The following is a 230,686-nucleotide window of genomic DNA, read 5'->3' as shown; positions in this document are numbered from 1 at the left end:
CTGATGTCCGGCCTGCTCGGTGCCTTCGTGCTGATCCTCGTCGGCGTGCTCGGCGTGCAGCTCGAACTGGTGAGCAGCCTGGAAGCCGAAATCCAGAAGCGCCAGCAGGAAGAAGCGCGCCGCATGGCGCTCGAAAAGGCCCTCGCCGGCCCGCTCGCCTCCGGCCGCGTCACGCTCAACAACGGCAAGATCGGCATCAGTGGCAACGTGCTGTTCGCGCTCAACTCCGACCAGTTACAGCCGGAAGGCAAGCAGCTCCTGAAGAGCCTCGCCCAGCCCATCGCCGCCTATCTGTCGGTCGGCGAGCAGATGCTGATGGTCAGCGGCTTCACCGACGACATGCCGGTGCGCGGCAGCAACAGCAAATTTGCCGATAACTGGGAACTGTCCGCCCAACGCGCCCTCACCGTCACCCGAACGCTGATCGACGACGGCGTGCCATCCGATGCCATCTTCGCCGCCGCATTCGGCGCGCAACAGCCGGTGGCCTCCAACGCCGATGCCGAAGGCCGCGCCCGCAACCGTCGTGTCGAAATGGCGCCGGTGCCCAAGAGCAGCAAGGCTGCCAAGGAAGGCAATGGCTGACACGACGGGCGGCGCCAGCGAGCCACAATCCCGCCTGCACGCCCTGCGCGCCAGCGGCGCCGATCGTCGCGACCCGGTACGCTTTGCCTACCTCGAATCGCTCGAGCGCCGCGCTGCCACGCAGCCCGAGGCCGTTCGCCGAGCCCTGCTGGCCCGCCTCGACACCGTTGCCGACCAACTGGCAGCCCTTCCCGGCCCATCCGGCGAAACACCCGTCGACAACGCCACCACCAGCCCGCTGGCCGAACTGCTCGCCTATATCGGTCAGCATGCCCATGAACAACCGGAAACGCCCCACTCGCCTGCGCCTTCGCCGAACACCCAACGAAAAGCCAGGCCCCGTGCCCCACGCGCACCGGAGCTCAAATCTGTCGCCTACTTCCGCAACACCTGGTCCAAGCTCAGTGCCGAGCAACAACTGACCCAGACGCTGGCCCAGGCCCCGGAAAACGCCGGCCCGATGAATTCCCAGCACCTCGTGCTGCGCAGCCTGCAAGTCATGCGCGACGTGGCGCCGGACTACCTGCGGGGCTTCATGTCCTATGTCGACACCCTGATCTGGCTGGAGCACGCCGACCCGACGCGCCCGACGGCGAGAAGCGAAGGCGAGCGGAAACCGCGCGCGCCGAAGCGGAACGCAGGCAAGCGGCAAGCGAGTTAGGCAGCCGCCGGGAGACGCCGCGTCCCGGCGTGACCGCCCCGTTGTCATTTGATCGAGACGGTGATTAAATGGCTTTTGCATCCGATTTTCATAGCCGGGGCACGGGCACTGGCCGGACAATTCTGCCTCGCCCGCACGACCCAAGAAAGAACTTGGGTACCTGGTCGCTGTTCGTACTTCAGTCGCTGACGTAATTGGTTTTCTTTCTTCCAACGTCGTTTTCCGGAGTTATCGATGCAGACCAGAAAAACCGTCGGCCCCGCCCTGTCCGACCTCGACCTGACCCCGCTGCCGGCCGACCGCTTCGCTTATCAGAACCGCTTTGTCCCGTTCATCATCCGCGATGCCAAAGGAAATCCGGTGGTCAGCGTGGTATCGACTGCCATGCGCGACATGCACCGCGAGATGGAGAGGGCGGCCGCCAGTGCGCTGAGCACCGGCGATGCCAAAGTCGGCCCCGGGCGGCCGCCCAAGCCGCCCAAGCCCCCAAAGCAAGGGCCGGGAACCACCGTTACTCCGACAGGCAACGGCGGCAACCCGAACGGCATGGGCTGGGGAACGGGCCGGCCGGGGGACGATGTCGAGCTGGCAGGCCAGGCGTCCGACTTCGGTGTCATCCTGCTCGAACGCACCCGCTTCCGCCCCAAGGGATTCGCCCTCGGCGAGCAGATCCTGTCGCTGAGCCTGGCGCCGGGTGAGGAAGTGACTATCGAACAGAAGACTTTTTCCGAGAGGACAGTCACTTTCGAGGACATCAACGACACGGAAGAAGAGGTGAATACGGAACTGGGCAGCAGCCTGACCACCGAATTGTCCGAAGCGCTCAACCAGACCCAGAGCGATACCCACAACCGCAGCACCAATATCGGCGGTACCCTGGGGGTGTCCTATTACGTCAACCTGAACATCAGCGCCGGCTACACGGATTCCGTCAACAACGCCCTCTCCTCCAGCCAGGGAGAAACGGTGCGCAACGTGATGACCAAGACGGAAAAGCTGGCGGCACGCCGCCGCGCCCAGCACAAGATCACCATGAAGGTGGCGGAAACCAGCCGCTACGAAGCCGGCAACAAGCGGGTTCTGCGCAATCCCAACCCTTACACGCCGGTCGATCTGGTTTACTTCAAGCTGCTGCAGAAACTGGATGTCTCACACGAACGTTTCGGCGTCCGGCTGTGCTGGGCGCCCTTCATTCCCGATCCCGGCGTCGTTCTCGATCAGGCGGAACGCGCCGAGCGCCAGCGTCTGGAAAAGGAGATCACCCTCGATCTGCCCACCCTGCGCGCCATGCCGACCGATCCTGGCGTCGGTCCGGCGCGCACGGTGACCACGCCCTCCATCGAGCTGAACAGTTGGGGTCAGCCCTGGGGCGACATGCGAGCCGACTACGAATTCAAGATTCCGGTACCGGCCGCCGGCTATCGCTGGGATGGCAATGCAGACGCCATCACACTGAACGTGAACTGGTCCGGCTTCGGCGGCCGCGGCGCGCCGGGAGTCCGTGTCCTGCTGGCCGAGCCCTACGTCGACGAGAACGGTCCCGGCCTGCGCGTGATCGTCCATGCCGGCGTCGATTGGGGCGGCGCCGGCGCCCACCTGTATTGCAGCCTGACCGCCGGCTTCGTGGCCGACTCCTCGGCCGCCAGTGCCACCTTCCTGGCCGACCTGGCCAAATGGAACGAGGAAAAGGCCACCTACGACAAGGAAGTGGCCCGCCTCAAGGCGGAACGGGAAACCGCCATCGGTACCGCCCTGGCGCGCTGGCGTACCGCCTACATGACGACCTTCGATCCGGTATCGGCGGCCTACCAGTTGCTGATCGCCATGCTCTTCCCGCCCAGCGAGCGGGACGAGGGCTTCGAGGTCGAAATGTGGAACAAAGTCTTCGATTTTTCGGCCACGGCTTTCCAGTATTACCCGTCCTGGTGGAGCAACCGGGAGCGTCGCAATCCGGAAAAAGCCCCCGATGCCTTCGAAAATGCCAGCTGGATGCGGGTTTTCCTGCCCATCCGCCCCGGTTTCGAGCCCCAGGCACTTGCCCTGCTCATCGAGCGGCGGGTGCATACCCCGGTCAAGGACCCGCAGAAGGCCGCCGCCGTAAGGAAGGTACTCCAGGAACTGGAAACCGCCCGTAACACCTATTTCGGCGGCAACAGCGAGATTCAGGTCGTCTCCGGTACGCCCTGCCCGACCGCCACCCGCCCCTACATCTGCCTGGCCCACTGGGATGAGTTGCTGCCCACCGATGGCACGCACCTGGAAGTGGTACAGGCGATGACGACGGCGATGGACGATACCAGCGCCCAGTCGATGAGCGACGCGCACGCCCTGATGACGGCGCGCGCCGCCAGCCAGTCGTCGGAAGGCGAATTGACCGCATCGGTTCGCGACGCCGTCGCCGGTGCCACAACGGCGCCGGCGGTCGATGTCCATATCGGCGTCGGCACGCGCCTGACGGACTAGGCGAAGCCGGCAGCAGCCCGTGGCCGACGGTTCCGTCGCCGACCCGCAGATCAGAAGCCCTGGCGGCCGGCGGCTGCCGGTCCTGCCCTTGCCGGAGATCATCCAGGTCGTCGGCCACCTGCCGTCGGAAAAATTGCTGGCGACGGCCACGGTACTCGTCGACCAATTGCGGACCATGCAGTCCGGTTTTTTGTTTTCCTTGCAGGGACGCGCCTTCTCCCGCTCCCTTCTGACCATTCTCGAGTATTACAACCCCAGCAACGACGAACTGCAGGATCTCATCCCCATCCTGGCCCGCTTCGACTGCGTTCACGCCTTTTTCGATCAGGCGACGCCGGAAAACGACGACGGCCTGAAGCGCTACCTGCTCAATCACGGCGTCCTGTGGGAACAGGTACTGTACTACCACCAATTCTCAGCCTGGACACCAGTGCGCTTCACCGGCGGCTTCCTGCTCGGTCTCGGCTACTCCGGGGCTGCCATCGCGGAAACGCTGTACGAATTGTTCGATTTCGCCCTGGAGGCTTGCCAGGATCTCAGTGTGGCGCGGCGCAAGATCGGGCAGCTGATCGACGGCATTCGCCAGCTTTCCGTCGAGTCGCTGGCCGCCATGGCTCAGGATGCCTGGCAAGCGTGGAACGTCGAGTTCAGTGCCGCCCTCTACGACCTCGATTTCGACAAGGCCGGCTTCATGCTGGGCAAGCTGGCCGGCGACCTGTGGTTCCTGTTCACCGGCATCCGCGCCATTGCCAAGTTGCCAGGGATGACCTACCGGGCGGCCCGCCGTTTCGCGCGGCTTTTCGTGCGCGGCGCCCGGGCCAGCAAGGAGGTGGCAGGCCTCGTCCTCGAATTGCTGGCCAAGCTGGGCAGCACGCTCAACAAGGCGGTCGAGGTCGGTTTTTCGGGTCTGCTCAATTTCCTCGACGATAGCGCCGCGATGCTCAAGGCCATCCAGGAAGGCGCCGTGGCGACGGTAAACAAGTTCGGCGACCTGGTTCTCTTCCTCAACGACATGGGGCCGGAGATGGCGCTTGCCGGCAACCTGCCCAGCAGTTTCGCCCTGTTCGGCGAAGTCGAGGGCACCACCACCGTTCTCGCCCGGGTTAGGGCCGCCGGCAAACTGACCTTGGAGGAGATTGGCAAGACCCTCGAAAGCTTCGCCCAGAAAGCGCGCGGCAAGGGCAGGCTGACGCGGGCCGGCTTGAGCGAGATACGGCGCCTGGAAAAGTTCATGGCCGACTTTCTCGAAAACTGGCGGCAGACCTTGATCAACGCGCTGGAGTACGATGCCGACGTGCAGGTCGTCATCTCGCGCAAGGAGTTCGGCATTTGGCTGCACGACCACATGAAGCTCACCCTGGATACCCTGGAAAAGGAGCTGAAAACCTTCAAGACCCTGAGCGAGATGAGCATCAAGAGCATTGCCGGCGAGATGATGATCCCAGCCGAGATGCAGAAGGTGGCGGATACCACCATTCTCGATTTTCTCAAGTCGCGCAAGGATCTGTGGCCGCTGCTCGGAGTCGAGAAGAAAAAAGACCTCGCCAAGCTGATCAAGGCGCTGGGCTATACCGACCCGGCCACCGCCACCATCGGCAGCATGAAATGCGATGGCGTGCTCTACGATTGGTTTACCGGCAAGCTGTACAGCTTCGACTGGACCAGCGGCCTCTCCCGCTACCAGTTCGTGCAGATGTTCGCCACTGCCGACCGTGCCGAACTGGCCAAGCTGATGACCGAATTCATGGCGCACGCCCAACGTGAATACGTGCTGCGCCAGGCAGTCCTCGCCGAGATATTCAAAGGTTGGTCCACGGCCGCTGTCGAAGTGCTCTACCGCCCGCTTCCCCAACGCTTTCTGCCCTAAGGGGCTGTTAGACTTGCACAGCCCCTTCCCGACGAACCGACCGCCATGCCCGACCTCGACAAGCAACTCGCCTTCCTGCGCGAAATCGACCGCCTCAAGACCGTCGTGCGCCTGTCGCCGTTGATCGACCGCTCGCGGCGCGAAAACAGCGCCGAACATTCCTGGCATCTGGCGATGTATGCCTTGGTGCTGGCCGAACATGCGGCCGGAACGATCGACATCCTGCGCGTCATCAAGATGCTGCTGATTCACGACATCGTGGAAATCGACGCCGGCGACGTTCCTTTCCACGTCCCCGCTACGCACGCCGGGCAGGCAGAACGCGAGCGCCTGGCCGCCGAACGCCTGTTCGGTCTGCTGCCGGAGTCCCAGGCCGCCGAGTTCCGCGACCTGTGGCACGAATTCGAAGCCGCCGAAAGCGACGACGCCCGATTCGCCAAGGCCCTCGACCGCTTCCAGCCCATGCTGCACAACGCCGCCACCGACGGCGGCACCTGGGTGGAATGCGCGGTAACCCTCGAACAAGTCAAATCCCGCTGCCAACCGCCCATCGAACGCGGCGCTCCTGCCTTGTGGGAAGCGGCTGCCGACATGGCCGAAGCGCATTTCCGGAAGGCGTAGCGAAACGGTGTGGCAACTGGGCAGCCACGGGCCGACACAAAATCCGTGTTGAAAAACTACGCCGAGGTGCTTGACCTTCCCATGGTGGGAAGCTCCATCATGGGTTCATCGTAACCCTCTGGAGATTCAAATGTCCCCTGCTTCGGATTCAAGCTCTGCCCGCGAGCTCAGGCTTGGTATTGGCGGGATGAGTTGCGCCTCCTGCGTTTCTCGTGTCGAGAAGGCACTTCTGCACGTTGCAGGCGTAAAGGAGGTCAGCGTCAATCTCGCTACCGAAGAGGCGTCCGTGAAAACAGCGCCGGGAGTCCCCCTGGAGGCACTGACCGAGGCCGTTCGACAAGCCGGATACCAAGCCGTGACCCAAACCATTGCGTTCCAGATTGACGGCATGAGTTGCGCCTCCTGTGCCGGCCGGGTCGAGAAGGCCTTGTTAACGGTCTCCGGCGTACTGAAGGCTTCCGTGAATCTCGCAACGGAAAAAGCGACGGTCGAAGCCCTGCCGGGCGTGACGTTTTCGCTATTGGCGGCAGCCGTTGCCAAAGCCGGCTACACGGCGAATCCAGTCGCGGAACAACAAGCCGAAACCACGCGCAATCGCCTTCCCGAATGGTGGCCGATTGCCCTGAGCGCCTTGCTGACGCTACCGTTGATAGCCCCCATGTTGCTCAGCCTCGTCGGTGTCGATTGGATGCTCGACGGCTGGGTGCAAGTCACCTTGGCCACCCCCGTCCAGTTCTGGCTGGGCTGGCGTTTCTACCGGGCAGCCTGGAAAGCCATCAAGGCCGGTGCGGGCAATATGGATTTGCTGGTCGCGCTCGGCACCAGCGCCGCCTACGGCCTATCGGTCTACCTGCTCGTGCGGAGTGGCGACGAGGGCACATCCCACCTCTACTTCGAGGCATCGGCCGCGATCATCACGCTCGTTCTTTTGGGTAAATGGCTGGAGGCGCGCGCCAAACGACAAACAGCCGATGCCATTCGCGCCTTGAATGCCCTCCGCCCCAGCATCGCCCGGGTGCTGGTCGACGGCCAGGAGGTGATGACGCCGGTCGAACGGCTGGCGATTGGCGACATGGTCGTCGTCCGTCCGGGAGAACGTATTGCGGTGGATGGCGAAGTCGCTGTCGGGCAGAGCCATGTGGACGAAGCGCTCATTACCGGCGAAAGCCTGCCGGTAGCCAAGAACATGGGGGACAAGGTGACCGGGGGATCGATCAATGGCGAGGGGCTGCTGCACGTTCGTACCATGGCCATCGGTGCGGAAACGACGCTGGCCCGCATCATTCGCCTGGTCGAATCCGCCCAGGCCGCCAAGGCGCCGATTCAACGCATTGTGGACCGCGTCAGCGCGGTCTTTGTCCCGGCGGTACTGGTGATTGCCGTGGCCACCTTTGCCGGCTGGATGTGGTATTCGGGGAACTGGGAGCAGGCTCTGATCAATGCCGTTGCCGTCCTCGTCATCGCTTGCCCCTGCGCCCTGGGCCTGGCTACCCCGACAGCCATCATGGCCGGGACTGGCGTTGCTGCCCGCCAGGGAATTCTGATCAAGGATGTCGAGGCGCTTGAACTGGCCCACTCGGTTACGGCGGTCGCCTTTGACAAGACCGGCACGCTCACCGAAGGAAAACCTTCGCTGGTAGCGTTCGAACCGGCCGAAGGCATCTCGAAGGATACGGTCCTGCATGTCGCCGGCGCACTTCAACAGACCAGCGACCATCCCCTGGCCCATGCCGTCATGGAAAAGGTACGCGAACGCAATGTCGCGTTGCCGGAAGTCAGCGAGGCCAAGGTACTGCCCGGGCGAGGCGTGCAAGCCAGGCTTGGCGGGACGCTGATGCTCCTCGGAAGCTCCCGGTTGATGCAGGAACATGGCGTTTCTCCGGGAAGGCTCGCTGCCGTCGCCGCATCACTGGAAAGTGAAGGAAAAACCATCTCGTGGTTGTTGCGCCAGTCGGACTCGTCTTCGGAGCTGCTGGGACTTCTGGCCTTTGGCGACACCATCAAGCCAGCCTCCTATCAAGCCGTGGCCCGCTTGCGCGAACTGGGAATCAAGACCGTCATGCTGACCGGCGACAATCAGGGGAGCGCCCGGGCAGTGTCCGCGGAACTCGGTATCGATGAAGTTCGCGCCGAATTGCTGCCGGGTGACAAGTCACATGCCATCCAGGCGCTTCGCGAGCAGGGATACGTTGTGGCCATGGTTGGGGATGGCTTGAACGATGCCCCCAGCCTGGTGGCCGCCGATGTCGGACTGAGCATGTCGACCGGCACCGACGTGGCCATGCAAGCGGCGGGCATTACGTTGATGCGCGGCGATCCGCGCCTGGTGGCCGATGCTTTCGACGTATCCCGTCGTACCTACAGAAAAATCAAGCAAGGCTTGTTCTGGGCCTTTGCCTATAACGTATTGGGAATTCCTCTGGCGACCCTGGGCATGCTGAATCCGGTCGTGGCCGGTGCAGCGATGGCCCTGAGCAGTGTTAGTGTGGTCACCAATGCGTTGCTGCTGCGTAATTGGCGGGGTAGCGCGAAAGTGGGCACAGAAAGGACAGAAAAATGAATATCGGTGATGCAGCCAAGGCGTCAGGCGTTTCAGCCAAAATGATCCGCCACTACGAAAGCATTGGCTTGTTGCCCCAAGCCGGCCGTTCCGATGCGGGCTATCGTCAGTACGGCGACAAGGATTTGCGCACCCTGCTGTTCATCCGGCGTTCGCGTGATCTCGGCTTCTCGCTTGACGAAATCCGGGGCTTGCTGGAGCTCTGGCAAGACCGGGCGCGTCCCAGCCGGGAAGTAAAGGCGCTTGCCCAGCAGCATCTGGCCTTCCTCGACCGGAAGCTTGAGGAGATCCAGTCAATGAAACAGGCCCTGGCTCACCTGGTCAGTTGTTGCCACGGCGACGAACGCCCGGATTGCCCCATCCTGGAAAGCCTGTCGGGAGAAAGCAGCAGCGTGTGACCAGTGCGTGGGCTTTAGCAGCCTGAATTCCAATACGTCGCACCAATGCCGTCTCGGGCCGCTTCCCGATGGAACCAAACCGGGCCTGCAGCATCGAAAAGGCGACCATGAGCGGGTTTGGCGACCCGGCATCGGTTTCACCCTGCCACCACCTCCCTGTTTCGCTTCGATGAACGCCCCTGCCCCTCGTCTTTTTGCCTTCGACAACACCTACGTCCGCGACCTGGAAAATTTCTACGTTCGCTGCAAACCGACACCGGCGAGCAAGCCCAGCCTGATCCGCCTGAATACCTCGCTGGCTAGCGAACTGGGCTCAGACCCGGCACGACTTGCTGCGCCGGAGGGTGTCGAGGCCCTGGCCGGGAACCGCATTCCGGAAGGTGCCGAGCCGATTGCACAGGCCTACGCCGGACACCAGTTCGGCGGCTTCTCGCCGCAACTGGGCGATGGGCGTGCCTTGTTGCTGGGCGAGGTGATCGACATCCATGGCCGGCGGTGCGACATCGCCTTCAAGGGGTCCGGCCGAACGCCGTTTTCCCGCAACGGCGACGGCAAGTGCGCGCTGGGACCGGCCTTGCGCGAATACATCATCAGCGAGGCGATGCACGCCCTGGGCATTCCGACAACCCGCTCGCTGGCCGTCGTCGCCACCGGCGACATGGTGCGCCGCGATCGCGCCCTGCCCGGCGCGGTACTGACACGGGTGGCGGCCAGCCATGTGCGGGTCGGCACCTTCGAGTATTTCGCCGCCCACCAGGGGCCGGAGCAGGTAAAGCGTCTGGCCGATTACGTCATTGCCCGCCATTACCCCGAACTGGTCGCCAGCGGCCAGCCCTATCTCGATCTGCTGGCCGGCGTCGCCGAGCGGCAGGCGCTGCTGGTCGCCCGCTGGCTGGGCGTCGGCTTCATCCACGGCGTGATGAATACCGACAACATGACCATCTCCGGCGAAACCATCGACTATGGGCCATGCGCCTTTATGGAAGCCTACGACCCTGCCACCGTCTTCAGTTCCATCGACCACCACGGACGCTACGCCTACGGCAACCAGGCCGACATCGCCCAATGGAACCTGGCGCGTCTCGCCGAGTCGCTGCTTGTTTTGATCGATGCCGACACCGACCGGGCCGTGGCGCGCGCCACCGACGTGCTCACGGCGTTTCCGGACCGGGTCGCGGCGCATTGGCTGGCCGTTATGCGCGCCAAGCTCGGCCTCGACGAATCGGGCGAGGCCAGCGACGACCGCCAACTGGCTGAGGATTTTCTTTCCTTGCTGCAGGCCGCCCGGCTGGACTTCACCAACGCCTTCCGCGCCCTCCACGAAGCGGCCACCGGCAACCCGCTTCCGCTGCAGGCGCTGTTCGGCGACAGCGCCGGATTCGATGCCTGGCGCACCCGCTGGCAAGCCCGCCAGCCGGACCACCCGGATACCCTGCTGACGGCCATGCAGCGCGCCAACCCCTGGGTGATCGCCCGCAATCATCGCGTCGAGGAGGCGCTGGCGGCGGCGGTCGAGCGATTCGACCTGGCGCCCTTCGAGCGCCTGCTGGCCGTGCTGCAAAATCCCTACGCCGCGCGCCCCGACGACATCGCCTATACCGAACCGGCCCCGGCCGAGGTAACGGCCTGCTACCAGACTTTCTGCGGAACCTGACGGAGACCGACATGACCGCCAACGACTACGGCATCGCCCACCAACTTGCCCCCGAACTGGGCGTCGACACATGGCACGATGCGGCCGGACAGCCGCTGGCCGCCTACGGACTGGCAGACATGCCGGGGCGCTACAAGCTGATTTTCTGCTTCCAGGACAACTGTCCGGGTTGCCACCGCAGCGGTTTCCCCACGCTGATCAAGCTGTTCGCGGCATTCCGCCGCTCGCCGACCATCAGTTTCGCCGCCGTCCAGACCGTCTTCGAGGAATTCGAGCACAACACCGCCGAGCGCGGTTTCGCCAACCAGCAGCGCTACGCCCTGCCCATTCCCTTCGGCCACGATGCCGGTCCGGACGGAACCGGTTCCGCGCTGATGAAGCGCTACCGCAGCGGCGGCACGCCGTGGTTCATCCTGATCGACCCCAACGGCGTCGTCCTCTTCAACCACTACCACGTCGACGCCGACCGCCTGATCGACTACCTGCGCGATGCCGAAGCCAAAGGCGCCGCCCCGGTTCCCGCTGGCGTCCTGACCTGGGCCGGGGTGCTGCGCCTGGCGCGCGACGGCAACCCCGAGCCGCCGCGCCGCCTCGAACTGGGCGACACCGAGTGGCGCGCCCGCCTGACGCCGGAGCAGTTTCACGTCACCCGCCGGAAAGGCACCGAACCTGCCCACAGTTCGGCCATGTGCGCTCTCTTCGAGCCCGGCCGCTATGCCTGTGCCTGCTGCGGCACCGAACTGTTTGACGCGGGCAGCAAGTTCGACAGCCGCAGCGGCTGGCCGAGCTTCACCCAGGCCCTGTCGCCCGATGTCGTCGCCTATCACGCCGACGCCAGCCACGGCATGCAGCGCATCGAAACCACCTGCAACATCTGCGACGCCCACCTCGGTCACGTTTTCCCCGACGGCCCGGCGCCGAGCGGCCTGCGCTACTGCATCAACGCCCTCGCGCTCAGCAAGTGCTGAACCGGCGCTAATCGCCGGCCAGGGCGCCACACCCGGGCCGGCGGCGCTATACTGCCGGCATCGCCCCTGCAGGAGCCTGCCATGCCCAGCGGTACGGAACGTTTTGTCCTGGCCCTCGACCAGGGCACAACCAGCAGCCGCGCCATCCTGTTCGACCGTTCCGGCAATATCCGCGGTTTGGCCCAGCAGGAAATCCCCCAGCACTACCCGCAACCCGGCTGGGTCGAGCACGACGCCGGCGACATCTGGGAATCGCAGCTGGCCGTGGCACGCGCCGCCCTGCGCGACAGCGGCATCCGGGCCGACCAGCTGGCCGCCGTCGGCATCACCAACCAGCGCGAAACGACCGTGCTCTGGGATCGCGTCACCGGCCAAGCGCTGCACCGCGCCATCGTCTGGCAGGACCGGCGCACCGCCGGCCTCTGCGACGACCTGCGTGCCGCCGGCCATGCCGCCTTGTTCGCCGAACGTACCGGCCTCGTGCTCGATGCCTATTTCTCCGGTACCAAGCTGAAATGGCTGCTGGACAACATCCCCGGCGCCCGTGCCCGCGCCGAACGCGGCGAGTTGGCCTTCGGCACCGTCGACAGCTGGCTGGCCTGGCATCTATCCGGCGGCCGGGAGCACGTCACCGACCCGTCGAACGCCGCGCGCACGCTGCTGTTCGACATCCACCGCCGCTGCTGGGACGACGAACTGCTCGCCCGGCTCGACATTCCGCCATCGGTTCTGCCACGCATCGTCGACAGCAGCGGCCCGATCGCCACGCTGGACACCCGCTGGCTGGGCTGTGCCGTGCCGCTGGCCGGCATCGCCTGCGACCAGCAGGCGGCGACCTTCGGCCAGGCCTGCCTGGAACACGGCATGGCGAAGAATACCTACGGCACCGGCTGCTTCCTGCTCATGAACACCGGCGACCGGCCGATGGCCTCGCGCCACCGCCTGCTGACCACGGTTGGCTGGCAGTGCCACGCAAAAACCACTTACCTGCTCGAAGGCAGCGTCTTCATGGGCGGCGCCACGGTGCAATGGCTGCGCGATGGGCTGGGGCTGATTTCCAACTCGGCTGAAGTCGAAACACTGGCCGCCAGCGTGCCGGACAACGGCGGCGTTTATCTCGTCCCCGCCCACGCCGGGCTCGGGGCGCCGCACTGGGACCCGCAGGCCCGCGGCGCCCTGTTCGGCCTGACACGCGGTTCGACCAAAGCCCACATCGCCCGCGCCGCGCTCGAAGCCATCGCCTTCCAGAGCGCCGATTTGCTGGCCGCAATGGAAAAGGATGCCGGCCACCCCCTCAGCGAATTGCGTGTCGATGGCGGCGCGGCGCGCAACGACCTGTTGATGCAATTCCAGGCCGACCTGCTCGGCGTGCCGGTCGTTCGCCCTCGCGTCACCGAAACCACGGCGCTGGGCGCCGCCTACCTGGCCGGCCTGGCGGTCGGCTTCTGGCAGGACGAGGCCGAACTGGCTGCGTTGTGGCAGGCCGAGCGCCGCTTCGAGCCGGCCATGCCGGAAACGCGCCGTACCACGCTGTTCTCCGAATGGCAGCGCGCCGTCGAACGCGCGCTCAACTGGGCTACACCGACATGACCCAATCCCCCCCGGCCCGCCACGAAAGCCTCTCCGCACTGCTCGACGAAGACATCTGGGACGTGCTGATCGTCGGCGGCGTCCGCTACCTGCGTCAGGGCGACATCGGCCTGGTTCGCAACGCCCTGCACGAACGCACCCACCTGCTCGCCAACGCTCCGCACCTCGTGCATCCACTCGCCTTCGTCATTCCCGCCAGGAGCCGCTTGGACCGCCTGTTCTACGGCACCGGGCTCAAGCTCTACGACCTGCTGGCCGGCGCCGACGGCCTGGCAGCCTCCGGCGGCCTCGACCAGGCCGCGCTCCTCGCCGCCCTGCCCGGCCTCAAGCCGGACGGCCTGTGCGGCGGCATCCGCTACTGGGACGGCCAGTTCGACGACGCCCGCCTGGCCGTCACATTGATGCGCACCGCCATCGACCACGGCGCCACCTGCCTGAACTACCTGCCGGTCGTCGGCCTGCTCAAGGCGAACGGCCGCATCGTCGGCGCCCTGGCGCGCGATGCCGAGACCGGCGAGGAATTCGAAATCAAGGCCAGGGCCGTGATCAACGCCACCGGCGTCCATGGCGACCGGATACGCCGCCTCGACCAGCCGGACAGCACGCCGCTGCTGACCCCCAGCCAGGGCATCCATCTCGTCGTCGATGCCGACTTCCTGCCCGGCAGCGAGGCCCTACTGATTCCGGAAACCGAAGACGGCCGGGTGATGTTCGCCATCCCCTGGCAAGGCAAGGTCCTGCTCGGCACCACCGACACGCCACGTCCGGACCTCAGGCAACTCGACGACCCGCAACCCCTGGCAGAAGAAATCGACTTCCTGCTGCGCACCGCCGCCAATGTACTGGCCCGGTCGCCGACCCGCGCCGACATCCGCAGCGCCTTCGCCGGCCTGCGCCCCTTGATCCATCCGGAACACGATGGCGACCACAAAACCACGTCCGCCCTGTCGCGCGAACACGCCATCCTGGTCAGCGGCAGCGGCCTGATCACCGTAGCCGGCGGTAAATGGACGACCTACCGGCTGATGGGCGAGCAGGTCATCGACCGCGCCGCCGAAATAGCCGGCCTGCCCCCCATACCCAGCCCGACCCGCGACCTGAAGCTGCACGGCTGCCCGCCCGCCGCATGCGATGACGTACTCGGCACCGACGTCGCCCTGCTCGCCGACCTGCCCGGCCACGACCGCCTGCTGCATCCGGCGCTGCCGTACAGCGAGGCGATGGTCCGCTTTGCGATCCGCCACGAGCAGGCGCGGACAATTGATGACATTCTTGCTCGACGGACGCGCGCCTTCTTTCTCGACGCCGCAGCCGGCGAAGCCTGTATTGAACGGGTAAGTGCCTTGCTGGCAGAGGAATTGGCCCCGTCCGAAGAGCGCTTGCAGGCCATGACGGAACAGGCCAGGCGAAGCGCCAGCCGCTTCCAAGCAACAGCGAACTAGCGGAAGCTGGCCGTTTCCCCGGCTTGGTGGCTCGTCGCGCCCCGGCATCAAGGCAAATCGCGCGGTGCCGTGGAGTTGGCCTTCACCCAAAGATTTACCAATGGTTACGACTTCGCTAAGGATTTTGTGCAATCGAGCGCCCCGGGCCGCATAAAATGCCGCCGATGACGAATTTCGACCAATCCCGCGAACAACGAGCGCTGCTGCTGGCCTTCGCCGTTTCGCTGGCCATCCACCTGGCGGTGCTGCTGGCGCCGCGCGATGAGCGGAGCGGCAATCCGCAGTCCGTCTCGCGCCTGGAAGCACGGCTGGCGCCCAGCCGGAAGCCGGTCGAGCCAACCGTCGAAAGCACGCCCGCACCGACTGCCGCCAAGAGCGCCAAGGTAAAACCCAAGACGCGCATCATGACGGCCGACAAATCGCACAGTGCGACACCCAAATGGAGCGTGGCGCAGAAGGCGGAAATGGACGGGTTCCTCAACGAGCTGGAGGAGCAAGCCAAAGCGACGCCGAAACCCACGCTGGCTCAACGCTCCCTCGCCATGGCACGGGAAGCCGGAAGAGCGCTGGCGCGCGAGGATGCAACCGGTGACGCACTGCTCGAATTGCGCCCGAACGGCCCACCGGTCAATCCCTTCAGCCTGGAAATGTATCTCGACGGGCTGGTGCGGCGACTGAACCGCAGCGCCGGCTTCGTCAACAACGAACGCCGGCACCGGGGAGTAGAGACTGCTGCCGTTCAGTTCAGACTCAATCCCGACGGCTCGCTGAAATCCTTCGTCGTGCTCAATGCCGCCGACCAGGCTGAGGAAGTCGCGTTCATCAAGGCCGTCATCGAGCGCTCGCTGCCCTTCTCGCCCTTCCCGCCTGACATCGACCGGGCAGCCCGCTCGCTGGGCGTCACCATCTGCATCCGCCCGGGCCAGAACAGCGAACCGGGGTTCAGCCGCATGAGCGGCAAGCGATGCGCCTAGGTGTTTAAGCTGCGCCCGCCAGCGCGGCATCGATCAGTTGCCGCGAGATGCTGATCGGCTCCGGCAACTGGGGTAAGGCGTCGGGGGAAAACCAGTCGGCGGCTTCGATTTCATCCGGATCAAGTTTCAGTTCGCCGCCCGCGTAATCAGCGAAGAAGGCGACCATCAGCGAATTGGGAAACGGCCAGGGCTGGCTGGCGAAATAGCGCAGGTTGGCGATCTCGATACCGACTTCCTCGCGCACCTCGCGCCTGGCGCACTGCTCCAGCGTTTCGCCCGGTTCCACAAAGCCGGCCAGCGCGCTGTAGACGCCCGGCTTGAAACGCGGGCTGCGCGCCAGCAACAATTTGCCGCCAGCGCGCACCAGCACCATGACGGCCGGCGAAATGCGCGGATAGACGATGAGGTCGCAAGCCGGGCAGTGCATGGCGTGTTCGTTCGCCCTCATCTCGGTCGGCGTACCGCAACGGCCGCAGAATCGATGCTGCGCCTGCCAGTCGAGCAGTTGCACGGCCCGACCGGCCAACGCGAAGGCTGCGCCGCCCGCCAGCTGAAAAACGGCACGCAGGGGGGTCGGGTCGGCACCGGCGACTTCGGGCAGTTCGGCCACATCGGCGGCATAGCAGGTCGCTCCCAGCCAGTCGCCAACGCGCAGCGCACCGTCGGGTGGCACGCCGAGATGCCGCCCGCTCGGGAATGGCGAGACTGCACCCTCGTCAACGGCGATCAGCAGGCGGTTATCGCTACGTAGTATCCAGAAAGCGGTGTCTGTCATGTGTCGTCCGGGGTGCTGGCAGGCCGCGAGATAGCGGCCAAAGAACCGATTTATAGCACGCAACCCGCTGACTTCCTCTCGCCTGCGGTCTGTTCGGAACAACGCCAGGCACTTTTTATATTGCGAGTGGCACAAGGAAGTAAGATGGTCGCCCTCCACCATCCGCCCCATTCGTCTGAATTTTCATGCCAAGGCCAAGTAGCGAGCCCAACGCGGCAGCCTCCTCCCCCGCCAACGACAGGCCGGCCCCGGTCGGCTTCTGGCAAGCGTTCGCCTTCTGGTTGAAGCTTGGTTTCATCAGCTTTGGCGGCCCGGCCGGGCAAATTGCAATCATGCATCAGGAGCTGGTCGAACGCCGTCGCTGGATTTCCGAGAAGCGCTTCCTGCACGCGCTGAACTATTGCATGGTGCTGCCCGGCCCCGAGGCGCAACAACTGGCGACCTACATCGGCTGGCTGATGCACCGGGCACGGGGTGGCATCGTCGCCGGCACCCTGTTCGTGCTTCCCTCGCTGTTCATCCTGATCACCCTGTCCTGGCTCTATGTCGCCTTTGGCAATCAACCGGTGGTTGCCGGTCTGTTCTACGGCATCAAACCGGCGGTGACGGCCATCGTCGTCCAGGCCACGCACCGCATCGGTTCGCGAGCGCTCAGGAACAATTCCATGTGGGCCATCGCAGCTGCTTCATTCGTCGCCATCTTTGCCCTCGGCCTGCCCTTCCCGCTGATTGTCGCGATGGCTGCCGCCATCGGCTATGTCGGCGGCCGGATTGCACCTGACCGTTTCAAGGCCGGCGGCGGCCATGGCTCGGTCGGAAAGTCCTTCGGCAAGGCAATCATCGACGACGACACGCCGACACCGGCACATGCCCTGTTTTCCGGACGGCGGTTATTCAAGGTGGCCTTGGTCGGGGTGCTGCTCTGGCTACTGCCAATGGGTCTGCTGACGGCCCTCTACGGTTGGGACGGCACATTGACCCGGATGGGCTGGTTCTTTACCAAGGCCGCATTGCTCACCTTCGGCGGGGCGTATGCGGTGCTGCCCTACGTGTATCAGGGTGCCGTCGAAAGCTATGGCTGGCTGACGCCCACCCAGATGATCGACGGCCTGGCGCTCGGGGAAACCACTCCCGGGCCGCTGATCATGGTGGTCGCCTTCGTTGGTTTCGTAGGCGCTTACACCAAGGCCATCTTCGGTGCGGGAAGCCTCTTCCTGGCCGGCGCCATTGCCGCCACCGTCGTCACCTGGTTCACTTTCCTGCCTTCGTTCATCTTCATCCTGGCCGGTGGGCCATTCATTGAAACAACCCACAACGATCTCAAATTCACCGCTCCACTGACTGCCATCACGGCCGCCGTCGTCGGCGTCATCCTGAATCTGGCATTGTTCTTCGGCTACCACGTGCTGTGGCCACAAGGATTCAGCGGCCAGGCGGACATCCCGGCCGCAGTGATCGCCGCGCTGGCTGCCACGGCCTTGTTCCGCTTCAAGCTGGGCGTGATCCCGGTCATCGCCGGGAGCGCCCTCCTCGGGTTGCTCATCCAGTTTTTGCGCTAAGGCGCCGATCTGGGAAAATGCCGGCATGCCCGCACTTGCCTTTGTCGACCTCGAAACCACCGGCGCCACCGCCACCCACGACCGCATCACAGAAATCGGCATCGTCGAGGTCGATGCGGATGGTTCCGTCCGCGAATGGCAGCAGCTGGTCAATCCCGGCATGCGGATTCCGCCCTTCATCGAACAACTGACCGGCATCACCAACGAAATGGTCGCCGCTGCGCCGCCGTTCGAAGCCATTGCCGCAGAAGCCCTGCGCCGGCTCGAAGGGCGATTGTTCATCGCCCACAACGCCCGCTTCGACTACGGCTTTCTGAAAGCCGAGTTCAAGCGGCTGGGCATCGATTTTCGCTGCACCGTCACGTGCACGGTCAAGCTGTCGCGGGCGCTGTATCCGGAACACCACCGGCACAATCTCGACAGCCTGATCGAACGCCACGGCCTGCAGGCCGAGGCGCGCCACCGGGCATTGGCCGATGCCCAGCTGATCCACCAGTTCTGGCAGAAAATCCATGCCGACCGCAGCAGCGAGGCCATCGAGGCAGCGCTGAACAAGCAGAACGCCCGCCCCAGCCTGCCGCCCAACCTCGACGCAGCCAATCTGGAAGACCTGCCCGATACGCCCGGCGTCTATCTGTTCTACGGCGAAAACAACCTGCCGATCTACATCGGCAAGGCCAAGGACCTGCGCAAGCGCGTGCTGTCGCATTTTTCGGCCGATGTCCGCTCGGCGAAGGAAATGGCGCTCGCCCAACAGGTACGGCGCATCGACTGGATCGTTACCGCCGGGGAGATAGGCGCCCTGCTCCGGGAGTCGGCGCTGGTCAAGGAACTGCTGCCGACGCAGAACCGCCAGCTGCGCAAGAACGAGGAAGTCTGTACCTGGACGCTGGTCGACGAGGGCGAAGGCTGGCTGCGCCCGCAATTGACGCTCGCCAACGACCTCGACTTCGGTCTCTCCACCTCGTGCTACGGCCTGTTCAAGAGCAGCAAGGAAGCCAACACCGTCATGCGCCAGCTGGTCGAAAGCCATCATCTGTGCGACATGCTGACCGGCCAGCAGCCGCTCAAGGCCGGCAAGCCGTGTTTCGGCCACCAGATCCGCCGCTGCAAGGGCGTCTGCATCGGCAAGGAACCGCTGGCCAAACACACCATGCGCCTGATGACCGCGCTGACCGGCCTCAAGCTGGTGTCCTGGCCCTTCCCCGGCCCGGCCGTCATTCGCGAGGGAGACGAAGCGCACGTCATCGACGGCTGGCGTTACCTGGGCACAGCCAAGTCCGATGACGACATCCGGCAGTTGCTCGACGGCAAGCGCCCGTCCTTCGACCGCGACACCTACAAGATACTGGCCAAGGTCGTGGCGAAAATGAAACCGCTCGCCGCGCTCAATGGCGCCTTTCAACTGCACACTCTCAGCTGACCCGCCCCTGCGCCAGCAACGGGAAACGCCTGAAATTACCTGCACGTCATGACTGTGGCACACTGGCGAACTACCCACGAAGGAGCCCGCCATGCCAGCCGCCCGACCAGCCAAAGCCAATCCGCCCGTGAAACGCGTCGCCATCGCCTGCCAGGGAGGCGGCAGCCATACCGCCTTTACCGCCGGCGTCCTGCAAGCGCTCCTGCGCAATATCGATGCGCGCAAACACCATATCCTGGGCATGTCCGGCACATCCGGCGGCGCCCTGTGCGCCGCCCTGGCGTGGACGGGCTTGCTCGAAGGCGATCCGGCACGCGGTGCCGCCCTGCTCGAAACCTTCTGGCAAAAGATGAGCGCCACCGAATTCCCGGACTTCTGGAGCAACCAGTGGCTGTTGCTTCAGCAACGCAGCCGTTCCGTGCTCGGCCTGCCGGAAATCAGCCCCTACCTGCTGCCGACAAGCGGACAGGATTTCATGGCTGACCTGCTGCGCGAACACATACCGTTCGAGCGTCTGCAATCGCTCATCACGCCGCATGCGCCCTGCCTGATGATCGGCGCCGTGGAAGTGCTGTCCGGCGACTTCACCGTATTCCATTCCCATCCCGGCCCCCGGCAGCCGGGCATCACGGTCGAGGCGCTGCTCGCCTCGGCGGCGATTCCGGAAATGTTCCGCGCCGTCCATATCGGCAAGGGCATCTACTGGGACGGCCTGTTCTCGCAGAATCCGCCGATCCGCGGCTTTCTCTCGGGCAAGGAAAGCCGTGAAGCCAAGCCGGATGAAATCTGGGTCATCCAGATCAACCCGGAGCGCCGCGCCAGCGAGCCGATGACCTCGAACGACATCGACGACCGCCGCAACGAGCTGGCCGGCAACCTGTCGCTGCACCAGGAACTGTTCTTCGTCGACCAGACCAACGACTGGCTGCGGAAAAAATGGCTCGACGCGGCGCACATGAAGCACGTGGACGTCCGTTTCATCCGCCTCGAACTCGAGCTCGACTACGCCTCCAAGCTCGACCGCAGCCCGGCTTTCATCGAACGATTGATGGACGAAGGCCGCCACAAGGGCGCAGAATTCATCGCCCGATTGAACAAGGAAACACCATGAGCCTCTCTTTTTCCACGCTTCGCCCGGCCTGCCTCGCCGCCGCGCTGACCCTGGCCGCCGCCCTGCCCGCCCAGGGCGAGGAGATCGACTGCGTCACCACCACCTGGAAGTTGATCGGCGCCAATCATCGCATCTGCGTCAATGCCTACGATGACCCGAAGATTCCCGGCGTCACCTGCCACGTCAGCCAGGCACGCACCGGCGGCGTCAAGGGCAGCCTGGGCCTGGCCGAAGATCCGTCGCAATTCTCCATCGCCTGCCGCCAGGTCGGGCCGATCGTGCTCCCCGCCAAGCTGCCGGCCGACGAGGTCGTGTTCAGCGAAGATACCTCGCTGCTGTTCAAAGAAACGAAGATTCACCGCTTCCTCGACCAGAAGCGCAATGTGCTGATCTATCTGGCGATCAGCCGCCGGGTTATCGAAGGCGCCCCGGCCAACGCCATCTCGACGGTTCCCATCCAGCCCTGGCCGGGGAAGTAATCCGCACGAACGCCCATCAGCCCGCCGCTCCGAGCGCTGCCAGCGCCTCGGCCAAACCGCCGGCGACCAGCTTCACCGGAACGGCCAGCATCAGGTTCAGCGGCAAGCCGAAATCCTCGACATGCATGCCGTCGGCGTCTATCGGGCGGCCATCGCGCAGCCCGACCGCGCCTTGCCGACGCCGCACCCGCTCGACCGTCGACTCCAGCGTATCGACATAACCGACGACCGGTTTGCCCAGCGCCAGCGCGTAACCGACCTCGACACAGGTTCCCGAATCCGGCTCGCAGCCGCGAAACGGGTTGAGATTGGCGACCACAGCATCAGCCCGATGAATCAGCGCGATGTTGGCGTGAAAAATACCCGCTGCGCTCGTCTCCACCCCATCGAGCGGCACCAGGGCTTCATGCCCGGCCTGCCGGCAGAGCGCACGCACATCGTCGGCCCACTGCCGGGCATCCGGCCGAAAGACATCGGGGCCGGCGAGATAAATTTTCAAGTGTCGTTGCATCGAAAAACCAAAAACCGTCGTAAAAAATACCAGAATGCGCCACAACAGGTTGGCAAACCGGTGGCTTCGGGTGTATTTTCGATGTTTTCATCCGCGAATCACAGCCTAGCGGCAAAAGACATCGCCCGCACCGCCCCCCTGGCCACGACTCGCCGCACCGACCGAAAGAACCATGAAAACACCTTCCCTGATCCTCGCCGCCGCCCTGAGCATCCCCACCATCGCCAGTGCAGCCGATCCGGTCAAGTTCCAGGTATTCCTCGATGGAGAACTGAAACACTCCGTTTCCCTGGCCGGCCCTCATTCCCAATTCAAATTCTCGCCCGAAGGCCTGGCCGACACCACGCTGGAGTTCCGCCTGATCGCGCCCGAACCCTTGATCCTGGAAATGAAGGAAACCACCGCCAACGCAGCACCGCCGGAAGCCGTTGGCCGGATTTCGCTGATCAAGCCGGGCAGCTCGGCCACCGCCGCCGACATCAAGGGCGCCAAATTCAAGCACGCCTACGTGGTCGTCCGCCAGGAATAGCACCCCGCTACTGTAGGTGCGCAATGAAGAAAGGCCGTTCGTTTGAACGGCCTTTTTACCTTGGGAAGCGCTGAATTGAGATGTCTGCCTATCGGCCTTTGCTGCCGTTGGGTCGCATCCAGCGATATGTCAGGATAGAGGCCGATTGCTGACGGTGGCAGCACTCAGGAATCACGAATGCACCTTCTTCCCCTCCACGGCCTGCCTTACTGATTACCGGCCTAATGGAACGAAATGCATCAATTTCGATCGAATCAGGGCTCGTCATACCCTATGCTCGTCCGGTAGACTGGCGTGTTCAGGGGACTCAAAAAATGACTGTATTTACGATTGGTTACGAGGGAATCGACATCGACGCGTTCGTGTCACTGCTTAGCGAACACGGCATCGAGACCGTAGTGGACATCCGCGAACTGCCCCTCTCCCGTAAGCCCGGGTTCTCGAAGAAGGCGCTTGGCAATATTCTGAACCTTTCGGGCTATGAGTATCTCCACATGGCCGCACTGGGCTGCCCGAAGCCTGTACGGGAACGCTATCGAGACGATAGCAACTGGGCACGCTACACAGAAGGTTTCCTGGCTCACCTGAAGACTCAAGAAAATGCGATAGCCGAGTTGGCCGGTCTGGTAGCCTCATCTAATTGTGCATTGATGTGCTACGAAGCTGACTACAATTTCTGCCATCGATCACTCGTGGCAAATGCTATCCGGGACTGCAGCGGCGCGGGGATAGAGCACATCAAAGCAAAGGGGGCTAGAACAATGAGCCCTGTGGCGTCTCCGCGGGCGGTTTTCGCTTAGGCGGATAGACTAGGCTGATAATCAGCCACTGGTTTTGAAACCGGTGCTGGTTACCCATCAGGAACATCAGTTCTTTCCCCAAGAGTTCTCCCCCGAGCTTCTCCCGAAACGGGGCTTCCCAGTTCGGACCATGACTTCGCCGACAGTGCCAATATAGGGCTCCAGCCTCCCAATCCACGATTTTGTGGACGTGCTCTTGCTCACCTTCTGGTGTATCGCAGACATAGCGGTAATAGAAGTCAAAAGGCACCTTTCGTAATTCCTTCACCTGCTTCTTGGCCTCATCTTCCGAAAAAAGATCGCCCTGCATTTGCTGCCGAGTTAGCTTTTCCTTTTCGTCGTCAGTCCAATCGGCATTGCGAGCCTTCGAGATCTCTAGTCCGGTAACTCGCTTCGGCCTCAAAAGGGCAAGAGAGAGCCCGTCCGCTTGGCGGCTTGCTTCAAGTGCTTCAAAGCTGCCGAAGGACGGAACTTTGTCCAACCAGTTTCGCCGAGCTGCCCACTCCTTCTTTGTATCGAGACACTCGCCGCAGGAGATCGTGTCGGTGTAGAGCTTGTGGCTTTCTGGCCGATGGTCTTTATTGGCCTTTTCGACACGGACATTGATCCACTGCCACTTCTTAAACTGGCTACCCTCCTCGACCATGCGAAATGGAACAGGATAAAGACGCCGCATACTCCCATGTTCGCTGATACCAGCCACACAGGAGGTCTCCACGTACTGCGCGCTGGGCGATGGATATGTTTTCGCCAAGATCAGAATACGTTCAACCCGCCCCTGCGCCATCATCTCCCCCTCTAGGTTTTTTGCCTCTACACCAAACCAAGCTGTGCTTGCCCATACATTTATCCACTTGCCATTGGATAAATGATGTAAATAGCATCGGAAGATAGTAGTTTTGCATACATATGTTGCTGGGCATAGAGACACGCGTGGAGAACCAAGCGAAAGTCCAGTGATGGAAATTGTTTTGGCAAATAAAAGAAATATACAAAAACAAGGCAAGGAATCCGCAGTTGATGGGACATCCGAACAGCTTTTCGCTGGACTATCTCCAGAAGAGGGACGACCCTTGCTGAGCGAGGACTACATTCGGCCAGCCCGAATGTATAGCGGCAGTTCAGGTCACTGATTGGTCGAGGCGCCAGCAGCTCATACGATCAGGATCAATTACTACGACTCTTGATCTGTGCTTTCCTGACGTTGGTGGCTCTGAGTCCCAATGACCGTTTTGGCCGAAACACAGACATCTCGAATCCGTACCAGAAAAGCCAAAAGGCCCAAGCAGAATCCTTGGGCCTTTTTCCTAATGCATCGAGTTATCGAGATCAGGCCAACAGTGGCCTGACGCCGATCAGTTCAGTTTTTCCGGGCTGCCGCAACACTGCTTGAATTTCTTGCCGCTGCCGCACGGGCACGGGTCGTTGCGGCCGACCTTGTCTTCGCTGCGTTGCACGGTGCCGCCGGAGCGCTTGTTGCGCCAGAAGTTGTACAGGGTCTGCACGATGACCGGCAGGTTTTCCTGGATATCGGCAACCAGACGGGCTTCCTCGGCCGGCGGGAACCAGCGCTCGCCGTTCTTTTCGGCATCTTCCTTGAGCATGCCGTTGAGCAGGAACATCGGTTCGAGCAGTTCGGAAAGGTCGTCGGCGTGCTTGCCGGCCAGTTCGTACCAGTCGCCGGCCAGGCCGGCACCGAAAACGTAGGAATCGGCCCAGGCCTCGAAGTCGTAGTCTTCGCAGCTTTCGTCGACCGGGTAAAGGATGGGTGAAATGGTTTCGTCGGCCAGCAAGGCGGACGCGATGTCGTTGTTCAGGCGCATCAGCAGTTCGACGGTTTCGGCAACGACCGGGTCGCCCGACTCCATGCCCTCACCCAGCACCTCGGGCAACCAGATGGTCGGCATGATCGGTTCGGGGCCGCTGACGACGGCGCAGATCACAGCCTGCGCTTCGTCGAGGCGCATGGCGTCGCCCTTGAAAACCTCGTGCTCCAGCAATTCTTCGAGCCGGTCGAAATCGGCGTCAGTCAACGGTTTGGGGTTCATGTTCTTTATCCTCCGTAATCGTTGGATTTTAGCCCAGTTTCCGAGTCCTACCCGCGAATTCACCGGCCGGCGCTATGGCATCGGCTCGATGTCGCGCACATTGGAAGCCGGCACACCGCCTTGGCGGGACTGCATGAAGCGCCCGGGCGGCACGCCGAAGGCACGCTTGAACATGGCCGAGAACGCTGCCTGGCTGGCATAGCCCAACTCGGCCGCCACGTCGCCCAGCGGCCGGCCACGCCCGATCATATCCAGCGCACCGGCCAGTCTGAGTTGCTGGCGCCAGGCGCCGAAACTCATCTGCAATTCATCCCGGAACAGCCGGGCCAGCGTCCGTTCGCTGGCGCCAACCCGAACCGCCCAGTCGGCCAAAGCCAGGGGCGATGCGGGTTCTGCCATCAATGCCTCGCACAACGCCTGCAGGCGGCGATCACGCGGCAGCGGCAGGCCAAGCGACAAGGTCGGCGCCTGTCGCATTTCGGTCAGCAGCAGGCGGATCATCAGGTCGCACCGCTCCGCATCGCCGGGCGTTTCTCGCCCTACCCGGCTGAGCGCCTCGATCAGGCTGCGCATGAGGTCGGAGACCTCGATGACGGTACAGGCCTCCAGGGGCAAGGGCGCCACTTCCCGCGCGACATAGACGGTGCGCAATTCGACCTGCCCCAGCATGGCGACCTCGTGTTCAATACCCGGCGGAATCCATACCGCCCGGAAAGCCGGCGTCAGCCAGCTGGTACCGGCCGCCGAAACACGGATCGCGCCACGCAGCGGATAAGCCAGTTGCGCCCAATCGTGGCTGTGCCAGGGAACAACGACATCCGGCGGCGGCTGGCGGAGATTGACCGTCAGCGGCTCGTCCAGGGTGGGCGCCCGGCGCGGCAGCGGATCGAAGGGGAGCGATGTCAGCATTGCGATAATTTTTGTCCGATTATTGCAATACGGTCAAGACAAAGTTTTCTACACTCGTCCGACCCAACCGAGCGCCACGAACCATGACCACCGCCACTCTGCCCCCCGCCGCGCACAGCGACATCGAAACGATCAGCCTGATCGGCTTCGTGCATGCCGTTTCGCACTTCTTCCATCTGTTGCTGCCGCCGCTGTTCCCCTGGCTGATGCCGGAATTCGGCCTGAGCTTCACCGCCATCGGCGTGACCATGACGGTTTTCTTCGTCGTTTCCGGCATCGGGCAAGCGACGGCGGGCTTTCTGGTCGACCGTTTTGGCGCCGCGCGCGTCCTCGGCTGCGGCATTGGCTGTTTTGCGCTGGCCGGTGTCGTGCTCCATTTCGCGACCGGCCTGCCCATGCTGATCGCCGTTGCCGCGCTGGCCGGCCTCGGCAACAGCGTCTTTCACCCGGCCGACTTCACCGTGCTAAACCGCCACGTTTCCCAGCCCCGTCTCGGCCATGCTTTTTCGGTGCATGGCCTATCCGGCAACCTCGGCTGGGCGGCGGCGCCGATCTTCATGACCGGCATCGCCAGCGCCAGCGGCTGGCGTACGGCGGCGCTGTCGGCCAGCATCATCGCCCTGCTCGCCATCGCACTGCTCTTCTGGCGCCGCGAAGCCATCACCGATACGGCGGCGCATCACGCCGAAAAGGCGCAGGAAAACGCCGGCCCGCTCTTCGCCTTCCTGGGTTCGCGGGCGGTCTGGCTGTGCTTCCTGTTCTTCCTGCTCATCACCGCCGCCTTCGGCACCATCCAGAACTTCGCCAGCCCCATCCTGCAGGCCATGTACGGCCTGTCGCTGACCACGGCGGCCTTTGCCTTGTCGACCTACCTGATCGGCAGCGCCTGCGGCATCGTGCTTGGTGGCTTCCTCGCCCAGAAGGGCGAACACGACCTGCTGATCGCCGGCGCGCTGGGTCTGGCCGCCCTGCTGGCAGTACTGCTCGCCAGCGCGGTGCTGCCTGCCGGTCTGATCCTGCCGCTGATGGCCGGGATCGGCTTCTGCACCGGGATCGCCGGCCCGTCGCGCGACCTGCTGGTGCGCAAGGCGGCCACCGCCCGCTTCGGCAAGGCGGCCTACGGGCGGGTCTATGGTTTCGTTTATTCCGGGCTCGACCTCGGCCTGGCGCTCGCTCCGCTGATCTTCGGCGGCCTGATGGATGCCGGGAAATTCGGCGCCGTGCTGGTCGGCATCGCCATCCTGCAAACCCTGGCCATCTTCAGCGCCCTGCGCGTCGGCAAGGCTGTGTAGCGCCTTTACAAGCCACGCGCCCAGGCAGGCCGCAGACGGGCCGCTTCGGGCGCGGCGATGGCCTGCCGGACTTGCTGCAACAGCCGATCCTTGTCGACGCCCAGCGTTCCCTTGAGGACCAGCCAGTTCGAGGCATGGTCGCTACGGAAGACCGTGCGTTTCAGGTCCAGCGCGGACAGGAAGCGCTCCATTTCGACGAACAGTTCGTGCTGGTCAAGAGGTTCCCAGCCGGGGAAACCATTGCGCAGACGCTGCTCGCCCTTGGGAAAGCTGACCACCAGCGTCGCCAGGTATTCCGGCTGCGTCGCGTTGGCGAGGCGGGCCGAATTGTCGGCATGCTGCGCCGACAGGGCCTTGCCGCCCAGGCCGTTGAGGATCATCACCGAACGGGTGATGCCGGCGTTCCCCAGCTTGTTCAGCGCATCGCAGGTGCTATCGAAGGTTTCGCCCTTTTGCACGGCGGCGAGCACCTGGTCGTCGCCGGATTCGGCCCCGACGTAGACCATCTTCAAGCCGGCGGCGGCCAGTTCATCGATTTCCTGCTGGCTTTTTTTCCGCAGGTTGCGCGGCAGGCAGTAGGAAGAAATCCGGCGAACCGCCGGCATGTGCGTACGAATGGCCTCGAGGATGGAGAGCAGGCGCCGGGTGGGTAGTACCAGGGCATCGCCATCGGCCAGGAACACCCGGCGAATCTGGTCGCCGTAACGCTCGCCGGTCAGGCGGATGCTTTCCAGAACCTCGTCTTCTTCACGCGCCCGGAATTTCTTCTGCGGCGCGGTATACATTTCGCAAAAGGTGCATTGGTTCCACGAACAACCGTCGGTAACCGGCAGGATCAGCGATTCCGCCTCGCTGGGCGGGCGGAAAACCGGCTCGACGTAGCGGATCAGAATCACGCCGCGCCTGCCTTGGCAATGAAGGCCGGCGGCACGGCGGTCGGCTTGCGCTCGGTGTAGTCGAAGAACATGATCCCGTGCTTGCCGCGCGCCACCTCCCGCCCGCTGGCCTTGTCGGCGAGCTGCCAGACGAGATCGCAGCCGTATTTGTTGAAATCGTTGGCGGCCATGCTGACGACCAGCGTTTCGCCGTGGAAGGCCTCGGAACGATACTGGGCGGCAACGTCGGCGACGATGATGCCGACGCCCTCGACATCGAGCTCGGTATAGCCGAGGAACTTGAAGAAGCGGACCCGCGCTTCGGAAACGAGCGACATCAGCTGGGCGTTATCGAGATGATGGCCGTAGTTGATGTGGCCGATGTAGATCAGGATTTCGGTCGAGAACGGGAATGTTTCGGGAAGTTCGATCTTGATGCGTGGCATGGGGTTGGCGTCGGAGATGGGAAAGAAAGAATTCTAGAGCTTGCGGCGTAGAATCGGGAATGCATTGGAGATTGCCATGAAACAGATCGACCACAGCCGCCTCGAGCAAATTGTCCTCGACGCCCGCAAGGCTGCGGATGCCCGCGCCGAGGGCTACCGCGAAAAAGCGCTCAAGATTTACCCGTGGATTTGCGGTCGTTGCGCCCGCGAATTCACGCACGCCAACCTGCGCGAACTGACCGTGCATCATCGCGACCACAATCATGACAACAACCCGTCGGATGGCAGCAACTGGGAACTGCTCTGCCTTTATTGCCACGATAACGAGCATCAAAAACAGATCGAGGCCGACCGCGGTCGCACCGATGGCCGAACCGGGCGCGGCGGTGGGGCGACGCACAATCCCTTTGCCGCGCTGCAATCGATGCTGAAGCCAAAGGAGTGAGCCGCTCCCCCTCCATGTCGCCGGACTAATTGCCCTCCTCGACCCCCACGGTCGGCGACGGCAACTCCACCCGCATCATCGCGCCGCCGAGCCGGCCCGACTCACCGATCAGCAGGCTGCCATGGTGCTGGCGCGCGATTTCCCGAACGATGGCCAGCCCCAGGCCACAACCGTCGCCAGTCTGGCCGGCCGGCCGATAGAAGCGCTCGCCGATGCGCGGCCTTTCACTTTCGGCGATCCCCGGACCGCTATCCTCCACCCGCAACCAGGCCATCGCTCCCTCCTGACCGCAGCTGACCGTCACAACCCCACCCCGTGGGGTATGGCGAAGCGCGTTGTCGAGCAGGTTGGCCAGCAGTTCCTGCAGCAGCAGTTCGTTGCCGGCGACCACGGCCGGAGACAACTCGAAGCCGAGATCGATATCCTTGGCGATGGCCTTGGGCAGCCAGTTTTCGGCCACCGAGCGAACCAGGTCGGCAAGCGAAATGACCGCCGACGTCTGCGGCAAGCTCGGTTCGGCGCGCGCCAGGGCCAACAGCTGTTCGACCAGATGCCCCAGGCGCCCCGCTGCCGCATGGATACCCGACAAAACGCCCTTGCCGGACTGCCCGGATTCCTGCTGGGCAGCCTCGACCTGCGCCAACAGGGCGGCAATGGGTGTCCGCAACTGGTGGGCCGCATCGGAAACGAAATTGCGCTGACTAGCCAAAGCCAGGTCGAGGCGGCGCAACAGGCCGTTGATTTCGGTCACCACCTGCTGCATTTCCTCCGGCACGTCGGCGGTGACCGGCCGCAGATCGGCCGGGGACCGATCGGCCAGCTCGGATTGCAGGTCGTCGAGCGGGCGCAGGCCGGAACGGACCCCGGACCAGATGACCAGGCAGGCAACCACGACCAGCAGGATTTCCGGCACAACCATGGCGAACAGGATGTCGCGAACCAGCTCCTGGCGCTTGACCAGGGTTTCCGCGGCGATGATCGTCACCACCTGATCGCCCATGCGCCGCTGATAGGCGGCGAGGCGGATCGACTCCTCGTCGAGCGTACCGTCGTAGTACCAGCGCCCGTCGCTGCCCAATGCCCGCCAGTTTTCCTTGGGCGGCATGGGCAACGCCGGGTTGCCATCGAGCAACTCGCCTTCCGTGCCATGAACGGCGTAGAAAATCCGGTCGAACTTGTCGGTCAACAACACGGCTCGCGCCTGCTGCGACAAGGGCAGCTGGAGGCGTCCGTCGACCACCTGCAACTGTTCGGCGATGGTAAATGCCGTATCCAGCAGCCCCCGATCGTAGGCCTTCGTCGCGGCACGCAAGGCCACCCAATAGGCGGCCAGCGCCCCAAGCAGCAAAAGGATCAACATCGCCGGCAACAGCCGGTCGATGAGCATGATGCGCAGGCTGACAGCGCTACGCGGTCGCATCGTCGGGTTTTTCGAGGTAATAACCCAAACCGCGCACGGTACGGATGGTGATGCCGGCGATTTCGATCTTGCTGCGCAGCCTGGACATCAATTTTTCGATGGCATTGGTCGAAATGTCATCCTGCCAGCCATACAAGGCCTGCATCAGCTGCTCCTTGCTGACGATGCGATTGACGCGGCCGGCCAGGAACTCCAGCGCAGCCCATTCCCGTGCGTTCAGGTCGAGCGGCGTTTCGTCCAGCCAGGCGCGCTTGCCGACGGTATCCAGGCGCAGGCGGCCGAGCATGAGATCGGGCACGGCGCCGCCCTGCCCGCGCCGGATCAAGGCCCGGACGCGCGCCTCCAGTTCGTCGAGGCGCACCGGCTTCACCACATAGTCGTCGGCACCGAGATCGAGCAGGCGGACCCGTTCCTCGACGGCAAGCCGTGCCGACAGCACCAGAACCGGCGTCTGCTGCCGGCGCGCACGCAGGCGCTGCAACACTTCGCTGCCGTCCAGCCCCGGCAGGCCGAGATCGAGGATGGCCAGGTCGTAGCCGTCGCTGGACAGCAATTGATCCGCGGCGCGCCCGTCGGCGGCGGCATCGACAAGATAGCCGGAATGGCGCAAGGCGCGAGCCAAGCCATCGGCCAGCAGGGCGTCGTCTTCAATGAGCAGGATACGCATAAATCAGTCAGAATTCAGTCAGTCTTACTTCATACGATAGCACGCTGACTTTTGGTTTGACGCGATGCGACGCCTACTGATTCTTTCGTTTTTCGTTCCAGGCCTTGCTTTCGCAGGCCCGGGCACGCCCCTGACGCTTCACGAAGCCGAAAGCTTGTGGCGCGAACACAGCCGTGAGCTCAAGCTGGCCGATACCGTCGTCGCTGGCGCTACCGCCGATGTCCGCACCGCCGCCCAGCGTCCGAACCCCGACCTGTCGATCAACGCCCTGTCGATCAGCCCGCAATCCGGTTACGGTAGCGGTCCGCTCAAGGACAAGAAGATGGACACCCAGTTCCGCCTGGACCAACTGATCGAGCGCGGCGGTAAGCGCGACCTGCGCGTCAAGGGCGCCGAGGCCCGTGTCGATGCGGCGAAGTTCGAACGCGACGATACCGCCCGCCAGCAACTGGGCGACCTACGCCAGGCCTATTACAACCTGCGTCTGGCCCAGGAGAAGCTAAGCCTTGCCCGCGAATCGGCGGCGCTATACGAAAAGAGCACCCAGGCCGGCCGCCTGCGCCAGAAGGCCGGCGATCTGGCGCCCGTCGATGTCTCCCGCCTGCAGATCGACCAGGCGCGGGCCGAGGCCGACGCCCGCCAGGCGCAAGCCGATGTCGCCACGGCGCAGCAGGCGCTGGCCTACCTGATCGGCCGCGATGCCGAGGCCGATCAACTCATCGCCAGCGACGGCTGGCCGCAACTCGAGGCCATCGCCCTCAACGCGCATCCGCTCGACCAGCGACCGGATCTCGCCGCTGCGCAGAAACGCATGGCCGCCGCCGAGGCCGACCGCGACCTCGCTCGCGCCAAGCGCAGCCGCGACGTTACGGTCGGCGTGCAATACGAGCGCAACCTGCAGAACGCGCCGACCAACAGCTACGGATTCGGGGTCAGCCTGCCGCTGTTCATCTGGCACGAATACGAAGGCGAGATCGGTCGTGCCGAGGCCGACTACAACGCCGCCCGCCTGCAATACGACCAACAGCAGGCGGTCGCCATCGGCCAGGTGGCCCAGGCGCGCAACGCCCTGCTCGCTTCGCGCGACCGCATGCAGCGCCTTGAGGGCGGCCTGCTGGCCGATGCCGAGCGCGTCGCCAAGGCGGCCGAACTCGCCTACAGCAAAGGCGCAATGGGTCTGATGGACCTGCTCGACGCCCGGCGCACCCTGCGCCAGATCCAGATCGAGGCCGCCAGCGCGCGCGCCGATTACGCCAAAGCCTTGTCGGACTGGCAGGTCCAGGCCGAATTCAGGAAAGCCCCATGAAGCCGATCCCCCTTCTCATCACCTTGCTGCTGGCGCTGGCCGGCTGCTCCGCCGAACCCGAGGCGCAAAAGGCGGCCGCAGTGAAAGTTGACGGCGATCTCGCCCTGCTTGCCGAACCGGACAAGGCCAGCTTTTTGAAACTCGCCACCGTCGAAAAGGACAAGGGCGGCACCTTGCGCCTGCCCGGTCGCCTCGTTTGGAACGAGGAAAAGACCGTGCGCGTCTTTCCGCAGGTTGGCGGCCGCGTGCAGCGCATTGCCGTCGATGTCGGGCAAGGCGTAAAAATCGGCCAGACCCTGGCCATCCTGAGTTCTCCTGATTACGGGCAGGCGCTGTCCGAAGCGCGCAAGGCTCGGGCCGATGCCCAGGTTGCTGCACAGGCACTGGAGCGCAACCGGGTGCTGCGCGAAGCCGGGGTCGTCGCCGAAAAGGACTGGCAGCAGGCCGAAGCCACCGCCATCGCGGCCAGGGCCGAAGCGGAACGGGCGAGCCGCCGCGTCGCCGGCCTGGGCGGCGAAGGCGACGGGAGCTATGCCCTGCGCAGCCCGCTGGCCGGCACCGTGGTCGAGCGCAATCTCAACCCGGGCCAGGAATTCCGTCCCGACCAGTCCGCCGCGCCGCTGTTCGTGGTGACCGACCCCGCCAGCCTGTGGATTCAGGTTGATGCCGGCGAAGCCGACCTCGCCAAGCTCAAGAAGGGGGAACAGTTGCTGATCGAGTCGAAACAGTATCCGGGCGAACGCTTCACGGGCGTGATTCGACACGTGGCTGACTTTGTCGATCCGACAACCCGCACCATCAAGGTCAGGGGAGAGGTTCCCAATTCCGATCGCCGCCTCAAGGGCGAGATGTTCGTCAATGCGCTGGTCGAACTGGAGCCGACAGCCGCCCTGCGCGTCCCGGCTTCGGCCGTTGTCCTGTTCGGCAAGCAACGCTATGTCTTCGTCGAGGAAGCGCCGGGCCGCTATCGCCGTCAGGCCGTCGGAGCCGGCGCCGAGCGCGACGGCCTGATCGACATCACCGCTGGCCTCAAGGAAGGCGACAAGGTCGTCGTCGAGGGTAGCCTGCACCTGCTCAAATACTTCAAGCCTGCCTCACTCGTCGAGAAACAGGCGGCCAAATGATCAAGCGCATCGTTCACTTCGCGCTCCATCAGCCGCTATACATCCTTCTCGGGCTGGTGCTGTTCATCGGCATCGGCATCACCTCGTTCCGTTCGCTGCCGATCGAAGCCTTCCCGGATGTCACCGACACGCAAGTGACGATCATTACGCTTTACCCGGGGCGAGCCCCGCAGGAGGTCGAAAAGCAGGTCACCATTCCGCTCGAAATTGCCCTTTCCGGCGTGCCGAACTCGATCCGCATGTTCTCGCACACCCAGTTCGGCCTCTCCTTCATCGTCGTCACCTTCGACGAGAAGCCCAGCCTGTTCATGGCCCGGCAATTGATTCAGGAACGCCTGCGCGGCCTCGACCTGCCGCCCGGCGTCGAACCGGAACTGGCACCGCCGGCCACCGCCACCGGCGAAATCTTCCGCTACCGCCTGGAGGCTCCCGGCCTGAAACCGACCGAAATACGCGCCATCCAGGACTGGGCGGTCGTCCGCCAGATCAAGCAGGTGCCGGGAATCGCCGACGTGGTGTCGCTGGGCGGGCCGATCCGCCAGTACGAGGTGCGCCCCAACCTGGCCAAGCTGCGCGACTACAAGATTACCCTCGGCCAGCTGTTCAACGCGCTGCAGCGGGCCAACGCCAACGCAGGCGGCGGCTCGGTGGCCCAGGGACGCCAACAGTTCCTGATCCGCTCGCTCGGCCTGTTGCGCTCGTCGGCCGATATCGGCCAGGTCGTCGTCGCCGAGAACAAGGGCACGCCCATCCTCGTCCGCGACATCGCCGACGTGGTCGAATCGCGGGTGCCGGAACAGGGTATCGTCGGCATCAGCGATGCCAACGGCGACCAGGACGACGTGGTGTCCGGCATCGTGCTGCTGCGCAAGGACGAGAACCCGTCGATGGTCCTTGATGCGCTGAAGGCCAAGGTTGATGCGCTCAACAATGGCGGTCTGCCGCACGGCGTGCAGATCGTACCTTTCTACGACCGCTCGTGGCTGATCAGCAAGACGCTGAAAACCGTCTTCATGAACCTGCTCGAAGGCGCCCTGCTCGTCACGCTGGTGCTCTACCTGTTCCTCGCCGATATCCGGGCGGCGGCCATCGTCGCGTCGATCATTCCGCTGGCGCTGCTTGGGACTTTTATCGGCCTGTCGGTTGTCGGCATTCCGGCCAACCTGCTGTCGCTGGGCGCCATGGATTTCGGCATCATTGTCGACGGCGCGGTGATCGTCATCGAGAACATATTCCGCCGACTGGGCGAAGCCAAGCGCAACGAAGACCATCGACCGCACACCCGGACCATCCAGGAGGCCGTCGTTGAAATCGGCCGGCCGACGGTGTTCTCGATGATCATCATCATCGTCGCCCATCTGCCGATCTTCACCATGCAGCGCCACGAGGGAAAAATCTTCGCACCGATGGCCTACTCGGTCGTCGCCGCGCTGATCACCTCGCTGATCCTGTCGCTGACGCTCGTTCCCTTCCTCTCCAAGATCGCCTTCAAGAACAACGTTCCGCACGAGGAAACCAAGCTGATGCACTGGTTCATGGATCGCTACGAACCGGCGCTTAAATGGGTGCTTGCCCATGCCAAGCGCGTCCTGGCGGTTGCACTGGGCGCCCTGACCATCACTGCTGCCATGGTTCCGCAACTGGGTACCGAATTCCTGCCCGAGCTCAACGAGGGCTCGATCTGGATCAACATCACCTTGCCGACCTCGGTATCGGTCGACGAGGCCAAGGGCGAATTGCGCAAGCTGCGGCGGATCATCGCCGATTTCCCCGAGGTCAATGCGGTGATTTCCAAGGGCGGTCGTCCGGAAGACGGCACCGACCCGAAAAACATCAACATGACCGAGATGCTGGTCGACCTCAAGCCCGACAACCAGTGGCGCAAGGGCATGACCAAGGACCAGCTGGTGCGCGAGATGGAGGACAAACTGAACGACATGCCGGGCATCGAGCCGACCTTCAGCCAGCCGGTACGCGACCAGATTCTCGAATCCATTTCGCAGATCGACGGCCAGATCGTCATCAAATTGTTCGGCGACGATACCGCCACCCTGAAGCTGCACGCCAACCAATTGCTTGATCGGATCGGCAACGTGCCGGGCGTCACCCGCGCCTTCATCGACCGCGACGGCGACCTGCCGCAGTACCGCCTGGAGATCGACCGCGCCGCCGCTGCCCGCTACGGCCTGAACGTCATGGACGTGCAGGATGTCGTCGAGACGGCACTGGCCGGCAAGGCGGCGACCGAACTGTGGGAAGGCGACCGCCATTTCAGCGTCGTCGTCCGCCTGGACGAACCCTCCCGCCAGCTCGACAAGCTCAAGGAGGTGCTGGTGCCGACGCCGAACGGTGCGCAGGTGCCGCTGTCAGCATTGGTCGATTTCAAGATGGCGAGCGGCGCCATGAACATCGCCCGCGAATCCGGCCAGCGCGTCGTCGCCATCGGCGTCTTCATCCGCGACCGCGACATGGGCAGCGTCGTCGCCGACATGCAGGAGCACGCCAAGGACATCAAGCTGCCGGAAGGTTACTCGATCACCTGGTCCGGCGAGTTCGAGAACCAGGAGCGCGCCATGAAGCGCCTGATGCTGGTCGTGCCGCTGTCGATTCTGATGATCTTCCTGCTGCTGTTCGACGCCTTCGAGTCGTTCAAGGATGCGCTGATCATCATCTGCAACATCCCCTTCGCGCTGATCGGCGGCATCTTCGCCCTGCTCATTTCCGGCATACCGCTGTCGGTCTCCGCCGCCATCGGCTTCATTGCGCTGATCGGGCAGGCGGTGCTGAACGGCGTGGTCATGGTCAGCTATATCAATCAGCTCAAGCAGCAGAAGCTCGACGACTACCAGGCGGTCTTCCAGGGCGCCCTGTCCCGCCTGCGCACGGTGCTGATGACTGCCCTGCTCGCCATGCTCGGCCTGTTGCCGATGGCGCTGTCGCACGGCATCGGTTCGGAAACCCAGCGCCCGCTGGCCCTGGTCGTCATTGGCGGCCTGATTTCGGCTACCTTGCTCACGCTCTTCGTCCTGCCAGCCCTGTATTACTTCGTCGCCACGCATCCCAGGCTGTCGCGTGCCCTGCATTGAAATGCCTCATGAAAGCGCTGTGGCTGCGCCTCCTGCTGACAATCTCTATGGTCTGCCTGGCATCTCCCGGGCAAGCCATCACCGACGACGAGGTCCAGATCGACTACCGTGATGGCCTATACATCGCCACGCTGCACCTGAAAACACCGGCTCCCCCGGCCACGGCCCTCAAGGTTCTGACTGACTTCGAGCACATGGCGGACTTCATGCCCGGCGTGCTGGCCAGCCGTATCGTCTCCCATCACGGCAACATCTATGAAATAGCCCAGCGCGGCAAGGTCAGCTTCGGGCCCTTTTCCATGACTTTCGAGAGCCTGCGCCGTATCGAGGTGATCAACGACACACGCATCCTTTCCCGTTCGATTTCCGGTTCCGCCAAGCGCATGCAAAGCGAGATGAAACTGCGCCCTCAGGACAGCGGCACGCTGATCGACTATCACATCGAAATCGAGCCCGACAGCTGGATACCCTCCTCGCTCGGCAGCAATTTCCTGCAGCACGAACTGGCCGAGCAGTTCAACGCCCTGGGCCGGGAAATGCTGCGCCGCCGGGGAACACCCCAACCCTGATTTCTCGGGCGCATCGTCCGAGGTTTTCGGGGGCTGAAGACAGGCAACGGGGACCGAGACGCACCATGAAAGGCTTTTCGTTCGCTTTCTCCCGCCTCGGTCGCCGCATCCCGCCTCGATTGTCGGGGAGAACCCGGCGTGGGTGCAGGGGATTCCGGCGAATATCGTTTGCGGCTGCTTGGCTTGGCGCTTTACGCCACGAACACCGCCCGCAAGGCCCGGATCAGTGCGGGAAGACGCGCCTCCAGCTGCTTCAACGCCGCTTCGGCGCCCGGGCCATCGCCATTCTTGAGCGCGATGTCGAGCATGCTGGCGAGGTCGTGAATGGGTCGTGCCCCAACGTTCCCAGCGGCACCTTTCAGCGTATGGGCAAGACACTGGGCCGCCGCCATGTCGTGTCGTTCGAGGAGTTCGGCAAGCTGTTCCGCGTCACGGCCATGTGCATCGACAAAGAGCGTCAACAGATGCCGGTAAAACGGCTGCTTGCCGCGGGCAAGCTTGAGGCCCGCTTCCAGGTCGAGATCGCCGATATTCGCCAGCTTGGCGCAAAACTCCGCATCGGCATCATCCGCAGCCGGCATGTCCACCAACGCCCCCCCTGCATGTGCTGCCTTTTCCGCGCAGGTGGGCAACCATTTGAGCAAGGTAGCGTAGAGCAGTTCAGGCTCGACCGGTTTGGCGACGTGATCATTCATGCCGGCGAGCCTGGCGCTCACCCTGTCCTCGTCAAAGGCATTGGCGGTCATCGCCAGGATCGGCGTATCCTGCCAACCCGGCAGGGCGCGAATGGCGGATGTGGCGTCGAGTCCGTCGAGGTTGGGCATCTGGATGTCCATCAACACCAGGTCGTAGCGGTACCGCCGGGCAAGCTCGACAGCATCGGCTCCATCCACGGCGATATCCACCCGCATGTTGACGCCGTGCAACAGTTCCAGCGCCACTTCCCGATTTATGGGGTTGTCTTCGACAAGCAGCAGATGGGCGCGCTCCGATCGCTCACGCAACCGTGCCTCCGCATCGCCGCCATGAACCACGGCCGGCAGGATTCCCCGGCCACGTTGCAGCCGGGCAGTGAACCAGAACGTACTTCCCTTGCCCGGCACGCTCTCCGCATCAGCCTCTCCACCCATCAATTCGGACAAGCGGCGCGTGATGACGAGCCCCAGGCCCGTCCCCCCGAACTGCCGGGTCGTCGAGGCATCTGCCTGGGCGAAGGATTGGAATAGGGTGGCGAGCTTATCCGGCGCGATGCCGATACCGGTGTCGCGCACTTCGAAGCGCACGAGCAACTCGTCGCCTTGCTCTTCAAGCAGCTTGGCGCCCAGGGTAAGGTGTCCCCGCTCGGTGAATTTGAGTGCATTGCCGGCATAGTTGAGCACCCCCTGGCGAAGGCGCATCACGTCGCCCCGCAGCCAGACGGGCACCGCATCGGTATCGATGTGAATCTCCACACCTTTCTGGCAGGCAGCGTCGGCAAGCAGTGAGCGTACGTGATCGAGAACGGCGGAAAGCGCGAAATCGTTGTGTTCCAGCTGTAACTTGCCGGCCTCGATCTTGGATATATCGAGAATATCGTTGATGATCGAAAGCAGGTGTTTGCCGGCGGCGTTGATCTTCCCCAGTCGGTCTGCCTGTAGCGGCGTCGCTTCGCTGCTCAGGAGGTGGGTGAGGCCGAGGATGGCATTCATCGGCGTGCGTATCTCATGCGACATGTTGGCCAGGAAGGTACTTTTCGCGGCACTCGCCTGTTCGGCCTGTGCCTTGGCCAGCGCGAGGTCTGCCGTACGCTGCCCAACCTCCTCTTCGAGCGTCTGCGTGCGCTGCTGCTGGGCGGCTCGCTGCACGGCGATCTCGGCGACCATGCCATCGAAGGCGTTGGCCAGACGCCCCAATTCATCGCCTTGATGCAACGCGATGGGCACCGGCCGATCGCCCTTGCCAATCGCGTCGACAGCTTGCGTGATCCGGCCGAGCGGCCGGCTGACGATGCGCTGGATAGCGCTGTGCATGATCCATAGACTGGGCAGTATCAGCAGCAGGCCAATCGCCAGCAGTAAGCCGGCACCGAGCAGCATCCGCCGATCGAGGCCGGCTTTCGGCAACAGCGTCACCCAGTACCAGCCCAGGCCATCGATCCGAGTCCAGGCGATCCAATGGGAAGCGTCCGGGGAACGCTGAACGCCGGATGGCAGCCCGCTGTCGCGAATGACCTGCTCCACCTGATCAAGCAACGGGTCGCCCAGCGCGGCAATCGCCAACTGCCCATTTGCCTCGATGATCCGTTGCTGAAGTTGCGGATGCGCGATCAACTGGCTTTTATCATCGATGACCAGGTGATACTCACCGGTTGCACCGTGCTGATCCACTTTGCTCAGCAGGCTGTCAATCGTGATATCGAGGCCGACGGTACCGACCCATTGCCCCTGCCAGTCGAGCGGCTGGATTGCCGAAACCATCCAGGCGCCAGCCTGGGTATCCAGATAGACCGGTGTCCAGAACGGTCGGCGCTCCGGATTTTTGTCCGGTCGCGAATAGGTCATGGTCGGGTAGTCGAAGTTGTCGGTTTGCGGCGTCGCCTGACCACCCCAATCGATAGCGCCGGCGTAGACCATCAGCCCGACCTCCACGAAATCCATGTAGACCGAGAAGAAGGGTGGCACCAGCGCCGGGCCCTGCTCGCGCAGCAGTTCGTAGCTGGCTACCGCCCGCCGCCTGGCTGATACATCGTCGGCGTTACGCAGGTACAGCGTGGGCGCGCGGCGGGGATCGACAAGCGCCGGGCGCAGGCGCCAGAGACCATCCTCGGAACGCGCGAACAGCTCGAAAAAGCGTCGGTCGGCGGCTGCCGGGTTTTGCGCCTGAAGCCGTTCGAGCAGTTCCCCGTGCAAGCGCCGGACGCTATCGTTCGCTTGGCGAAAGATGTCCTGATGCGCCTGCGCGCGAGCCTGTGTCATCTGCCAGAGGGCAACCGACAGTGAATCATCCGTCGCGTTCCGCAGCGCGACAAAACCCAGGCCGGTAAGCAACAGCAACAAGACCAGAATCAATGACCCCATGGAAAACGCGAGGCGGCGGGAAACGCTATCGATCATCAATCTGGATGCAAAAAAGTGGCGGAACAATTCGTTTGCCCGGAGTATCCACGGACGAATAACCCAGCGTCAAGCAGGGTTTATCACCCGAACGATCTTACCTCTGGCAAGCGTTTCCACTTGGCATAGCGGCGGCAGCAGCGCCCCGACTATCTGCCCCGCTGCCGCTTCATCTGCAAGCGCAATTCGCTCCGCCGTGCGGCTCGCCCTAGCTCCCTTGCCCTGCTGCCGCCCCGCAGGCATGGCAGAAACGAGCAAAAGCACTCTTGCGCTCTTTGCATTGGGTGCAATGATCGAACAGGCAGATACCGCAATGCGGACAGAAATCGATGGCGGTATTGGCCAGATCAACGGGGCGTTCGCAGCCGGGACAGACTTTTTTGGCCAGGCGGGCCAAGGCCGTGTCGTAGCTGAGCTCCTTGCGTCGCTCGACATCGGGCATGGCCTCAGCCTGTTTCTGCTTTTCCAGGTAGCGATTCAGCGCAACGATGGCGTAGCGACCAACCAGCACGGTGATGACGATGCCGACCACGTAGCGCACGTAGCCGCCGTAGCTCGGCAGATAGGGCACCAACTCGACGAAGAAGGCGAATAGCGCGAAGTAAATGAAGCCCCAGACAAAAGGCCACCACGTACCGTGACGTTTTTTGGCGAACAGCCAGCCAGCGGCGACGAGCAGCGGCAGGGTCAGCAGCAGGCGGTAACCGAAGACGCGCAGCTCCTGATCGCGCAGCTCGACATCCAGCTTTTGCGTGGCATCCTTTTCCAGTTCATGCAAGTCGCGCTGTGCCCTCGCCTCGGCCTGCCGGGCATCGAGCAAGCTTTGCTGTTGGCGCTCGACATCGGCCAATGCCCTGCGTTCGAGTATCTTCAGTTCTTCGAGCGCCTGGGTCCGTTCGATCAGCTCGCGATCCTGCTCCGGGCGCTGGGTGGCATGGCGGGTCGCCAGCCAGCTGTTGAAAGTGTCTTGTGCGCTTCCGGAATTGGCGCGGGCAGCATTGAGCTTCAACTGTGCCTGATCGTTGGCATCCTGAGCCATTTGCCGTTTTTCCTGCAATCCGCGCAGTTCGGCGCGCAGCTTCTCGGCGGCCGGCTTATCGATGAAATCGTCGAGTGTGTAGTGGTGTTCGACCTTGGGCAGGTTGGCAACGATCGTTCCGCCCAATCCAATCAGGAAGCTCGCGAACACGAATGCCACGATCCACAGCCCGAAACGGAACCATTTCTCCGACAAACGCAGTGCCTTGCTCATGCTTTCACTCCTCCGAAAACCCGCTTGTGGGCAGCACTGACGACCTGCACGCCGAGCAGCGCCAATATACCGCCAACAATGCCAACCGCTGCCTCCATCGCCATCGTCGCCAAGGCACCCAACGAACCGGCGAGACCAGCCACGCCCTCGATACCGTGATGCAGCGACGGGATGCCATGCGCCAGAATGCTGCCGCCCACCAGAAACATTGCTGCGGTGCCGAGTACGGTGAGCAGGCGCATCAGCCGAGGAGCCGCCAGCAGAAGCCCCTTGCCGACGCTTCTGGACATTCCCGACCCCGTCTGCAACAACCAGGCACCGACATCGTCCATTTTCACGATGGCGGCGACGATGCCGTAGACGCCAACTGTCATGATCACGCCAATACCGGCCAGAACGGCCACCTGCGACGAAAACGGTTGCCCGGCAACGGTACCCAGCGCAATGACGATGATCTCGGCGGAGAGGACGAAATCGGTGCGGATCGCCCCCTTGATCTTCGCCGCCTCGAAAGCGGCCAGATCGACTGTTTCATCGGCCACGGCAGCCAGGGTTTCGGCGTGATGCGCGGCATCCGATTCGGCACTGTGCAGCCACTTGTGCGCGAGCTTTTCGACCCCCTCCAGGCACAGGTAGATGCCGCCCAGCATGAGCAGTGGCATGACTGCCCACGGAATGTAAGCACTGATGATCAAGGCGGCCGGCACCAGGATCAGCTTGTTCTTGAACGATCCGACCGCCACAGCCCAGACCACGGGCAATTCGCGTTCGGCGGCCACACCGGCCACCTGCTGGGCATTCAGTGCCAGATCGTCGCCCAACACCCCGGCCGTCTTCTTGGCGGCCACCTTGGTCAGCACGGCGACGTCGTCAAGGATCGTCGCGATATCGTCAATCAATGCAAGCAGGCTGGCGCCGGCCATGGGGAACTCCGTTTTCTATCGGGGCGGCACCGGTTGGGTGCACGAGATCAGTCAGGAATTTGAGAAATCGAAGGACAACTCGCGCAGCCAGTTCGCCCGACGGTCGAATGGCGAGCGCCTGTCATGGTCGACCTGACCCTTGGTCGTCATGTATGGCGGCTGTTTGACGCCGACACAGATTCGCCGGTCGGTGCCCCGTACGCGATAGTTTGGCGGCTGTTGCTGCTGATCCTTGTGCATCGCGCCCTCCTTTTCGATCCGGCATTATGCCATGGTGCTGCAACGCCGCGCGCCTTCTCCGGGGCTTCAGATTTCGCTGAATAGCGTTTCGGCGGGCAGGCGGGACTTCGGCAGCCTGGCGTTGAAGTCCTGATCGCTGCCGTAGCCTAGCGCACACATGACAACCGCGCGCAAGCCCTCTTCCGGCAAGCCAAGCGCCTTGTCCAGAGCCAGGACATCAATACCTTCCATCGGGCAGGCATCGACGCCGAGCGCCGCAGCGGCCTGCATCAGGTTGCCCAGGGCGATGTAGATCTGGCGGTCGGCCCAGGCATCGGCATCCTTCAGCTGGTCGCGGTGCAAGCTGACATAGAAATTGCGCGAATTGGCCTGCCCTGCCCTGGCTTCCGGCGTCGCGAAGCGACCGTCTGCATCCTCCTGGGCCAGCAAGCCGTTCAGATGCGCCTCGTCAAGGGCGGTACGGGCGCAGAAGACCACGACGTGGGAAGCGGCACGCACCTTGCCGGCGTTGTAGGCGAAAGCGCCGTCGAGCGTCGCCGCCAATGTTTCCCTGCCAGCATCGCTACCGGCGATGACGAAGTGCCACGGCTGGCTGTTAACCGAAGACGGCGCGAAGCGCAGCACGGTTTTCAGGTCGGCCAGCACGCTATCTGGAATCTTGCGGGCCGGGTCGAAGGCCTTGCAGGTGCGGCGAGTCGTGGCAATTTGAGCAATATTCATGAGGCGTGTCCTTTGATCAATATCTGCGGTAGAAGATTACGGCTGGCGCTGCGGCAGGTAGAATCGCGCTCCGCACCACTTCGGCGGTCGCCCGCCATTATTACCCAAGATTCCGAATCGCATGTCCGACTACTCAGCCTCTTCCATCCGCGTCCTCAAGGACCTCGAACCCGTCAAGGAACGTCCCGGGATGTACACCCGGACAACCTGCCCGACCCATATCGTGCAGGAAGTCATCGACAACGCGGCCGACGAGGCGCTGGCCGGTTTCGCCAAGAAGATTTCGGTACGTATTGCAGCCGACGGGCTGATCGAGGTTTCCGACAACGGGCGCGGCATCCCGGTCGAGATTCACCCGGAAGAAGGCAAGCCTGCAGTCGAGCTGGTCTTCTGCAAGCTGCACGCCGGCGGCAAGTTCAACAAGAAGGAATCGGGCAACGCGTATCGCTTCTCGGGCGGCTTGCACGGTGTCGGCGTCTCGGTGACCAACGCGCTGTCGACCCGGCTGGAAGTCGAGATCAAGCGCGGCGGCGGCGTGCACAAGATTGTCTTCGCCGACGGTTTCGTCGTCGAGCCGCTGGCCCGCATCGGGGAGGTCGGCCCGCGCACCACCGGCACGACGGTCCGCATCTCGCCTGACCCGAAGTATTTCGACTCGCCCAAGGTCAATCTGGGCCAGTTGGAACACCTGCTGCGCTCCAAGGCCGTGCTGATGCCCAATGTGACGGTCGAACTGGAAATCGAAGGGCAGGACAAGAAGGTTTGGTGCTACCAGAACGGCATGGCCGACTACCTGACCGAAATGATGGTCGGCACGCCGGTGGCGCCGATTTTCGTCGGCGAGAAATACGTCGAAGTCGAGAACGGCTTCGCAGTCGGCGAAGGCGCCACCTGGGCGCTGGCCTGGTTCGAGGAAGGCGGCGGCAAGCCGGAGAGCTACGTCAACCTGATCCCGACCCTCGATGGCGGCACCCATGAGGCCGGCCTGAAATCAGGCGTCTTCGAGGCGGTCAAGGCTTTCGCCGAGCACCACGCCATCCTGCCGGCCAAGGTCAAGCTGGCGCAGGAAGACGTCTGCGGCAAGATGACCTACCTGCTCTCGGCCAAGGTGCTCGACCCGCAGTTCCAGGGCCAGACCAAGGAAAAGCTGACGTCACGCGATGCCTACAAGCTGGTTGCCCAGATGGTGCGCGACCCGTTCGAATTGTGGCTCAACAACCACGCCGATTTCGGCAAGAAGATCGCCGAACTGGCCGTCAAGGCCGCGCAGAACCGCATGAAATCGACGCAGAAGGTCGAGAAGAAGAAATCCTCCGGCATCGCCACCCTGCCCGGCAAGCTGACCGACTGCGAGTCCGATGACATCTCGCGCAACGAACTCTTTCTGGTCGAGGGCGACTCGGCCGGCGGCTCGGCCAAGCAAGGCCGCGACAAGGAAACCCAGGCCGTGCTGCCCCTGCGCGGCAAGGTGCTGAATACCTGGGAAGTCGATCGCGACCAGCTGTTCAAGAACAATGAAGTCCATGACATCTCGGTCGCCGTCGGCGTCGATCCGCACGGCATCGACCAGATCGACACGGTCGATGTCTCCGGCCTGCGTTACGGTCGCATCATTGTGATGTCGGATGCCGACGTCGATGGCTCGCACATCCAGGTGCTGCTGTTCACGCTGTTCCTCAAGCACTTCCCGGCGCTGGTCGAGCGCGGCCACATCCATGTCGCGCAGCCGCCGCTGTTCCGCGTCGACGTCGAAGCCAAGGGCCATACCCGCAAGGTCTATTGCCTTGACGAAGCCGAAAAGGAACAGACCCTGCACAAGCTGCGCGAGGAAGGCGTGCCAGAACACCGGATTACGGTTTCCCGATTCAAAGGCCTTGGCGAGATGAACCCCGACCAGCTCTGGGAAACCACCCTCTGCCCGGACACCCGCCGCCTGGTGCCCTTCCAGGCCGAGCGCGAGACCATCAAACAGATGCATCGCACTTTCACATTGCTGATGGGCAAGGGCGAAGCCTCCGGCCGCCGCGCCTGGATGGAGAAGGATGGCGGCATGGTCGAGGCCGACGTCTGAGCGGAAACAGCTTGCAACACTTTCGGCCCTTGCAGAAATAGCTGGATTACATGTTTGCGCTTTAATCGATTCCAGAGCGGAATGTTCCGCCGGAAACGATCAAGGAGTGCATCATGTTGAAGAATAAAAAACTGCGTTTTGTCGCCGCCATGGCACTGGGTACCAGTATCGCGGCCCTCTCCGCCCCGAGCTTCGCCCAGCGTGGTGGTTGCATGGGTGACGGCCCGATGGGTGGCAAAGTTGCCGACGGCCGCTTTGCCGAGCGCATGCAACAACACCAGCAGCGTCTGCACGATGCCCTGAAGCTGGCGCCGCAACAGGAAGGCGCCTGGACGAAGTTTCAGGAATCCCACCCCTTCGCCGGTAACATCAAGCGCCCGGACCCGGTCGACATGGCCAAGCTGACGGCACCGGAACGCGCCGAGAAGATGCTGGAAATGCAAAAACAGCATCAGGACGCCATGGGCAAGCACGTCGCCGCGATGAAGGATTTCTACGCCCAGCTGACACCGGAACAGAAGAAGGTTTTCGACGAGCACAACATGATGGGCAAGCGCGGCCAGCGTGATGGCATGCGTGGCCCCGGCCCGCAAGGCCCGGCCAATCCGCCGCCTACAAACTGACCTAGCATGCAGCCTAAAGGCCGGTTGACTCCCAACCGGCCATTTTCATGAGCATCGTCGCGATACCCCGCTACGATTCGTTACGCAACGGAGCGCTCGGCCAAGGCTAAAATCGCGCTCTTTCATTCGTACTTGGCGCATTGTGCTTATCTCCGCCCTCCGCAAATCCCTATCGCTCTTCGCCCTGGTTATCGGCGTACTGACCTTGCCCGGTTGCGCCGGCCTGATGGGAAAATCATCGCCCGCCCAAGCTGCCGCTATCGCGCAGAAGCCCAAAATCGGCCTTGCCCTCGGCGGCGGCGCGGCACGCGGTTTCGCCCACATCGGCGTGATCAAAATGCTCGAATCGCACGGCATTTATCCAGATTACGTGGTTGGCACCAGTGCCGGCGCCGTCGTTGGCTCGCTCTACGCGGCCGGCTACGACGCCTACGCGATGCAAAAAATCGCCCAGCAGCTCGACGAAAAGGTATTCGCAGACTGGACCCTGGGTGGACGCGGCCTGCTCAAGGGCGAGGCCTTGCAGGAATACATCAACCAGCACCTCAACAAGCGACCGATCGAAAAGCTCAACCGTCCCTTCGCCACCGTCGCCACCGATCTCAACACTGGGGAGCGCGTCGTCTTCCGCACCGGCGACACCGGCATGGCGGTACGCGCCTCGGCCGCCGTGCCGGGTGTCTTCCAGCCGACGCAGTTCCGTGGTCACAGCTATGTCGATGGCGGGCTGACCAGCCCTGTACCGGTCCAGGCTGCCCGTGAGATGGGCGCTGACATCGTCATCGCCGTCGACATCTCGTCGAAACCCGAGGGCCAACCGACCGACAGCCTGACCGGCATCATGTGGCAGACGACAACCATCATGGGCGGCGCCATCGCCGCCAACGAACTGCGCGGCGCTGATATCGTCATTCGACCCAAGCTGCCCTACGTCAAATCCTGGGACTTCACCGCCCGCAACGACGCCATGCTCGAAGGCGAACGCGCCGCCCAGGCTGCACTCCCTGCCATCAAGCAGAAACTGGCACGCTGACGGCGAGGCGTTGACAGAAAATCAAGCAAGAAAGAGGAAATTCATTCGTCATTGAGATATCCTGTCGATTTTTTGAATCAACAGGTATTCATCAGACGTGATCAGCATCTACCAGCTCAAGCCGCGCTTTCAAGGCCTGCTCCGTCCCCTGGTCGCTTATCTGGCCTCCCGTGGCATCACCGCCAATGCCGTCACTCTGGTAGCCATGACAATCTCCCTTGCTACCGGTACTTGGCTATTTTTTGCTGGCACAGCACAGCCCGCCTTTTTTCTGCTGCTCCCCTTGTGGATGTTCTTGCGCATGGCACTCAATGCCGTAGATGGCATGCTGGCCCGCGAATTCGGTCAGAAATCGAATCTTGGAGCCTACCTCAACGAACTCACCGATGTCTTTTCCGACGCCGCCCTCTACCTGCCATTCGTCCTGATCGCACCATTGGGCTGGGGCAGCGTCGGCAGCATCATTTTTCTCTCCGCCGTTTCCGAGATGGCCGGTGCCCTCGGTCCCATGGTCGGCGCTCCCCGCCAGTACGATGGTCCGATGGGCAAGAGCGACCGCGCGTTTCTGTTCGGAGCTCTCGGCCTTTGGCTTGGGCTGGCCGGCAGTCTGCCGGAGTGGATTTTCTGGCTCTTCCCGATCGTAGCCGCAGCCATTCTCCTCAACATCGTCAATCGCATTCGCAGTGGCCTGGAGGCCGTATCCCAATGACCCGCCCCGTAGAAGAACATTTTTTTTCCACCCACGACGGCGAATCCCTGTTCTATCGCCGCTGGCCCGCCACCACCCCGACGCGCCGCGGCGCCGTGGTCATGTTCCACCGCGGCCACGAGCACGGCGGGCGCATGGCCCACCTGGTCGACGAGCTGGACCTGCCGGAATTCGATTTCTACGCTTGGGACGCGCGCGGCCACGGCCATTCCCCCGGCCCTCGCGGTTACTCCCCCAGCTTTGCCCACTCGGTGCGCGACGTGCAGACCTTCGTCCATCACCTGCGCGACACCTGGGGGCTCGCCGAGGAGGACATGGCCGTCCTCGCCCAGAGCGTCGGCGCCGTATTGATTTCCACCTGGGCACATGATTACGCGCCACGCGTGCGCTGCCTGGTTCTTGCCTCGCCGGCCTTCAAGGTCAAGCTCTACGTGCCCTTTGCCCGTCCCGGTCTGGCCCTGCAGCAGAAACTGCGCGGCAATTTTTTCGTCAATAGCTACGTCAAATCCAAGTTCCTGACCCACGATCCGGCACGGCAGGCTTCCTACGACAGCGATCCGCTGATTTCGCGCCCCATCTCGGTCAATATCCTGCTCGCCCTCTACGCGGCGGCTGAGCGCGTGGTCGCCGACGCCCAGGCCATCACCATTCCCACCCAACTGTTGATATCCGGTGCCGACTGGGTGGTGCATCATGGCCCGCAACACCGTTTTTTCGACCGCCTGGGAACGTCGATGAAGGAAAAACACGTCCTCGACGGTTTCTACCACGACACCTTCGGCGAAAAGGAGCGCAAGCAGGCCACCGACAAGGCCCGTGACTTCATCCTTCGCCAGTTCGCCACCCCCTGGTCGCGTCCGGATCTGCGTCAGGCTCACCGTCGGGGGCCAAGCTTCGACGAAGCCCAGGCCCTGGCGGCCCCCCTGCCCCTCTTCAGTCCGAAGGGTCTCTACTGGGCCGGCTACCGGGCCAACATGAAGCTCGGCGGCGTGCTTTCCGAGGGGGTCGCCCTTGGGCACCGGACCGGCTTCGACTCCGGCAGCACTCTCGACTATGTCTATCGCAACACCCCGGCCGGCCTGGGCCCGCTTGGCCGTGCCATTGATCGCCAGTACCTCGACGCCATCGGCTGGAAAGGCATCCGCCAGCGCAAGGTGCACATCGAGGAATTGCTGCGAGCTACCCTGGAGCGCCTGCAAGCCGAGAAACGCCCCCTGCGCGTCCTCGACATCGCCGCCGGTCACGGTCGCTACGTACTGGAGGCCCTGACTCAAGGGCCGCGGCCCGAATCCATCCTGCTGCGCGACTTCAGCGAACTCAACGTTAAGCAGGGCAGTGCGCTCATCACCGAGAAAGGGCTTGCCGATATAGCCCGCTTCATTCAGGGCGATGCCTTCGACCGGGCCAGCCTCGCTGCCGTGACGCCAAGGCCCACCGTCGGCATCGTCTCCGGCCTCTATGAACTGTTCCCTGACAACGATGCCGTCGCCACATCCCTGGCCGGCCTTGCCGACGCCGTGGAACCTGGCGGCTACTTGATCTACACCGGCCAACCCTGGCACCCGCAGTTGGAACTGATCGCCCGCGCCCTGACCAGCCATCGCGGCGGTCAGGCCTGGGTGATGCGCCGTCGGACCCAAGCGGAGATGGATCAGCTGGTAGCCGAGGCCGGTTTTGACAAGATCGAGCAGCGCATCGACGAGTGGGGCATTTTCACCGTCTCCCTGGCGCGGCGCCGGACGGCATGACCTCAGCAACAATACCCCTAGCCCCCCCCTTGCCGTGGCGCCGAAGTATTGCCTGGCTGCTCTTTCTTGGCCCCTTCTTCTTCCTCAGCTACGGTTTCGCCAACCACCTGGCGGCAGAGCGTGCCGTGGTGGACAGCCTGTTCTACGACTGGGAGCGGCATATCCCCTTCCTGCCTTGGACCATCCTGCCCTACTGGTCAATCGACTTGCTCTACGGCCTCTCCTTCCTCTGCTGCCGTGATGCCCGCGCTGTGGACCGCCATGCCCTGCGCCTGCTCTCCGCGCAACTGCTGGCGGTCGCCTGCTTCCTCGCCTTCCCGTTGCGTTTTGCCTTCGAGCGCCCAACATCCGACGGGCTGTTCGGCGCCCTCTTCGACGCTCTCAGGAGCTTCGACCAACCCTACAACCAGGCGCCTTCGCTGCACATTGCCCTGCTCATCCTCATCTGGATACAGTTCGCCCGCTTGCCGGGAGGACCGATTTTGCGTCTCGTCATTCACGGCTGGGCGCTGCTCATCGGTATTTCGGTGCTGACTACCTGGCAGCACCATTTCATCGACGTGCCGACGGGTGCTGCGCTCGGCCTCTTCTGCCTGTGGCTGTGGCCGGAAGCCGGAACCTCCCCCTTCGCCGCCGCCAACCCCATCCAGGCCCCTCGCCGCCGGCTGGCCGTGCTCTACGGGGTCGGTGCCGCCCTTGTCGGGACAAGCATCGCATTCATCGACAGCGCCGCCCTATGGCTTGGCTGGCTGGCCATCGCCCTGGCGCTAGTCGGCTGGAACTACGCTTGGTGCGACGCCGCCGGCTTCCAGAAGCAGGCGGGGCGGCACAGCCTGGGCGCGGCCCTGTTGCTGGCCCCCTACACCCTCAGCGCCTGGCTCAATTCGCGCTGGTGGACCCGGCGCCGGCCGGCACCCGACTGTATCGTCGATGACGTCTGGCAGGGGCGTCTGCCCACCTCGGCCGAAATGAAGGCGGGCGGCTTCACCGCCCTCTGCGATCTCACCGCAGAATTGCCGGCGCCCTTCGGTCCCTGGCGCTACGTATGCCACCCCTGGCTAGACCTGGTAGCGCCCACGGCTGAGCAACTACTGGCTGCCGCCCGCAGCATCGAAACACTGCATGGCCGGGGCCCGGTGCTGGTGGCTTGCGCCTTGGGTTATTCGCGCAGCGCCGGGGCGGTAGCGAGCTGGCTGCACCTTACCGGCCGCACCGAAAGCATGGCCGCAGCCCTGGCCCTGCTGAGCGAGCGCCACCCGGCAGTGGTTGTTACCCCCGGCCTGCGGGCCGTTCTGGCCGAGGTCGAAAGCCTCATCGCCCAGGGCGGCAGCCATGCCTGAACAGCGGCGTTCCCCCAGCGAGGCAGCCGCCCAGGCGGCAATAGCAGCGGCCTTGCTCGGCCTTGGGCGGTCGTTGGAGCGCGGCAGCCTGCTGCTCACTGCCGCCGCCTTCGTCGCCCTCGTCGCCGTACCGCTTGCCATCCTACCTCGTCTATGCCTCTGCCTGGCGGTAGCCGCCGGCCTCGCCGCGCAGTTCTTCGCCCTGCGCACCGCTTTCGACCAGCCTCTTTTCGCCGCCTGGGCACACCGCTGGCGAACCGCCGAAGCCGACCCGGAGGATGACCTGATCACCTTCGACAGCGCCCTCGCCGCCGCCGGCCTGCGCCCCACCGCCACCGGTCCGCTGCGCCCCTTGATCGAGCGTATCGCCGGCGCCCGCCGCCTGCTGCGACGCCAGGGCTGGTGCTGCGGCGTGCAAATCGCCGGATGGCTGGCCGCCTGTCTGACCATCGCCCTGACTTCCTGATTTCGCCGGAGACCCCGTCCATGATCTTGGAACGCGTCGTCGCTGCCAGCATCTGCAATTTCGCCAAGCTCCTCACCGGCGTGCGCGCCCGCTGGGCCGGCGGACTCCCCGACGACAAGGTGCGCATCTATTACGGCAACCATCGCAGCCATGGCGATTTCGTTCTCATTTGGGCGACCCTGCCCAACCGGCTGCGAACAAGGACCCGGCCGGTGGCCGGTTCGGACTATTGGCTGACGAGCAACCTGCGCAGCTACATCATCAACCGCGTCTTCCGCGGCGTGCTGGTCAACCGCCAAGGCGGGCGGGCCGCCGACCCCATCGGCCACATGGGTGAGGCACTGGCAGCGGGCGATTCCCTCATCCTCTTCCCGGAGGGGACGCGCAATCTGGGCGACGGCCTGTTGCCCTTCAAGAGCGGTCTGTTCCATCTGGCTCGCGCCAACTCTGACATCGAGATGATCCCGGTATGGATCGAGAACCTGGGACGGGCCATGCCCAAGGGTTCCCTGATACCCCTTCCGCTATTGTGCTCCCTGACTTTCGGCCCGCCTGTCACTCTGGCGCCAGATGAGGACAAGGAAGCCTTCCTCGCCCGGGCTCGCCAGGCCCTCATCGATCTGGCGCCACCTGCCGACTAACCCAACTGATGCAGCCCCTGACCATGTCCCCTTCGGAAACCCTGATTGCCCTCTTTGGCGGTGTTTTCGCCGTCCTTGTCGTAGCCAGTCTCATCGGCGGCGCCTTGCGCTGGCGCCTTCAGCCCGGCCAGTCCTCCGCCGTCGTGGATAACCTCAATTCCCGCATCAAGGCCTGGTGGTGGATGATCGGCCTCCTCGCATTGGCGTTCTGGGGTGGCAAGAACGGGGTCATCGCACTCTTCGCCTTCATTTCGTTCCAGGCGCTGCGCGAATTCATCTCGGTCACCCATACCCGTATCGGCGACCACCGAGCCCTGCTCTGGTGCTTCTTCTGCTTTCTGCCACTACAGTACTGGCTGATCGCCATCGACTGGTACGGCCTGTTCTCCATCCTGATCCCGGTGTACGCCTTCCTGCTGCTTCCCATTTCCGCAACTCTGGGAGCGGACACCACCCGCTTCCTGGAGCGAGCGGCCAAGGTACAGTGGGGGCTGATGATCTGCGTCTACTGCATCTCCCATGTGCCCGCCTTGCTGACTCTGGAGATTCCCGGTTTCGCGGGCCGCAATCCGCAACTAATCGTTTTCTTGGTGCTGACGGTGCAATCGAGCGACGTTTTCCAGTACGTATGGGGCAAGCTCTTCGGCAAGCATAAGCTATCTCCGGAAATATCCCCCTCCAAAACCCTGGAGGGACTGGTCGGTGGCGTACTGACGTCCACCGCCGTCGGCGCCGCTTTGTGGTGGATAACCCCCTTCAACGTCTGGCAGGCAGCTTTCATCGCGCTCGTCATCAACATCCTCGGCTTCTTCGGCGGCTTCGTGCTGTCAGCCATCAAGCGCGACCGTGGCCTGAAAGACTGGGGCGCCATGATCGAGGGGCATGGCGGCATGCTGGATCGCGTCGACTCGATCAGTTTCTCGGCACCGATCTTCTTCCATATCGTGCGCTACTGGTGGGTACCGGGCTGACCCGGCGCGCGGAATAAGCCCCAAAGCCTTGCCGATTTCTGCCAGAATTTGGGTTTCAGCACTCATCCAGTGGATTCACCATGACCTACAAAGTCTTTGTCGATGGCCAGGAAGGCACTACCGGCCTGCAGATCAACGAATACCTCGCCCAGCGCAGCGATGTCGAAGTCCTCAAGATCGACGCCGACAAGCGCAAGGACCTGGCCGAGCGCAAGCGCCTGATCAACGCCTCCGACGTGACTTTCCTGTGCCTGCCCGACGAGGCGGCGAAGGAGTCGGTATCACTGGTCGACAACCCGAACACCTGCGTCATCGATGCCTCGACCGCACACCGCGTCAATCCGGCGTGGACCTTCGGCCTGCCGGAACTGGCCAAGGACCAGCGCGCCAAGATCAAGGCCTCCAAGCGCATCGCCAACCCGGGCTGCCACGCCACCGCCTTTATTCTGGCCCTGCGCCCGCTGGTCGAAGCCGGCCTGCTGCCGGCCGCCACGCAGATTGCGGCCAACTCCATCACCGGCTATTCCGGTGGCGGCAAGTCGATGATCGCCGACTACGTAGCCGCTGAGAGCGACAAGGCCCGCCTCAAGGCACCCCGCCCCTATGCGCTGGCCCTGGCCCACAAGCATCTCCCGGAAATGCAGGCCTATACGGGACTGACCGTGGCCCCGATCTTCCAGCCCATCGTCGGCCCGTTCTACAAGGGGCTGGCCGTGACCGCCTATATCCATCCACAGCAGTTCAGCCGCCAGGCGACGCTGGCCGATGTGCAGAAGATCATTGCCGACTACTACGCCGGCGAGCGCTTCATCAACGTGCTGCCGGTCGATCTTGGAGTGACTACCGAAGGAGGTTTCTACAACGTCGAGGCCAACAACGATACCAACCGAGTCGACATCGCTGTCTTCGGCAACGAAGAACGGATGATGCTCATCGCCCGCCTCGACAACCTCGGCAAGGGCGCCTCCGGTGCTGCGGTACAGGCCATGAACGTGCACCTGGGCGTCGAAGAAAGCCTCGGCCTGGTTTGAGCCGGTAGTTCCCAGACAAAAAAGGGCGGCCAATTGGCCGCCCTTTGCTTTTCTCCGTCGCCTTATCGGCCGTTACCGAGTCCGTCGGCGTAATCGCGCGCATATTGCAGGCTGGCCTGCTCCAATACCTGGGCGATGCGTTCGCTACTGGAGGCGACGTGCTGGGCCGACCTGCTCTCCCGGCGCTCGGCCTTCCCCAGTTCGGCGATGGCGCTTTCAAAGAATATCCATTGATTCCGGGCCAGGCCGATAGCCTCACGGCTCGCCTGCGAATTCTCGCGTGCCGCATCCAGCTCGCGCAAACCGCTGGCGAACTCCTTCCGCGCCTGCTCGATATCGACCGACACGCCCTGTGTGAGCTTGCCGTCGTAGGCCTGGAGGTAGAGACGCGCCAGGCGCTGCGATAGCATGTTGAGACGCGACGAGAGGTCGAGTAATCGACCGACCGGTGTTTCGCTCTCACCTTCGATCAACATGGCCAGTTTTCCGGCATGCGTCATCAGTTCATCGGCAAGCTGGCCGACTCGCTCGGCAGAAGCGGAATCCGGGGCCTTCTTGAGCGATGCGCGCATTTCCTGCCATAGTCCTTCACTGCGCGCATAAGTGCGCTGAATGCTGGATTTCCGGGCCTGGCGCGAGAGCCGCGCGAATTCGGCATCGACATCGCCGATGCCGGCATCGATCTGTTGTCTGGCCGCCCCTCCATTCAGCCCGATTCCGGATTGCCAATAGAGCTTGGCCAGCCGCTGCGACTGCATGCGCACTCTGCCTGCACTCGCGATGTCCTGGGCAAGCGTGGCAGCATCGCTCTGTTTGACTGAGGAAACGGGCTGGGCAAGGGCATGGGAGGCAGGCGCGACGATGAGCAACGACGACGAAAGTAAAACGGCACCGCTAAAACGGATGAGACCAGACAAGGGCATGTCGAAACACTGTGATGATGAGAGGAATTCGCATTGGACCACCTCAATGTTTCAGCGCTTTGACATGCGAGCAGCATCCCCTATCATGGAACACCCAGCAAGGAACCATCAGGACGCCGCAATGCCCGCCAAATCAACCAAATTCTGCCTTGGTGCCTGCATTGCCGCAGCCCTGATGCTATTCGGCACAAGCGCATCCGCTCAATCGATATTGATCGACAGCCGCAGCGCAACCTACGGCGATCCGTGGCCGGCCAGCAGCAAAGGCCCCACCGCCACCATCCTCAACACCCGGACGCTGGTCACTTTCAACAGCCTGCCGGCCGAGGGCGACTACGAAGTGATCGGCCGCATCGAAGTCTATTCGCGCTGGTTCGGCAGTACGCGCAAGGCGATGACCCTGCTCGGCGAAAAAGCGCGCAGCATGGGCGCCAACGCGGTGGTCGAAACCGGCGTCTGGCTGGCCCCGGCCTTCCCGGCCACCGTGACGCCGCACGGCACCGGCATCGCGGTGCGCATCAACGATCACCAGCTTCTCGAAAGACTGGCTGATTCCTCCAGCACATGGGAGTGAAAATGGCTTACGTCATCGGACACATCACCGTCAAAGACCCGGTCAAATGGGCCGAATACCGCGCCCAGGTACCGGCCACGCTGGCCCCCTGGCAGGCCGAACTGGTTTTTCGCGGCGAACGGCTGGCCGTGCTTGCCGGCGCGCATCGGCACACCGATACCGTGGTCATTCGCTTCCCCTCCCGAGAGGCCATCGACGGCTGGTACGACTCGCCGGCCTACCAGGCGTTGATTCCGCTGCGTCGGGAAGCGGCCGATCTCGATCTGGTCAGTTTCGCGGAAAGCTGAAGCGGACCCCGTCCCGTCGTCGGTTGATGGCATGATGTCGGCAACCCGCCGACGCGCAAGGAGCCAAGCCCATGCCCCAGCTGCCTGAATCACACCCGATCAACCTCGCCCTGCAGGGTGGCGGTGCGCATGGCGCCTTCACCTGGGGCGTGCTCGATGCCCTGCTCGAAGACACCCGCTTCACTTTCGAGGGCGTCAGCGGCACCAGCGCCGGCGCCATGAACGCCCTGTGCCTGGCACACGGCCTGATGACCGGCGGCCGCGAAGGTGCCCGCGAAACACTGCGCGCCTTCTGGAGCGGCATTGCCGACCTCGTGCCTTTGCCCACCCCGAGCGGCACCCCGGGGGCCATTTCGCCGGCGCTCAAAATGATGCTGCAGTGGACCAACTATCTGAGTCCGGAGCAGATCAACCCCTTCGACCTGAATCCGCTGCGCGACCTGATCGCCTCCCGCTTCGATTTCGAACGCCTGCGCCGCGACAGCCCGGTCAAGCTGTTCATCGCCACCACCCACGCCAATTCCGGCAAGCTGCGCATGTTCGGCAACCGTGAGTTGTCAGCCGACGTGTTTCTCGCCTCGGCCTGCCTGCCCACCATCCACCGTACCATCGTGATCGACGGCGAACCCTACTGGGACGGTGGCTACAGCGCCAATCCGGCCGTCTTCCCGCTGTTCTACGACTGCCGCACGCCGGACATCCTGCTCGTCCTGCTCACCCCGCTGCGTTATGCCGAAACGCCGGAAAGCGCCGAGGACATCCGCACCCGGCTGCGCGAGCTGTCCTTCAACGCGACCTTCCTGCGCGAAATGCGGATGTTTGCCCATTTGCACGAGCACATAACCATGCCCAAGCTACCCGCCTGGCTGCTCGACAAGCTGCCCATCGCCCGCTTCGAGCGCCGGCTGGCCGGGCTGCGCTTCCACGCCATCAGCGCCGAGCACGTTCTGGGCGAAATGCCTTCGGACAGCAAGTTGGCCGTCAGCCATGCCTTCTTCGAAGACCTGTTCGCCGTCGGCCGCGCCCATGCCCGACGCTGGCTGGAACAGCACGGGCCGCAAGTCGGCAAGCAGCCCAGCCTCGACCTGGCCAGCCTCTTTTATTGACCGCCAGCGGGGCGGAGACGGGTAAACTCCCGCCTCATGACCCTCGCCACACCTCGCATCCTCAGCGTCATCCCGCCGATGACGCAGCTGAACACCCCCTACCCGGCCACCGCCTACCTGACCGGTTTCCTGCGCGAGCGCGGCTTTCACGCCGAGCAGACCGATCTGGCGCTGGCCCTTGTGCTCGATCTGTTGTCGAAGGAAGGGCTGCCCAAGCTCAAGGCAGCGGCCGAGGCCATTCCGCCCAAAAAGCGTTCGCCGACGCTGAAGACCTTTCTCAACCAGTTCGACCGCTACCTGGCCGCCATCGGCCCGGCCATCGCCATGCTCCAGGGGCGCGACGGTTCAATCGCCCACCGCATCTGCTCACGGGCCTTCCTGCCCGAGGGGCCACGCTTCGCGGCGCTCGACAACTACGCCGACGACGAAGGCGGCGATCCGCTGGCCTGGGCCTTCGGCGCCCTTGGCGTCCAGGACCGGGCGCGACACCTCGCCACCCTGTTTCTCAACGACCTGGCCGACGTACTGCGCGAAGCCGTCGACACCCGCTTCGAGTTCGTCCGCTACGGCGAATCGCTGGCCCAGAGCCAGGCCAGCTTCAACCCGCTGGCCACCGCGCTGGCCGCCCCGCCAACGCTGGTCGACACCACGCTGGAAAAACTGACGCTGCAGGCCATCGAACACAGCCGGCCCGACGTCGTGCTGCTCTCCGTCCCCTTCCCCGGCTCGGTCTATGCCGCCTTCCGCATCGCCAAGACGATCAAGGCGCACTTCCCGGCCATCGTCACCGTGCTCGGCGGCGGCTACGTTAATACCGAATTGCGCGAACTGGCCGAACCGCGCGTCTTCGACTATTTCGACTACGTGACGCTCGACGACGGCGAAAAGCCCTTGCTCGCGCTGTTCGAATATTTAGCCGGCAAGCGCCCGCGGCTCAATCTGGTGCGTACCTTCGCCCGGGTCGATGGCGCCGTGCGTTACTTCAACTGCGGCGAAATCGACATCCCGTTCGAAGAAGTCGGAACCCCAACCTGGGACGGCCTGCCGCTCGACCGCTACCTGTCGCTGCTCGACATGCTCAACCCCATGCACCGCCTGTGGTCGGACGGGCACTGGAACAAGCTGACCGTCGCCCACGGCTGCTACTGGAAGAAATGCAGCTTCTGCGACGTCAGCCTCGACTATATCGGCCGCTACGATGCGGCCAGCGCCAAAACGCTGGTCGACCGCATCGAGCGCATCGTCGAGGAAACCGGCCACACTGGCTTCCATTTCGTCGACGAAGCCGCGCCGCCCAAGGGCCTGCGCGCCATGGCCGAGGAGTTGCAACGGCGCAACCTGGCCATCTCCTGGTGGGGCAACATCCGCTTCGAAAAATCCTTCACGCCGGAACTCTGCCTGCAACTGGCCGACAGCGGCTGCATCGCCGTCTCCGGCGGGCTGGAAGTCGCTTCCGACCGTCTGCTGACATTGATGAAGAAAGGCGTCTCGGTCGACCAGGTGGCCCGCGTCACCCGCGCTTTCACTGATGCTGGCATCCTGGTGCATGCCTACCTGATGTACGGTTTTCCGACGCAGACCATACACGACACGGTCGATGCGCTCGAATACGTCCGCCAGCTATTCGCCGAAAACTGCATCCAGTCCGGCTTTTTCCATCGTTTCGCGTGCACCGTGCATTCGCCGGTCGGCAAGAACCCCGAGGAATACGGCATCAAGCTGCAACCGCTGCCACCGGGCAAATTCGCCAAGAACGACGTGCATTTCATCGATCCCACCGGCGTCGACCACGACCGCCTGGGCAAGGCGCTGAACAAGGCGCTGTACAACTACATGCACGGCATCTGCCTCGATCAGGATGTGCGCAGCTGGTTCGACGACCGCGTCCCCAAGCCGCGCGTCGGCCGCAACTTCATCGCCAAGGCGCTCGGCGCCCACTACGGCTAAGTCCATGCGCATTCGCGATGACACCCCGCCAACCCCGCGCGGCCTGCGCGTGGCGCTGCTATTCGCCCTCGCCGCCCAGCGCTTGAGCGATTTTTACGAGCACGGGCAATGGCTGACCGAGGCGCAAGGCGCCACGCTGGCCGCCGACTGGCTGGCGCGCTCGAAAAATGCCCTGCCGCTCAACGAGCGCCGCCACATTTCAGCCCTCAGCGACCAGTTGGCACGCCAGATCGCCAGCAGCCTTTCCCGCGAAGCTGGGCTGTTCGCCGCGCATGAAATGACGGAAGCCCTCGACCCAAACTACCATTCGGAATTCGCCCAGACCATCCTCGCCGAATGCGAAAAGCTGCTCGCCGGCGATCCGGCCAGCTGAGCGCCCTGCCACCGGTTCAGGCTGAATCAGAAAGGCCGCCCGAAAAAAGACCCGCAGCGAGCGGGTCTTTCCCAGGCTCCGGTTACCCGGAAAACGAGCCTTACAGCAGTTCGGCCGGAATGTTGCCGCCATTGGCGGCCAGTTTCTGCAGAACCGTCTTGTGCAGCCAGATGTTCATCTGCGCGGAATCGCTCATCTTCTCAGCCGGGCAACCCAACTCGCCTGCCAGTTCCTTACGGGAAGCCAGGCTGCTGTCCAGGCCCAGCAACTTGAGCAGATCCACGATCGACACCTTCCAGTTCAACTTCTCGGGGTGGGTGCCCGCCAGAGACTCCATTTTCGCCATGACATCGACCACGCTGATCGCCACCGGAGCGGCCGGCGCAGCGGCCTGGCTTGCGCCTGCCGGTGCGGCCTCAACAGCGGCCGCCTTGTCTTCCCCACCAAAACCCAGCTTTGCCAGAATGCTACTGAAGATTCCCATATCGACTCCTGTCGGTGAATGTCGCGCAGCGACACGATGAATGAATATCGATGGTAGCCGGCCCATGTTGCCAAGAGTGTGAATATTCTTTAAACGATTTTTACAAAACCTGCGAAATACTGTTTTCCCGGCGCCCCGCCTGCCCTTGCCGAACAACGCCCCGGCTAGCCAGCCATGGCACTCTGCGCTACAGTCAGCCGCCTCACGCGCCCATCTGCACACGCCCCTCTGCCTTGAACCCGCTTCCAACGCTCCTGCTGGCCGCATTCCTTGCCCTTCCGGCTCCCGCTTTTGCCCTCAGCGATGCGCCGCTCCGGGTTCTTTCGTCGTACATCGACAGCAACGCCAATTGCTCCGAGCAGATCGCCGACTGGAACCGCAAGAACGGCAAACGGGCGATCGCCGGCGAGATAAGCCGCGAGTTCTACTATCGCGTGCTGGGTTTTCTTGATTGGGGAGCCTGTGGTCGGCCGTACTTCAAGCCGATATTCATCGAATTGCAAAAGGCTTGGACGATCTATTCGAATCGGCGAGTCACGGAGGCGGAATACACCGCCAAGGAAGCCGAGTTGATCAACCTGCTGTTTTCCGCCCTGCAAGCCGGTGATGCCGGTGAAGCAATGGTCAGGCGCTACGAGCAGACCATTGCCGCGAAGCTGATCCGTCTGGAACCAGAACGCCAGTTCTTCAATTGCACCTATTTTGGCGACCAGCCGAAATGTACCGACTAAACGGCACGACAATCCCTGCCGACGGGCGGCAGCCGTGATAAATTCGCCCCCGACCAGAAATTGATCCCCCAGCCAGCAATGAACGACCAATTCGACCTTTTTTCCTCCGAGGCCAAGCTGAAAGCAGAAGAGCAGCAATCCGCCACAGTGGAAACCCCCGTACAGCCCCTTGCCGACTCTGCAGCTGAGCTCACAGCCGCCCCGATAGAGCCGACCGGCGAAGACGACATCCTGTCCGGCGACGAACCGCCGGAACTCCCCCCCGCCGCGACCGGCCCGGCCGACGACATTCCGCCGCCCGCCGACTACGCCGCCCGCCGCTACCTCGAATACGCGATGAGCGTCGTCACCGGCCGCGCCCTGCCCTCGGTAGCCGATGGCCAGAAGCCGGTGCAGCGCCGCATTCTGTACGCCATGCACCGCATGGGCCTGTACAAGAGTCCCAAACATGTGAAGTCGGCCCGTGTCGTCGGCGACGTGATCGGTAAATACCACCCGCACGGCGATTCGTCGGTGTACGACGCCATGGTCCGCATGGCGCAGGACTGGAGCCTGCGCTACCCCATCGTCGACGGCCAGGGCAACTTCGGCTCGCGCGACGGCGACAACGCGGCCGCCATGCGGTACACCGAAGCCCGCCTGACACCCATCGCCGAACTGCTGCTGTCCGAACTCGACGAAGGCACGGTGGACTGGAAGCCGAACTACGACGGCGTCAACGACGAGCCCTGCCTGCTCCCCGCCCGCCTGCCCTTCTGCCTGCTCAATGGCGCCTCGGGCATCGCGGTCGGCATGGCCACCGAAATCCCGGCCCACAACCTGCGCGAAGTGGCTCACGCTGCCGTCAGCCTGATCCGCAACCCGGAAACCACCGAGGACGAGGTGCTGGCGATGATCCCCGGCCCCGACTACCCGGGCGGCGCGCAGATCATCTCGTCGGCCGAGGAAATCGCCGCCACCTACCGCAGCGGTCGTGGCAGCCTGCGTGTGCGCGCCAAGTGGAAGATCGAACCGCTGGCCCGCGGCCAGTGGCGCCTGGTCATCACCGAACTGCCGCCGGGCGTTTCGACCGCTACGGTGATGTCGGAAATCGAAGCCTGTTCCAACCCGGTGGCCAAGGAAAAGGCCGGCAAGAAGGTGTTCACGCCGGAACAGCTCAACCTGAAGGCCGCCTTCCTGTCGGCTATTTCGGAATCCGGCGTGCGCGACGAATCGGGCAAGGAGCACGACGTCCGCCTGGTCATCGAGCCGGCCTCGTCGCGCCAGGGCCAGGACGATCTGGTCCGCCTGCTGCTCGCCCACACCAGCCTGGAAACCAACGCCTCGATCAACCTCACCGTGCTCGGTGTCGCCGGCGCCCCGCGCCAGGCTTCGCTGTACTCGACCATTTCGGAGTGGTGCCGCTTCCGGCTGACCACCGTCGAGCGCCGCACGCGGCATCGCCTGAGCGCCGCCGAAAAGCGCATCCATATCCTCGAAGGCCGGCAGGCCATCCTGCTCGACATCGACCGCGTCATCAAGGTCATCCGCGAGTCGGACGATCCCAAGGCCGACCTGATCGCCGCTTTCAAGCTGAGCGAAATCCAGGCCGAGGACATCCTGGAAATCCGCCTGCGCCAGTTGGCCAGACTGGAAGGCATCAAGATCGGTGAGGAACTGGCCAAACTGCGTGAGGAAGCAGCCAGCCTGAACAAGCTGCTCGATTCCGAAGATGCCCTGCGCGCCTGCGTTGCCGCCGAAATCGAAGCCGACGCCAAGAAATACGGCGACGACCGCCGCACGCTGATCGAGGCCGACGCCAAGGTCACGCTGTCCGACACCAAGAGCCTGTCCATCCCCGATGAACCGACCACGCTGATCGTCTCGAAACATGGCTGGTTGCGCTCGCGCTCCGGCCACAACATCGATCCGACCCAGCTCACCTTCCGCTCCGGCGACAGCCTGCTCGCCTGCATTCCGTGCCGCACCGTCGACGCGCTGATCATCCTCGACCATCTCGGCCGCGCCTACTCCATTCCGGCGGCAGACATCCCCGGCGGCAAGGGCGACGGCGTGCCGGCCACGTCACTGGTCGACTTCCAAGACGGCGGCAAGCTGTGCCTGGCGCTGGCCGTTTCCAACGACAAGTTCTATCTGATCGCCGGCGATGGCGGTTATGGTTTCCGTGCCAAGGGCGAGGACTTCCTGTCGCGCGGCAAGGCCGGCAAGGCTTTCCTGACCCTGGGCGACGGGGAATCCCCGGCCATCTTCCAGCTCGCCCCGGCGGCCGGGGAGATAGCCTGTATCACCCGCGACGGCCGAGCCCTGGTCTTCCCCATCGATGAAGTCCGGCAACTCGCCAAGGGCCGGGGCCTCAAACTGATCGATGCCGATCCGGGCAAGACGGCGCTCGAAGAAATCGTACCGGTCGTCGACGGCATTGCCGGCAAGCTGAAGGGCGAGCGACTCGAACTCTGCCGTGGCAACCGCGGCGGCAAAGGCAAGCCGGTCAAGGCTCCGCGCAAATAGTCCTCGCCGGGCACCGTTCATTCGGAACCACGCAAATTGCGGACACAAAAAAGCCGAGGTCAGCCTCGGCTTTTTTACTGCGCCACGACAACCGTCGCGACACAAACTCAGGCGGCAGCTTTCCCGGTATGCATGGCTTCCACTTCCTCATGCTCCCAGGTCTTGATGGCATCGGAGACCACGCGCAATTTTTCGTGCGCGTCGGGTTGGTGATGATGCTCTTCGGCAAAATGCTCGATGGCCTCGTGGATGGCCTCCGCCTTCGTGTGGGCGTGATGATGTTCGGACATGCTGTTTCCCCTTACTGTTTTAGCAAAGAAAAAGCCCTTGCGAACAAGGGCTTTGATCTTTCGCGTATCAACTCCGGCGACTTCCGGCAGCCTTAGGCAGCCTTCTTGCCCTTGGCCGGAACGGCGACGACGTTGGCAGCCTTCAGCGTGGCGCTGGTAGCGGCGGCAACGCTGGCTTCGGCGACTTCGGCAGCCTGCTTGGCAGCCTTGTTCAGGCCTTCGTAGGCTTCGTTGGCGGTCTTGATGGCGGTCTTGACGGCAGCGACGGCCACTTCGGAACCAGCCGGAGCGGATTCGAGCGCCTTTTCAACCAGGCCGGAAACCTTGGCGTTGGTTTCAGCAACGTGCGATTCGACTTCCTTGGCAATCTTGTCCTTGGTTTCGGACGCGATGGCGATCACGTTGCGGGAGTATTCCATGCCCTTTTCCAGCGACGGAGCCGACAGTTCCTTGTGGATGGAAACGAAGGACTGGACATCCTTGGCGCCCAGCAGCGTGGTTACGTTGGCCAGGGAGGCTTCGAAAACGGAACGGGCGGCGGCCAGGTTCAACAGGGCCAGGCGCTCGATACCGTCGAACGTGGTGTTGGCAAAAAACAGGGCGAAATTGAAACCGGACTTGGCGAAATCTTCGGGTTTGGTGAACATGGCGCTTCTCCTGGAGTTGGGGTGATTTTGTTACCACGGCCATTTATGTTGCACCGCAGCATGACCCAATTCTAACCAGCAGAGAACGAATGTCAACAATTTTGTGCAGCGCAACAAATATTTAACAAAGCGCTGAAAACCCGTTTACGCTTGGGGAACCAAACCATCCAGCCCCATCTGTCCGATGATCCTGCTCATCGCATCCGCGGCGCCGAGCGGCAGGTAATAATCCACCATATTGCTCAACTGGGTACGTGCCGGATTGATCTCGACCGTCGGGATGCCGCTACTGGCAGCGAAAACCACCGGCTGCACGATGTAAGGAAAGATGCTCGAAGTACCGATACTGAAAACGATATCGAACCCCTCCTGAAAGGCATCGATGAATCGGTCGAGTTCGTCCTCGGGCAACGCTTCGCCAAACAGCACGACCTTGGGGCGCAGCACGCCGCCGCAGGAGGGGCAGCACGGCGGCACCTCCCGTCGACTCATGTCACCGGCCATCTCCTCGTGCTCGCAAATCGTGCAGGCCAGTTCCTGAAGGTTGCCGTGAATTTCGACGATATCGGTGCTGCCAGCGGCACGATGCAGGCCGTCGACGTTCTGGGTAAACACCATGGCGCGTTCCAGATAACGTTCGAGCAGGGCAATCGCCCGATGGGCCGCGTTGGGCCTGGCACCACGACAATTTTCCTCGATCTGGATCAGGTATTTCCAGGTGATATCCGGGCGTACGGAAAACACTTCGCCAGATAGTGCCTCCTCGATGCGTAGCCCCTCGTCGGTCACCTCGCTATCGTAGAGCCCCCCGACCCCGCGGTAGGTCGGCAAACCGGAATCGGCGGAAATACCTGCCCCGGTAATGAATAAGGCACGCCTGGCACCTTCGAGATGTCGCGCAATGGCCGAAATGTCGGCCTCGATACGGGTCTCGTCAGTCATTTTCCGATATGCGCCTTACTGGATCAGGAATTTGGTGAACAGGACTTCCTTGACGCCCGTTTTCCGTTCTTCATGGATGATGTGGTTGCTCAAATCGATGATTTCCTCGACCAACTCCTTCTTGCCTTCCAGCGTACGCAGACGCCCTTCGTTCTTGCCGGACATCAGCAAAATGATTTCATGCTGGATCTTGGGCTTGTAGAGCAGCAATTCATGCATGGCCTCCGGTGTTCCTGTCTCGAATACAAGGCCGAACTGGACGTAGGCTTTGTCGCCCAGGTTGAAGGTAAAGACCATCGGTTCCGGAGCACCGCCGCCCCCATCCGATGCCCACGCCATGGGAGACCCCAGGCCGAGGAGAATGACGCCCAGCGCCAGAAGTGTCTTGTGTATCCGGATCATCATGGGAAGGAATACCTCGAATTCAAGTACGTTCTTGCTGTTCGAAACGCCGTTTATACCTTCTGAAGGTGAAAATTGCCATCGGAACGCCTCACAGTCCCTGAGGCTCCAGTTTCAGCCACACGGTAAAGCTGGCTCCCTTGCCCGACGCGCTGTGGGCAGTGATCCGTCCGCCATAGCGTTCGACCAGCGCCTGGCTGACCCACAGCCCAAGGCCGTTTCCGCCAGGCTTCTTGGCAGTGAAGAAAGGCTTGAATAGGCGAGCCAGGTCAGCTTCGCTGATTCCCGGACCGGAATCGGAAACGATCAGCCGGATGCCGAGCGGCATGTCGGCCTCGTCCCAATCCTCGACGCAGATCTTCAGTACGCCGCCGTTCGGCATGGCCTGGATGGCGTTGACGAAAAGATTGATCACAACCTGCTGCAACTCGTTCTTGTTGCAGACGATGCGCCGTGTCGAATCGATGTGCTGTTCGATCGCTATGTCGCCCTTGTTGAGCAGATGGCGGACCAGCAGCAAGCAATCCTGAAGCAGCAACGATGTATCGACCGGCTCCAGATAGCCCACGTAATCCTGCGGGCGGGCGAATTGCAGCAGTTTGGCGACAATCAGCCGGATACGCTGGACCTGCTCGTGGATCAGTTTGATTTCGTGCGCCACCGGTTCGGTGCGTGGACCGAGGACATCGCGCAGCACATCGAGGTTACCCTGGACGACGGCGATCGGATTGTTGATCTCGTGTGCCACGCCTGCTGTCAATTGGCCGATGGCCGCCAGCTTTTCGTTCATCACCAGCTGCGACTGGGCCGCCTTGAGATCCGCCACGGCCCGTTCCAACTCGGCCGTCCGCTCGGCGACCTTGACGTCGAGCGAATCGCCCCAGCGTTTCAAGGAGCCGGCCTGCGCCTGCAATTGATCGAGCAGACGATCAAAGTGGGCCGCCATGGCGCCCAGTTCGTCAGCACTCTCCACATTGCCGACCCGTGCATCGTGATCACCCTGCTCAATGGCCGTCATCGTCGCGTGCATGCGCTCGATGGGCTTGAAGACACGCCGCGCCGAAATCACGGCAAACGCGCCGGCCAGCACCATGGCCAACACGAAAAACACGGCTACGGCAGCGAATGCATGCCAGCGTGCCTTGGCGAATGGCTCCTCTAGAAAACCGACATACAGCATGCCGATACGCTGCTGCCGGCCGTCGAGCAGCGGCTCGTAGGCCGAGACATACCAGTCGCTGACCACGAAGGCACGATCCAGCCAGGTTCGCCCCTTGTCGAGGACTGCTTCGCGAACCGCAGCCGACACGCGCGTACCGATGGCCCGGGTATCGCCGAACAGGCGCACATTGGTTGCCACGCGCACATCGCCGAGGAACAGCGTCGCCGTGCCGGCGCTTCCGAAGGGCAAGGCCCCGTCCGGATAGACGATGGCATTCAGGTTATCGATGAAATCGAGATTCTTGTTGAGCAGCACGCCGCCCTCCAACACGCCGACCAGGCGCCCGGAAGCATCGAATACCGGCGCCGCCGAATGAATGACGATGCCGCGATCCTCGGTCTCGCGACTATCGGGCTTGGCGTTGGCCGTCTTGACGATCGGGGTTTTCGCAAAGACAGCCAGTCCCGTTCCGATCGCCGCCAGTTGCTCCGCCGAAAACACTTCGGTCACCGTGCGTTCGCTTCCCGCCAATGCCGATGCGACGACCGACCACTGCCCGGCAAGCAATCGCCCCCCTTCAACATCCATGAAGCGCAGGAAATCGAGCTTGCGTTCCCCCTGCATGGCGGCGAGCGTCTCGGCCACAACCGGTGCCGGCGAGCCGGCATGGCGCCCCAATACCCGCAGCAACCGATCCGAACTGGCCAGGCTGCTGACCGAGCGTCCGACCCCTTCGGTCACCCGTTCGTAGTAACCGTGCGCAACCGCCAGGTCGCTGCGCACCTTGGTGACCAGAAGCTGATCGAAGTAGCTGCCGCCCCAATAGGCCAGCGCCGCCATGATCAACGGCAGGACGACCCCGAGCGGCACCAGCGCCAACAGCAGCAGGCGCGCCCGGATCGACCGGTCGGGATGAAAGATCAGAGGCCCCAGGCCTGACACTTGCGATCCATGGTCTTGCGGGAAATATCCAGCCGTCGGCTGGCTTCCGACTTGTTGCCGTCGCAGGCGGCCAACACGGCGAGGATGTGTCGTTTCTCCACGGCCTCCAAGGTTTCGTCGTTACCAACCGGGACGTTAATCACGTTGTTTGCTTCCGCTTCCTGACCGATGTCGAACCAGCCGAGAATCAGCGAGCGCTCAACCAGATTACGCAACTCGCGGACGTTGCCCGGCCAGTCGTAGTCCGCCATGCGGGCCAGCGTGCGCGGATCGAGCGCCAAGGGAGGGACCCCCAGGTTCGGCGCCAGCAGGCCGGTGAAGTGCCCAACCAGCAGGGAAATGTCTTCCGGGCGCTCGCGTAGCGGCGGCAGGGTCACCTCGAGAACCTGCAGGCGATAGTAGAGATCCTGGCGAAAACGCTGGGCCGCCACTTCGGCTTTCAGGTCCCGGTTGGTCGCTGCGATGACACGCACGTCCACCGCCACCTCCTGTTCCGACCCAACCGGCCGGATGCGCCTCTCCTCCAATACCCGCAGGAGCTTGGCCTGCGCAGCCGGCGGCAACTCCGAAATCTCGTCGAGAAACAGGGTACCGCCGCGGGCGTAGTAAAAAAGGCCCTCGCGGCTCTGCTGGGCGCCGGTGTAGGCACCCTTGATGTGGCCGAACAGTTCGGATTCGATCAGTTCGGCCGAAATGGCCGCGCAATTGACCGGTACGAACGGCCCCTCGGCACGCTTGCTCATGCGGTGCAAGGCACGCGCGGCCACTTCCTTGCCAGTGCCCGACTCGCCGCTGAGCAACACCGTGGCAGGCGTCGGTGCAATGCGTTTCAGGCGGTCACAAACCTTGAGCATGATGTCGGACTGCCCGACAATCCCCTCCACATCGGCAGCATGGGTGCTGACCTCGCGGCGCAGGACGAAATTCTCGCGCGCCAGTTGCGAACGCTCGAAACAGCGCTGGATCGCGTTGAGCGCCTGGGCCAGCGAAAACGGCTTGAGCAGGAAATCCGCCGCGCCGGCACGCAGCGCATCGATAGCCGTGTCGAGATCGGCGTAGGCAGTCATCATCACCACATCGCCAGCAAACCCGTCCTGGCGCAACTCGTGCAGCCAGTCGATACCGGAAACCCCGGGCAAGGCGATATCGAGGACGATCAGGTCATAGCGGTTGCGCCGGAAAAGCGATCGCGCCGCTTCGACGCTGTCGGCACAATCGACCAGCCCGCAGCGCGAACTCAGCGCCCGCTGCAGGAAGCTGAGCATCCCCGGTTCGTCATCGACCACCAGCACCGAATAATGCAACCAGGGTGCCTCGTTCATGCTCGCCAAGCTTTCTTCCATGTCTCCGCCACACATCGTCGTCGTTTTCTCCACCCCGATTCTCGCATGCCTCGCCCTTCGGCGGTTGCGTCACCTTGTCCTGACAAGCGGGTCAAAAAGTCGCATTTCCCACGCTGAGCACGGCCTGTTCGCCCCCCAATCGCCATTCACCGTGCAACTCGCAATGGCCTTGATCTTGCTTTGTCACAAAACGGCTAGAATGCCGGCCTGCGGTCTGCGTACCGCACGTATCAGGTGGCGCCCCGGCGCCTTGTAAGCTGCCGTGATATCCGCACGGCGGCGGTTGTTGTCAAAATCGGAGCTTTACATGAACTTTTCCAGCATGCGCCGCCTGGCGCTGAAGGCTGCGGCCGCTTGCGCCGTCGCATCGACCTTCACCCTCCCCGCCACCGCATCCGACGCCGTCCTGCGCGTCTCAGCCATTCCCGACGAAGCCCCCACCGAACTGCAACGCAAGTTTGCACCACTCGGCAAGTACCTCGAAGCGCAGACCGGCATGAAAGTCGTCTTCACACCGGTTTCCGACTACGCCGCCGTCGTCGAATCGCTGGCCACCAAGAAGATCGAACTCGCCTGGCTGGGCGGATTCACCTTCGTGCAGGCCAAGATCCGTACCAACGGCACGGCCATTCCCATCGTCCAGCGCGAGGAGGACGCCAAGTTCACCTCCAGGTTCATCACCGCCGACCCGGCAATCAAGTCGCTGGCCGACCTGAAGGGCAAGACCTTCGCCTTCGGTGCCCCGTCCTCCACGTCCGGCAGCCTGATGCCGCGCTTCTTCCTGCAGCAGGCCGGCCTCAACCCGGAAAAGGACTTCAAGAACGTCGCCTTCTCCGGCGCCCATGACGCTACCGTCGCCTTCGTCGCCGCCGGCAAGGCCGAGGCCGGCGTGCTCAACGCCTCGGTCTGGGACAAGCTGGTCGAATCCAAGAAGGTCGATACCGACAAGGTACGCGTCTTCGCCACCACCCCGCCCTACTTCGATTACAACTGGACGGTGCGCGGCGACCTCGATCCGGCGCTGGTCAAGAAGCTGACCGATGCCTTCCTCAAGCTTGATCCGGCCAACCCGGAGCACAAGGAAATCCTCGCCCTGCAACGCGCCGCCAAGTTCATCCCGACCAAGAAGGAAAACTACGACGGGATCGAGAAGGCTGCCCACGCGGCCGGCCTGCTCAAGTAAGCGATGAGCTTTTCGCTTGATGGCGTGGGGCTCACCCACGCCAACGGCTTCGCCGCCCTGGCCGATATTTCGCTGAGTGCCGACCGGGGCGAGCGCATCGCCTTGATTGGCCCGTCGGGGGCGGGCAAGACCAGCCTGCTGTCGGTGATCGGCACTGCGCTCGCACCGACGGCCGGGCAAGGGACGGTACTCGATGCCCCCCTTTCCGGGCGAACGCTGCGCGACAGCGACCTGAAACATTTACGCGCCCGCATCGGCACCGTGCATCAGGCCCCGCCCATTCCCGGCCGCCAGCGCGCCGTGACCGCGGTACTGGCCGGCAGGCTGGGACGGTGGCCGGCGTGGAAATCGCTCGCGTCGCTGCTGTACCCGATGGATGCCCCCGGGGCGAAAGCGGCGCTCGAACGTGTCGACCTCGCCGACAAATTGTTCTGCCGCTGCGACCAGTTGTCCGGCGGGCAACTCCAGCGCGTCGGCATTGCCCGCGTGCTTTACCAGCAGCCCGACCTGATCCTGGCCGACGAACCGGTCTCGGCTCTCGACCCGGCCCTGGCCCAGGCGACGATACGCCTCCTGACAGCCGACGCCGAGGCGCGCGGCGCAACACTGATCGCCAGCCTACACGCCGTCGATCTGGCGCTTGGTAATTTCCAGCGCATCGTTGGCGTCAAGGCCGGACGCATTGCCTTCGACCTGCCCAGCGAGCACGTCACCGACCCCCTGCTCCGCGAACTCTATGCCGGCGAAGGCGATGAACTGCCCGTACAGGCCCACGAGCCAGCCTTCATGACCCGACAACAGGCTGCCAACGACGCAGCGACGCGGGCCGCATGCTGCTGACGGCCGATCCTGCCGCCCGCCCGCGCCTGATCGGCGCGCTGACCGCGCTCGTCGTTCTCTGGCCGCTGCTCCAGGCGGCCGAGGTCAAGCCTGGCGCCTTGTTCGATGCCGGCAACCTCAAGGTCATCGGCAATTTCCTGGCCGCCTTCCTGCCACCGGAAACGGGGGCGGAGTTCCTTGGCTACCTCGGCAAGGCGACCGTGGAAACGCTCGCCATCGCCACCGCCGGCATGGCGCTCGCCTTTCTGCTCGCGCTACCGCTCGGCTATCTGGCGACAGCCGCCGGGCGCGAAAGGCCGACGCTCAACCCGGTCACGCGCGGCCTGCTTACCGTCTTGCGCGGCATTCCGGAGCTGGTCTGGGCACTGGTCTTCGTGCGCATCTTCGGCCTCGGCCCGGCTGCCGGCGTGCTGGCACTCGGCCTGACCTATGGCGGCATGCTCGCCAAGGTCTATGCCGAAATCCTCGAATCGGTCGATCCGGCGCCGGCCAAGGCATTGCGCCACAGCGGCGCCGGGCGACCGCTCGCCATCCTCTACGGCCTGATCCCGCTCGCCGCCAAGGAACTGGCCTCCTACACCGTATACCGCTGGGAATGCGCCATCCGTGCTTCGGTCGTCATGGGCTTCGTCGGGGCCGGCGGACTCGGCCAGCTGATGGACCAGGCCATGAAGATGCTCAACGGCGGCGAAGCAGCCAGCATCCTGCTCGCCTTCATGGCCCTGGTCTTTGCCGCCGACGGACTGTCGCAATGGCTGCGTCGCGCGCTCGATACGCCGCCGGCCGGCCACCCATTGCCTTTCGGCCCGCGCAGTGCGCTGCTCGCGCTGGCGCTGAGCGCCGGCACAGTCGCCAGCTTCCGCTTCCTGGGCATCGGCTTCGGCGAACTGTTCACCGCCGAAGCCGCGCGCAGCATGGGCGAATTCGTCGCCGGCTTCTTCCCGCCCGACCTCTCGGCCGAGTGGCTACACAAGGTCGGCAAGGGCGTCTGGGAAACCCTGGCCATCTCGGTCGTCGGCACACTGCTTGCCGCCGTGACCGGCCTGCTGCTGGCCCTGCCCAAGCCGCATGCGCCCTTCGCCTTCGTGCTCAACACCCTGCGCTCGGTGCCGGAACTGGTCTGGGCCACCATCACCGCGCTCGCCGTCGGTCTCGGCCCCTTCGCCGGGGCCCTGGCGCTGGCCCTGCATACCGCCGGCGTGCTCGGCCGCCTGTACGCCGAAGCCCTCGACAACGCACCGCCAGCTCCGGCCCGGGCGTTGCGCCTGGCGGGCGCTTCGGCCGGCATGCGCTTCCTCTACGGCACGCTACCCGGCGCCGCGCCGCAACTGATCGCCTATACCCTCTACCGCTGGGAAATGAATATCCGCATGGCCGCCATCCTCGGCTTCGTCGGCGCCGGCGGCCTGGGGCAACTGCTCTACTTCGAACTATCGCTGTTCCACTATGCCCAGGCCAGCACCGTCATCATCGCCATGCTGCTCCTCTCCATCGGCGTCGACCAGGCCAGCACCAGGTTACGACGGCGCCTGCGCTGAGCGAATCCTCGCCCTCGCGAACAGACCGGCGTATATTTCGCCCTCCTCGTGCCACCGGCTTGCAAAACCGGTGGCGAAAACCGTTTTATCGCCGTAGAAACATGCCGCTACCGACCTTCGACATCGCCCAGTACCCCGCCCTGCTCGCCGCCAAGGCAGCCGGATTCGAACGAAATTTCGCCGAATTCGGGGTCAGCGACACCGCCATCCATGCCTCCGAGCCGCTGCATTACCGCATGCGTGCCGAATTCGGCATCTGGCACGACGGCGACGGCCTCTACTACACGATGTCCGACCCGGACGACCCCAGGCAGAAAATCCGCCTGGAAACCTTCCCGCCGGCAGCCGCAGCCATCTGCACCCTCATGCCGCGCCTGAAGGAGCGCCTGATCCCGAATGAGGCCCTGCGCCGCCGGCTGTTCCAGGTCAATTTCCTCGCCACCCTGAGCGGCGAGCTGATGATCACGCTGATCTACCACCGCCCGCTCGACGCCGCCTGGGAAACGGCGGCCCGCGAACTGGCCGACGAACTCGGCGTGCAGTTGATCGGCCGCAGCCGGGGCCAGAAGATCGTAATCGGCCGCGACTGGCTGCTCGAGGAATTCGAATTCGACGGCCGCCGCCTGAAGTACCAGCAGGTCGAAGGCAGCTTCACCCAACCCAACGGCGAGGTGAATCGCAAGATGCTCGCCTGGGCTTGCCAACAAGCCGCCGGCATCGGCGGCAAGCTGGTCGAGCTCTACTGCGGCAACGGCAACTTCACCCTGGCGCTGGCCCCGCTGTTCGAGCGCGTGCTGGCCACCGAAGTCAGCAAGACCTCGGTACATGCCGCGCAATACAACATCGCCGCCAACGGCGTCGACAACATCGACCTGGTCCGCATGTCGGCCGAAGAATTCAGCGCAGCACTCGCCGGCCGCGAGGCATTCCAGCGCCTGAAGCACATCGACCTCGATGTCTTCCTCCACGCCACGCTGTTCGTCGACCCGCCGCGCGCCGGTCTCGACGATGCCACCGTCGAGCTGGCCCGCAACTTCGACCGCATCCTGTACATCTCCTGCAACCAGGACACGCTACGCAATAATGTCGCCGCGCTGAACGACAGCCACCGCATCGCGGCATCGGCTGTCTTCGACCAGTTTCCCTACACGCACCACCTGGAATGCGGCGTTCTGCTGCAGCGTCGGTAACAAACCGTAACAAGCCTGTCCGGCAAAGTGCATTCGCAGATGCTAAAATAGTCGTCGTAACATTCGGGACTCATGGCTGTGCGCCGCCTTTTCGCCTTAGCGCTCACTATTTTCTTCTCGCTGACCGCCCTCGCGTCGGAAAGCGACGACCAGGCTTCGTTCGTCGACGCCTCGGTTCCGCACGCCGGTGTGACGATTACCCCGATCCCGATGCCGGCGGCAGTCACCGAAGTACTGCCGCCAATCAACCCGACGGCCAAGCTGCGGGCGGCGAAAAAGGCCAAGCAGGCGACCAAGGAAGCCCTGCCGATCACCCTGCTCAGCCGTACCGAACGCCATCAGATGGCGCTGATGGTCGCCAGGCACAAGAACAACGAGGCGCCGGCCCACAGCGCCGGTGACGAGGACGAAGGCCAGTCGCACGACGACGAACACGTGCTGCAGCAGTTCTACAGCCGCCCCAGGGTAATCAAGGACGACAAGCAGGACGACCCGGAAGCCGACCTGCTGGCGATTTCCGACACCGCCCGCATTCGCCTGATGATGGCCCGCCTCAAGGCGGTCGAGGCCCACGTGCTGGCGCAAGTGGACGACGATGGCGAAGCCTTGCCGCAGCGCGTCACCGACCGCTTGAAGGAAGCCCGCGCCAAGGCACTGGAAGTTCACCGCGCCAGGTTCTCCTGAACAACCTGCTCATACGGGCCGGAAGCTTCAGCGCACCAAGCCCGCCAACCGTTTCTCCATTGACCGTGTTCGACGCACCGCAAATTCCATGCAAAAAATCCTGATCATCGTCCATGCCCCTCCCTACGGCAGCGAGCGCTGCCTCTCCGCCCTTCGCCTGGCAACGGCACTGGCCGGCCGCGACGACAAGCCGGAAGTGCGCATCTTCCTGATGTCCGACGCCACGGTACTCGGCCTGCCGAACCAGATCGACGGCGCCAGCAACGGCCTGCAGGGCATGGTCGAGCAACTCGTCGCCCAGGGCGTAGACATCCGCCTCTGCCGCACCTGCGCACTGGCCCGCGGCCTGGGCGAACTGCCGCTGATCCCGGGCACCGCCATCGGCACGCTGGTCGAACTGGCCGAAGCAACCGTTCTGGCCGACAAGGTCATCACTTTCTGACCCCTTCCCGGGCAAGCGCTGCCGCTTGCCCGCCCTCGCCTCGCTTGCGCCGGCCCTACACGAGGTGTAAAACAACCAGTGTGAATGACCGTTCCTTTCGCTAGCCCCCAGCGAAAGCCCCACTCCAGCCCCTTCCGGAAAAAGACGGAACAACCAGCGCGCCGGCAGACCATGAATCCGTCCAACCTCCACTTGTGGAAGCGTTTCTGGGCGCTCGCCACGCCCTACTGGCGACATGAAGAAAAATGGAGGGCCTGGGGGCTAATCATCCTGCTCGTCATCCTGTTGCTCGGGCAAACCCGGTTTGCCGTGCTGTTCAACGAGCAGACTGGCGAATTCACGTCGGCGCTGGCCGCGCAGGACGAAGAACGCTTCTGGAACTCGATCAAGCTCTGCCTCGGCCTGCTCGCCTTCGCCATCCCGATCTATGCCTTCTATTTCTTCGTCCGCGACACGCTGGGCATCTACTGGCGGCGCTGGCTCACCGGACGTTTCCTCGACAGTTACTTCCGCAACCGGCATTTCTATGAACTGAATACCAACGCCGCCATTGACAACCCCGACCAGCGGATGACCGAGGATATCTCCACCTTCACCCAACGCTCGCTCTATTTCCTCCTCATCATCGTCAGTTCGACCTTGCAATTGGTTGCCTTCAGCGCGGTACTGTGGTCAATCTCGCACGAGCTGGTTTACTTCCTCGTCTTCTACGCTACCGCAGGCACCTGCGTGGTCATATTCGTCTTCGGCCAGCGGCTGATGAGCCTCAACTTCAACCAGCTGCGGCGCGAAGCAGATTTTCGCTTCAGCCTCGTCCGCGTTCGCGAAAACGCCGAATCGATCGCCTTTTATCGAGGCGAGACGCTAGAAATCGGCCAGGTCAAACGGCGCTTCGGGGCTGCCTTCAGCAATTTCAAACGCCTGGTCCGGACACAGTTCTGGCTCAACCTGTTCCAGCAGGGTTATTTCCTGTTCACCCTGATCATCCCCAGCGCCATCATTGCCGACAACGTGCTCTCCGGTGAAATGGAAGTGGGACGCGCCGTACAGGCCGCTGGTGCCTTCGCCGCCGTGCTCGGCGCCATCTCGATGATCATCGAAAACTTCGAAGGCCTCAGCCGCTTCGCCGCCGGCATCGACCGCCTCGACATGCTCGCCAAATGCTTGCCACCCGATCCGGCAGACGAACACCCATCCGGCAAGACCATCGAAACCGAAGATGCGCCGCACCTCGATATCGACAACCTGACGCTACTCACCCCCGACGCAGAGCGCGTCCTGATCCAGAACCTGTCGCTCACCGTCAAACCCGGCGAAAGCCTGCTCATCGTCGGCGAGAGCGGCAGCGGCAAAAGCTCTCTGCTGCGTGCCTTAGCCGGGCTGTGGTATGCCGGAACCGGTACCATCCGGCGCCCGGCCCCGGAAGACATGCTGTTCCTCCCCCAGCAGCCCTACATGGTGCTCGGCAGCCTGCGCAGTCAGCTGCTCTATCCGAACGGCAACCTGCCGGTTTCCGACGACGACCTGCTGCGCACCTTGGAGCAGGTTAACCTGCCCAACCTCGCCCACCGCATCGGCGGCCTCGATGTCGAACGCGACTGGCCCAAGCTGCTCTCCGTCGGCGAACAGCAACGACTCGCTTTCGCCCGCCTGCTGCTGACCAAACCGCGCTTCGCCATCCTCGACGAAGCCACCAGCGCCCTCGACATCGCTAACGAAACCAGCCTCTACAGCCAGTTGCTCGACACGCAGACCACTGTGATCAGCGTCGGTCACCGCACCACCATCCTCAAGTTCCACACCCAGGTGCTCGAACTCGATGGCTGCAGCGCCTGGCGGACCGTGCCGGCCACCGATTACCGTTTCGAGCATTAGCGCGTGGTCGGCGGGGTAAAATCGCCCTTTCGCATTCTCCCCAACCGCCATGACCTTCTCCCAGCTCGGCCTTTCCGCGCCGCTCATCCAGGCCCTTGACACGCTAGGCTACAAGGAGCCGACGCCCGTCCAGGCCCAGGCCATCCCTGCCGTGCTGGCCGGCCGCGACCTGATGGCTGCGGCGCAGACCGGCACCGGCAAGACCGCTGGCTTTGCCTTGCCCCTGCTGCAACGCCTGAGCGAAAGCGAGGACAGCGTCGCCAGCAACAGCATCCGCGTCCTGGTGCTGGTCCCGACGCGCGAGCTGGCCGAACAGGTCATGAGCAGTTTCCGCCAGTATGGCGAACACCTCGCCGTCAGCAGCTACGCAGCCTACGGCGGCGTCAGCCTCAACCCGCAGATGATGCGCATGCGGCGCGGCGTCGACATCCTTGTCGCCACGCCCGGCCGGCTGATCGACCTGTTCACCAAGAACGCCGTCAAGCTCCGTCAGGTGCAGACGCTGGTGCTCGATGAAGCCGACCGCATGCTCGACCTCGGTTTCGCCAACGACCTCGACATCGTTTTCCAGGCCCTGCCCAAGAAGCGCCAGACCTTGCTCTTCTCGGCCACCTTCTCCGACGAAATCCGCAGCATGGCCAAGGCCCGCCTGCGCGACCCGCTGTCCATCGAAGTCAGCCCGCGCAACACCGCCGCCAAGACGGTCAAGCAGTGGGTCGTGCCCTGCGACAAGAAGCGCAAGACCGACCTCTTCCTGTTCATGCGCAAGGACCGGGGCTGGGGGCAGGTTCTGGTTTTCGTGAAGACAAAGAAAGGCTGTGACGAACTGGTCGGCCGCCTGCAGGCTAAGAAGATTGCCGTCGACACCATCCACGGCGACCGCCCGCAAGCCTCGCGCCTCAAGGCGCTGGAAGCCTTCAAGGCCGGCGAGGTGGAAATCCTCGTCGCCACCGACGTTGCCGCACGTGGCCTCGACATCGACGACCTGCCGCAGGTGGTCAATTACGACCTGCCCATCGTCGCCGAAGACTACATCCACCGTATCGGCCGCACCGGCCGCGCGGGGGCATCGGGTGAAGCGATCTCGCTCGTCTGCGCCGACGAAGCGCCACTGCTTGGGGCCATCGAAACCCTGCTCAAGACCAGCCTGAGCCGCGATGAGGAACCCGGCTTCGAACCCACCCACCGCGTTCCCGCCACCGGCCCTGCCGCCACTGCGCCGAAACCGAAAAAACCCAAGGTGGCCGGTGGCCGTGCGGGCAAGGGGGCGCCAAGCAACTGGGTCGGTTTCGACGACTTTCCGGACAAACCTCCCCGCCGCCCCGGCCCACGCCCCACTGGCGGCCCGCGCAAGGGATCTGCCAAGCCGCGTGGTAGATAACCGATCCTTTTTCTCCATGGCTAACCTCGGACGTATGAGGTCAAGAAACGGCTATTGCGGCAGGGAGTCGATGGAACGTTCCGCGTCCCGAATCACCTTTCTTGCCGCCGTGGCGGCCAAACCGCACGTTCCGGTGAGCGGTATGCCAGCACAACCCACCCGATGTGGCGCATCAGCCAGGATCAGCGCGTGAGCATCCTTTCTTCCACCGTGAAATTTCTCGCACTGCCTTTAGCCGCTGCGAATTACCGCAAGAATTTGCGGCGCACCCTCGTGGCACTGGGTGTCGATGGCATCCTCGCCGTGCTGGTACTGATTGGCGCCATGCTGATCACCGTCCTGCCCAGCCTGCCGTCCTTCGATGTCGTGACCGACTACCGCCCGAAGATTCCGCTGCGCATCTACACGGCCGATGGCGCACTGCTCGGAGAGTTCGGGGACGAACACCGGGACTTCACGCCGATCAAGGATATTCCCCCGGTCTTGAAGGATGCGCTGCTGGCCATCGAAGACTCGCGCTTCTACGACCACAGCGGCGTCGATTACCGGGGGGTGCTGCGGGCGCTGGTCGCCGACCTGAGCGGCGGTTTCCATCAGGGGGCTTCGACGATCACCATGCAGGTGGCGCGCACCTTCTTCCTCTCGCAGGAAAAGACCATCAAGCGCAAACTGACCGAGGTGGTCCTGGCCTATCGCATTGAATCGGCCTTGAGCAAGGACCAGATTCTCGAGCTCTACATGAACCAGATTTACCTCGGTCAGCGCACGCACGGTTTTGCCAGTGCGGCACGCACCTATTTCCAGAAGCGCCTGCCGGACCTCACCCTTGCCGAAGCCGCCATGCTCGCCGGCATTCCGCAAAACCCCGCCAAGCGCAATCCGGCCGTCAATCCCCTACGCGCCAAAGCCCGCCAGGAACTGGTCCTGAAGCGCATGTTGCAGTTGGGCATGATCACGCAGGCGCAATTCACCGAAGCCGTCGGCCAGCCCCTCAAGATCAGCAACACGCTCCGCTTCGAAGCCCATGCCGAGCATGTTGCCGAGATGGTTCGCCAGAGGGTCTATGCGCAATACAAGGGCGATGCCTACACCCAGGGCTTCAATGTCTATACGACGCTCGACAAGGCCGAACAGAACGCCGCCTACGATTCGCTCCGGCGCAACGTGCTGGCCTACGACCAGCGCCACGGTTACCGGGGTCCGGAAGGTTTTGTCGACCTGCCGGACAATGCGGATGACCGCGACGAGGCCATTGACCGAATCCTGGCCAAGCACCCCAGCAGCGACAACCTGATCTCCGCCGTCGTCACCGAGGTCTCCGCCAAGCGCGTGCTGGCCGAGCCCGCCTCTGGCGACACGATCGAGATCAAGGGCGACGGTCTGCGCTTTGCAACGCGCGCACTGCAACCGAACGCCAGGATGGACATCCGGATCAGGGTCGGGTCGGTCATCCGCGCCAGCCAGGACAACAAGGGGCGTTGGGCCATCAGCCAGATGCCGGAAGTCGATGCCGCGTTCGTCGCGCTGAACGCCGAGAATGGCTCTTACCGCGCCCTGGTTGGCGGTTTCGAATTCTCCCGCAACCAGTTCAACCACGTCACCAGCGCCTGGCGCCAGCCGGGATCGAGCATCAAGCCCTTCGTCTATTCGGCTGCGCTGGAAAAAGGCTACTCGCCGGCCACCCTGCTCAACGACGCACCGCTCTCGCTGCCCGGCGGCGAAGGCGGCCAGGCCTGGGAGCCGCGCAACGACGATGGCTTCGACGGCCCGATGAGCCTGCGCCAGGCCCTCGCCCGCTCGAAGAACGTCATCGCTGTCCGCCTGCTGCAAGCCATCACGCCGCAATACGCCCGCGACTACCTGCAACGTTTCGGTTTCGACGCCGCCAAGCACCCGGCCAACCTGACGCTGACCCTGGGTAGCGGCTCGGTCACCCCGCTGCAGATGGCCGGCGCCTACGCGGTATTCGCCAATGGCGGCTTCCCGGTTACACCGCAGTTGATCCGGAAAATCACCGATGCCCGTGGCAACGTGCTGTGGGAAGCCCCCCCGCCGCCGCCACGCGAAGACGCACAGCGCGTGATCGACGAGCGCAACGCCTTCATCATGGACAGCATGCTGCGCGAGGTGACCCGCAGCGGTACCGGCGCGCAGGCCAGCCAACGCCTCGGACGCAGCGACCTGGCCGGCAAGACCGGCACCACCAGCGACGCATTCGATGGCTGGTTTGCCGGCTACAGCGGTAATGTCGTAGCCGTCGCCTGGATGGGATACGACCAGCCCAAATCGCTCGGCAACCGCGAATTCGGTGCGACGCTGGCACTGCCGATCTGGATCGACTACATGCGCCAGACCCTGGCCGGCAAACCGATCACCGACAGAAAACCGCCACCGGGCGTATCCTTCGTCGATGACGACTGGGTTTACGATGAATTCAAGGGCGACGACGGGGTAAAAACCCTGGACGTGGAGGTATCACCACTCAAATCCATCTTCGACACCTTGCGCAAGGCGTTTGGCGGCTGACCAGGTAAAACCTTCAGTTGCTGAAGTACGAGGCGGCCCCCACATAAATCAACACAAACTATATATAACGCCACCAAAAGGCGAACATCCGCCCCCTCTTGCAGGTCATCGCCATCCTCAATCCATGGCGTTATGATGTTCCCTCAAACCAGAATCGGACACATACCGTAATCTGCATGCCGATAGATACAACTCCCGTTACAAGCTCAGCAAACGCATTGTCAGAGACTGGCGAAGTATCTGGATTGTTCCTGCTCGGTTTAATCGAGTCGTTTTGCCACGTTGACGTCTTTCCAGAAGGCGAGGTGTGGCTTCCTAGCGGGCAGATCGACCCTGACAAGTGGTACCCGCATGGATTGCTCATTACCATCCTGAATCGCGTCGAACAACTCGTCCCATCTTCTCAAAACATCTTTTTCCGCGCCGGCGTTAACTTCTTGCGAAGTTGGTACGAGCAAGGTGCCGGCAAGACCATGATTCACTCGACCATGGACTGGCTCTATGCGAACAAGGAAAGTGGTGGCTACAACACGGTCGTGCGTGGCGGTACCCCTGATGAAATTGGCTGGTGTTTGCTCCAAACAATAGATGAAGCAGCTGGCATTGCCATATACGAAAATGTGATGCCATTACACCCTGACTTTATTCGAGGGGTTTTTTTTGGTGGCTGCGTTCTCTTCGACGATGTGGAGTTTGTGGACGTCGAGTCCACCAGCGAACCCTATGCACCAAACCCGGCCTTCCGCAATACCATAATCACCGTCCGATTTCGCCTCAAGCCCGAGCAATCCAGCCAGGACCTGGAAGCCCGGCTCGATGGCCTGCAGCTTGGCGAAAGATTGGCATTAACTGCGGCAGAAACGGAGAGTCTGGTCTGGCGCTACAAGGGATTGAAAATCCGCAACCTGAAGGATGCGGATTACTTCAATGACATCAGTGACATACTGACTAAGACCATTAGCGAACGCAAGCAAGCAGAGCGTGAGCTTGCCGCTTACCGCAACCATCTGGAAACATTGGTCAAGATCCGTACAGCCGAGTTGGCCACTGCCATGGAAGCGGCCCAGACTGCCAATGTTGCCAAAAGCGCCTTTCTTGCAAACATGAGCCACGAAATGCGTACGCCGCTCCATCAGATCAGTGGCTTGGCAAAACTTGTCCGATCTGACCCCATGACGCCCAAACAAACTGAACGCATGGATAAGCTCGATCTAGCCTTGCGGCACATGACCAGCGTTGTCGGAGCGATTCTGGACCTGACAAAGCTAGAAGCCGACAAGTTGCAAGTCGAGGAAGGGCCGGTTTCCATCGATGATCTTTTGCGCGATGTGGAAACTTCGCTGTATACCAAGGTCGACGCGAAGGGGCTGCAATTCAAGACCGAAGCGGTAAAGCTATCTACAGGGCTACTGGGAGATCCGGAAAAAATTCGAAGCGCACTGCTGAATTTTGCGGAAAATGCGATTCGGTTCACCGAGGCGGGGCATGTGGCCATCCGCGTCAGGCTGCAAGAAGAGGATACCGCCAGTGCGCTACTGCGTTTCGAGGTCGAAGACACCGGTATCGGGATCGCACCGGAAGTGCTACCGAGGCTGTTCAACGTTTTTGAGCAGGCAGACAACTCCATGACTCGCAAGTACGGCGGGGCAGGTATCGGGCTGTTTTTCACAAAAAAACTGGCCCAACTCATGAGCGGGGATACGGGCTGCGAAAGCACGCTGGGCAAGGGCAGCACCTTCTGGTTCACCGTCCGGTTGAAGAAGCAGCTTACGGCCGCTTCTTGATCGGCAAGCCACCGTAGGTCTTTCTTATATCGCCAGCCCACAATGCGGAGGCAGCCTGCACCTCAGCACTGCGCTGCTGATTTCCGCGAAAAATGCCGGATACTGCCCATAGTGCGGCCATCCCGCACTATGGGTTTAAACATGCATGTACCGATTTTAGCTACGCTGATGCAGGAAGAAGACCGAGATCACGCGACACGTGCCTAAGGTAGAGGCCCCTTCAGAGAGATCATTCAGCCGTAAGATTGTCCCCCAACAACACTCCAATCAATATGGAAACACATATCACCGACATCGCGCATGTCATTCAGCTCTCGGTTGCACCGGTATTCCTTCTTACAGCGATCTCGACCTTGATCGGCGCGATGAATACACGGCTGGGTCGAATCATCGACCGGCGCCGCGTGGTCACGGAGACGCATGCGGGCAAGGATATGACGCCGGAGGATACCGAAGAGCTTGCATTGCTGGCGCGGCGACGGCATCTCATCTACCTGGCAATATTTTTCGCTGTCGCTGCGGCACTGCTCGTGTGTTTTGTCGTGGCAGGCGCCTTTCTCGGAGCCTTGATGGCGACCGATCTAACACGCCTCGTTGCGGCATTGTTCATCCTGGCGATGGGCTCGATGATTGCGGCGCTATCGCTGTTTTTGCGAGAAATATATCTCGCGGTGAGTGCAGCTTCCCGTTAGTCGCATATCTTTATATCCCCCTTTGCCGCCCACCCAGCGCCAACAAGAAAATCGATATGCCCCGTCCTCGTGAACATATCCGCGACTTTCCCGGCAAACGTTGGCTGAACGTCGCCCTGCGCACGGTTCACCTGCTCGGCATCGTGCTGTTTGGCGCAGCCCTGCTGGGTGCCGCGAGTATTCCATTGGGCGCCGCACTCACCCTGACCTCCGGGTTGGGCATGTTTGCCGTCGACACCTGGGCGAACCCTGCCCATCTGCGCGAAGTTGCCGGTTTCGGCATGCTCGTCAAGCTGGCCCTGATCGCTCTGGCGACGCTTCAACCTGCGTTGGCGCTTCCGGTTTTCTGGACCTTGATCGTACTGTCCACGCTTCTTTCGCACGCACCGGGCAACTTCCGGCATTGCCGGCTGTTCTAAAAAAAACGGGGCATGGTTTGACCCATGCCCCGAAACGCAAGGTAAAGCGGTTACGGCATTACCTTATGCAATTCATGGGCCACAAGTTGGCCCTATAAAAATCAGAGACCTGCCGAGTCCGTCACGCGACATGCGGACAGGATGACGCAGACACAGGGACAAAATGTCCAGACTCAGTAGAGTCCGTCGAACAATTGCACCTGGACGTTCTCACCCGGCAGGATGCCACCACAGGCCTCCGGCAAGACGACGAGGCAGTTCGCCTCAGACATCGAACGCAGGATGCCCGAGCCCTGGTGCGACATGGTCCGCACCTGCCAGCAACCATCCACCTGCGTCACCGTCCCACGCAGATATTCGCGGCGCCCCGGCTGCTTCTTGATGGCATTGGCGGCCTGAGCGGTCAGCAGCGGACGCACAGGCAGCGGGTCGACCCCGGACAGCCGCAGCAGCGCATCGAGTGCGAACTGGGCGTAATTGACCATCACCGCCACCGGATTACCGGGAAGGCCGAACAGCCAGGCATCGCCGATCTTGCCGAAGGCCATCGGGCGGCCCGGCTTGATCTTCAGCTTCCAGAAACGGATTTCACCCAGACGAGCGAGGATCTCGCGAACGAAATCGGCCTCGCCGACCGATACACCGCCGGTGGTGATGATCGCATCGGCCATGCCCGCCGCTTCACGCAACGTCGCTTCCAGTGCGTCGGGACGATCGGGTACGACGCCGAGGTCGATGATGTCGGCACCCAGTCGGGTCAACAGACCGTACAACGTATAGCGGTTGCTGTCGTACACCTCGCCCGGGGCCAGCGGCGAGCCGATAGAGGCCAGCTCATCACCGGTCGAGAAGAAGGCGACGCGCAAGCGGCGGCGTACCGACAGTTCGGCAATACCCAGCGAGGCGATCAGCCCCAGTTCGGCCGGCCCTACCCGCTTGCCAGCCGGCAGTGCGACAGAATTGCGCGCCAGATCCTCGCCCGCCCGGCGGGTGTTCTGCCCTTGTTTCTGGCCAGCCGGGATGAACACCGTCGATCCATCGACCCGTGTCACCTCTTGCACAATCACCGTATCGGCGCCGGCCGGCAATACGGCGCCGGTCATGATGCGTACGGCCTGCCCCTTGCCGACCATGCCGGAAAAGGCATTGCCGGCGAAGGCTGAACCGACGACGGCCAGTGCGGTTTCGCCTTCGGCAGAGAGGCTGTCGAAACGGATGGCGTAGCCGTCCATCGCCGAATTGTCATGGGCCGGCACATCGTAGGGTGCAATGACATCAGCGGCGAGAATGCGGCCCAGCGCGTTGCGCACCGGCACCATTTCGGCATGGGCAATGGATGAAATGCTGTCCAGAATGCGCTGGCGCGCCTCGTCGGCAGACAGGCTGGGATCGTCGATGGCCGGAGACTGGCACGAGGAGGTATCGGTCATGGCATCACTTCTTGGCATTGGGGAAGAAAACCTGCTGGCCGTCGGCGCGGAAGGCGGCAATCGCCTCCTGGCCGGCCGGCGAAATCAGCCACTGGGCAAAGCGCTCGGCGGCTTCCTTTTTGACATGGGGATGGCGCGCCGGGTTCACCGGGATCACGCCATACGGATTGAACAGGACAGGATCGCCAGCCAGAACCAGATCCAGATCGCGACGGTTCTTGAAGGCATACCAGGTGGCGCGATCAGACAAGGTATAGGCACCGATGGCGGCCGCCATGTTCAGCGTCGGCCCCATGCCGCTCCCCGTTTCCTTGTAACCGGCCAATGTCTTCGGCTCGATACCAACATCCTTCCACAAGCGCAGTTCAGCCGCGTGCGTTCCGCTCTTGTCGCCACGCGAAACAAAAGGCTGGCCAGTCCCGGCGATGGCCTTCAGCGCCGCACCGGCACTGGAGGCTGCACGTACCCTGGCCTGATCGTCTTTCGGGCCGATGACGATGAAGTCGTTGTACATCACGTCCTTGCGATAGCTGCCATAGCCCTCGGCGACAAATTTGTCTTCGGCCGCCCGATCATGAACGAGCAAGGCATCGGCATCGCCGCGCCGGCCGATATCGAGCGCCTGCCCGGTGCCAACCGCCACGACACGCACCTTGATACCGCTTGCCTGCTCGAATTTCGGCAGAATCCAGCCGAAGAGGCCCGATTGCTCCGTCGACGTAGTCGAGGCAACGACCAGCATTTCCTGAGCTTGAGCCGAGCCGACCAGCAGCCCACAAACGAACATCAGCGATCGAAGGCGATTCGCCATGGCAGTTCTCCTTGCATGAAGGCCCGCGCCGCAGCGGATTGCGGACGGGCAAAAAAACGCTGAGCCGATTCGTGCTCCTGCACGCGACCGCCGGCCAGAAAAATGATGTCATCGGCCAGACGTGTCGCCTGGCCGAGGTTATGGGTCGTCATCAGGACCTTGGCGCCGTCGGTACGAATCTCGCGAATGATCCGTTCAACCGCCTCGGTGGCGCTGGGATCGAGGCTGGCGGTGGGTTCGTCGAGCATCAACAGGCGCGGCCGCATGGCCCAGGCACGCGCCAGGGCCAGACGTTGACGCTCGCCACCGGACAGCAGGCGCGCACAGTCAGCGGCGCGATGGGCTAGACCGACACGCTCCAGCACTTCGTTCGTCCGTTCCTTCCGTTCCGCCGCACTGAGCGACTGCGGTCGCAGCGCAAACTCGACATTGGTGAACACAGACAGCCGGAGCAGCATCGGCTGCTGGAAAACCATCGCCATCCGCCCATCCGGACGCCCTGCCCCACCCCATAGTATCGTTCCGCCGTGTGCCGGCAAGAAGCCGGCCAGCAGGCGCAGCAACAAGGTCTTGCCAGTACCGTTCGGCCCGAGGATGACGCTGATCCCATCTCCCGAGAGTTGGAGGTCGAGTCCGTCAAGCACGGCCCGCCCGTTCGGCTGGAAGCGCAAGCCGGAGATATGTAGCGGGAACATCAGCCGTACCTCCGGCTGGCCCAGCAGCGTACCGAATGGGCGATGACGTTGAGGCCGAGGATGATCGTCATCAGCACAAAACCCAAGGCAATCGACAGGGCCAGGTCGCCCTTGCTCGTCTCTAGGGCAATGGCTGTCGTCATGACCCGGGTGTAGCCGTCGATATTGCCGCCGACAATCATCACGGCGCCCACTTCCGACATGGCGCGCCCGAGACCGGCCAGCGTTGCCACCATCAGAGAGAAACGACAATCGGCCAACAAAAGCGCCACGGCCTGCAGCCGGCTAATGCCAATGACTGAAAATTCCGGCGCGTACTCCTTCCAGGCATCTTCGATAATCTGCCGGCTGACGGCCGCAATCAGTGGAATGACCAGCGCAGTCTGCGCAATGATCATTGCCTTCGGTGAAAACAGCAGGCCCATGCTGCCCAGCGGGCCGCTCCGCGACAACAGCAAATAGACCAACACGCCGACAACCACCGACGGAAGACCCATCAAGGCGTTGAGCAACACGATCACAGGGGCGCGCCCACGAAAATCGGCCACTGCCAGCAAGGCGCCCAACGGCAGGCCAAGCAGCGCACCGATGACCAGCGCGTTGAGGCTGACGAACAACGAAAGCCCGACAATGTCGAGCAAACGATGGTCGAAGCTGGCAAGCAGGACGAACGCGTCAAACAGAGTGGCAGTCATGGGGAAATCGCTCGGAATACCGAACAGCAAGCCACCGGCGAGGATACCACCAGCATTCGCCTTGTGTTGCCTGAGTTGCGATGGCGCAAATGCAGACAAAATGTCCCACATCGCGCCACAAAAGACAAAATGTCCCACCCGGCAAGCCCAATCGAAGAATCGATTCTCCATCATTCAATCACTTACGAATACTGGCCCACTCCTTGCAGCATTTTTTCATTGCGACAAGGAGTCGCATACGGAGGAAAATTTAATGAACATGAACAGGCGGCAGTTCTTCAAGGTCTGCTCCGCCGGGCTCAGTGGGTCATCCATCGCATTGATGGGTTTCTCGCCGACCGCAGCCCAGGCGGAAGTACGTACCTTCAAGCTGGCCCGCGCCACCGAAACACGGAACATCTGTCCGTATTGCTCGGTGTCCTGCGGGGTACTCATCTATTCGACGGGGGACAAGTCCAAGAACACCCCGGCCGAAATCATTCACATCGAAGGCGACCCGGACAATCCGGTGAACCGCGGCACGCTCTGTCCGAAGGGCGCCGGCCTGCGCGACATGGTGCAGAGCGCCAATCGCCTGAAATGGCCGGAAGTTCGCGAACCCGGCAGCAACGAGTGGAAGAAGATTTCCTGGATGGAAGCCTTCGACCGCATCGCCAAGCACATGAAGGCGGACCGCGATGCCAATTTCATGGCCCAGAACAAGGATGGCGTGACCGTCAACCGCTGGACCAGCACTGCACTGCTCGCATCGTCGGCAGCCCCCAACGAGGCCGGTTACCTGACCGTGAAAATGGCCCGTGCGTTGGGGATGACCTCGATCGATACCCAGGCGCGCATTTGACACGCTCCCACGGTGGCCAGTCTGGCTCCGAGTTTTGGGCGTGGTTCGATGACCAACCACTGGGTTGACATCAAGAACGCTGATTTGATTTTCGTGATGGGCGGCAACCCCGCTGAAGCGCACCCCTGCGGCTTCAAGTGGGCGATCGAAGCCAAGAAGAACCGCAAGGCCAAGCTCGTGGTCGTCGACCCGCGCTTCAACCGTACGGCTTCGGTGGCCGATTACTATGCACCGGTCCGTCCGGGTTCCGACATCGCCTTCCTCGGCGGCGTCATCAATTACCTGCTGACCAACGACAAGATCCATCACGATTACGTGAAGGCGTACACCAACGCGTCTTTCCTGATCAACGAAGGATTCACCTTCGACGACGGCATCTTCACCGGTTACAACGAGGAAAAACGCAGCTACGACAAGGCCACCTGGTCCTACCAGATGGGTGCCGACGGTTTCGTCAAGGTCGACGAAACGCTGCAGGACCCGCGTTGTGCCTTCCAGATGCTCAAGGCCCACTACGCCCGCTACACGCCGGACGTCGTGCAAAAGGTCTGCGGCACGCCGAAGGAAGCTTTCCTCAAGGTCTGCGAGTACATCGCCGAAACGGCCGCGCCGAACAAGACGATGACCAACCTGTACGCGCTGGGCTGGACCGAGCACTCTGTCGGCTCCCAGAATATCCGCTGCATGGCCATCATCCAGCTGCTGCTCGGCAACATGGGCATGGCCGGTGGCGGCATCAATGCGCTGCGCGGCCACGCCAACGTCCAGGGCATCACCGATTTCGCGCTCTACGCCCAGAACCTGCCGGGTTATCTGGCGGTGCCGACCGATGCCGAACCCGACCTGAAGACCTTCCTCGACAAGAAGACGCCGAAGCTGCTGCGTCCGGGCCAGATGAACTTCGGCCAGAACCTGTCGAAGTGGTACGTCAGCCTGCACAAGGCCTGGTGGGGCGATGCCGCCAACAAGGACAACGGCTTCGCCTACGATTTCATGCCCAAGCTGTCGGGCGCGTCCGACGTGCTGTCGATCTTCGACCAGATGTACCAGGGCAAGATCAACGGATTCCTGTGCCAGGGCTTCAACCCGCTCGCGTCCGTCGCCAACAAGAAGAAGGTGGGCGACGCGCTGGCCAAGCTGAAGTACATGGTCGTCATGGACCCGCTGGCGACCGATACCTCGGAATTCTGGAAGCCGCACGGCGAGTTCAACGACGTCAAACCCGAGGAAATCAAGACCGAGGTGTTCCGCCTGCCGGCCACGCTGTTTGCCGAAACGACCGGTAGTTTCACCAACTCCGGCCGCGTCATCCAGTGGCGCTGGAAGGCTGCCGACGCGCCGGGCGATGCCAAGGACGACACCGAAATCCTGGCCAACCTGTTCCTGAAACTCAAGGACATGTACGCCAAGGATGGCGGCGCCTACGCGGAGCCGATCCAGAAGCTGACCTGGGCTTATCGCATCCCGACCAAGCCGTCGCCGGAAGAACTGATGATGGAGTTCAACGGCAAGGCGCTGGCCGACGTGCTGGACCCGAAGGATCCGACCAAGGTGCTGGTCAAGGCCGGCGAGCAGCTACCGAGCTTCGCCATGCTGCGCGACGACGGTTCGACCACCTGCGGCAACTGGATCTATTGCGGCGTCTGGTCGCAGGCCGGCAACCTGTCGGCACGGCGCGACAACAGCGATCCGTCCGGCCTCGGCCAGACGCTGAACTGGGGCTTCGCCTGGCCGGTTAACCGCCGCATCCTGTACAACCGTGCCTCGGCCGATCTTTCCGGCAAGCCGTGGGATCCGAAGCGTACCGTGCTCAAGTGGCTGGGCGACAAGTGGGGGGGCAACGACATCCCCGACATGCGTCCGGATGCCGCGCCCGACCAGAACGTCATGCCTTTCATCATGACCGGCGAAGGCGTCGGCCGCCTGTTCAGTCTCGGACTGATGGCCGAAGGTCCGTTCCCCGAGCACTACGAGCCGTTCGAAAGCCCGCTCGACACCAATCCGATGCACCCGAAGAACCCGAAGGCCCGCGCCAACCCCGCGGCCCGCGTGTACAAGGGCGACATGGAAGCGTTCGGCACAGCCAAGGACTTCCCGTACGTGGCGACCACCTACCGCCTGACCGAGCATTTCCACTACTGGACCAAGCAGAGCAAGATCAACGCGATCATGCAGCCGGAACAGTTTGTGGAAATTGGCGAGGAACTGGCCAAGGAGAAAGGCATCGCCGTTGGCGACAAGGTCAAGATCCGCTCCAACCGCGGCTTCATCAAGGCCGTGGCGGTGGTGACCAAGCGCATCAAGGCACTCGATGTCGATGGCAAGAAGGTGCACACCATCGGCATCCCGATCCACTACGGTTTCAAGGGGGCGACGAAGCCTGGCTTCATCACCAACACCCTGACGCCGTTCGTGGGCGACGCCAATACGCAGACGCCGGAGTACAAGGCGTTCCTGGTCAACATCGAGAAAGCGTAAGGGAGAGCTGATATGGCACTGCAATCGCTAGACATCAAACAGCGCTCCGCGACCACGACGCCGTCCACGCAAGTGCGACAGACGATCGAAATCGCCAAGCTCATCGACGTATCCGCCTGTATCGGCTGCAAGGCCTGCCAGGTAGCGTGTTCCGAATGGAACGACATCCGCGACGAAGTCGGCAACTGCCACGGGGTGTACGACAACCCCATGGACCTGTCGGCCAAGTCGTGGACGGTCATGCGTTACACCGAGGTCGAGCAGAACAACAAGCTGGAGTGGCTGATCCGCAAGGACGGCTGCATGCACTGTTCCGACCCCGGCTGCCTCAAGGCCTGCCCGGCGCCCGGCGCGATCATCCAGTACAGCAACGGCATCGTGGATTTCCACCAGGAAAACTGCATCGGCTGCGGCTACTGCGTGACCGGCTGTCCGTTCAACGTTCCGCGCATCTCGAAGGAAGACAGCAAGGCCTACAAGTGCTCGCTGTGCTCCGACCGGGTGGCCGTCAACCAGGCTCCGGCCTGCGCCAAGGCCTGCCCGACGGGCGCCATCCAGTTCGGTTCGAAGGAGGACATGAAGGACTACGCCGCCAAGCGCGTGGAGGATCTCAAGGAACGCGGCTACGACCAGGCCGGACTGTACGACCCGCAAGGGGTGGGCGGCACGCACGTCATGTACGTGCTGCACCACGCGGACAAGCCGAACCTGTACCCCGGCCTGCCGGAAAACCCGTCGATCAGCCCGCTGGTCTCGCTGTGGAAGGGCTTCGCCAAGCCGCTCGCCACCCTGGCTCTGGCCGGCGTGGCCCTGGGCAGCCTGTTCCATTACGTCACCAAGGGTCCGAACGAAGTCTCGAAGGAGATTGAGGACGAGATCGAACGTGAAGACAAGGAGGAAGCAAAATGATCCGCGATCCGAAAGACCTCAAGCGTTACGAGCCCAAGGAACGGGCCAACCACTGGGTCGTGGGCATCAGCTTCATCCTGCTCGCACTCTCCGGCCTGGCTTTCTTCCATCCGGCCTTCTTTCCGCTGACCCAGCTGTTCGGTGGCCCGACCTGGGCCCGCATCATCCACCCCTACCTCGGGGTGCTGATGGCGGTATCCTTCCTGGCCATCTTCATCCGCTTCAAGCATCTGAACAAGATGACGCCGGCGGACAAGGAATGGTTGGCCAAGGCGAAGAACATGGTGGATGGCAACGACCACGACATGCCGGAACAAGGCAAGTACAACGGCGGCCAGAAAGTCATGTTCTGGGCGTTGGCCGTGTGCATGCTGCTGATGACGGTCTCCGGCCTCGCCATCTGGCGTGCCTGGTTCGGCTTCGACATCACCGTGGTCCGCCTCGGTGCCGTCGTACATGCCGCTGCTGGCGCCGTCATGATCGCCCTGATCATGGTCCACGTCTATGCCGCCATCTGGGTCAAGGGCACCATCCGCGCCATGTGGTACGGTACGGTCACCCGCGCCTGGGCCAAGCAGCATCACCGCGGCTGGTATCGTCAGGTCACCGGCAAATGACCTGAAGATAAGGCACACCCATCGCTCCCGCTCCGGCGGGGGTGATGCGGCAACCGTTTTACCTTGCGTCTTTGGGGGCTCTGCGGGGAATATTCCGCATCCCCCCGTTTTTTTGAAACACACGCCGAACACGACAAACCGGAATCACGACAGCACCATGCAAAGCCAACCGATAGACTTCCACCCGCCGACCGAAGAAGCCGCCCCCATCCTGCTGCCGGTTACCGCCACGCTTTTTGCCGACCGGGCAAATCGTTTCGCCACCTTGGCCGAACAGCACAGCCTGTCCGAATGGCTGACCTTCCTGGGTGACGTGAGCCGCGCCCAGCACGAAGTCATCAAGAGCCTCCCAGCGCTGCAACTGCCCGATGCGGCAACCCTCGAACAGGCACGCACGCACGGCATGCCTCCGTTGAACGCCTCGTCGCTGCCCCGCCCGGCTGCCTGGCGCATCGCGCTGCAGCAAATCGTGCAGCAACTGGAAAGCAGCGCCCCCGAAGGCGGCCAGGCTGCGCTGAAGAAGCTCCTCGCCGCCCCGGAAAACGAACTCGAACGCCTGGCCGATATGCTGCTCAATGGCGAACCGGACATGGCCCACGCCGCCGAACTGCCGTTCGTTGCTGCCGCGCTGCAAGCGGTATTCACGCAACTGGCCAGCCAGCTCGACGCCAGCCACCTGCAAAAACTCGACAGCCACGGCGTCTGCCCCTGCTGCGGCAGCTTGCCGGTAGCCAGCATCGTCCGCCTCGGCTCCGCCATCAATAACCTGCGCTACCTGCACTGCGCGCTGTGCAACACCGAGTGGAACGTGCCGCGCGCCACCTGCACCGCCTGCGACACCGACAAGGAAGTCGCCCTGCACGAGGTCGAGGGCAGCAAAGGCGCCGTCCGCGCCGAAACCTGCGACGCCTGCAAGAGCTACCTGAAGATCGTCTATCAGGAAAAAGACCCGAATGTAGACCCGGTGGCCGACGACCTCGCCACCCTGGCCCTCGACATGCTGGTCGACGAAGCCGGCTACGAGCGCTCCGGCCCCAACCTGCTCCTCATCGGCGCGCATAGCGGCTAGTGTGGTCTGCTTCGCAATTAACGAAACATGAAAGCTTGTCTTTGTGCCCCTGGCGTTGTTGCTCATCCTCGCGATAGCTTCGGCTATCGCTGCGGTTCGCGCCTAGCCAGGAACACAAATCCAGCACTTTCATTTGTTCCGCCAATCACGAAGTAGACCACTCACCCATCCCTCCACCTTTCTGCCCGGTCCGGGCGAAAAACCATGAACGACATCAAACGCCTTCCCGCGGTCGACCGCGTCCTGCAGCAACTCTCCGATACGATCGAAATCCACGGTCGGCAACTGGTTACCGGCTGCGTCCGCGCCGAACTGGCGGCCGCCCGCGAGGGGCTGAAGCACGGCCTGCCGCTACCCGACGATACCGCCCTGCTCGCCGCCATTCGCCGACGCGCCGACGCTGCCGGCCGTGCCAACCTGCGGCCGGTGATCAACCTCACCGGCACCGTGCTGCACACCAACCTCGGCCGCGCCCAACTGGCCGAGGAAGCCATCGCGCTGATGGTCGAGGCCGCCCGTGCCCCCTGCGCGCTGGAATACGACCTTGCCTCCAGCGGTCGCGGCGACCGCGACGACCTCGTTTCCGGCCTGCTAGCCGAACTGGTGGCCGGCGGTTCACCGGATATTGCCGCCACCATCGTCAACAACAATGCGGCAGCGGTTCTGCTCTGCCTGAATGCGCTGGCCCAGGGCAAGGAGGCCGTCGTCTCGCGCGGTGAGCTGGTCGAAATCGGCGGCGCCTTCCGCATTCCCGACGTGATGCGTCGCGCCCAGGTTCGCCTGCACGAGATCGGCACAACCAACCGCACGCACGACAAGGATTACGCCGAAGCCATCGGCCCGAAGACGGCGCTGCTGATGAAGGTGCACACCAGCAACTACGCGGTGACCGGCTTCACCAAGTCGGTCGATGAGAAAGCCGTCGCCGACATCGCCCATGCTGCCGGCCTGCCTTTCCTGGTCGATCTGGGCAGCGGCACGCTGACCGACTTTGCCGCCTACGGCCTGCCGCCGGAACCGACGCCGCAGCAGGCGCTGGCAGCCGGTGCCGACATCGTCACCTTTTCCGGCGACAAGCTGCTTGGCGGCCCGCAGGCCGGGCTCATCGTGGGCCGCAAGGACTTGATCGCCAAGATCAAGAAAAACCCGCTGAAACGCGCCCTGCGCGTCGGCAAGACCACGCTCGCCGCGCTGGAGGCGACGTTGCGCCTGTATCGCGATCCGGACCGCCTGGCCGAACGCCTGCCGACGCTGCGCCTGCTCACCCGCCCACTAGCCGACATCACGGCACTCGCCGAACGGGTACTGCCCGCCATGCAAGCTGCCCTCACCGGCCAGGGCGTGGTCACTATCGAAGCGTGCAGCAGCCAGATCGGCAGCGGCGCGTTGCCCGTCGAACGCCTGCCATCTGCCGCACTGGTTTGCCGGCCAACGGCCAAAAAACCGGGCAAGGCGCTGATCGCCATCGAAGCCGCCTTCCGCGGCCTGCCGACCCCGGTCATCGGCTATATCCGCGACGACGCTTATCATCTCGACCTCCGTTGCCTGGAGGCGAAGGACGAAGCGCGCTTCGTCGCACAGTTGCAAGCAATGAAATTCTGAGTACGGCCTCGCACGGCGGTCTGCGTACCGCCTGCCGTCCTCTCCCGCGTCGGTAACGGCGCCCCCGTAAATCCGGGCATCTCCGTGCCCGGATGGTTCAACCAATGGAGACGAGACCATGACCTTCAATCGACGACAATTCCTCGCCGCCGGCGCGGCGCTGGGTGCGACGGCGAGCATCGCCGCACCGAGCAGCCCCCTGCCTTTCCTGATCCAGATGCAGTCCGACCCGCTGCTGCCCAAGGCGTCCGGCAAGCGCGTGGTGATTTGTGGCGGCGGCTGGGGCGGTGTAACCGCCGCCAAGCACCTGCGTCAACTCGACCCGACACTCGATGTCGTGCTCCTTGAACGCAATCCGGTCTTCTTTTCCTGCCCGATGAGCAACAAGTGGCTGGTCGACGTCGTCGATGCCCAGTTCCTCACCTTCAGCTACCTTCCGGTCGCCCAGAAATACGGCTACACCTTCATCCAGACCGAAGTCACCGCCTTCGAGCGCGACAAGAAGCGCGTCATCACCGCCCAGGGCTGGATCGACTACGACTACCTGATCCTCGGCAGCGGTATCCGCTACAACTACGAAAGCTGGTTCGGCAACGACCGCAAGGCGGCCGAGTACACCAAGGCCATGTTCCCTGCTGCCTACATCCCCAGCGCCGAGCACTTCCGCCTCAAGCAAAGCATCCAGAACTTCCAGGGCGGCGACCTGGTGATGACCCTGCCGCCCCCGCCGCACCGCTGCCCGCCGTCGCCCTACGAGCGTGCCTGCCTGATCGCCGGCCTGTTCAAGCAGCGCAAGATCAAGGGCAAGGTCATCATCCTCGACCCCAAGCCGAGCCCGGCGCCGATCACCGGCGGCTTTCAGGAAGCCTTCGCCAACCTGTACAAAGACCAGATCGTCTACGTGCCCAAGGCAACGATCAGCGAAGTCGACCCGTTCAACAAGAAGATCAAGACGGCAGCCGGCGACTTCAGCTTCGACCATTCCATCCTGATGGCGCCGCATCAGGCCGGCGACATGGCGTGGAAGGCCGGCGTCATCGGCAAGAACGAGGAAGGCAAGCCGACCGGCTGGGCCGGCGTCGATCCCTTCTTCCTCAACCTGAAGGACGATCCGGACGTTTACGTGATCGGCGACTCGGTCGGCATCGTGTCGCCCCAGTTCCGCTTCTACCCGAAGGCCGGCCACGTCGCCAACGCCCACGCCCGCATCGTCGCCAACTACATCGCCCAGCGCGTCAAGGGCCGCCAGCCGACGTACGCCCTGCCCGACAACCTGTGCTTCATGATGGTCAATACCGAGCCGCGCGAGGATATCGCCGTCCGCTTCAAGTACTACGTCAACGACAAGGGCATCATCATCCAGGACCAGGACGACGACAATCTTCGCCGCGACGAACTGGTCACCGAGGACTTCGCCTGGGCCGGCCGCATGTACGAGGACATGTTCGGCTGACCGGCAACGCCCCAGCGCCGACAGGCGGCACTGGGGCGTGTCAGAATACGCCTTTTGACGATACGGCCTTCATCATGTCCCACTTCCTCTTTCTCAACGCCAGTACCCGGGAACCCGGCCATGTCGGCAATACCGAGACGTTAGCCCGACATGCAGCCGCCGGATTGCCGTCGAACAGTCGACAGACCTGGTGCAAGCTGGCCGATCTGGAGATTCCTCCATTCGTGGATTTGCGCCACACCGCCGGCACCTACCCGATGCCCGTCGGTGAAGCCAAGCCCTTGCTCGACCTGACCCTGGAAGCGACCGATCTGGTCTTCGTATCGCCGGTTTATTGGTTTTCCGTCCCGTCGCCGCTGAAGACCTATCTCGACCACTGGAGCGCCTGGCTACGCATCCCCGGCGTCGAATTCAAGGAAAGGATGGCCAATAAGCGTCTTTGGGTCATCGCCACCAGCGGTAACCGCGAAAAAGCACAACCCATGTTCGACAGCTACCGCCTATGCGCCGAATTCCTTGGCATGCAGTTCATGACGCCGCTGTGGGGCAAGGGCGGCGCGCCGGACGCGGTACTCGCCGACGAGGCTGCACTGGCCGCCGGAGCCACGCTCTTCCAGGCCGTCTAACCCATGATCATCGGTACCGCGGGCCACATCGACCATGGCAAGACCACACTGGTCAAGGCACTGACCGGCGTTGACTGCGACCGTCTAAAGGAAGAAAAGGCGCGCGGCATCACCCTCGATCTCGGCTATGCCTATGCCCCACTGCCTGACGGTGACCGACTTGGCTTCATCGACGTACCGGGCCACGAGAAGCTCATCCACAACATGCTGGCCGGCGCAACCGGCATTGATTTCGCTCTCCTTGTCATCGCCGCCGATGACGGCCCCATGCCGCAGACCCGCGAGCATCTCGATATCATCGAACTACTCGGCATCCGCAACGGTGCCGTCGCACTGACCAAGATCGACAGCGTATCGCCCGAACGCCTGACACTGGTCAAGGCTGAAATCGCCTATCTGCTCGCCGACACCATGCTCATGGACGCCCCGCTTTTTCCGGTCGCGGCGGTGACCGGCGAGGGCATCGCTGATCTACGTACCTATCTCGACCAACAGGCAGGACAACTCGGCACCAGAAGCCGGCAAGGCGGCTTCCGCCTTGCTATCGACCGCTGCTTCACGCTCTCCGGCGCCGGAACGGTTGTCACCGGAACGGCGTTTTCGGGCGCGGTGCACACCGGCGATACGCTGCTCCTCTCCCCCCCTGCCAAATCCGTCCGTGTCCGCAGCCTGCGCGTCCAGGACACCACGGCAGATACCGGTTGCGCCGGCCAACGCATTGCGCTGGCGCTGGCTGGCATCGAGAAAGCCGACGTCGCGCGCGGCATGTGGCTGCTTGCCCCCCGGCTTCATGCCCCGATTCGCCGTTTCGACGCCATGATCCGCGTCCTGCCCGGCCAACCGAAGCTCAAGCACTGGACACAGGTTCATCTTCACCTCGGCGGCGAGGACGTACCCGCCCGCATCGCCCTGCTCACAGCCGACGAAATATCGCCCGGCGACGAACAGTGTGCTCAGATTACGCTCGAACGCGATATTGGCGCCCTATCCGGCGACCGTTTCATCCTGCGCGATGCCGCCGCCCGCCACACCATCGGTGGCGGCCGTGTGCTCGATATCTTTCCCCCCACGCGCAAGAAGCGCACTCCGGAACGACTGGCCATGCTCGCCGCGCTGGCCGACGACAACCCGGCGACGGCCCTGCAACTGGCCAGCAGCCAGCACGCCTCGGGCGTTGACCTCGATCTCTACGCGCTCAACCGCAATCTCGACAGCGATGCACTGCACGCCATCGTAGGCCAGCTCGGCCTCAGGCAGGTCGGCAGCACCGCCTTCTCGGCAACCAACTGGCAGGCGCTGGAAGAACGCCTGCTTGCCGCACTGGCTACCGAACACATGCGGGCACCCGACATGCCCGGGGTCGAACGCGACCGCCTGCGCCGCCTGACCCTGCCGACGCTCGACCGCGCCGTTTTCGATGCATTGCTCGCAGCACCGCTGGGCGACGGCCGCATCGCCCAGACCAATGCCTGGCTGCACCATCCCGAACACCGTGTCCAAATGGCCGCCGACGACCACGACCTGTGGCAGACACTCAAGCCACTGCTCGATGCCGCCCCGTACAACCCGCCGCGCGTCCGCGACGTGGCCAATGCAACCGGTGTCCTCGAAGACACCGTACGCGCCCTGTTCAAGCGCGTCGCCCGCATCGGCGAAGCCTACCCGGTGGCCCACGACCACTATTTCACGGCATCCGCGGTGGCCGATCTGGCCAGACGCGTGGCTGCCATCAACGAGCGCGACGGTATGGCCCGCGCGGCCCCCCTGCGCGACGAAATTGGCGGCGGACGCAAAGTTGCCATTCACATCCTCGAATTCTTCGACCGGATCGGCTACACTCGCCGGGTTCGCGATACCCACGTATTACGCGGGAATCCGGCGCAATTCGGTACATGAACAAAGGAAGAGATCGTTCCCCGGTGGGACGGCCGGTCTTCAAAACCGGCAAGACCTGTCAGACAGGTTTGGGTAGGTTCGACTCCTGCTCTCTTCCGCCACTTCTAGCCCGCCTGGCAAAAGAAAGCGCCTGACCAAAGTCCCTGCGACCGATACCGCTCGATCATGGGGCCAACAAAAACCCCGCCGCAGCGGGGTTTGGGGCACTCAGGCAGTCGCCGCTCGGCGCAGCAGCGAATACAACTCATCCTTGAGTACCAGTTTTTCCTTCTTCAATGCCTCGATTTCGATAGGCGTTGCGTGTTCGATATGCGCTTCCATGTTCTTGATCTTCTGATCAAGTTCGTTATGTCGATCAAACAGGTTGAGGAAATGGCGGTCAGTCGTTTTCAATTGGGTAATCAGGTCGCGATACTCAGGGAACATAGGCTAACTCTCGTTGAGGTTGATAGTGGTCAGGAAACAGACGGTTCCACCCTAGCAATCATTTCGAATACCGGTATTGCGCTGTGTCAACTTTTCGGTTGGTCGGTACGAGTTTGCGCCATTCCCCCCCGAGAGCCGGGAGGCTCGGGTTAAACTTCTGCATCCTTCCCGCTCACTCCCTCGACAGATGGCTCACCACCCCTTTCATGGCAACATCCCCGAAGACCGCCTCTACAGCCCCAGCTACGACATGTGGGTGCAACTACAGAAAAACGGGGAAGCCTTGCTCGGCGCAACCGGCTTCGGCATCTTTCTCGCCGGCGAGATCATTGCCTTCACCAGCAAGCCCAAGGGAGCCGAAGTCGCCATCGGCAAGGGCATGGGTACCGTCGAGTGTCGCAAGACCGTTCTCGCGGTTCATGCGCCGATTTCCTTCATCCTGCTCGAAGGCAACGACGACGCCGAGGAAAACCCGGCACGCGTGAACAAGGACTGTTATGGCACGGGCTGGATGGCGCGCGTCAGGCCGACGGCCTGGGAGAGCGAACGGCAAACCCTGATCGATGCCGCTGCCTACCGCCGGCACATCCTCAAGATCGAACCGGAGGCCCGCTTTGACTGACAAACTGGCTATTCTGGTGTGCACCGCCAGCACCGACCGCCCGGAACTCCTTCCGACGCCACTGGTACATGCCCTGGCCGCACACGCGCTTGATGCCGAGGTCGAAATCCACTTTGCCGGGCCGGCCGTCCGTCTGCTCGTCGATGGCGTGGCCGACAGCCTCTACGCCGGGCAGCAACAGGAAAAATCTCTCGGCGACTTCCTGCGTGAACTCGTCGCCGCCGACATCCCGCTCTTTGCCTGTGGCATGGCTCGAGCCGCTTGGCTCAGCGAAAGCGAAACACTGATCGCCCCAACCCGTGCTGCCGGCGCCACCGCCTTCGTAGCCCGGACCCTCTCCCCCGATTGGCAAACACTGGTGTATTGATGGCACATCCACGCATTACAGGCGTCATTCTGGCAGGCGGACTGGGCCGGCGCATGGGCGGCGTCGACAAGGGCCTGCAGGAACTTCAGGGGCGCCCGATGACCGCTTGGGTAGCCGAACGGCTTGCACCGCAGGTCGATGAACTGCTCATCAATGCCAACCGGAATGCAGAACGCTATGCCAAATTCGGCTACCGCGTCGTTGCCGACCGGATTCCCGACTTCGCCGGCCCATTGGCCGGCCTGCATGCAGCCCTGTCCGCAGCCACCCACCCTTGGGTTGCCACGGCCCCCTGCGACTCCCCCTTTCTGCCGCCCGACCTCGTGTCGCGACTGGCCAGCGCCATGCATGCCGCCGATGCCGAACTGGCCGTTGCCCGCACCCACGACCAGCCACACCCGGTGTTCTGCCTTTGCCGGCGCGAAGTCCTGCCGCATCTCACTGCCTATCTGCACAGCGGCGAACGCAAGTTCGAGCGCTGGTACGCTACCCTGAAGACCGTCCAAGTTCCCTTCGACGACGTTGCCTCAGCTTTCGAAAACATCAACACACGCGACGAGCTACAGCGTTTCGACAGCCAAGGCCAGGATTATTCACAAAAGTCGGGAGCGTAACGCCCGGCATACTACCCCTTGAGCACCTTCGGGCGAAAGCGTTTCCCTCCTGGCACCAGCAGCCCAGCGCCTACTGGCGCTTTTTCATGACCAGCACGCCGGTACCCATGAGCAAATCGACCCGACTCAGAAAGCTCATGCCGATCAGCGGCGCCCCGGTAATCCCCACGGTCACCCGGACATTGCGCAACTTCACGCCCGCTACTTCAACCAGTGGAACCACCACACGGGTGGTCGTAATGTTTCCGGCAGCCGTTGCCGAGAGGCCGCGCTTTCCTTCCGCAAAATCGATTCCGAACAGGCGCGCGCTTTCAATGCTCATCGCCACATCCGATGCGCCGGTATCGATCAGCCCTTCGACGGTTTGTCCATTGATAGTAATCGGCGCGAAATAGTGCTCTCCCCGGTGTGTGCTGGCATACAAGATGGCCGTCCGATTTTCTGGCGCATCGCTGTCAAGGCAAGCATCTGCCGAGCACTCCGGCCCGGCAAGCAGCGTCGAGAACCGTTTGTTCCGGGCCTGCCATTCACGGGCCACCACATCGCCCGAAGCTGCAGCCCTTTCGTACCAATATGCGGCCTTCCTGCTACAGGGCGCCACCAGATAACCTGTCTCGTATGACACGGCCAGGCTGCGCTGCGCTTGCCCGTTACCGTTCCGGGCTGCAGTCATCAGTGAAACGAATTCCCTGGCTGGCTGCTTCAGGGGAATTTCGTTTGCATAGTCACGGGCTGAGAAATAGGAGGTCTCGCAACCCACCGCCCAAGCCGGCAAGACTGCCAACAAGGCGGCAGCGCACAATCGACGATCCACAACGAACAATGACAATTCAGTATCCAATCCAGGCTGTAATTCCAGCAATCGATCCGCGCCAGGCCCTTTCGGCGCCAAATTCCTACCCGGATTATCGGCGTTTTGTCATGCCTAAAAAATATGACGAAGGTTATAAGCCAGACAGCAGCTTGGCCCCGACCGAAACGACTCCCCAACCTGTGGAAAACCCTTATTGCGTCGCACCAAATTACGCCTAGACTGCGCGCGCAGGATCAAAAACACACATAAAAGGTAAACAGCAAATGAACGTCAAAGTGCACTACCGCATCACCCAGGATCGTGCCGGCATTCCGCAGGATTTTTGCGGCGCCCGCCACTTCGTCGCCTGCGAGGACAAGGCCATCGAGGACATCGCCCGCACCCAACTGGCTGCGGACTATCAGATTCCGCAAAGCGCCGTCGTCATCTCTCGCATCGAGGCCTAACCGCCTCCGCGCAGCGTCGCCCGGTCGACCTGTGCCAACAGGCGTTGCGCCGCCGATTCGTCGCCGGCGACAACGCTGATTTCCACCCGCAGGGTGGCTAGTTGCAGCGCGGCAATGCGCAGCGGGTTCTGTTCGCTCAATGCGAAATGCAGGGTGGCTTCCTCGCCGGATAGAAGCAAGCCACCGGGAGCGTTCGACACGGCTGACCCGAACGCATTTCGCAGCGCCCGGGCAAATTCATCCACCGTGCAACTCATCTGTCGGACGCGCTCCCCGCGCCACGGCAGGCCGCCCTCAGCCACCGGCAATCGGCGGCCAGACTGCAAGCACGTCGCCCTCCGCCAGGCACTTGTCAGCCCGCTCATCAGGCGGAATGTATGTGCCGTTCACCAGCACCAGATGCGTCAGGCGTGACGGCAGTGCAAACGGCTGCAATACCTCGGTCACTGTCGCAGTGTCAGTGGCTTCGACCTCAACCCGATTATTCTTGGCATGCCCCGGCAGATAGTCGCTCAGCGTGGCATAAAGCTTGACCGTGACCCGCATGATCTCAACTGTTCGGCCGCTGGCAGGCGATAAAGGCCTCGGCGAAACGGGTCGGCGTTTCGAGCAGTTTCTGCTTCCACACACCCAGCTTCATCTTGCCCTGAATCAACCCGCGCAGCGCGCCGACATGCTCGGTCAGCCCAACCGAGGTCGCTCCGACCAGCACGTCGCCGTTGAACTGCAGGCTGATGTAGCGGCCGTTGGCCTCGTCGGCCTGCTCCACGCCATCGCCGCCCGGCACGCCTTGCCATTCGCCGAACGACGACGAGATCATGCCCATCGAATCAAGCACGTTGATCGCCAGCACGCCCTTCATGCGTGCGGCACTTTTTCCAGCACCGCCGGCCATGTTGAGAGCCGCCACACGCGCCTGATCGGCCGCATTGGGCTGGATCGCCGCGACCAGATGCCGGCCGCTGAACAGATCCGGCGCCTCGGCCACGTCACCCGCTGCATAGACCCCCGGCACCGAGGTCTGCATGGTGTCGTCCACCAGCACGCCCTTGGCCACATGCACCGTCGTTCCCTCCAGAAAAGCCACATTCGGCGCTACCCCGGCGGCGACAATGAGCAGATCGCAATCGAGCTTCTCGCCGTTCGATAAGGCCACGGTAAGCGGCGCCGATTCGCTTCTGGAAATGAACTCGACACCCGCTCTGGTCAGCACACGCACGCCTTGCTTCTCGACCCAGCGCTTGATCATGCCGCCCGCCTCGGGCGTCATCATGCGCGGCACCAGCCGGTCGCCCACTTCGACCACCGTCAGTTGCGCGCCGCGCTTGGCCAGCGCCTCCATGATGATGCACCCGATAAAACCGGCCCCCAGCTGCAGCACGCGCGAACCTGGCTTGGCCAGCTGGGCGATGGCGCGGGCGTCGGACAGTGTCCAGCAGGTCTGCACCTCCGGCAGGTCGATACCGGGAATCGGCGGGCGCACTGGATGCGATCCGGTGGCGATCAGCAGGCGGTCGTAATCCTCGAAATGACCGTCGTCGAACAGCACCGTCTTCTTGTCGGTATTGAGCGCCACCGCCCTGCCCCGATACTGGCTGATGTGCAAGCTGTCGAAATGATCGGCCGACTTGCGCAGGTAGGTCCCTGACTCGTCGATATTGCCTTCGAGCAGGTAGGGAATGGCCATACGCGAATACGGTGGCTCAGCTTCGTTGCCGACCAACAAAATGTCGTCGCCAGGCGCGGCACGGCGCAGGGTTTCAGCGGCAACCACGCCTGCCGGGCCGTTGCCGAGAATGATGTGTTTCATGTTGGCTTCTCCGCAGGGAAAAGAAAAGCGGGGCGGCGCCTGGCGCAACCCCGCTTCGTTCGACAAACCACCTACAGACCCAGGCGCTCCAGCGTGGCCTTTTCCGGCACGCCGTTGGCATCCCAGCCGCGCACCTTGTAGTACTCTGGCTTCATCTTGTCGATGCCATTGACCAGCCCCTTAGCCGGGCCGGTCTTGGCCGGCTCGGTCTTCAGGCGCGGCGGCAGGTCGTCATCGGCCGCCGTGAAGCCGGCCGCCAGATTGAACTGGCGCTCCATGTTCCAGATGCGCTCGCCCACCTCGTTGAGCTTCTCCATCGACCAGTCGCCCTCGCAGGCGGCCTGCACCTGCGGCTGCACGTCGGCCAGCGTCCAGGCGAAGCTAGTGAAGACGCAAATACCGGCAGCATCGAAGACGCCCGTGGCATCCTGGAACGCCTTGACCAGATCGGCCTTGCCTTCGGTGACCAGCGGATCGGTCTTGACCGGGATACCAAGGACTTCGGACGCCACGGTATAGGAACGCAAGTGGCAGGCGCCGCGGTTAGAGGTCGCATAGGTCAGACCCATGCCCTGGATGCCGCGCGAGTCGTAAGCCGGGAATTCCTGGCTCTTGACGCTCATCGACAGCTCCGGACGGCCGTACTTGGCGCACATCCGCGCGCTGCCCACCGCCAGTTCCTTGCCGAAGCCCTCGCCGTGCGCCGTCATCTCGACCAGTTTGCACAGCGCCTCGGCCGAACCGAACTTGGCATCGACGCCGATCTGTTCCTCGCTGATGATACCCAGGTCGTACAGCTCCATCGCTGCGCCGACCGTGGCGCCGAAGGAGATCGGATCCATCCCGTGCTCGTTGCACAGCAGATTGGCGTACTGCAGGGCTTCCAGATCACCCACGCCGTTCGCCGCGCCCAGCGCCCAGGCCGCCTCGTACTCCAGGCCGCCGGAAGCCCCCCAGTATTTCGGGCTGTTCTTGACGCTGAAATGGGTTTCGTCGATCTTGGAAATCCGCCCACAGGCGATGGTGCAGCCGAAGCAGGCGGCGTTGGTCACCAGATGCGGCTTACCGTCGGTCGGCCGCTTTTCGTGCATGGCCTCGGCGGAAATCTTGCCCGCATCCTCGAACTGCACGTCGCGGTGGTTGCGCGTCGGCAAGGCTCCCATTTCGTTGATTACGTTCATCAACACCTGGGTGCCGTACTTGGGCAGCCCCTGTCCCGTCACCGCATTGTCGGCCAGCACCTTCTTCGCGGCATTGGTCGCCGCCAGAAAGGCCGGGAAATCCTTGATGCCCGAAACGCCCTTGGTGCCGCGCAAGGCAACCGCCTTCAGGTTCTTGGAGCCCATCACCGCGCCCACCCCGGAACGGCCGGCAGCACGGTGCAGGTCATTGACGATGCAGGCGAACAGCACCTGGTTCTCGCCCGCTGCGCCGATCGACGACACGCGGATCAGCGGGTCCTGGTGTGACTTCTTGATCGTCGCCTCGGTTTCCCAACAGGTCTTGCCCCACAGGTGTGCCGCGTCGCGCAGCTCGGCCTTGTCGTTTTCGACGTACAGGTACACCGGCTTCGGCGATTTGCCTTCGAAAATGATCATGTCCCAGCCGGCAAACTTCATCTCGGCCCCGAAAAAGCCGCCGGAATTCGAGCAGGCAATGGCATTGGTCAGCGCGCCCTTGGTCACCACCGTGTAGCGGCCGCCAGTGGAGGCCATGGTGCCCGTCAGCGGGCCGGTCGACATGATCATCTTGTTATCCGGCGACAGCGGATCGACCTTGGGGTCGATTTCCTCGACCAGGTATTTCGACGCCAGACCGCGCGAACCCAGGTAATCGTTGGCCCACGCCATGTTCAGCGGTTCGGGTGTGCAGGTGCCGGCGGTGAGGTTCACGCGCAGGACTTTACGGTTCCATCCCATGATCTCTCCTCCTTACGCCGCAACGGCAGCAGTATTGGCCTTGGCCGCCCAGGAACGCATGCGGTCCAGCCCCGTCCAGTCGGCATCGACATAGGTGATGGCGCCGGTCGGACAGGCGCTGGCACACTTCGGATCGCCGCCACACAGGTCGCACTTCTGCACCTTGCCGAGGTCGGCCATGTAATTCACCGTGCCGAATGGGCAGGCGATGGTGCACACCTTGCAGCCGACGCAGGTCGCCTCCTTGACCACCTTGGCCCCGGTCGCCGCATCGAGCACGATGGCCTCGACCGGGCAGGCATTCATGCACCAGGCATCCGAACACTGGGTGCAGGTATAAGGCACCTTGCGCCCCTCATGCTCGAAGTCGAACACCTTGATACGTGACTTGGATGGGTTGATGGCGCCTGTATGCTCGTAGGAACACGCCATTTCGCACTGCAGACAACCCGTGCATTTGGATGGATCAATGTGAAGCGACTTCTGCATGGCGTCTCCTCCATGATGAATTGCTTGCAACACGCCGCCTGAACCTTGCGGCGCAACCGGAAAAAATTGAGAGGCGAAACCCGTGCCATCTATCCAAGCCTCGTCGATATGCAATCCGACACGCTTGCCGCGGCACCGTTGTTTCGCACCTGAACAGCGCAACTGCTCCAATATTGAACACCCGTAAAGCCTGAAAAGACCAAGCAATGCGCTGCTCAAGCACTTTACGCAGAGCCGCCACGCTTGTTATGCCGCAACGCAGCATCATGAGCGATGATTGGCCAACCACGCTCCACGGGTCTATAACAACAACGTGATGCCACGAATCTTACGTAGCACTCCGCACCTGAAACACAACCGGGAGAGCGCATGGAAAAATCCCCCTTCGACCGTCGCCAGAAACCACGCCACCAGCCGCAACAGCAACCGCAGCAGCACGCCCACGCCACCCCGGCCGGCAAACAGGACTCCCCACGCGAAACCTGGCAATCCCTCAGCCGCGCGCAGGCACGAAAGCAGTCAGGTAAGCTGTAAGCAATACCCTCCCCTCACACGAGGCAAGCCATGAAAACCGCCATTATCCTCGCCACCCTGCTCGCCTCCGCCCCCCTCTGGGCCGGACCAGCCCCTTGGTACAAATGGCAAAGTACCGCCGCCGACCATCAGGTGTGCTCACAGATATCACCCGGCGAAGGCTGGCAGATCGTCAAGGGGCCATTTAGGGATGCCCATTGCCAGAAGCCGGGGATACCTGAGTAGGAAACCCTGTTTTTGTAGGGGATATATCGGCCAAAACATGAAATCCGGCCCTGGAAATGAAAAAGCCACTTCAATCGAAGTGGCTCATTTCACTTTGGTTTGGCGCGCCCGGAGCGATTCGAACGCCCGACCCTCTGGTTCGTAGCCAGATACTCTATCCAACTGAGCTACGGGCGCGCTGCCAAAGACGCGCATTATAAGGATTTCAGACGGAAAGGCTAGTAGTTTTTCGAAAAAATTGCCCTTTCAACGCTTGCCCTCCAACAACACTCGAAACCAGCACAACTAACTTACGACACAAATCTGCCACACCACACCCAATGACAGCACCGTGCCCCGAACTGCCGGTCAGGATTTTTCAGCCAAGGTCGGCAATGCAGCGGTTGCTGCCGTTAGCCTCGCCGAGCTGTAAGGCTGCAATCAGCGAGAGCGGTCATCACCTTAAACGGCAATCGGGCAATAGTTCTTGGATCTGGTACTTTCCTCGTTAGAGTGCCGCCCGCTTGGTTTCGTCAACTATGCGGAGGCACTTGTTTGGTGATGGTCGTTACGCTCCCTGCTGAACCATCGGAGTGTTTAATCGACGCCCCGTAAATTTTGCCGCCAGTTGTTTGCCAAGCCTCTGAGAAGGACTTTCGATCAGAACATGTAGCAACCATGACAGGAATAGGCAGGCAGCAGTAACAATCAGGAGGGACACCCAAGCCTTAAATCCCATATCAAGAAAAATTCGGAGCGCAACATATCCAGCGACACCGTGAATGACGTATAGCGAATGAAAGGGACTTCCCCGTCCCGAAGTAGCGGCGGAAGCCGCCGGCAGGGTGAGCTGCCATGATTGAGTTTCCACACTGAATCATTTGCACGAAAGGGGAAGTCCATGAATATTGTCACCGTAGGCATCGATCTCGCCAAGAATGTATTCGCTTTGCATGGCGTTGACCAGAGTGGCAAGGCGGTTTTCATCAAGCCCAAGGTGGCTCGCGGCCAATTGCTCGAAATGGTCGCCCACCTGCCGCCCTGCCTGATCGGCATGGAAGCCTGTTCCGGCGCCCACCACTGGGCAAGGGAATTCAGCCGCTACGGCCACACCGTGAAGTTGATGGCCCCGAAGTTCGTGGCGCCGTACCGGATGAGCGGCAAGCGTGGCAAGAACGACGCCGCCGATGCCGCTGCCATCTGCGAAGCCGTCACCCGGCCCAACATGCGCTTTGTCCCGGTCAAGGACCTCGATCAGCAAGCCATCCTCTGCCTGCACCGCACCCGGCAAGGTTTCATCGAAGAACGCACCGCGCTCTACAACCGCCTGCGCGGCCTGATCAGCGAGTTCGGCATTGTTCTGCCGCAGAAAGTCGAACGCCTGCGCCGGGAAATCGGCGCCCACCTTGAAGCTCTCCCCGGCTGGGCCAATCGTTGCGTCGGCGACCTGCTCGTACACGCTGACCGCCTCAATGAACGCATCGAAGAATACGACCGGGCCATTGCTGAAGCCGCCCGCCAGGACGCCAGAAGTCGGCAACTCATGCAACTCCCCGGCATCGGTCCGACCACAGCCAGTGCGCTGGTCGCCAGTCTCGGTGGTGGGCATGACTTCAAGAACGGCCGGCAACTCGCCGCCTGGGCCGGGCTGGTGCCCGGTCAATACAGCAGTGGCGGCAAAGCCCGGCTGGGCAGGATCACCAAGGCCGGTGATGCCTACCTGCGCAGCCTGCTCGTTATGGGTGCCCGCGCCGTTCTTGCCGGACTCGGCGAGAAGCAGGACCGGTTCAGTCGTTGGGCCAGAAACCTGGTTGAACGACGCGGCTACTGGAAAGCGGCGGTCGCCATCGCCGCCAAGAACCTGCGGCTGGCCTGGGCGATATTGCACTACGGCGAGGATTATCGACCAATCGAAGAAACTGCCTGAACAGCAAAAGCGTCGATAGAAAAACAGGAAAGGAATCACCGGCTGATCGCTGGCAGCCCAAGCCCAGCGAAGCACTGCCACGTTGATGTGAAGCGGGTTGGACCCGCGCGGGGAGCGCCTGATTAGCTCCAGGAGAGGAAGTCACTCTCGGCTAACGAATGAGGCCCCCGCGCGCGTCTTTCATCAGGGTCCGGGCAAACGCCCAAGATGACCGGTTGTAGTACCGCAGTCCTTCACCTTCTCTCTCACCGATACGGCAGGGTTCGATGAACAGATATTGAACAGGATCAGGAATGAAACGTTAAAACTTCAGAACGCTTGCAGAGAATGGGGAAGCCCTTGTAGGGTAGCTAATGTCAGCAAGAAAATCAAATACACGATTTGATTTGAATAGGTTCGGGAATGAGTACGAAAATGTGAACGTCAAAAGTGCGAATGCATAGCTCCAAGCCACCCCGAGGTTCACCGAATAAGGTCCTGCCCACCAGTGAATGCAGAACATTGCGAACAATCCTCCGATACCAAGATAGGCCTTGTTGGCATCTATCTTTCCTCGATAGAGGTAGTGAAACAACACGCCAATGAACATGTAGATCACGTATTGCGATACGGTCATGTATGTCATCGCAAGTTGCCAAGCAGATGCGTTTGTGTTGCCCCAAACAGGAATCATCCTGTTAAGGTAGAGCGCGAACGCGAAGAGTGCCACCGGGGCGAAGAACACTTTAAGGGATTGCTGCCGGAACCAAACGATCAATAACGCGCATACGACATAAAACTTCATCTCGATTTCCAGCGTCCATACGATGCCATCAATTCCCCTTGACCACATGATGTCCCGGATTCCGGGGATATAGTGAATCAGTACTTCTCGGATGCTGAATGGCCATTCTTTTGAGAAGTACTCGCTGCTTATCATTATCGCCAGAAGGGTGACACTAAAGCCAACAAAGTATGTTGGCATGATTCTCAGGATTCGGTTGATTGAGAAGCCAACCCAACTCATTTTTTGTAGGGAAAAAGGAATAACAAAGCCGCTGATAATAAAAAACAGGGCCACACCATAAGGGAAACTCTGCATAAGCGCCCATCATGCAGCGCAATTTGAGAAAATGACGGCATTGTCATTGAGTTGGTGAGGCAGATGAATCTGATGAAGCAACTGAGCTTGGCTGAGACGGGATTTTTGCCGAAAGCCGGCAAGCAAACCCGCAAGGCAGTGTTCCTGGCGGAGATGGAAACAGTGGTGCCGTGGTCGCGTCTTGAGGCGCTGATCGAGCCGTTCTATCCGAAGAAGGGAAACGGTCGTCCGCCGATGCCGTTGGGCACGATGTTGCGGATTCACTTCTTGCAGCAATGGTTTGGTTACTCCGACCCAGCAATGGAAGAAGCACTGCACGATGTTCCGTTGTTGCGTCGCTTTGCCGGACTGGATGCCTTCGAAGACGTGATGCCGGACGAAAGTACGATTCTTCGCTTCCGTCATCTGCTGGAGAAGCATGACCTGGCGGTGGCGATCTTTGCCGAGGTCAATGCCGTGCTGTCGGAGAAAGGCCTGTCGATGAAGCGCGGTACGGTGGTCGATGCCACGCTGATTGCAGCACCGAGTTCGACGAAGAACGAAGACAAGAAGCGCGATCCGGAAATGACGCAGACCAAGAAGGGCAATCAGTGGCACTTCGGCATGAAGGCGCACATTGGCGTCGATGCCGACAGCGGCTTGATACATACCGTTGAATGCACGACGGCCAAGGTCGCCGACATTGCGATGATGGAGAAGTGCCTGCACGGGGAAGAAGCCATTGCGCTCGGTGATCGCGGCTATCACAAGAAGAACCGGACGATTGACGCGTTCCAGAAGGAAGGCAATCTGTCTGTTCTGACACCGACCAAGAAGCCGGCTGGCGGCACGCTGACTGTGGAGCAGAAAGCGTTCAATCGGATGCTGTCCTCGGTGCGGGCAATTGTCGAACATCCGTTCCGAGTAGTGAAGCGCCAGTTTGGCTTTGTGAAAGTTCGCTACCGTGGTCTGGCGAAGAATACCGGGCAAATCGTGACGTTGTTTGCGCTGGCCAATTTGTGGATGGCGCGCAAGCGATTGTTGCCCTTGCTGGGCGAGGTGCGCCCGTGAAACGTGAAATACAGGGAAAACTCCCTGGATTTCCCGGTCAACGGTCGAAAATCGCCTATTTCTCATCGCTTTTATGACGACCTACCAGTAAATGGCCGGTTGTTCAGAGAGTCCATAAGCTCCCCAATTGAATATCGGGAAAATATGGAGCCACGATATGTATCCCGGTATCGCATGGGTCTCTAACGGGAGGGCTGGGGCGTTCGTAATGGCTTCGACTGCTGCGCGACTTGACCAGAAAACGCCGTAGTAGTGTGAGATGACAACCGCCAGCGCCGCAAATCCGCGCAAAGTGTTGGCGAAGTCGATTCTTGAACTTCCCTGCATACTGCCTCTCTCTAGCGTTATGCCTTGTGGCTAAGGGGGCATTTTCTCATATGGATGGTGCTTGTGCCCCCGAAACCTCACTGGGTGAGGCTCTTTCGCCCTCTTGCTTGATCCAATCGCCAATGCCCTGCACGTTCGGAAGCAGGTATTTCTGGCTCCAGGTTGCGAGGCACTGGCGGGCGGACACGCCTTGGTGTACGAATTTGTCAGTAGCGTTCCTTTTAGTGGTAGGTTCGCGGATGGCGCGTACGTCAGGTGATCGCCGGGCAGTTGTAGTCTACTTGAATTCGTACTTCCGCTACCAGCCTTTAGCTGCCGTGGCTCTTGAAAGCCTGAGAGGCGGGTTATGGCCGTATGCTGCCGAAACCCAAAGGGTTGATGAATACCCTTTAATGGAATATCGTTGCAACTTAGTCAAAAGGGCACCCAAACATGGCACTTACCTACGCTGAAATCCAGAAAAACCGGCACAAGCTCACACCACCTAATAGCGAACGCGCCATTCAACTCTATGACATTGAGCGCGAAGCATTTGCCCGATTTACCGGCCAGTTTGATGAGCTGGAGGCTGCAATAGGCATGCTCCACATCGGAGACCAGGTCGGATGGAAACCACTGGTACTAATTCACAACAAACGAACAATTCGAAAGTACGAAGAAATCCTCGGAATCAATATCCGCGAATTCTTCCCGGACGAAGGCCCCAGTGCCGAGCGCTCGATTGGTTACACCATCGCTAAGAAAATTGGCAGCTTCTGGAAGGCTGTCAGCGGCGAGCTTAAGAGCGACGAACTGAAAGCCCAACGACGCGAAGTCGCATAGGGGTACCAAAACCCCTTGACACGGGTTCTCAACACCCCTTACTCTTAGGGGTATGGATTACCCACCCCCGCACCCAGACGACACAAATGAAAGCACCGGCCTCGGGCTGGCTGCACGGATTGCCGCGCAAGCGGCAACCGTACAGCCAAACGAGGCCGGAACTGCAGCCTGTGAGAACGGGAAAGCGGTTGTGGATGCACTATCCCCCCATCAGGTAATACGGGGGGAAAATCATTCAAACGCTCCAAACTTCCACATCGCCTTTATCGATTGGCTGAATTTCACGTTTCCTTTCAAGCTGACAGGAAATAGCGGCCTAATGGATTTCGATATCGCACTTCAAAAAGGATTTGGATTCGGAATTGGAGCTAACCGCCACAAGGGACATCTCAACTATGAGCAATCGTGGGAGCTTGGTGACGGTTATGGAATATTCGCAACTGGCGGCAAATCAGTAGGCGGAACGTCGCTAGTTTCGCTCTCCGGCGAGGGTTGCAGCGTTGTCAAAGATTGGTTGGCTGTCTATGACTTTCTTGATGACCGCAAAGCGCGCATAACCCGCATTGATCTCGCACACGACGACTATCTCGGAAGAATCTCCCTCGAGACAGCGCGAAAGTGGTTTGAAGCCGGAGAGTTTCACGCTGGCCGGGGACATCCTCCGAGCGGCCGTTTTTTGGATGACTTCGGCTCAGGCAAAGGGAAAACACTTTACGTAGGCCAGCGTAAAAACGGGAAGTTGCTTCGAATCTACGAGAAGGGCAAGGAACTAGGGCAAGTTGATAGTCCCTGGGTTCGCTGGGAGTTGGAACTGCACAACAAAGATCGGGAGCTTCCTCTCAGGCTCTTGCTTACCCCATCCCAATACCTATCTGCAGCGTATCCCGCTACAGCATGGATCAATCAACGCCAATCTCGTATCGAAACCGCAACGAAATCCACATTAATCGGCCTGGACGTTCTTACTGAATACTGTAGGAAAAGCTACGGCAAGCTGATCTGGACGCTTTGGAAGATACAGGGAATGCCCCCTCTCGATATCGTCGAGACATTGGCTGTTGAGGGGATTCCAACCCGTATTAATCACGCCATTCCCGGAGAAGTGTGATGCAGACCCTCACACTCCACGAAGCCGCTTCGTTTTTGAAAATGCACCCCGAAGAAGTTCGTCGGCGTGCGAAATCAGGATTATTGCCCGGAGCTAAGGCTGGACGCTCCTGGGTATTCATCGATGTTGATCTTGCCGATTGGCTTCGCTCGCTCTACGCTCTACCTAGGCAAGCGTTGCAAGTGGCCTTTAGAAAGGAGTTAGAACCATGCCACTTTTCAAACGCAGTAACACCTGGTGGGTCGACGTTGTCGCGCCAAACGGCAAGCGAATACGCCGATCTACTGGGACTGAAACAAAAGCCCTTGCGCAAGAGTTTCACGACAACCTGAAGGCCGAGTTATGGCGAGTTTCTAAACTGGGTGATAGACCCCGCCGGACATGGAACGAAGCGGTTGTTAGATGGCTGAAAGAACAAGCCCACAAGGCAACGAGAGGTGGCCCCGCGCAGTTGGACAGAAATTTGGTTTTCTTAAGTGAGTTCTCTGCGGGTTAAGCCGCTGCGGCGAGCAGCGGCTGGTTGAAGTAAGCCGTATCCGGGGTTTGCCCGTCAAGCGTTGAGTGCGGGCGACGACGATTGTAAAAATCGAAGTAGCGGGCCAGCGCCTGTCGGACCTCGGAAACGGTGTCGTAGCCGTGCAGGTAAATCTCCTCGTACTTGACCGATTTCCAGAGGCGTTCGACGAATACGTTATCGCGCCAGCAGCCCTTGCCATCCATGCTGACCTGAATGCTGTGCTCCTGAAGCAAGCCAATGAAGGCCGAACTGGTGAATTGGCTGCCCTGGTCTGTGTTCATGATTTCCGGTCGGCCATACTTCATGATGGCCTCTTCCAGAGCATCGACGCAGGGATCAGCCGTCAGGCTGTTCGACAGGCGCCAACTCAGCACCCGACGGGTTGCCCAATCAAGCACCGCGCTCAGATAGACGAAGCCCCGGCGCATCGGGATGTAGGTCGTATCCATGGCCCAGACCTGATTCGGACGCTCGATGGCAAGGCCGCGCAGCAGGTAGGGATAGATGCGGTGTGCCTGGTTGCGCCGACTGGTGTTGGCCTTGCGGTAGATGGCCTGGATATCGAGCTTCTTCATCAGCGTACCGACATGTTTGCGACCGATTTCATGGCCTTCGAGCTTGAGCATATCGCGCAACATCCGCGCACCGGCAAAGGGATGCTCCAGGTGCAGTTCATCAATCCGCCGCATCAGCATCAAATCGATTTCGGATGTGGGCTGCGGCTGGTAATAGACAGAAGAACGCGAAAGCTCAAGTAACTGGACTTGCCTGACGACAGGCAGATCGTGGGCCTTGTCGATCATCGTTTTGCGCTCGCATCGCCGATGCGACCGAGCGCGACGGCCAAAAAATCAATCTCCAACGCCTGCTGGCCTATCTTTGCATGCAAATCCTTCAGGTCCGGCGTGGCCGCCTGCTTCTCGGCAGCCGTCGCAAAGACACCCGAGGCGTTCTCGAGCAATTGTGTCTTCCATTGCGTAATCTGATTCGGATGAACGTCAAACTTCTCTGCTAACGCAGCCAGCGTCTCATCGCCCTTGAGGGCGGCAATCGCCACTTTGGCCTTGAAGGCGGCTGTGTGGTTACGGCGGGGTCTTCTCATTGCTTCTGCTCCTAGGCAGGCGATTTCCATCGCCCATTGAAGCAGAGATTTCACTTAACTCGATGTCCGGATTCGCGGAACCACCTCTAATCAAGCTGAGCGGATCAAGTTGTCAGGCCCGGCGAGCACTATCTATGCCATTGGCGATATTGACCTGGCATCGGCCTGACCGCAGAATGCCCAATCTTCATAAAAACAAGTTTGGGCAATGCAAACATCACGGGGAGAGTTGGGGTATCCGGAATTGCTATGGCTGCTCGGCAGCCTGTGCAATCTCTATCGCATTCCCTTCGATCCCAAGCTGATCGAGCAGGAATTTCCGCCGCCGCATAGCCTTGCCACCTTCCATGAAGCGGCTCGTGCCTTGGGATTCAAAACCGGGCAAGGCACTCACCCTGCGGAATGGCAAGCACTTCCCCTTCCAGCCATCGCCTTTCTGCGCGCTATCCCGGAAACGGAGTCCCAGACCGGGGGCAAAGCCCTCCCGGTCCTTATCCTCAAGACAGACGGCCACAAACTGCTCTACTTCCGGGCCGGTTCGCAAACGCCTGCAACGATCACCGCCGACGAAGCCAAACTCCAGTTCGACCCCGAACTGATCCTCGTCGCCCGCGAAGCGCAGGCCAAGGAAGAGGCCATTCCCGGTTTCGAGGCTGAAACCAAATCCTTCGGCTTTCGTTGGTTCGTTCCCGAGCTACTCAAGCACAAAACCATCTGGCGTGATGTCCTGCTCGCCAGTCTGGCTATCCAGTTGGTTGGTCTTGCCACCCCGCTCTTTACCCAGGTCATCATCGACAAAGTTGTCGTCCATCAAACGCACAGCACTCTCGTCGTCCTTGGCGTGGCACTCGTCATGTTCATGCTGTTCACCAGCGGCATGACCTGGCTGCGTCAATATTTGGTGCTGCATACCGGCAATCGCATCGACGCCGTGCTCGGCAGCCAGGTCTTCCGTCACCTGCTGCGCTTGCCGCTTCCGTATTTCGAGAATCGCCCCACCGGCACGCTGGTCGCCCGCCTGCACGGCGTCGAAACCATCCGCGAATTCGTCTCCGGCGCCGCCGTTACCCTGATCCTCGATTTCCCCTTTCTGCTCATCTTCCTGGCCGTGATGTTCGCCTATAGCTGGCAACTCTCGCTGATCGCTGTCGGCCTGCTCGGCAGCATTGCCTTCATCAGCTTTCTCGTCGCCCCGCTGTTCCGCGACAAGCTCAATCATCAGTTCATGCTCGGCGCCAGAAATCAGGCATTTCTCACCGAATACGTCTCGGGCATGGCCACCGTCAAATCACTCCAGATGGAAGCCGACATCGACCGGAAATACGGCGACTACCTTGCCCAATACCTTGCTGCTGGTTTCTCGACCAAGCAGGTCGGCAATACCTACAACGTGATCAGCAATGGTCTGGAACAGGTGATGACCCTAGCTATCCTGATCGTCGGCGCCTTGCTGGTCATGCAGAACGACGGCTTCACGGTCGGCATGCTGGTCGCCTTCCAGATGTTCGCGGGAAGAATGAGCCAACCGCTCTTGAGACTCGTTGGCCTGTGGCAGGAGTTCCAGCAAGCCAACATCGCCGTCAAACGCCTCGGCGACATTCTCGACATGCCGCAGGAACCGCATACGCTCACCCCAACCCGAGAAAACCAAGGCCCTGGAAGAATCGACCTCTGTCATCTTGCCTTCCGATATTCGGAACATCACCCCTGGCTTTACCGCAATCTGAACTTGGCCCTCAAACCTGGCTACCTGAGCGTGCTGATGGGGCCGTCCGGCTGCGGCAAGAGCACCCTGGCCAAACTGCTGCTCGGCTTCTATCAGCCGAACGAAGGTCAGATCAATCTCGATGGCAAGGACATCCGCCACCTCGCCGCCAACGAACTGAGAACTACTTTCGGCGTCGTCCCCCAAGAAACCGTACTCTTCGCCGGCACCCTCTACGACAACCTGGTCATGGCGCATCCGCATGCCAGCTTCGAGGATGTGATCCAGGCCTGCAAGGCGGCGGAGATTCACGAGGTGATCGAGACACTCAATGACGGATATCAGACAGAGATAGGGGAACGCGGAACAGGGCTATCTGGTGGGCAGCGGCAGCGGATTGCTATCGCTAGGGCGCTGCTCAAGCGGCCGAAGATTCTGGTCTTCGATGAAGCGGTATCGAACCTGGATCAGCAGACGGCTGAACACTTCGCTAGGACGATCAATAAGCTCAAGGGCAAGGTGACGATGTTATTCATTACCCATCAGATTCCGCGGGGATTGATGGTGGATGAGGTGATTGAACTTGGGATGAATGTAATCAGGCAAATGGATGTATTAGAACAGCAATGATGCCCAACATTCAGAGTGAAGAGTGATTCGCGGTATGAAAATCAAAATCAAGCGGTTTGTATGGGTATTTTCTTTCTTGGCGATTAGCTTTTTTGTTCAGCCAAGACTGGCATTTTGTGATCACTACAGTTTGCGGATTGGAATCATCCCCGACCCAATCGAGGTTCCGAGTCGTGAAGAAATCGATTTGTTAGAGGCAAAAGCTCTAGCGGGTGATTGGGAGTTGAAAAAACAGTTTGCAGCGAGCTATTTGTATGAGTGCATGAAGTTGGAATATTGGAACTGGGGCTGTGGGCATTTGCGTTATGGCAATTTATGCCGGGCGATGGCTGCACGAAGGGAACTGGGACAGAGCTTTCTGAGAGAGATCATTAACCTAAACAGTAATGGTCCATTGGACAAAATCACACTATCAAGATTTCAGGCCGACTATGCGTATCGAAGAGTTTTCGATGCACGCCCAGATTTTGATCCGAAACACCCAGCCTGCCAGGAGGCCGTAAGGTATTACGAACTAGCTATTGAGAATGAGAGTACGACCGGTGATGGGCGGAGTTGTACTGCTGGTCGTGTCTTCAGCATGATTACCCATCAACAATGCTTTGTAAAAAATGAGCAGCAAGCCAAGTTATATGGGCAAATGAATTGGGGTTGTCCGCAATATTAAATGCAAAGTGCGTTAATCAAGGATCGATACTATGGAACCGAATACACAGTTTGTAGATAAATGGCTAGCAGACAGCCTGAGTAAACTCGGCCCTACTGGCTTCTCAGCTGGGCAGACTATCAAATATGGTGTTCTTTCAAGTGGGTTTCTTGAGGCACGAGATGGGCCAAAAGTTTCCGATTACGCTTTAGGTGCAAGTGACCCTGCGTATGTACAAGCGCTTGCGGATTGGACCGAAAAGCGAGGTAAAAATTTTACGCCAGTCAGCGAAGCGCAAATGGCGATGATCGATAAAGCCTTTGCTGCGCTAGGAAAGGTGCTTGGTGTAACTTTTCAACGCGATGATACCAACGCGCAGATTCGTTTTGGTACAGGCGACCTAGCTGGAATGACTGCAGCTGATGGTGTCACGGATATTGGAGGTTACAACGTCAGAAAATATTTTGGAGATACATCCAGAGATTACAATGTAATTGTTATGCCAAAGTCATCTGACATGAATGGCGATGGACAAGAATGGGCGCCTGGATCAGGGTATTTCGTGACTCTTATGCACGAAATAGAACATGCTTTGGGACTGGATCACCCAGGGTCATATTTGGCAGGGCAAGAGGTATTCGCAGGAAAGGAGGACAATAGACTCGATACGATCATGTCCTACCGGAAAATTCGACCCTACACCGATGATCGAGCAGGATACGGATCGGTTCTACAAGATACAGCGGCATCCTCTCAGACGATTACGCCTGAACGCTACGATATTTTTGCACTTCAAAGGCTTTTGGGGGTTAATTTAGAGACATCTGGAGATAACACTCGATTTTCAAATTTTAAACAAACAACATTAACTGAACGCGCCGAGTACCAGACCATTTTCGATGCGGGAGGTACTGGAGATGTAATTGACGCGTCAAATATTACAGCCCCTGTTGAGATCAATCTTGAGCCGGGGACGGCAAGTTCGATCGGCACTCCCTCTCGTAACGTGGTAATCGCTTTTAATACGATTATCGAAAACGCTATTGGGGGAAGTGGGAACGACATCATCATTGGTAATGACTTTGCCAACGAATTAGATGGACGTGGTGGCAAAGACACACTAAAAGGTGGTAAAGGAGAAGATACCTACGTCATCGGCGATGGTGCAGACATCATTTTCGATAGCGAGGGAGACGGCAAAATCGTTGTAGGTGCCCAGAAATTCCAACTTACCGGATCAGCCACAGAGCAACGGAAAACAAAAAAAGGCTGGTCGGGTTGGGCCGATAGTAATGACAAAAGTTATGTCTACAAATTAGCATCAGGGTCCTTGAGTGAAGGTGGCACACTTGAAATTTACAAGGACTATGTCCTAATCGGGACTGTTGAAAATTTCAAAAATAGCACCTTGGGCATCAACCTCAAAGACCAGCTAAAAACATCGATTCAGAAACAAGCAAGCGCCAACCCGTTTGGCATAGAAAACGCCGATCCCTCCCCGCCATCTAACCCCATTAACCTCGCGGAAAACCTCGGCCAGGGCCTCAAGGTCTTTCTCAATTCGGCAGCCAAGGCTGGCGACACCATCACCCTTGCCCTTTCTGCGCTGGGCGAAAAATTCAAGGCCGTTCTTGGGGATGATGTCGTTGGGTTTGACAGCGGCAATATCACGTTGACACTGGCAGAAGGACAGACAGAAATTGCCTTCGGCTTTCTCAGTACAGGGGACGTAGACGTTGATCAACAACTGACCCTTACAGCTACTTTGCAACCAGCCGACGGAGGTGACGCAGTTGATAGCACGCTAACCATTAACTTCGACGCAGTTGATGAATCCCAATCCCCGACAACAAGCGCCACGATCACCGGTGACATTATTCCGGCCGATACCGACACTTCCAAGGAGGGCATTCAAGCTGCCGGAGATGCCTACGGAAACCCGCTGGGCGAAGCAGGTGCTTACGGGGATATCCTGTTTGGCAGTGCAGGAAATGACTGGATATTGCCCGGCGATCTTGATGACGACGTCAACGGACTCGGAGGAGATGACTGGATCAGCGGCGGTTCGGGCAGGGACTTTATCAACGGAGCTGATGGCAACGATCTCCTTGAAGGGGAGGCTGGCAGCGACATTCTCAGCGGCGATGCCGGTGATGACAAGCTGTATAGCGACAATCGTATCGATACGGCGGTTGCCATCGAGAATGGAAATACCCAGAGCGGAAGTGGCCAGAAGGGTTCGTGGCTTTCAGGCAACGAGGGCAATGACACTCTTGTTTCCGGGGCTGACAATGACGTTTTGGCAGGCGGTGCCGGGCAAGATGTTCTGGTTGCGGGTGCGGGTGATGACAATATTCTGGGCGATGCGAATTACACGGTGCAACAACTGTGGGACAGCCAGTGGCTCTACAACCTGAATAACACCAATTGGTACCACTCCAATGAGCAAACCTATGGCTGGGGCTATACAGACGAGGGAAATACCCGTGTGTTCTCCCCGGTCGAAGGAGAGGTCGAGCCTGCTGGCGGGGCTGCGGATCTTATTCACGCTGGCAATAGCAATGACCGTGTTTGGGCCGGGGCTGGTGACGACTTGGTCTTTGGTGAAGGCGGCAACGATAACCTGATTGGCGAATCCGGTAACGACAATCTCCTAGCAGGCTGCTGAAATACCGCCCTGCAACTGCAGACGGTGGCATGGAACGGAGTCGTTTTTCGTAAGGCGAAGCGGATTTTCGGTCGTTCGCACGTGTTTTACAGGGATTCCGAGGTGTTTTCCTATCATATTGCCCCCAGCGGACGGATTGCTCCCAAGGAGCGCATGCGCGTCAGGTTGTAGGCGGCCATGGTCAGCACGAACAACTGATCGACCTTCTCCAGTCCGCGCACCATCACCTGGCGTATCGGCCCAATGAACTTGGCCCAGCCGAATCCCTGTTCGATGAGTTTGCGCTTTTGCTGGGAGATCGCGTAACCGTCACTGCCGGCAATGTCGTCCGGCACGGCAGAACGGCGATGGCTGGTGTTCTGCGCCACATGGGGAATGACATTCAGTTCGATGAGTGCCGCAATGAATTCCTGGGCATCGTAGCCCTTGTCCGCGCCGAGGGTGATTTCAGCCGTTTCGCCGGCGACTTGGCGGGCATCGGCGATCAGGGCCTTGGCAACTTCCCGCTCGGCATAGCCATCGGCCGTGGTCACGACCGCACTGGCAATGAGTCCGTGGCGGTTGTCGCTCAAGGTGTGTCCCATGTAGCGCAACTCACTGGCGGTATTGCCCTTGCGGTACAGTCGGGCATCCGGGTCGGTACGTGAGGCGTGGGTGTCATTGCTGCGTGACTGGCCCTTGAAATTGCCGCCGCCTTCATCATCTCCGCCGTCCTTGCGCAGGAAACTCTTGTGTCCCGCCCAAGCCTGGATGAGCGTGCCGTCGACACTGAAATGTTCGCCTGATAGCCAGTTCTGCTTCTCGGCAATGGCCAGTACCGCATTGAAGAGTTCGATCACGGCATCGTGGGCAATCAGGCGTTCGCGATTCTTGGTGAAGACGGTGGGCACCCAGACTGCATCGTCCATCGATAGGCCGATGAACCAGCGAAAGAGCAGGTTGTACTGGGTCTGCTCCATCAATTGCCGTTCCGAGCGAATGCTGTAGAAGATTTGCAGCAGCATGGCACGCAGGAGTTTCTCCGGGGCAATGCTGGGGCGACCGCCTTTGACGTCGGCGGCATACATGCCGCTGAGCAGGGGTTCGATATCCTTGAGCGCCCGATTCACCATCGCCCGGATCGGCCGCAACGGGTGCTGCGCCGGCACAAAGTCGTCCAGGCGACGCATCGTAAACAAACTCTCGGTGAAGGTGTCGGCTCCGCGCATGATCCGCTTTGTGCTCTCGGTAATCTCGGTGAATCTCTATAACGATCAAACCCGCTGTTTCGTCGACAGGATGGGGAAGTATTTCAGCAGCCTGCTAGGCGGTGCAGGAGATGACGAGATTTCCGGCGATGCTTCATACCTTGACGAGGCGCAGCACGGAGATGACTTTCTCGATGGAGGAGAGGGCAACGACTCGTTATTTGGAAATGGGGGCAATGATGTCCTGTATGGCGGCGCCGGTGATGACATGCTTAGTGCCGATGATGGCAATACAGCGGATGGTGAGGATTACCTGGACGGCGAGGATGGCGCAGACCAGCTATTTGGTGGCGGAGGGGACGACGTTCTTTTTGGCGGAGCAGGCGACGACCAATTGATGGGCGATAACAGCAACACCTTGGTCGAACTGCTGGGTGATGATTATCTGGATGGTGAAGAAGGCGATGACCTGCTCAACGGTGCGGGCGGTAGCGATACACTGCTTGGCGGTAGCGGTAACGACCAACTCTGGGGGGATGATACCGATGCGCCGCCCGACAAGCAGGGTGATGACTACTTGGATGGAGGGGATGGCAACGACACCTTGATAGGCGGCGGTGGCGCCGATACCTTGATTGGCGGTGCCGGCATTGATCAACTCTTTGGCGAGGCCGATGATACGCCCGAAGCTGCCCAAGGGAACGACTATCTTGATGGTGGCGAAGGCGACGACATGCTGGCAGGTGGCGGCGGAGCCGATACCTTGCTGGGTGGCGATGGCAACGATCAGTTGTATGGGGACGACCAGACAACCCCGACATCGAAACTAGGAGACGATTACCTTGATGGCGGCCTTGGCAACGATCTGCTGGTCGGCGCAGGGGGCAACGATACGCTTATCGGTGGTGATGGCGATGACCAGTTACATGGCGATTCTTCCGATACCCCGCTGGAATTCCAGGGCAATGACATTCTTGATGGCGGAGCAGGAAATGACGTTTTAACGGGCTATGCCGGCAACGATGTTCTCGATGGCGGCGATGGTAACGACAGCCTCTATGGTGGCGATGGTGACGATGTCCTCATTGGCGGAGCCGGTAACGATTTCCTCAGTTCCGGTAAAGGCAACGACACCTTGGATGGCGGTGAAGGCAATGACACCTACGTTATTGACTTGGGGAGTGGAGCAAAACACATCCAGGATAGTGCCGGTTCAAACATGCTGATTCTCCAGGGGGGAATCAACCTGAACATGATTCATCTGGGGTTGGGTTCCCTGAAAATCAGCACCGGCGTTGCTGGAGATGAAATCCACTTGGATGGCGTGGATTATGACAACCTTGCCGGAACATCCCCCATCAGCTCGATCCAATTCTCGAACGGACAGACGATGAGCGTTGCCGACGTCATTGCAGCCGTTGGTATCGACCTACCAACGACGCCTGACGCCGACACGGTTCAAGGCACTTCTGGGCGAGATAACATCGATGCGCTTGCCGGCGACGATACCGTCAGTGCAGGTGCGGGCGATGATCGCGTCACGCTGGGTGCTGGGAATGATGTTGCCGATGCGGGCGATGGCAATGATCTGGTAACTGGCGACGACGGTGACGACACCGTATATGGCGGAGCCGGCAATGATTCGGTAACCGGCGGTGCTGGCATGGATACCCTGTATGGAGATGCCGGTAACGATACGCTCGACGGTGGCGCGGACAATGATGTGTTGGACGGCGGCGATGGCAACGATCTCCTTGCCGGTGGGAGCGGAGACGACACACTGTCAGGCGCCCTCGGAGACGACTCGCTAACCGGCGGCGCAGGAAACGATGTTCTGGCTGGCGGCGGTGGTACCGATTTATTGGATGGAGGCGCTGGGGCCGACCAGATGGCAGGCGGTAGCGGTGATGACACCTACCTTGTCGACGATCTTGCTGATCAGGTTACGGAGGTGGTCGCCGAAGGCTACGATACGGTGCGCAGCGCAAAGAGCTTCACCCTGAGTGCCAATGTCGAAGCGCTAATCCTGGAGAACGATCCCAGTGCTCTGACCGGAACCGGAAATGAGTTGGACAACGCACTAACCGGTAACGCCAACAACAACACCTTGCTGGGCTTGGCTGGGAACGATTCTCTGATTGGCGGCGCAGGCAACGATCTGTTGGATGGCGGAACGGGCATTGATACGCTAGTCGGCGGCAGCGGTGATGACATCTATGTAGTCGACACCACCGGCGACTTGATCACAGAGCTTTCAGCAGAAGGTAATGATACGGTTCTGGCGAGTGCCGACTACGCGTTGAGTACCAATATTGAGAGCTTGACCCTGTCGGGGCTTGCGCTTGTCGGTACGGGTAACGATCAGGGCAACACCATTACCGGAAACGGGCAGGACAACGTCCTGGATGGGCGAGGTGGTAACGATGTGCTGATCGGCGGTGCCGGTAATGACCGTTTGATCGGCGGTTCAGGTTCGGATGCCATGACTGGCGGAACGGGTGATGACATCTACGAGGTTGATGACATTGCAGATAGCGTCACCGAGTCGGCGAATGAAGGATTGGATACCGTTCAGAGTTCGGTCTCCTATGTTCTGGGGGAAAATCTGGAAAACCTGACGCTCACAGGCAACTTCGACACGAATGCGACGGGTAACTCTCTAAACAACGTGATAACCGGAAACAGTGGTAACAACCGCCTGGATGGTGGGTTGGGTGCCGATGTGATGACCGGTGGTGACGGTAATGATGTTTACGTTCTAGATAATGCGGGGGATCAGGTCGTCGAGTTGGCGAATGGCGGTATCGATACGGTGGAGGTTGGCACCAGTTACTCGGCAGGAAACAATATCGAAAATATCCACTTAACCGGAACCAGCAATATCGACGCAATCGGCGATGGCGGCGACAACGAACTGATTGGTAATTCCGGCAACAACCGGCTTGATGGTGGGGCTGGCGATGACTGGATGTCTGGTGGAGCGGGAAACGACACTTACTACACCGATACTCAAAACGACCAGATCAACGAGTCTTTTGACGAAGGCCTCGATACCGAGATTCGCAGCTTCGAATCCTATTACCTGCTCGCCAACGGTGTCGAGAACCTGACCTTGACCGGTACCATCTATCGCGGCAACGGCAATGAACTGGACAACGTCATTACCGGCAACGATGCAGACAACAATCTGTGGGGCATGGCCGGTAATGACACGCTGATCGGTGGCGGCGGTAATGATGCGATGTTTGGTGATGTTGGCCAGGATACGATGATTGGTGGCGCTGGCGACGACTACTACGAGATCGACGATGCCGGTGACGTCATTGTCGAAAATGCCAACGAAGGCTACGAAATGGTGCGCTCCACGGTCAGTTGGACCCTGGGGGCCAATCTCGAACGCCTGGCGGTCGATGGCGATGCCGATCTGTCGGCGACTGGTAACGCAATGGACAACGGTCTGTGGGGCAACGTCGGCAACAACGTGCTGACCGGCGGCCTGGGCAACGACTACTTGTCGGGTGACCTCGGCAACGACACCTATGTCTTCAACCGGGGCGATGGCCAGGACTCGATCGATACCACGGATATCCTAAGCGCTTCCGATACCCTGCGTTTCGGTGCGGGCATTACCGCCAACGACGTGCTGGCCTTCCAGTACGGCACGAACATGTTCCTGAAGATCAAGGGAACCAACGACCAGATCGGCTTCATCGACTACTACGGCGCTTCGACGACCATCGACGGCATGGCAGCTGATCAAAAGATCGATCGGGTGGAATTTGCCGATGGCACGGTCTGGGATCAGGCTATGATCCAGACCGTGGTCGACCGGGCCAACAACAACCATTCGCCGACGGTTAATAGCTACTTGCCGACCTTGCAGGCCAAAGCCGGCACTTCGTTCAGCTACACCGTGCCGGCCAATACTATTACCGATCCGGATGTTTGGGACTCGATCACCTACAGCATCAAGATGCCGGATGGTTCCGCTGTGCCTGCCTGGCTGCATTTTGACTCGGCCACCGGCATCATGTCCGGTACGCCGGGCGCAGGCGATGTCGGTACGTTGCAGTTCATCCTGTGGGGAACCGACAACTACAACTACTCGGCCGGCGAGTACGTCAATATGACCATCGGTGCGCCGAACCGGACGCCAACCCTAGTGACCGCGCTGGCCGATCAGGCAGCCGCCCAAGGCGCCAGTTTCAGCTATACCGTTCCCTCGGGGGCCTTCACCGATCCGGACGGCGATACGTTGGCCTATTCAGCCACCTTGGCAGACGGCACTGCGCTGCCATCCTGGCTGACCTTCAACGCCTCTACCCGGACCTTCAGCGGCACGCCCAGCGCTTTGGGTACGGTTAGCGTCAAGGTGACGGCGAAGGACGGTGGCAATTTGAGCGCGACGGACATATTCGACATCACGGTCAGCGTCCAGAACCTGACCCTCAATGGCACGACCGGGAACGATACGCTGACCGGTGGCGCAGGGAACGACACCCTGAACGGTCAAGCGGGCAACGACACTCTGAATGGCGGTGCCGGCAACGACACGCTCAACGGGGGAACGGGTAACGATACGATGGTCGGCGGATTGGGCGACGATACCTATGTCGTCGACAGCGCAACCGACGTCGTGACCGAAGCGGCCAATGAGGGTACCGATCTCGTTCAATCCAGTGTGACCTACACCCTTGCCAACAACGTCGAGAATCTAACACTGACCGGCACCACGGCCATCAACGGTACCGGCAATTCGTTGAACAACGTCCTGACCGGCAACTCGGCCGCCAATACGCTGACCGGCGGGGCCGGGAATGACACGCTGGACGGCGGTGCCGGTAACGATACGATGGTCGGTGGCCTGGGGGATGACACCTACGTTGTCGACAGTACCTCAGATATCGTCACCGAGAACGCCAGCGAAGGCACCGACACCGTCCGCAGTTCTGTCACCTTGACCCTCGCCAACAACGTCGAGAATCTGGTTCTGACCGGAACGACGGCAATCAACGGCACAGGCAACACGCAGAACAACATCATCACAGGCAACATTGCGGCCAATACGCTGTCCGGCGGCACCGGAGCGGATACGATGATTGGCGGGGCCGGCAACGATACCTACGTTGTCGATAACACGGGTGATGTCGTCACCGAGAATGCCAACGAAGGCACGGATCTCGTCCAGACTGGTGTGACCTATACGCTCTCTGCCAACGTCGAGAACCTCACGCTGACCGGCACGGCCGCGATCAATGGGACGGGTAATACGCTGGACAACGTTCTGACCGGGAATACGGCGGCCAACACCCTGACCGGCGGCGCGGGCAACGACACGCTGAACGGTGGCACTGGCGCGGATACGATGGTTGGTGGTGCCGGCAACGATACCTACGTTGTCGACAACGCCAGCGATGTCGTCACCGAACTGGTCGGCGAAGGTACCGACCTCGTCCAGTCCAGCGTGACCTATACGCTCTCGGCCAACGTCGAGAATCTGACGCTCACCGGTACGACGGCCATCAATGGTACTGGCAATGCCTTGGACAACATCCTGATCGGCAACAGCGCCAACAATACCCTGACGGGTGGCGACGGCAATGACACGATTGATGGCGGTACCGGCAACGACACGATGGTGGGCGGTCTGGGCGACGACACCTATGTGGTCAACGTCAGCACCGATGTGGTCACTGAAGCGACCAGCGCTGGCAATGACACTATCCAATCTGGCGTGACGCTGACCTTGACGACCAACGTCGAGAACTTGGTCCTGACGGGTACGACGGCGATCAACGGTACCGGTAACACGCTGAACAACCTGGTACGCGGCAACACAGCCATCAATACGTTGAACGGCGGCACCGGCAATGACATCCTCGAAGGTGGCGACGGGAACGATATCTTGACCGACACCTCCGGAACGGCATTGTTCAACGGCGGTGTGGGCGCCGACACGATCACCGGTGGCGCGGGAGCCGAAGTCTTTCTTGGCGGACTGGGCAACGACACCTACACCACGGCCGGTGGCAACGACATCATCCTGTTCAACAAGGGCGACGGCCAGGACACCTTTGCGACCGGTGGCACAGGCAGCGATACGCTGTCGTTGGGCGGCAGTGGCTTGACCTATACTGACCTGACCTTCAGCAAATCGACCAACGACTTGGTGCTCAAGGTCGGCACGACCGACCAGATCACATTCAAGGACTGGTATGCCGCTACGCCGTCGAAACCGGTGACCCGCCTGCAGGTGATGGCCGAAGCCATGGCTGGCTTTGTGCAGGGTGGCAGCAACCCGTTGCTGGACCAGAAGGTGGAGAACTTCAATTTCACCAGCCTGGTCGGTGCCTTCGATGCGGCGCGTACTGCCAATCCGAGTCTGACCAGTTGGGCGCTGACCAACGCCCTAACCAACTTCCAGTTGGCCGGGTCGGATACGGCAGCCATGGGAGGCGATCTCGCCTACCAGTACGGCAAGAACGGCACCCTGGCCGGTATCGGTGTTACGCCAGCATTAAGTACGCTCTCCGATACCAATCTGGGTACCAACCCACAGGCGCTCAATTCGCTCGCAAGCCTGCAAACCGGTATCGTTCGCCTGTCATAAAGGCGAGACTCTGATCTGTGCGGTGGTGCGATCCCACCGCACAGAGAGGTGGTTCCGCGAATCCGGACATCGAGTTAAGTGAAATCTCTGCTTCAATGGGCGATGGAAATCGCCTGCCTAGGAGCAGAAGCAATGAGAAGACCCCGCCGTAACCACACAGCCGCCTTCAAGGCCAAAGTGGCGATTGCCGCCCTCAAGGGCGATGAGACGCTGGCTGCGTTAGCAGAGAAGTTTGACGTTCATCCGAATCAGATTACGCAATGGAAGACACAATTGCTCGAGAACGCCTCGGGTGTCTTTGCGACGGCTGCCGAGAAGCAGGCGGCCACGCCGGACCTGAAGGATTTGCATGCAAAGATAGGCCAGCAGGCGTTGGAGATTGATTTTTTGGCCGTCGCGCTCGGTCGCATCGGCGATGCGAGCGCAAAACGATGATCGACAAGGCCCACGATCTGCCTGTCGTCAGGCAAGTCCAGTTACTTGAGCTTTCGCGTTCTTCTGTCTATTACCAGCCGCAGCCCACATCCGAAATCGATTTGATGCTGATGCGGCGGATTGATGAACTGCACCTGGAGCATCCCTTTGCCGGTGCGCGGATGTTGCGCGATATGCTCAAGCTCGAAGGCCATGAAATCGGTCGCAAACATGTCGGTACGCTGATGAAGAAGCTCGATATCCAGGCCATCTACCGCAAGGCCAACACCAGTCGGCGCAACCAGGCACACCGCATCTATCCCTACCTGCTGCGCGGCCTTGCCATCGAGCGTCCGAATCAGGTCTGGGCCATGGATACGACCTACATCCCGATGCGCCGGGGCTTCGTCTATCTGAGCGCGGTGCTTGATTGGGCAACCCGTCGGGTGCTGAGTTGGCGCCTGTCGAACAGCCTGACGGCTGATCCCTGCGTCGATGCTCTGGAAGAGGCCATCATGAAGTATGGCCGACCGGAAATCATGAACACAGACCAGGGCAGCCAATTCACCAGTTCGGCCTTCATTGGCTTGCTTCAGGAGCACAGCATTCAGGTCAGCATGGATGGCAAGGGCTGCTGGCGCGATAACGTATTCGTCGAACGCCTCTGGAAATCGGTCAAGTACGAGGAGATTTACCTGCACGGCTACGACACCGTTTCCGAGGTCCGACAGGCGCTGGCCCGCTACTTCGATTTTTACAATCGTCGTCGCCCGCACTCAACGCTTGACGGGCAAACCCCGGATACGGCTTACTTCAACCAGCCGCTGCTCGCCGCAGCGGCTTAACCCGCAGAGAACTCACTTAAGAAAACCAAATTTCTGTCCAACTGCGCGGGGCCACCTCTCAGGTTGATGCGCTCAACCATCCTATGAACATGCTATTTCCCAAGGCGGAAGCCAATCCGCTCGATTTCTCTCCGCCCCTCCTGCGCCTGCAGGAAGCACCGCCAAATCCACTGGGCCGCAAAGTGCTGTGGGGCTTGCTCGTCTTATTGCTGGCGCTGCTCCTCTGGGCGCTGATCGGCAAACTCGACATCGTTGCCGTGGCCGAGGGGAAGTTGATTCCCGAAAGCTACGTCAAGATCGTCCAGCCGGCCGAATCCGGTATCGTGAAGGACATCCTAGTCAAGGAAGGGCAAAGCGTCCAGGCAGGCCAGGTGCTTATGCGCATGGATACGTTGATTAGCGAAGCCGACAGCAAATCCATCGATGCCGACTACCAGCGCAAGCGCCTCGCCTTGCGCCGTATCGAAGCCGAATTGGCCGGACAACCGTTCAAGACCCTGGCCGACGACCCGCCACAACTCGCCCAGGAAATCGCCGCCCAATACCGAGCCAACCGCAGCGCCCTCGAAGCAGCCTTGGCCGAAGAACGCTCGCGCCTGATCAAGGCCAAGCAGGACATGGCGGCCGCCGAACAGGTCAAGAAGAAACTTGAGGAAGTGCTGCCACATTACCGCAACCAGGACCAGGCTTATGAGAAGTTGGTCAAGGACGGTTTTGCCGGCTCCCTAATGGGCAGTGACAAGAAGCGCGAACGCCTGGAAAAAGAACAGGAACTGCAAACCCAGGGCTTCCTGATCGAATCGGCCAAGGCCACTATCCTTCAGTCAGAAAAGAAACTTACCCAAATTGATTCCGACTACCGGCGACAACTGCACGCCGAGCGTAACGACATCCAAGGGCAATTCGACAAACTGGCGCAGGAAGTGGCCAAACAAAGCCATAAGCAGAGCCTGCTGGAACTGAAAGCGCCGCAGGACGGCGTCGTGAAGGATCTGGCCACCCATACGGCCGGCACTGTGGTTCAACCGGGTACCATCCTGCTGACCCTAGTGCCCAAGGATGAAATCCTGCGCGCCGAGGTCTGGGTCTCCAACGAAGACATCGGCTTCGTCCGCGAAGGCCAACCGGTAAAACTCAAGTTTGCCGCTTTCCCCTTCCAGAAGTACGGCATGATCGAAGGCACAGTCGAGCATGTCAGCGCCGACGCGGCGGACAGCAATACGGCAAATGCCAGCCAGAATGACCAGAACAAGAAAGCTCAGCCCTTGCTTTACAAGGCGCTGGTTCGCCTGAAGGACATGGCGCTGGCCATGGACGGGCAGCACTTTGCGCTATCGGCCGGCATGCAGACGAATGCGGAAATCTGGCTGGGTGACCGGACGGTGATGGAGTACCTGCTGTCACCGGTCAGGAAGGCCTGGCACGAAGCGGCCAGAGAACGGTAAGCGCATCTACCTGCCGCGCTGCGCTTGCCGCCTGGCTCGTTTGGCTTCGCCAATCCGAGACCACGGGGCGTTCGGATTAAATCGGATATAGATATCCAGATGGTGGTGTTGACGCTCGTTGAAAACTGACCAGAAAAGTGGGGGTGTGCGCGCTGAAAATTGACCAGGGTGATTAACTCGTCCGCTCATTTTTTGAGCAGGATTTTAGGAGATGATCACCATGAAGGATCTGGGAAGGATTCGGCGGTTGTTTTATCGGGATGGCCTATCGCTGTCCGAGATTTCGCGGAAGACGGGGTATAGCCGGAACACCGTCAAACGTTGGTTACGGACACCGGAAGGGGCGGAGCCGAAGTACGAACGGCAGAACCCGAACATCAAGATTGCCCCGTATGCGGCGCGCCTGATCAAGGCACTGGAGGCGGATGCCCGCCGTCCGAAACGGGATCGGCGCACAGCACTGAAACTGTTTGGCGAATTGCAGGCCGCCGGATTCACCGGTACCTACTGCCGGGTCACCGAATTCATCCGGCGCTGGCGGGCCGATGGCGGTGCAGCCGTCAGTAAAGCCTTCGTTCCGCTCCACTTCGAGTTGGGCGAAGCCTTCCAGTTCGACTGGAGCGAAGAGCATCTGGTCATTGGCGGGGTCTGGCGCAAGATTCTCGCCTCACATCTGAAACTCTGCGCCAGTCGGGCCTTTGTCGTTCAAGCCTATCCGACGCAAGGTCACGAGATGCTGTTCGATGCCCATACCCGCTCGTTTGCGGCGCTGGGTGGCATTCCCCGGCGCGGCATCTACGACAATATGAAGACGGCCGTGGATAAGGTGCAGAAAGGCAAATCCCGCATCGTCAATTCGCGCTTCTCGGCGATGGCCTCCCACTACCTGTTTGATCCGGATTTCTGCAATGTCGCCAGCGGCTGGGAGAAAGGCGTCGTCGAGAAGAACGTCCAGGATAGTCGGCTCCGTCTCTGGCAGGATGCCGGCAAGGAGCGATTCAGTTCATTCACCGAACTGAACGTCTGGCTGCTCGAGCGCTGCCGGGGGCTGTGGCAGGAATTGCGTCATCCCGAGTACGCTGACCTGACAGTGGCCGAGATGCTCGAACACGAACAACCGAGCCTGATGCCGATGGTCGCATCCTTCGATGGCTACGTCGAAACCTTGGGCAAGGTATCGAGCACCTGCCTGGTGACGCTGGATCGCAACCGCTACTCGGTACCGTGCGAACTGGTGGGCCAAGCCGTCAGCCTGCGTCTTTATCCGGAACGGATCGACATTGTGGCGCACGATACTCGGGTGGCCAGTCATCCCCGCAACTTCAGTCGGCAGCAAACCCTCTACGACTGGCAGCACTACATCCCGCTGATCGAACGCAAGCCAGGGGCCTTGAGAAATGGCGCGCCGTTTGCCGACATGCCGGAGCCATTGCAACGATTACGCAGCTTGCTCCTGCGCCGGGAAGGTGGTGATCGGGTGATGGCCAAAGTGCTATCGGCAATTTCGCAGTTTGATCTGGAAGCGGTGCTGGTTGCCGTCGATCTGGTGCTGGAGTCCGGCCTACCCAGTGCCGAGCACATCGAGAACATGCTCAACCGCCTGAAGTCGGGTCCCATGCCGCCACCGGTGGAAACGCCACTCACCCTCAGCGAAGTACCGATTGCCGATACCGGCCGCTATGACCGCTTGCGTACCGAGGTGACTGATCATGCGTGAGCTGATGAGCGAGTTCAAGGAACTGCGTTTGCACGGCATGGCCGGTGCCTGGGAGGAGCTGACAGCCAACGGTAGCAGCCGTGTCGAAGCCTCACGTTGGCTGATCGAACATCTACTGCAAGCCGAGCATACTGATCGAGTGATGCGTTCGATTGGCTATCAGATGCATGCGGCCCGCTTCCCGGTACATCGTGATCTGGCCGGATTCGACTTCGAACAATCGAAGGTGGATCAGAAGCTGATCCGGCAACTGGCCGACCTCTCCTTTGCCGAGGAAGCCCAGAACGTCGTGTTCATTGGTGGCACGGGCACTGGCAAGACCCACCTCGCGACGGCGCTGGGTGTCTCGGGCATTACCCATCACAGCAAGCGGGTGCGTTTCTTCTCGACGGTTGATCTGGTCAATGCGCTGGAACAGGAGAAGGCTGCTGGCAAAGCCGGGCGGATTGCCTTGGGGCTGCTGCGCATGGATCTGGTCATCCTCGATGAGTTGGGCTATTTGCCGTTCAGTCAGGCCGGTGGCGCCTTGCTGTTCCACTTGCTGTCGAAACTCTACGAGCACACCAGTGTGATGATCACGACCAATCTGACCTTCGCCGAATGGCCGAGCGTCTTTGGCGATGCCAAGATGACCACTGCCTTGCTCGACCGGCTGACGCATCACTGCCATATCGTCGAGACCGGGAATGAGTCGTTTCGCTTCCGGCACAGCACGGCAACGGCCAAGTCGAGGATCAAGGCGCGGGAGCAGAGCAAGCGGGGAAATCCACCCGAAGCAGATCCGTTCTGATCGAGGCCGCGTTGGGAAATCCGTTCCGGACTCCGTCCTCCACGGCTTTCCCAACGCATTCGTCGTGGCTCGGAAATCAGTTGTTCTGAGCTACACTTATCCACAAGCCCACCTATGTCAGGTGGCTATCACACCTGGTCAAAATTCAACGCGCACAGGTGGTCAAATTTAAACGCGCGCCGACACAGATGGTGGTTCAAATGCATCTGGTCAGGTCCGATGCGATTGCCTGGTCAACCTGAAAGAGAAAGGGTGGTCTGGTCAACGCGATTCTGCACCGACCAAGCAAAAGCGAGAAAAGCCATACCCGTACCGTTAAACAGTGCGGCAATGGAGATTATTGGCCGATGCCACGGAAAGCACCTAACGCACGTTTTCAGCTACCAGGGGAAGCCGGTGATTCAAGTCAGTACCAAAGCTTGGTACGCTGCATTAAAGCGGGCCGGAATCACCGATTTCCGTTGGCACGATCTTCGTCATACCTGGGCAAGCTGGCACGTACAACACGGTACGCCGCTATTCGCCTTGCAGGAAATGGGTGGATGGGAAAGCCCGGACATGGTGCGGCGGTATGCGCACCTCGCAGCCGACCATCTGAGTCCTTACGCGGAACGCTTATGCTCAACCTGAGCTTTCCGGGCAGTTACGACACAAATCTGCCACAGAAAGCAAAACGGCCAATCAATGATTGGCCGAAATGCAGGACTGTTGGCGCGCCCGGAGCGATTCGAACGCCCGACCCTCTGGTTCGTAGCCAGATACTCTATCCAACTGAGCTACGGGCGCGCTGACAGAGCGGCGCATTATACGTGGCCAGGCGTAGAATGCAAGGGTTTTCCGGAAAAAAGCCGATGTCCACGATTTCAGTCCGAATGCCGAAGTACCCCGAATGCTGGTCGAGTTGCGGCTCGTGCGCTAGCGGCGACGTGTTCATTCTGGAATTACTGGTCAAGGTTGGTGAAGAAGTGCAGCGTGACGACAACATCCTGACACTGGAAACCGGCAAGGTAGCGCTGGACATCCCCACTCCCTACGCCGGTCGCGTCGTGGCGATTCATGTTACAGAGGGCGATACGGTCGATGAGGGCGCACCGCTGATAACGCTGGAAACCACCTGAACAACGCTACCAACCACCCCGCCTCGCCCTCTTTCTTCACTTTGGGAGGTCGACCTCCATGGCGTTGCGCACTTCACGCACGCCCCGCACGCCGCTGGCCAGATCGAGCGCCCGGCGAAGCGAGTGTTCGTCGGGCACTGTACCAGCCACGGTGATCACCGCCGCCTTGGCGGAAACCCGTATTTTCGAACCGGCAAGGCCGATGTCGGTACGCAACACCGTTTCGACTCTCTCCCCCAGCGCGGCATCCTGTGCTTCGTTATTGGCCACCATGGCGGCGAGCACTTGCGGATCTTCGGTCGCGGCAGATGACAGGCCGAGCCCGACGAAGGTAGCGGCAGCGACCAAGGCGACGACAAAAAAATTGGATTTGAGCATGTTGTTTCCCTTCTTGTAGTGTGTGCTCAGTCCTATTGCGATCTTCGTGCCAGAAGAAAATTTTTCAATAAATTCAACAAGAAAAACCTTATTCAGCAGCAACGAACCACATCTAACGTCGTGCGCTGGCGACATGCAGTCGCCCGGTGCTTTCGCTCGAAAACACCGGGGCAGCGAAATCAGCGCTCGAGCAGCGGCCCGCCTTCGCTGCGGAACATGGCCGGGGTCAGGTCGTGCTTTTGCAACAGGCGATAGAACTCTGTCCGGTTGCGTTCGGCAATCCGGGCGGCATCGGCCACGTTGCCGTCGGTGAGCTTGAGCAGCTGGACGAGGTAGTTACGTTCGAAACGCTGCTTGGCATCGGCGTAGGTCAAGGCATCCATGGCCGGTACGCGCAGGGCGCGCTGGACCAGTGCGGCGGGGATCAGCGGCGTCGAGGTCAGCGCGCAACTCTGCTCGACGACGTTGAACAACTGCCGGACGTTGCCCGGCCATGAGGCCGTCGCCAGCGCCTCCAGCGCATCCGGTGCGAAACCGTTGATCGGCTTGCCATATTTGACGGCAAGCAGGCCGGCGAAATGGGTGGCGAGCAGCGGGATATCCTCGCGCCGCTCGTCCAGCCTCGGCAGGGTCAGCGACACGACATCGAGCCGGTAGTAGAGGTCTTCACGGAACTGTCCTTCGGCCATGGCGGCGTCGAGGTCGCGATGGGTGGCGGAAAGCAGGCGAACATCAACCGGTTCAGCCTTGGTCGTGCCAACCGGCCGCACGACACGTTCCTGCAGCACGCGCAGCAGTTTGACCTGGAGCGCCAGCGGCATGTCGCCGATTTCGTCGAGAAAGAGCGTGCCGCCATTGGCGGTCTGAAACAAGCCGACACGGCTGGTGGCGGCGCCGGTGAAGGCACCCTTGGCGTGGCCGAAGAGTTCGGATTCGAGTAATTGCTCGGGAATGGCGCCGCAATTGATGGCGACGAAAGGCCCCTTGGCGCGCGGGCTGGCGCGATGGATGGCGCGCGCCAGGACTTCCTTGCCGGAACCGCTTTCGCCGCGGATCAGCACGCTGGCATCGGAAGCCGCAACCATGCGCGCATCGGCCATCAGTGCTGCCATGCGGCTGCTGCGGAAGATGACGCCCTCCATCCATGCGTCGCCGCCTTCCGCAACCGTGGCTTCTTCGTCGCCGCTGGGCAGGCTGGGCTCCGATAACTGCAGGGCACGGTCGATTTTTTCGAGCAGTATCTGGCTATCGAAAGGCTTGGTCAAATAACCGAAAACGCCACGCGAGGTGGCATCGACGGCATCGGGAATATTGCCGTGGGCGGTAAGCAGGATGACCGGCAGGGTCGGCCGCGTGCGGCGGATTTCCTCGAACAGCGCGAGACCGTCCTGCCCCGGCAGACGCACATCGCTGACCACGACACGCGGGGAATCTACTGCAATGCGAGCCAACGCCTGTTCGGCCGAACCAACCGCCGTCACCCGAAAGCCACGCGCCTTCAGGCGCATGGTGAGCAAACGCAGGATATCCTCGTCGTCATCCACGACCAGCACATGGGCGCCCTCGCCTCGCAGTACCGGCCTCATCGCTTGCCCCCTTCAGGCTTGCCCGAACGCGGACGGGGCGTCAGGGTGCGCTCGATGTCGGCCAGACTATCGAGCTTGTCCTGCAATTCACCGACCTTGCGCTGGCTATCCTTCAATTGCTGCCCCTGCCGGTCGAGCTGGTTCTCTAGTTTCAGGCGCTCGAGATAATTGTCGGCGACCTGCCGGGCCAGCGGCTGGAACGGGACGGCCGACGGGTCGCTGGACTTGAGCACACTGTCGAGTAATGCCAAGCCCTTGGCCAGATCCTGCTGCACACGCGGATGACCGAGCAACATGGCCATGCGGAGCTGGGTATAGGGTGTTTGCGGAACAGCCACCAATATCATGCGCTCTCGGCCGAGTTCAGCCGATGTCATTCTGGCGAGGCCTTGGTAGTAGATGAGTGCCGCTTCCGGCGTGGTTTCATCGTTCCGCACGGGTTTTTTGGCGGTTGGCAGCGCCGTACACGCTGTCAGCATGGCCGCCAGCAGCAGGCCGCACAGCCCACGATGAAGAAAATTTTTTTTACTGCTCATCAGGTATTTCCACGCAAAAATGGGCGCCGCTTTCCTGCGGCACCAGATAAACCCTGCCCCCCATGGCGCGCACCAGCTCACGCACGATGGAGAGGCCAACCCCGCTGCCCTGGCGTGGCGCCGGCGCCACGCGCTGCCCCTGAACGAACGGATCGAAGATTCTTTGCCTGTCCTCCTCGGCCACGCCCGGCCCCTGGTCGATGCACTCGAAGCGGCACAGGCCGTCGATACGGCTGACGACCATACGGATTTCACCGCCATCCGGACTGAAGTCAATGGCATTGGACAGCAGGTTGTCGAGAACCACAGCCATCTTCTCGGCATCCAGCATCACCATCTGGTCCGGTGCCTCGACCACAACCCTGAGCTGGCGCGCCTGGCTGTGCAACTCCCGACGCTGAACCACGCCGGCCAGCAGTTTTTTCGGTTTGATTGGCGCCAATTGCAGGCGCCGTGCGTCGAAGGCTGCTGCATTCAGCGTCAGCAGGCTTTCGATCTGCTCCTGCAGCACGCGCACGTTATGCTGCAGGATATCGACCACCTCGCGCTGCGCTCCATCGAGCGGCCCGGGAACCTCCTCGCGCAACAGCGAAACGCCCTCCTTCAGGGCTGTGAGCGGGGTCTTGAGTTCGTGCGATACGTGGCGCAGGGCCCGCTCGCGGTCGGCCTCCAGCTCTGCCAGGCGCTGGCGCAACCAATCGAGCCGCTTGCCGAGCTGACGCAAGTCGGCCGGACCGCCGACAGTGATCGGCGCATCGAACCGGCTGGCGCCGAGGCGTACGATGGCCTGTTCGAGGTGGCGCACCGGGCGCACCAGCCACCAGCCCATAGCCAGCGCCACAAGCAGCGCCCCGAGCAGGGCCAGCCCGATGCGCCCGCCCAGCTTGAGGCGCGCCGCTTCCAGCTCATCCAGTGTTCTGCGGTTCTGTTCCTCAACCCAGCGCTGCCCCGCCTGCTTGAGCAGCCCGTTCAGCTCGGCCATGCGCGACAGAAGCGGAATGATCTCGGCCTGCGGAATATTCTGCTCCAGGCCGCTGCGCAGCGCCTCGGCCACCATGCGCCAGCCGCCGAGCAAGGGCGGCAGGGGCTCGGCAGCCATGCCGTCGAGCCGATCGACGACCGCCAGCGACTGCGCCAGATGCTCGTCGAAACGCTGGCGAAACACCGGATTATCGAGGACGAGGTATTGGCGGGCGCTACGCTCGATATCGACCGTACGCTCACCTAATTCCTGGATGGCCGCTGTCAGCAGAATGGCCTGCTCACTGCTGTTCCGGCTCTGATTGACCAGGCGTTCGACGACCAGCCAGCTTTGTATGGCAACCCCGCCCAGTAGCAGGACGATCAGCGTGAAGCCGAGCAACATGCCCTGGCGGAAGGAAATACGGTTCATTTGTGTGCTGATTTAAAAACCCCCATCCAGTTTAGCGGCCAGCCGCGCCTGCCCGGCCACCGAAATCTCCTGAAAAAGAAAAAATTTCTCCATACAAATCAGTTGATTACATTAACGTCGTATTTTAACGACAACCCCTCGCTCAAGCCTAGACGGCTTTCCGTGAAAGCCCAAAAAAACCTGTCGCCAATCGACGACACGGAAGTCGTTTTTTCATTGAATTAGCTTTAATTAAAAACGCTAATTCATTGTTTTATATTCAATTTAATAACATGGCACAGTTATCGCAATACGAAGCCGAACGATTTTTTTAAAAACCTCATCACGGGAGTTTTCATGTTCAGCAAACCGACCATCACCACCCGCAACGACAGCATCACCCGCAAGGAGGTCCGCAGCGTTCTCGGATCGGGCAGCGGCCTCGCAGGTGCGGTCCCCGAACCCAAGGTTGTCACAGAGCCCCCTGCCGCCATGGAAGAGAAATCGAGCGCCGCCGAAACCGAAGCCCCGGTCGCCGCCCGCCTCATCGTTGGCCCCGACGTCAAGCTCAAGGGTGCCGAAATTCTCGATTGCGACACGCTGGTCGTCGAGGGCCGGGTCGAAGCCACCATGGACAGCCGCGTCATCCGCATTGCCGACAAGGGCGCCTTCTCCGGCAAGGTCAGCATCGATGTGGCCGAAATTCATGGCAGTTTCGACGGCGAATTGACGGCGCGCTCACAACTGATCATCCACGCCACCGGCAAGGTCAGCGGCAAGATTCGCTATGGCAAGCTGGTCATCGACGAAGGCGGAGAACTGTGCGGCGATATCAATTCCCTCTCCTCCGAAAAACCCGCCCAGCGCTACCAGCGCGACGAACCGGTCCTGCCCCTCAGTGCAGTCGCTGGTTGATTACTTGATAAGCCCCCCATAGAATGCCCGCCATGCAAAATGCATCACTCTTTCACACCACGCTTCCCCGCCTCTTGGACACCGAGCTACTGACCGAAGAACCCGGCCCGTCCTCAGAAACGGCTGCGCCCGTTGATGCCCCGGAGTTGATCGTCGCACCCGCCGTAACCTATACCCAGCTTCGTGCCTGCGGCAGCCTGGTCCGCCGCATGTATGCCTGGCGCGGCTACCGACTCGTACCCAACCGCCTGCAACCGGCTGATCCCAATCATGTCACTATCGGCGTCTGGCTCGCTGGCGAACTGGTCGCCACGGCTACCGCTTCGCGCGACTCGGCAACGGGACTGCTGGCGGATGGCCTCTACAAGGACGAGATGGCCCGCTTGCGCGGCCAGTCGCGGGTGGTCTGCGAAGTCACTCGCCTGGCGGTCGACCTCGACTGCCACGACCCCGAACTGCTTAACGCCCTGTTCATGGCCGTTTACCAATACGTACGTGCGGTTTTTGGCGGCACCGAACTGGTCATCGAGGTCAATCCACGCCATGCCGGCTACTATCGCCGGACCATGGGTTTCCAGCAGATCGGCGGCCTGCGTACATGCCCGCGCGTCGATGCACCGGCCGTCCTGTTGCACCGTACGCTGGGCCACATCCACGACTGATCTCCTTAGCCGCCACAAGGCGGTTTTCCAGCCTTCGCCCAGCGAAGGCTGGTTATTTGCGCTGAAGCCCCGTAGACTTCGCCCTTTGATTATTTTCCTTTCAGGCAAGCGCAAATGGCTCAATACGTCATGTCCATGCTACGGGTCAGCAAGATCGTCCCGCCCAAGCGTCAGATCATCAAGGACATTTCCCTGTCCTTCTTCCCCGGTGCCAAGATCGGCCTGCTCGGCCTGAACGGCGCTGGCAAGTCCACCGTCCTTCGCATCATGGCCGGCGTGGACAAGGAATACGATGGCGAGGTCCAGCATCTGGCCGGCGTATCCATCGGCTACCTGCCGCAGGAACCGCAACTCGACCCGGCCAAGACGGTCAAGGAAGAAGTCGAATCCGCCCTCGGCGAAGTCATGCAGGCCCAGGCCAAGCTCGACGAGGTGTATGCAGCCTACGCCGATCCGGAAGCCGACTTCGACAAGCTGGCCGAGGAACAGGCCCGTCTGGAGGCGATCATCGCCACCTCCGGCTCGGATACCGAGCACCAGATGGAAATCGCCGCCGACGCGCTGCGCCTGCCGCCCTGGGATGCCACCATCGGCAACCTGTCCGGCGGCGAAAAGCGCCGCGTCGCACTGGCCAAGCTGCTGCTCGAAAAACCCGACATGCTGCTGCTCGACGAACCGACCAACCACCTCGACGCCGAATCGGTCGAATGGCTGGAACAGTTCCTCGTCCGTTTCCCCGGCACCGTGGTCGCCGTCACCCACGACCGCTACTTCCTCGACAACGCCGCCGAGTGGATTCTCGAACTCGACCGTGGCCACGGCATCCCCTGGAAGGGTAACTACTCCAGCTGGCTGGAACAGAAGGAAGCCCGCCTGGAAACCGAAAACAAGCAGATCGACGCCCACATGAAGGCGATGAAGCAGGAACTGGAGTGGGTCCGCTCCAATCCGAAGGCGCGTCAGGCCAAGTCCAAGGCCCGTCTGTCCCGCTTCGAGGAAATGTCCAGCCACGAATACCAGAAGCGCAACGAAACCCAGGAAATCTTCATTCCGGTCGGTGAGCGCCTGGGCGACCAGGTCATCGAATTCGATGGCGTCACCAAGTCCTTCGGCGACAAGCTGCTGATGGACAACCTGAGCTTCAGCATCCCGCCGGGTGCCATCGTCGGCATCATCGGTCCGAACGGCGCCGGCAAATCGACCCTGTTCAAGATGATCACCGGCCAGCAACAGCCGGACTCCGGGGAGGTGAAGATCGGCCAGACGGTCAAGATGGCCTACGTCGACCAGTCGCGTGACTGCCTCGACGGCACCAAGACCGTGTTCGACGAACTGGCCCAGGGCAGCGACATTCTGCAGATCGGCAAGTTCGAGATGCCGTCGCGCGCCTACATCGGTCGCTTCAACTTCAAGGGCGCCGATCAGGGCAAGCTGGTCGGCAACCTCTCCGGCGGCGAACGCGGCCGCCTGCACCTGGCGAAGACGCTGATGGGGGGCGGCAACGTCCTGCTGCTCGACGAACCGTCGAATGACCTCGACGTCGAAACCCTGCGCGCCCTGGAGGATGCCCTGCTCGAATTCCCGGGCTGCGCGCTAGTCATTTCGCACGACCGCTGGTTCCTCGACCGGATCTGCACGCACATCCTGGCCGCTGAAGGCGATTCGCAATGGACCTTCTTCCCGGGTAACTACCAGGAATACGAAGAGGACAAGCGCAAGCGCCTGGGCGAGGAAGGTGCCAAGCCGAAGCGGATTCGTTACAAGCCGATCACGCGCTGATCAAGGCGCAGACGAATTTCCGAAAGCACCAGAAAAAGAGGGCGCCACTTGGCGCCCTCTTTGTTTTACTAGCGAGCACTCCCCCCATCCCTGATTACCTGGGAGCGCCCTCACCCGACAGACTGATCTCGGTCAGCGTCAGAAAGCCATCCTTGGTATTCACGATCTTGTAGACCGCGTCCGGATTGCTACTTGCCTTCTTCAGCACCGCTTGCCACTCCATTTCGGCACTGCGCAGGCCGTCTATTTTATTGTGTATGACGTTCACGCTCTCGGCCACCTCCGATTTCATCTCGTCATTGAACTGTTCGATTTTCTTGGCCGTGGGGTTCATCACCAGCAAAACCGTGTTGGCAAGCGAGAAAATCAACGCCGCAGCGGCGATCAGCAACGTCGGCTTTTCGAGGTTCCTGGCTGGCGCATTGGTTTCCGGGGCTTCTTTCGGTGCATCGCTCATCAATATCTCCCAAGGCAATTCGTCAACAATCCCACCAACACACTATCAAACGCAAAAAGCAGCCACAAATTTTATTGTTTTGATACATTGGAACTTTATACGATTTTCGTGCCATGCAGACGAGGCCTCCGCCCCACAAGCGAACCCATTTAAGGCATCCCAAGCCAGACAAGGCCACCGGGAAAGACGAGTGGTTACGGCGCTATTGGATCGCCTTGATTTCAATCGGGCTGATAGCCATTTCCGCCGTCACTTTCAACATTCTTTCCAATGACGATGAGGACCAAGACACCTACGTCAATGTACAAACCCGTACCGTCGCTGGAGACAATAACAACGTCATCTGCAAAGTCAGCCTGTTGGTTGATCCGGAACAGGAAAAGGGATTACTCCAGCGCCAACCCTTGCTTGTCGCTGTCGTTAACTCAGTTCTCTCGGAAGCCTACGCTGGCTCACGACGCCCCCCACCAAACGAAATACGCATGCAACTGCTGGCTGCCCTCAACAACAAACTGCCAAGACAACTACAAATACGCGACGTCCTTCTGCAGGAATTGATTATCGGCAATTCCTGAATGAGCCTTCCCATCAGGTAATCCGGAAATGCAAAACGGGCGCCGTTTCGGCGCCCGTCCTTTTTGCCCCCCGCCATTGCGATGGGCGAAAGCTGCGTGTGGAAATGTACCGAGTTTTTATTAGTGCTTCAAGCTGGCAGAGAAAACTGCCTTGGTCTTTTCGGAAAACTGGAACTCGTTGAAGGCACGATCGATTTCAGCATCGTTACGGCCTTCAGAATGATCTTCGAAGCAGATACCGATGGTCTTGCCGTTGGCAGCCAGGGTCTGGAAGGCGAAACGCCAGCGCTGTGCTTCAGCCAGCCGCTCGCGCAGCTCGGCTTCGTTGGAAATCGTGATACCGGCTTTCTTCAGGGAATCCAGGAATTGTTCGAAGGATTCGTTGCTCAGACTGCCCATTTGACTATCTCCGTAGGGTTGCGGTGTTTGATCACCATGTGCCAAATAACGACGCAATTTCGATTCGGTTGACACAAAAGTTAGTGCTTTCGAAATGCGATAATCACGCCTATGAAAAAGCAGAACGCTCCCGCAGAAATCCCGGAAATCCGCCCCGGCCAATCCATTGATTTGCTGAAGGAATTACACATCCTGACGCGCGACGGCAAACTCAACCAGGACACGCGCCGCAAGCTGAAACAGGTTTATCACCTCTATCAATTCATCGAGCCGCTGCTCGAAAATGCGGAAACGCTGGTCGATCACGGTGCGGGAAAATCCTATCTCGGGTTCATCCTGTATGACCTCTATTTCAAGGAACGTGCCAGCGGCGAGATCGTCGGCATCGAAACGCGTACCGAACTGGTCGACAAATCCCGCGAATTGGCCGCCCGGCTTGGCTTTCCGCGCATGCGCTTCATCGCCTGCACAGTGGAGGATTCACTGTCGTCGACCGACCTACCAGCCACCGTGGATGTCGTCACCGCGCTACACGCCTGCAACACGGCAACCGACGATGCCATCCGTTTTGCCCTAACCCGAAATGCCCGCCATATCGTCCTCGTGCCTTGCTGCCAGGCCGAAGTAGCCGCTGCGATGCGCGCCAAAAAGAACGACTCGCTGGGCAAAACGCCGCTGTCCGAACTTTGGCGACACCCCATCCACACGCGCGAACTCGGCAGCCACCTGACCAATGTGCTGCGCTGCCTGCTGCTCGAGTCGCATGGCTACGACGTCACAGTGACCGAACTGGTCGGCTGGGAACATTCGATGAAGAATGAACTGATCATCGCCACCAAGCGCAAGCACCCTCGCAAGAACGCCCGCGAGCGGGCCGAAGCCATCCTGCGTGAGTTCAATATCGAAGAACTTGCCCCGCGTTTTATGTACTAAGGCCCCATGACCAGAACCCAACACCCGCTCGAACTCCTCGCACCGGCCAAGAATGCCGATTTCGGCATCGAAGCCATCAAGCACGGAGCCGATGCCGTCTATATCGGCGGCCCGGCCTTTGGCGCCCGCTACGGCGCCGGCAACGATGTCGCCGAAATCAAACGCCTTTGCGACTTTGCCCACCGCTACCGTGCAAAGGTCTTCGTTGCACTTAATACCATCCTGCACGACTCGGAACTCGAGGACAGCCGCCAACTGGCTTGGCAGCTCTACGAAGCCGGCGCCGACGCGCTGATCATCCAGGACATGGGCCTGCTGGAAATGGACCTGCCTCCCATCCAGTTGCACGCCAGCACGCAAACCGACATCCGCAACCCCGAGAAAGCCAAATTCCTGGAAGACGCCGGCTTTTCGCAGATCGTCCTGGCCCGCGAGTGCACGTTAAAGGAAATTGCGAATATTGCGTCGCAAACCGTTGTTCAATTGGAATATTTTGTTCACGGCGCGCTCTGTGTCGCCTATTCCGGACAATGCTTCATCAGCCACGCGCATACCGGACGCAGCGCCAATCGCGGCGAGTGCTCTCAGGCCTGCCGCCTGCCCTACACGCTGGTCGACGAGAAGGGCAAGGTGATCACCGAGGATCAGCACCTGCTGTCGATGAAGGACAACAACCAGACGGATAACCTGCTCGCCCTGGTCGAAGCCGGGGTCAGTTCGTTCAAGATCGAGGGACGGCTCAAGGATCTTTCCTACGTCAAGAACATCACCGCGCACTATCGCCAGCTGCTCGACGACATCATCGCCGCCCATCCACAATACACCCGCGCCTCCAGCGGCCATAGCACCTTTACTTTCGCACCGCAGCCGGACAAGACCTTCAACCGCGGCTACACCGACTATTTTGCCGGCGGCCGCCAGGACGACATCGGCGCCTTCGACACGCCGGCCTTCGTCGGTGAGCTGATCGGCGAGGTTGTCGAAATCGGCGACGGCTGGATCGTGGTCAATAGCGAGCAGGCTTTCCACAATGGCGACGGCGTCTGCTTCCACGATGCCAACGGCGACGTGATGGGCATGCGCATCAACCGCGCTGAGGGCGACAAGCTTTTCCCGGCCGAAATGCCGGAAGAACTGACGGTCGGCGCAACCCTGTTCCGCAACCGCGACCAGGCATTCGAGCGGGCGCTGGAAAAGGATTCGGCCGATCGCCGGATTTCGCTCAAGCCGGTGCTCTCGGAAACCGACGCGGCCTTCGTGCTGACGCTGACCGACGAGGACGGCGTGACGGCCGGCGCAACGCTGCCGCGCAGCGCGGAAATCGGCAGCGAACTGGCCCAGAACCCGGAACAGGCCCTGGCCAAGCTTCGGGAAAACCTCGGCAAGTTCGGCAACACGATGTTCCGCGCCGAGCCGGCCGAGCTGAACCTGACGCAGGCCTGGTTCCTGCCGATCGGCGCCGTCAATGCACTGCGCCGCGAAGCGACCGAGAAACTCGAAGCCGCGCGCATCGCCAGCCACCCACGACCGCCGCGCGCGGCACCGGCCGACGACCCGGTGCCCTACCCGCAGGAAGAATTGACCTACCTGGGCAACGTCTTCAATGCCAAGGCGCGCCAGTTCTACGAGAAGCACGGCGTAAAGCTGATCGAGGAGGCCTACGAGGCCGGCAACGAAAAAGGCATGGTGTCGCTGATGATCACCCGCCACTGCCTGCGCTACAGCTTCAACCTCTGCCCGAAGGAAGTGAAGCACCTGAAGCCTGACCCGATGACGCTGATGAACGGCAGCGAAAAGCTGATCCTCAAGTTCGACTGCAAGGCGTGTGAGATGCACGTCATCGGCAAGATGAAAAAAGGCGTCAAGCTCAACCTCGGAACCGTTCGCCAGGCATCTTGCGGCTGAATCTGCTCAGGTCGGCTTGCGCAGCAGGTCGACCCGCTGTGGATTCAGGAACGTGGCTCCCTCGGCTGCCATATAGGAGTCGAACTTCTCGCGCACCTGCCGGTACAACTCGGGCGATAGTTGGTGGCTCGTGTGGGTGACGCGGATCATACGGCTGTCGAACTGCTCGAAACCCTCGAAATAACTGCGGGTATTGAAGAACAACTCCTTCTCCAAGCGCAGCTTGCCACCTTCCACTGCCCGGCACAGTGCGGCAAAAGCCGCCTCGCGCACAGCCTGCTCGTCGTGGAAAAGCTTGAACACTTCGTTCAGATCACCGGCGTAGACCGGTTCCGAAATCCAGGCCAGGCCCCCCGGCTTGAGCACGCGGGCGATTTCGCTCAGCGCCTGATCCATGAGCGCGACAGGCACATGGTGCAGCGACTTGAACATCAGGACAATATCGACGCTATTGTCGTCGGCCGGGATAGCCTCGGCGCCACCATGACGAAAACTCACAATGGGCAGATCGGTCGTTTCCAGATTGCGGGCATGCTGGATGGCATCGACCTCCAGCGCCACGATTTCGCGTGGTCGGCCAGTCTCCGCCAGCAAGCGGGTTTTTTCGGCCCGCCCACACCCCAACTCGAGAACCTTGGCGCCATCGAAGGGGAGCTCGTCGAGCATCAGCCGGATTTCATTGACCAAGGATGTCTGGGCGGGATCGGCGATTTTCATGAGGCTTCCGGATGAGAGGATCGAACCGGAATATTAACGGACGATGATCCTTGAACCCCTTCCTTTTTCGTGGCGACAAGCCAGCCGTATGCTTGCGTTATAGTTCCGCTGTTATTCCCGAATAGCGCCTGCGCTGCCTCTCTCTTCATCATCATGAAACCGCTACCCTGCCCCTCCTGTCGCCAAACCATGACCAAGCACCGCTTCGAGCGGATGCACCATGGCGAGGTGGCGATCGATCTGTGCTTCCCCTGTCAGGCTATCTGGTTCGACGAATTCGAGAGCGTGCAGCTGACGCCCGGGGGCATTGTCGAACTGTTCAAGCTGATCCACCAGCACCGCGACGATTTGCGTCTACCGCTGGGCAACCCGCTGAACTGTCCGCGTTGCGACGACAAGCTGCTGCACGGCCTCGACGTCGCCAAGCACGGCGGCAAGTTCAACTACCATCGTTGCCTGCAGAAACACGGGCGTTTCACGACCTTCGCCCAGTTCATGATCGAGAAAGGCTTTGTCCGTCAACTCTCACCAACCGAGGTGACCCAGCTATCGGCCAAGGTGGGCATCGTGCGTTGCACTGGTTGCGGCGCCCCGGTTGATATTCGCAAGGACCACGCCTGCACACATTGCCGGGCCCCGATTGCCATTCTCGACGCCGATGCTGTCGAAAAGGCGCTGGCGCGCTTCCAACATGCCGAAACGCGGCGCACGACGCGCGACGTCGAAGCCCTGGGCGATGCCATCGTGATGCGAGAGCGGGCCGCGTCGCACCAACAGAGGCAGCAAGCCGAGACGGAAACCGGGCTGATCGATGTCATCGATCTGGTATCGGCCGGTTTCGAACTCGTCTGGCAGGTGATTCGGCGCTGAGCTCCTTCCTCCGATAGCGCTCGACGCCAACAAATAGGGCAAGTTCGACATTGGCGGTTACACTCCGCCCTTAGTTTTTTTTCGCCCCCCCTCCGCATGCAAAAAGAAGTCCAGGAAAAACCCACCTACGCTGTCGTCGCAGCCGTACAGTTGCCCCATGTCAGCGACACCGAGTTCGACGCGTCGATCGCCGAATTACGGGAACTGGCTAAAACGCTGGGCTACAAGGTCATCCATACCTTCACGCAAAAACGCGGCAGCTTCGATACCACAGGCTACCTCGGCATCGGCAAGCGCCAGGAAATACACCATTTTGTACGCGGAGAAGCGGCGACGCTAGATAGTGCTTTCCCGCCCACGCCGCATCTGGGTCCGATCGAAGCCATTCTGGTCGACCACGAGATTTCTCCCTCGCAGGCCCGTAATCTTGAACTGGAAACCGGTTGTGAGGTCATGGACCGAACCATGGTCATCCTCGAGATATTTCATCGCAATGCCCGCTCGCGGGCTGCCAAGGCGCAGGTGGAGATCGCCCGCCTCGGCTACATGGCGCCGCGCCTGCGTGAAATGGCCAAGTTGGCCGGGCCGCAGGGTCGCCAACGCAGCGGTGTCGGCGGTCGGGGGGCTGGCGAATCGCACACGGAAATGGATCGCCGCAAGATTCGCGACCGCATTGCCGAACTGCAACTGGAAATCACCGCCATGGAGGTCGAACGCAAAACGCAACGCGCCCGGCGGCAGGAACGCCAGGGCCTGGCCGGCGTCGCACTGGTCGGTTACACCAACGCCGGCAAATCAACCTTGATGCGTGCCCTGACCGGTAGCGAAGTGCTGGTCGCCAACAAGCTGTTCGCCACACTCGATACCACGGTGCGCGCCCTGTACCCGGAAAGCGTGCCCCGCGTTCTGGTCAGCGACACGGTCGGCTTCATCAAGAACCTGCCACACGGCCTGGTCGCCTCGTTCAAATCGACGCTCGACGAAGCACTGGATGCTTCGCTGCTGTTGCATGTCGTCGATGCCAGCGACCCCGGTTTCGAACGCCAGCTGGAAGTGACCAACACCGTCCTGACCGAGATTGGCGCCGACGACGTGCCGCGCCTGCGTATCTTCAACAAGATCGACCACGTCGGTGACGAGGTGGCCCAGGCAGAATGCACAGCCGCCCTGCGCGAAAAATACCCGGACTGCATCGTGATGAGCGCCCGCCGCCCGGACGAGGTGGCCAGGCTGCAGGCCGCCATCATCGCCTTCTTCCAGCAGGATCTGGTCGAGGCGGAACTCTTCCTGCCATGGTCGGCACAGCAGTGGCGCGGGCAGATCTATTCACAATGCGAGGTGCTGGAAGAGCGCGCCGATGGCGACGGCGCCTTTTTCCGGGTGCGCGGCGAAGCCTCTGTGTTGCAGGAACTGAACGCGAAATTCCCGCGGGGTTAACGACTGCCGCTTGCCAGCGCCCTATGCTGCTTCGGGCGCCTGCAGGATTTTCGGTTTCAGTTCGACATGCCCTTCGTCGCCCCCCAGCCAGACGATACCGTCCTGAATGGTGCACTGCAGACGCATCGTGCGCTGAGCCAAACCGGCCAGCGCCTGCCCTTCCTCCACCGACAGCGCCAGCACGCTCAGGTTTTTCTGGGCGGAGACCTTGCCGGATGTTTGCTGCCACCAGACCTCGGCAGAGCGGCCGCCGTAGCTGAGTACGACAACGTGGCGCGAACGGTTGCAGGCACGGCGAATATCCTTTTCGTCAGGCAACCCGACGTCGATCCAGCGTTCGATACTGCCTGTGGCGTCGAGATCCTGCAGGTCAGCCTCGTCCTCGGCCGATAGCCCGCGACCGAAAGCCAGCGTCTCTGAGGCATTCAGCGCAAAGGCCAGCAGACGGACCATCATCCGCTCGTCGGTTTCCGACGGATGGCGTGCCAGGGTCAGGGAATAATCGCCAAAATGCGAGCGGTCGAGGTCGGCCAACTGGAGTTCGGCCTTGAAAATAGTTGCAGAGCGCGCCATGCCAGCCCCGGAAAAAGGGCGGATTATCCCACGAGCCGGGAACCTGGCGGACAGAAACGACTCAATGGGAAAAGGGTGGAAACCGGTACAATCAGCGTTTCCTGATGAAAAGGTATTGCCATGCGCCTGTCGATTCTTGCCTGCCTGCTCGCCTTCAGCGCGGTTGCCCGCGCCGAGGTAATCGATATCGACAACGCCCAGCTCGAAAAACTGAGCAGTAGCGGGGTTCCGGTCATCGACATCCGCCTGCAGAGCGAATGGGAAGAAACGGGTATCGTCGCCGGTAGCAGGCTCCTCACCTTCTTTGACGACAAGGGGCGTTACGATGCCGGTGCCTGGCTCGAAAAGGTCAAGCCGATCGCCAAGCCCAACGAACCGGTCATCGTCATCTGCCGCAGCGGCAACCGTACCAAGCCGGTCAGCCAGTTCCTGTCGCAACAAGCCGGCTACACAACGGTCTATAACGTGAAGCATGGCATCAAGGGCTGGATCGCGGCGGGCGGTCCGGTTTCGCGTGCCACGTCGACAATTGCCGCATGCAAAACAGACAAGACCTGCTAGCCCACGCCGTCGACCGCAAGCGCTGCGCCAGTTGCAGGCGCTGGAGCGGCCTGCGCCATGCCGGCGCGACTCCCGATATCGTTCTCATCGAATCGGAAACCAGCGCCGGACTATGCCAGGGAGGCCCCTGGGACGGCTCAGAGCGCCGCGCACGCTCCGCCTGCGGTCATTGGCAATGCTGGTTGCCGGCGGCTTCTTCCGTAACGGCACCGACCTGACCCACCCGGGCATTTCGCCTGGCTCGCTACGCCAGATCGGTAGCCATCCACTTCAGCAGCACTTCGTAGAGGTGTTCCGGATCGACCGGTTTGGTCAGAAAATCATTCATGCCCGCCTCCAGGCATTGCGCACGGTCCTCGGCGAAGGCGTTGGCCGTCATGGCAACGATAGGCATCTTGCCACCCCGCTCGCGAATCGCGATCGCTGCCTCCACGCCACTCATGTTCGGCATCTGCATGTCCATCAGAATCGCCGCGTAAGGGCGCCTTTCAGCCATATCGACGGTCTGCCGGCCATCTTCGGCGATTTCCACCAGCATTCCTGCCTCTTCGAGCAGTATCCTGGCGACTTCCTGATTGATCGGTTCGTCCTCGGCCAGCAGCACGACACTACCCGAAAAACCGCGCCGTAGACGATCGAGGGCTGACGCCTCGCTGCGACGACTTATTTGCGGCATCTCGCTGCCTTTGGGAAAGCGGACCGTAAACCAGAATACGCTCCCCTTTCCCGGCGTGCTCTCGACCTCGATCCGCCCCCCCATCAGGTTGACCAGATGCTGGCTGATCGCAAGCCCCAGCCCGGTGCCGCCATACAGCCTTGTCATTGAACTATCCGCCTGCTGGAAGGCGGAGAACAACCGCCCCATCTCCGCTTCGGAGATGCCGATCCCAGAATCCCGGACCGCGAAACGCAGCAGCATGTCGGCGGATGTGTTTTCAAGTATGGCAACGCTGATGGTGATCGTGCCGTGCTCGGTGAATTTGACTGCATTCCCGGAGAGATTGATCAGGACTTGCCCCAGGCGCAGTGGGTCGCCCAGCAAGACTTGCCCGGAAAGCTCGGTCGGCATTTGAGTCAGCATCTCCAACCCCTTGCCCCTTGCTTTGTGGCCGACCAGACTGACTAGGTTCTCGAACACCGGCATCAGTTTGAAATCGACCCGCTCCAGAGTCATGCGCTCGGCCTCGATCTTCGAAATATCGAGGATATCGCCAATCACCCGCAGCAGATGGTCGGCGGCAGCCTTCGCCTTGTCCAACTGCTCCTTGCCAACGGCATCGATCATGTGCGACCTGGCGAGCGTAATCATGCCCATGATGCCGTTGAGTGGCGTGCGCAGTTCGTGGCTCATATTGGTTAGGAAGGTGCTCTTGGCGCGGCTGGCCGATTCGGCCGTATCCTTGGCGCGAACCAGTTCGGCTGTCCGCTCCTCGACCAGACGCTCCAAATGATGCCGGTAGCGCTCCAATTCCTCACTAGCAGCCTTTTGCTCGGTAATGTCGTAGCAATACCCGATATAGCCGATGAATTCCCCCCGGCTATTGAAACGCGGACTCCCCAGATCCGCCAGCCAGCGATAACCGCCATCGGCATGCCGCAGGCGATACTCCATCGTAAACGGCAACCGCTGATCGAAGTGCGTGACATAGATATCGACACAGCGCTGGTAGTCCTCGGGGTGAACCCCTTCCGCCCAGCCATACCCGAGCTCCTGCTCGAGCGTTCGGCCGGTAAAGCGCAACCAGGGATCGTTGAAGTAATCGCACAACTTGTCAGGTGTCGACGTCCAAATCAGCGCAGCACCGCTGTTGGCCAGGGTGCGGAAATGCTGCTCGCTCTCCCGCAAAGCTTCCTCGGCTACCCGCCGCGCAGTGATGTCCTCGCCTGACGACAACGCACCGACAACCTCCCCCGATTCGCCACGCAGCACGACACTACGCCAGGCAACCAGAATTTCCCTGCCCCGGCTGTCGACAATCGTATTTTCGTATTGCTCGAGCAGGGCGCAATTACCGGAAATCCGTTGGACGAAGTCCGAACGCGCTGCTGTCCTTTGCTCGCCGACCAGAAAGTGATCAAACCAGTCCATCCCGATCAAGTCTGCTGCCGACAGCCCCAGCATCTGGGCTCCTTTGCGGTTGATCATCGCGATATGCCCATCGACGTCCTGGGCAACGATCAACACATCGACGACATCCAGGTAACGCTGCGCGTTATCGCGCTCGCGCTGCAGCGCCTGCGTACGTTCCAGAATTCTGTCTTCGAGCGAGGCATGAGAGCGCTGAATCGCCTCCGCCATCTGATTGAATGCCGACGACAATTGATGTATCTCGGCGGTCTCGCCGGAATTGACGTTGGTGCGTACCGTCAGCTCCCCACCACCGAGTCGATGTGCGTCCGTCGCCAGCTGGGCGATGGGTGCCGCCATTCGTTGCGCCACTATCCGCACCAGAAGTAGAGCACCAAGACTCAGTATCAACCCGGCCATGCCCAGATTGATCACCCCTCCCCTCAAACCCTCCAGCGCCTCCGCCTTGCTCTGGATCATCACCAGCGTGTTGCCCTGAGTTCCGCTGAGCGGTAGAAACCTGAATGCCGCCAGATAGTCGTTTCCATTCGCATCGATCAGCGTAAGACTGCCCTCGAATCCCGGGGCCACGCGGGAAAGCGCCTCGACCAGCCCTGCGTGCCGGCTGCCTTGAACGATAACCCTCCCTTGGCTATCGAGCACGATGGTCTCGCTGCCATGCAGGGTCGAAACTGTTTCTCCATTGACGGAAATAAAATGAGCGGCATCGAGAATGGCGACCATGATGCCGACCGGCTTCCCTCTGGTCAGCCCATCGGCGTGCACGCCGCGCACCTGGCGCATGATGATCAGATGGCTGCGCCCGTTCCACGTTATCTGATCAATCAATTCGCTAATACCCACCTGAGCGACCGAGCGGGCAAGCTCCGGATCAAAGAAAGCTTCGTCCAGTTCCTTGCCGGTGCCGGAACCAACTATCTTCAGGCTGGCCGGATCAATCGCATACAACTCGACGTAGCTATCCGGATAAGCGCGCTGCAGCCGCTCGAACAGCCGGCTGACATTTGCCTGAAGATTATTTGGGTCCTGCTCGAACTGCCGTGCCAGGATAAGACTCTCCGACAGCACCAGCATGTCGCCACGTCGCTCTGTCAGCCTGTTGCCGAAGCTTCTCTGCGCATGATCCGCGGAAATTTCCAGCAACCGACTAGCCTCGTTCAAACGCTGCGTACCTGCACCGTTCATGCCGAGCGAAGGCAATCCGAAATACCACAGCGCCATGATGCAACCCATCACCACGACAAACAACGCGCCGAAGTATCGTGTGATGCGTACCGAGAAGGAGTGTTTCATCTGGACGCGCTCGTCACTCCGGATAATCGAAACGTCCCGTTTCGAAGAGGCGCGTATCGGTCAAAACGTTGACGAGAATATCGTTGCCCATGGCCGATTCGACATTGGCCCAACTCGCATCGGCCGATAATTTACCCAATCCCTTCAGGAAATCGAATTCGCTCTTCAACGGCGGTTGGGCGCGCGGATTGACGATGATGCGCGGCGCCGAAGGAATATTCAACAGCTCCCGGCGGGTGATGGCGGCAATCTGCGCCGGGGAAATACCATTCTTCTTCCCGGAAAAAGCCTCGGCGTCGTCCTTGACCCACTGCGCCGCCTTCTCCTGATTGCGCAGGGAGAGCCTTAACCACTCGATGGCACGAACATAGGCGGCAACCAAGCTATTGACCGCCTGCGGGGAGCGCTTGCCAACCTCGCGGGAAATCACGAAATAGTCAGTACTGGACCCGCGAAAAACAATACGATTGGCCTCACTATTAGCCAGCGCGACGGATGGTGCCGGCTCCCAGGCTGCAAACGCTTCGATCTCGCCGCGCGCCAGCGCCCCAGGCATTTCATCGACACGCATCGGCACCAGCCTGACATCCTTTTCCGACAAACCGGCGGAAGACAAACCCTGCAACAATGTCTGATGCGCGCTGGAAGCCTCGACATAAGCGATACGCTTGCCGGCCAACGCACCGACCTGCGCGCCTCCGCGCGCCACGATCGCAGTCGGTGATTGCTTGACCATGAGGTGCCCCCCGTAATCAGTGCCACCGGCAATTTAGTAAAGTCCGTTTTCGAGAAGGAGAATGGACTTGAAGAAGCGGTTTTCAGAAGAGCAGATCATCGGTTTTTTGCAGCAGGCGGAAGCCGGCGTGGCGATCAAGGAACTGTGCCGGCAACACGGCTTCAGTGACGCCTCGTTCTACAACTGGCGGGCGAAATTCGGCGGCATGTCAGTTCCGGATGCGAAGCGCCTGAAGGAACTGGAAGCCGAGAACGCCAAGCTCAAACGCCTACTGGCCGAATCGATCCTTGATGCCGAAGCTCTCAAAGCGGCCTTGGGCCGAAAGCGCTGAGCCCCCAGCAAAAGCGTGAGTCAGTCATGGTGATGCGGAAAGCGACAGCAATTTCCCAACGCCGTGCCTGCCAGCTGGTGGGTTTGTCACGCACGGTCCTGCATTACGTATCGAAGGCGCAGCCGGAGAACGAGCAGTTGCAAGCCAGGCTGGTCGAACTGGCCGGCGAGCGCCGCCGGTTCGGCTATCGCCGCTTGCATGCGCTGGTTCGGCGAGAGGGCGTTCGAGCCAATCACAAACGGATTTATCGGCTCTACAGTGATGCCGGTCAGAGGTGGCCCCGCGCAGTTGGACAGAAATTTGGTTTTCTTAAGTGAGTTCTCTGCGGGTTAAGCCGCTGCGGCGAGCAGCGGCTGGTTGAAGTAAGCCGTATCCGGGGTTTGCCCGTCAAGCGTTGAGTGCGGGCGACGACGATTGTAAAAATCGAAGTAGCGGGCCAGCGCCTGTCGGACCTCGGAAACGGTGTCGTAGCCGTGCAGGTAAATCTCCTCGTACTTGACCGATTTCCAGAGGCGTTCGACGAATACGTTATCGCGCCAGCAGCCCTTGCCATCCATGCTGACCTGAATGCTGTGCTCCTGAAGCAAGCCAATGAAGGCCGAACTGGTGAATTGGCTGCCCTGGTCTGTGTTCATGATTTCCGGTCGGCCATACTTCATGATGGCCTCTTCCAGAGCATCGACGCAGGGATCAGCCGTCAGGCTGTTCGACAGGCGCCAACTCAGCACCCGACGGGTTGCCCAATCAAGCACCGCGCTCAGATAGACGAAGCCCCGGCGCATCGGGATGTAGGTCGTATCCATGGCCCAGACCTGATTCGGACGCTCGATGGCAAGGCCGCGCAGCAGGTAGGGATAGATGCGGTGTGCCTGGTTGCGCCGACTGGTGTTGGCCTTGCGGTAGATGGCCTGGATATCGAGCTTCTTCATCAGCGTACCGACATGTTTGCGACCGATTTCATGGCCTTCGAGCTTGAGCATATCGCGCAACATCCGCGCACCGGCAAAGGGATGCTCCAGGTGCAGTTCATCAATCCGCCGCATCAGCATCAAATCGATTTCGGATGTGGGCTGCGGCTGGTAATAGACAGAAGAACGCGAAAGCTCAAGTAACTGGACTTGCCTGACGACAGGCAGATCGTGGGCCTTGTCGATCATCGTTTTGCGCTCGCATCGCCGATGCGACCGAGCGCGACGGCCAAAAAATCAATCTCCAACGCCTGCTGGCCTATCTTTGCATGCAAATCCTTCAGGTCCGGCGTGGCCGCCTGCTTCTCGGCAGCCGTCGCAAAGACACCCGAGGCGTTCTCGAGCAATTGTGTCTTCCATTGCGTAATCTGATTCGGATGAACGTCAAACTTCTCTGCTAACGCAGCCAGCGTCTCATCGCCCTTGAGGGCGGCAATCGCCACTTTGGCCTTGAAGGCGGCTGTGTGGTTACGGCGGGGTCTTCTCATTGCTTCTGCTCCTAGGCAGGCGATTTCCATCGCCCATTGAAGCAGAGATTTCACTTAACTCGATGTCCGGATTCGCGGAACCACCTCTGTCTGTCAGTTCGGCGCCGCAAAAAGCGACATGGTGTGGCTGTTGAGCGGCAGGCACTGGAACGCCCTACCGAGCCCAACCAAGTTTGGTCGATGGATTTTGTCAGTGACGCGCTGGCCAATGGCCGCCGGATCAAGGTGCTGACCATCGTCGATGATTTCAGCAAGGAGGCCATCGATCTCGCGGTCGACTTCGGCATTTCAGGCCATTACGTTACGCGTGTTCTTGATCAGGCGGCTCGCTTCCGGGGCTACCCCAAGGCCATTCGAACTGACCAGGGACCAGAATTTACCGGCAAAGCGCTCGACCAGTGGGCCTGCCAGCATGGCGTTCAGCTCAAACTGATCCAGGCCGGGAAACCCACGCAGAACGCGTTCATCGAGAGCTTCAACGGACGCTTCCGAGATGAGTGCCTGAATGACTATTGGTTTACGAGCTTGCCACAGGCTCGTATCCTGATCGCCGCCTGGCGCCGGGACTACAACCAGCATCGGCCGCACAGCGCATTGAATTATCAAACCCCGGCAGAGTTCGCGGCCGAGCATCGGGCAACCACCTCTGCCCAGCCAGCCGCCGAAGAATGTCTTTAACGGTACAACCCAAGGACTTTTACTAAAACGCCCTTGGCACTAAAACCGGGGGCACCTCAACCAAGCCGACGATCAACACATTACCGGCCGCCGCAGCAAGCAGGGTCGGCATGTCGCCCAGAAATGCGGCATCAAGACGACCGTCGGCCAACGCAGGCAACATGTCCGCCCCGCGCTGAAAAGGATAAGTCAACAACGGGTTGCCCATGCCCTTGAGCTTCTCGAGCAGAATCCCATCCCGCCGCATGACCGAACTCAAGACACCGGAAGGCACCCCAAGCGGCTGTACCCCCACGTCGATGGGTGGCGAATTCCTGGTCAGGCCATATTTGTCGACATAAGACTCGGCGGTCTGCGAGCACGGCGAAAACAACACAACCATCACGATCACGACAAACCGCCAGCCATTACCAAAAACAGTCATGTCCGCCCCCGCTGTAATTTTTAGCAGATTACAGCCATGCAAGGCATTGAACAAGCAGCAAAACCATTCCGATGGCATACGTCAGCCCAAAAAACGACGTATGCATGCGAGTTTCGAAACCTTCTGATTAGGTGGGCGGCTAGAAAAGCAAAAAGCCCAACCAACTTGGCTGGGCTTTTCGCTTGATTCTTTGGCTCCCCGACCTGGGCTCGAACCAGGGACCTACGGATTAACAGTCCGGCGCTCTACCGACTGAGCTATCGGGGAATCGGTATAGTCGGCAATTACTGACGACAGGGCGCGCATTATATACAAAACTTTCGAGATGGCGCAATGGCAAGCATCTTGAAGCGCGAATCAGCCGAAACTCACTCCTCTTCCGGCTCCACGGGCGCTTGCCTGGCCAACGACTCGGCACGCAGGGCGCGCAAGGCAGGCGTTTCCAGGCTGATGCGGCCGAGGCTGCCGCTACGGTAATCGGTGAGCAGGATGCCAGAAGCCTTTTCCAGGTCGAGCTCGCCACCGCGTCCCTTGATGATGCAGCCGCGCTTTTTGGCGACGCCTTCGAGGACGGCCACGGCATCCATGTCGTCAATGGCGAAGCCGTAGCGCGTCTTGAGCAGGGCCGGGTAATGTTCGAGCAGGTAGCCGGCCAGCCAGGTCGCGACATCCTCGCCAATGTAGGCATTGACGCCCACGGCATGGCTCGCGGCGAGCATCAGGCCATCGATGGGATGGTCGATCTTCGGCCACAACATGCCCGGAGTGTCGTACAGGGTCAGGCGGTTGCTGATGTCGATACGCTGTTGGCTCTTGGTGACGGCAGGCTGGTCGCCCACAGCCGCGACCTTCTTTTTGACCAGCGCGTTCATCAAGGTCGATTTGCCGACGTTGGGGATGCCCATGATCATCAGGCGCAGCGGTTTGACGGCATCGTTGCGGTGTGGGGCCAGCTTCTGGGCGAGCGACGGAATCCTGGCCACGTCGCCCGGTTTCTTGCACGAGATGGCGACGGCCTTGACGTTGGGCTGTGCGTCGAAATACGCCAGCCAGGCCTTGGTCGCTTCCGGGTCGGCCAGGTCGGCTTTGTTGAGCAGCTTGAGACAGGGGCGCTGACGGAAGTTGCGCAGTTCGTGGATCATCGGGTTGCTGCTCGCCTGCGGCAGGCGGGCGTCGAGCACCTCGACGACCACGTCGGCCACGGCCAGCGTCTCGCCCGCCTTCTTGCGGGCCGAGGTCATGTGCCCCGGATACCATTGGATGGACATTGTTGTTCCTGGAGTTAGCCGCCGGTCACCGGCGGGAAGAAGGCGATTTCGTCGCCATCCTTGATCGATGCATCGAGTCCGGCCATGTCCTGATTGACGGCACAGCGCAAATTCTTGGCCGTACCCAGGGCCTCTCGCCCCTGCCCGACCAGCCAGTCGCGCAAGGCGCCAACCGTTGCCACGCCAGCCGGGATATCGATGCTTTCGCCCGGCATCCCGAGCTTTTCCTTGAGCCCGGCAAAATACAGGATCCTGATACTCATGCCAGCAACTCCGCAAACGGAACAAAACTCAGGGTATCACCTACCGCAATATGCTTGCCTGGCGGATTGAGTACGAGGCCATCACTGACGCAGAGCGATGTCACGACCGCCGAGCCCTGATTACGATAGATCTCGACGGCACCGGCGTCGTTGATGCTGGCGCGCAGGAACTCGAGTCGCGCGCTATCGGGTCTGGTCCATACCGACGCACTCGGCAGGCTGAGCAGTCGCGGCATGACCCGGCTCATTCCCTGCAGGCGAAGAATGAAAGGACGAACCACCATCAGACAGGTAACGAAGGCCGACACTGGGTTTCCGGGCAGGCCGACAAACCAGGCGTTTCCGCCTTCCTTGCGGATTTCGCCAAAAGCCAGCGGCTTGCCCGGCTTGATGGCGATTTTCCACATATCGAGCGCCCCCTCCGCTTCGACGGCCGGTTTGACATGATCCTCCTCGCCAACCGAGACACCACCGCTGGTGATGACCAGATCGTTGTCGGCCGCAGCACGACGCAGGGCATCGCGGGTCGCTTCGAGCGTGTCCTCGACCGCCCCCAGATCGCGCACTTCGCAGCCCATGCCTTCGAGTAGTGTGCGCAGCGCATAGCGGTTGGAGTTGTAGATGCCCCCCGGCGGCAAGGGCTCGCCCGGCTGCACCAGTTCGTCGCCAGTAAAGAATACGCCGACGCGGATGCGCCGGTAGACGGGCAACTCGGGAAGACCGGCCGAGGCGGCCAAGGCAATATCCTGTGGACGCAGCTTGAGGCCGGCCTGCAGGATTTCGCTGCCGACGGCAATGTCTTCTCCGGCACGGCGGATATTTTCGCCGCTACGCGGCACATGGTTGACCACCACGCCGCCCTCGCCGTGTTCGCACAACTCCTGCATCACCACCGCATCGGCTCCGGCCGGAATCGGTGCGCCGGTAAATATACGGGCGGCCGTTCCAGGCTGCAGTGTCGTGCCAACCGTGCCGGCCGGAATACGCTGGCTGACCGGAAGACAAACGCCGACTGCCGAAATGTCGGCGGTACGTACAGCGTAGCCGTCCATTGCCGAATTATCGAGCGGCGGCACGGCAACGGTCGACTGCTGGGCGATGGCCAGCACGCGACCGGCTGCGGCGAGCAGTGGCACACGGCGGACTTCCTCGACCGGACGTGCGGCGGCCAGCAGTTTTTCCAGGGTTTGTTCGTAGGTCAGCATGGGCGTTCCTGCAGTTGCATGGTATTCATGACGAAATCGGCAATGGCCGCGTAGTCGCTCAAGGGCAGTTTCGGCAGATCGGTGGCGAGGTCGGCATCGGTGGCGATGGCAACAATATCCGGGCGCTCCGAAAAGAGCGGCGGCTTGCCGTTTTCAGGCCGATAGACCTCCAGCTTGGGCACCGGTTCCTGCTTGAAACCCTCGATCAGCACCAGGTCGCAGGGCGACAGGTGGCCGAGCAGTTCGGCGAGCGTCGGTTCCGGCTCATCGCGCCGCTCGTGCATCAACGCCCAGCGGTCGCCGCAGGAGAGCAGCACCTCGTTGGCGCCGGCCTCGCGGTGGCGGTAGGAATCCTTGCCCGGCCGGTCGATGTCGAAGCCGTGGTGGGCGTGCTTGATCACCGAGACCTTGAGGCCGCGAGCGGTCAGCTGGGGAATGAGCTTTTCCAGCAAGGTCGTCTTGCCGGAGCCGGAATAGCCGGCGATGCCAAATACTTTCATGGCGGGATTTTACTCGTTCAAGCGGTGAAGACCGGGGCAAATCCGCCGCCGGGCGTCCGGAAATTCGTGGTCTGTCCCTGGTACAGCCGGGCGGCGACCAGCTGGATATGGCCGTTGTAGACGTAGCAGCGGATGTCCGCCTTCATGGTCGCGTCGCCGACCGCGTGCTCCGATGGCGGAGCGATTTCTTGGGCAATGTAGCCGCCGTGCAGGACATCCTCGAACACGCGCCGGGTCAGCTTGTCGCCGCGATAGGCGGCACGGCTGCCGAAACCGGCCGGCGGCTTGAAGAACCAGCGTTTGCGCTCAGCCCAGAAACGCTCGCCCTGATCGGGCGTCACCGCCACCGTTTGCGGGATGCCGGCCAGCAAGGTCTGGCGGGTAGCTGCGTCAACGCCCAGAGCCGACAATGCCGTCTCGTCGGAGAGCTGCATCAGGTTGCGCTTGTCGGCGTAGAGGGCGTGTGCCTGTGGATTGGGCGTCAGCACGACCTTGCCCTGCTCGAAAGCGCTACGAATAACGGCGTTTTCCGTCGCGTCGAGGGCGAAATCGGTCAGGCGGTTGTAGATGAGATCGACCGCCTGGCCATTGTGATGCAGCGTTTCGCCATCGAAGGCCAGTTCGGCCGGGTCGCAGACCACGGCGGCGATGCCATGTTCCTCGAACAGTTCCTTGAACAGCGCGAACTCCGGCGCCAGAAATTGCCCGGCGGGGTTTTCGTCGACGATGGCGATTCGGCGCAACGGCGCATCGCCCCGCTCCAGGTGCCACTCCTCGCGGAACATGGCGACGAACTCATCACGCCCCCGCGCGCCCTCGTCCGCCTGCCCATGTTCAGCCAGCAGGTAGGCGTTGAGCAGGCCGCCGCCGGCGTTGGTGTTGATTTCGATGAGCTTGGGCCCGGCCTCGGTCAGATGGAAGTCGTAGCCCATGAAGGCACCGCGTGCCTTGCCCGGCAGGCGGGCGATTTCCGGTGCCTGGGCCAGCGCATGCGCCCGATAAGCCGGCAGCGCGATCACCGACTCGATGGCGGCGATCAGCCCGGCCATGGCCTGCATGGCCTTAGCGGGAATGGCGACGGCGGCGCCTGAAAAAAATTGGGGCTGGCGTTCGCGCAGTTGGTCGAAAGTATTTTTCATGGCCTCAGCGATTGGCGAAGAAATCGAGCACGACCTGCAGTTCGCGGGTGCGCTTCATCGGCGGCAGACTTTGCCAGACCTTGCGGCCGTAGGGCTTTGATATGAGTCGGGGATCGCAGATCATCAGCACACCCTTGTCGTTCTCGTCGCGAATCAGCCGGCCGGCGCCCTGCTTGACGTTGATCACGGCGCGCGGCAGCTGGTATTCGATGAAGGCGTTGCGGCCCTCGCGCTTCATCTGCTCGATGCGCGCCGACAGTACCGGATCATCGGGCGGTGCGAAGGGAATCTTGTCGATGACGACCAGCGACAGGGCCTCGCCGCGCACATCGACGCCTTCCCAGAAGCTCTGGCTGCCGACCAGGATGGACGCACCGTGGTTGCGGAAGCGTTGCAGCAGGTCGTTCTTGCTGCCCTCGCCCTGGACCAGCAGCGGGATGTCCAGCCCCTCGTCCTCGATCTTGGCCTTGAGCAGCTCATGCGTGCGGCGCATGGCGCGCAGGCTAGTGCACAGGAAGAAGGCGCCACCCTTGGCCGCCTTGACCGCCGGCCAAGCCGCCTCGACCACGGTGTCGGTGTAGTTCCAGGCATTCGGGTCGGGCATGCCGAGCGGGGCATAGAGTACGGCCTGCTTATCGTAATCGAAGGGGCTGTGCCAGCAGGCGGAATCCGGGTCGCCGAGGCCGAGTTCGGCACAGTAGTGGTGGAATTTGCCCTGCACCGCCAGCGTCGCCGAGGTGAAGATCCAGGCACGCGGATGGCCGCCCATCTGCTTGCGGAAAATGTCGGCAACCTTGAGCGGCGTCGAGTTCAACTGCAGCGATTGCGTGAAGGCCTCGCCCCAGCGCACGGTGCCAAGATCGGCCAGGTTCTGCCACTGGGCGAGGCGCTGTTGCAACTCCAGCGCGCGTTGCCAACACTTCTCGATACCCTCGGCACGCTGCGCCTGGGTTTCGAGGATGGCGGCGAACTTGGCGACTTCCTCGTCGAGCAGCTTCAACGCGGGGGCGAATTCCGGCCGCTCCTGCAACTGCTCGTAGGAAAAACGGCCGGCATCGACGCCGACCGACAGGCGCAGGTCGCGCGCCGCCTTTTCCATGGCCTTGGCGCCGCTCTGGATGTCGAGACAGTCGCGGGCGCTGGTCAGGCCCTCGGCCTTGGCGTCGCGCGCCAGATCGACAACCTGTGCCGTCGACACGCTATCGCCGAAGAACAGCGTTGCCACTTCCGGCAACTGGTGCGCCTCGTCGAAGATGACCGTGTTGCAGGCCGGCAGCAGTTCGGCCATGCCCTCGTCGCGCAGCATGACGTCGGCGAAGAAGAGGTGGTGATTGACCACCACCAGGTCGGCCGCCATCGCCTCCTTGCGCGCCGCCATCACGAAACATTCCTTGTAGTCCGGGCAGTCCTGCCCCAGGCAGTTGTCGCGCGTCGAGGTGGCGCTGTTCCACACCGGGGAGTTTTCGTTGACCTCGAAGCACTCGGCCTTGTCGCCGGTCTGCGTGGTCTTGGCGAAGACCGAGATGCGGCGGGCGTCCTCCTTGCTCAGGAAGCGGCCGTCGGCCAGTGCCCGGTTCAGATGATAGGGACAGACGTAGTTGGCGCGCCCCTTGAGCAGCGCGATCTTGACCGGCGCCTTGAGGATGTCGCGGACCATCGGCAGGTCCTTGTTGAACAACTGATCCTGCAAGGTCTTGGTACCGGTGGACACGATCACCTTGCCGTTCGACTTGAGGGCCGGAACGAGGTAGGCGAAGGTCTTGCCCGTGCCGGTACCCGCCTCGGCGATGAAGACCGAGTTGCCATGGATGGCGGCGGCAATACGCTCGGCCATGTCGACCTGCTGCTGGCGGACGCGATAGCCGCCAATGGCGCGGGCAAAAGGCCCGTCGGGCGAGAAGATTTCGGGAACGGAGGACAAGGAAAAAGACCGGAAAAATCAGGCGCAATTCTAGCAGATGGCCTCGTGCGGAACGGCCTTTCCAGCGTTTCCGCGATCATACCGGGCAGCGCCCGCCACATTTCTCCGGATGCCGCGCAGCGCGCGATTTGCTACGCTGCCGTTTTTGCCTTGTCCCCCCCCGTTCCGTGGATTCGATTGCCCTGATTCTCGTCATCACCGGCGCCTTGTGCCACGCCGCGTGGAACCTGCTCGCCAAGAAGGCCTCTGGCGGCCTGCCTTTCGTTTTCCTGTTCGGCGTGGTCGCCAGTACGGCGGCCCTGCCCTTCGCCGTCTGGGCCTGGCACGAGAATCCGCTGCCGCTGACATGGCTTGCCTGGGCAGCCATTGCCGGGAGTGCGTTGATGCATGCCGTCTACTCGCTGGTGCTGCAGCAAGGTTATCGCAACAGCGACTTCTCGGTCGTCTATCCGCTGGCACGCGGCACCGGCCCGCTTTTCTCGGTTACGGCAGCCATCGCCCTGCTCGGCGAAATGCCCAATCAGGCCGGCTGGATCGGCATTTTGGCGCTACTGGCGGGAATCTTCCTGATCTCCGGCGCCCACCGCATTCACCGTGCCGCGACGGAGCGCGCCCGCGCCGGACTATTCTGGGGCTCGCTGACCGGCCTGTGCATCGCGGCCTATACGGTCATCGACGGCTGGGCGATCAAGGTACTTGGCCTCTCTCCGCTTCTTTTCTACGTGCTGTGCCTTGGCCTGCGCACCGTCATCCTCGCGCCGCAGGCACTGCGCAACATGCCGGCGCTACGCACTGAATGGCTGCGCAGCCGGCGCTACATCATCGCCGTCGGCCTACTGTCGCCGCTGGCCTATCTGCTCGTCCTTTTCGCCGTCCAGCGCGCCCCGCTCAGCTATGTCGCGCCGATGCGCGAGCTGTCGATGTTGGTCGGCGTTTATTTGGGCACGCGACTGTTGCGCGAAGCCCTGCTCCCGTCGCGGCTGATCGGGACCGCCTTCATGATTGCGGGGATCGTCGCACTCGCGCTGTTCAGCAAACCTTCGCCATGAGCGACACGTCTCGAACAGGGCTGCGTACCGCTAGCCCAATTCCGGAAAGAGCACGTCGGTAAAGCCGAAACGCGAGAAATCGCGCACGCGCATCGGGTAGAGAATGCCGTTGAGGTGGTCGCACTCGTGCTGGACGACCCGGGCGTGAAAGCCGTCGACCTCGCGCTCGATCCGATTCCCCAGCGGGTCGTAGCCGCTGTAGCGGATGCGGTCGGGACGAGCGACTTCGCCGCGCAGGCCGGGCACCGACAGGCAGCCTTCCCAGGCCGCGACCTCGTCGCTACCCAGCGGCTCGATGCTCGGATTGATCAGCACGGTCAACGGCACGGCCGGTGCATCCGGGTAACGCACGCTGTGTTCGAAGCCGAAAATCACCAGTTGCAGGCCAACGCCGATCTGCGGAGCGGCGAGACCGACGCCGCCGGCCGCCGCCATCGTGTCCATCATGTCGGCGATCAGGGCGTGCAGTTCCGGCGTATCGAATGCGGCAACCGGTTCCGCCGGTATCAGCAGGCGCGGATCGCCCATGCGCAGGATGTCGCGAACAGCCATTGTTTCTTCCTCGTCGGCAAACTCAAGCGGCGATTGTAGCGGCGACCGGCCGGTCGCCGCTTACTTGGCCCTGACCAGGCGGCGCACCGCGGCCGACATGGCGATGGCCCCCTGCCCGGCGAAGGCTTCGAGATTGGTCTCGATTTCTTCCGGGCTGTACAGGTAATTGACCATCAGGCCGAAAGATTGCCGGAAACCCTTGGGCGAGCTGTCGCCAAGGTAGTTCAGCCGCTCGATGCGGGCGCCGTTGCCGAGGTGGAAGCGCGACACCGGGTCGAGCGGCGGCCCGCTCTCGGCGCCACCCTGCTTGGCCGCCGCCAGATAGCGGGCTGCCAAGCGAGCGAGCGGATCGCGCAGGCTGCGCACCTGCTTCTTGTCCTGCGCCCAGGCGCCATTCGACAATTCATCGAGCGAGCGTTCAACCCCGGCCTCGGCAAGCACCTGCGGGTTCCTGCGCACCCAGGCCGCCAGGCCGGGCATCGGCGACAGCGTGGCAAAATTGGCCAGCTTGGGAAAATCGCGCTTCAAGTCGTCGATCACCCGCTTGAGCAGGAAGTTGCCGAAGGACACGCCGCGCAACCCGACCTGGGTGTTGGAAATGGAATAGAAGATCGCCGTATCGGCCTTGCGGTTGTCGAACACCGGGGCGCTCTCGTCGAGCAGCGCCTGGACGTTATCGGCGAGATGATCGGTCAGCGCCACCTCGACGAAGATCAGCGGCTCGGCCGGCATGCGCGGGTGGAAGAAGGCATACAGGCGGCGGTCGGAATCGAGGCGATTCTTCAGGTCGGTCCATGAGCGAATTTCATGTACCGCTTCGTACGCGATCAGTTTCTCCAGCAAGGATGCCGGCGAATTCCAGGTGATGCGCTGCAGTTCGAGGAAACCGACGTCGAACCAGGCCGACAGGCGCGACTCCAGCTCGCGGTCGAGTACCGCCAGTTCCCTGTCCTTTTCCAGGTAGCCCAGCAGGTCGGCGCGGAGGTCGACGAGGAACTTGACGCCCTGCGGCATGGCGTTGAACTGGGTCAGGATGCGGATGCGCGACGAGCGCATGGCACCGCGCAAGGCGGCCTCGGCCTTCCACTGCTCGGGCGTGCCGACCGCCTTCTGGTAATCCTTGTGCGCGCTGGCTACCTTGGCCGGATCGGGGCCGAATTCGAGGGCAATCAGTTTCAGGAAGCGCTGCCGCCCTTCGTCGTTCAGGCGCAGGTAGGTTTCCGCCAGACGCGCCGCCCGGCTGCGCGCCGACACCTCGCCGCCAAGTCCTTCGGCGCATTCGCGCAACTGCGCGCGCAATTGCTCGACGCCCCGCGCGGTCAGGGCGATACGTTCAGCACCGCCCCCCATCAGGGAGCGCAGCTTGTCGACCAGGTTTCCAGCCACCATGATTCACCTCCTTACGGCCATTTTGCCCCAAGCGCCGCCGAAAATCAGCGCCAGGCAACGATCCGCATGAAGCCGTCAGGATTCAGGAGCGCCTGCCCGGAGAAAATCCAGCGCATCGAGCGGCGCCGCGTCACACCAGCGCCAATCGCACGCTGCCAGCTCGTAATCGGCAAGACGGTCGAGCCGCCCGCCGATTTCGGCCGGCGCATACCCCATCAGCGACAGCCGCGCCACGGGGAAAACCAGCCCGTCGCAGCGTCCGGCGAGCAGGCGCGCCCGGAGCTCGGAAAACAGCAAGGATCGGGCGTACAGGCCGATCGTCACATGCGGCACATAGTCCCCGAACAAACGGTGTGCGCCGTCGATCGCCAGGCATCGGCGCAAAGCGCCAATCCCGCCTTCCGTATCCCGCACCGTCAGGTAGGGGGCCGAGAGAAAGCTATCCGCTTCGCCGATCTCGATGGAAAACGGCTCCGGTCGGGCAAGCCGCAAGGCGGCCAGTTGGCGGGCCAGCAGCGCGGGACCGAATTCGTCGTCGTACAGCGGCCGGCGGGACGGGAAACCGCACACATCGAGCGTGACATGCGGCTGCCGGCAATAGCCTTCGAGCAAGGCATCGCCCAGCAGGCGGGCATGGCGGGCCACGTCGTCGGCAACGGCCGGCACATCGACATCGAGCGCCCAGAACACGTACGGCTGCCGCCCGCGATGCCATTCGACAAAGTCCCGGCGGATGCTGGGCTGCGTCCGCGCCTCGGGTATCAACGCACTTCCCGCTCAGCGCCCGGGCGTTCGAACAGCACCGGCATGATGTTGTCGGCCAGCAGCAAGCCCACCGCCAGTACGGCACCGGTGATGACCATCTCGGTAATCAAGCCGATGCCGGCAACACTGTCTTGCTGCATCAGCGCGTGCAAGCCGCGAAAGCCCATGCTGCCGGGCACCAGCGTGATCAGGCCCGGTATCTGGACGAGTGCCGCCGGCCGCTGGGTGAGGTGTTGATAAAGATGGCCAGCACAGGCCACCGCCAGGACGGCTGCAAAGGCGGCGACCACGCTGCCCATGCGGGCGTCGAGCAGCGAAAACACAGCCCAGGCCAACAGGCAGGCACCGACCGAAATATGCGCCGAGGAAGCAGGCGCCTGCAACACGGCGAGCAGGGAGACTCCGAGCGCGGCGATGGCCAGCCAGATTGCCCAGGGTGCGAGCGGTAGCGGCACCCCCGGTGTCTGCACCGGCAGACTGGCCAGCGCCACCTGGGTGCCGATGGCCAGCCCGGCGCCCAGCAGGAAGAGCAGGACAAAGGCACCGGTCAGACGGCCGGTGCCGGCCAGGTAGTTCCGGGTCGCCAGTTCCGACATGGCTACCGTCAGCATGAAACCGGGCAGCAGGAAGACAATGCCGGCCACGGCCGAGACAAAAGGTACCTGCTGCGGAAAGAACAGGGCCAGCACCTGTGCCAGGAAAGCCGCCAGGGCGCTCAGGATGACTGGCACCGCGGGCGCCAGCCGCGGGTAGCGGGAAAAACCGACATAGCCGCCAACGAACAGCACGCCGATGAAGCCGCCGCACAGCATCTCCACCCAGCCGCCCCGCAGCAGCAGCGCGACCGCCCCGGAGAGCAGGAAGCCCATCGCCGCCATGGCCCAACCCGACCAGGGCGACGGCTGGCGCATGATGTCGTCGAGACGGGCCGCGTAGGCGTCGATCGCGTCCGCCGACACGATGTCGCGGCTTAACGATTGCAAGGCGATCAGGCGCGCCATGTTGAAATCGTAAGGCGGCAGGCGGAGCATCTCGACCCGCCGCGTACCGTCGCCGGCGACCACGGTCAGCGCCAGGAAGGTGAGCACGGCAAAGCCTTCGACCCGCACGCCGAGCCGTGCGCCTATGGTGTTCAGGCTGAGTTCCAGGTCATGTGCCGGCGCCCCGCTGACATGCAAGGCCAAACCCAGATCGCGTAAAAATGCGGACAGCCGGGCAAGGGATTGATCGTCGAACGAAGGCATGGTCGGGTACGAAAAGGAAGCCAATCGGGGCCACACTCTAACCGATTCCCTTTTTCGGCACGACGGGGGATATCCAGCCGACCTCCGGGCGTGTTAAAACGTGCGTCCGCATCAACCACGGAGTCGCCCATGCCCCGCCCATTTCGCAAGCTTTGCCGCTACGGCTGGCTGCTCGCTGCCGCCTTCGCGCTGCCGCTATACGCAGCCCCGCCTGCCGGCCACCCGACGCCAGCACAGGCCAGCGACCTGCTCGTGCCGGAAAAGCCGCCGCGCGCCGCCGACCTTCCGAACGAAGGCAAGGTGCTCGACGTGATCCACGCCAACGAATTCAGCTATCTCGAAATCGCCCGCAAGGGCAGCAAGGAGAAACAGTGGGTCGCCATCCAGAAGAGCGAAATCAAGGTCGGCAGCACGGTGCGCTATGAAGATGGCGCAACCATGAGCAATTTCTACAGCAAGCTGCTGAAACGGACATTTCCGAGCGTGATGTTCGTCGATCATCTTGCCGTCACCGGCAAACCCTGACCTGCCCACCACAACATGAACCACTCACGAAAGAAACCCATGAAGCACACCCTGCATACCTTCGCCATCGGCAGCCTGATCGCCCTCTCCGCCTGCTCCGCGCTTGCCGGCCCCGCCGAACGCTCGCCCAGCGGGCTGGTCTATGAATCACTGAAGGACGGCACCGGTGCCCAGCCGACCGCCCAGTCCAACGTCCAGGTTCATTACCGTGGCACGCTGGCCGACGGCCGCGAATTCGACAGCTCCTACAAGCGCGGCGAGCCGGCGACCTTCCCGCTCAACCGCGTCATTCCGTGCTGGACCGAGGGCGTCGCCAAGATGCGCGAGGGCGGCAAGGCCAAGCTCACCTGCCCGCCGGAAATCGCCTACGGCAGCCGTGGCGCCGGTTCGGCCGTGCCGCCGAACGCCACGCTGACCTTCGAGGTCGAACTGCTGAAGATCGTGCGCTGATTGACCTGTCGAAGGAAGACATCCGCTCCGTGAAAACCCTGCTGATCGTCTACCACACGCACACCGGCGGCACGCTGCAGATGGCCCGTGCCGCCGCCGATGCCGCCGGCGCCGAAGCCGGCATCGCCGTGCGTCTAAGCAAGGCGGTGGAGACGACGGCGGACGACGTGCTGGCGGCCGACGGATTCATCTTCGCAACGCCGGAAAACCTCGCCGGCATGGCCGGGATGCTCAAGGACTTCTTCGACCGGACCTACTATGCGGCACTCGACCGCGTAAACGGCCGGCCCTATGCCACGCTGATCTGCGCCGGCAGCGATGGCGCCGGCGCCGCCCGGCAGATCGAGCGCATCGCTACCGGCTGGCGCCTCAAGCCGGTGGCGCCGCCGCTCGTCGTGTGCACCCACGCCCAGACGCCGCAGGCCATCCTCGCCCCCAAGCACATCGCCGCCGATGAACTGGCACGCTGCGCCGAACTCGGCTGCACCATCGCCGCCGGCCTGGCGCTGGGAATCTTCTGAGCCGCCAGCGCCCGGAAATACTTCACCTGTCGATTTCCCGCATAGGCAGGACCAGACGAATCGGCTAAGCTCGCGCGATCATTTTCTGCCCGGGAACCGCCATGCCCGTCATCGAACTGCAGCACCCCCTCGTCAAGCACAAGATCGGCCTGATGCGCGAAGGCGACATCAGCACCAAGAAATTCCGCGAACTGACGGCCGAGGTCGCCCGCCTGCTCAGCTATGAAGCCTGCGCCGATTTCGAACTGGAAAAGACCACCATCGCTGGCTGGGCCGGCCCAGTCGAGATCGACCAGATCAAGGGCAAGAAGGTCACCGTCGTCCCCATCCTGCGCGCCGGCCTCGGCATGCTCGACGGTGTGCTCGACCTGATCCCCAACGCCAAGGTCAGCGTTGTCGGCATCGCCCGCAACCACGACACGCTGATGCCCGAGCCTTACTTCGAGCGTTTCGTCGGCCAGCTCGACGAGCGCCTGGCGATGATCATCGACCCGATGCTGGCCACCGGCGGCTCGCTGATCGCCACCATCGACATGCTCAAGCGCAACGGCTGCAAGCACATCAAGGCGCTGGTGCTGGTCGCAGCGCCGGAAGGCATCAAGGCGCTCGAAGCCGCCCATCCGGACGTGCAGCTCTATACGGCAGCCATCGACAGCCATCTCAACGAAGTCGGCTACATCATCCCCGGCCTAGGCGACGCTGGCGACAAGATTTTTGGCACCAAGGAGGCTTGATGAGTACATACGCCCACGAGCCGACCTGGCGTACCGCGCTGTCCGGCGCGCAGATTCTTTTCGTCGCCTTCGGCGCCACCGTACTGGTGCCGCTGCTCACCGGCCTCAACCCCAGCCTGGCGCTGCTCGGCGCCGGGGTCGGCACGCTGATCTTCCAGCTATGCACCAAGCGGCAGGTGCCGATCTACCTCGGCTCCAGCTTCGCCTTCATCGCCCCGGTGATCTACTCGGTACAGACCTGGGGCATGCCGGCCACGCTCGGCGCACTGGCCGCCGCCAGCTTCTTCTATTACGTCGCGGCCGGGCTGGTGAAATGGCGTGGCGTCGATTTCATCCACCGCCTGCTGCCGCCGGTCGTCATCGGCCCGGTGGTCATGGTCATCGGCCTCGGCCTCGCCCAGGTCGCCGTCAACATGGCGACCGGCAAGGCCGGTGAGGCGCAGGTCGTGCCTTACGAAACGGCCATCGCCATTGCCGCCATCTCGCTGCTGGCAACCATGCTCACCGCCATCCGCGCCAAGGGCCTGCTCAAGCTGGTGCCGATCCTGGTCGGCGTTGCCGTCGGCTATGTGGCATCCCTGTTTGCCGGCATCGTCGATTTCGGCAAGGTCAGCGCCGCCGCCTGGATCGCCCTGCCGGAATTCGGCAAGCCGGAATTCAACCTGGCCGCCATCCTGTTCATGATCCCGGTCGCCATTGCCCCCATCGTCGAGCACGTCGGCGGCATCCTCGCCATCGGCTCGGTGGCTGGCAAGGACTACACCGAAAGCCCCGGCCTGCACCGCACGCTGCTCGGCGACGGGCTGGCCGTCAACGTCGTCGGCCTGTTCGGCGGCCCGCCGGTGACCACCTACGGCGAAGTCACCGGCGCGGTGATGCTGACCAAGAATTACAACCCGGCGATCATGACCTGGGCGGCCGGCTTCGCCATCCTGATGGCCTTCGTCGGCAAGTTCGGTGCCCTGCTGCAGACTATCCCGCTGCCGGTCATGGGCGGCATCATGGTCCTGCTCTTCGGCTCCATCGCCGGCATCGGCCTGAAGACGCTGATGGATGCCAAGGTCGATCTGGCCAGCCCGCGCAACCTGTGCATCGTCTCGGTCACGCTGGTCACCGGCATCGGCGGACTGGGTGTGCATATCGGCAGTTTCTCGCTGCAGGGCATCAGCCTGTGCGGCGTGCTGGCGGTAGCGTTGAACTTCCTGCTGCCCAAATCATCTGATGCGCACTGACTTATTGCCACCCTCCGCTCTTGAACACCCGACCAGTCCTCCATGCAGTCTTCCGATTTTGAGCGCCGCGGCTTCGCTGCCGGTGTGCAGGAAGGCTTCGTCGCCTTCCTGCCGGTATCCGTCGGGCTGATCCCCTGGGCGCTGGTCGTCGGCATGGCGATGACCAGCGCCGGTTTCACGCCCATCGAGGCGATGGGCATGAATATCATCGTCTTCGCCGGCACCGCCCAGCTCGGCACACTACCGCTGATCGTCGATCACGCCCCGCTGTGGCTGATCCTCGCCACCGGGCTGGCGCTCAACCTGCGTTTTCTCATTTTCAGCGCCGGCATCGCCCCGGGGTTTCGCGGCATCGGTACTGGCTGGCGTTGGCTGTGCGGGCACTTCCTGACCGATGGCAGCTTCGCCGTCTGTTACGACAAGCTGATGCAGGTCGACGACCCACGCTGGCGCCTCGGTTTCTACCTGATAACCGGCGTCTGGTCCTGGCTGCTGTGGCAGACCTTCACGCTGGCCGGCATCTTCGCCGCTGGCGTCATCCCGAAAAGCTGGTCGCTGGAGTTCATGGCGACCATCGCGCTGATCGTGCTGCTGGTACCGATGGCAAAGTCGCGGCCCATGCTCGTCGCTGCCCTCGTCGGCGGCGGCAGCGCCGTGCTCCTGCGCGGCATGCCGCTACGCCTGGGCGTCGTCACCGCCATCGTCATCGGCATCGCCGCCGGCTTTGCCGCCGAACACTGGCAGGAAAAGAAGGCCGCATGAACGACGATATCTCGCTGTGGCTGATCTTCATCGTGCTCGGGCTGGCGACCACCCTGCCCCGCGCCAGCTTCATCGTCCTCGGCAACCGCTTCAACCTGCCGCCGACGCTGCAGCGCGCGCTGCGCTACGCCCCGGCCGCCGCGCTGGCCGCCATCGTCGTGCCCGACGTTCTGCTGGTTGGCGGTAGCGTCGAGCCGATCAACCCCAAACTCGCCGCTGCCATCGCCGCCATTCTCGTCGCCATCCGCTGGCGTAATCCCTGGCTGCCGTTCATCGTCGGCATGGCAGTGCTGCTCGGGCTGAAGGCGCTTCTCCCCGGTTGAGAATGCCTAGCGGCGCTGCTTCTTCTTGCCGCTATTATTGACCGACACCTGCGTCGCCACCGGATCCTGGCTGGCAAAAAAATGAGCCACGGCATCAAGATCTTCGAGGCTTTGCCCCTTGAACGCATCGTCCTGCAAAAAGCCAAATCTGCGCTTCCCACCCACAAAAAGTCTGATTTGCTTCAACAAGTGCTGCAGGTCCTGGCCTGCCATGAGCGGCGCATCCTTGTCGGCCTCCCGGCCGTTGTCGCCGTGGCAATCGTTGCAGCGATTGCGAAACACGATCTCGCCCCGCACCACTTTATCCGGGTCCGTCTCCTGGATCGGACGCGTTGCCTTGACGGCTTGATAGTGATGAGCGATGGCTGCCAGTTCGCTTTCCGGAAGCGACTCCGGTACATGATTCGCTACCTCGGTCGGTGAGCGCCCCTTCTGTAATTTTTTCATCGCAGCAAGCAGGTAACTGTCGAGTTGGCCGTTGAGATGGGGCATCGACGGCTGTTTTGCGATGCCGTCCAGCCCATGACAACGCGCACAATTGTTTTGCACAGCGGCCGGAACATCCTGAGCCAGTAGATTTCCGGAAAGACAATACGCCAGACAGGCCAGCAAGCAACGCACGCTTTTCATTCATTCCCCTTCTTTGGTGATCATTGATGAACTATGCGAATAATAGCGATAATGAGAAAACCGCACATCCAACGAGGTATTCGACAGTGTTCCTCCGTAAAACACTCGCCCGACCGCTCATCATGTCAGCCCTGCTCGCCTTCTCGGCGAGTCTCTGGGCAGAGGTTGCCCGCTACGAAGAGCCGATTCGCTACCGGCGTGCCGTAATGACCATGATCAAACGGCACTACGAGCAAGTATCGGCGATGGCCAAGGGAAAAGCCGCGATGAATCGCGAGGAACTGAATCGCCACGCAAACTATCTGGAGATGCTGTCGCGGGCCAGCATCGACGGCTTCGTCGCCGGGTCGCACGAAGGAGAGACCAAGGCCAAGCCTGAAATCTGGCAGGACTGGCCGCGCTTTCGTTCGCAGATCGAGAAATTCCAGGCTGACGCGACACGCCTGAAGGAAATCGCCCGAGGCGGCAATCTGGAAGCCCTGAAAACTGCGGTTTCCGATATGACGCGAACTTGCAAGAACTGCCACGACGACTATAAGACTTCGTCACTGTAAGGCTGACTTTAACTTCTGCCCAATCAAGGACGAAACGCCCGCCATAACGGCGAAAGCCGCTATCCAGCGCTGGCGCGCCTGAATCTCCTGGCCCCGGTCTACGCCGGGGTGAAACAACGCTCCAGGCGATCACTGTTCCAGCAAGGCAGGCTGGACGGCTTTTACGCCAAGACAATCCTAACCCCATGAACGACCTACACAATCCGGGGCCATTGTCATAATCCTGCCGCAACGATGGCCTGCAAATAACCACAGCCAGAAAGAAAGCCCTCTTCTTTCGCTTCTGGAAAACCTCGTTCGACTCCAGGCCAGCTACGCCGTTTTTATTGCCCCCTAGCAGGCTGCTGAAATACCGCCCTGCAACTGCAGACGGTGGCATGGAACGGAGTCGTTTTTCGTAAGGCGAAGCGGATTTTCGGTCGTTCGCACGTGTTTTACAGGGATTCCGAGGTGTTTTCCTATCATATTGCCCCCAGCGGACGGATTGCTCCCAAGGAGCGCATGCGCGTCAGGTTGTAGGCGGCCATGGTCAGCACGAACAACTGATCGACCTTCTCCAGTCCGCGCACCATCACCTGGCGTATCGGCCCAATGAACTTGGCCCAGCCGAATCCCTGTTCGATGAGTTTGCGCTTTTGCTGGGAGATCGCGTAACCGTCACTGCCGGCAATGTCGTCCGGCACGGCAGAACGGCGATGGCTGGTGTTCTGCGCCACATGGGGAATGACATTCAGTTCGATGAGTGCCGCAATGAATTCCTGGGCATCGTAGCCCTTGTCCGCGCCGAGGGTGATTTCAGCCGTTTCGCCGGCGACTTGGCGGGCATCGGCGATCAGGGCCTTGGCAACTTCCCGCTCGGCATAGCCATCGGCCGTGGTCACGACCGCACTGGCAATGAGTCCGTGGCGGTTGTCGCTCAAGGTGTGTCCCATGTAGCGCAACTCACTGGCGGTATTGCCCTTGCGGTACAGTCGGGCATCCGGGTCGGTACGTGAGGCGTGGGTGTCATTGCTGCGTGACTGGCCCTTGAAATTGCCGCCGCCTTCATCATCTCCGCCGTCCTTGCGCAGGAAACTCTTGTGTCCCGCCCAAGCCTGGATGAGCGTGCCGTCGACACTGAAATGTTCGCCTGATAGCCAGTTCTGCTTCTCGGCAATGGCCAGTACCGCATTGAAGAGTTCGATCACGGCATCGTGGGCAATCAGGCGTTCGCGATTCTTGGTGAAGACGGTGGGCACCCAGACTGCATCGTCCATCGATAGGCCGATGAACCAGCGAAAGAGCAGGTTGTACTGGGTCTGCTCCATCAATTGCCGTTCCGAGCGAATGCTGTAGAAGATTTGCAGCAGCATGGCACGCAGGAGTTTCTCCGGGGCAATGCTGGGGCGACCGCCTTTGACGTCGGCGGCATACATGCCGCTGAGCAGGGGTTCGATATCCTTGAGCGCCCGATTCACCATCGCCCGGATCGGCCGCAACGGGTGCTGCGCCGGCACAAAGTCGTCCAGGCGACGCATCGTAAACAAACTCTCGGTGAAGGTGTCGGCTCCGCGCATGATCCGCTTTGTGCTCTCGGTAATCTCGGTGAATCTCTATAACGATCAAACCCGCTGTTTCGTCGACAGGATGGGGAAGTATTTCAGCAGCCTGCTAGGCGATCCGATTGCCCGACACCAAACAATTCGCTTCAGGACTTATGTCATATTTGTCGGATTTTTTTACACCAAGCACCAATTTGAAAAAAATGAATTTCATTTTTTATTTAAATTCAATGCATTGCAAAAATGGTCCAGTATTTGCATTGAACAGGTCATCTGCAATCAAAAATCACTTGAACGGTGAATTCCATGAAAAATATCCTGAAAAAGAGCATCGCGATGACCGCACTGGCATTGGCATCGCAAGCAGCCCTCGCCATCAACCTGCCGACCGGTCCCTGTAACGGGCAAAACTGCCTGCAGTTCACCGATTTTCAGGTTTACTCCCTGACACTACTGAACGGCGGCTCATCCAACTCCGGCCCTTACGCGGTTGACGCCACACCCGGTAGCATCAAGGACTACGTTGTCGTTGGGGTCAATAACGGAGGACAGGCCCAGACAAACATTGCAGGCATTGACAACGCCTACAACACCCCGTCGGCCAACAACATCAAAACCTTCACCAACATGACCACGGATACCACCAACGGCCCGGCCAGCGGTGATGGAAACAGTTGGCAAGCCAGTATCAGCACCTTGGCTTCCCAGTTTGCCGGAAGCAAGTTTGTCGGCTTCTTTGCCTTCAACGAAACGGGAACACAGGGCGGAAGCAGCGCAACCAACCTGCTTGATGGTGGTCCTGATTTGCTCGTCTGGGCCAAGATCACCTTGGTTGACATCCAGAACGCCGGCAACAACAAGTCGTTCTATCTCCAGCCAACCGGATCCGCACTGAGCAACGACCCCCTGGCCAATCCGCTCCCGCCATCGAATGCTACCGGCTTTGGCGATACCGGTCCGTGGGCCTACGTTCACGGCTCGATTTGCATGAACGGCGCCGTCTTTACTGGCTTCCCGGACGCCAACGGTGTTTGCGCAGTCGGTCAACCGAAAGCACAGACCAACACGGGCCAGAACAATGCGGCCTTCGCGATATACAACCAGCAGCTGGATGACGAAATTCACAATAAGGATACGATTTTCGACACCCTGCAAATTGATTGGCAGATGGCCTACATCAACGGCGGCGGCGAAACCGCCTGGATTCAACCGTTTGGCACACGCGACGACAACAGCGTTCCCGAACCCACCACCCTGGCACTGCTTGCCATGGCATTCATCGGGCTCGGCGCGCACGGCAACCTCAAGCGGAAGCACGCAGTCGCCTGATCGCAACTTCTCCAAAGAAAAAGCCAAGACGCCTTGTCTTGGCTTTTTTTAGCGGGTACGGCAGAAGATGATTCAAAAAAGGCCGGGATCAATCCCGGCCTTTTCGTTTCCATCAGGCAAGCATCACGCCTTCTTGTGGCTGGCCAACCGCGTCCAGGTATCGACCACGGTATCCGGGTTCAACGAGATGCTGTTGATGCCCTGATCCATCAGCCATTCGGCCAGATCTGGGTGGTCGGACGGGCCCTGGCCGCAGATGCCGATGTACTTGCCGGCCTTGTTGGCGGACGAAATCGCCATGGCCAGCAGTTGCTTGACGGCCGGGTCGCGTTCGTCGAACAGGTTGGCGACGAGACCGGAGTCACGGTCGAGACCGAGAGTGAGCTGGGTCAGGTCGTTGGAGCCGATGGAGAAGCCGTCGAAGATTTCCAGGAACTGGTCGGCGAGCAGCGCGTTGGACGGGATTTCGCACATCATGATCAGCTTCAGGTCGTGTTCGCCCTGCTTCAGACCGTGTTCGGCCAGCAGTTCGACAACAGCCTTGCCTTCACCGACGGTACGGACGAACGGCACCATCAATTGCACGTTGGTCAGGCCCATTTCCTCGCGCACCTTCTTCATCGCACGGCACTCCATTTCGAAGCAGTCTTCGAAGGTGTGGGCGATGTAGCGGGAAGCGCCACGGAAGCCGAGCATCGGGTTTTCTTCTTCCGGCTCGTACAGTTCGCCGCCAAGCAGCTTGCGGTATTCGTTGGACTTGAAGTCGGACAGGCGGACGATGACCGGGTTCGGCCAGAAGGCGGCAGCGATGGTGGACACACCTTCGACCAGCTTCTCTTCGAAGAAGGCCTTCGGCGAAGCATAGCCACGGGCGCGGCGCTTGATTTCGTCGCGCTTGGAAGCCGGCAGGCGCTCGACGTCGAGGATGGCCTTCGGGTGGATGCCGATGACGTTGTTGATGATGAACTCGACGCGGGCCAGACCGACACCGGCATTCGGCAGCTGGGCGAATTCGAAGGCCAGTTCCGGGTTGCCGACGTTCATCATGACCTTGACCGGCACATCCGGCATGGCGGAGATGTCGCGGGTGGTGACTTCGTAATCCAGGCTGCCGCGATAGACGTGGCCGGTATCGCCTTCCGTGCAGCTGACCGTCACGATTTCGCCTTCGGTCAGGGTTTCGGTGGCGTCACCGCAACCGACGATGGCCGGAATGCCCAGTTCGCGGGCGATGATCGCTGCGTGGCAGGTACGGCCGCCACGGTTGGTGACGATGGCGGAGGCGCGCTTCATCACCGGTTCCCAGTTCGGATCGGTCATGTCGGCAACCAGCACGTCGCCCGGCTTGACCTGATCCATTTCCTTCGGGTCCTTGACGACGCGGACCGGGCCGACGCCAATCTTCTGGCCGATGGCACGGCCGGAAGCGAGCACCTTGGAGAAGGACTTCAGCTTGAACTTTTCCTGCTTGCCGGCGTGCGCCTGGGACTGCACGGTTTCCGGACGAGCCTGCAGGATGTACAGCTTGCCGTCGACGCCGTCCTTGCCCCACTCGATGTCCATCGGACGACCGTAGTGCTTTTCGATGATCTGGGCGTAACGGGCCAGTTCCATGACTTCTTCGTCATTGATCGAGAACTGGTGACGCAGGGATTCCTCAACGTCCTCGGTGATCGTGGACTTGCCGGCAACCTTCTCGGGCGAGAAGGTCATCTTGATCATCTTGGAACCGAGGTTGCGGCGCACGACGGCCTTCTTGCCGGCTTCGAGCATCGGCTTGTGCACGTAGAACTCGTCCGGATTGACGGCGCCCTGCACCACGGTTTCGCCCAGGCCGTAGCTGGAGGTGACGAAGACGGCATCGCGGAAACCGGATTCGGTGTCGAGCGTGAACATCACGCCAGCCGCGCCCTTGTCGGAACGCACCATGCGCTGGATACCGGCCGACAAGGCGACATCGGCGTGCAGGAAGCCCTTGTGCACACGGTAGGAAATGGCGCGGTCGTTATACAGGGAAGCGAACACTTCCTTGATCGCGTGCATGATGTTTTCCAGACCGACGATGTTCAGGAAGGTTTCCTGCTGGCCGGCGAAGGAAGCGTCCGGCAGGTCTTCGGCGGTGGCCGAGGAGCGCACGGCGAAGGACATGTCGGCGTGGGAGTCGGCCACCAGGCGCTGATACTGCTCGGTGATGGCGATGGTCAGGTCCATCGGGAACGGCGTATCGAGCACCCACTGGCGAATCTCGGCACCGGTCTTGACCAGGGCGTTAACGTCGTCGACATCCAGCGCGTCGAGGGCGGCGTTGATCTTGGCATCGAGTCCCGATTGCGACAGGAAGACACGGTAGGCGTGTGCCGTGGTGGCGAAGCCGCCGGGCACGCGCACGCCGGTGTCGGCCAATTGCGAGATCATTTCACCGAGCGACGAATTCTTGCCGCCGACTTGCTCGACGTCGGTCATACGCAGTTTTTCGAACGGGATTACCAATGCTTCCATTGCTGCTTCCTTTCGGGATCGAAATTAAAGGTTGTGAATTACGAAGTTGAAAAATCGGTTGTCAGGCGGCGTTCGGCCGTTTCGCGGCGAGCGACGGAGCGCAGCGTCTGGGCCAGCGTCTCGCGGACGAAATCGATATGCGTCTCGGCGGCGGAGCGTGCCGCTTGCGGCTTGTTCTCGCGAATATTCTTGTAGATCGCCTCGTGCTGGCTCATCAGCAGGCGATTGGCGGCCGGCACACCCTTCAGCTCGCCCAGATTGAGGCGGATATTGTCGTGCATCAGGCTGAGCAGTGCGCCGGACAGATGGCCGATCAGCACATTGTGTGCGGCATCGCCGATGGCCTGATGAAAAGCGATATCGGCATCCGAACGCTTCTGCGCATCGTCGGATTCGAAAGCGCCCATCAAGGTATTGAAGGTCTGGTCCAGCCGCTGCAAGTCGGCTTCGGTAGCCCGCTCAGCAGCCCATTCGGCAGCCTGGCCTTCCAGCATGCGGCGAAATTCGAGCATGTCCTCGCGCAGGTTCGGGTGTTTGCCCATCATGTCCTGCCACGGGTCGGAGAAACTGGACTCCAGCACGTCGGTCACATAGGTCCCACCGCCCTGGCGGCTGGTTACCATGCCCTTTGAGGCCAGCTTCTGGATCGCTTCACGCAGGCTCGGCCGCGACACCCCCAGATCGACCGCCAGTTCACGCTCCGGCGGCAAGCGATCGCCGGGCTTCAGCGAGCCTTCGAGGATGCGACGCTCCAGCGTGGCAGCGATGGCATCGGAAATGCGTGGAACCTGTAGCTTGCTCGGCATTGGTAAGACCACATTGATTGGTAAGACCAGCGCATTCTAATCATCGATCAGACAAAGTGCAAGCCTAGGGATTTCCCTATTCAGGATTGACTAAGTGTCGGTATTCACGCAAAATTTCGCCAAGACCGCAAACTGGTCTTACCATTTGACCGGTAAATAATTTCAACGGAGACAAGATGCATAGCCGATCTGCATACCCCACTGACGTCTACTTTTTCGCAACCTGCGTCGTAGACCAGTTCTTCCCCGGTGCCGGCATGGATGCGATCACCCTGCTCGAGCGCCAGGGCATTCGCGTGCATTTTCCAGAAGAGCAAACCTGCTGCGGCCAGCCCGCCTACTCCAGCGGCTTCCCGGACGAAGCGCGCAAGGTGGCGGCGCTTCAGCTCACCCTGTTTCCCAACGACTGGCCGGTGGTCGTTCCCTCCGGCTCCTGCGCCGGCATGATGAAGCACCACTACCCGACGCTGTTCGCCAAAGACCCGGCCCGCAAGGCGGCCGCCGAAAAACTGTCGGCCCGCATCTACGAATTCACCCAGTTTCTCGTCGAAGTACTCGACTTCAAGCCTGAGGACTGCGGCAGCGACTGCACCGTGGTCCTGCACACCTCCTGCTCGGCGCGCCGCGAGATGGGCGTCCATCTCACCGGTCGCAAGTTGCTCGGCGACCTCGACAAGGTCCGCGTGGCACAACAGGACCACGAATCGGAATGCTGCGGCTTCGGCGGCACCTTCTCGGTCAAGCAGCCGGAAATTTCCGGCGCCATGGTCGAGGACAAGCTCAAGGCGCTCAAGGCCACCGGCGCCGAGCGCGTGGTCAGCGCCGATTGCGGCTGCCTGATGAACATCCTCGGCCATGCTGCCTGGAAGGACCAGCAGGAAGGCCGCGCAACGCCCAGCCTGCCCGGCGAGCACATTGCCACCTTCCTGCTGCGCCGTACCGCCAAGGAGAATGCCCAATGAGCGCCCGTGACCGCATCCTGGCCAAGCTGAAGGCCGCCACCCCGGCATCCGCCGGCGAACTGCCCGACGTGGCCGGCTGGTACGCCACCCATCGCGGCGAGGAAAGCACCGCCGACAAGGCCAAGCGCTTCCGTCACTTCATCGAATTGGCCCACGCCGAGGTCTATGCCGTATCACGCGGCGGCTGGTTGCAGAAACTGTACGAAGTACTCAGCGCCAAGCAGATCGACAAGCTGCTGGTCGCCCCCGGCACGCCCCATGGCGCCCGCGCCCAGTCCGAACTGCCGCCGCTGGGCATCGCCTGCCCGAGCTACGATAAGCCCATCGAAAGCTGGAAGCCGGCGATGTTCAATGACACCCCGGCCAGCTTCACCGCCGCTCGCGGCGCCATCGCCGAAACCGGCACGCTGATCCTGTGGCCGACGCCCGACGAGCCGCGCCTGATGTCGCTGGTGCCGCCGGTGCATATCGTGCTGCTCGACGCCACCCGTATCTACAACACCTTCTTCGAGGCCATGCAGGCGGAGGGCTGGAAGAACGGCCTGCCAACCAACTCCCTGCTCGTTTCCGGCCCCTCGAAGACCGCCGATATCCAGCAGACGCTGGCCTACGGTGCGCACGGCCCGAAGGAACTGGTCGTGCTGATGATCGGAGACGAACAATGAGCGCCCCCAATCCGACAGATTCCAACATGACCCCGCACGCCCTGCACTTCATGCCCTCGGTCGGCTTCCGCGCCCGGGCCAAGGATGTCGTCGAGAATCCCTTCCTGCGCCAGAGTTTCCGTGGCGCGATGGACTTCCTGATGAGCAAGCGTGCTGCCCAGTTCCCCGACCCGGAGGAACTGGAAAGCTTGCGTGACCTGGGCGAGCGCATCCGCCAGTACAACCTGGCCAAGCTACCCGAATTGCTCGTCCAGCTGGAAACCAACCTGACGCGCAACGGCATCCAGGTGCATTGGGCCGAAACGCCCGAGGAAGCCAACGCCATCATCCTCGGCATCTGCCAGAAACACGCAGCCAAGCTGATGGTCAAGGGCAAATCCATGGTCAGCGAGGAAATCGAGCTGAACCATGCCGCCGAAGCCGCCGGCATTGGCGCACTGGAGTCGGACATGGGCGAATACATCGTCCAGCTGGCGCACGAGAAGCCGTCGCACATCATCATGCCGGCCATCCACAAGACCAAGGAGCAGATCGCCAAGCTCTTCCACGAAAACGTACCGGGCGTCGAATACACCGACAACGTCGATGCGCTAATCCAGATCGGCCGCCAGGTCCTGCGCGAGAAGTTCGAGATCGCCGACATCGGCCTCTCCGGCGTCAATTTCGCCGTCGCCGAAACCGGCACGCTGTGCCTGGTCGAAAACGAAGGCAACGGCCGCATGTGCACCACGGCGCCGCCGGTGCATATCGCCATCACCGGCATCGAGAAGATCGTCGAAAAGCTCGAACACGTGCCGCCGCTGTTGTCGCTGCTGACGCGCTCCGCCACCGGCCAGAACATCTCGACCTACTTCAACATGATCTCCAGCCCGCGCAAGCCCGGCGAGAAGGACGGCCCGGGTGAAGTGCACCTGGTGCTGCTCGACAATGGCCGCAGCCAGGCCTACGCCGACGAGCAGTTGCGCAAGACCTTACAATGCATCCGCTGCGGCGCCTGCATGAACCACTGCCCGGTCTACACCCGCATCGGCGGCCATGCCTACGGCACGACTTACCCCGGTCCCATCGGCAAGATCATTTCGCCGCACATGCTGGGGCTTGAGGCGACGGCCAACATGGCCACCGCCTCTTCCCTGTGCGGCGCCTGCGGCGAAGTCTGCCCGGTCAGGATTCCCATTCCCGAACTGCTCGTCCGCCTGCGCGAAGAGTCCTTCACCGCCCCGCACGCCAACCCGGCGATGCGCGGCCAGGGCGCCGGCTACAACGCGCTGACCTCGGCCATCTGGCGCGGCTGGGCTGCCGTCTATGGATCACCGGCCCTGTACCGCACGGTATCCTGGCTGGGCAGCCGCTTCCGTTGGCTGATGCCGCGCAAGCAAGCCGGCTGGACCTCGGTTCGCACGCCGCTGCAGCCTGCCCCCAAACGCCTGCGCGACCTGATCAAGGAACGTCCCTAATCCCTCTTCCCCGGAGCGCCGGCACCACCGGCCTCCGGGATTTTTTTGCCCGTTTTCGACGCCGCTCGCCACCGCAACTCCTCTATAAGACAGAAGAGAAATGAACGCTCTGATCCAAGCCCTTCAAGCCGCCCTGCCCGACCGCCAGGTAGTGACCGACGACCTCCGCCGCCTTGCCTATGGCACCGACGCCAGCTTCTATCGCCTGACCCCGCAGGTCGTCGCCATCATTGAAAACGAGGCCGAGGCACGCGCCGTGCTCGCCGCCGCCCGCCAGCACAACACACCGGTGACCTTCCGCGCGGCCGGCACCAGCCTGTCCGGACAGGCGCTTTCGGATGGCGTGCTAGCCTTGATCGGCGAAGGTTTCGCCACTTTCGAGCTGGCCGACGACGCCAGCCAGGTTCGCGTCGGCCCGGGCATGGTCGGTGGCGAGGTCAATCGCCGCCTCGCCCCGCTCGGCAAGAAGATCGGGCCCGACCCTGCCTCCATCGGTGCGGCCAAGATCGGCGGCATCGCCGCCAACAACGCCTCCGGCATGTGCTGCGGCACAGCCCAGAACAGCTACAAGACGCTGGCCGGCCTGCGCGTGATGCTCGCCGACGGCACCCTGCTCGACACCGAAGACCCGTCCAGCGTCGCCGCCTTCAAGCAATCGCACGCCCGGTTGCTGGGCGAACTGGATCGCCTGGGCAAGGAAACGCGTGCCAACCCGGCGCTGGCCAATCGCATCCGCCACAAGTTCAAGATCAAGAACACCACCGGCTACAGCCTCAACGCCCTGGTCGACTTTGAAGACCCGATCGACATCCTGTCGCACCTGATGATCGGCTCCGAGGGCACCCTCGGCTTCATGACCCGCATCACCTACCAGACCGTCGTCGAAGACCCGTGCAAGGCCTCGGCGCTGGTCTTTTTCCCGGATATTCGCAGCGCTTGCGAAGCCGTCATCCGCCTCAAGCCGCAACCGGTATCGGCAGTCGAACTGCTCGACCGTCCGGCCATCCACTCGGTTGAAAACAAGCCGGGCCTGCCGAGCATCATGCGCGAACTGGGCGAAGACGCCGCCGCGCTGCTCATCGAGGTACGCTCACCGAATCCGGCCGGGCTGCAGGAGAAGATCGCCGCTGTCCTCGCCGCGATGAATGGCATCGCCACGGTCGAACCGGCGCAGTTCTCCACCGACCCAGCCACCTGTGAGATGTACTGGAAGGTGCGCAAGGGCACCTTCCCGGCCGTCGGCGCCATGCGCCGCACCGGCACCACCGTGCTCATCGAGGACGTCGCCTTCCCCATCGAGTCGCTGGCCGACGCCACCCTCGACCTGCAGGCCCTGCTCCGCCATCACGGCTATCACGAAGGCATCATCTTCGGCCACGCACTGGAAGGCAACCTGCATTTCGTCATTACCCAGGACTTCGGTGACAAGGCCGAGATCGACCGCTACGCCCGCTTCATGGACGACCTGTGCAAGCTGGTGGTCGACAAGTACGACGGCTCGCTGAAGGCCGAACACGGCACCGGCCGCAACATGGCGCCCTTCGTCGAAATGGAATGGGGCAAGGAGGCAACCGACCTGATGCGTCGCATCAAGGCCCTGTTCGATCCGCAAGGTCAGCTCAACCCGGGCGTGATCATCAACGACAACCCGCACGCCCACCTCGAGAACCTCAAGCCGATGCCAGCCGCCGAGGACATTGTCGACCGCTGCATCGAATGCGGCTTCTGCGAACCGCTGTGCCCGTCGCACCGCCTGACCCTGTCGCCCCGCCAGCGCATCACCAGCGTACGCGAACTGTCGCGCCGCGCTACCGCCGGCGAACACGCCGAGACACTGAGCGAAGCCTATGCCTACATGGGGCTGGACACCTGCGCCGCCTGCGGCCTGTGCTCGACAGCCTGCCCGGTCGGCATCGACACCGGCGACCTGACCCGCCGCCTGCGCGGCCGCCAGTTGAGCACTACGGCACGTACCGTGCACCACTGGAGCGGCGAGCATTTCGGCACTTTCGCCGGGCTCAGCCGGACGGGACTGAAAATCGGCCACGCCGTGTCCGGTGTCCTCGGCGACAATTTCGTCAGCCGGATCAGCGGCGGCACGTGGCGCAAAGCCATGCCACCTGCCGCCAAGCCCCCCGTCCAGCGTGCGGCCAAGGGCGACCCGGTGGTCTATTTCCCGACCTGCGGCGCCCGCATCTTCGGGCCGGCCGACAGCGCCGACAAACAACTCGGCGATGTCGTGCAGGAACTGCTGATCCGCGCCGGCTACGCCCCCATCCTGCCGGAGGGGTTCGACACGCTGTGCTGCGGCCAGATGCTGGCCAGCAAAGGCATGCTCGAAGAGGCCGAGGACATGTCGAACACCCTGGAAGCCGCACTGATGAAGGCCTCCGACAACGGCCGCATCCCGGTCATCATGGATGCCAGCGCCTGCTCGGCCCGCATGCACAAGCACCTCGCCGGCAAGCTCAAGCTCTACGACTTCCACGAGTTCGCCCACGACGCCCTGCTGCCGCGCCTGATGATCACCAAGCAACCCGGCCCGGTGGCCCTGCACGTCAATTGCAGCGTCAAGCGCACCGGCGCCGACGGCAAGCTGCGCGCCCTGCTCCAGGCCTGCGTCGAGGAGATCGTCGAACCGGCCAGCACCACCTGCTGCGGCTTCGGCGGCGACCGTGGTTTCGCGGTACCGGAATTGAACCGCCACGCCCTGCGCCACATCCACGACGAACTGCCGGCCAACTGCGCCTGCGGCGTTTCCACCAACCGCACCTGCGAAATCGGCCTGACGGCCGAAACCGGCCGGACCTATCGTTCTGTGGCCTACCTGCTCGAAGCGTGCTCGCGCAAGGAGGACGCCATGACCTGTTGAGGAGGGGAACAGTAAAAAAATACGGCCCTGAGCTGCGAACTCAGGGCCGGAACAAGTAGTGACAACTCTCGGTAGCCGCCAGGGATCGGCAAATCTTGCTGACGGCAACCTGACCATTTTTGTTATGAGGTGTATTGTATGACTTGGCAAATGAATGTCGACCCGCTCGGCAATATCGCCCTGTCCGCGCTGGTCGCGGCCATTCCCATTCTTTTCCTGTTCTGGGCGCTCGCCATCAAGCACATGAAGGGCCACTTCGCGGCCCTCGGCGGCACCGGCCTGGCCATCCTGATCGCCGTTTTCGTGTACGGCATGCCGGTCGACCTGGCTGCCTTGGCGACGCTTTATGGCGGCGCTTTCGGCCTCTTCCCGGTGTGCTGGATCGTGATCACCGCGCTGTTCATCTACAACATGTCGGTCAAGACCGGCCAGTTCGAGGTCATCAAGAACTCGCTCGCCTCGATCTCCGACGACCGCCGCCTGCAGGCCCTGCTGATCGCCTTCTCGTTCGGCGCCTTCATCGAAGGCGCGGCCGGCTTCGGCACCCCGGTAGCGATCACGTCGGCGATGCTCGCCGGCCTCGGCTTCAACCCGCTGTACGCCGCCTCGATCTGCCTGCTGGCCAACACCGCACCGGTCGCCTGGGGCGCCATCGGCATCCCCATCGTCGTCGGCGGCCAGGTTGCCGGCATCCCCGACCTGGCGCTGAGCCAGATGGTCGGCCGCACGCTGCCCATCCTGTCGGTCTTCATTCCGCTCTATCTGGTGGTCCTGATGGCCGGCTGGAAGAAGGGCCTCGAAGTCTGGCCGGCCTGCCTGGTGTCCGGCGGTTCATTCGCCATCGCCCAGTACTTCTCGGCCAACTCGCCGCTCACTGCCCCGCTGCTGCCGGATTTGATCGCCTCCATCGCCTCCATCATCTGCACGGTCGCCTTCCTCAAGGTCTGGCATCCGAAGGAAAGCTGGCACTTCGACCACGAGCCGAAACGTGAAGGCAAGGCCAAGCTGATGTACACCGGCGGCCAGGTCTTCCGTGCCTGGGCACCGTTCATCATCCTGTCGCTGTTCGTCTGCGCCTGGGGCATCAAGCCGGTCAACCAGGCCCTCGACCAGATGACCAAGGCCGTCTTCGACTTCACCTTCCCGATCGCCGGCCTCGACAAGATGGTCATCGATCAAGCAGGCAAGGCCAAGCCGGCCGCCTACAAGTTCAACGTGCTGTCGGCTGCCGGCACCGCCATCCTCTTCGCCTGGTTCTTCTCCATCGTCGTCATGGGCGCTTCGCTGAAGACCGCCGGCGGCGTCGCCCGCGACACCCTGAAGACCCTGAAGTGGCCGATCGTCACCATCGCCACCATCCTCGGCTTCGCCTACATCATGAACTTCTCCGGCATGGCGATCACGCTGGGTTATGCCGTCGCCACCACCGGCGTCGCCTTCCCCTTCTTCGCCGCGCTGCTCGGCTGGCTGGGCGTGTTCATGACCGGCTCCGACACCTCGACCAACGCGCTGTTCGGCAAGCTGCAAGCCGTCACCGCCGAGAAGCTGGGCATCGACCCCGTCATTGCCATGTCCGCCAATACCTGCGGCGGCGTGTGCGGCAAGATGATCTCGCCGCAGTCGATCTCGGTAGCGACCGGTGCCACCGGCATGGTCGGACGTGAGTCGGAAATCTTCCGCTTCACCTTCAAGCACTCCATCATCCTGGCCGCCATCGTCGGCGTGCTGCACCTGCTGTGGGCCTACGTCTTCCCGGGCATCGTGCCGGTCTACGTCAAGCCGGTCGCCGCTGCGGCCGCCGCAGTCGCCGCCGGCGCCAAGGCCGCGATCAATCCGGACGGCCTGATGTGGCTGGGCATCTTCGTTGGCATCATTACCTGCGTCACGCTGCTGGCCCGTCGCCTCGGCGCCGATCTCGAAGCGCCGGTCGAAGGCCACGACGAAGTGCATTTCCACTAAAGCGCAAACGTCGGTTCGAGGCCGTTGGCCTCGAACCGACCCGCCAACCTCAGGATTTCCCTAACTGCGCCCGAGCGCCGGTCTTGGTACCTTTAGCGCGTTAAACATCTTTCTCAGGAGTATCGCCATGTACAAGAACATTATGGTCGCCATTGACGATAGCGAAACCTCGCGTTGCGCGCTGGCAGAAGCGAAGCACATCGCCAAGACCAGCCAGGCCAAGCTTTATGTTGTCCATGTGGTCGATGAAGTCCTCCTCAGCATGCACGGCCACGGGATGATCGACATGGGCGGTGCCGAATCGGCCATCTCCAACCTGCGTCGCGCCGGGCAGTCGCTCCTCGATACCGCCATGAAGGATATCGGCGACATCAACGCGGAAGCGCTCCTGCTCGAAGCCCAAAAGCGCCGCATCTCCGAAACCCTGGCCGACAAGGGCAAAGAGCTGCACATCGACCTGATCGTTATCGGCCGCCATGGCCAGCGTGGCCTGGCCACCCTGCTTCTCGGCTCCGTTGCCGAACAACTCGCTAAAATCTCCAACGCCTCCGTACTTCTCGTCAGGAAACACTAATGCAACAGCACGCGCTCGACATCAACAAGGACGAACCGCTTCGTAACGACATCCGCCTGCTCGGCCGCATTCTTGGCGATACGGTCAGGGAACAAGAAGGCGAATCGGTTTTTGACATTGTCGAGCGTGTCCGCCAGACGGCGGTGCGTTTCGCCCGCGACAACGACCCGGCCGCCCGCGCCGAACTCGCCGCGTTGCTCGACCCGCTGCCGCGCGAGACGACCCAATCCGTCGTCCGTGCCTTCAGCTACTTCCTGCAACTGGCCAACATCGCCGAGGACGAGCACCACATCCGCCGGCGTCGCGCCCACGACCTCGCCGGTTCGCCGCCGCGCGAAGGCAGCCTGGTGCACGCCCTCGACGCACTGGCTGGAGCCGCCGTGTCGCCGGATACCATCGCTGACTTCTTCGCTCACGCCCTGGTCGCCCCGGTACTCACCGCGCACCCGACCGAAGTCCAGCGCCAGAGCCTGATCCGCAACCATCGCGACGTCGCCCGCCTGCTCGACAAGCGCGAACGCCTGCAGATGACCCCGGAAGAAGAGGCCGACAACGACCTCGCCCTGACCAATGCCATTCTCACCCTATGGCAGTCGCGCATGCTGCGCCCGGTCCGCCTGAAGGTCATCGACGAGGTGAAGAATGGCATCACCTATTTCAAGGAAACCTTCTTCACCGAACTGCCGCGCCTCTACATCCAGGCCACGCAACAATTGCAGAAGCGCTACCCGGAAAAAACCTGGGCGCTGCCGCCTTTCTTCCGCGTCGGCTCATGGATCGGTGGCGACCGTGACGGCAACCCCTTCGTCACCGCCGACATCCTGCGCGAAGCACTGCGCCTACAATCCGCCGCCACGCTGAACCACTATCTGGAAGAAGTGCACGAACTGGGCGCCGAACTGCCGCTTTCCGACCTGCTGATCAAGGTGACCCCGGAACTGCTGGCACTCGCCGAGCACTCGACCGATCATTCGCCGCAGCGTTCGGATGAACCCTATCGCCGCGCCCTGTCCGGCATCTACGCCCGACTGGCTGCCACCGCCCGCTTCCTCGACGGTGTCGAGCCGGTCCGCCACGAAATCGGCAGCGCCGAGCCCTACGCCACGCCGGAAGCGCTGCGCGCCGATCTCAAGATCCTCAACATCTCGCTCAAGCTCAATGGCAGCGCCGCGCTGGCCGGTGGCCGCCTGCGCCGCCTGCTGCGTGCCGTGCAGGTCTTCGGCTTCCACCTGGCGCCGATCGACCTGCGCCAGAACTCCGACGTGCATGCCCGTTCGGTCGCCGAACTGCTGGCCAAGGCCGGCCGTTGCGCGGACTACGAGGCGCTGCCCGAAGATCAACGCATCCAGCTGCTGATCGAGGAAATCGCCACCCCGCGCCCGCTCTATTCGCCGTACATCGCCTACAGCGAGGAAACCCGCGGCGAACTCGACATCTTCTTCGCCGCCCACGAACTGCGCGGCAAGTACGGTGCCGCCGCCCTGCCCAACTGCATCATCTCCAAGACCGACGGCGTCTCCGACCTGCTCGAACTCGCGCTGCTACTCAAGGAGTCGGGCCTGCTATTGCCCGGAGATAAACCCCGCCTCGACGTCAACATCATCCCGCTCTTCGAAACCATCGAGGATTTGCAGAAGAGCGCGGTGACCATGGACGGCATCTTCCGGTTGCCGGCCTATCGCGAGCTGATCGCCGGTCGCGGCAACGAACACGAGGTCATGCTCGGCTATTCCGACTCCAACAAGGATGGCGGTTTCCTGACCTCTGGCTGGGAGCTGTACAAGGCCGAGATCGAGCTGACCCGTACTTTCCAGCAGCACGGCGTACGCCTGCGCTTGTTCCACGGTCGCGGCGGCTCGGTCGGCCGTGGTGGCGGCCCGTCCTATCACGCCATCCTGGCCCAACCGGCCGGTGCCGTCTCCGGCCAGATCCGCCTGACCGAGCAGGGCGAGGTCATCTCGACCAAGTACGGCAACCCGGACACCGGTCGCCGCAACCTCGAAGTGCTGCTCGCCGCCACGCTGGAAGCCAGCCTGACCGACCACGAGAACCAGATCGAGCCGGCCCAGCAATTCCATGGCGTCATGGACGACCTGTCGCAACGGGCGTTCAACGCCTATCGCGGCCTGGTCTACGAAACGCCGGGATTCACGACCTATTTCCGGCAATCGACGGTTGTTTCCGAAATCGCCCTGCTCAATATCGGCAGCCGCCCGGCCTCGCGCAAGGCGTCCGACCGGATTGAAGACCTGCGGGCCATTCCCTGGGTTTTCAGCTGGGCGCAATGCCGCCTGATGCTGCCGGGCTGGTTCGGCTTCGGCTCAGCCGTCGAAGGCTACCTGCAAGACAATCCCGACGGCCTCGCCACGCTGCGCCGCATGCTGAAATCGTGGCCGTTCTTCCGGACGCTCCTGTCGAACATGGACATGGTGCTGGCCAAGACCGATCTCGCCATCGCCTCGCGTTATGCCGAACTGGTCAGCGATGCCGTGCTGCGCGAGCACATCTTCAGCCGCATCACGGCGGAATGGGAGCTGACCCGCAAGCACCTGCTGGCGATCGAGGAGCAGGACGAACTGCTCGCCGACAATGCAATGTTGCGCAATTCGCTGAAGCTGCGCGCACCGTACATGGACCCGCTGAACCACCTGCAGGTCGAATTGCTCAAGCGGCACCGCGCCGGCGAGACCGACGAGCGGGTAGCGCGCGGCATTCACCTGTCGATCAACGGCATCGCCTCCGGCTTGCGCAACAGCGGTTAAAATCCGGCCATGCCAAATCCCATCAAACGCACCGTATTTTTCGTCTCGGACGGTACCGGCCTGACGGTCGAGGCACTGGGTCACAGTCTGATGACCCAGTTCGAGGATGTCGAATTCAAGCAGATTCGCATCCCCTTTCTCGACAACGTGGAAAAAGCCCAGGAAGCCGTCGCCCGCATCAACGCCCAGGGCGAAGCCGACGGCATGCGGCCGATCGTGTTCACGACGCTGGTCAATCCCGACCTGTCCGGCATCGTGCACCAGGCCGACGCCTTCTGCCTTTCCTATTTCGACTCCTTCCTTGCCCCCCTCGAAGCGGAACTGGGGCGCAAATCGAACCACACGGTCGGCCGCTCGCACGGATCGGCTGACAGTTCGGACTACAAGAAGCGTATCGAGTCGATCAATTACACGCTGGCCCACGACGACGGCATCACCGACCGCGACCTGGAGGAAGCCGATGTCATCCTGGTTGCCGTTTCCCGTTGCGGCAAGACGCCGACCTCGCTCTACCTGGCCATGCAATTCGGCCTGAAGGCGGCCAACTTCCCGCTCATTCCGGAAGACTTCGACCGCGGCCGCTTGCCGGGCACGCTGGAAAAACACCGCGGCAAGCTATTCGGCCTGACCATCCAGCCGGAGCGACTGGCGCAGATCCGCGAGGAACGGCGCGCCGGCAGCAAATACGCGTCGCTGGCCAACTGCCGCTTCGAAGTTGCCGAAGCCGAGAAGATGATGCGCCGCGAAGGCATCCGCTGGCTGGATTCGTCCAGCAAGTCGATCGAGGAAATCTCGACGACCATCCTGCAGGAACTGAAGCTGCGATAAGCAAGCCACCGCTGGCAAGCATCGAAAAAACGGCGCATTCACCTGCGCCGTTTTTTTTGCGTTGCCCCATCAAAACAGCGTCGTCGCGCGTACCCAGGCATCGGGCAGTAGAGTCAACACCCTGGCCTCCAGCCATTTGTCCGCACCGCTCAGAATCGCCAGGCCGGTGAGCAGGATCAACACCCCGAAAGCCTTCTTGACGCCCTCGATGCGGCTCAACACCCAACCCCTCGCCGCGTTGAATCCCCGCCGCGAGGCATAAGCCACGGCAACCAGCGGAATGGCCGCCCCGATCCCGAATAGCCCGAGCACGATTCCGCCCCGGGTCGCCCCGCCCTCACTGGCGACCAGCGTCAGCGCCGACGCAAGAAGCGGCCCGGAACAGGGGCTCCAGACAAGACCGAGGACCGCCCCAAGCAGCAACGCGCCCCCAAGGGAACCACCGTCCAGCAGGCTCGAAGCACTGTTGGCGCGGGAGGCGATGGGAGCCAGCCACTGTGTAAAGCGTTCATTGAGAATCGGGACGAGCATCACCAGGCCGAAGACAATCAGCATCCAGCCACCGAACAGGCGCACGCTCTCCGCGTCGATATCGAGCGCCGGCCCCAAGGCACCCAGGAAAATACCGATCAGGGCGAAGGATGTAGCCATGCCCAGGCCCATCGCCACCGGTGCCAGGCGGTTGTTCTGCACGGCCCCGCCAACCACCAGCGGCAACAACGGAAAGACGCAGGGCGACAGCGTAGTCAGGCTACCGGCCAGTACGCTGAGCCCCAAATGCCCAAGGGGAATCTCCATGGCACGCTATCGGGCGCTGCCCAGTGCTTTTGCCAGCGCCTTGGGATCAGTATCGCCTGCCAGTCGTGCGGTCTCGGTCTTCCCCTTGAAAACGATCAGGGTGGACTGGCTGCGCACGCCCATGGTCTTTTTCAACTCACGTTCATTGTCGTAATTGACGACCAGCAAAGTACCGGGCACCGCCGGATCGCCCTTCCAGCCATTGAACACCTTTTCCTGCGCGCGGCAGGTAGGGCACCACTCGGCATGAAAATGCAGGGCTACCGGCTTGTCCGCTCCCTGCAGATCGGCCAGCGCCCCGGCCGAATAGGGTTTTATTTCGAGCGCCGAAGCCAGATTGACCGATGCCAGCAGCGCCATCGCGAGAAAGGATTTAATGAGGGTCATGAGCATTCTCCGTGAGTAAAAGACACAACGTCGACCATCAGTCGAACAAATCGCGGATTTCTTACAGGCGCCAAAGGACGCTTGGGCTGGATCAAGCACTGCTGCTTGCGACTTCCTCCTCCATCGCGCGCGAGAGCGCCCGCGAAAGGGCCGAGGAACTGGCGTATCCCGACTCCTTGGCAGCCCTTTTCAATCCGCGTCCGGAGTCCACGGCGGATCGCGCGATGGCGAGGCGCAATATCCCGAGATACTTGCCCGGCGTCTGATTCATGACATCCCGAAAGGTGTTGGCGAACGCCGTGCGGGACATGCCGGCCTCGGCGGCCATCCGCTCCAGCGTCCAGGCCTCCTGCGGCGCGCTGTGCAAGGCCACCAGCGCGCGTGCGATGCGCGGGTCCGCCAAGCCGTTGAACAAGCCGCTACCGGTCGCGGGATGGGCGACAAGATGACGCAGCAATCCGATGAACAGAATATCTCCGGCCCGGTTCAGCAGCGCAGGCTGACCGCAGCGCGGGGCCGCAAGCTCGGAAGAAATCAGCGCAACAGCCTGGCTCAGCGCCGTGTCGGTCTGCGCCAGGGACAAGATGACCGGCTCGGAAAATTCGTTGAAAAGCAGCGCACCGGCCGGACCTTCGATAGCGACCTTGGCGCGCACCAGATGCCCTGAATTCTCTTTTCCGACAACCGACACCCGGTGCGAGAGATTGGAACGACAAATGACGATCGAGGGGGAAGGAATATGGCGAACCTGGCTCGACTGGGTCAATACCAATTCCCCCTGGGTCAGCAGGTACAGCTGCAGAAAGGGGGCCGCCGAACTGCGGGCCACCACCGTGCCTGTATCGACAGGACACTCATCCCCGATCAGTTCAACCCGTGGTGCCAAGGCTTCAAGCAGAGCCGACAAGCGATCAAGGCGGGAGGAAATGGACATTTTGTACGATATGCAAACAATTTTGAACATAATACATCAATTCGTCCATCACACTGCACCATGAAGACCAAGAGCCCGGGTTGCCCGCCATCCCTCGGCACATCGACAGGACCTTCACTCACCACCATCAACTCGCAAAGGAAAACTCATGACCGCACAAGCCCTCATGCCCCGCAAGCCTGTTCCCGCCTTGAATGTCCCGCTCACCACCGGGGGACGTTTCGTCCTCGGCGCCAACCCCGGCGAGCGCTTCGATCTGATCGTGTTTTATCGCGGCCTGCATTGCCCGATTTGCGCCAAGTATCTGATGGAGCTGGAGCGCCTTACCCCGGAATTCAACAAGCGCGGGGTACAGGTTATTGCGATCAGCAGCGACGATCAGGAACGCGGCGTCGCAATGGCTGACAAGGTCAACGCCACGGCGCTGCAATTCGGCTACGGACTGTCGATGGCGAGCGCCCGCCAGTGGGGCCTCTATATCAGCGAATCGCGCGGAAAAACGTCGATCGGCATTGAGGAGCCCGCCTTGTTCAGCGAACCCGGGGTATTCCTGGTTCGACCGGACGGCACGCTGTATTACGGCGCCGTGCAGACCATGCCCTTCGCGCGCCCCCAGTTCGCCGACCTTCTGGGTGCCATCGATTTCGTCATCGCCAACGACTATCCGGCTCGCGGCGAGTACCCGAACACGCTGTAATTCCAGGCGACAGCACCGGGAAAGTAGCGCTTCCCGGTGCTGCTGGAGTGCTGATCGAAAAGATCGCCCAAGTAACGGCGCGGTATCGATACCGGCCTACGTCGGCCAGACCGGGCTTCAGCGAAGCCGTCGGCGCACCGCCTCAAACAGGCAAACCGCCGCAGCGGCCGCGACGTTGAGCGATTCCACGCCCCCCGGCATCGGTATCCGAACGCGCAAACGAGCAGCCTCGATCAACTGCCGGCCGACCCCCTGCCCCTCCGCGCCAAACACCCAGGCGACCGGCCCGGACCAGGCGGCTTCGTAGAGCGACGTTGCGCCATCAAGGCAAGTCACTGCCGTCGTCCCGGCATAATCGGCCATCACGGTCAGAAGATCGACATCCTCATGGATGCTCAGGGCGAAGTGAGCACCCTGCCCGGCGCGCAGCACCTTGGGCGCCCAGGCCGAGGCACACCCGGGCGAAAGAACGGCCTGCCGGATGCCGGCGGCGGCCGCAGTGCGCAATAAGGTTCCAAGATTGCCCGGATCCTGCACACCATCGAGCAGAATCGCATCGCGATCCCGGCGGATTCCCTCCCTGGCTGCCGGTATCGGCGCCATCGCCAGCAGGCCGCTTGGCGTCTCCACCAAACCCAGATCGCGCATCAAGGCATCCGCCAGCACGACATGCTCCCGGCCAGCGGCATAGTCAGCCGCTTCACCGCTTGCCGACTCGGCGACAATCAAGGTATCCAGACGCCCGAAGGCCTCTTCGTAAGCCTGGACGAGATGCACGCCATCAAGCAGCGTCAGCCCCGACTTGCGCCGTTCGCGCCCGGATTCCGCCAGCTTCTTGAGCTGCTTGAACAAGGCGTTGTCGCGCGACTGGATAAGCTTCACAGCAGGGAAAGTTGCCGCGCCACCGGCCCGAAGCTCGTGCGATGCACCGGCGACGCGCCATGCGCCTCCAGCGCGGCAAAGTGCGCCGCAGTGGGATAGCCCATGTGGCGGTCGAAAGCGTACTGTGGATACGCCGCATGCAAGGTCAGCATGCCGGCATCGCGGACGGTCTTGGCCAGGATGGATGCGGCGGCAATCGAGGCGATCTTGCCGTCGCCCTTGACCACGGCTTCGGCTGGCATATCGAGCCGTGGGCAACGATTACCGTCAACCAGCGCACGCTCGGGACGCACCGACAAACCGGCAACCGCACGCTGCATGGCCAGCATCGTCGCATGCAGGATATTGAGACGGTCGATTTCCTCGACCGTCGCCTCGGCAACGCACCAAGCAAGGGCGTTTTCGCGGATCAAGACGGCCAGCGCAGCGCGCTTCTTGTCGCTCAGTTTCTTGGAATCGTTCAGGCCGACGATGGGGCGTGCCGGATCGAGAATCACCGCGGCAGCGACCACGGGGCCGGCCAACGGGCCACGCCCGGCCTCATCGATGCCGCAGACGAGGCCCTCGGGAACGATCAGTTCAGGCATTCGATAACCGCCCGCGCCGCCTTCTCGGCGGTGTTCTGCCGCAGTTGGAGATGGATGTCGGTAAACGCCTCTTCAACGGCTTTCGCGTTTTCCTTGTCACCGTACAGCTTGACCAGCGCCTCCGCGAGATTTTCCGGCGTCGCCTCGTCCTGGATGATTTCCGGCACGACGAAACGCCCGGCCAGTACATTGGGCAAGCCGACATACGGCAGGTAGGCCATCCGCTTCATCAACCAGTACGAGAACTTGGCGATCTTGTAGGTGATGACCATCGGGCGCTTGATCAGCGCCGCCTCGAGCGTGGCCGTACCGCTGGCAACGAGGGAGACATCGGCCGCGCCCAAGGCATCCTGGGCATGGCCGAAGAGCAGGCGGAAAGGCACGTCGCCGGCCTGCTGGCGATAGATGGCGGCCTCGAACTGGAGCCGCGTTTCACGAGTGGCCAGCGGCACGACAAAAATCGCTTGCGGCAGGAAACGCTCGCGAATGATCCTGGCCGTCTGGACGAAGGTGTCGGCCATCATCTCCAGTTCGCCGCGACGGCTGCCCGGCAGCATGCCGAAGACCGGATAGTCCCTCGGCAGCGAGAGCTTTTCGCGTACGGCAAGCTTGCTGGTTTCCAATGGAATGATGTCGGCCAGCGGATGCCCGACGTAGGTCACCGGAATCCGCTCTTTTTCGTAAAGCGGCGGCTCCATCGGGAACAGCGCCAGCACTCGGTTGACGGCACGGGCGATTTTCTTGATGCGCCCGCCGCGCCAGGCCCAGATCGAAGGGCTGACGTAGTGAATGGTGCGCACGCCGGCCGCCTTGAGGTCGGCCTCCAGCCCCAGATTGAAATCCGGTGCATCAACGCCGATGAAGACATCCGGACGCAGTTCGAGCAGGCGCTTCTTCAGTTGGCGGCGAATACCGGCGATTTCCCGATAGTGCTTCAGGGCATCCCAGTAGCCCATGACCGACAGCTTGTCCATCGGCCACCAGGCATCGAACCCTTGCGCCTGCATCTTGGGGCCGCCAATACCGTAGAAAACGGCATCCGGCAGATGCTTTTTCAATGCGCCGATCAGGTGGCTGGCCAGGAGATCCCCGGAGGCCTCCCCTGCCACCACGGCAATTCTTACTGCCTTGCCCATGTCAGCGAATGATGCCGCGCTTCGAGACCTCGAGGAAATCGACGAAACGCTGAACATCCGGCTGGGTCTTGGCATCCTCGACCAGTTTGGCCTTCGCTTCCTCGAGCAGCAGCCCCGACTTGTAAAGGGTCCGGTAGGCGCGCTTGAGCGAGGTGATCGCGTCGGCGTTGAAGCCGCGGCGCTTCAATCCCTCGACGTTGATGCCGTAGGGCTGGGCCGTGTTGCCGGCCGCCATCAGGTACGGAGGAACATCCTGGAGAATGACGGTGCTGACCGCCGTCATCACGTGCGCACCGATGCGGCAGAACTGGTGAACGCCGGTAAAACCGCCGAGAATCGCCCAGTCATCGACCACCACATGCCCCGCCAGCGAGGCGTTATTGGCAAAGGTCACCTTGTTGCCGACCTGGCAATCATGGGCAATATGCACATACGCCATGATCCAGTTGTCGTCGCCGATCGACGTCACCCCCCTGTCCTGAACCGTTCCCAGATTGAAGGTACAGAATTCGCGAATGGTGTTGCGGTCGCCGATTTCCAGGCGGGTCGGCTCACCGGCATACTTTTTGTCCTGCGGCACTTCGCCAAGCGAGCAAAACTGGAAGATGCGATTGTCGCGACCGATCCGCGTATGGCCGCGAACCACGCAATGCGGGCCGATAACCGTGTTATCGCCGATCTCGACATCGGGACCGACAATCGAATAGGGGCCGATCTCGACATTGGCGCCGATCCTGGCGCCCGGATCGACAATGGCAGTCGGGTGGATCATGTTACAGATCCCGCTTTGCGCACATGAGTCGTGCTTCGGCCGCCAACTGGCCATCGACCCTGGCCTCGCCCTTGAACTTCCAGATGCCGCGCATCTGACGCTCGATCTCGACATGCAGATGCAACTGATCGCCCGGCATGACAGGGCGCTTGAAACGTGCCTCGTCGATACCGGCAAAATAGAACACGTCACTTTCGGTCGGTTTCTTTCCTTCGGTCTTGAACGACAGGATGCCGGCCGCCTGGGCCAGCGCTTCCATGATCAGCACGCCCGGCATGACCGGATGGTGCGGAAAATGGCCGACAAAAAAGGGCTCGTTGATAGTCACGTTCTTGTAGGCGTGAATCGATTTGCCAGGCACGACTTCGACCACACGGTCGATCAGCAGAAAGGGGTAGCGATGCGGCAAATGATCAAGAATTTCATGAATATCCATTTAATCAACCCTCTATATATTTTTGTTTAAGTTTTTTCTCAAGATCGGAAATACGATCCGCGAGTTTGGACAGGCGGCGAAGATGCGATGCGTTACGCAACCATTCCTCGTGCGTATCGATCGGGAATACGCTGGTATAAACACCGGGCTTCGCGATGCTCTTCATCAGCGTCGATCCTCCGGAAATCGTTGTCCCCGAGACGATGTTCAGATGCCCGGAAATCATCCCGGCACCGCCGACGATGCAATGCTCACCGAAGACCGTACTGCCGGCAACCCCAACACAGCCAGCCAACACCGAATTCCGTCCGATAACGCAGTTGTGTCCGATGTGGACCAGATTATCAAGCTTGCAGCCATCGTCGATAACCGTATCGTCGATCGCTCCACGGTCGATGGTGGTATTGGCACCGATCTCGACATCATTACCGACCCGCACGCGACCGATCTGGGGAATCTTCACCCAATCCTGGCCATCGGGAGCAAATCCAAAGCCATCAGAGCCAATCACCGCACCGGAATGAACAATGCAGCGAGCACCGACCTGACACTGTTCATAGACAGTCACCCGGGGATGGAACACCGTTCCATCGCCAATGCTCACCCCGTCACCCACGACGCATCCAGCACCGAGCACGACGTCTTCGCCCAGAGTTACGCCTTTGCCGATCACGACATTCGGACCCAGCGATGCGCTCTGCGGAATGGGAGATTCGGCAATCACCGAGGAATGGACGCCGGAAAAACCCGCCCGATAGGGATTCAGCAGGGTCGCCACCCGCGCGTAATATGCGTAAGGGTTGGCGGTAACGATGCGGGCACCGCCAAAATCGTCGACCGCATCGGCGCGCAGGATGACTGCCGATGCCTTGCAGCTTGCCAACTGATTCCTGAACTTCGGATTGGACAGGAAAGTAATATCGCCGGCCTCGGCATTGCCTACCGAAGCGACCTGATCAATGCGTGTTTGTGCATCTCCAAGCACATCGCCGCCCAAACGGGCGGCGATCTCGGCAAGCGTGAACGATATACCGTTCACGCTCATTACTTCGCTTCCGACAGTGCCTTGATAACGCGCTCGGTAATGTCCAGGCGCGGGCTGACCCACACCACATCCTGCAGGATCAGATCGTACTTGTCAGCTTCGGCAATCTGCTTGATTGCCTTGTTGGCCTTTTCGATAACAGCGGCATTTTCTTCGTTCTGACGCAGATTCAGGTCTTCGCGGAATTCGCGCTGGCGACGCTGGAATTCGCGGGAAAGCTCGCCAAATTCCTTTTCCTTGGAGCGGCGCTCGCTCTCGGCCATGGTCACCGAGTTCTTCTCCAGATTTTCCTGCAGACCCTGCAACTGCTTGGCCATGCGCTGCAAATCCTGATCGCGCTTGGCGAACTCACCTTCCAGCTTCTTCGCGGCCTTCTGGGCAGCTGGCGCATCGCGGAAGATACGCTGCGTGTTCACATAACCCACTTTGAGTTCGGCGGCGTAAGCACCCGTCACGAACAATGCAGACATCAGCGATGCCAGGACAACGGATTTAACTTTCAACTTGATACTCCTGAATTAAAACGTAGTACCCATCTGGAACTGGAAGACTTCGGCCCTGTCCGTGCCTTGTTTGTTGAGTGGTTTGCCGATACTGAACTTGAGCGGACCAATCGGAGAAACCCAGGCAGCAGACAATCCCGTCGAGTAGCGCAAGTCAGCAAAATCGACCTTCTCATCGCTACCAAATACCTGACCACCGTCAACGAACCATCCCATTCTGAACGACTTGTCCATGCCGGGCAAACTCCACAGCAATTCGGCATTGCCGACGATACGGCGATTACCCCCGAGACGGTACTGTGTTGACGTCGATGGATCGGTATAGATCGGGCCGAGAGATGAGGCCTTGAAGCCGCGCACCGAGGTTACGCCGCCCGCATAATAGTTCTTGAAGAAAGGCAAACCGGATGCACCGTAGCCATTTGCCATTCCGTATTCGCCGTTAAGCATCAGAGTGAACTTGGAATTGAGCGGTACAAAATGCTGAAGCTGGTAGCTGGCTCGGTAATACGTCAGGTCGCCCCCCGGTAGAGCCACCTCGAGCGAAGCACGCTGGAAGGTACCCTTGGTCGGGAAGAAGAAGCTGTCCTTGCCGTCGCTGGCCCAACTTAGCGTGAGCGGAACCGACAAATTAGACTGGCCAAACTTGGTGACGTAATCCTTGTAATACTGCGGTGTTTGCTCGAATGTTTTGATACTGGTCGAATCAAGTCCCAAGCCAATACCGATCGACTCCTTCTCACCGATCGGGAAGCCGAAGCGAATCGCCCCCCCCGTCGACGATGACGAATAATATGCCAGAGTCGTCGAGGTTGTATTGAAGGTACGATGGTAAACGTCAAAGCCCTGACTGACCCCATCCTGCGTAAAGTAAGGATTGGTGTAAGAGAAGACGTAGGTCCGGTAGGTTTTGGCCGAATTAACCTGAATCGCGACGTTGTTGCCGCTACCCATGAAGTTGTTCTGGGCAATCGAGCCGGAAAGGATGACCTTGTCAGTACTGGAAGTACCAAGGCCAAGCATCAGGTTCCCGGTCGGCTTTTCGGTCACATTGATATTGACATCAAGTTGATCCGACGTGCCGCTGACGGCCGGCGTCTCCACCGCCACCTCGGAGAAGAACCCCAGTTTGTCCACCCGCTGCTTCGATGCTGTCACCTTGTCGGCATCGTACCACCCGCCTTCCATCTGGCGGATTTCGCGGCGAATCACTTCATCGCGCGTCTTGGTATTACCGGTCACATTGACGCGACGCACATAAACCCGCTTACCCGGATCGACAAAAATCGTGAAGGCAACCTTGTTCTTGTCCTTGTCGATCTCCGGCGCCGCGTTGACGTTGGCAAAGGCATAACCTTCCTTGCCAAGCCGATCACTGATAGCTTTGGTGGACTGGTTCAGTTTCTCACGCGAAAACACATCGCCAGCTTTTATCATGAGCAGTTTTTTCAGCTCATCTTCGGCAAGCGTGAAATCACCGGCAACCTTCACCGACGAAACCTGATAGCGCTCACCTTCAACGATGTTCGCCGTAATATAGACATCCTGCTTGTCGGGAGAAATCGACACCTGAGTCGACTCGACGGCAAATTCCAAGTAGCCCTGGTTCATGTAGAACGACTTGAGCTTCTCGAGGTCCGCCGAAAGCTTCTGCCGCGAGTATTGGTCATTCTTGGTATACCACGTCAAAAAACCCGGCGTGGTCAATTCGAACAGGCCAAGCAGTTCCTTCTCGCGAAAAGCCTTGGCACCGATGATGTTGATCTGCTTGATCTTGGCCGCCGAACCTTCTTCGATATTGAAGTTGATGCCGACGCGATTGCGTTCCAGCGGCGTCACGGTCGTCGTGATATTGGCCGCATATTTGCCGCGCGTCAGATACTGGCGCTTCAGTTCCTGCTCGGCCTTATCGAGCAAAGCCCGGTCGAAGATACGACCTTCGGCAATGCCCGTCTCCTTGAGCGCCTTGACGATAACGTCCTTGTCGAATTCCTTCAGGCCTACAAAGTTGATGGTCGCAATAGCCGGTCGCTCCTGGACGACGACAACCATGACATTCTTCTCGACCTCGACCCGGACATCCTTGAAAAACCCGGTAGCAAACAAGGCCTTGATCGACTGTGCCGCTTTTTCGTCATTCAGGGTTTCGCCGACCTTGACCGGCAGATAGCCGAAGACAGTCCCCGCTTCGGTGCGCTGGATACCCTCGACCCGAATGTCCTTGACCGTAAAGGGTTCGAATGCCAGCACCGGCGAGGCAAATACGCTGGCAATCATGACGGACAATAGGGTTTTCTTCATTATTCAGCCGTAAAGCAGGCGAGATATATCGTTAAAAAAGGCGAAAGCCATCAAGGCGAAGAGAATGGACATGCCAATCTGCTGGCCGATTTCCATTGCACGCTCGGAGAGCGGCCTGCGCCTGACGACTTCTAGCATATGATACAACAAATGCCCACCGTCCAGAACCGGGATGGGGAGCAGGTTCAGGACCCCCAAGCTAATGCTCACCAGGGCCATGAACTTCAGATAATAATCGAGGCCAAGGCGTGCCGACTGCCCGGCATAATCGGCAATCGTGACCGGTCCAGAAAGGTTCTTCCACGACACCTCGCCGATGAGCATCTTGCCCATCATGACCAGGCTGAACACCGACTTATCCCAGGTTTCCAGCAGGGCCAGACGACCCGACTCAAAGAAACCATGACGAATGAAAGTACGCAGCTCGCGGCGACTTCCCGAATCCGTCTTGACCGCGACACCGATCTTGCCGACGGTCCGGCCCTTTTCGGATACTGGGTCGGGAACCACCTCAAACGTGAGCAGTTCATCGCCGCGGCGCACTTCAAGCTGTACGGACCTGCCCGCCGATTCTCGTATGACCGTGACAAAATCAAGCCACAAGTCGACTTCCCGGCCATCAACGCGCGACACCCTGTCTGCGGATTTAAGGCCGGCGCGCGCAGCCGGCCCACCGGAGACCACTTCACCAAATATCGGTGGCGTATCCGGACGGTAGAAACGAACACCCAGCCTATCCAGCGCCTCGCCCTCCCACCCTTGCTCGGCGACAGCTCGCAGATCGAGGCGGCGGAATGATATTTCCTCTTTGGCATTGACCACCTCGAGATCGACGCTCGCTTGATCGGCTGCCTTCTGCAACAAGAGCCAGCGGAAATCGTTCCAGGTAGCAACTGACTGCCCATCGACCCGGCGAACCTGTTCTCCATTCTGGATCGCAGCCACGGCGGCCGGAGATCCCTGAACAGGAGTTCCCAGAACCGGCAGCAACTCGTCGCTGCCGTGCATGAAAACCGCCCAATAAAGTAGGATGGCCAGCGCAAAATTGGCCAGCGGGCCAGCCGCAACGATCAGGCTGCGCTTGCCGACGCTCTGGCGGTTAAAAGCCCGATGCGCCTCACCTTCGGGGACATCGCCCTCCCGCTCATCGAGCATCTTGACGTAACCGCCCAACGGAAAGACGCTCACCGCCCATTCCGTGCCATCCCTCCCCAGGCGCTTCTTCCACAGCACACGCCCGAAGCCGACCGAGAAACGCAGCACCTTGACCCCGCACCAACGGGCAACAAAGTAGTGTCCGAGTTCATGGACAACGATCAGGACACCGAGAACGACCGCAAATGCAGCCAGATAGAACGGAACGTCGTTCACGCGAAAGTGCGTTCCCTGATCAGCCGCGTGGCCAAACGCCGCGCTTCGGCATCGGCTGCGAGCACGTCGGCCAGGCTCCCCTCCGGCCCAGCTGGAAGCGACTGCAACACCTGATCGTTCAGACGGGCAATCCCCAGAAAAGACAGCCGCCCTTCCAGAAACTCTGCTACCGCAACCTCGTTCGCCGCATTGAGAATCGCGGGCGCGGTACCGCCTGCACGCAACACATCGTAAGCCAGCTGCAGGCAACGGAAACGCTCGAAATCCGGCGCCTGAAAATCGAGACGAGCAATCTTGAACAGATCCAGCGGCTCGACACCGGCCGCAATGCGCTCCGGCCAGGCCATTGCGTAAGCAATCGGAGTCCGCATGTCCGGATTGCCCAATTGCGCCAACACCGAACCATCGACGTACTGGACAGCCGAATGGATGACGCTCTGCGGATGCACGACAACCTGAATCATCTCGGGAGGCGCATCGAACAGCCAGCTCGCCTCGATAACCTCCAGCCCCTTGTTCATCATGGTTGCCGAATCAACCGATATCTTCCGCCCCATGACCCAATTGGGGTGCGCACATGCCTGCTCGGGCGTTACCTGCTCGAGATCGGACAACGCCACGTTCCTGAACGGCCCACCCGAAGCGGTCAACAGGATTTTCTGGACGCCACATGCGGCCATGCCACGAGAGAAATCTGCAGGCAGGGATTGAAAGATGGCATTGTGTTCGCTATCAACCGGCAAGAGGCGGGCACCATGTTCACGCACGGCGTGCATGAACAGTTCGCCGGCCATGACCAGGACTTCCTTGTTGGCCAGCATTACCCGCTTGCCTGCCCTGGCTGCCGCCAATGTAGGTTCGAGGCCTGCGGCACCAACGATGGCGGCCATCACCGAGTCGGCCTCGGGCAAGGCAGATACCTCGACCAGCGCCTCTACGCCGTAGCGAACTTCGGTTTGCAGCCCGGCTGTACGACAGCGCTTCGCCAATTGCGCAGCCAAAGCGGCATCGCGCAAAACGGCAAAGTTTGGCTTGAACTCAACACACTGCTCGAACAACTTGTCGATCTGGCTATGCGCGCACAGGGCAAATGCCCGATAGCGATCAGGATGACGGCGTATGACATCCAGCGTACTGACTCCGATTGATCCCGTTGAGCCCAGAACGGTGATGTTGCGAACTGTCATGCCGAACGCTGAACCAGCAGCAAAAAGAGCGCCACGACCGGCAGCGTGGAGGTCAGACTGTCGATGCGATCCAGAACCCCACCATGCCCCGGCAGAATATTGCTGCTGTCCTTGATGCCCGCCTTACGCTTGAGCAGCGATTCAAACAGATCGCCAACGATGCTGACCCCGGTGACGATGAACAGGACAACGATCCACAGCGGTAGCGACAGCACCTGAATATCGAAAAGCAGCCGAACGACCAGACCGTAAACAACCACGCCGACACAGGCGCCGACCGCCCCTTCCCAGGTTTTTCCGGGACTGATCGTAGGTGCCAGTTTGTGCTTGCCGAAAGCTCGACCGGAAAAATAGGCCGCAATATCGGCCATCCAGACAACGGTAAAGATACCGAGCAAGGCAGCCGGACCCAAGGCGCGCAGCTGCACCATGGCGAGCCATGTCGGAATCAGGACGACGGCGCCGACCAGCAGCCCTCTCGCTCCGCCGATGGCCCATTTGCTCCTCAGCCAGAACGGCATGAGGATGAGCCAGAACGCCGCGGAAAGCCCATAGGCCGCAGCCACCCACGTCGATCCCAGACGAAATTCCAGCGACGACGGATCAAGTAGCGAAAGCGCCGCACAAATGGCGCCGACCAGCACACCAAGCGCCACCCGGGGTTGCGGCTTCCAGCACAGCAAAGCCCCCCACTCCCACGCGGCGATACCGATGAAGACTGCCACCAGCAGGGCCCAAGAAGACTGCGACAACCAGAACAGGCTGGGTAACAGCAGCGAGACCAGCACCAGCGCGGTGATGACGCGCGTCTTAAGCATTCGGCTTCACCAGTTGCTCACTGGTCCTGCCAAAACGACGCTCCCGCTGCTGAAAGGAGGCGATGGCCTTGCCGAATTCGGCGGCATCGAAATCCGGCCACAGGGTCGGGGTGAAATAGAGTTCGGTGTAAGCCAGTTGCCAGAGCAGGAAGTTGCTGATCCGCTCTTCGCCGCCAGTGCGGATGAACAAGTCCGGCTCGGGAGCAAAATGCATCGACAGATACGGTTCGAGATCGGCCTCCTGCCACCCGCCTGACTTATCGGGCTGGGCGGCCACCATCTTATTGACCGCCTGCATGATGTCCCAGCGACCGCCATAGTTGGCGGCGATGGTCAAATCCAGACGCGTATTGGCCGCCGTCTGCTCTTCAGCCTTGCGGATAAGATCCTGCAGGCGCGGCTCGAAACGGGAAAGGTCGCCAATCACACGCAAACGCACGCCGTTGCGGTCGAGCTTTTCGACCTCCTGCTCCAGCGCCTTGACGAACAACTGCATCAGCAGCGTGACCTCTTCCTGAGGGCGGCGCCAGTTCTCGGAGGAAAAGGCGAATAGCGTCAGATACTGGACGCCCTGCTCAAGGCAGGAACGCACCATCTCGCGAACCAGTTCGACGCCTTTGACATGGCCGGCCACGCGAGGAAGGAAGCGCTTCTTGGCCCAACGCCCATTTCCGTCCATGATGACGGCCACGTGCCGAGGCACCGCTGCCGCCTGCGGAACGTCGCGCGTCGAACTGGAAAAAAAAGCCATTCAGCCGGCTATCTGCGTGAAGCCGCTTAAACCTGCATCAGCTCGGCCTCTTTCGTGGCGAGCATCTTGTCGACTTCGACGATGAACTTGTCGGTCAACTTCTGGATATCGTCCTGTGCCTTGCGCTCGTCGTCTTCAGGGATTTCGCCCTTCTTCAACGCATCCTTGAGATGGGTATTGGCATCGCGGCGCAGGTTGCGAATGGCCACCTTCGCGCCCTCGCCTTCATGCTTGACGACCTTGATCATTTCCTTGCGGCGTTCCTCGGTCAGCGCCGGCATCGGTACGCGGATCAAATCGCCCTGCGAGGCCGGATTCAGACCGAGGTCGGAATCACGGATGGCCTTCTCGACCTTTTGCAGCATGTTCTTTTCCCACGGCTGGACACCGATGGTACGAGCATCCACCAAGGTAATGTTGGCGACCTGATTCACCGGAACCATGGAGCCGTAGTAGTCGACCTGGACGTGATCGAGCAAGCCGGTATGGGCACGGCCGGTACGCACCTTCAGGAGATCGTTCTTCAACGCCTCCAGCGATTTCTGCATCTTGTGTTCTGCGTTTTTCTTGATGTCTGCAATCATCTGTCTCTCCTCAGCAATAAACCAACGTACCTTCGTCCTCACCGCAGACCACGCGCTTAAGCGCGCCGGCCTTGAAGATCGAGAATACGTTGATCGGCAATTTCTGGTCGCGGCACAGCGCAAAGGCAGTCGCATCCATGACCGCGAGATTCCTGGAGATCGCCTCGTTGAAGCTGATCTTGTCGTAGCGCGTTGCCGAAGGATCCTTCTTGGGATCGGCCGTGTAGATGCCGTCGACCTTGGTCGCCTTCAGCACGATTTCCGCGCCGATTTCCGAACCGCGCAGTGCTGCAGCAGTATCGGTGGTGAAGAAGGGGTTGCCGGTACCGGCACCGAAGATCACGATCTTGCCTTCTTCAAGATAGCGGATGGCCTTGCCACGAATGTACGGCTCAATCACCTGCTCGATATTCAGGGCCGACTGCACACGGGCATTCAGACCGCATTGACGCATCGCGTCGGACAGTGCCATGGCATTCATCACCGTGGCCAGCATGCCCATGTAATCCGCGGTAGCGCGATCCATTCCGGTGGCCGTACCGGCCATGCCGCGGAAGATGTTGCCACCGCCGATCACGACGCCGATTTCCACCCCCAGGTCGGCGACCGCCTTGATCTCCCCGCAAATCTCACCGATCACTTTCGGATTGATGCCGTAGGCGTCGGTACCCATCAGGGCCTCGCCGGAGAGTTTCAGGAGGATGCGCTTATATTTGGGTGTGGTCATCGGCGTTCCTTTCAATTACTTCTTGGCAGCGGCGGCAGCGGCCTGGGCAGCGACTTCTGCAGCGAAGTCGTCAACCTTCTTCTCGATGCCTTCGCCCACCATGTAGAGCATGAAGCCGGCGACGGAAGCGCCCTTGGCCTTCAGCAGTTGCTCGATGGTTTGCTTGCCATCTTCGGCCTTGACGAAGACTTGCGCCAACAGGGTGACATCCTTCAGATACTTCTGGACGGTACCTTCGGCGATCTTTTCCAGCATGGCTTCCGGCTTGTTGTCGGCGCGTGCCTTCTCGATGGCGACGCGACGCTCGGTATCAAGCAGTTCGGCAGAAACACCAGAGGCATCGAGCGCCTTCGGCTTGGAAGCGGCGATGTGCATGGCCAGATCCTTGCCCAGCTGCTCGTCACCACCGATCACATCAACGACGACGCCGACCTTGGCACCACCGTGGATGTAGGGAACCAGCTTACCCTTGGCTTCGAAGCGAACGAAGCGGCGGATAGACATGTTCTCGCCGATCTTGCCGACCAGAGCGGAGCGGGTGGATTCGACGGTGCCCTCGCCCATCGGCAGCGCGGACAGCGCTGCAACGTCGGCCGGATTGTGCTGGGCAACCAGCGCCGCGGAGCCATTGGCCAGGGCGATGAATTCGTCGTTCTTGGCAACGAAGTCGGTTTCGGAGTTCACTTCGATGATCGCACCGGTCTTGCCGTCGGCGGCGATGCTGACCGCGACGATACCTTCGGCTGCGATACGGGCAGCAGCCTTGGAGGCCTTGTTGCCCAGCTTGACGCGCAGAATCTCTTCCGCCTTGGCCATATCGCCGTCGGCTTCGGTCAGCGCTTTCTTGCATTCCATCATCGGTGCGTCGGTCTTGCCGCGCAGTTCTGCAACCATACCTGCGGTAATTGCCGCCATATTTCTTTCTCCTGAGCTTATAAAACTGGCGGAGCCTGAAGCTCCGCCGTTACATCTTTATTTATTCAGCCGCTTCTTCGACTTCGACGAACTCGTCGTCACCACCGGCCGCCACGATGTCGGCAACCACCTGGCTACGACCTTCGAGGATGGAGTCAGCCACGCCGCGTGCGTAGAGCTGGATGGCACGGGAAGAATCGTCGTTACCCGGGATGACGTAGGAAACGCCTTCCGGAGAGTGGTTGGTATCGACCACGCCGATGACCGGGATACCCAGCTTTTCGGCTTCGGTGATAGCGATCTTGTGGTAGCCGACGTCGACGACGAAGATGGCATCCGGCAGGCCGGCCATATCCTTGATGCCGCCGATGGACTTCTGCAGCTTTTCCAGTTCGCGACGGAAGGTCAGCGCTTCCTTCTTCGGCATGCGCTCGAGTTCGCCAGCCTCAACAGCCAGCTCCATGTCCTTCAGGCGCTTGATGGAGGTCTTGACGGTCTTGAAGTTGGTCAGCATGCCGCCCAGCCAACGCTGGTCAACATACGGAGCACCGGCGCGCAGCGCTTCTTCGCCGATGATTTCGCGGGCTTGGCGCTTGGTACCGACGAACAGGATGGTGCCGCGATTGGAGGCCAGCTTCTTCACGAAAGCCATGGCTTCGTTGTACTTAACCAGGGTCTTTTCGAGGTTGACGATGTGAATCTTGTTGCGAGCGCCGAAGATGTACGGAGCCATCTTGGGGGACCAGAAACGGGTCTGGTGGCCGAAGTGAACACCGGCTTCCAGCATTTCGCGCATAGTAACGGACATAGCAATTTCCTTTTAAGGGTTGAACCGCCACCCGCCGGAAACGCCCGTCATTATTGAGTTTTGACGGACACCCTTAATCGGCGGATGTGTGGATTTTGGTTGCCTGCACCGTGCAGACAACCGTTTCTCGCGGCCGAAACGACCGAGAAAAACCTGCGGATTATAGCAGGAGAACGGGGAAGCCAACAGCCTCAATAACCATTTTGCTTCAAGGCCAGTAACTGCAGCATGCGCTCCAGATACGGCTGCCAGTCGGGCATTCGCAGTCCGAAGTCTTTTTCCAGCCGGCGACAGTCAAGGCGGGAATTCAGGGGGCGACGCGCCGCGCTAGGATACTCGGCCGAGGCGATCGGAGTGATCGCCTCCGGCTGCAAATGCAGGGCGAAGCCAGGCGCCTGAGCGCCCAGACCGACGACAGTCCGCGCAAACTCGCACCAGCTGACCGGCCGGGCCGCCGCCAGGTGGTATAGCCGGCTCTCGCCCTTCGCAAGGAGCGCCCCGTGACGCAGCATGGCCAGGGCAACGCCGCTGACGGTAGCGATCATCGCAGCCGGCGTCGGCGAACCGATCTGGTCATCGATCACGCTCAAATGCTCCTTCGTGCGCGCCAGGCGCAGGATGGTTTTGACAAAATTCTCGCCGCGCGCGCCAAACACCCAACTAGTACGAAAGATCAGCGATTTTCCGCCCGCAGCGCGGATGGCCTCTTCGCCCTCCAGCTTGCTGCGCCCATAAAAGCAGAGCGGCCCGGTCGGATCGCTCTCAACATAGGGCGCATCCTTGCTACCGTCGAAAACGTAGTCGGTCGAATAATGGATCAGCAAGGCCCCGCAACGCGCCGCCTCCTCGGCCAGCACACCCGGCGCCACGGCATTGATCTGGCGCGCCAGATCCGGCTCTGCCTCCGCTTTGTCGACAGCGGTGTACGCTGCTGCATTTACGACGATATCCGGACGCAGCTCGCGAACGACGGAACGAATACGATCCGTGTCAGCCAAATCACACTCCGCGCGCCCGCAAGCGACCACATCGCCGTGTGGCGCCAATGAACGCTGCAACTGCCAGCCGACCTGGCCATCCTTACCGAGCAGGAGAATCCTCATTACGACCCCGATGGGCTGAAAACCCGCACAGTATGCCATTTCCACGGGCCTGCTCTTTGCGAAACCAGCCCCATCATTTATCCTTCTTCATCCCTAACGTACCGAAAAAACCATGAGTATCACCATCAAGACCCCGGAAGAAATCGAAAAAATGCGCGTTGCCGGGCGTCTCGCCGGAGAGGTTCTCGATTACATCGAACCCTTCGTCAAGGCCGGCATCACCACCGACGAACTCGACAAACTTTGCCACGACTACATGGTCGATGTGCAAAACTGCATTCCGGCCCCGCTCAACTACGCCCCATCAGGCTACGACCCGTACCCGAAGTCGATCTGTACCTCGGTCAACCAGCAGGTTTGCCACGGCGTCCCTGGCGAGCGCATCCTTAAAAACGGCGACATCATCAATCTCGACATCACCACAATCAAGGACGGCTACCACGGCGACACCAGCCGCATGTTCGTGGTCGGCGAGGGATCGATCCAGGCCAACAGGCTGTGCGAGATCACCTTCGAATGCATGTGGCTGGGAATCTCCGTGGTTCGCCCCGGTGGCTTTCTCGGCGACATTGGTGCCATTATCCAGAAGCATGCCGAGAAGAACGGCTACTCCATTGTCCGCGAATTCTGCGGACACGGCATCGGCCAGAAATTCCACGAAGATCCGCAGGTCCTGCACTACGGCAAGGCCGGCACCGGCCCGAAACTGGAGTCGGGCATGATATTCACCATCGAACCGATGGTGAATGCCGGCAAGGCTGCCATTCGCGAAATGGCCGACGGCTGGACCATCGTCACTAAGGACCGCAGCCTGTCAGCGCAGTGGGAACACACCATCCTCGTCACCGATACGGGTTACGAGGTATTGACGCTGTCGGCTGCCTGCCGAGCAAAACCCGACTGGATTGCCTGATGAGCTGCGACGTCGCTGCCCTGCGCGCGGAAGTCAAGGCCAACCAGCAGCGGCTTCAGCAGCAATACGAACTCACCCACGACGCGTGCGCCCTGCTTCGCAACCGCTGCGCGCAAGTCGACAGTGTCCTGCAAAAACTCTGGCAATCGTTCGACTTTCCTGCCTCGATGGCATTGGCCGCGGTTGGCGGTTACGGCAGAGGAGAGCTCTTTCCTGCCTCCGACATTGACTTGCTGATCCTCCTGCCCCAGGAAGTCAGCAAGATTACCCAGGAAAAGCTCGAACGACTGGTGGGGCACTTCTGGGATATCGGCCTTGAAATCGGCCACAGCGTGCGCACCATTCCTGAATGCCTGGACGAAGCAGCGCGCGACATCACCGTCCAAACAGCCTTACTTGAAGCACGCCTGTTGACCGGCAATGCGAAACTCTTCGCAACCTTCGAGAAACGGCTGCGTGGCAACCTCGACCCGCTGGCGTTTTACGAAGCCAAGCGCCTCGAGCAGCGGGAGCGCCACCTGCGCTTCAATGAAACGCCCTACAGCCTGGAGCCGAACTGCAAGGAATCGCCCGGTGGCCTGCGCGACATGCAGGTCATTTTCTGGATGGCCAAAGCGGCTGGACTCGGATCCAGTTGGGCCGAGCTTCATCAAAACGGGGTCATCAGCGCGGAGGGCATGCGCATGACCGAAGCCTGCGAAGACTATCTGCGGCACCTGCGCATCCGCCTTCATTTCATGCTCGGTCGCCGCGACGACCGCCTGCTGTTCGACTACCAGAACAATCTGGCCGAGAAATTCGGATTTGTCACCAACACCGCGAAACGGGCATCGGAACAACTGATGCAGGTGTATTACCGGCACGCCAAATCGGTCACCGTACTCAACACCCTGATCGTGCAGAACATCGGCGCTGCACTGACACCAGAAATCGACCTCGTTCCGCAGCCACTCGACGACCATTTCCAGATGGTGGGCAATCTGCTCGACATCCGCGACGACCAGCTCTTCGAGCGCAATCCTGCGGCCATCCTCGATTGTTTCCTGGCCATGCAGGAGTGTCACGAACTCTCCGGCATGACGACCCGCACGCTCCGGGCACTATGGCGCTCCCGCGATCTCATCACGCCAGAGTTTCGCGCCAATCCGGAAAACCGGACGAATTTCCTGAAACTGCTGACCAGCGAGCGCGGTATCGTGCACGAGTTCCGGCGCATGAATCAGCTCGACATCCTGGGCAATTACTTGCCGAATTTCGGGCGCATCGTCGGCCAGATGCAGCATGACCTGTTCCACGTCTATACCGTGGATCAGCACATCCTGCAGGTCATGCGCAACATTCGCCGCTTCACGATGAGCGAATTCGCGCATGAATACCCGATGTGTTCCCGCATCGTCAGCGAGCTGGAGCGCCCATGGCTGCTCTACGTGGCCGCCCTCTTCCACGACATCGCCAAGGGACGTGGCGGCGACCACTCAGAACTCGGGACGGTCGATGCCCGTGAATTCTGTGTCGATCACGGCCTGAGTGAGGAGGATACCGAACTGGTGGTCTGGCTGGTCAGAAACCATCTGGTCATGTCGCAGGTCGCCCAGAAGGAAGACCTCACCGACCCCGAGGTAATCGCCCGGTTCGTCAAGCTGGTCGGTGACATGCGCCACCTTCAGGCACTCTATCTGCTGACCCACGCCGATATCCGCGGCACCAGCCCGAAAGTGTGGAATCACTGGAAAGGCAAGCTGCTCGCCGATCTCTACTACCAGGCCCAGCACCACATCACCCAGGGAAAGACCCCGGAAGCGCACGGCGTCATTGCCGACCGCCAGGCCGAGGCCATGCGTCTGCTACGCTACTTCGCACTATCCGACACGGTACATGAGCGCCTTTGGAAACAGCTCGACACCGTCTATTTCCTTCGCCATTCCGCCGAGGAAATCGCCTGGCACACCCGTTCGCTGCACTACAGGATATTCAACAACCAACCCGTCGTCCGCGCCCGCCCGTACCAGGAAGGCCAGGGCCTGCAGGTCATGGTTTATACGCAGGACCAGCCCGATCTGTTCGCCCGCATCGTCGGCTTCTTCGCCCGTGCCAGCTACAGCATCGTCGATGCAAAGATTCATACAACGGCGCACGGTTACGCTCTGGACAGTTTTGTTGTACTCGATGTGGAAAACCGCGAAAACGAGCGCGAAATGGTCCCCTTCATCGAACACGAGCTGGAGCAGCGTCTCTTGCACCAGTCGCCGCCGGATATTCCGTCCACCGGCCGCCTATCGCGCCAGGTCAAGCACTTTCCGATCAAGCCGGAGGTCAGCATTAGCAGCGATGAAAAGGGAACGCACTTCATCCTGTCGCTGATTGCCGCCGACCGCCCCGGCCTGCTCTACACGGTAGCCAACACCCTGGCCGAACACGGTGCCAACCTGCAAACCGCCAAGATCACGACGCTGGGTGAACGTGCCGAAGACGTCTTCCTGATCAGCGGCGGCGACCTACGGGATACCAACAACCGGATACGCCTGGAAACCGAACTGATGGAGCGGCTGAAGATAGGGTAGTCGCTGGTTGCCGGTCGCAAGGCGCCAGCAACTAACGACCGGCAACTAAACCGATAGCCCGATCGGTGGGCAGTTTTCCTGGCAGCCGACCAAGCGTTCGATGATGGTCCGCACACGCCCCATGGCATCGTGCAGAACGTGTTCGAGGCTTTCGAAATGGATGCCGTTCACGCTGTCGCCACGACCGGCTGCGTGATTGGCGACAACGTTGAGCGCTGCATAGGGCAAATCCAGTTCGCGGGCCAGCACGGCTTCCGGCATGCCGGTCATGCCCACCACATCGGCACCATCCCGTTCAAGGCGGTTGATTTCAGCGGCTGTTTCGAGGCGCGGCCCTTGCGTCGCGGCATAGACGGCATCAACCTTCATATCAATACTCAGATCTCGCGCAGCCTCCAGAATCCGCTGACGCAATGCAGCATCGTAGGGATCGGTAAAATCGACGTGATGAACCGGAGTCCCGTTGCCGTCGAAAAAGGTCGAGTTTCTCCCCCAAGTGTAGTCGATGATCTGGTGCGGTAGAACGATATCGCCCGGCTGCAGGTCGCCGCGTATCCCCCCCACGGAAGCAACCGAAATCACGCCGGAAACCTTGTGGTGATGCAAGGCCCACAAGTTCGCCCGGTAGTTGACCTTATGCGGCGGAATCGTGTGGCCATAGCCGTGGCGCGGCAGAAAAACAGCCGGCCGGCCGCAGATCTGTCCAAAGACCAAAGCGCCAGACGCTTCCCCGTACGGCGTGCGTACGACTTCGCGGTGCGAGACGTCAAGATTGGACAGCGTGGTCAGTCCGCTGCCGCCAATGATTGCCAGCATGTTATTCCTTTCTTTCCGCCAGCAGCGAAGCCAGCGTTGGCACCACGCGCTGCAGCGAGGGATGCGGTTTGCGGAGGGGCGCCACGCCGGCGGAACCCTCCTCGATTTTTCGATACAGCGCAAGACGCCGCTCCCCGGCAAACGGCAGTCCGCGCAGGGTTTTGTCATTGTGATAGCCAACCAGGGTATCGCGGCCGATATCCTTGGCCTGCCAGGCAATGGCCGTTCGATCGACGAAGTGCAAATGACCCACCGTCGGCAAGGTACTCGCCAATTCGGCAACCAGGCGATGAATCCTTTCGCGATAAACCGCCACCGCCTGCTGCCCTGCTGCGCTCGGCGCCGCACCGGTCACCTCGGCCGGCGCCCCCATCAACCAGCAGACGACCGTATCGGGCTGGAAGCGCTCGATCTCGCCCTTCTGTTCGTCGGACAGAACCGACAATTCAGCCTGCATCAGGGTCAGCCCTGCGGCAGGGACGCGCGCCCTGGTTGCCGCCAGGCATTCGGGCAGGGAATCCAGCGCCAGGACGGCGAGGCCGCGTGCAACCAGTGCGGCCGTCGAATAGCCGACCCCGCAGCCAATTTCCAGTATCCGCTGGCCGGGCAACAGCGCCGCCATCCAGTCGTAGTCTCCGCGCCGCACGTAGGCTTGGCCCTCGGCTTCCCAATAGGCCATGAATTCAGCGACTGTGTTACCGCTCACGCCCCATCCTTCATGGCATAAACGGCTGGCAGGTTACGCCAGACGCCACCGGCATCCATACCGAAGCCGAAGACAAAACGATCGGGAACGGTCAGGCCGACAAAATCGGCACTGATCGGCTTTTTCTTGCCATTGGCCTTGTCGGCGAAAACGGCTGTCAAAACCTCCGCCGCGCCCATGCGACTCAGGCTTTCCTTGACGGCTGCCAGGGTCACCCCCTCGTCGAGAATGTCATCAACCACCAGGACCGAGCGCCCCTTGACCGACGTCCATGGCGCGGTCCGCCACGAAATCTTGCCGCCCCGCGTTTCCGGGCCGTAACGTGTCGCATGCAGGTAGTCGAAATCCATCGGAAAGCCCAGGCGGGTCATCAACTGCCCACAAAACACGATACCGCCGTTCATCACGCACAACACGAGCGGATATTTGTCGGACAAACGCGCGCAGATCGCCGCCGCCACTTCGTCGACCGCCCGTTGCACGGTTGCCTCGTCGTGGATGACTTCGGCGTTCTCCAACATCGCGCTGGCTTTCTGCAAATCCATTCAGCGCTCCCGGTTCTTCAGATAAGCATCGAAAGCAGGACCAACCTCGGGGTGGCGCTGACCGAAGACCACAGTCGCCTGCAGGTAACCCAGCTTGGAGCCGCAATCGTAACGCGTTCCCTCGTAACGATAGGCCAGAACCTGCTCCTCGCTGAGTAGCGAGGCGATGCCATCGGTCAGCTGAATTTCCCCTCCCGCTCCCGGTGCAATGTTTTCCAGATGGTGGAAGATGCGTGGCGTCAGGATGTAACGGCCAACGACGGCCAACGTCGACGGCGCTTCCTCGGGCTTCGGCTTCTCGACAATGGCGTTGATCTGCTCGACCCGCTCGGCCACCGCCCGCGCGTCGACAATACCGTAGCTCTTGGTGTCGCTACGCGGCACATCCTGCACGCCCAGCACCGAACAGCGGTAATAGTCGTAGGTGTCGGTCATCTGCTTCATGACGGGTGGCGTGCCATCGAGCAGATCGTCGGCGAGCAGGACGGCAAAGGGCTCGTCGCCGATCACCGGCTTGGCGCACAGTACCGCATGGCCGAGCCCGAGTGCCTCGGCCTGGCGGATGTAGATGCAGTTGATGTTCTTCGGAATCATGTTGCGTACGAATTCGAGCATCTCATTCTTGCCGCGCGCTTCCAGCTCGCTTTCCAGTTCGTAAGCCTTGTCGAAATGATCCTCGATGGCCCGTTTCGAGCGGCCGGTCACGAAGATCATGTCGGTAATGCCGGCGGCGACCGCTTCTTCGACGGCATACTGGATCAGCGGCTTGTCGACGATGGGCAGCATTTCCTTGGGGCTGGCCTTGGTGGCCGGCAGGAAACGGGTTCCCATACCGGCGACGGGAAACACCGCTTTTCTCACTTTTTTCATGGTTCGACTCCCTCTTCGAGCATTTTCTTCAATTGCACTTCATCGATCACGGCAACGCCCAGTTCGATGGCTTTTTCCAGCTTCGAGCCGGCTTCCTCGCCGGCCACCACGTAACTCGTTTTTTTCGACACCGAGCCGGCGACCTTGCCGCCGGCAGCCTCGATCAAGTCCTTCGCTTCATCCCGCTTCAGGGTCGGCAAGGTGCCGGTCAGCACGAAGGTCTTGCCGGCCAGAAGCAAAGCCGCCACGCCGGTCGGCGGGGTCGTCGGCAAGACGGCCAGCAACTCGCTGCGGCGCAACGCCAGCGCAGCCAGCAAGCCACGATTACCTGGCCCCTTCAGCCAACCGGCCAAGGCATCGATGACCTCGCCGGAAATGCCCGCGCTCGACAAGGCCGCCGTATCGATCCCCTGTGCAGCCAGGGTTTCCCCATCGACCACAGCCGCCAACTGCCTGGCGCGTACCGGAGTCAGCCGGGGCACGCCAAGCGCTGCATAGAGCTCGCGCCACACCAGCTTCTCGGCCAAGCCGGGGTGCGGCGGATGCTCGTCGGCCGGCGCGACGCCGACCTCCGGACAAAGCAGGTCATCTACTGCTTGCACATTGCGTTCTTCGGCGAAAAAATCGGCGATGGCTGCCGCCACGGTCGCGCCGATATCGGGCAATACGGCGAGCAGTGGTGCCGGTGCACGGCGCACGCGCTCGACACTGCCCAGCCAGTCGGCCAGGGTCTTGGCGGTCGACTCGCCGACATGACGGATACCGAGGGCAAAAAGCAGACGGGCCAGACTCGGCCGGCGGCTGGCGGCAATGCCATCGAGCAGGTTCTCGGCCCAGCGCGTCGGAACCTGACCGGCCTTAGCCGTTTCCGGTACGGTTCCGTCACGCTCGTCGGCCCGGCGCTTCATTTCCAGCAGGTCATCCAGCGTCAGCCGGTAGAGATCGGCAACGCCATGCACATAGTCGAATTCGACCAGGCGCTCGACGTAGCGCTCGCCGAGACCTTCGATATCCATCATCCGCCGGCTGGCGAAATGCAGGATGGCCTGGATGCGCTGGGCGCGACAGGAAAATCCGCCGGAGCAGCGCGTGACCGCTTCGCCCGGCTCACGCACCACGTGGGCGCCACACACCGGGCAGGCATCGGGCATCGTGAAAGGCCGGGCAGCGGCCGGCCGCCGTTCGGCAACGATACCGAGCACTTCGGGAATCACATCGCCGGCACGACGCACGATTACCGTGTCCCCAACACAGATGCCGCCCTTGCGCTCGACCTCGTCTGCATTGTGCAATGTCGCGTTGGTCACCGTGACGCCGCCAACAAAAACCGGCGCCAGGCGGGCAACCGGTGTCAGTGCCCCGGTACGGCCAACCTGAATGTCGATGGCCTCGACCACCGTCTGCGCCTCCTGAGGTGGGTACTTGTGCGCTACCGCCCAGCGCGGTTCGCGGGTGCGAAAACCCAGGCGCTGTTGCAAGGCCAGGCTGTTAACCTTGTAGACGACACCGTCGATATCGAAGGGCAGGCTGTCACGCAGGGCCGCGACGCGACTGTGAAAATCCGCCAACGCGCCGGGCCCGCGCAGCACGGCACGGTGTTCGCACACCGGCAGCCCGAAACCGGCCAGCGCATCGAGTACGCCGGCATGGGTTTCCGGCATGGTCCAGCCTTCGACAGCGCCGAGACCGTAGGCGAAGAAGCAGAGTGGCCGGCTCGCGGCAACGGCGGGGTCGAGCTGGCGAATGCTGCCGGCGGCCGCATTGCGGGGATTGACCAGCGTTTTCTCTCCGTGCAACTCGGCCTGGGCGTTATAGCGCACCAGATCGTCACGCCGCATATAGACCTCGCCGCGCACCTCGAGTACCGGCGGCGCATTGCCCTTGAGGCGCAAGGGAATCTGGTGCAAAGTTCGCAGGTTCTGCGTTACGTCCTCGCCGGTCGAACCATCGCCACGCGTCGCTCCACGCACGAAAACGCCTTTTTCATAACGCAGGCTGACGGCCAGCCCGTCGAATTTCAGTTCGGCAGCATACTCGATGGGTGGAGCGGATTCCGGCAAGTCGAGTTCGCGCCTTACCCGAGCATCGAAGTTACCCGCCCCGCTCGCCTGTGTATCGGTTTCCGTCTGGATCGACAGCATCGGTACATCGTGACGTACCGGATCGAATTGCGGCAGCGGGTGCCCGCCGACACGCCGGGTCGGCGAATCCGCCGACTGCAAGGCCGGGTATTGCCCTTCGAGTTCCTGCAGTTCGCGGAACAGCGTGTCGTACTCGGCATCTGCAACGGTCGGCGCATCAAGGATGTAATAGGCGTGATTGTGCCGCTCCAGTTCCGCGCGCAGCCAGGCTGCGCGCTCGGCTGCCGCAACCGGTGCCGTCATCAGGAAAACAGCCGCAGGGCCTGGGGCGAACCAGCGGCCAGGCCGAAGCCGGCCATCGTCGCCTGCGGCTTGCCGATGAATTCGCGACGAATATGATCGAGCTGCGAATCGGACAACGGCTGGCGATTGTCATCGACCAGCGCCCCCTGCAGGGTATCGGCAAAACGCTTGGCGACCTCTCCCATCTGCATGAACACACGCTCGCCGTGATCGACGCGCGGCACATCAAGCAGGAAAGTCAGGCCATGCGTACTCATGCTGCGCAGCGCATCGGCAGAAAACGGCGTGTTTTCGAAATTCTGCAGGCTGAATTGGGCGCGCCCCGCATCGTCGTAGCGCGTAAACAGACCATCTACGCCAAGCACCATGCCGGCGGCCTCGGACAGGGCGCGAATCTTGGTTCCCGGAAAGGCAGCCCCGCGGCTGACCAGGTTCAGTCCGATTTCCAGATCGACAGCGGCGCAAAAACGGTCGATTTCGGCCGCCTGGTCAAGTACGCGCGACGAGGGCATATCGGCCACCGCCATCAGCTCGTCGGCGAGCGCCTGCATGGCATTGCCGAAAACGACCATGTCGCCCTCGGAGACGGGGCCGAGGCGATTGACCAATTGCAGGCCGACGCGCAGGCGACGCACCTCCAGTTCGCTATCCGGCGAAAGGCGTTGCCATTCGCGGCTCTTCTCATTGAAGCCAACCCAGAGAACCGGCTTGTTCAAGCGCTGCAGCGCCGAACGCTGGGAATGCAGTATCTGGATCGACGACACCGGCTCGACAAGCTCCATGGCCACGATATATTCGAGGCGGGGATCGAGCAGTTCGGCGGGAACATCGCCCGCCTCGACTTCAAGGTCAGCATCGGCCGCTGCGGCGCTTTCCCCTGCAATGGGCATGGGCGGCTTGGCAGCGACTGCGGCAGGTGCTTCGATCACCGGCGGCTCGGGCATCGGCTCCACGGTCGCTGCCTGCAGCATATCGTCGCTAGGCTCCGTCGGCGTCGGATCGATGAACATCGGCTCGACTCGCGCTTCAGGCTGTTCCGGCGCCTCATTCCTGATTTCCGGCTCGCTGCGCGCTACCGGCTGGGCAACCGGCAATTCCTGCTCCGCCCTGCCCCCCTTGGCAAGCAGAACGTCCTCGTGCTGCGGTTTCATGACCGCCTCGGCAATCTTGCGCTGCCGGAATTCCTGCCACTTGTTGTAGCCAAACACGCCCGCCACCGCGGCAGCACCCAGCCCAATCAAACCCATCTGCAATTCGGTCATCTCGATCTCTTCCCGGGAGCGCCTCAGGCAGCATCCCTCATCTTCAAGGCTTCTTCGATATCCACTTCCACCACGCGCGAAACACCGGATTCCTGCATGGTGACGCCGACCAGCTGCTCGGCCATTTCCATCGCGATTTTATTATGGGAAATGAACAGGAATTGGGTTGCTCCTGACATTTTCTTCACCATGCCGCAGAAACGCTCGGTATTGGTGTCGTCGAGCGGCGCATCGACCTCGTCGAGCAGGCAGAACGGCGCCGGATTGAGCTGGAACATCGAAAAGACCAGCGCGATCGCCGTCAACGCTTTTTCCCCGCCCGACAGCAGATGGATGGTCGAGTTCTTCTTGCCCGGCGGCTGGGCGATAACCTGCACGCCGGCATCGAGGATTTCGTCGCCGGTCATTACCAATTCGGCACGGCCACCACCGAAAAGCTCCGGGAACAATTGGCCGAAATGACCATTGACCGTATCGAAGGTGCTCTGCAGCAGGTCACGCGTTTCGCGGTCGATGCGGCGGATGGCGTTTTCCAGCGTTTCCATCGCCTCGTTCAGGTCGGCTGCCTGCATGTCGAGGTAGCCCTTGCGCTCGGTCGCCGTTTCAAGCTCCTGCAAGGCAGCCATGTTGACCGCCCCCAGTTCGGCGATGGCATTCGACAGACGGGTAATTTCACCTTGTAGCGCCGGCGGACGCGCCGTGCCGAGTTCGGCCTGCAACGCTTCCTCGTTGGCCCCGGCTTCGAGCAACTGCAGCGCGAACTGCTCGGTATTGAGCGCCGCCGCCTGTTCCTTCAATTTCAGGTCGCCGATACGCACGCGCAAGGGCTCCAAGCCCTGCTCGATCTTAAGGCGCTGTTCGTCGAGTGCGCGCAAGGCATTGGTGGCGTTTTCGAGTGCGTCCCGCTTGCCGGCAAGGACCAGTTCGGCCGCCTGCCGCGCTTCCAGCGCCGCCTGGAGCTGACCTTCCATGACATCCGGCGGCGCCGCTTCGACCTGCTCGGCGCACAGCGCCCTGTCCTTCTCGATGCGGGTCAGCTCACGCTGTGCCATGGCCTGCTGGGCAAAGACATCCTGCAGCTTGCCATCGGCCTCGCGCAGCGAGAACTGCGCCTCGCGCAAGGCACGGTCGAGATCGGCGTTGCGCTCGCGCTCGGCACGGACGGCGCGCTCGCATTCATCAAGACGCGACTGCGCGCCGGCGACCAGGACGCGAATGCGCGACAGGCCATCGCGAATCTCCTCGATGCGCTCGTCGGCCGCCATTTCGCGCTCGCGCTCGCCCTCTTCCTCCTCGGCAAGTTCGGCCAGCTGCTCGGAAATCCTTTCCTTCTGTTCCTTGTAGCGCTCGATGGCCTGGGTCATCTTCAGCACGTCCATCTGCGCGACATGCACGCGCTGCTGGCGGTCCGTCACGTACTGGCGGATTTCGTCCATCTCCTCCTGCTTGTCGCCGACCTGCTCGTCGAACATCGCCAGTTGCTCGCGCAGCGACTCGGAGCGCTCCTCGGCCAAGGCGATGCCGTCGGCCAGCGTCTCGATCTCGCGCTGCCGTTCGAGCAGGCCATGTTCGCCGGCATCAGGGGCAAAGAAGGTGACGCTGGTCGCCGTGACCAGATCGCCGCCCCGGGTCACGATCGCCGTCCCGGCTTCCAGCGCGGCGCGTCCGGCCAGGGCATCGGCCAGTGTTTCGGCCGTGCGCACCGGCGACAGCCAATCCGCCAGCACGGCGGCGAGACCTGCATCGTCGCAGCGCAGGCGCTCGGCGAGAGACCCGCTGGCCGGCCGAAAACGCCCCATATCCGTGCTTTCCGGCAGGGCCACGGCCAGCCGCGCTTCGGGACGGTCATGCAGCCATTCGTCGAGTTTGGCCGGATCGTCGCAGGCGATGGCCGACAGGCGCTCGCGCAGCACCGCTTCGACGGCCTCTTCCCAGCCGGCCTCGACATGAATTTTTTGCCACAGCGGCGGGACGGCCTCCAGGCCATGACGGCGCAGCCACTCCGGCAGTTGGCCGGTTGCCTGCGTCTTGACCTGCATCTGCTCCAGCGCGGCACGGCGGGCATGGCCGGCGGCCAGCTCGCGTTCGAGTCGCTGCAATTCGGCCTGCGCCTCGCGGCGGCGGGCTTCAAGCTGCGGCATTTCCTGCTGCAACTGTTGCAACTGGTCCTGATCGCCAGCAAGCTCCTCGCGCAACAGCGACAGTTCTTCTTCCTTTTCGGCGAGTTCGAGCTCGTCCGGTGCGTCGCCGAAGGTTTCTTCGCGCAGGCGTTCGCGGCGCTGGGTGATGGCCTGCAGGGCGCGCTGGGCGTGCGATTTGTTCGTCAACTCGACTTCCAGCTTCTGCTCGCCGTTCGTCGAACGCGTCTTCAGTCGCAGCAGTTCTTCCTGTGCTTGGGCGTGGTCTTCCTCAACCTGCGGCGCCAGGTTCATTTGCTGGTGCAGGCGCTCCTCAGCTTCCTCGACGCGCAGGCGGGTGATTTCCTGCTGCTCTTCCCAGCGCAGACGGTCTTCGGCCAGCTTTTCGGCGGTCGCCGTCCAGTGCGCCAGCTCTCCCTCCAATTGCACGAGACGCGCTTCGAGCTGACTGCGCGACTCGCGGCGATGGCGGATTTCAGCCTCGATGCGTGCCACTTCGGCATTGGCCGAATACATCTCGCTCTGCGCTACATGCAGCGCGTCGCCGGCAGCAAAGTGCGCCTCGCGGGTTTCCTCGGCACGTGCCTCGGTTTCGCGCAATGCCGCGCTCTGCGCTTCGAGATCGGTCGTTGCGCGTTCGACTTCGAGTGCCAGTCGCTGACGTTCGGCCTCCGCTTCGCGCTTCTTCAACAACCAGAGCAACTGCTGGCGCCGGACCAGCTGCTCATTGAGCGCCTGATAGCGCCGTGCCACTTCCGCCTGCGCTTCCAGGCGACCGATCTGGTGACCGAGTTCCTCGCGGATATCCTCGACGCGCAGCAGGTTTTCGCGCGTATCTTCGAGGCGGCCCTGCGTTTCCTTGCGGCGCTCCTTGTAGCGGGTAACGCCGGCGGCCTCCTCGAGAAAGACGCGGAGATCGTCCGGCTTGGCCTCGATGATGCGCGAGATCATGCCCTGGCCGATGATGGCGTAGGCGCGCGGCCCCAGCCCGGTGCCCAGGAACAGGTCGGTGATGTCCTTGCGGCGGACCTTCTGATTGTTGATGAAATAGTCGGACTGTCCGGTGCGCGTCAGCACGCGCTTGACCGACAGCTCGCCATACTGCGACCACTGCCCCATCGCCCGACCAAGCGAGTTGTCGAATATCAGCTCGACCGAGGCGCGCGACACCGGCTTGCGGTTAGTCGAGCCGTTGAAGATGACGTCCTGCATCGACTCGCCGCGCAGCTCCGAAGCCTTGGACTCGCCCAGCACCCAGCGTACGGCATCCATGATGTTGGATTTGCCGCAGCCATTGGGGCCGACGACCCCGACCAATTGCCCGGGCAAGGCAACGGATGTTGGATCGACGAAGGATTTGAAGCCGGCGAGTTTTAGTTTGGTCAGGCGCATGGTTTATTCCGCCCGGCGCACCATGCCGCACCGCAGCGGGGGGCGTATGATAGCATCCATGACACCGACGCCTTAAACGCTTCATGGTCGCCAACCCGAGGGCAAGCGCATGAACTCCGACGATGTTTTCCTCACCCGTGCCGTCGAATTGGCACGATGCGGCAGCGAAGCCGGCGATGGCGGCCCCTTTGGCGCCGTCATCATCCGTGATGGCCAAATCATCGCGGAAAGCTGGAACCGGGTTGTCGCCGACCGCGACCCCACCGCCCACGCCGAAATTTCCGCCATCCGCTCGGCCTGCGCGCAACTGGGTGATTTCCACCTGACCGGTTGCACCCTGTACGCCTCCAGCGAACCCTGCCCGATGTGCCTGGCAGCGGCCTACTGGGCGCGCATCGAGCGGGTGGTTTTCGCCAACAGCCGCAGCGAGGCCGCTGCCATCGGCTTTTGCGACGACGCTTTGTACGACGAGCTGCAACGGCATTTCACCGAACGCGGTATCGTCATGGAACACCATCCGCTGGCGGACGCATTGGCGCCGCTGATCGCCTGGTCCCAAAATCCGACCCGCGTTGCCTACTGAGCCGACACCCGATGTCGCCCGACATCATTCCCCATCGCGCTGAAACCCTGCAAGTACTGCGTTTCATCGCCAGCGAACCGATTCTGATGCTGAGCGGTGACGACGAAGGATACGGCTCGCGCTGGACGCTGGGCGGACAGCAGATTCAGCCAGCCATTGCCCGTTATCTCATGGAGTCGGGCTTCATCGCCGAAACGGGGCGCACCGAATTCGGGGCGCGTAAATTGACCCTAACCCCAAGCGGCGACCTGTTTCGTGAACAAGGCCTGGTCTGGTGGGCCAGCCTGAGCCTGTTCGAAAAAATACGTGTCACCCTGCTCGGCTAGCGCCAAGCCCGCCGGGCAACAAGTCATCCCGCCGAGCGCTGCTCCAGGAACTCATCGGCAAACTGCTCGCCGACTTCAACGAACGCCACCTGCTTCAGGTTGATGCCGAGGTTCCTGTCCTCTTCCTGAATGTGCCGTTCGAACCAATAATCAACATAGCGAATCAGGCTGAACACATCGCCCCCCGGATTCTCCATGTCATCAAGCATTTTCCGTATGCCACGCAGCATGGCTCGATGCTTTTCGCCATGCCGACGGAAATCGATCCCCGCCTCGCCGGCAAGCCGCTCCTCGGTTCTGCAATGCGCCGTCAGCGTCGCAAAAAGCGCCTCGGCCTCGTCAGCCCGGTAGGTATTATGCTCAATACATGACGCCTTGAAATTATCAAGTTGCTCAAAAAGATGCGCATGCTGTTCGTCGATTTCCGGAATATCGATCACCAGCGCACTCGGTAAATAAGACAGGAATGAACTGCGCATACCCCCCCCCGAATCAGCAGCATTGCATTCCGACCGGATACAAAGTCGGACGCCTGCCAAATTTAGACGAATGTCACAGTTTTAACAATATATCCTTGGGAATAGGTTCAAGGCCTTCGTTCGACGCGGAATTCGAGGCGGTTGCCGTAATCGTCGTCGGCATATCCCTGAAATGCCCGGCATGAGATCGCGGTCCAGCGTGCAGTCAGCACGCGCCCGTCGCTACAACGGACAATCCCGCTCCCCGTCTCGCCCTCGCAACTCCCCGAGGGTACAGCCGATTGTGCAGGCGCCATCTCGCCATCACAGCGAAGCCGACCTTCCCGATCAGCCAGTGCAAAACGCCCGCCACCCTGCGCATTGCCCGGAAAAGCCTTGCCCCGCAGCTCGCCGGAAACGTCGCTGAGCGTGCCGCGTGCGTGATAGCCAAAGGCACAGGCCCCCAGAAGCATCGGCAGGACAAACAAGGGCAGCGTAAAGCGTCGGTTCATGAGGCAGGCAAGTCGTTTTCGGCGATAATCAGCTTTTTACACCCATTCGACGTCCGACGTGAATCCGCACCTCGCCCAACTTCAGCCTTACCCCTTCGAAAAGCTGCGCGCCTTGTTTGCCGGCGTCACACCGAACCCGCAATACAAGGAAATCAAGCTTTCCATCGGCGAACCTCAGCATGCCACTCCGGCATTCATCATGGATGCGTTATCCGGCGGACTGAAAGGCCTTGCCAACTACCCGACAACGCAGGGCATGCCCGCCCTGCGCCAGGCCATCGCTGGCTGGTGCCAGCGCCGCTACGGACTCGACCTGAATCCGGAAACCGAAATTCTGCCGGTCAATGGTTCCCGCGAAGCGCTGTTCTCCTTTGCGCAAACGGTCATCGACCCCAGCCGTGGCCACGTCCCGCTGATCGTCAGCCCGAACCCGTTCTATCAGATCTACGAAGGGGCCGCCTACCTGTCCGGCGCCGAACCGCGTTTCCTCAACAACCTTCCGGAAAACGGATTTACCTTCGATTACGATGCCCTGTCGGAAGCTGAGTGGGCCCGCGTCCAGCTGTTCTATGTCTGTTCGCCGGGCAATCCGACCGGCAAGGTGCTGTCGCTGGAAGACTGGAAGCAACTGTTTGCATTGTCCGACAAATACGGCTTCGTGATTGCTTCCGACGAGTGCTATTCGGAAATCTATTTTGACGAGGCCAACCCGCCGATCGGCGGCCTGCAGGCCGCCAAGCTGCTCGGTCGCAACAACGAACGCCTGGTGATGTTCTCCAGCCTGTCCAAGCGCTCCAACGTGCCGGGCATGCGCTCGGGTTTTGTCGCTGGCGATGCGGCCATCCTCAAGAAATACCTGCTCTTCCGCACCTACCAGGGCTGCGCCATGTCGCCGCCAGTACAAACCGCCTCGATTGCCGCCTGGAATGACGAGGCACACGTACTCGACAACCGGAACCAGTACCGCGAGAAATTCGCCGCGTGCACGCCATTGATTTCAGAAGTGCTCGGCACCGGCATGCCGGACGCCAGTTTCTACCTATGGGCCAGAACACCGATCACCGATACCGAATTCGCCCGCGGACTGCTCGAACACTATAATGTCGTGGTTCTGCCCGGCAGCTTCCTTGCCCGCGAAGCGCAAGGGGTGAATCCGGGCGCCAATTTCGTCCGCATTGCGCTGGTTGCCTCGCTCGCCGAGTGCCTTGAAGCCACGCAACGCATTCGTCAATTCGCACAACAACTGTAACCAAGAGAGAACATCACATGAGCCATCCCCTGCAAGCCACCATCGACGATCTCTGGGAACGTCGCACCGAACTGAATACGCAATCCGCCGACGCCATCAAGGTGATCGAGTCGGTCATCAGCGACCTGGACAGCGGCAAGCTGCGCATCGCCGAAAAAATCAACGGCGAGTGGGTCGTCAACCAGTGGGCCAAGAAGGCCGTTCTGCTCTCCTTCCGCACCCGCGACAACCGCGTCCAGGAAGCCGGCGATGTCCGCTTCTACGACAAGGTCGACACCAAGTTCCAGGGCTGGACCGAGGAGCAGTTCAAGGCCGGCGGTTTCCGCGTCGTACCGGGCGCCTTCGCCCGCAAGGGTTCGTTCATTGCCAAAAATGCCGTGCTGATGCCCTCCTTCGTCAACATCGGCGCCTACGTCGATGAAGGCACCATGGTCGACGCCTGGGCCACCGTCGGCTCCTGCGCCCAAATCGGCAAGAACGTGCACCTCTCCGGCGGCGTGGGCATCGGCGGCGTGCTGGAACCGATCCAGGCCGGCCCGGTCATCATCGAAGACAACTGCTTCATCGGCGCCCGCTCCGAAGTTGTCGAAGGCGTTATCGTCGGTGAAAACTCAGTGATTTCGATGGGCGTCTATATCGGCCAGAGCACCCCGATCTATGACCGCGAAACCGGCGAAATCACCTACGGCAAGATCCCGCCGGGCTCCGTCGTCATCTCTGGCTCCCTGCCGAAGGATGGTGGCAAGTACAACCTGTACGCAGCGATCATCGTCAAGAAGGTTGATGCGCAAACCCGCTCGAAGACCAGCATCAACGAGTTGCTGCGCGCCTAAGTCACGTTCCACCACGAAGGTCTTGCGATGATCCTCGACAAACTGTTCCAGCTGATGGCCGAAAAGCAGGCTTCGGATATCTTCATTTCCGCAGGCGCGCCAATCCACATCAAGATCCAGGGCAACACGATCCCGGTCAACCAGCAGATCATGCTGCCGGACATGATCGAGAAAATCGCCTATGAACTGATGTCGCCGGACCAGATCAAGACCTTCGAGACGACCTGGGAAATGAACCTCTCGTTCGGGGTGCCGAATGTCGGCAACTTCCGGGTCAACATCTTCCGCCAGCGCGGCTCGACCAGCATCGTCGTCCGCTTCATTCTGGGCAATATTCCGGCGCTGGACGAGTTGGGCTTGCCGAACATCCTCGGCGAACTGATCATGGAAAAGCGTGGCCTGATCCTGATCGTCGGCGCCACCGGTTCCGGCAAGTCGACGACCCTGGCCTCAATGCTCGACCACCGGAATGCCAACCGGTCTGGGCATATCCTGACGGTCGAGGACCCGATCGAGTTCCTGTTCAAGCACAAGAAATCCATCGTCAATCAGCGCGAAATCGGCATGGACACCGTGGATTGGCACGCAGCACTGAAAAATGCCATGCGCCAGGCACCGGATTGCATCCTGATTGGTGAAATCCGCGACAAGGACACCATGCAGGCGGCCATCGCCTACGCGCAGACCGGCCACCTCTGCCTGGCAACCCTGCACGCCAACAACAGCTACCATGCACTGAACCGCATCATCAGCTTTTTCCCGGCAGAAAACCGCCCGGCATTGTTCCTCGACCTTTCCGTCGCCCTGCGCGCCATCGTCTCGCAACGCTTGGTCAAGAAACCGGACGGCAAGCGCATCCCGACCTGCGAAATCATGCTCAACACGCGCCACATCAGCGAACTGATCGAACGCGGCGAAGTGCAAGGCATCAAGGACGCCATGGAACAAACCCTGGCCCCCGGATCGCAGACTTTCGAGCAGGATCTGTTCAACCTGTACAGCGCCGGAACCATTACCATCGACGAAGCTCTCGCCAACGCCGATTCCCCGACCAACCTTTCCTGGCTGATCAACAACTCGGAATTCGGTTCATCCAACGGTAAGGACGACAAGAAATCCGACATTGCCCTGGAATTCGACAGCACCAATGAAGGCGGCGCCTCTTTCAAGGAGTTCACGCTCAGCCTCGCCGACCACGACGAAGAAAACACCTGAATGTCCGACCCCACCTTTGAACTGGCGAAAGAACTCATCGCCTGTCACTCCGTCACGCCCGAAGACGGTGGCTGCATGGAAATCATCGGCGCCCGACTGAAGCCGCTCGGCTTTACCCTCGAAACCATCAACCGCAACGGCGTCACCAATCTGTGGGCACGACGTGGAAACCAGGCTCCGCTGTTCGTTTTCGCCGGCCACACAGACGTGGTGCCGACCGGCCCACTCGACAAATGGACCTCGCCGCCCTTCGCCCCGGAAATCCGCGACGGCATGCTCTATGGACGCGGCACGGCCGACATGAAGTCCTCACTGGCCGCTTCGGTGACCGCCATTGAAGCGTTCGTCGCGGCACACCCGGACTTTTCCGGCTCTCTGGGCTTCCTGCTCACCTCCGACGAGGAAGGCGATGCCACCGACGGGACCGTGATCGTCGTCGAAACCCTGAAGGCACGCGGCGAAACAATCGATTTCTGCATCATCGGCGAGCCGACCTCGGTCGACACACTGGGCGACATGATCAAGAACGGCCGCCGCGGCTCGCTGTCCGGCGTCCTGACCGTCAAGGGCATCCAGTGCCATATCGCCTACCCGGAAAAAGGCCGCAACCCGATCCACGAAACCGCCCCGGCCCTGGCCGAACTGGCCGTCACCGAATGGGATCGGGGCAACGAATACTACCAGCCGACCACCTGGCAAATTTCCAACATCCACGGCGGCACAGGCGCCACCAACGTCGTGCCTAGCAGTGTCGAAGTCAAGTTCAATTTCCGCTTCTCGACGGCGAGTACGCCAGAAGGGCTGCAAGCCCGCCTGTGCGCCATCCTGGACAAGCATAAGCTGGACTACGAGATCAAATGGACGCTCGGCGCCCGCCCCTTCCTGACCGGACGTGGCCCGCTGGCCGATGCGGCAACGGCGGCGATCCGCG

The 230,686-nt window shown here is 61.5% G+C and carries 212 protein-coding genes, 4 tRNA genes and 2 pseudogenes (2 of these 218 only partly in view); 125 read left to right on the top strand and 93 right to left on the bottom strand.

Annotated features, from left to right (window positions below; all coding sequences use genetic code 11):
• The 12 genes from AB6Q56_RS06375 to AB6Q56_RS06320 form a co-directional block, all read left to right on the top strand.
• Positions 1–585: the 3' portion of an OmpA family protein gene (locus AB6Q56_RS06375; RefSeq protein WP_434516258.1), read on the top strand. It extends 60 nt beyond the left edge of the window; the window shows 585 of its 645 coding nt (coding positions 61–645); its start codon lies beyond the left edge, outside the window; it ends in the stop codon at positions 583–585.
• A complete protein-coding gene (locus AB6Q56_RS06370; RefSeq protein WP_434516257.1) occupies positions 578–1,246 on the top strand; it encodes a DUF2894 domain-containing protein in 669 nt (222 codons plus the stop codon). The genes AB6Q56_RS06375 and AB6Q56_RS06370 overlap by 8 nt, the downstream gene beginning before the upstream one ends.
• Before the next feature lie 234 nt (positions 1,247–1,480).
• Positions 1,481–3,709 carry a hypothetical protein gene (locus AB6Q56_RS06365; RefSeq protein WP_434516256.1) on the top strand — a complete coding sequence of 743 codons (2,229 nt, stop codon included), beginning with the start codon at positions 1,481–1,483 and terminating at the stop codon, positions 3,707–3,709.
• A 19-nt stretch (positions 3,710–3,728) separates the two neighbouring features.
• On the top strand, positions 3,729–5,576 hold the full coding sequence (locus AB6Q56_RS06360; protein WP_434516255.1) for a hypothetical protein: 1,848 nt from the start codon (positions 3,729–3,731) through the stop codon (positions 5,574–5,576).
• Between the two features lie 45 nt (positions 5,577–5,621).
• On the top strand, positions 5,622–6,197 hold the full coding sequence (locus tag AB6Q56_RS06355; RefSeq protein ID WP_434516254.1) for an HD domain-containing protein: 576 nt from the start codon (positions 5,622–5,624) through the stop codon (positions 6,195–6,197).
• Positions 6,198–6,327: 130 nt separating this feature from the next.
• Complete coding sequence (locus tag AB6Q56_RS06350; RefSeq protein WP_434516253.1) at positions 6,328–8,757, top strand: heavy metal translocating P-type ATPase; 2,430 nt, start codon at positions 6,328–6,330, stop codon at positions 8,755–8,757.
• Complete coding sequence (gene cueR / locus AB6Q56_RS06345) at positions 8,754–9,155, top strand: Cu(I)-responsive transcriptional regulator (protein ID WP_434516252.1); 402 nt, start codon at positions 8,754–8,756, stop codon at positions 9,153–9,155. Before AB6Q56_RS06350 ends, cueR begins: the two co-directional genes overlap by 4 nt.
• Positions 9,156–9,324: 169 nt before the next feature.
• Positions 9,325–10,809, top strand: a complete 1,485-nt coding sequence (locus AB6Q56_RS06340) for a protein adenylyltransferase SelO (RefSeq protein WP_434516251.1) — start codon at positions 9,325–9,327, stop codon at positions 10,807–10,809.
• An 11-nt stretch (positions 10,810–10,820) separates the two neighbouring features.
• A complete protein-coding gene (gene msrB / locus AB6Q56_RS06335) occupies positions 10,821–11,777 on the top strand; it encodes a peptide-methionine (R)-S-oxide reductase MsrB (RefSeq protein ID WP_434516250.1) in 957 nt (318 codons plus the stop codon).
• An 81-nt stretch (positions 11,778–11,858) separates the two neighbouring features.
• Positions 11,859–13,367, top strand: a complete 1,509-nt coding sequence (gene glpK / locus AB6Q56_RS06330) for a glycerol kinase GlpK (RefSeq protein ID WP_434516249.1) — start codon at positions 11,859–11,861, stop codon at positions 13,365–13,367.
• On the top strand, positions 13,364–14,809 hold the full coding sequence (locus tag AB6Q56_RS06325; protein ID WP_434516248.1) for a glycerol-3-phosphate dehydrogenase/oxidase: 1,446 nt from the start codon (positions 13,364–13,366) through the stop codon (positions 14,807–14,809). The genes glpK and AB6Q56_RS06325 overlap by 4 nt, the downstream gene beginning before the upstream one ends.
• Positions 14,810–14,973: 164 nt before the next feature.
• Positions 14,974–15,783, top strand: a complete 810-nt coding sequence (locus AB6Q56_RS06320; RefSeq protein WP_434516247.1) for a hypothetical protein — start codon at positions 14,974–14,976, stop codon at positions 15,781–15,783.
• 4 nt (positions 15,784–15,787) lie between these two features.
• Here the strand turns inward: AB6Q56_RS06320 and nudC are convergent, their stop codons facing one another.
• Positions 15,788–16,558, bottom strand: a complete 771-nt coding sequence (gene nudC / locus AB6Q56_RS06315; RefSeq protein ID WP_434516246.1) for an NAD(+) diphosphatase — start codon at positions 16,556–16,558, stop codon at positions 15,788–15,790.
• A 185-nt stretch (positions 16,559–16,743) separates the two neighbouring features.
• Between nudC and chrA the strand changes: the two genes are divergently transcribed.
• The 4 genes from chrA to AB6Q56_RS06295 all read left to right on the top strand — a co-directional run bounded on the left by chrA (position 16,744) and on the right by AB6Q56_RS06295 (position 21,130).
• Positions 16,744–18,117: a chromate efflux transporter gene (chrA, locus tag AB6Q56_RS06310; protein ID WP_434516245.1), complete on the top strand. Its 1,374-nt coding sequence runs from the start codon at positions 16,744–16,746 to the stop codon at positions 18,115–18,117.
• Between the two features lie 25 nt (positions 18,118–18,142).
• On the top strand, positions 18,143–19,540 hold the full coding sequence (locus AB6Q56_RS06305) for an exonuclease domain-containing protein (protein ID WP_434516244.1): 1,398 nt from the start codon (positions 18,143–18,145) through the stop codon (positions 19,538–19,540).
• Positions 19,541–19,631: 91 nt separating this feature from the next.
• On the top strand, positions 19,632–20,651 hold the full coding sequence (locus AB6Q56_RS06300; protein ID WP_434516243.1) for a patatin-like phospholipase family protein: 1,020 nt from the start codon (positions 19,632–19,634) through the stop codon (positions 20,649–20,651).
• Positions 20,648–21,130: a CreA family protein gene (locus AB6Q56_RS06295; protein ID WP_434516242.1), complete on the top strand. Its 483-nt coding sequence runs from the start codon at positions 20,648–20,650 to the stop codon at positions 21,128–21,130. The genes AB6Q56_RS06300 and AB6Q56_RS06295 overlap by 4 nt, the downstream gene beginning before the upstream one ends.
• Before the next feature lie 16 nt (positions 21,131–21,146).
• On the opposite strand, the gene AB6Q56_RS06290 is transcribed toward AB6Q56_RS06295, so the two are convergent.
• A complete protein-coding gene (locus tag AB6Q56_RS06290; protein ID WP_434516241.1) occupies positions 21,147–21,629 on the bottom strand; it encodes a nucleoside 2-deoxyribosyltransferase in 483 nt (160 codons plus the stop codon).
• Between the two features lie 184 nt (positions 21,630–21,813).
• On the opposite strand from AB6Q56_RS06290, the gene AB6Q56_RS06285 reads away from it, so the two are divergent.
• Positions 21,814–22,170: a hypothetical protein gene (locus AB6Q56_RS06285; protein ID WP_434516240.1), complete on the top strand. Its 357-nt coding sequence runs from the start codon at positions 21,814–21,816 to the stop codon at positions 22,168–22,170.
• Between the two features lie 314 nt (positions 22,171–22,484).
• Positions 22,485–22,970: a DUF488 domain-containing protein gene (locus tag AB6Q56_RS06280; RefSeq protein WP_434516239.1), complete on the top strand. Its 486-nt coding sequence runs from the start codon at positions 22,485–22,487 to the stop codon at positions 22,968–22,970.
• On the opposite strand, the gene AB6Q56_RS06275 is transcribed toward AB6Q56_RS06280, so the two are convergent.
• From AB6Q56_RS06275 to AB6Q56_RS06265, 3 genes are all read right to left on the bottom strand, one after another.
• Positions 22,924–23,760 (bottom strand): hypothetical protein, encoded by an 837-nt coding sequence (locus AB6Q56_RS06275; protein WP_434516238.1) that lies wholly within the window; start codon positions 23,758–23,760, stop codon positions 22,924–22,926. The genes AB6Q56_RS06280 and AB6Q56_RS06275 overlap by 47 nt on opposite strands.
• Before the next feature lie 565 nt (positions 23,761–24,325).
• On the bottom strand, positions 24,326–25,018 hold the full coding sequence (locus AB6Q56_RS06270) for a UPF0149 family protein (RefSeq protein ID WP_434516237.1): 693 nt from the start codon (positions 25,016–25,018) through the stop codon (positions 24,326–24,328).
• A 72-nt stretch (positions 25,019–25,090) separates the two neighbouring features.
• The gene (locus tag AB6Q56_RS06265) at positions 25,091–25,927 is read right to left on the bottom strand and encodes an AraC family transcriptional regulator (RefSeq protein ID WP_434516236.1); all 837 of its coding nucleotides are present in this window, start codon (positions 25,925–25,927) and stop codon (positions 25,091–25,093) included.
• A gap of 83 nt (positions 25,928–26,010) precedes the next feature.
• Between AB6Q56_RS06265 and AB6Q56_RS06260 the strand changes: the two genes are divergently transcribed.
• Positions 26,011–27,219, top strand: a complete 1,209-nt coding sequence (locus AB6Q56_RS06260) for an MFS transporter (RefSeq protein ID WP_434516235.1) — start codon at positions 26,011–26,013, stop codon at positions 27,217–27,219.
• Between the two features lie 5 nt (positions 27,220–27,224).
• Here AB6Q56_RS06260 and AB6Q56_RS06255 read toward each other — a convergent pair whose 3' ends face one another.
• Positions 27,225–28,115, bottom strand: a complete 891-nt coding sequence (locus AB6Q56_RS06255; protein ID WP_434516234.1) for a radical SAM protein — start codon at positions 28,113–28,115, stop codon at positions 27,225–27,227.
• On the bottom strand, positions 28,112–28,540 hold the full coding sequence (locus tag AB6Q56_RS06250; RefSeq protein ID WP_434516233.1) for an acyl-CoA thioesterase: 429 nt from the start codon (positions 28,538–28,540) through the stop codon (positions 28,112–28,114). Before AB6Q56_RS06250 ends, AB6Q56_RS06255 begins: the two co-directional genes overlap by 4 nt.
• A 76-nt stretch (positions 28,541–28,616) precedes the next feature.
• On the opposite strand from AB6Q56_RS06250, the gene AB6Q56_RS06245 reads away from it, so the two are divergent.
• A complete protein-coding gene (locus tag AB6Q56_RS06245) occupies positions 28,617–28,985 on the top strand; it encodes a YajD family HNH nuclease (RefSeq protein WP_434516232.1) in 369 nt (122 codons plus the stop codon).
• Positions 28,986–29,010: 25 nt separating this feature from the next.
• Here AB6Q56_RS06245 and AB6Q56_RS06240 read toward each other — a convergent pair whose 3' ends face one another.
• Complete coding sequence (locus AB6Q56_RS06240) at positions 29,011–30,405, bottom strand: sensor histidine kinase (protein WP_434516231.1); 1,395 nt, start codon at positions 30,403–30,405, stop codon at positions 29,011–29,013.
• The gene (locus AB6Q56_RS06235) at positions 30,392–31,072 is read right to left on the bottom strand and encodes a response regulator (protein WP_434516230.1); all 681 of its coding nucleotides are present in this window, start codon (positions 31,070–31,072) and stop codon (positions 30,392–30,394) included. The genes AB6Q56_RS06240 and AB6Q56_RS06235 overlap by 14 nt, the downstream gene beginning before the upstream one ends.
• 154 nt (positions 31,073–31,226) lie before the next feature.
• Here AB6Q56_RS06235 and AB6Q56_RS06230 point away from each other — a divergent pair, with 154 nt between their 5' ends.
• From AB6Q56_RS06230 to AB6Q56_RS06215, 4 genes are read left to right on the top strand one after another with little or no spacing between them, the layout of a single operon-like run.
• Complete coding sequence (locus AB6Q56_RS06230; protein ID WP_434516229.1) at positions 31,227–32,378, top strand: TolC family protein; 1,152 nt, start codon at positions 31,227–31,229, stop codon at positions 32,376–32,378.
• A complete protein-coding gene (locus tag AB6Q56_RS06225; protein WP_434516228.1) occupies positions 32,375–33,502 on the top strand; it encodes an efflux RND transporter periplasmic adaptor subunit in 1,128 nt (375 codons plus the stop codon). Before AB6Q56_RS06230 ends, AB6Q56_RS06225 begins: the two co-directional genes overlap by 4 nt.
• Positions 33,499–36,588, top strand: coding sequence for an efflux RND transporter permease subunit (locus AB6Q56_RS06220; protein ID WP_434516227.1), 3,090 nt, complete (start codon positions 33,499–33,501; stop codon positions 36,586–36,588). Before AB6Q56_RS06225 ends, AB6Q56_RS06220 begins: the two co-directional genes overlap by 4 nt.
• Before the next feature lie 8 nt (positions 36,589–36,596).
• Positions 36,597–37,157, top strand: a complete 561-nt coding sequence (locus tag AB6Q56_RS06215; protein WP_434516226.1) for an SRPBCC family protein — start codon at positions 36,597–36,599, stop codon at positions 37,155–37,157.
• 191 nt (positions 37,158–37,348) lie between these two features.
• Here the strand turns inward: AB6Q56_RS06215 and AB6Q56_RS06210 are convergent, their stop codons facing one another.
• The 3 genes from AB6Q56_RS06210 to AB6Q56_RS06200 form a co-directional block, all read right to left on the bottom strand.
• Complete coding sequence (locus AB6Q56_RS06210) at positions 37,349–40,249, bottom strand: response regulator (RefSeq protein ID WP_434516225.1); 2,901 nt, start codon at positions 40,247–40,249, stop codon at positions 37,349–37,351.
• A gap of 208 nt (positions 40,250–40,457) precedes the next feature.
• Positions 40,458–41,501, bottom strand: coding sequence for a serine endopeptidase (locus AB6Q56_RS06205; protein WP_434516224.1), 1,044 nt, complete (start codon positions 41,499–41,501; stop codon positions 40,458–40,460).
• On the bottom strand, positions 41,498–42,424 hold the full coding sequence (locus AB6Q56_RS06200; RefSeq protein WP_434516223.1) for a DUF808 domain-containing protein: 927 nt from the start codon (positions 42,422–42,424) through the stop codon (positions 41,498–41,500). Before AB6Q56_RS06200 ends, AB6Q56_RS06205 begins: the two co-directional genes overlap by 4 nt.
• On the opposite strand from AB6Q56_RS06200, the gene AB6Q56_RS06195 reads away from it, so the two are divergent.
• Together AB6Q56_RS06195 and AB6Q56_RS06190 are read left to right on the top strand one after the other, a co-directional pair.
• Positions 42,423–42,560: a hypothetical protein gene (locus AB6Q56_RS06195; RefSeq protein WP_434516222.1), complete on the top strand. Its 138-nt coding sequence runs from the start codon at positions 42,423–42,425 to the stop codon at positions 42,558–42,560. The two genes, AB6Q56_RS06200 and AB6Q56_RS06195, sit on opposite strands and share 2 nt — an antisense overlap.
• Complete coding sequence (locus tag AB6Q56_RS06190) at positions 42,548–42,748, top strand: hypothetical protein (protein ID WP_434516221.1); 201 nt, start codon at positions 42,548–42,550, stop codon at positions 42,746–42,748. The genes AB6Q56_RS06195 and AB6Q56_RS06190 overlap by 13 nt, the downstream gene beginning before the upstream one ends.
• On the opposite strand, the gene nfsB is transcribed toward AB6Q56_RS06190, so the two are convergent.
• Positions 42,731–43,384 carry an oxygen-insensitive NAD(P)H nitroreductase gene (gene nfsB / locus AB6Q56_RS06185; protein ID WP_434516220.1) on the bottom strand — a complete coding sequence of 218 codons (654 nt, stop codon included), beginning with the start codon at positions 43,382–43,384 and terminating at the stop codon, positions 42,731–42,733. The genes AB6Q56_RS06190 and nfsB overlap by 18 nt on opposite strands.
• 121 nt (positions 43,385–43,505) lie before the next feature.
• Here nfsB and parE point away from each other — a divergent pair, with 121 nt between their 5' ends.
• From parE to argC, 10 genes are all read left to right on the top strand, one after another.
• Positions 43,506–45,455: a DNA topoisomerase IV subunit B gene (gene parE / locus AB6Q56_RS06180; protein ID WP_434516219.1), complete on the top strand. Its 1,950-nt coding sequence runs from the start codon at positions 43,506–43,508 to the stop codon at positions 45,453–45,455.
• A gap of 113 nt (positions 45,456–45,568) precedes the next feature.
• A complete protein-coding gene (locus AB6Q56_RS06175; protein ID WP_434516218.1) occupies positions 45,569–46,078 on the top strand; it encodes a Spy/CpxP family protein refolding chaperone in 510 nt (169 codons plus the stop codon).
• A gap of 142 nt (positions 46,079–46,220) precedes the next feature.
• Complete coding sequence (locus tag AB6Q56_RS06170; RefSeq protein ID WP_434516217.1) at positions 46,221–47,111, top strand: patatin-like phospholipase family protein; 891 nt, start codon at positions 46,221–46,223, stop codon at positions 47,109–47,111.
• Between the two features lie 97 nt (positions 47,112–47,208).
• Complete coding sequence (locus tag AB6Q56_RS06165) at positions 47,209–47,820, top strand: CDP-alcohol phosphatidyltransferase family protein (protein ID WP_434516216.1); 612 nt, start codon at positions 47,209–47,211, stop codon at positions 47,818–47,820.
• Positions 47,817–49,568, top strand: a complete 1,752-nt coding sequence (locus AB6Q56_RS06160) for a bifunctional alpha/beta hydrolase/class I SAM-dependent methyltransferase (protein ID WP_434516215.1) — start codon at positions 47,817–47,819, stop codon at positions 49,566–49,568. Before AB6Q56_RS06165 ends, AB6Q56_RS06160 begins: the two co-directional genes overlap by 4 nt.
• Positions 49,565–50,908: a phosphatase PAP2/dual specificity phosphatase family protein gene (locus tag AB6Q56_RS06155; protein WP_434516214.1), complete on the top strand. Its 1,344-nt coding sequence runs from the start codon at positions 49,565–49,567 to the stop codon at positions 50,906–50,908. The genes AB6Q56_RS06160 and AB6Q56_RS06155 overlap by 4 nt, the downstream gene beginning before the upstream one ends.
• Positions 50,901–51,374: a hypothetical protein gene (locus tag AB6Q56_RS06150; protein ID WP_434516213.1), complete on the top strand. Its 474-nt coding sequence runs from the start codon at positions 50,901–50,903 to the stop codon at positions 51,372–51,374. Before AB6Q56_RS06155 ends, AB6Q56_RS06150 begins: the two co-directional genes overlap by 8 nt.
• A gap of 20 nt (positions 51,375–51,394) precedes the next feature.
• On the top strand, positions 51,395–52,015 hold the full coding sequence (locus tag AB6Q56_RS06145; RefSeq protein WP_434516212.1) for a lysophospholipid acyltransferase family protein: 621 nt from the start codon (positions 51,395–51,397) through the stop codon (positions 52,013–52,015).
• Between the two features lie 23 nt (positions 52,016–52,038).
• Entirely contained in the window at positions 52,039–52,986 is a 948-nt protein-coding gene (locus AB6Q56_RS06140) for a phosphatidate cytidylyltransferase (protein ID WP_434516211.1), read from the top strand.
• Between the two features lie 80 nt (positions 52,987–53,066).
• A complete protein-coding gene (gene argC, locus AB6Q56_RS06135; protein ID WP_434516210.1) occupies positions 53,067–54,017 on the top strand; it encodes an N-acetyl-gamma-glutamyl-phosphate reductase in 951 nt (316 codons plus the stop codon).
• Between the two features lie 62 nt (positions 54,018–54,079).
• Here argC and AB6Q56_RS06130 read toward each other — a convergent pair whose 3' ends face one another.
• Positions 54,080–54,775, bottom strand: coding sequence for a hypothetical protein (locus AB6Q56_RS06130; RefSeq protein WP_434516209.1), 696 nt, complete (start codon positions 54,773–54,775; stop codon positions 54,080–54,082).
• Between the two features lie 286 nt (positions 54,776–55,061).
• Between AB6Q56_RS06130 and AB6Q56_RS06125 the strand changes: the two genes are divergently transcribed.
• The 5 genes from AB6Q56_RS06125 (at position 55,062) to AB6Q56_RS06105 (ending at position 59,227) form a co-directional block, all read left to right on the top strand.
• Positions 55,062–55,514 carry a hypothetical protein gene (locus tag AB6Q56_RS06125; protein ID WP_434516208.1) on the top strand — a complete coding sequence of 151 codons (453 nt, stop codon included), beginning with the start codon at positions 55,062–55,064 and terminating at the stop codon, positions 55,512–55,514.
• Entirely contained in the window at positions 55,511–55,801 is a 291-nt protein-coding gene (locus AB6Q56_RS06120; RefSeq protein WP_434516207.1) for a DUF1330 domain-containing protein, read from the top strand. The genes AB6Q56_RS06125 and AB6Q56_RS06120 overlap by 4 nt, the downstream gene beginning before the upstream one ends.
• Before the next feature lie 71 nt (positions 55,802–55,872).
• Positions 55,873–56,907 (top strand): patatin-like phospholipase family protein, encoded by a 1,035-nt coding sequence (locus AB6Q56_RS06115; RefSeq protein ID WP_434516206.1) that lies wholly within the window; start codon positions 55,873–55,875, stop codon positions 56,905–56,907.
• A 36-nt stretch (positions 56,908–56,943) separates the two neighbouring features.
• Complete coding sequence (locus AB6Q56_RS06110; protein ID WP_434516205.1) at positions 56,944–58,854, top strand: B12-binding domain-containing radical SAM protein; 1,911 nt, start codon at positions 56,944–56,946, stop codon at positions 58,852–58,854.
• A gap of 4 nt (positions 58,855–58,858) precedes the next feature.
• A complete protein-coding gene (locus AB6Q56_RS06105; RefSeq protein WP_434516204.1) occupies positions 58,859–59,227 on the top strand; it encodes a hypothetical protein in 369 nt (122 codons plus the stop codon).
• Positions 59,228–59,327: 100 nt separating this feature from the next.
• On the opposite strand, the gene AB6Q56_RS06100 is transcribed toward AB6Q56_RS06105, so the two are convergent.
• Positions 59,328–59,711, bottom strand: a complete 384-nt coding sequence (locus tag AB6Q56_RS06100; RefSeq protein ID WP_434516203.1) for a DUF3597 domain-containing protein — start codon at positions 59,709–59,711, stop codon at positions 59,328–59,330.
• A gap of 233 nt (positions 59,712–59,944) precedes the next feature.
• On the opposite strand from AB6Q56_RS06100, the gene AB6Q56_RS06095 reads away from it, so the two are divergent.
• Complete coding sequence (locus tag AB6Q56_RS06095; RefSeq protein WP_434516202.1) at positions 59,945–60,442, top strand: hypothetical protein; 498 nt, start codon at positions 59,945–59,947, stop codon at positions 60,440–60,442.
• 78 nt (positions 60,443–60,520) lie between these two features.
• Positions 60,521–62,950 carry a DNA topoisomerase IV subunit A gene (gene parC, locus AB6Q56_RS06090; protein ID WP_434516201.1) on the top strand — a complete coding sequence of 810 codons (2,430 nt, stop codon included), beginning with the start codon at positions 60,521–60,523 and terminating at the stop codon, positions 62,948–62,950.
• A 107-nt stretch (positions 62,951–63,057) separates the two neighbouring features.
• Here parC and AB6Q56_RS06085 read toward each other — a convergent pair whose 3' ends face one another.
• From AB6Q56_RS06085 to AB6Q56_RS06060, 6 genes are all read right to left on the bottom strand, one after another.
• Positions 63,058–63,240, bottom strand: coding sequence for a hypothetical protein (locus AB6Q56_RS06085; RefSeq protein ID WP_434516200.1), 183 nt, complete (start codon positions 63,238–63,240; stop codon positions 63,058–63,060).
• Between the two features lie 92 nt (positions 63,241–63,332).
• On the bottom strand, positions 63,333–63,887 hold the full coding sequence (locus AB6Q56_RS06080; protein WP_434516199.1) for a phasin family protein: 555 nt from the start codon (positions 63,885–63,887) through the stop codon (positions 63,333–63,335).
• A 144-nt stretch (positions 63,888–64,031) separates the two neighbouring features.
• Positions 64,032–64,829: an NAD-dependent deacylase gene (locus AB6Q56_RS06075; protein WP_434516198.1), complete on the bottom strand. Its 798-nt coding sequence runs from the start codon at positions 64,827–64,829 to the stop codon at positions 64,032–64,034.
• Positions 64,830–64,844: 15 nt separating this feature from the next.
• On the bottom strand, positions 64,845–65,234 hold the full coding sequence (locus AB6Q56_RS06070) for a flagellar basal body-associated FliL family protein (protein WP_434516197.1): 390 nt from the start codon (positions 65,232–65,234) through the stop codon (positions 64,845–64,847).
• 88 nt (positions 65,235–65,322) lie between these two features.
• Positions 65,323–67,335, bottom strand: a complete 2,013-nt coding sequence (locus AB6Q56_RS06065) for a sensor histidine kinase (RefSeq protein ID WP_434516196.1) — start codon at positions 67,333–67,335, stop codon at positions 65,323–65,325.
• Positions 67,314–68,678, bottom strand: coding sequence for a sigma-54-dependent transcriptional regulator (locus AB6Q56_RS06060; protein ID WP_434516195.1), 1,365 nt, complete (start codon positions 68,676–68,678; stop codon positions 67,314–67,316). The genes AB6Q56_RS06065 and AB6Q56_RS06060 overlap by 22 nt, the downstream gene beginning before the upstream one ends.
• A gap of 307 nt (positions 68,679–68,985) precedes the next feature.
• Between AB6Q56_RS06060 and AB6Q56_RS06055 the strand changes: the two genes are divergently transcribed.
• The 12 genes from AB6Q56_RS06055 (at position 68,986) to AB6Q56_RS06000 (ending at position 83,232) form a co-directional block, all read left to right on the top strand.
• A complete protein-coding gene (locus AB6Q56_RS06055) occupies positions 68,986–69,861 on the top strand; it encodes a putative selenate ABC transporter substrate-binding protein (protein ID WP_434516194.1) in 876 nt (291 codons plus the stop codon).
• A 3-nt stretch (positions 69,862–69,864) separates the two neighbouring features.
• On the top strand, positions 69,865–70,701 hold the full coding sequence (locus AB6Q56_RS06050) for a phosphonate ABC transporter ATP-binding protein (protein WP_434516193.1): 837 nt from the start codon (positions 69,865–69,867) through the stop codon (positions 70,699–70,701).
• Positions 70,692–72,239 (top strand): phosphonate ABC transporter, permease protein PhnE, encoded by a 1,548-nt coding sequence (gene phnE, locus AB6Q56_RS06045; RefSeq protein WP_434516192.1) that lies wholly within the window; start codon positions 70,692–70,694, stop codon positions 72,237–72,239. The genes AB6Q56_RS06050 and phnE overlap by 10 nt, the downstream gene beginning before the upstream one ends.
• Positions 72,240–72,340: 101 nt before the next feature.
• Entirely contained in the window at positions 72,341–73,429 is a 1,089-nt protein-coding gene (trmA, locus tag AB6Q56_RS06040; RefSeq protein WP_434516191.1) for a tRNA (uridine(54)-C5)-methyltransferase TrmA, read from the top strand.
• 72 nt (positions 73,430–73,501) lie between these two features.
• Positions 73,502–74,113 (top strand): hypothetical protein, encoded by a 612-nt coding sequence (locus tag AB6Q56_RS06035; protein WP_434516190.1) that lies wholly within the window; start codon positions 73,502–73,504, stop codon positions 74,111–74,113.
• Between the two features lie 88 nt (positions 74,114–74,201).
• Positions 74,202–74,555: a DsrE/DsrF/TusD sulfur relay family protein gene (locus AB6Q56_RS06030; protein WP_434516189.1), complete on the top strand. Its 354-nt coding sequence runs from the start codon at positions 74,202–74,204 to the stop codon at positions 74,553–74,555.
• Positions 74,556–74,726: 171 nt separating this feature from the next.
• Positions 74,727–76,430, top strand: coding sequence for an ABC transporter ATP-binding protein/permease (locus AB6Q56_RS06025; protein WP_434516188.1), 1,704 nt, complete (start codon positions 74,727–74,729; stop codon positions 76,428–76,430).
• 49 nt (positions 76,431–76,479) lie between these two features.
• Positions 76,480–77,811, top strand: a complete 1,332-nt coding sequence (locus tag AB6Q56_RS06020; RefSeq protein WP_434516187.1) for a DEAD/DEAH box helicase — start codon at positions 76,480–76,482, stop codon at positions 77,809–77,811.
• Between the two features lie 189 nt (positions 77,812–78,000).
• A complete protein-coding gene (locus tag AB6Q56_RS06015; RefSeq protein WP_434516186.1) occupies positions 78,001–80,337 on the top strand; it encodes a penicillin-binding protein 1A in 2,337 nt (778 codons plus the stop codon).
• A gap of 98 nt (positions 80,338–80,435) precedes the next feature.
• A complete protein-coding gene (locus AB6Q56_RS06010) occupies positions 80,436–82,121 on the top strand; it encodes a sensor histidine kinase (protein WP_434516185.1) in 1,686 nt (561 codons plus the stop codon).
• A 272-nt stretch (positions 82,122–82,393) separates the two neighbouring features.
• Positions 82,394–82,813, top strand: a complete 420-nt coding sequence (locus AB6Q56_RS06005; RefSeq protein WP_434516184.1) for a DUF2721 domain-containing protein — start codon at positions 82,394–82,396, stop codon at positions 82,811–82,813.
• 56 nt (positions 82,814–82,869) lie between these two features.
• Positions 82,870–83,232, top strand: coding sequence for a hypothetical protein (locus AB6Q56_RS06000; RefSeq protein WP_434516183.1), 363 nt, complete (start codon positions 82,870–82,872; stop codon positions 83,230–83,232).
• Between the two features lie 173 nt (positions 83,233–83,405).
• Here AB6Q56_RS06000 and moeA read toward each other — a convergent pair whose 3' ends face one another.
• From moeA to AB6Q56_RS05980, 4 genes are read right to left on the bottom strand one after another with little or no spacing between them, the layout of a single operon-like run.
• Positions 83,406–84,662: a molybdopterin molybdotransferase MoeA gene (gene moeA / locus AB6Q56_RS05995; protein ID WP_434516182.1), complete on the bottom strand. Its 1,257-nt coding sequence runs from the start codon at positions 84,660–84,662 to the stop codon at positions 83,406–83,408.
• Between the two features lie 4 nt (positions 84,663–84,666).
• Positions 84,667–85,473 (bottom strand): substrate-binding domain-containing protein, encoded by an 807-nt coding sequence (locus AB6Q56_RS05990; protein WP_434516181.1) that lies wholly within the window; start codon positions 85,471–85,473, stop codon positions 84,667–84,669.
• Positions 85,449–86,168: an ATP-binding cassette domain-containing protein gene (locus AB6Q56_RS05985; RefSeq protein ID WP_434516180.1), complete on the bottom strand. Its 720-nt coding sequence runs from the start codon at positions 86,166–86,168 to the stop codon at positions 85,449–85,451. Before AB6Q56_RS05985 ends, AB6Q56_RS05990 begins: the two co-directional genes overlap by 25 nt.
• Positions 86,168–86,863 carry an ABC transporter permease gene (locus tag AB6Q56_RS05980; protein WP_434516179.1) on the bottom strand — a complete coding sequence of 232 codons (696 nt, stop codon included), beginning with the start codon at positions 86,861–86,863 and terminating at the stop codon, positions 86,168–86,170. Before AB6Q56_RS05980 ends, AB6Q56_RS05985 begins: the two co-directional genes overlap by 1 nt.
• 253 nt (positions 86,864–87,116) lie before the next feature.
• Between AB6Q56_RS05980 and fdnG the strand changes: the two genes are divergently transcribed.
• The 9 genes from fdnG to AB6Q56_RS05935 all read left to right on the top strand — a co-directional run bounded on the left by fdnG (position 87,117) and on the right by AB6Q56_RS05935 (position 98,455).
• Positions 87,117–90,182: a formate dehydrogenase-N subunit alpha gene (gene fdnG / locus AB6Q56_RS05975; RefSeq protein ID WP_434516178.1), complete on the top strand. Its 3,066-nt coding sequence runs from the start codon at positions 87,117–87,119 to the stop codon at positions 90,180–90,182.
• Between the two features lie 12 nt (positions 90,183–90,194).
• A complete protein-coding gene (gene fdxH / locus AB6Q56_RS05970) occupies positions 90,195–91,091 on the top strand; it encodes a formate dehydrogenase subunit beta (RefSeq protein ID WP_434516177.1) in 897 nt (298 codons plus the stop codon).
• Positions 91,088–91,708, top strand: a complete 621-nt coding sequence (locus AB6Q56_RS05965) for a formate dehydrogenase subunit gamma (RefSeq protein WP_434516176.1) — start codon at positions 91,088–91,090, stop codon at positions 91,706–91,708. Before fdxH ends, AB6Q56_RS05965 begins: the two co-directional genes overlap by 4 nt.
• Positions 91,709–91,865: 157 nt before the next feature.
• Entirely contained in the window at positions 91,866–92,777 is a 912-nt protein-coding gene (fdhE, locus tag AB6Q56_RS05960) for a formate dehydrogenase accessory protein FdhE (RefSeq protein ID WP_434516175.1), read from the top strand.
• Positions 92,778–92,981: 204 nt separating this feature from the next.
• Entirely contained in the window at positions 92,982–94,379 is a 1,398-nt protein-coding gene (gene selA, locus AB6Q56_RS05955; RefSeq protein ID WP_434516174.1) for an L-seryl-tRNA(Sec) selenium transferase, read from the top strand.
• A 118-nt stretch (positions 94,380–94,497) separates the two neighbouring features.
• Entirely contained in the window at positions 94,498–95,832 is a 1,335-nt protein-coding gene (locus tag AB6Q56_RS05950; protein WP_434516173.1) for an NAD(P)/FAD-dependent oxidoreductase, read from the top strand.
• A gap of 74 nt (positions 95,833–95,906) precedes the next feature.
• On the top strand, positions 95,907–96,458 hold the full coding sequence (locus AB6Q56_RS05945) for a flavodoxin family protein (protein WP_434516172.1): 552 nt from the start codon (positions 95,907–95,909) through the stop codon (positions 96,456–96,458).
• A gap of 3 nt (positions 96,459–96,461) precedes the next feature.
• A complete protein-coding gene (gene selB, locus AB6Q56_RS05940) occupies positions 96,462–98,354 on the top strand; it encodes a selenocysteine-specific translation elongation factor (RefSeq protein ID WP_434516171.1) in 1,893 nt (630 codons plus the stop codon).
• 5 nt (positions 98,355–98,359) lie between these two features.
• Positions 98,360–98,455, top strand: a tRNA-Sec gene (locus AB6Q56_RS05935).
• 106 nt (positions 98,456–98,561) lie between these two features.
• On the opposite strand, the gene AB6Q56_RS05930 is transcribed toward AB6Q56_RS05935, so the two are convergent.
• A complete protein-coding gene (locus tag AB6Q56_RS05930) occupies positions 98,562–98,780 on the bottom strand; it encodes a YdcH family protein (RefSeq protein ID WP_434516170.1) in 219 nt (72 codons plus the stop codon).
• Between the two features lie 187 nt (positions 98,781–98,967).
• Here AB6Q56_RS05930 and AB6Q56_RS05925 point away from each other — a divergent pair, with 187 nt between their 5' ends.
• From AB6Q56_RS05925 to mobA, 3 genes are read left to right on the top strand one after another with little or no spacing between them, the layout of a single operon-like run.
• A complete protein-coding gene (locus tag AB6Q56_RS05925) occupies positions 98,968–99,402 on the top strand; it encodes a glycine cleavage system protein H (RefSeq protein WP_434516169.1) in 435 nt (144 codons plus the stop codon).
• Entirely contained in the window at positions 99,395–99,769 is a 375-nt protein-coding gene (locus tag AB6Q56_RS05920) for a DsrE family protein (RefSeq protein ID WP_434516168.1), read from the top strand. The genes AB6Q56_RS05925 and AB6Q56_RS05920 overlap by 8 nt, the downstream gene beginning before the upstream one ends.
• Entirely contained in the window at positions 99,769–100,383 is a 615-nt protein-coding gene (gene mobA, locus AB6Q56_RS05915) for a molybdenum cofactor guanylyltransferase MobA (RefSeq protein ID WP_434516167.1), read from the top strand. Before AB6Q56_RS05920 ends, mobA begins: the two co-directional genes overlap by 1 nt.
• 70 nt (positions 100,384–100,453) lie before the next feature.
• On the opposite strand, the gene AB6Q56_RS05910 is transcribed toward mobA, so the two are convergent.
• Complete coding sequence (locus AB6Q56_RS05910; RefSeq protein WP_434516166.1) at positions 100,454–101,224, bottom strand: TIGR02281 family clan AA aspartic protease; 771 nt, start codon at positions 101,222–101,224, stop codon at positions 100,454–100,456.
• 236 nt (positions 101,225–101,460) lie between these two features.
• Between AB6Q56_RS05910 and AB6Q56_RS05905 the strand changes: the two genes are divergently transcribed.
• Positions 101,461–101,643, top strand: coding sequence for a hypothetical protein (locus AB6Q56_RS05905; protein WP_295007317.1), 183 nt, complete (start codon positions 101,461–101,463; stop codon positions 101,641–101,643).
• Here AB6Q56_RS05905 and AB6Q56_RS05900 read toward each other — a convergent pair.
• The 5 genes from AB6Q56_RS05900 to AB6Q56_RS05880 all read right to left on the bottom strand — a co-directional run bounded on the left by AB6Q56_RS05900 (position 101,640) and on the right by AB6Q56_RS05880 (position 105,861).
• Positions 101,640–101,843, bottom strand: a complete 204-nt coding sequence (locus tag AB6Q56_RS05900; protein WP_434516165.1) for a hypothetical protein — start codon at positions 101,841–101,843, stop codon at positions 101,640–101,642. The genes AB6Q56_RS05905 and AB6Q56_RS05900 overlap by 4 nt on opposite strands.
• Before the next feature lie 94 nt (positions 101,844–101,937).
• Positions 101,938–102,189, bottom strand: coding sequence for a MoaD/ThiS family protein (locus AB6Q56_RS05895; protein WP_434516164.1), 252 nt, complete (start codon positions 102,187–102,189; stop codon positions 101,938–101,940).
• Positions 102,190–102,193: 4 nt separating this feature from the next.
• Positions 102,194–103,453 (bottom strand): NAD(P)/FAD-dependent oxidoreductase, encoded by a 1,260-nt coding sequence (locus tag AB6Q56_RS05890; RefSeq protein ID WP_434516163.1) that lies wholly within the window; start codon positions 103,451–103,453, stop codon positions 102,194–102,196.
• A 71-nt stretch (positions 103,454–103,524) separates the two neighbouring features.
• Positions 103,525–105,372 carry an aldehyde ferredoxin oxidoreductase family protein gene (locus AB6Q56_RS05885; RefSeq protein WP_434516162.1) on the bottom strand — a complete coding sequence of 616 codons (1,848 nt, stop codon included), beginning with the start codon at positions 105,370–105,372 and terminating at the stop codon, positions 103,525–103,527.
• 12 nt (positions 105,373–105,384) lie between these two features.
• Positions 105,385–105,861, bottom strand: a complete 477-nt coding sequence (locus AB6Q56_RS05880) for a 4Fe-4S dicluster domain-containing protein (protein WP_434516161.1) — start codon at positions 105,859–105,861, stop codon at positions 105,385–105,387.
• A 369-nt stretch (positions 105,862–106,230) separates the two neighbouring features.
• Between AB6Q56_RS05880 and AB6Q56_RS05875 the strand changes: the two genes are divergently transcribed.
• Both AB6Q56_RS05875 and AB6Q56_RS05870 read left to right on the top strand, forming a co-directional pair.
• Positions 106,231–106,395: a hypothetical protein gene (locus AB6Q56_RS05875; RefSeq protein WP_434516160.1), complete on the top strand. Its 165-nt coding sequence runs from the start codon at positions 106,231–106,233 to the stop codon at positions 106,393–106,395.
• A gap of 30 nt (positions 106,396–106,425) precedes the next feature.
• Positions 106,426–106,620 (top strand): hypothetical protein, encoded by a 195-nt coding sequence (locus AB6Q56_RS05870; protein ID WP_434516159.1) that lies wholly within the window; start codon positions 106,426–106,428, stop codon positions 106,618–106,620.
• Positions 106,621–106,720: 100 nt separating this feature from the next.
• On the opposite strand, the gene AB6Q56_RS05865 is transcribed toward AB6Q56_RS05870, so the two are convergent.
• Positions 106,721–106,797, bottom strand: a tRNA-Arg gene (locus AB6Q56_RS05865).
• Positions 106,798–107,500: 703 nt separating this feature from the next.
• Here AB6Q56_RS05865 and AB6Q56_RS05860 point away from each other — a divergent pair.
• Entirely contained in the window at positions 107,501–108,526 is a 1,026-nt protein-coding gene (locus tag AB6Q56_RS05860) for an IS110 family transposase (RefSeq protein ID WP_434515924.1), read from the top strand.
• Positions 108,527–108,827: 301 nt separating this feature from the next.
• On the opposite strand, the gene AB6Q56_RS05855 is transcribed toward AB6Q56_RS05860, so the two are convergent.
• Positions 108,828–109,607, bottom strand: coding sequence for an acyltransferase family protein (locus AB6Q56_RS05855; RefSeq protein ID WP_434516158.1), 780 nt, complete (start codon positions 109,605–109,607; stop codon positions 108,828–108,830).
• A gap of 72 nt (positions 109,608–109,679) precedes the next feature.
• On the opposite strand from AB6Q56_RS05855, the gene AB6Q56_RS05850 reads away from it, so the two are divergent.
• The 4 genes from AB6Q56_RS05850 to AB6Q56_RS05835 all read left to right on the top strand — a co-directional run bounded on the left by AB6Q56_RS05850 (position 109,680) and on the right by AB6Q56_RS05835 (position 113,246).
• Complete coding sequence (locus AB6Q56_RS05850; RefSeq protein ID WP_205231579.1) at positions 109,680–110,657, top strand: IS5 family transposase; 978 nt, start codon at positions 109,680–109,682, stop codon at positions 110,655–110,657.
• 759 nt (positions 110,658–111,416) lie between these two features.
• Positions 111,417–111,806, top strand: coding sequence for a hypothetical protein (locus AB6Q56_RS05845; RefSeq protein ID WP_434516157.1), 390 nt, complete (start codon positions 111,417–111,419; stop codon positions 111,804–111,806).
• A 52-nt stretch (positions 111,807–111,858) separates the two neighbouring features.
• Positions 111,859–112,914, top strand: a complete 1,056-nt coding sequence (locus AB6Q56_RS05840; RefSeq protein ID WP_434516156.1) for a replication initiation factor domain-containing protein — start codon at positions 111,859–111,861, stop codon at positions 112,912–112,914.
• The gene (locus tag AB6Q56_RS05835; protein ID WP_434516155.1) at positions 112,914–113,246 is read left to right on the top strand and encodes a helix-turn-helix domain-containing protein; all 333 of its coding nucleotides are present in this window, start codon (positions 112,914–112,916) and stop codon (positions 113,244–113,246) included. Before AB6Q56_RS05840 ends, AB6Q56_RS05835 begins: the two co-directional genes overlap by 1 nt.
• Positions 113,247–113,406: 160 nt before the next feature.
• On the opposite strand, the gene AB6Q56_RS05830 is transcribed toward AB6Q56_RS05835, so the two are convergent.
• Positions 113,407–114,533, bottom strand: a protein-coding gene (locus AB6Q56_RS05830) for an IS3 family transposase (protein ID WP_374755713.1) whose coding sequence is annotated in 2 segments (ribosomal slippage) — positions 113,407–114,275 and positions 114,275–114,533 — 1,128 coding nt in all. Because the reading frame shifts where the segments join, the coding sequence is not laid out codon by codon here.
• Between the two features lie 208 nt (positions 114,534–114,741).
• Here AB6Q56_RS05830 and AB6Q56_RS05825 point away from each other — a divergent pair.
• The 3 genes from AB6Q56_RS05825 to AB6Q56_RS05815 are packed head-to-tail and all read left to right on the top strand — an operon-like array spanning position 114,742 to position 120,182.
• A complete protein-coding gene (locus AB6Q56_RS05825; protein WP_434516154.1) occupies positions 114,742–116,868 on the top strand; it encodes a peptidase domain-containing ABC transporter in 2,127 nt (708 codons plus the stop codon).
• A gap of 34 nt (positions 116,869–116,902) precedes the next feature.
• Positions 116,903–117,535 carry a hypothetical protein gene (locus AB6Q56_RS05820; protein ID WP_434516153.1) on the top strand — a complete coding sequence of 211 codons (633 nt, stop codon included), beginning with the start codon at positions 116,903–116,905 and terminating at the stop codon, positions 117,533–117,535.
• Between the two features lie 31 nt (positions 117,536–117,566).
• Positions 117,567–120,182 carry a M10 family metallopeptidase C-terminal domain-containing protein gene (locus tag AB6Q56_RS05815; protein ID WP_434516152.1) on the top strand — a complete coding sequence of 872 codons (2,616 nt, stop codon included), beginning with the start codon at positions 117,567–117,569 and terminating at the stop codon, positions 120,180–120,182.
• A gap of 113 nt (positions 120,183–120,295) precedes the next feature.
• Here AB6Q56_RS05815 and AB6Q56_RS05810 read toward each other — a convergent pair whose 3' ends face one another.
• A complete protein-coding gene (locus AB6Q56_RS05810; protein WP_046535740.1) occupies positions 120,296–121,390 on the bottom strand; it encodes an IS5 family transposase in 1,095 nt (364 codons plus the stop codon).
• On the opposite strand from AB6Q56_RS05810, the gene AB6Q56_RS05805 reads away from it, so the two are divergent.
• From AB6Q56_RS05805 to AB6Q56_RS05780, 6 genes are all read left to right on the top strand, one after another.
• Positions 121,389–127,979 (top strand): putative Ig domain-containing protein, encoded by a 6,591-nt coding sequence (locus AB6Q56_RS05805; RefSeq protein WP_434516151.1) that lies wholly within the window; start codon positions 121,389–121,391, stop codon positions 127,977–127,979. The two genes, AB6Q56_RS05810 and AB6Q56_RS05805, sit on opposite strands and share 2 nt — an antisense overlap.
• 132 nt (positions 127,980–128,111) lie before the next feature.
• Positions 128,112–129,238 (top strand): IS3 family transposase gene (locus AB6Q56_RS05800; RefSeq protein ID WP_374755713.1). Its coding sequence is split into 2 segments (ribosomal slippage): positions 128,112–128,370 and positions 128,370–129,238, totalling 1,128 coding nucleotides; the frame shifts between segments, so codons are not numbered across the junction.
• A gap of 89 nt (positions 129,239–129,327) precedes the next feature.
• Positions 129,328–130,683: an HlyD family type I secretion periplasmic adaptor subunit gene (locus AB6Q56_RS05795; RefSeq protein WP_434516150.1), complete on the top strand. Its 1,356-nt coding sequence runs from the start codon at positions 129,328–129,330 to the stop codon at positions 130,681–130,683.
• A 220-nt stretch (positions 130,684–130,903) separates the two neighbouring features.
• On the top strand, positions 130,904–132,400 hold the full coding sequence (gene istA / locus AB6Q56_RS05790; RefSeq protein ID WP_434517118.1) for an IS21 family transposase: 1,497 nt from the start codon (positions 130,904–130,906) through the stop codon (positions 132,398–132,400).
• Positions 132,390–133,190, top strand: coding sequence for an IS21-like element helper ATPase IstB (istB, locus tag AB6Q56_RS05785; RefSeq protein WP_434517117.1), 801 nt, complete (start codon positions 132,390–132,392; stop codon positions 133,188–133,190). The genes istA and istB overlap by 11 nt, the downstream gene beginning before the upstream one ends.
• A gap of 114 nt (positions 133,191–133,304) precedes the next feature.
• Entirely contained in the window at positions 133,305–133,820 is a 516-nt protein-coding gene (locus AB6Q56_RS05780; protein ID WP_434516149.1) for a site-specific integrase, read from the top strand.
• Positions 133,821–133,899: 79 nt separating this feature from the next.
• Here AB6Q56_RS05780 and AB6Q56_RS05775 read toward each other — a convergent pair.
• Positions 133,900–133,976: transfer RNA gene (locus AB6Q56_RS05775), tRNA-Arg, on the bottom strand.
• A 65-nt stretch (positions 133,977–134,041) separates the two neighbouring features.
• Here AB6Q56_RS05775 and AB6Q56_RS05770 point away from each other — a divergent pair.
• Positions 134,042–134,308 (top strand): biotin/lipoyl-containing protein, encoded by a 267-nt coding sequence (locus tag AB6Q56_RS05770; protein WP_434516148.1) that lies wholly within the window; start codon positions 134,042–134,044, stop codon positions 134,306–134,308.
• A gap of 36 nt (positions 134,309–134,344) precedes the next feature.
• Here the strand turns inward: AB6Q56_RS05770 and AB6Q56_RS05765 are convergent, their stop codons facing one another.
• The 4 genes from AB6Q56_RS05765 to AB6Q56_RS05750 all read right to left on the bottom strand — a co-directional run bounded on the left by AB6Q56_RS05765 (position 134,345) and on the right by AB6Q56_RS05750 (position 138,201).
• Complete coding sequence (locus AB6Q56_RS05765; RefSeq protein WP_434516147.1) at positions 134,345–134,686, bottom strand: BON domain-containing protein; 342 nt, start codon at positions 134,684–134,686, stop codon at positions 134,345–134,347.
• Positions 134,687–134,865: 179 nt separating this feature from the next.
• Positions 134,866–136,272, bottom strand: coding sequence for a sigma 54-interacting transcriptional regulator (locus AB6Q56_RS05760; protein WP_434516146.1), 1,407 nt, complete (start codon positions 136,270–136,272; stop codon positions 134,866–134,868).
• The gene (locus tag AB6Q56_RS05755) at positions 136,269–136,808 is read right to left on the bottom strand and encodes a permease (protein WP_434516145.1); all 540 of its coding nucleotides are present in this window, start codon (positions 136,806–136,808) and stop codon (positions 136,269–136,271) included. The genes AB6Q56_RS05760 and AB6Q56_RS05755 overlap by 4 nt, the downstream gene beginning before the upstream one ends.
• Positions 136,798–138,201, bottom strand: coding sequence for a sensor histidine kinase (locus AB6Q56_RS05750; RefSeq protein ID WP_434516144.1), 1,404 nt, complete (start codon positions 138,199–138,201; stop codon positions 136,798–136,800). The genes AB6Q56_RS05755 and AB6Q56_RS05750 overlap by 11 nt, the downstream gene beginning before the upstream one ends.
• Positions 138,202–138,537: 336 nt before the next feature.
• Between AB6Q56_RS05750 and AB6Q56_RS05745 the strand changes: the two genes are divergently transcribed.
• The 3 genes from AB6Q56_RS05745 (at position 138,538) to ettA (ending at position 141,536) form a co-directional block, all read left to right on the top strand.
• Positions 138,538–139,095, top strand: coding sequence for a bactofilin family protein (locus tag AB6Q56_RS05745; RefSeq protein WP_434516143.1), 558 nt, complete (start codon positions 138,538–138,540; stop codon positions 139,093–139,095).
• 32 nt (positions 139,096–139,127) lie between these two features.
• Positions 139,128–139,757: an N-acyl amino acid synthase FeeM domain-containing protein gene (locus AB6Q56_RS05740; RefSeq protein WP_434516142.1), complete on the top strand. Its 630-nt coding sequence runs from the start codon at positions 139,128–139,130 to the stop codon at positions 139,755–139,757.
• A gap of 114 nt (positions 139,758–139,871) precedes the next feature.
• Complete coding sequence (ettA, locus tag AB6Q56_RS05735; RefSeq protein WP_434516141.1) at positions 139,872–141,536, top strand: energy-dependent translational throttle protein EttA; 1,665 nt, start codon at positions 139,872–139,874, stop codon at positions 141,534–141,536.
• Positions 141,537–141,630: 94 nt separating this feature from the next.
• Here ettA and AB6Q56_RS05730 read toward each other — a convergent pair whose 3' ends face one another.
• Positions 141,631–141,993, bottom strand: a complete 363-nt coding sequence (locus AB6Q56_RS05730; RefSeq protein ID WP_434516140.1) for a hypothetical protein — start codon at positions 141,991–141,993, stop codon at positions 141,631–141,633.
• Positions 141,994–142,106: 113 nt separating this feature from the next.
• On the opposite strand from AB6Q56_RS05730, the gene AB6Q56_RS05725 reads away from it, so the two are divergent.
• Complete coding sequence (locus AB6Q56_RS05725; RefSeq protein WP_434516139.1) at positions 142,107–142,568, top strand: hypothetical protein; 462 nt, start codon at positions 142,107–142,109, stop codon at positions 142,566–142,568.
• A gap of 120 nt (positions 142,569–142,688) precedes the next feature.
• Here the strand turns inward: AB6Q56_RS05725 and AB6Q56_RS05720 are convergent, their stop codons facing one another.
• A complete protein-coding gene (locus AB6Q56_RS05720) occupies positions 142,689–142,967 on the bottom strand; it encodes a hypothetical protein (RefSeq protein WP_275710385.1) in 279 nt (92 codons plus the stop codon).
• Between the two features lie 111 nt (positions 142,968–143,078).
• Between AB6Q56_RS05720 and AB6Q56_RS05715 the strand changes: the two genes are divergently transcribed.
• Both AB6Q56_RS05715 and AB6Q56_RS05710 read left to right on the top strand, forming a co-directional pair.
• Entirely contained in the window at positions 143,079–143,900 is an 822-nt protein-coding gene (locus AB6Q56_RS05715) for a class I SAM-dependent methyltransferase (protein ID WP_434516138.1), read from the top strand.
• A gap of 6 nt (positions 143,901–143,906) precedes the next feature.
• Positions 143,907–145,805 carry a peptidase U32 family protein gene (locus AB6Q56_RS05710; protein WP_434516137.1) on the top strand — a complete coding sequence of 633 codons (1,899 nt, stop codon included), beginning with the start codon at positions 143,907–143,909 and terminating at the stop codon, positions 145,803–145,805.
• Positions 145,806–145,811: 6 nt separating this feature from the next.
• On the opposite strand, the gene AB6Q56_RS05705 is transcribed toward AB6Q56_RS05710, so the two are convergent.
• Positions 145,812–146,522 carry a class I SAM-dependent methyltransferase gene (locus tag AB6Q56_RS05705; protein WP_434516136.1) on the bottom strand — a complete coding sequence of 237 codons (711 nt, stop codon included), beginning with the start codon at positions 146,520–146,522 and terminating at the stop codon, positions 145,812–145,814.
• Positions 146,523–146,711: 189 nt separating this feature from the next.
• On the opposite strand from AB6Q56_RS05705, the gene AB6Q56_RS05700 reads away from it, so the two are divergent.
• Both AB6Q56_RS05700 and hflX read left to right on the top strand, forming a co-directional pair.
• Positions 146,712–147,392, top strand: coding sequence for a hypothetical protein (locus AB6Q56_RS05700; protein WP_434516135.1), 681 nt, complete (start codon positions 146,712–146,714; stop codon positions 147,390–147,392).
• A gap of 96 nt (positions 147,393–147,488) precedes the next feature.
• Entirely contained in the window at positions 147,489–148,829 is a 1,341-nt protein-coding gene (gene hflX / locus AB6Q56_RS05695; RefSeq protein WP_434516134.1) for a GTPase HflX, read from the top strand.
• Between the two features lie 21 nt (positions 148,830–148,850).
• On the opposite strand, the gene AB6Q56_RS05690 is transcribed toward hflX, so the two are convergent.
• Positions 148,851–149,402 (bottom strand): YaeQ family protein, encoded by a 552-nt coding sequence (locus tag AB6Q56_RS05690; protein ID WP_434516133.1) that lies wholly within the window; start codon positions 149,400–149,402, stop codon positions 148,851–148,853.
• A gap of 120 nt (positions 149,403–149,522) precedes the next feature.
• On the opposite strand from AB6Q56_RS05690, the gene AB6Q56_RS05685 reads away from it, so the two are divergent.
• Together AB6Q56_RS05685 and AB6Q56_RS05680 are read left to right on the top strand one after the other, a co-directional pair.
• Positions 149,523–149,963, top strand: coding sequence for a rhodanese-like domain-containing protein (locus AB6Q56_RS05685; RefSeq protein ID WP_434516132.1), 441 nt, complete (start codon positions 149,523–149,525; stop codon positions 149,961–149,963).
• A complete protein-coding gene (locus tag AB6Q56_RS05680; RefSeq protein WP_434516131.1) occupies positions 149,939–150,181 on the top strand; it encodes a hypothetical protein in 243 nt (80 codons plus the stop codon). Before AB6Q56_RS05685 ends, AB6Q56_RS05680 begins: the two co-directional genes overlap by 25 nt.
• Positions 150,182–150,207: 26 nt before the next feature.
• On the opposite strand, the gene AB6Q56_RS05675 is transcribed toward AB6Q56_RS05680, so the two are convergent.
• Positions 150,208–153,345, bottom strand: a complete 3,138-nt coding sequence (locus tag AB6Q56_RS05675) for a PAS domain S-box protein (RefSeq protein WP_434516130.1) — start codon at positions 153,343–153,345, stop codon at positions 150,208–150,210.
• Positions 153,346–153,358: 13 nt separating this feature from the next.
• Positions 153,359–154,081, bottom strand: coding sequence for an ABC transporter substrate-binding protein (locus AB6Q56_RS05670; protein ID WP_434516129.1), 723 nt, complete (start codon positions 154,079–154,081; stop codon positions 153,359–153,361).
• Positions 154,082–154,148: 67 nt separating this feature from the next.
• On the opposite strand from AB6Q56_RS05670, the pseudogene AB6Q56_RS05665 reads away from it, so the two are divergent.
• Positions 154,149–154,681 (top strand): annotated as a pseudogene (locus tag AB6Q56_RS05665) (transposase); the annotation flags it as partial.
• Between the two features lie 60 nt (positions 154,682–154,741).
• On the opposite strand, the gene AB6Q56_RS05660 reads toward AB6Q56_RS05665, so the two are convergent.
• Positions 154,742–155,868, bottom strand: a protein-coding gene (locus AB6Q56_RS05660; protein WP_374755713.1) for an IS3 family transposase whose coding sequence is annotated in 2 segments (ribosomal slippage) — positions 154,742–155,610 and positions 155,610–155,868 — 1,128 coding nt in all. Because the reading frame shifts where the segments join, the coding sequence is not laid out codon by codon here.
• Between the two features lie 90 nt (positions 155,869–155,958).
• Here AB6Q56_RS05660 and AB6Q56_RS05655 point away from each other — a divergent pair.
• A pseudogene (locus AB6Q56_RS05655) lies at positions 155,959–156,546 on the top strand (IS3 family transposase); the annotation flags it as partial.
• Between the two features lie 22 nt (positions 156,547–156,568).
• Here the strand turns inward: AB6Q56_RS05655 and AB6Q56_RS05650 are convergent.
• The 8 genes from AB6Q56_RS05650 to AB6Q56_RS05615 all read right to left on the bottom strand — a co-directional run bounded on the left by AB6Q56_RS05650 (position 156,569) and on the right by AB6Q56_RS05615 (position 163,266).
• A complete protein-coding gene (locus AB6Q56_RS05650; protein WP_434516128.1) occupies positions 156,569–157,024 on the bottom strand; it encodes a hypothetical protein in 456 nt (151 codons plus the stop codon).
• Between the two features lie 137 nt (positions 157,025–157,161).
• Positions 157,162–157,237: transfer RNA gene (locus AB6Q56_RS05645), tRNA-Asn, on the bottom strand.
• A gap of 101 nt (positions 157,238–157,338) precedes the next feature.
• On the bottom strand, positions 157,339–158,238 hold the full coding sequence (gene ylqF, locus AB6Q56_RS05640; RefSeq protein WP_434516127.1) for a ribosome biogenesis GTPase YlqF: 900 nt from the start codon (positions 158,236–158,238) through the stop codon (positions 157,339–157,341).
• Positions 158,239–158,252: 14 nt separating this feature from the next.
• Positions 158,253–158,501 carry a molybdopterin converting factor subunit 1 gene (moaD, locus tag AB6Q56_RS05635; RefSeq protein ID WP_434516126.1) on the bottom strand — a complete coding sequence of 83 codons (249 nt, stop codon included), beginning with the start codon at positions 158,499–158,501 and terminating at the stop codon, positions 158,253–158,255.
• Complete coding sequence (locus AB6Q56_RS05630) at positions 158,498–159,706, bottom strand: molybdopterin molybdotransferase MoeA (protein WP_434516125.1); 1,209 nt, start codon at positions 159,704–159,706, stop codon at positions 158,498–158,500. Before AB6Q56_RS05630 ends, moaD begins: the two co-directional genes overlap by 4 nt.
• Positions 159,700–160,206, bottom strand: a complete 507-nt coding sequence (mobB, locus tag AB6Q56_RS05625) for a molybdopterin-guanine dinucleotide biosynthesis protein B (protein ID WP_434516124.1) — start codon at positions 160,204–160,206, stop codon at positions 159,700–159,702. The genes AB6Q56_RS05630 and mobB overlap by 7 nt, the downstream gene beginning before the upstream one ends.
• Before the next feature lie 17 nt (positions 160,207–160,223).
• Complete coding sequence (locus tag AB6Q56_RS05620; protein ID WP_434516123.1) at positions 160,224–161,345, bottom strand: hypothetical protein; 1,122 nt, start codon at positions 161,343–161,345, stop codon at positions 160,224–160,226.
• Positions 161,346–161,349: 4 nt separating this feature from the next.
• Positions 161,350–163,266, bottom strand: coding sequence for an ATP-dependent DNA helicase (locus AB6Q56_RS05615; RefSeq protein WP_434516122.1), 1,917 nt, complete (start codon positions 163,264–163,266; stop codon positions 161,350–161,352).
• 167 nt (positions 163,267–163,433) lie between these two features.
• On the opposite strand from AB6Q56_RS05615, the gene AB6Q56_RS05610 reads away from it, so the two are divergent.
• Complete coding sequence (locus AB6Q56_RS05610) at positions 163,434–164,315, top strand: DMT family transporter (protein WP_434516121.1); 882 nt, start codon at positions 163,434–163,436, stop codon at positions 164,313–164,315.
• A gap of 30 nt (positions 164,316–164,345) precedes the next feature.
• Here AB6Q56_RS05610 and def read toward each other — a convergent pair whose 3' ends face one another.
• From def to AB6Q56_RS05590, 4 genes are all read right to left on the bottom strand, one after another.
• On the bottom strand, positions 164,346–164,867 hold the full coding sequence (gene def / locus AB6Q56_RS05605) for a peptide deformylase (RefSeq protein WP_434516120.1): 522 nt from the start codon (positions 164,865–164,867) through the stop codon (positions 164,346–164,348).
• Positions 164,868–164,927: 60 nt separating this feature from the next.
• Positions 164,928–166,217 carry a malonyl-CoA decarboxylase gene (locus tag AB6Q56_RS05600; protein ID WP_434517135.1) on the bottom strand — a complete coding sequence of 430 codons (1,290 nt, stop codon included), beginning with the start codon at positions 166,215–166,217 and terminating at the stop codon, positions 164,928–164,930.
• 114 nt (positions 166,218–166,331) lie between these two features.
• Positions 166,332–167,021: a 2'-5' RNA ligase family protein gene (locus AB6Q56_RS05595; RefSeq protein WP_434516119.1), complete on the bottom strand. Its 690-nt coding sequence runs from the start codon at positions 167,019–167,021 to the stop codon at positions 166,332–166,334.
• Positions 167,018–168,265: a threonine/serine ThrE exporter family protein gene (locus AB6Q56_RS05590; RefSeq protein ID WP_434516118.1), complete on the bottom strand. Its 1,248-nt coding sequence runs from the start codon at positions 168,263–168,265 to the stop codon at positions 167,018–167,020. The genes AB6Q56_RS05595 and AB6Q56_RS05590 overlap by 4 nt, the downstream gene beginning before the upstream one ends.
• Before the next feature lie 129 nt (positions 168,266–168,394).
• On the opposite strand from AB6Q56_RS05590, the gene AB6Q56_RS05585 reads away from it, so the two are divergent.
• The 7 genes from AB6Q56_RS05585 to AB6Q56_RS05555 all read left to right on the top strand — a co-directional run bounded on the left by AB6Q56_RS05585 (position 168,395) and on the right by AB6Q56_RS05555 (position 172,812).
• Positions 168,395–168,790 (top strand): hypothetical protein, encoded by a 396-nt coding sequence (locus AB6Q56_RS05585; protein WP_434516117.1) that lies wholly within the window; start codon positions 168,395–168,397, stop codon positions 168,788–168,790.
• 39 nt (positions 168,791–168,829) lie between these two features.
• The gene (locus AB6Q56_RS05580) at positions 168,830–169,240 is read left to right on the top strand and encodes an FKBP-type peptidyl-prolyl cis-trans isomerase (protein WP_434516116.1); all 411 of its coding nucleotides are present in this window, start codon (positions 168,830–168,832) and stop codon (positions 169,238–169,240) included.
• Positions 169,241–169,269: 29 nt separating this feature from the next.
• Positions 169,270–169,761 carry a flavodoxin family protein gene (locus tag AB6Q56_RS05575; protein WP_434516115.1) on the top strand — a complete coding sequence of 164 codons (492 nt, stop codon included), beginning with the start codon at positions 169,270–169,272 and terminating at the stop codon, positions 169,759–169,761.
• 101 nt (positions 169,762–169,862) lie between these two features.
• Positions 169,863–170,495: a uracil phosphoribosyltransferase gene (gene upp / locus AB6Q56_RS05570; protein WP_434516114.1), complete on the top strand. Its 633-nt coding sequence runs from the start codon at positions 169,863–169,865 to the stop codon at positions 170,493–170,495.
• Positions 170,495–171,727 carry a uracil-xanthine permease family protein gene (locus AB6Q56_RS05565; protein WP_434516113.1) on the top strand — a complete coding sequence of 411 codons (1,233 nt, stop codon included), beginning with the start codon at positions 170,495–170,497 and terminating at the stop codon, positions 171,725–171,727. The genes upp and AB6Q56_RS05565 overlap by 1 nt, the downstream gene beginning before the upstream one ends.
• 42 nt (positions 171,728–171,769) lie before the next feature.
• The gene (locus AB6Q56_RS05560; RefSeq protein ID WP_434516112.1) at positions 171,770–172,489 is read left to right on the top strand and encodes an AzlC family ABC transporter permease; all 720 of its coding nucleotides are present in this window, start codon (positions 171,770–171,772) and stop codon (positions 172,487–172,489) included.
• A complete protein-coding gene (locus AB6Q56_RS05555; RefSeq protein WP_434516111.1) occupies positions 172,486–172,812 on the top strand; it encodes an AzlD domain-containing protein in 327 nt (108 codons plus the stop codon). Before AB6Q56_RS05560 ends, AB6Q56_RS05555 begins: the two co-directional genes overlap by 4 nt.
• A gap of 6 nt (positions 172,813–172,818) precedes the next feature.
• Here AB6Q56_RS05555 and AB6Q56_RS05550 read toward each other — a convergent pair whose 3' ends face one another.
• Positions 172,819–173,442 carry a c-type cytochrome gene (locus tag AB6Q56_RS05550; RefSeq protein ID WP_434516110.1) on the bottom strand — a complete coding sequence of 208 codons (624 nt, stop codon included), beginning with the start codon at positions 173,440–173,442 and terminating at the stop codon, positions 172,819–172,821.
• A gap of 122 nt (positions 173,443–173,564) precedes the next feature.
• On the opposite strand from AB6Q56_RS05550, the gene AB6Q56_RS05545 reads away from it, so the two are divergent.
• A complete protein-coding gene (locus AB6Q56_RS05545; RefSeq protein ID WP_434516109.1) occupies positions 173,565–173,996 on the top strand; it encodes a c-type cytochrome in 432 nt (143 codons plus the stop codon).
• Positions 173,997–174,457: 461 nt separating this feature from the next.
• Here the strand turns inward: AB6Q56_RS05545 and AB6Q56_RS05540 are convergent, their stop codons facing one another.
• Positions 174,458–175,552, bottom strand: a complete 1,095-nt coding sequence (locus tag AB6Q56_RS05540; protein WP_046535740.1) for an IS5 family transposase — start codon at positions 175,550–175,552, stop codon at positions 174,458–174,460.
• Between AB6Q56_RS05540 and AB6Q56_RS05535 the strand changes: the two genes are divergently transcribed.
• Positions 175,551–175,838 (top strand): hypothetical protein, encoded by a 288-nt coding sequence (locus AB6Q56_RS05535; RefSeq protein WP_434516108.1) that lies wholly within the window; start codon positions 175,551–175,553, stop codon positions 175,836–175,838. The genes AB6Q56_RS05540 and AB6Q56_RS05535 overlap by 2 nt on opposite strands.
• 5 nt (positions 175,839–175,843) lie before the next feature.
• Positions 175,844–176,866, top strand: a complete 1,023-nt coding sequence (locus AB6Q56_RS05530) for a PEP-CTERM sorting domain-containing protein (protein ID WP_434516107.1) — start codon at positions 175,844–175,846, stop codon at positions 176,864–176,866.
• Between the two features lie 123 nt (positions 176,867–176,989).
• Here the strand turns inward: AB6Q56_RS05530 and ppsA are convergent, their stop codons facing one another.
• Complete coding sequence (ppsA, locus tag AB6Q56_RS05525; RefSeq protein ID WP_434516106.1) at positions 176,990–179,365, bottom strand: phosphoenolpyruvate synthase; 2,376 nt, start codon at positions 179,363–179,365, stop codon at positions 176,990–176,992.
• Positions 179,366–179,403: 38 nt separating this feature from the next.
• Entirely contained in the window at positions 179,404–180,171 is a 768-nt protein-coding gene (locus AB6Q56_RS05520; RefSeq protein WP_434516105.1) for an FCD domain-containing protein, read from the bottom strand.
• 176 nt (positions 180,172–180,347) lie between these two features.
• On the opposite strand from AB6Q56_RS05520, the gene AB6Q56_RS05515 reads away from it, so the two are divergent.
• The 8 genes from AB6Q56_RS05515 (at position 180,348) to ppsR (ending at position 192,250) form a co-directional block, all read left to right on the top strand.
• Positions 180,348–181,133: a (Fe-S)-binding protein gene (locus AB6Q56_RS05515; RefSeq protein WP_434516104.1), complete on the top strand. Its 786-nt coding sequence runs from the start codon at positions 180,348–180,350 to the stop codon at positions 181,131–181,133.
• Positions 181,130–181,798 (top strand): LutC/YkgG family protein, encoded by a 669-nt coding sequence (locus tag AB6Q56_RS05510; RefSeq protein ID WP_434516103.1) that lies wholly within the window; start codon positions 181,130–181,132, stop codon positions 181,796–181,798. The genes AB6Q56_RS05515 and AB6Q56_RS05510 overlap by 4 nt, the downstream gene beginning before the upstream one ends.
• A 50-nt stretch (positions 181,799–181,848) precedes the next feature.
• The gene (locus tag AB6Q56_RS05505) at positions 181,849–183,255 is read left to right on the top strand and encodes a LutB/LldF family L-lactate oxidation iron-sulfur protein (protein ID WP_434517134.1); all 1,407 of its coding nucleotides are present in this window, start codon (positions 181,849–181,851) and stop codon (positions 183,253–183,255) included.
• Between the two features lie 100 nt (positions 183,256–183,355).
• Positions 183,356–186,127, top strand: a complete 2,772-nt coding sequence (locus tag AB6Q56_RS05500; protein ID WP_434516102.1) for an FAD-binding and (Fe-S)-binding domain-containing protein — start codon at positions 183,356–183,358, stop codon at positions 186,125–186,127.
• 138 nt (positions 186,128–186,265) lie between these two features.
• Positions 186,266–188,086: an L-lactate permease gene (locus tag AB6Q56_RS05495; RefSeq protein ID WP_434516101.1), complete on the top strand. Its 1,821-nt coding sequence runs from the start codon at positions 186,266–186,268 to the stop codon at positions 188,084–188,086.
• Positions 188,087–188,213: 127 nt separating this feature from the next.
• Complete coding sequence (locus AB6Q56_RS05490) at positions 188,214–188,660, top strand: universal stress protein (RefSeq protein ID WP_434516100.1); 447 nt, start codon at positions 188,214–188,216, stop codon at positions 188,658–188,660.
• Positions 188,660–191,422 carry a phosphoenolpyruvate carboxylase gene (ppc, locus tag AB6Q56_RS05485; protein ID WP_434516099.1) on the top strand — a complete coding sequence of 921 codons (2,763 nt, stop codon included), beginning with the start codon at positions 188,660–188,662 and terminating at the stop codon, positions 191,420–191,422. The genes AB6Q56_RS05490 and ppc overlap by 1 nt, the downstream gene beginning before the upstream one ends.
• Before the next feature lie 9 nt (positions 191,423–191,431).
• Positions 191,432–192,250 (top strand): posphoenolpyruvate synthetase regulatory kinase/phosphorylase PpsR, encoded by an 819-nt coding sequence (gene ppsR, locus AB6Q56_RS05480; RefSeq protein WP_434516098.1) that lies wholly within the window; start codon positions 191,432–191,434, stop codon positions 192,248–192,250.
• A 69-nt stretch (positions 192,251–192,319) separates the two neighbouring features.
• On the opposite strand, the gene AB6Q56_RS05475 is transcribed toward ppsR, so the two are convergent.
• The 3 genes from AB6Q56_RS05475 to AB6Q56_RS05465 form a co-directional block, all read right to left on the bottom strand.
• Complete coding sequence (locus AB6Q56_RS05475; RefSeq protein ID WP_434516097.1) at positions 192,320–193,048, bottom strand: cytochrome c biogenesis CcdA family protein; 729 nt, start codon at positions 193,046–193,048, stop codon at positions 192,320–192,322.
• A gap of 6 nt (positions 193,049–193,054) precedes the next feature.
• Positions 193,055–193,435, bottom strand: a complete 381-nt coding sequence (locus tag AB6Q56_RS05470; protein WP_434516096.1) for a thioredoxin family protein — start codon at positions 193,433–193,435, stop codon at positions 193,055–193,057.
• Positions 193,436–193,526: 91 nt separating this feature from the next.
• Positions 193,527–194,369: a cupin domain-containing protein gene (locus tag AB6Q56_RS05465; protein WP_434516095.1), complete on the bottom strand. Its 843-nt coding sequence runs from the start codon at positions 194,367–194,369 to the stop codon at positions 193,527–193,529.
• Positions 194,370–194,517: 148 nt separating this feature from the next.
• Between AB6Q56_RS05465 and AB6Q56_RS05460 the strand changes: the two genes are divergently transcribed.
• Entirely contained in the window at positions 194,518–195,066 is a 549-nt protein-coding gene (locus tag AB6Q56_RS05460; RefSeq protein ID WP_434516094.1) for a peroxiredoxin-like family protein, read from the top strand.
• Positions 195,067–195,183: 117 nt separating this feature from the next.
• On the opposite strand, the gene AB6Q56_RS05455 is transcribed toward AB6Q56_RS05460, so the two are convergent.
• From AB6Q56_RS05455 to rfbD, 17 genes are all read right to left on the bottom strand, one after another.
• Positions 195,184–195,948, bottom strand: coding sequence for a TrmH family RNA methyltransferase (locus AB6Q56_RS05455; RefSeq protein WP_434516093.1), 765 nt, complete (start codon positions 195,946–195,948; stop codon positions 195,184–195,186).
• Positions 195,945–196,535 (bottom strand): ribonuclease HII, encoded by a 591-nt coding sequence (rnhB, locus tag AB6Q56_RS05450; RefSeq protein ID WP_434516092.1) that lies wholly within the window; start codon positions 196,533–196,535, stop codon positions 195,945–195,947. The genes AB6Q56_RS05455 and rnhB overlap by 4 nt, the downstream gene beginning before the upstream one ends.
• The gene (gene lpxB / locus AB6Q56_RS05445) at positions 196,523–197,671 is read right to left on the bottom strand and encodes a lipid-A-disaccharide synthase (RefSeq protein WP_434516091.1); all 1,149 of its coding nucleotides are present in this window, start codon (positions 197,669–197,671) and stop codon (positions 196,523–196,525) included. Before lpxB ends, rnhB begins: the two co-directional genes overlap by 13 nt.
• A gap of 1 nt (position 197,672) precedes the next feature.
• Positions 197,673–198,443, bottom strand: coding sequence for an acyl-ACP--UDP-N-acetylglucosamine O-acyltransferase (gene lpxA / locus AB6Q56_RS05440; RefSeq protein WP_434516090.1), 771 nt, complete (start codon positions 198,441–198,443; stop codon positions 197,673–197,675).
• A gap of 1 nt (position 198,444) precedes the next feature.
• Entirely contained in the window at positions 198,445–198,879 is a 435-nt protein-coding gene (gene fabZ, locus AB6Q56_RS05435) for a 3-hydroxyacyl-ACP dehydratase FabZ (protein WP_150429099.1), read from the bottom strand.
• Positions 198,880–198,883: 4 nt separating this feature from the next.
• Positions 198,884–199,924, bottom strand: coding sequence for a UDP-3-O-(3-hydroxymyristoyl)glucosamine N-acyltransferase (lpxD, locus tag AB6Q56_RS05430; protein WP_434516089.1), 1,041 nt, complete (start codon positions 199,922–199,924; stop codon positions 198,884–198,886).
• Complete coding sequence (locus AB6Q56_RS05425) at positions 199,924–200,433, bottom strand: OmpH family outer membrane protein (RefSeq protein WP_223879574.1); 510 nt, start codon at positions 200,431–200,433, stop codon at positions 199,924–199,926. The genes lpxD and AB6Q56_RS05425 overlap by 1 nt, the downstream gene beginning before the upstream one ends.
• A gap of 9 nt (positions 200,434–200,442) precedes the next feature.
• A complete protein-coding gene (gene bamA / locus AB6Q56_RS05420; protein ID WP_434516088.1) occupies positions 200,443–202,728 on the bottom strand; it encodes an outer membrane protein assembly factor BamA in 2,286 nt (761 codons plus the stop codon).
• 3 nt (positions 202,729–202,731) lie between these two features.
• Complete coding sequence (gene rseP / locus AB6Q56_RS05415; protein ID WP_434516087.1) at positions 202,732–204,099, bottom strand: RIP metalloprotease RseP; 1,368 nt, start codon at positions 204,097–204,099, stop codon at positions 202,732–202,734.
• Positions 204,096–205,286 carry a 1-deoxy-D-xylulose-5-phosphate reductoisomerase gene (gene ispC, locus AB6Q56_RS05410; RefSeq protein ID WP_434516086.1) on the bottom strand — a complete coding sequence of 397 codons (1,191 nt, stop codon included), beginning with the start codon at positions 205,284–205,286 and terminating at the stop codon, positions 204,096–204,098. The genes rseP and ispC overlap by 4 nt, the downstream gene beginning before the upstream one ends.
• Positions 205,283–206,104 (bottom strand): phosphatidate cytidylyltransferase, encoded by an 822-nt coding sequence (locus AB6Q56_RS05405; protein WP_434516085.1) that lies wholly within the window; start codon positions 206,102–206,104, stop codon positions 205,283–205,285. The genes ispC and AB6Q56_RS05405 overlap by 4 nt, the downstream gene beginning before the upstream one ends.
• Positions 206,097–206,855, bottom strand: coding sequence for a polyprenyl diphosphate synthase (gene uppS, locus AB6Q56_RS05400; protein ID WP_434516084.1), 759 nt, complete (start codon positions 206,853–206,855; stop codon positions 206,097–206,099). The genes AB6Q56_RS05405 and uppS overlap by 8 nt, the downstream gene beginning before the upstream one ends.
• 26 nt (positions 206,856–206,881) lie before the next feature.
• The gene (frr, locus tag AB6Q56_RS05395) at positions 206,882–207,439 is read right to left on the bottom strand and encodes a ribosome recycling factor (RefSeq protein ID WP_434516083.1); all 558 of its coding nucleotides are present in this window, start codon (positions 207,437–207,439) and stop codon (positions 206,882–206,884) included.
• A 10-nt stretch (positions 207,440–207,449) separates the two neighbouring features.
• A complete protein-coding gene (gene pyrH, locus AB6Q56_RS05390) occupies positions 207,450–208,166 on the bottom strand; it encodes a UMP kinase (protein ID WP_434516082.1) in 717 nt (238 codons plus the stop codon).
• Between the two features lie 15 nt (positions 208,167–208,181).
• Complete coding sequence (gene tsf, locus AB6Q56_RS05385) at positions 208,182–209,081, bottom strand: translation elongation factor Ts (RefSeq protein ID WP_434516081.1); 900 nt, start codon at positions 209,079–209,081, stop codon at positions 208,182–208,184.
• A gap of 61 nt (positions 209,082–209,142) precedes the next feature.
• A complete protein-coding gene (gene rpsB / locus AB6Q56_RS05380) occupies positions 209,143–209,889 on the bottom strand; it encodes a 30S ribosomal protein S2 (RefSeq protein ID WP_295005538.1) in 747 nt (248 codons plus the stop codon).
• Between the two features lie 191 nt (positions 209,890–210,080).
• Positions 210,081–210,992, bottom strand: a complete 912-nt coding sequence (gene rfbD / locus AB6Q56_RS05375) for a dTDP-4-dehydrorhamnose reductase (RefSeq protein WP_434516080.1) — start codon at positions 210,990–210,992, stop codon at positions 210,081–210,083.
• A 112-nt stretch (positions 210,993–211,104) separates the two neighbouring features.
• Here rfbD and map point away from each other — a divergent pair, with 112 nt between their 5' ends.
• Positions 211,105–211,905, top strand: coding sequence for a type I methionyl aminopeptidase (gene map / locus AB6Q56_RS05370; RefSeq protein WP_434516079.1), 801 nt, complete (start codon positions 211,105–211,107; stop codon positions 211,903–211,905).
• On the top strand, positions 211,905–214,466 hold the full coding sequence (locus AB6Q56_RS05365; RefSeq protein ID WP_434516078.1) for a [protein-PII] uridylyltransferase: 2,562 nt from the start codon (positions 211,905–211,907) through the stop codon (positions 214,464–214,466). The genes map and AB6Q56_RS05365 overlap by 1 nt, the downstream gene beginning before the upstream one ends.
• A 45-nt stretch (positions 214,467–214,511) precedes the next feature.
• Here the strand turns inward: AB6Q56_RS05365 and AB6Q56_RS05360 are convergent, their stop codons facing one another.
• From AB6Q56_RS05360 to smc, 7 genes are read right to left on the bottom strand one after another with little or no spacing between them, the layout of a single operon-like run.
• Entirely contained in the window at positions 214,512–215,282 is a 771-nt protein-coding gene (locus AB6Q56_RS05360; RefSeq protein ID WP_434516077.1) for an S-methyl-5'-thioinosine phosphorylase, read from the bottom strand.
• Position 215,283: 1 nt separating this feature from the next.
• Positions 215,284–215,988 (bottom strand): class I SAM-dependent methyltransferase, encoded by a 705-nt coding sequence (locus AB6Q56_RS05355; RefSeq protein ID WP_434516076.1) that lies wholly within the window; start codon positions 215,986–215,988, stop codon positions 215,284–215,286.
• Complete coding sequence (locus tag AB6Q56_RS05350) at positions 215,985–216,533, bottom strand: hypoxanthine-guanine phosphoribosyltransferase (RefSeq protein ID WP_434516075.1); 549 nt, start codon at positions 216,531–216,533, stop codon at positions 215,985–215,987. The genes AB6Q56_RS05355 and AB6Q56_RS05350 overlap by 4 nt, the downstream gene beginning before the upstream one ends.
• The gene (galU, locus tag AB6Q56_RS05345) at positions 216,534–217,403 is read right to left on the bottom strand and encodes a UTP--glucose-1-phosphate uridylyltransferase GalU (RefSeq protein WP_434516074.1); all 870 of its coding nucleotides are present in this window, start codon (positions 217,401–217,403) and stop codon (positions 216,534–216,536) included.
• Positions 217,400–219,787, bottom strand: coding sequence for an NAD-dependent DNA ligase LigA (gene ligA, locus AB6Q56_RS05340; RefSeq protein WP_434516073.1), 2,388 nt, complete (start codon positions 219,785–219,787; stop codon positions 217,400–217,402). Before ligA ends, galU begins: the two co-directional genes overlap by 4 nt.
• Positions 219,787–221,049 (bottom strand): cell division protein ZipA C-terminal FtsZ-binding domain-containing protein, encoded by a 1,263-nt coding sequence (locus AB6Q56_RS05335; protein WP_434516072.1) that lies wholly within the window; start codon positions 221,047–221,049, stop codon positions 219,787–219,789. Before AB6Q56_RS05335 ends, ligA begins: the two co-directional genes overlap by 1 nt.
• Before the next feature lie 23 nt (positions 221,050–221,072).
• Complete coding sequence (gene smc / locus AB6Q56_RS05330) at positions 221,073–224,579, bottom strand: chromosome segregation protein SMC (protein WP_434516071.1); 3,507 nt, start codon at positions 224,577–224,579, stop codon at positions 221,073–221,075.
• A gap of 109 nt (positions 224,580–224,688) precedes the next feature.
• Here smc and AB6Q56_RS05325 point away from each other — a divergent pair, with 109 nt between their 5' ends.
• Both AB6Q56_RS05325 and AB6Q56_RS05320 read left to right on the top strand, forming a co-directional pair.
• Positions 224,689–225,162 carry a nucleoside deaminase gene (locus AB6Q56_RS05325; protein ID WP_434516070.1) on the top strand — a complete coding sequence of 158 codons (474 nt, stop codon included), beginning with the start codon at positions 224,689–224,691 and terminating at the stop codon, positions 225,160–225,162.
• An 11-nt stretch (positions 225,163–225,173) separates the two neighbouring features.
• Positions 225,174–225,488, top strand: a complete 315-nt coding sequence (locus AB6Q56_RS05320; protein ID WP_434516069.1) for a hypothetical protein — start codon at positions 225,174–225,176, stop codon at positions 225,486–225,488.
• A 23-nt stretch (positions 225,489–225,511) separates the two neighbouring features.
• Here AB6Q56_RS05320 and AB6Q56_RS05315 read toward each other — a convergent pair whose 3' ends face one another.
• Entirely contained in the window at positions 225,512–225,928 is a 417-nt protein-coding gene (locus AB6Q56_RS05315) for a hemerythrin domain-containing protein (protein ID WP_434516068.1), read from the bottom strand.
• Positions 225,929–226,074: 146 nt separating this feature from the next.
• Positions 226,075–226,458: a hypothetical protein gene (locus AB6Q56_RS05310; RefSeq protein ID WP_434516067.1), complete on the bottom strand. Its 384-nt coding sequence runs from the start codon at positions 226,456–226,458 to the stop codon at positions 226,075–226,077.
• A gap of 58 nt (positions 226,459–226,516) precedes the next feature.
• On the opposite strand from AB6Q56_RS05310, the gene dapC reads away from it, so the two are divergent.
• The 4 genes in view from dapC to dapE are tightly spaced (at most 27 nt apart) and all read left to right on the top strand, a layout consistent with a single transcriptional unit that may run on beyond the window.
• Positions 226,517–227,707: a succinyldiaminopimelate transaminase gene (dapC, locus tag AB6Q56_RS05305; protein WP_434516066.1), complete on the top strand. Its 1,191-nt coding sequence runs from the start codon at positions 226,517–226,519 to the stop codon at positions 227,705–227,707.
• A 17-nt stretch (positions 227,708–227,724) separates the two neighbouring features.
• Complete coding sequence (gene dapD / locus AB6Q56_RS05300) at positions 227,725–228,540, top strand: 2,3,4,5-tetrahydropyridine-2,6-dicarboxylate N-succinyltransferase (protein WP_434516065.1); 816 nt, start codon at positions 227,725–227,727, stop codon at positions 228,538–228,540.
• Between the two features lie 27 nt (positions 228,541–228,567).
• The gene (locus AB6Q56_RS05295; RefSeq protein WP_434516064.1) at positions 228,568–229,755 is read left to right on the top strand and encodes a PilT/PilU family type 4a pilus ATPase; all 1,188 of its coding nucleotides are present in this window, start codon (positions 228,568–228,570) and stop codon (positions 229,753–229,755) included.
• Positions 229,756–230,686 carry the 5' portion of a succinyl-diaminopimelate desuccinylase gene (gene dapE / locus AB6Q56_RS05290; protein ID WP_434516063.1) on the top strand. It continues 203 nt past the right edge of the window, so only the first 931 of its 1,134 coding nucleotides appear in the window; the start codon lies at positions 229,756–229,758; its stop codon lies beyond the right edge, outside the window. It begins immediately after the preceding gene.

This window comes from Dechloromonas sp. ARDL1 (assembly GCF_051122455.1).
In the GTDB taxonomy this organism is placed as follows: Bacteria; Pseudomonadota; Gammaproteobacteria; order Burkholderiales; family Rhodocyclaceae; genus Azonexus.
This window is presented reverse-complemented; position numbering and strand designations above follow the sequence as displayed.

Coding starts and splice junctions, on each gene's coding strand:
- fdhE (WP_434516175.1), top strand. CDS start 91,866: ATGCAAAGCCAACCGATAGACTTCCACCCGCCGACCGAAGAAGCCGCC.
- AB6Q56_RS05750 (WP_434516144.1), bottom strand. CDS start 138,201: ATGAACCGTATTTCCTTCCGCCAGGGCATGTTGCTCGGCTTCACGCTG.
- AB6Q56_RS06295 (WP_434516242.1), top strand. CDS start 20,648: ATGAGCCTCTCTTTTTCCACGCTTCGCCCGGCCTGCCTCGCCGCCGCG.
- AB6Q56_RS05515 (WP_434516104.1), top strand. CDS start 180,348: ATGCATAGCCGATCTGCATACCCCACTGACGTCTACTTTTTCGCAACC.
- AB6Q56_RS06240 (WP_434516231.1), bottom strand. CDS start 30,405: ATGCGACCGCGTAGCGCTGTCAGCCTGCGCATCATGCTCATCGACCGG.
- AB6Q56_RS05685 (WP_434516132.1), top strand. CDS start 149,523: ATGCGCCTGTCGATTCTTGCCTGCCTGCTCGCCTTCAGCGCGGTTGCC.
- AB6Q56_RS06250 (WP_434516233.1), bottom strand. CDS start 28,540: ATGCCACGCATCAAGATCGAACTTCCCGAAACATTCCCGTTCTCGACC.
- AB6Q56_RS05945 (WP_434516172.1), top strand. CDS start 95,907: ATGTCCCACTTCCTCTTTCTCAACGCCAGTACCCGGGAACCCGGCCAT.
- AB6Q56_RS06005 (WP_434516184.1), top strand. CDS start 82,394: ATGGAAACACATATCACCGACATCGCGCATGTCATTCAGCTCTCGGTT.
- AB6Q56_RS05690 (WP_434516133.1), bottom strand. CDS start 149,402: ATGGCGCGCTCTGCAACTATTTTCAAGGCCGAACTCCAGTTGGCCGAC.
- fdxH (WP_434516177.1), top strand. CDS start 90,195: ATGGCACTGCAATCGCTAGACATCAAACAGCGCTCCGCGACCACGACG.
- AB6Q56_RS05805 (WP_434516151.1), top strand. CDS start 121,389: ATGATCCGCTTTGTGCTCTCGGTAATCTCGGTGAATCTCTATAACGAT.
- AB6Q56_RS05905 (WP_295007317.1), top strand. CDS start 101,461: ATGAACGTCAAAGTGCACTACCGCATCACCCAGGATCGTGCCGGCATT.
- AB6Q56_RS05565 (WP_434516113.1), top strand. CDS start 170,495: ATGAGTACATACGCCCACGAGCCGACCTGGCGTACCGCGCTGTCCGGC.
- AB6Q56_RS06350 (WP_434516253.1), top strand. CDS start 6,328: ATGTCCCCTGCTTCGGATTCAAGCTCTGCCCGCGAGCTCAGGCTTGGT.
- AB6Q56_RS06280 (WP_434516239.1), top strand. CDS start 22,485: ATGACTGTATTTACGATTGGTTACGAGGGAATCGACATCGACGCGTTC.
- AB6Q56_RS06155 (WP_434516214.1), top strand. CDS start 49,565: ATGACCTCAGCAACAATACCCCTAGCCCCCCCCTTGCCGTGGCGCCGA.
- cueR (WP_434516252.1), top strand. CDS start 8,754: ATGAATATCGGTGATGCAGCCAAGGCGTCAGGCGTTTCAGCCAAAATG.
- ettA (WP_434516141.1), top strand. CDS start 139,872: ATGGCTCAATACGTCATGTCCATGCTACGGGTCAGCAAGATCGTCCCG.
- AB6Q56_RS05530 (WP_434516107.1), top strand. CDS start 175,844: ATGAAAAATATCCTGAAAAAGAGCATCGCGATGACCGCACTGGCATTG.
- parC (WP_434516201.1), top strand. CDS start 60,521: ATGAACGACCAATTCGACCTTTTTTCCTCCGAGGCCAAGCTGAAAGCA.
- AB6Q56_RS06000 (WP_434516183.1), top strand. CDS start 82,870: ATGCCCCGTCCTCGTGAACATATCCGCGACTTTCCCGGCAAACGTTGG.
- def (WP_434516120.1), bottom strand. CDS start 164,867: ATGGCTGTTCGCGACATCCTGCGCATGGGCGATCCGCGCCTGCTGATA.
- AB6Q56_RS05780 (WP_434516149.1), top strand. CDS start 133,305: ATGTCAGGTGGCTATCACACCTGGTCAAAATTCAACGCGCACAGGTGG.
- AB6Q56_RS06060 (WP_434516195.1), bottom strand. CDS start 68,678: ATGGAAGAAAGCTTGGCGAGCATGAACGAGGCACCCTGGTTGCATTAT.
- AB6Q56_RS06270 (WP_434516237.1), bottom strand. CDS start 25,018: ATGAACCCCAAACCGTTGACTGACGCCGATTTCGACCGGCTCGAAGAA.
- AB6Q56_RS05680 (WP_434516131.1), top strand. CDS start 149,939: ATGCAAAACAGACAAGACCTGCTAGCCCACGCCGTCGACCGCAAGCGC.
- AB6Q56_RS05880 (WP_434516161.1), bottom strand. CDS start 105,861: ATGCAGAAGTCGCTTCACATTGATCCATCCAAATGCACGGGTTGTCTG.
- AB6Q56_RS05555 (WP_434516111.1), top strand. CDS start 172,486: ATGAACGACGATATCTCGCTGTGGCTGATCTTCATCGTGCTCGGGCTG.
- AB6Q56_RS06300 (WP_434516243.1), top strand. CDS start 19,632: ATGCCAGCCGCCCGACCAGCCAAAGCCAATCCGCCCGTGAAACGCGTC.
- bamA (WP_434516088.1), bottom strand. CDS start 202,728: ATGAAGAAAACCCTATTGTCCGTCATGATTGCCAGCGTATTTGCCTCG.
- AB6Q56_RS06145 (WP_434516212.1), top strand. CDS start 51,395: ATGATCTTGGAACGCGTCGTCGCTGCCAGCATCTGCAATTTCGCCAAG.
- AB6Q56_RS05470 (WP_434516096.1), bottom strand. CDS start 193,435: ATGACCCTCATTAAATCCTTTCTCGCGATGGCGCTGCTGGCATCGGTC.
- AB6Q56_RS05710 (WP_434516137.1), top strand. CDS start 143,907: ATGACCAGAACCCAACACCCGCTCGAACTCCTCGCACCGGCCAAGAAT.
- AB6Q56_RS05850 (WP_205231579.1), top strand. CDS start 109,680: ATGAAGCAACTGAGCTTGGCTGAGACGGGATTTTTGCCGAAAGCCGGC.
- AB6Q56_RS05620 (WP_434516123.1), bottom strand. CDS start 161,345: ATGAAAAATACTTTCGACCAACTGCGCGAACGCCAGCCCCAATTTTTT.
- lpxD (WP_434516089.1), bottom strand. CDS start 199,924: ATGAGCGTGAACGGTATATCGTTCACGCTTGCCGAGATCGCCGCCCGT.
- AB6Q56_RS05600 (WP_434517135.1), bottom strand. CDS start 166,217: ATGGGGGGCGGTGCTGAACGTATCGCCCTGACCGCGCGGGGCGTCGAG.
- mobB (WP_434516124.1), bottom strand. CDS start 160,206: ATGAAAGTATTTGGCATCGCCGGCTATTCCGGCTCCGGCAAGACGACC.
- AB6Q56_RS05825 (WP_434516154.1), top strand. CDS start 114,742: ATGCAAACATCACGGGGAGAGTTGGGGTATCCGGAATTGCTATGGCTG.
- lpxA (WP_434516090.1), bottom strand. CDS start 198,443: ATGATCCACCCGACTGCCATTGTCGATCCGGGCGCCAGGATCGGCGCC.
- dapD (WP_434516065.1), top strand. CDS start 227,725: ATGAGCCATCCCCTGCAAGCCACCATCGACGATCTCTGGGAACGTCGC.
- AB6Q56_RS06365 (WP_434516256.1), top strand. CDS start 1,481: ATGCAGACCAGAAAAACCGTCGGCCCCGCCCTGTCCGACCTCGACCTG.
- ppsA (WP_434516106.1), bottom strand. CDS start 179,365: ATGGAAGCATTGGTAATCCCGTTCGAAAAACTGCGTATGACCGACGTC.
- smc (WP_434516071.1), bottom strand. CDS start 224,579: ATGCGCCTGACCAAACTAAAACTCGCCGGCTTCAAATCCTTCGTCGAT.
- AB6Q56_RS05855 (WP_434516158.1), bottom strand. CDS start 109,607: ATGCAGAGTTTCCCTTATGGTGTGGCCCTGTTTTTTATTATCAGCGGC.
- AB6Q56_RS06235 (WP_434516230.1), bottom strand. CDS start 31,072: ATGCGTATCCTGCTCATTGAAGACGACGCCCTGCTGGCCGATGGCTTG.
- AB6Q56_RS06205 (WP_434516224.1), bottom strand. CDS start 41,501: ATGAGCAAGGCACTGCGTTTGTCGGAGAAATGGTTCCGTTTCGGGCTG.
- AB6Q56_RS05770 (WP_434516148.1), top strand. CDS start 134,042: ATGTCCACGATTTCAGTCCGAATGCCGAAGTACCCCGAATGCTGGTCG.
- AB6Q56_RS06370 (WP_434516257.1), top strand. CDS start 578: ATGGCTGACACGACGGGCGGCGCCAGCGAGCCACAATCCCGCCTGCAC.
- AB6Q56_RS05580 (WP_434516116.1), top strand. CDS start 168,830: ATGAAGCACACCCTGCATACCTTCGCCATCGGCAGCCTGATCGCCCTC.
- AB6Q56_RS06110 (WP_434516205.1), top strand. CDS start 56,944: ATGACCCTCGCCACACCTCGCATCCTCAGCGTCATCCCGCCGATGACG.
- chrA (WP_434516245.1), top strand. CDS start 16,744: ATGCCAAGGCCAAGTAGCGAGCCCAACGCGGCAGCCTCCTCCCCCGCC.
- AB6Q56_RS05295 (WP_434516064.1), top strand. CDS start 228,568: ATGATCCTCGACAAACTGTTCCAGCTGATGGCCGAAAAGCAGGCTTCG.
- AB6Q56_RS05475 (WP_434516097.1), bottom strand. CDS start 193,048: ATGGAGATTCCCCTTGGGCATTTGGGGCTCAGCGTACTGGCCGGTAGC.
- AB6Q56_RS06125 (WP_434516208.1), top strand. CDS start 55,062: ATGCCCGCCAAATCAACCAAATTCTGCCTTGGTGCCTGCATTGCCGCA.
- AB6Q56_RS06085 (WP_434516200.1), bottom strand. CDS start 63,240: ATGTCCGAACATCATCACGCCCACACGAAGGCGGAGGCCATCCACGAG.
- AB6Q56_RS05550 (WP_434516110.1), bottom strand. CDS start 173,442: ATGAAAAGCGTGCGTTGCTTGCTGGCCTGTCTGGCGTATTGTCTTTCC.
- AB6Q56_RS06190 (WP_434516221.1), top strand. CDS start 42,548: ATGGTCGACCTGACCCTTGGTCGTCATGTATGGCGGCTGTTTGACGCC.
- AB6Q56_RS06220 (WP_434516227.1), top strand. CDS start 33,499: ATGATCAAGCGCATCGTTCACTTCGCGCTCCATCAGCCGCTATACATC.
- AB6Q56_RS05670 (WP_434516129.1), bottom strand. CDS start 154,081: ATGGTCAAGCAATCACCGACTGCGATCGTGGCGCGCGGAGGCGCGCAG.
- AB6Q56_RS05500 (WP_434516102.1), top strand. CDS start 183,356: ATGAACGCTCTGATCCAAGCCCTTCAAGCCGCCCTGCCCGACCGCCAG.
- AB6Q56_RS06200 (WP_434516223.1), bottom strand. CDS start 42,424: ATGGCCGGCGCCAGCCTGCTTGCATTGATTGACGATATCGCGACGATC.
- nudC (WP_434516246.1), bottom strand. CDS start 16,558: ATGACAGACACCGCTTTCTGGATACTACGTAGCGATAACCGCCTGCTG.
- pyrH (WP_434516082.1), bottom strand. CDS start 208,166: ATGACCACACCCAAATATAAGCGCATCCTCCTGAAACTCTCCGGCGAG.
- AB6Q56_RS06160 (WP_434516215.1), top strand. CDS start 47,817: ATGACCCGCCCCGTAGAAGAACATTTTTTTTCCACCCACGACGGCGAA.
- msrB (WP_434516250.1), top strand. CDS start 10,821: ATGACCGCCAACGACTACGGCATCGCCCACCAACTTGCCCCCGAACTG.
- AB6Q56_RS05405 (WP_434516085.1), bottom strand. CDS start 206,104: ATGCTTAAGACGCGCGTCATCACCGCGCTGGTGCTGGTCTCGCTGCTG.
- fabZ (WP_150429099.1), bottom strand. CDS start 198,879: ATGGATATTCATGAAATTCTTGATCATTTGCCGCATCGCTACCCCTTT.
- AB6Q56_RS05815 (WP_434516152.1), top strand. CDS start 117,567: ATGGAACCGAATACACAGTTTGTAGATAAATGGCTAGCAGACAGCCTG.
- AB6Q56_RS05875 (WP_434516160.1), top strand. CDS start 106,231: ATGGAAAAATCCCCCTTCGACCGTCGCCAGAAACCACGCCACCAGCCG.
- AB6Q56_RS05715 (WP_434516138.1), top strand. CDS start 143,079: ATGAAAAAGCAGAACGCTCCCGCAGAAATCCCGGAAATCCGCCCCGGC.
- AB6Q56_RS06245 (WP_434516232.1), top strand. CDS start 28,617: ATGAAACAGATCGACCACAGCCGCCTCGAGCAAATTGTCCTCGACGCC.
- AB6Q56_RS05700 (WP_434516135.1), top strand. CDS start 146,712: ATGACCAAGCACCGCTTCGAGCGGATGCACCATGGCGAGGTGGCGATC.
- AB6Q56_RS05335 (WP_434516072.1), bottom strand. CDS start 221,049: ATGACCGAATTGCAGATGGGTTTGATTGGGCTGGGTGCTGCCGCGGTG.
- glpK (WP_434516249.1), top strand. CDS start 11,859: ATGCCCAGCGGTACGGAACGTTTTGTCCTGGCCCTCGACCAGGGCACA.
- AB6Q56_RS05520 (WP_434516105.1), bottom strand. CDS start 180,171: ATGCCGAGCAAGCTACAGGTTCCACGCATTTCCGATGCCATCGCTGCC.
- AB6Q56_RS05365 (WP_434516078.1), top strand. CDS start 211,905: ATGAGCTGCGACGTCGCTGCCCTGCGCGCGGAAGTCAAGGCCAACCAG.
- AB6Q56_RS05985 (WP_434516180.1), bottom strand. CDS start 86,168: ATGTTCCCGCTACATATCTCCGGCTTGCGCTTCCAGCCGAACGGGCGG.
- AB6Q56_RS06030 (WP_434516189.1), top strand. CDS start 74,202: ATGCAAAAAATCCTGATCATCGTCCATGCCCCTCCCTACGGCAGCGAG.
- AB6Q56_RS05980 (WP_434516179.1), bottom strand. CDS start 86,863: ATGACTGCCACTCTGTTTGACGCGTTCGTCCTGCTTGCCAGCTTCGAC.
- AB6Q56_RS06225 (WP_434516228.1), top strand. CDS start 32,375: ATGAAGCCGATCCCCCTTCTCATCACCTTGCTGCTGGCGCTGGCCGGC.
- ppc (WP_434516099.1), top strand. CDS start 188,660: ATGCAACAGCACGCGCTCGACATCAACAAGGACGAACCGCTTCGTAAC.
- AB6Q56_RS05465 (WP_434516095.1), bottom strand. CDS start 194,369: ATGTCCATTTCCTCCCGCCTTGATCGCTTGTCGGCTCTGCTTGAAGCC.
- hflX (WP_434516134.1), top strand. CDS start 147,489: ATGCAAAAAGAAGTCCAGGAAAAACCCACCTACGCTGTCGTCGCAGCC.
- AB6Q56_RS05585 (WP_434516117.1), top strand. CDS start 168,395: ATGCCCCGCCCATTTCGCAAGCTTTGCCGCTACGGCTGGCTGCTCGCT.
- rpsB (WP_295005538.1), bottom strand. CDS start 209,889: ATGTCCGTTACTATGCGCGAAATGCTGGAAGCCGGTGTTCACTTCGGC.
- AB6Q56_RS06115 (WP_434516206.1), top strand. CDS start 55,873: ATGCCCCAGCTGCCTGAATCACACCCGATCAACCTCGCCCTGCAGGGT.
- AB6Q56_RS05545 (WP_434516109.1), top strand. CDS start 173,565: ATGTCAGCCCTGCTCGCCTTCTCGGCGAGTCTCTGGGCAGAGGTTGCC.
- AB6Q56_RS05765 (WP_434516147.1), bottom strand. CDS start 134,686: ATGCTCAAATCCAATTTTTTTGTCGTCGCCTTGGTCGCTGCCGCTACC.
- AB6Q56_RS06305 (WP_434516244.1), top strand. CDS start 18,143: ATGCCCGCACTTGCCTTTGTCGACCTCGAAACCACCGGCGCCACCGCC.
- AB6Q56_RS05350 (WP_434516075.1), bottom strand. CDS start 216,533: ATGGATTTGCAGAAAGCCAGCGCGATGTTGGAGAACGCCGAAGTCATC.
- AB6Q56_RS06070 (WP_434516197.1), bottom strand. CDS start 65,234: ATGATGATCCGGATACACAAGACACTTCTGGCGCTGGGCGTCATTCTC.
- AB6Q56_RS05950 (WP_434516173.1), top strand. CDS start 94,498: ATGACCTTCAATCGACGACAATTCCTCGCCGCCGGCGCGGCGCTGGGT.
- AB6Q56_RS05320 (WP_434516069.1), top strand. CDS start 225,174: ATGTCGCCCGACATCATTCCCCATCGCGCTGAAACCCTGCAAGTACTG.
- AB6Q56_RS05705 (WP_434516136.1), bottom strand. CDS start 146,522: ATGAAAATCGCCGATCCCGCCCAGACATCCTTGGTCAATGAAATCCGG.
- ppsR (WP_434516098.1), top strand. CDS start 191,432: ATGCCAAATCCCATCAAACGCACCGTATTTTTCGTCTCGGACGGTACC.
- AB6Q56_RS05725 (WP_434516139.1), top strand. CDS start 142,107: ATGCAGACGAGGCCTCCGCCCCACAAGCGAACCCATTTAAGGCATCCC.
- ligA (WP_434516073.1), bottom strand. CDS start 219,787: ATGACGGCACCGGTTGCGGCAGCCGAGCGCGCAGCCTGGCTGCGCGCG.
- mobA (WP_434516167.1), top strand. CDS start 99,769: ATGGCACATCCACGCATTACAGGCGTCATTCTGGCAGGCGGACTGGGC.
- parE (WP_434516219.1), top strand. CDS start 43,506: ATGTCCGACTACTCAGCCTCTTCCATCCGCGTCCTCAAGGACCTCGAA.
- AB6Q56_RS06320 (WP_434516247.1), top strand. CDS start 14,974: ATGACGAATTTCGACCAATCCCGCGAACAACGAGCGCTGCTGCTGGCC.
- AB6Q56_RS05885 (WP_434516162.1), bottom strand. CDS start 105,372: ATGGGATGGAACCGTAAAGTCCTGCGCGTGAACCTCACCGCCGGCACC.
- moaD (WP_434516126.1), bottom strand. CDS start 158,501: ATGAGTATCAGGATCCTGTATTTTGCCGGGCTCAAGGAAAAGCTCGGG.
- AB6Q56_RS05820 (WP_434516153.1), top strand. CDS start 116,903: ATGAAAATCAAAATCAAGCGGTTTGTATGGGTATTTTCTTTCTTGGCG.
- AB6Q56_RS06105 (WP_434516204.1), top strand. CDS start 58,859: ATGCGCATTCGCGATGACACCCCGCCAACCCCGCGCGGCCTGCGCGTG.
- AB6Q56_RS05740 (WP_434516142.1), top strand. CDS start 139,128: ATGCAAAATGCATCACTCTTTCACACCACGCTTCCCCGCCTCTTGGAC.
- AB6Q56_RS05760 (WP_434516146.1), bottom strand. CDS start 136,272: ATGAGGCCGGTACTGCGAGGCGAGGGCGCCCATGTGCTGGTCGTGGAT.
- AB6Q56_RS05745 (WP_434516143.1), top strand. CDS start 138,538: ATGTTCAGCAAACCGACCATCACCACCCGCAACGACAGCATCACCCGC.
- AB6Q56_RS06265 (WP_434516236.1), bottom strand. CDS start 25,927: ATGCTGACATCGCTCCCCTTCGATCCGCTGCCGCGCCGGGCGCCCACC.
- AB6Q56_RS05810 (WP_046535740.1), bottom strand. CDS start 121,390: ATGCGCGGAGCCGACACCTTCACCGAGAGTTTGTTTACGATGCGTCGC.
- trmA (WP_434516191.1), top strand. CDS start 72,341: ATGCCGCTACCGACCTTCGACATCGCCCAGTACCCCGCCCTGCTCGCC.
- AB6Q56_RS06195 (WP_434516222.1), top strand. CDS start 42,423: ATGGGGAACTCCGTTTTCTATCGGGGCGGCACCGGTTGGGTGCACGAG.
- AB6Q56_RS06020 (WP_434516187.1), top strand. CDS start 76,480: ATGACCTTCTCCCAGCTCGGCCTTTCCGCGCCGCTCATCCAGGCCCTT.
- istA (WP_434517118.1), top strand. CDS start 130,904: ATGAAGGATCTGGGAAGGATTCGGCGGTTGTTTTATCGGGATGGCCTA.
- AB6Q56_RS06080 (WP_434516199.1), bottom strand. CDS start 63,887: ATGTTCACCAAACCCGAAGATTTCGCCAAGTCCGGTTTCAATTTCGCC.
- AB6Q56_RS05890 (WP_434516163.1), bottom strand. CDS start 103,453: ATGAAACACATCATTCTCGGCAACGGCCCGGCAGGCGTGGTTGCCGCT.
- AB6Q56_RS05895 (WP_434516164.1), bottom strand. CDS start 102,189: ATGCGGGTCACGGTCAAGCTTTATGCCACGCTGAGCGACTATCTGCCG.
- ispC (WP_434516086.1), bottom strand. CDS start 205,286: ATGACAGTTCGCAACATCACCGTTCTGGGCTCAACGGGATCAATCGGA.
- AB6Q56_RS05510 (WP_434516103.1), top strand. CDS start 181,130: ATGAGCGCCCGTGACCGCATCCTGGCCAAGCTGAAGGCCGCCACCCCG.
- AB6Q56_RS05535 (WP_434516108.1), top strand. CDS start 175,551: ATGATCCGCTTTGTGCTCTCGGTAATCTCGGTGAATCTCTATAACGAT.
- AB6Q56_RS06140 (WP_434516211.1), top strand. CDS start 52,039: ATGTCCCCTTCGGAAACCCTGATTGCCCTCTTTGGCGGTGTTTTCGCC.
- rfbD (WP_434516080.1), bottom strand. CDS start 210,992: ATGAGGATTCTCCTGCTCGGTAAGGATGGCCAGGTCGGCTGGCAGTTG.
- AB6Q56_RS05495 (WP_434516101.1), top strand. CDS start 186,266: ATGACTTGGCAAATGAATGTCGACCCGCTCGGCAATATCGCCCTGTCC.
- AB6Q56_RS06055 (WP_434516194.1), top strand. CDS start 68,986: ATGAACTTTTCCAGCATGCGCCGCCTGGCGCTGAAGGCTGCGGCCGCT.
- selB (WP_434516171.1), top strand. CDS start 96,462: ATGATCATCGGTACCGCGGGCCACATCGACCATGGCAAGACCACACTG.
- AB6Q56_RS06340 (WP_434516251.1), top strand. CDS start 9,325: ATGAACGCCCCTGCCCCTCGTCTTTTTGCCTTCGACAACACCTACGTC.
- AB6Q56_RS05845 (WP_434516157.1), top strand. CDS start 111,417: ATGGCACTTACCTACGCTGAAATCCAGAAAAACCGGCACAAGCTCACA.
- AB6Q56_RS05560 (WP_434516112.1), top strand. CDS start 171,770: ATGCAGTCTTCCGATTTTGAGCGCCGCGGCTTCGCTGCCGGTGTGCAG.
- AB6Q56_RS05795 (WP_434516150.1), top strand. CDS start 129,328: ATGCTATTTCCCAAGGCGGAAGCCAATCCGCTCGATTTCTCTCCGCCC.
- argC (WP_434516210.1), top strand. CDS start 53,067: ATGACCTACAAAGTCTTTGTCGATGGCCAGGAAGGCACTACCGGCCTG.
- AB6Q56_RS05860 (WP_434515924.1), top strand. CDS start 107,501: ATGAATATTGTCACCGTAGGCATCGATCTCGCCAAGAATGTATTCGCT.
- AB6Q56_RS06100 (WP_434516203.1), bottom strand. CDS start 59,711: ATGGGAATCTTCAGTAGCATTCTGGCAAAGCTGGGTTTTGGTGGGGAA.
- AB6Q56_RS05870 (WP_434516159.1), top strand. CDS start 106,426: ATGAAAACCGCCATTATCCTCGCCACCCTGCTCGCCTCCGCCCCCCTC.
- AB6Q56_RS06050 (WP_434516193.1), top strand. CDS start 69,865: ATGAGCTTTTCGCTTGATGGCGTGGGGCTCACCCACGCCAACGGCTTC.
- AB6Q56_RS05675 (WP_434516130.1), bottom strand. CDS start 153,345: ATGAAACACTCCTTCTCGGTACGCATCACACGATACTTCGGCGCGTTG.
- frr (WP_434516083.1), bottom strand. CDS start 207,439: ATGATTGCAGACATCAAGAAAAACGCAGAACACAAGATGCAGAAATCG.
- phnE (WP_434516192.1), top strand. CDS start 70,692: ATGCTGCTGACGGCCGATCCTGCCGCCCGCCCGCGCCTGATCGGCGCG.
- AB6Q56_RS06075 (WP_434516198.1), bottom strand. CDS start 64,829: ATGACTGACGAGACCCGTATCGAGGCCGACATTTCGGCCATTGCGCGA.
- AB6Q56_RS06130 (WP_434516209.1), bottom strand. CDS start 54,775: ATGCAGTCGCAGCGGCTGGCCAAGCTCTATTGGCAATCCGGAATCGGG.
- AB6Q56_RS06215 (WP_434516226.1), top strand. CDS start 36,597: ATGAAAGCGCTGTGGCTGCGCCTCCTGCTGACAATCTCTATGGTCTGC.
- AB6Q56_RS06285 (WP_434516240.1), top strand. CDS start 21,814: ATGAAAACACCTTCCCTGATCCTCGCCGCCGCCCTGAGCATCCCCACC.
- nfsB (WP_434516220.1), bottom strand. CDS start 43,384: ATGAATATTGCTCAAATTGCCACGACTCGCCGCACCTGCAAGGCCTTC.
- ylqF (WP_434516127.1), bottom strand. CDS start 158,238: ATGTCCATCCAATGGTATCCGGGGCACATGACCTCGGCCCGCAAGAAG.
- AB6Q56_RS05930 (WP_434516170.1), bottom strand. CDS start 98,780: ATGTTCCCTGAGTATCGCGACCTGATTACCCAATTGAAAACGACTGAC.
- AB6Q56_RS06325 (WP_434516248.1), top strand. CDS start 13,364: ATGACCCAATCCCCCCCGGCCCGCCACGAAAGCCTCTCCGCACTGCTC.
- AB6Q56_RS06175 (WP_434516218.1), top strand. CDS start 45,569: ATGTTGAAGAATAAAAAACTGCGTTTTGTCGCCGCCATGGCACTGGGT.
- AB6Q56_RS06355 (WP_434516254.1), top strand. CDS start 5,622: ATGCCCGACCTCGACAAGCAACTCGCCTTCCTGCGCGAAATCGACCGC.
- AB6Q56_RS05755 (WP_434516145.1), bottom strand. CDS start 136,808: ATGAGCAGTAAAAAAAATTTTCTTCATCGTGGGCTGTGCGGCCTGCTG.
- upp (WP_434516114.1), top strand. CDS start 169,863: ATGCCCGTCATCGAACTGCAGCACCCCCTCGTCAAGCACAAGATCGGC.
- AB6Q56_RS06210 (WP_434516225.1), bottom strand. CDS start 40,249: ATGATCGATAGCGTTTCCCGCCGCCTCGCGTTTTCCATGGGGTCATTG.
- uppS (WP_434516084.1), bottom strand. CDS start 206,855: ATGGCTTTTTTTTCCAGTTCGACGCGCGACGTTCCGCAGGCGGCAGCG.
- AB6Q56_RS05925 (WP_434516169.1), top strand. CDS start 98,968: ATGGCTCACCACCCCTTTCATGGCAACATCCCCGAAGACCGCCTCTAC.
- tsf (WP_434516081.1), bottom strand. CDS start 209,081: ATGGCGGCAATTACCGCAGGTATGGTTGCAGAACTGCGCGGCAAGACC.
- AB6Q56_RS05540 (WP_046535740.1), bottom strand. CDS start 175,552: ATGCGCGGAGCCGACACCTTCACCGAGAGTTTGTTTACGATGCGTCGC.
- galU (WP_434516074.1), bottom strand. CDS start 217,403: ATGAAAAAAGTGAGAAAAGCGGTGTTTCCCGTCGCCGGTATGGGAACC.
- AB6Q56_RS06025 (WP_434516188.1), top strand. CDS start 74,727: ATGAATCCGTCCAACCTCCACTTGTGGAAGCGTTTCTGGGCGCTCGCC.
- AB6Q56_RS05835 (WP_434516155.1), top strand. CDS start 112,914: ATGCAGACCCTCACACTCCACGAAGCCGCTTCGTTTTTGAAAATGCAC.
- AB6Q56_RS05460 (WP_434516094.1), top strand. CDS start 194,518: ATGACCGCACAAGCCCTCATGCCCCGCAAGCCTGTTCCCGCCTTGAAT.
- selA (WP_434516174.1), top strand. CDS start 92,982: ATGAACGACATCAAACGCCTTCCCGCGGTCGACCGCGTCCTGCAGCAA.
- AB6Q56_RS05630 (WP_434516125.1), bottom strand. CDS start 159,706: ATGCTGACCTACGAACAAACCCTGGAAAAACTGCTGGCCGCCGCACGT.
- AB6Q56_RS05965 (WP_434516176.1), top strand. CDS start 91,088: ATGATCCGCGATCCGAAAGACCTCAAGCGTTACGAGCCCAAGGAACGG.
- AB6Q56_RS05505 (WP_434517134.1), top strand. CDS start 181,849: ATGCCCTCGGTCGGCTTCCGCGCCCGGGCCAAGGATGTCGTCGAGAAT.
- AB6Q56_RS05990 (WP_434516181.1), bottom strand. CDS start 85,473: ATGGCGAATCGCCTTCGATCGCTGATGTTCGTTTGTGGGCTGCTGGTC.
- AB6Q56_RS06275 (WP_434516238.1), bottom strand. CDS start 23,760: ATGATGGCGCAGGGGCGGGTTGAACGTATTCTGATCTTGGCGAAAACA.
- AB6Q56_RS06260 (WP_434516235.1), top strand. CDS start 26,011: ATGACCACCGCCACTCTGCCCCCCGCCGCGCACAGCGACATCGAAACG.
- AB6Q56_RS05840 (WP_434516156.1), top strand. CDS start 111,859: ATGGATTACCCACCCCCGCACCCAGACGACACAAATGAAAGCACCGGC.
- AB6Q56_RS05590 (WP_434516118.1), bottom strand. CDS start 168,265: ATGCCTTCGTTCGACGATCAATCCCTTGCCCGGCTGTCCGCATTTTTA.
- AB6Q56_RS05720 (WP_275710385.1), bottom strand. CDS start 142,967: ATGGGCAGTCTGAGCAACGAATCCTTCGAACAATTCCTGGATTCCCTG.
- lpxB (WP_434516091.1), bottom strand. CDS start 197,671: ATGGGCAAGGCAGTAAGAATTGCCGTGGTGGCAGGGGAGGCCTCCGGG.
- AB6Q56_RS05325 (WP_434516070.1), top strand. CDS start 224,689: ATGAACTCCGACGATGTTTTCCTCACCCGTGCCGTCGAATTGGCACGA.
- map (WP_434516079.1), top strand. CDS start 211,105: ATGAGTATCACCATCAAGACCCCGGAAGAAATCGAAAAAATGCGCGTT.
- AB6Q56_RS05360 (WP_434516077.1), bottom strand. CDS start 215,282: ATGCTGGCAATCATTGGCGGCAGCGGACTGACCACGCTGTCCAATCTT.
- AB6Q56_RS06035 (WP_434516190.1), top strand. CDS start 73,502: ATGGCTGTGCGCCGCCTTTTCGCCTTAGCGCTCACTATTTTCTTCTCG.
- AB6Q56_RS05490 (WP_434516100.1), top strand. CDS start 188,214: ATGTACAAGAACATTATGGTCGCCATTGACGATAGCGAAACCTCGCGT.
- AB6Q56_RS05730 (WP_434516140.1), bottom strand. CDS start 141,993: ATGAGCGATGCACCGAAAGAAGCCCCGGAAACCAATGCGCCAGCCAGG.
- AB6Q56_RS06150 (WP_434516213.1), top strand. CDS start 50,901: ATGCCTGAACAGCGGCGTTCCCCCAGCGAGGCAGCCGCCCAGGCGGCA.
- moeA (WP_434516182.1), bottom strand. CDS start 84,662: ATGACCGATACCTCCTCGTGCCAGTCTCCGGCCATCGACGATCCCAGC.
- AB6Q56_RS05310 (WP_434516067.1), bottom strand. CDS start 226,458: ATGAACCGACGCTTTACGCTGCCCTTGTTTGTCCTGCCGATGCTTCTG.
- rnhB (WP_434516092.1), bottom strand. CDS start 196,535: ATGCCTGAACTGATCGTTCCCGAGGGCCTCGTCTGCGGCATCGATGAG.